Source organism: Pseudomonas sp. SMN11, assembly GCF_052041945.1.
Lineage (GTDB): Bacteria > Pseudomonadota > Gammaproteobacteria > Pseudomonadales > Pseudomonadaceae > Aquipseudomonas.
In genome coordinates, this window is sequence record NZ_JBKGGW010000001.1 from 1 (window position 1) to 224,261 (window position 224,261).

The following is a 224,261-nucleotide window of genomic DNA, read 5'->3' on the forward strand; positions in this document are numbered from 1 at the left end:
TCTGGCTTTTCCTCGCGGCAGTGTCGGCAGCTAGCCGTGATATCGTTCCCCCTTCTCTCTCCAGGGATTTCTCCATGCCCAACTCCACCTCGCTGCAGCCCGGTTTCATGATCGTCCACGGCAACCGCCTGGACGACTTGCGCAGCTTGGTGGTGAGTTGGATGCGCCGCTATCCGTTGGCACCGCTGGAAAACGAAATCGCTCTGGTACAGAGCAATGGCATTGCCCAATGGCTCAAGCTGGCCCTCGCCGAAGACCCTCAGGACGATGACATGGGTGGTTGCGGTATTGCGGCTGCCATCGATGTTCAACTGCCCGGTAGCTTCATGTGGCAGTTGTACCGCAAGGTGCTCGGGCGTGACGAAATCCCGGAAGTGTCCCTGCTCGACAAGGCACCGCTGACCTGGCGCTTGATGCGCCTGCTGCCTGCGCTGATCGAGCGCTCACATTTCGAACCGCTGCGTCGCTTCCTCACCGATGACAGTGACCTGCGCAAGCGCTATCAGCTGTCTGAGCGCCTGGCCGACCTGTTCGACCAATACCAGGTCTACCGCGCCGACTGGCTCAAGGACTGGGCAGCCGGCGAGCACATCCTCAGTACCGCTCGCGGTGAGCGCAAACCGCTCGTCCCAGGTAACCGCTGGCAGGCCGAATTGTGGCGAGCGTTGCTCGAGGATGTCGGTGAACAGGGCATGGCGCAGAGCCGGGCAGGGGTGCACCAGCGCTTCATCGAACGCATCAACAGCCTGGAAACTGCACCTCGCGGGCTCCCTTCGCGGGTCATCGTATTCGGTATTTCTTCCTTGCCTGCTCAGGCATTGGAGGCACTTGCCGGCCTGTCCCGTTTCAGCCAGGTATTGCTCTGCGTTCATAACCCTTGCCGTCACCATTGGGCCGATATCGTTGCCGACAAGGACCTGCTACGTCACCAGTACAAGCGCCAGCAGCGCAAGCAAGGCATGCCCCTGCAGCTGGACGACGAGTCGCTGCATCAACATGCACATCCACTGCTGGCCGCCTGGGGCAAGCAAGGCCGCGATTACATCAACCTGCTGGACAGCTACGACGACCCCGGCAGCTATCAAGGCGTGTTCAGCGACGGGCGCATAGATCTGTTCAGTGAAGGCCAGCCCACCACGCTGCTTAACCAGCTGCAGGACGATATCCTCGAACTGCGCCCGCTCGCAGAAACCCGCGAACGTTGGCCTGATGTCGACCTGACCAAGGATCGTTCCGTACGCTTTCACGTGGCACACAGCCCACAGCGCGAAGTGGAAATCCTGCACGACCAGTTACTGGCCCGCTTCAGCGCCGACCCTACGTTGCGCCCGCGTGACGTCATCGTCATGCTCCCGGCAATCGACACTTACGCGCCGCATATCCGTGCAGTGTTTGGCCAACTGCTGCGCCACGACCCGCGCTACATTCCGTTCACCCTGACCGACCAGGGCCAGCGTGGGCGCGACCCCCTGCTGATTGCCCTTGAGCACTTGCTCAAGCTCCCGGACAGCCGCTTCGCCGTCAGCGAAGTGCTCGACCTGCTCGACGTCCCGGCGGTCCGTGCGCGTTTTGGCATCCGCGAAAGCGACCTGCCTACCTTGCACCGGTGGATCGAAGGCGCGGGAATTCGCTGGGGATTGAACGCCGACCAGCGTGCCACCCTCGGGTTGCCCCAGGGCCTGGAGCAGAACAGTTGGCGCTTCGGACTGCGGCGTATGCTGCTCGGTTACGCCGTGGGCTTGGGAGAGGGCTGCGACGGCATCGAACCCTATGATGAAATCGGCGGCCTGGACGCCGCCTTGATCGGTCCCTTGGTAGCGCTGCTCGATGCCCTGGAAGTGGCCAACCAGGCGTTGTCCCAGCCCGCCACTGCCAGCGAGTGGGGCGAACGCCTCAACGCTTTGCTGCAGGTTTTCTTCCTCGCCGAGGAGGAGCACGACGAATACCTTTTGATGCAATTGCAGGAATTGCGCGACAGCTGGCTGGAAGTCTGTGAAACCGTAGGCCTGCAAGACCAATTGCCACTCACGGTGATCCGTGAGGCCTGGCTGACGGGCCTCGACGAAGGCAAGCTGTCCCAGCGTTTTCTCGCCGGTTCGGTGAATTTCTGCACCCTGATGCCGATGCGGGCAATTCCTTTCCGCGTTGTCTGCCTGCTGGGCATGAACGATGGCGACTACCCGCGTGCCCAGCCGCCGCTGGACTTCGACCTGATGGCCAGCGACTACCGCCCCGGTGATCGTTCGCGCCGCGAGGACGACCGTTACCTGCTGCTCGAAGCGCTGCTGTCGGCACGTGACCAGCTCTACATCAGCTGGGTGGGCCGCAGCATTCGCGATAACAGTGAGCGCCCAGCCTCGGTACTGATCGGCCAGCTCCGCGACCACCTGGCTGCCGGTTGGCGCCTCAAGGGCGATTCTGACGGCGGGCAACTGCTGCACGCATTGACCCAAGAGCACCCGCTACAGCCTTTCAGCGCGCGCTATTTCCAGAAGGGCAGTGCGCTGTTCAGCTATGCCCATGAGTGGCAATTGCTGCATCAGCAAACTACCGACGATAAGCAGCCCGATCTCGGCCTGCCACCTTACGTCAGCGATGAAGCGCTGACGCTGACCCAGTTGCAGGACTTCTTGCGTCACCCAGTCCGGCATTTCTTCAGCCAGCGCCTGAAAGTGTTCTTTGAAGCCCTGGAAGCGCCCACGCCAGACGAAGAGCCATTCGTCCTCGATGCCTTGCAGCGCTACAGCGCCAGCGAAAGCCTGCTGGGCGCCGCACTGAGCGACCCGGACAACGCCGAACGCGCACTGCGGGCCCAGGCCCGCCGCCTGCAAGCCTGCGGCATGCTACCCCTGGCAGGTTTCGGCGAACTGCTGCAAGCCGAACTGATCCAGCCACTGCCCGATCTGCTGCAACGTCATCGCCAACTGTTGCAGCGCTGGCCAACAGTGGTCGACGGCGCGCTGCCGATACACTTCGAGCATGCAAACCACCGTCTTGAAGGCTGGCTGGGCCGGGTCTACCAGGCCGACGATCAAAGCCTGTTGAGCATCACCACGGTGCCCAACACCATCAGCGCCGGGCGCAACAACCTCAAGTGGCACCGCCTGATCGCCAGCTGGGTGATGCACCTGGCCGCCTGCGCCGCCGGGTATCCCCTGCACAGCGCATTGCTGGCCAGTGACATCACCCTGCTGCTCGGCCCGTTGCCACAGGCTCAGGCTGCCGAACAACTGGGTCACCTGCTGGTAGCGCGCCAGGCCGCAATGAATGCCCCGCTGCCTGTCGCTGCCAAGACCGCCTTTGCCTGGCTGGCTCAGGAGGATCCGGACAAGGCCCTGGCAGCCGCCACCCGTGCCTATGAGGGAGATGGCCGTACCAGTTTTGGCGAGCGCAGCGAAAGTGTTGCCCTGGCCCGGCAGTTCCGCGATTTCGCCGCGCTCAGCGCCGACGAAACTTTTGAAGGCTGGTGTGAAGCCTTGTACCGCCCCCTGTTCAGCGCCGCCTGGCAGGCCCAGGGCAATCCGGAGAGTGAAGCATGACCCAGGCCCGCCCCCTGGCACTGAGTTTTCCCCTGCATGGCAGCCAGCTGATCGAAGCCAGTGCCGGCACGGGCAAGACGTTCACCATTTCCGCGCTGTACCTGCGCCTGATCCTCGGCCACGGCGGTGAGCAAGGCTTTGGCCGCGAACTGCTGCCACCGCAGATTCTGGTGGTGACCTTCACCGATGCCGCCACCAAGGAACTGCGCGAGCGTATCCGCGCCCGCCTTGCCGAGGCAGCGCGCTTCTTCCGCGGCGAGCTGGAAGGTGGCGACCCGCTGCTGCATCAGTTGCGTGACGACTATGCCGAAGAACACTGGCCACGTTGCGCCAATCGCCTGGAAGTCGCTGTGCAGTGGATGGATGAAGCGGCGGTGTCGACCATCCATGGTTGGTGCCAGCGCATGCTCCGTGAGCATGCCTTCGACAGTGGCAGCCTGTTTACCCAAAGCCTGGAAACCGACCACAGCGACCTGCTCGGCCAGGTCATGCGCGATTACTGGCGGCGCTTCTGCTATGGCATGCATGGCGAAGCGCTGAACTGGGTGCGCAGCCATTGGGTCAGCCCCGATGCCCTGCTGCCGCGCATTCGCCCGCTGTTCGGCCGTGTGCGTGCACAGCAGGACGAAGCAGAGCCGCAAGCGCTGATCGATACCGCGCTGCAACAGCGGGTCGAGCAGTTGCGTCAACTGAAGGCGCCTTGGGCCCAATGGGCGGACGAGCTGCAGCAGATCTGCCGCGACGCCGTGGCCGCGAAGCAGGCCGATGGGCGCAAACTGCAGGCGCGCTACTTCGAGCCCTGGTTCGAGAAACTGCGTACCTGGGCCAGCGATGAACAAGAGGTGGAGCTCGACCTGGGCACCGGCTTTACCCGGCTGACCCCGGCCGGGATGGCCGAAGCCTGGAAAGCCGGTGATCCGCCCGACCATCCGGCCTTTCATGCGATGCAGAACCTGCAGCAACAGCTGCAAGCCTTGGTCAGCCCGGAAGCGCGTTTGCTCGAACACGCAGCGGCCTGGGTTGCGGCGCGTTTCGAGGTGGAAAAACGCCGGCGTGCCGAAATGGGCTTCGACGATATGCTGCTGCGTCTGCAACATGCCTTGGGCACGGAATCGGGTGAGCGCCTGGCGGCGCTGATCCGTGAGCAATTCCCGGTGGCGCTGATCGACGAGTTCCAGGACACCGACCCGGTCCAGTACGGCATCTTCGAAAGCATCTATCGCATCAGCGAGAACCACCCGGAAACCGGCCTGTTCATGATCGGCGACCCCAAGCAGGCGATCTACGCCTTCCGAGGTGCCGACATCTACACCTACCTGTCGGCCCGGCGTGCCACTGCGGGCCGTCTGCACAGCCTGGACACCAACTACCGCTCCAGCCAGGCAATGGTCGCGGCGGTCAACCAGGTGTTCCTGCAGGCCGAAGCCCGCGCGCAGGGCAAGGGTGCCTTCCTGTTCCGTGAAGCCGACGACAACCCGTTGCCGTTCGTCGAGGTTCGCGCCAAAGGCCGCAGCGAGCGCCTGCTGATCGAAGGCCAGGCGTGTGCAGCGTTGCAATGCTGGCAGCTGGAAAGCGAAGAGCCGGTATCCAGCACGCTCTACCGGCAGCAGCTGGCCGCCAGCTGCGCAAGCCATATCGTTGCCGTGTTGAATGGCGGCCAGCGTGGGGTGACCGGCTTTAGCGATGACCAGGGCGAGCTGCGCCCGTGCCAGCCTTCGGACATCGCCATCCTGGTGCGTGATGGCCATGAAGCGCAGCTGGTGCGCAGCGAGCTTGCCGCCCGCGATGTGCGCAGCGTGTACCTTTCCGACAAGGATTCGGTGTTTGCCGCCCAGGAGGCCCATGACTTGCTGGCCTGGCTCAAGGCCTGCGCCGAGCCGGATTCCGAGCGCCTGCTCAAGGCCGCACTGGCCAGCCTCACCCTGGAGCTGTCGCTGGCTGAACTGGATCAGCTGAACCAGGACGAACGGGTGTGGGAGGGCTGGGTCATGCGCTTCCGTCGCTACCGCGAAATCTGGCAGCGCCAGGGTGTGCTGCCCATGCTGCGGCACCTGCTGCACGATTTCGAACTGCCGCGCATGCTGATTGGCCGCACGGATGGCGAGCGGGTGCTGACCAACCTGCTGCACTTGGCCGAATTGCTGCAGCAGGCGGCCGGCGAGCTGGACGGTGAACAGGCGTTGATCCGTCACCTGGCCGAGCACCTGGCCAACGCTGGCCATGCGGGCGAAGAGCAGATACTGCGCCTGGAAAGCGACGAGCAGTTGGTCAAGGTGGTGACTATTCACAAGTCCAAGGGCCTGGAATACCCCTTGGTCTACCTACCGTTCATCTGCACCAGTAAGCCGGTGGACGGCAGCCGCCTGCCACTGACCTGGCACGACAGCCTGGGCAATGCACAGCTGACGCTGAGCCCCGATGCCGCGCAGATCGCCTTGGCCGACGAGGAGCGCCTGGCTGAAGACCTGCGCCTGCTCTATGTGGCCCTGACGCGTGCCCAGCATGCCTGCTGGCTGGGTGTCGCCGACCTCAAGCGCGGCAACCAGAAGAGCTCGCAGCTGCACCGCTCGGCGCTTGGCTACCTGCTCGGTGGCGGCCTGGCCCTGCCGGGTTCGGAGCACCTCAAGGCGTGGTTGCAGAACTTGCGGGCAGGTTGCGCGGATATTGCCTGCCCAGCCCTGCCGGAAGCCGACGATCAGCGCTACCGTGCGGCCCATGCCGAGCACGAGCTGTTACCCGCCCGCAAGCCACGCCGCGCTGCCGCCGAGCACTGGTGGATCGCGTCCTACAGTGCCTTGCGCGTTGGCGAACAGACTCTCGGCGCCGACAGCTCTCAGGCCCAGCAACTGCTCGATGACGAAGTGGCCGATACCCAGCTGATACGCGAAGTGCCTGCCGACGGTGGCGACATCCATCGCTTCCCCCGCGGCCCCAACCCGGGCACCTTCCTCCACGGGCTGCTGGAGTGGGCCGGCCGTGAAGGCTTTGGCGAAGTTGCCGGCAACCCCAAGCTCATCGAGCGTACCGTTGGCCAGCGTTGCAACCGCCGCGACTGGGCCGGCTGGATACCGACACTCAGCCAATGGCTGCAGCGCTTGCTCAACGAGCCCATGCCGGCCGGCGCTGCGCAGCTGACGCTTGGGCAATTGCAGCATTACCAGATCGAGATGGAGTTCTGGTTCGCCAGCCACAACGTCGATGCCGAGCAGCTCGACCGCCTGGTGGCCCGGCATACCCACCCTGGTATAGCACGCCCGGCTGCGCAGCCGACCGTGCTCAACGGCATGTTCAAAGGTTTCATCGACCTGGCCTACGCGCTCGACGGGCGCTATTACGTGGCGGACTACAAGTCCAACTGGCTCGGCCCGGATATCCAGGCCTACGACACCCAGGCCATGGAAAAAGCCATCCTCGAACACCGCTATGACCTGCAGTACGTGCTCTACTTGCTTGCCCTGCATCGCCAGTTACGTGCACGGCTGCCGGATTACGATTACGACCTCCATGTCGGCGGTGCCCTGTTCATCTTCCTGCGCGGCGCCAGCAGCAGTGGCCACGGCGTGTACTTTGCCAAGCCGCCACGCACGCTGATCGAGGCCCTCGACGCGCTGTTCCGTGGCGTGCACGCGCCCGAACAGCAGGACCTGTTTGCCGGAGCCGTTACATGAGCCGAACCCTCGACGATCTCTTGCCTACGCCACTGCACGCTGAACACCTGCTGGCCCTGGCCCCTCAACACAACAGTGCGGACCTCGTGCAGTTGCTCGATCGTTGGGTCGAGCGGGGCTGGCTGCGGGCGCTCGACCGGGCGTTCGTCAGTTTTCTGGAAGAGCGAGCTCCTGGCAGTGACCCGTTGCTCTTGCTGGCGGCAGCCCTGGCCAGCCATCAGCTGGGCCATGGGCATGTCTGCCTCGACCTGCAACAGACCCTCGCCGAGCCTGATTTCGCGCTGTCGCTGCCGCCGGAAGGCGATGCCTTGAACGGCCCGTTGCTGTTGCCCTCGCAGCTGCTGGCCAACCTCGGCTTGCCCACCTGGCTGCAGCGTATAGCTGCCAGCCCGCTGGTGGCTGCCGGCGATACGCCGGGCCAGCACGCGCGCCCGCTGGTGCTCAGCGGCCAGCGCCTGTACTTGCGTCGCTACTGGAGCTACGAGCGGCAGATCGACCAGACCCTGCGCCAGCGCCTGAACCAGGACGAAGCGGCCCCGGCCGACCTGCCAGCGCGCCTGGCGCAGTTGTTCGACGAAGGGGCTTTGGCAGGCCAGGTGGACTGGCAGAAACTTGCCTGCGCCCTGGCCACCCGCGCAGGCTTCAGCATCATCACTGGCGGCCCCGGTACCGGCAAGACCACCACGGTGGTGCGCTTGCTGGCGCTGCTGCAGGCGCCAGCGGTAGAGCAGGGCAGGCCGCTGCGCATCCGCCTGGCCGCGCCGACCGGCAAGGCCGCCGCCCGCCTGACCGAATCCATCGGCCAGCAGGTTGAACGGTTGCAGGTGAGTACCGATGTGCGCGGGCAGATCCCCACCGACGTCAGCACCGTGCACCGCCTGCTCGGCAGCCGCCCCGGCTCGCGGCACTTCCGTCACCATGCCGGCAACCCGCTGCCGTTGGATGTGTTGGTGGTCGACGAAGCGTCGATGATCGACCTCGAGATGATGGCCAACCTGCTGCAGGCTATGCCGCCCAAGGCGCGACTGATTCTGCTGGGGGATAAGGACCAGCTGGCCTCGGTCGAGGCTGGCGCTGTGCTCGGTGACCTGTGCCGGGATGCCGAAGAGGGCTGCTATTCGCCCGCGACCCAAGCCTGGCTGGAACAGATCGGTGGCCAATCGCTGGCCGCCAGTGGCCTGAAAGCTGGCGATGCCCAACGCAATCCGTTGGCCCAGCAGGTGGTGATGCTACGCTTCTCGAGGCGCTTTGGTGAAGGCAGTGGCATTGGCCAGCTGGCGCGCCTGGTCAACCGCCAGGAGGCCCAGGCTGCTCGGGACCTGCTGAGCATGCCGCCAGCGGACGTGTTCGGCCTGGCGCTGCGCGGCGAGCAGGATCGAGCCTTCGACCGCCTGATTCTCGACGGCCTCAACCGCGGTAGTGAAGGGCCTCAGGGCTACCGCAGCTACCTGCGTGCCATTGGCCGCTATCGCCCGGCACCGGGTACTGCATTCGACGATCCGCGCTGGGAGCAGTGGGCCGCCAAGGTGCTGCACAGTTTTGAAGACTTCCAGCTGCTGTGCGCCGTGCGCAAGGGGGCCTGGGGGGTAGAAGGCCTCAACGAGCGGGTGGCGCGGGTGCTGCACAATGCCGGCCTGATCGACAGCCAGCAGCCGTGGTATGAAGGCCGCCCGGTGCTGGTCACGCGTAACGACTATGGCTTGGGATTGATGAACGGTGACATCGGCATCGCCCTGCGCCTGCCAGACGAGCACGGTGAAGCACTGCTGCGTGTGGCTTTCCCGCGCAACGACGGCAGTGGTGGGGTGCGCTTCGTCCTGCCCAGCCGCCTCAACGAGGTGGAAACCGTTTACGCCATGACCGTGCACAAGTCCCAGGGCTCCGAGTTCAGCCACACCGCGCTGGTGCTGCCGGATGTACTCAACCCGGTGCTGACCAAGGAGCTGGTGTACACCGGCATCACCCGAGCCAAGTATTGCTTCAGTCTGATCGAGCCGCGCCAGGGCATTTTCGAGGAAGCGGTGCTGCGCAAGGTACGGCGTATTTCCGGCCTGATGCTCGAGCAGGTTTGACGCGATCACTGTAGGAGCGGCCTTGTGTCGCGAAAGGGCCGCAACGCGGCCCCGGCAATTTCTGCTGCGAAGCTGAAACCCTGGGGCCGCTTCGCAGCCCTTTCGCGACGCAAGGCCGCTCCTACAGATAGCCAGCGTTGTGCTATCGTTGCGCCGACTTCAGACAAGTTTTTTGAGAGAATTCTCACATGACAGGCGCCAGGGAGCGGTTGACAGGCTGTGCGCTTTCGCTGCTGCTAGTTGCCCTGTCACTATTTGCCGATCCTGCCCAGGCGGACGGTTCGGCCACCTCCGCACAGGCCCAGCAGCGTGCCCGGGCCGTGACCCAGGTGGTCCTGGGTATCCTCAGCTATGCGCGTTGGCCGACCGAGCCAGTGCCCTTGCGCCTGTGCCTGGTGGGCCCCACCGAATACGCCGATGACCTGATCAAGGGCAACGTGCAGAACTCGGGCCAACCCTTGCAGGTACGCCGCTTGCTGGCCGACGATCGGCAGGTAGCCCAGGCCTGTGACGCTGTGTATATCGGCAAGCTCGACGACGCCCAGCGTGACCGCCTGTTCCAGGCCGTCAGTGGCCACCCGGTACTCAGCATCAGCGAAGCCGACGACCCGTGCACGGTCGGTAGCCTGTTCTGCCTGCGGGTAAACGATCAGCAAGTCGCCTTCGAGGTCAACCTGGATTCCGTGGCGCGTTCCGGCGTGCGGATCCACCCTAGCGTGTTGCAGCTGTCACGGCGTCGCGGAGCTGTGCCATGAAGCGCGCAACCATGAACAAGAAGCACGGCGTGCGCCCTACCTTACGCTCGGTGCTCGGGCGTGGCCACCTTAGCGTGGCCTTGCTGGCGGTAGGCCTGGCCGGTATCTCGTTGACCCTGCTCGGCGTGCTGGCCCTGCGTGTATACGCCAACCACAACCTCCACCTGATTGCCCGTTCCATCAACTACACCGTTGAAGCCGCCGTGGTGTTCGACGACAGCGCCGCGGCCAATGAGGCGCTGGAACTGATCGCCAAGACGGAAGAAGTGGCGGACGCCAAGGTCTTCAACAACGATGGGGAGCAGTTGGCACATTGGCAGCGCGGCGATGAGGGCGTGCTCGGGCGCCTGGAAGCGCAAGTGGCGACGGCCTTGCTGGATGAGCCGATCAACCTGCCGATCATGCACCAGCAACAGAAGGTCGGGCATATCGAGCTGATCGGCCAGGGCCGCAGCCTGCTGCTGTTCCTGCTCAGCGGCCTGGGCGGCATCCTGTTCTGCACGATCCTGAGCGCCTTCGTTGCCTTGTACCTTTCGCGGCGCCTGCTCGGCGATATCGTCCGTCCCCTGCGCGGCCTGGCCAGCGTCGCCCATGCTGCTCGTCGCGAGCGTAGTTTCGACCGCCGGGTGCCGGAAGCGCCCATTGCCGAGCTCAACGAGCTGGGGAACGACTTCAACGCCTTGCTCGATGAGCTGGAGGTCTGGCACAGCCACCTGCAGAACGAGAACGCGACCCTGGCTCACCAGGCCAGCCACGACAGCCTCACCGGGCTGCCCAACCGCGCCTTCTTCGAGGGCCGCCTCAGCCGCAGCCTGCGCAACGCCGCACGGCAGCAAGACCATCTGGCGTTGCTGTTCCTCGACAGTGACCATTTCAAGCAGATCAACGACAGCCTCGGCCATGCCGTGGGCGACGAAGTGCTGATCAACATCGCTGAGCGCGTGCGCGCACAATTGCGCGAGCACGACCTGGTGGCCCGCCTGGGCGGTGATGAGTTCGCCGTGTTGTTGACCCCGCTGCACTCGCGCGAGGATGCCGAGCGCATCGCCGAGAAAATCATCGCCAGCATGCAGTTGCCGATGTTGCTCGATGGCGGCGAGAGCCTCACCACCTCACTGAGCGTCGGCATCGCCTATTACCCGGATGATGGCAGTGACCCTGCCAACCTCCTCAATGCCGCAGATGCGGCGATGTACCAGGCCAAGCGCAAGCGACGTGGCCAGTGGCAAGCGGCGCAGACGGAACGGTCCGCCGCCGATTTCAGGAACAGGAGTTGAACCGTGATACAGCGTTTGCGTTTTTCGTTTGTCGTGATGTTGCTGGCTATGCTGGCGTTGACTGGGTGCCAGAGCACGCCCCCCAAAGGGCTGACCGCCGAGCAGATTGCCGTGCTCAAGCGTGAAGGTTTTGCCCCCACCGACGAGGGCTGGGCGTTCGACCTGTCGGGCAAGGTGCTGTTCGGCAGCGACCTGGACAGCCTCAATGGCCCGAGCCAGGCGATCGTCGAGCGGGTCGGCAAGGCCTTGCTGGGCGTGGGCATTCAGCGTGTGCGGGTCGATGGCCATGCCGATGCCTCGGGCAAGGCGGTGTACAACCAGCAGTTGTCCGAGCGGCGCGCGCAGAGTGTGGCCAAGGCGTTGATCGACGTTGGCATGCTGGCGCAGAACATCCGTACCCGTGGGCTGGGCAGTACGCAGCCGGTGGCGGACAACCGCACCAGCGCCGGGCGGACCGAGAACCGCCGGGTGTCGATCGTCGTCGCGTCCTATTGAATGCGCAATCGGGGCTGCTGCGCAGCCCTTTCGCGACACAAGGCCGCTCCTGCTCAGGTACGCGATCCCCTGTAGGAGCGGCCTTGCCGGGGCGCCGGACCGGTCGGAAAGGGGCGCAAAGCCCCCCCATCAATTTTGAGCAAAGCGCATCTCGCGCGTCTTACCCATCAACAACGGCGCATTCGCCTCTGTCACCCCGCGGATGTAATCCCATAACAGGGTAATCCGCTTCAGCTTGCGCAAATCCTCCCGGCAATACATCCAAAATTGCCGCGTCACCTCGATCTCCTCTGGCAACACCGTCACCAGCCGCGCATCCTGCGCCGCGAGGAAGCACGGCAAGATCGCCAACCCACGCCCCTGCAGCGCCGCCGTGTACTGGGCTATGACGCTGGTACTGCGCAAATGCGCATTGGCATTGGGAATCAGGTTGGCCAGGTACAGCAGCTCCGAGCTGAATGCCAGGTCGTCCACATAACTGATGAACGGGTGGCTGACCAGGTCGCTGACCTGGCGGATCGGTGCATGGCTGTCGAGGTAGTCCTGGGTCGCATAGAGCCGCAACCGATAGTCACACAGCTTGCAGCACACATAAGGCCCATGCTCCGGCCGTTCCAGGGCAATGACGATGTCTGCCTCGCGCTTGGACAGGCTGATGAAGTGCGGCAGCGGCAGGATATCCACCGAGATCGCCGGGTAGGCATCGACAAAATGGCTCAGCTGCGGGGTGACGAAAAAGCTGCCAAAGCCCTCGGTGCAGCCCATGCGCACATGGCCCGACAGCGCCACGCCGGAGCCGGAGACCTGTTCGCAGGCCATGTGCAGGGTGCTCTCGATCGACTCCGCGTAGCCCAGCAGGCGCTGCCCCTCGGCAGTCAGCACGAAGCCATTGGTGCGTGACTTTTCGAACAGCAGCGTGCCCAACGCCCCCTCCAGCGAGCTGATGCGCCGCGACACCGTGGTGTAGTCGACGGCCAGGCGTTTCGCCGCGCTGCTGGCCTTGCGCGTGCGCGCCACTTCGAGGAAGAACTTCAGGTCGTCCCAGTTCAGCGCACTGAGGGAGGTCAGGTCTTTTTGCATGTTGATCCGGTTTTTTTGTGCGTTCTTGTTGGATGTTTGCACATCTATACTCGAAAAAAGCCCCAAGGCGCCACCTCGCGTTTGCCCGGCGCTGGCGATCTCGTCCTGACAATAATTCCAAGGAGAACGCAGATGAACGCACCACAATCCCCTGACAAGACCAAGGTCGAGCAGGTCAAGCTGCTGATCGACGGCCAGTGGGTCGAGTCGAAAACCAGCGAATGGCGCGATATCGTCAACCCGGCCACTCAAGAGGTGCTGGCGCGGGTACCGTTCGCCACCGTCGAAGAAGTGGATGCCGCCGTGGCCGCAGGCCAGCGCGCCTTCAAGACCTGGCGTGAAACCCCGATCGGGGCACGCATGCGCATCATGCTCAAACTGCAGGCACTGATCCGCGAACACACCAAGCGCATCGCCCAGGTCCTCAGCGCCGAGCAGGGCAAGACCCTCGCCGACGCCGAAGGCGACATCTTCCGCGGCCTGGAAGTGGTCGAGCATGCGGCGTCCATCGGCACTCTGCAGATGGGCGAGTTCGCCGAGAACGTCGCCGGTGGCGTGGACACCTACACCCTGCGCCAGCCGATCGGTGTGTGCGCTGGCATCACCCCGTTCAACTTCCCGGCGATGATCCCGCTGTGGATGTTCCCGATGGCCATCGTCTGCGGCAACACCTTCGTGCTTAAACCCTCCGAGCAGGACCCGCTGTCGACCATGCTGCTGGTCGAGCTGGCGCTGGAAGCCGGTGTACCTGCCGGGGTGCTGAACGTGGTGCACGGCGGCAAGCAGGTGGTGGATGCGATCTGCACCCACCAGGACATCAAGGCGATTTCCTTCGTTGGCTCCACCGAAGTCGGCACCCACGTGTACAACCTGGCCAGCCAGCATGGCAAGCGCGTGCAGTCGATGATGGGCGCGAAGAACCATGCCGTGGTGCTGCCCGACGCCAACCGCATGCAAACCGTCAACGCTCTGGTCGGCGCGGCCTTCGGGGCGGCAGGCCAGCGCTGCATGGCCACCTCGGTGGCGGTGCTGGTGGGCAAGGCGCGTGACTGGCTGCCGGACATCAAGGACGCGGCGAGCAAGCTCAAGGTCAACGCCGGTTGCGAGCCTGGCACCGATGTCGGCCCGGTGGTTTCCAAGCGCGCCAAGGAGCGGGTGCTGGGCCTGATCGAAAGCGGCATCCAGGAAGGCGCCAAGCTCGAACTCGATGGCCGTGGCGTGCAGGTGCCGGGCTACGAGCAAGGCAACTTCGTCGGCCCGACCCTGTTCTCCGGGGTAAAGACCGACATGCAGGTGTACACCCAGGAAATCTTCGGCCCGGTGCTGGTGACCCTGGAAGTCGACACCCTCGACGAAGCCATCGCCCTGGTCAACGCCAACCCGTTCGGCAACGGCACCGGCCTGTTCACCCAGAGCGGCGCGGCGGCGCGCAAGTTCCAGAGCGAGATCGACATCGGCCAGGTCGGTATCAACATCCCGATCCCGGTACCGGTACCGTTCTTCAGCTTCACCGGCTCGCGCGGTTCCAAGCTCGGCGACCTGGGCCCGTACGGCAAGCAAGTGGTGCAGTTCTACACTCAGACCAAGACCGTCACCGCCCGCTGGTTCGATGACGACAGCGTCAACGACGGTGTGAACACCACCATCAGCCTGCGCTAAGGAGCTTGTCATGCGTATCGCATTCATCGGCCTGGGCAACATGGGCGCGCCCATGGCCCGCAACCTGATCAAGGCCGGGCACCAGCTGAACCTGTTCGACCTGAACAAGACCGTGCTCGCCGAACTGGCAGAACTGGGCGGGCAAATCAGCCCGTCGCCCAAGGACGCGGCGGCCAACAGCGAGCTGGTGATCACCATGCTGCCGGCGGCGGCCCATGTGCGCGCCGTGTACCTCAACGAGGACGACGGTGTGCTGGCGGGCATTCGCCCAGGCACGCCGACGCTGGACTGCAGCACCATCGACCCGCAGACCGCGCGTGATGTGTCCAAGGCCGCTGCGGCCAAAGGTGTGGACATGGGCGATGCGCCGGTGTCCGGGGGGACCGGCGGCGCGGCGGCGGGCACGCTGACCTTCATGGTCGGCGCCAGCACCGAGCTGTTCGCCACGCTCAAGCCGGTGTTGGAGCAAATGGGCCGCAACATCGTGCACTGCGGAGAGGTGGGTACCGGGCAGATCGCCAAGATCTGCAACAACCTGCTGCTGGGCATCTCGATGATCGGCGTGTCCGAAGCCATGGCCCTGGGCAATGCGCTGGGCATCGACACCAAGGTGCTGGCGGGGATCATTAACAGCTCGACCGGGCGTTGCTGGAGCTCCGATACCTACAACCCGTGGCCAGGCATCATCGAGACCGCCCCCGCGTCGCGTGGGTATACCGGAGGGTTTGGCGCCGAACTGATGCTCAAGGACCTGGGGCTGGCCACCGAGGCGGCTCGCCAGGCGCACCAGCCAGTGATCCTTGGCGCCGTGGCCCAACAGCTTTACCAGGCCATGAGCCTGCGTGGCGACGGCGGCAAGGACTTCTCGGCGATCGTCGAGGGTTACCGCAAGAAGGATTGACGAGCGAGGACTTCATCGCGGGCCGGGTGGCCTTCCCTCTGTAACTGCGCACCAGAGGGAAGGGCACCCTTCCTGCGATGTTTTTTATCAGGCGAAGACGAAGTACTTGCGCACGGTCTCGACCACTTCCCAGGTGCCTTTCATCCCCGGTTCGATCACGAACACATCACCCGCTTTCAGGTGCTTTGGCTCTTCGCCTTCCGGGGTAATGATGCAGTAGCCATCGAGGAAGTGGCAGAACTCCCACTTCTCATAGCTGACCTCGAACTTGCCCGGGGTGCAGATCCAGGTGCCCATGATCTTGCTGCCGTCGGCCGACAGGTAGGCGTTGAGGTTGACGGTGTGCGGATCGCCGCCGATGCGCTTCCACTTGGTGGCGTCCACGACCGGCGTCGGGCAGGTTTCGCGCAGGACGGTGATGAAATCGGACATGGCACAACTCCTGGTGACTGGCTGAATGACTCGTCACCATAGGGCCATCCGCCGAGCCGCAGTTGCCTGGGCTCGACGTCCAGCTGCCTGCCCGCGCTATGCCAGGGCGTTGACCTCGACGGTGATGTGGGCCAGTTCCTCATGCACGCCCAGCGCCTGGCGTACGCTATCGGCGCTCAGTGCGACCTGGGTGGCCAGGCTGAGTATGCAAGCGTATTGGTCCTTGCCCACGCGCCACACGTGCAGGTCGGTGATGGTGGCGGGCACCGGCAGTTCGGCGACCACCTCGCGAATCTCCTCGACCACTGGTGCATCCATCTCGGCATCCAGTAATACGCGGCCGGTATCGCGCAGCAGACTGCGGGCCCAGAGCGCCACCAGCACGGCGCCGACCAGGCCCATCACCGGGTCAAGCCAGCCGGCGCCCCAGAACTTGCCGGCCAGCAGGGCGACGATCGCCAGCACCGAGGTGGCGGCGTCGGCGATCACATGCAGGTAGGCCGAGCGCAGGTTCAGGTCGTGATGGTCATGATGATGGTCATGGTCATGGTCATGGTCATGGCCATGGTGGTGATGATCGTGATCGTCGCGCAGCAGCCAGGCGCAGATCAGGTTCACGGCCAGGCCGATCACCGCAATGAAGATCGCCTCGTCATAGTGGATCGGCCCCGGCGTCAGCAGGCGCTCGGCCGACTGGAATGCCATCAGCCCGGCCACGCCGAGCAGCAGCAGGGCGCTGGAATAGCCGCCGAGGATCTCGATTTTCCAGGTGCCAAAGGTGAAGCGCTGGTCCTTGGCATAACGACGCGCGGCAGCGTAGGCCAGCAGCGACAGCCCCAGGGCAAGAGTATGGGAGCTCATGTGCCAGCCGTCGGCGAGCAGGGCCATGGAGTTGAAGAACCAGCCACCGGCGATTTCCGCCACCATCATGACTGCCGTCAGCCACACGGCCAGGCGCGTCTTGCGCTCGGCGCCAAGGTTGCTGGTGTGGAACTGGTGGCTGTGCTGCCAGCGGCCTGAGGTTTGCGTCGCCATGGTTTATCATGCTCCCGGAATGTCGAGAAATATACTATACCCCAGTATACATAGCATGGTGTGAAAGCGAATGGCACATACGATCAAGAGCAAGAAGCAGCTGCTGACCCGCGTGCGCAAGATCAAAGGCCAGGCCGCTGCCCTGGAAACCGCGCTGGAGCAAGACAAGGACTGCCTGGCGATCCTCCAGCAGATCGCCGCCGTGCGCGGCGCGGTGAACGGGCTGATGACCGAGGTGATGGAAGGGCACATCCGCGAACACCTGGTGGCGGAAGGGCTGAGCGCCGAGGAACGGCAGGAAGAGGCGGACAAGGTGGCGGCGCTGTTGCGGTCTTATCTGAAGTGATACCCCCTGGGGGTATACGGTAGGAATGTAGGTTTCCTACAGGGCTATAAGTTGAAGCCTACTGGGTGATCAGAACCATCTGCTGGTCGCCGGAAGCGTGCATAGTGTGTACTGCGCTTCGTTTTGGTCAATTCGGTGTGTATCATACACATCGACTGCCGAAGGAAGGGTGAATGCGCAGTCGTGAAGTGATCCAGCTCATTCAGGCGGATGGTGGTATGAAGTCGAGATGAAGGGCAGCCATCACCAGTTCAGGCATCCGTTCAAGAAGGGGAGGGTGACAGTGCCTCATCCCAAGAGCGATTTGCCTAAAGGCACCGTACACAGCATCTTGAAACAAGCTGGCTTGAAGCAGTCCAGTGGCTTCGTCAGCGCGAACATCAGTGGAGACGCGCAATGAAATTTCCGGTCGTATTGCACAAGGACGCCGATTCGGATTACGGCGTGACCATTCCCGATGTGCCCGGCTGCTTCTCTGCCGGATTGACTGTCGCCCAGGCGCTAGAGAACGTTCAGGAGGCGCTGGCGCTTCATTTTGAGGGCTTGGTTGCCGATAACGAGGCGCTACCGCAAGCACAGGAAGTCGATGTCCATGTGGCGAATCCTGATTTTGCCGGTGGGGTCTGGGCTGTCGTTGATTTCGATGTGACGCCATATCTGGGGAAGGCCGTACGGTTCAATGCAACACTTCCGGAAAACCTGCTGCAGCGGATCGACGAAAAAGTGAAGCGTGATCATCGGTATGCCTCCCGTTCTGGATTTCTCGCCTCGGCTGCACTGCGAGAGCTGGCGCTCGCGCACTGAACAACGAGTCGGCTTTGGAATCCATCAGTTGTGGAAGTGGGTGCATCGGGGCGCCGAACCGCCGCAAATACGTCAGCTCAGGCGACGTTGAATGTTCACGCTTGCATCAATCGCTCGACCAACCCCGCTGCATAGCCCGGTAACCCGGCAAAATCCCGCGCACACAACAGCAACCGCCGGTTGGCCCAGTCTTCCCGCAGTGCCACCCAATGCATCGGCAACACGCCCGTCCAACGCTGCACCGATGCCAGCGGTACCACGCCGATACCGGCACCACCGGCGACCATGCGAATCACTCCGTCAAACCCTTCGGCCCGCACCCTTACGTGCATACGGTGGCCTTCGCGCAGGGCCTGTTCCTCCAGATACAACGCCAGGGCACTGTTCACTCCCAGCCCGACATGGCCATGGGCAAGGCAGTCGACAAAGCTCGGTGCGGGCACTGCGGCAAGGGGATGAACCAGTGGTGTCACCAGCACCAGCGGATCATCGCGAAACGGCAGGGTCTGCAGATGTGTGCTGGGCGCTGCGGTGGAAATGATGCCCAGATCAGCCATGCCCTGGGTGATCGATTGCACGATGCGCAGGCTCGGCAGCTCCTGAACATCGATGCTGATCCCGGGGTTGTCGGCAAGGTAGCTGGCCAGCAACTCCGGTAGGTACTCGGTCAGCGCCGCCGTGTTGCACAGCAGCCGTACCTGGCCTTGCTGGCCGCGCGCATAGTGGGCCAGGTCGAACTGCAGGCGCTCGACCTGCTGGCCGATCAGCCGCGCATGTTGCAACAGCGCCTGCCCGGCGGGTGTCGGTTGCACACCTCGGCGGTTGCGCTCAAGCAACGGCGTACCCAGCGACGCTTCCATTGCGCGGATACGTGCACTGGCCGCTGGCAGCGAAAGATGGCTGCGGCGGGCGCCAGCAGTGATGTTGCCGCATTCGGCGGTGTGCTGGAAAAGCCGGAGGTCGATCAGGTCGAAATGCATCTGCCTCTGTCCTGGCAAGAGTCTGGCTGAGTATATGGCAGATTTTCAGTCCAGCAGTTGAGCGCCATCATGGCGGCCATGGATACCTTGATCGCTTTTTACCAGAACATCGGCCCGGCACTGACGCTGTTGGTGGTCACTACCTTCCTGCTGGCCGGTGCCGTCAAAGGTGTGATCGGCCTGGGCCTGCCGACCATTGCCATGGGCCTGTTGGGGCTGGCTATGCCACCGGCGCAGGCTGCGGCGCTATTGATAGTGCCTTCCACGCTCACCAACCTCTGGCAGCTCGCGGCCGGTGGGCATCTGCCGGCACTGCTGCGCAGGCTCGGGCCGATGCTGGCGATGATCTTCGTCGGAACGTTGCTTGGCAGCGTCTGGCTGGGGATCGACAGCGGGCCGTGGGCGGTGCATGCATTGGGGGCGGCGCTGGTGATCTATGCGCTCTATGGGCTGGCAGGCCCCGCCCTGCGAGTGGCGCCGGAGCGGGAAGGGTGGCTGGGGCCGATCTGCGGGCTGGTGACGGGTTTGGTCACTGCGGCCACGGGTGTCTTCGTGATGCCAGCGGTGCCTTACCTGCAGAGCCTGGGCCTGAGCCGAGACGAGATGATTCAGGCACTGGGCCTTTCGTTCACCGTTTCGACCTTGGCGCTGGCCGTTGGCCTGGCTGGCCAGGACGTCTTGGGTGGGCAGGCATTGGGTGCATCACTGCTGATGCTGGCGCCAGCGCTGTTGGGCATGCTTGCTGGCCAGTGGCTGCGCCAGCGCATCAGTGCAGCGCTGTTCAAGCGCTGCTTCTTCATTGGCCTGGCTGCGCTGGGCGGCCATCTGCTGATCAACGGTTAGCTGACGAGGCGCTGAGCATCACGACCGGCTGGACGTCGAAATCGCGCTCCAGGTAGTCCATGCGCTTTTCGAAGAACGCGACCATGTGCGGCAGTGCCGAGTGCACATCCAGTGCAGCCTTGTCGGCCCACACCTCATAGAACACGAACAGGCTCGGGTCCTGCTGGTCGCGCAGCATGTGGTATTCGATGCAGCCAGGTTCCTGGCGGCTGGGTTCGACGTAGGCGCGGAACAGGGTCTCGAACGCTTCGGCCATTTCCGGACGGGTCTTGGCCTTGAGGATGAATGCGTGCTGCTCGCTCATGGATCGGTTCTCACGAAAGTAGGAAGGTGAAACGATTCTACGGCAATAATATGCTGTGTATTTTTGACTTCAGGTCAATTGTATTTTGCCCCGCACCTGCTGTATCCCGCGCCTGCGAGCCTCTAACCTGCGGCCCTGAATTTTACTCGGCCCGGGAGGCCCAGCATGAAAAAGATCCTTCTGCTCAACGGTGGCAAACAGTTCGCCCATTCCGACGGCCGCCTTAACCAGACTTTACACGACGCTGCGCTGGCCCATCTCGACCGCGCCGGCTACGACGTGCAGCAGACCTTCATCGACGGTGGCTACGACGCACAGGCCGAGGTGGAGAAATTCCTCTGGGCCGACGTGATCATCTACCAGATGCCGGGCTGGTGGATGGGCGCGCCGTGGACCGTGAAAAAGTACATCGACGATGTATTCACCGCCGGTCACGGCAGCCTCTACGCCAACGACGGCCGCACCCGTTCCGACCATTCGCAGAAGTACGGCAGTGGTGGCCTGGTGCACGGCAAGCAGTACATGCTGTCGCTGACTTGGAACGCCCCGCAACAGGCGTTCGATGACCCGACCGACTTCTTCGAGGGTAAAGGTGTGGATGCGGTGTACTTCCCGTTCCACAAGGCCAACCAGTTCCTTGGCCTGAGCGGCCTGCCGTCCTTCCTGGCGGTGGATGTGATGAAGCGCCCGGACGTGCCGGCGGCGCTGGCGGCTTATGAGGCGCATCTGGACAAGGTGTTCGGCAAGGCTATCTAATCCCTGCATGGTTCAAGCACAGGCGCTCAAGTGAAAACCCGATCCGAAGAACTCCAGGTTTTCGTCGCCGTCATCGATTGCGGCTCGATCTCTGCGGCTGCCGAGCAGATGGGCCAGACCCCGTCGGCCGTCAGCCGCACGCTGTCGCGCCTGGAGGGCAAGCTCGGCACTACCCTGGTCAATCGCACCACTCGGCGCATGGACCTGACCGAAGAAGGCCGCTTTTTCCTCGAACGTGCGCGCCAGGTGCTGGAACAGATGGACGAGATGGAGGAGCATCTGTCGATGAACCGCCAGACGCCCTCCGGGCGCCTGCGTATCAATGCTGCCGCACCGTTCATGCTGCATGCCATTCTGCCTTGGATCGGCGAATTCCGTCGCCAGTACCCGGCCATCGAGCTGGAACTGAACACCGACGATCTAATCATCGATCTGCTGGAGCAGAGCACCGATGTGGCTATCCGCATCGGTGATCTCGCCGACTCCAGCCTGCATGCCCGTTCGCTCGGTTGCAGCCCGGTTCAGGTGCTGGCGAGCCCGGAGTACCTGGAACAACACGGCACGCCGGAAACGGTCGAAGACCTGAACAGCCACGTTCTGCTCGGCTTCAGCCAGCCCGAGTCGCTCAACCAGTGGCCGTTGCGCCATGCCCAGGGTGACCGCTGGGGCATTCGCCCGGCGCTGATCGCCTCCAGCGGCGAAACCCTGCGCCAGCTGGCGCTGGCCGGGGAGGGCATCGTCGCCCTGTCGCACTTCATGACCCACGAAGATATCCGCGCCGGTCGCCTCAAGGTGCTGCTGAGCGACGCCAACAACGGCTACCGCCAGCCGATCCACGCGGTGTACTACCGCAACACGCAGCTGGCCCTGCGTATCCAATGCTTCCTTGATTTCATCCAGCGCAAACTGGCGATGTACGCCTGCTGAGTTGCCTGAACGCGACAGATCCTGTCCACAGGCGGCGAAACTTCCTACGTTTGATTGCGCAGTCGCCACGCTTCGGCCTTACTGACTGCTCAACAAAAACAACACCAAGGAAGTGTCATGCGTATCGTTCCGTTCCAGTACCTGGCTCTGGCAGCCGCGATCCTGAGCAGTTCCTCGACTTACGCCGCCACGTTGGAAGGCGGCGCTGTCGCCGCGCCCGATCAATATGGTGCACAGGTAGCCGCCGACATTCTCAAGAAGGGCGGCAACGCCGTGGACGCGGCAGTGGCCACCGCTTTCACCCTGGCGGTGACCTACCCCGAGGCGGGCAACATCGGCGGCGGTGGCTTCATGACCCTGTTCGTCGACGGCAAGCCGTACTTCCTCGACTACCGCGAAGTGGCGCCCAAGGCCGCCACTCGCAACATGTACCTGGATGACAAGGGCGAGGTGATCGAGAACCTGAGCCTGGTCGGTGTGCGCGCCGCAGGCGTACCTGGGACGGTCATGGGCCTGTGGGAGGCCCACAAGAAGTTCGGCAAGCTGCCCTGGAGCGAACTGCTGACCCCGGCCATCGGTTATGCGAAAAACGGCTTCAAGGTCGCCGAGAAGCAGTACCAGTACCGCAATGATGCCCAAGGCATGTTCAAGACCGCGACCAACTTCAACGATTACTTTGGCAACATGAAGGTCGGTGAGTTGTTCAAGCAGCCGGAAATGGCCCAGACCCTCGAACGCATTGCTGACAAGGGCGTGAGCGAGTTCTACCAAGGCAAGACTGCCGACCTGCTGGTGGCGCAGATGCAGGCCGACAAGGGCTTGATCACCAAGGAAGACCTGAAGGACTACAAGGCCGTGTGGCGCGAGCCGATCGCCATCAGCTGGCGCGGCAACGTGGTCTACACCGCGCCACCGCCAAGCTCCGGCGGCGTGGCCCTGGCCCAACTGCTGGGCATCAAGGAAAACCGCGTGGCGGACTTCAAAGGCGTGGCGCACAACTCGGCGCAGTACATCCATCTGCTTTCGGAGATTGAAAAGCGCGTATTCGCCGACCGTGCCGACTACCTCGGCGACCCGGCGTTCACCAAGGTGCCGGTCGACCAGCTGGTGGCCAAGGACTACCTGGCCAAGCGCGCCGCCCAGGTCAACCCGAAGGCCATTTCCGAAACCGACAAGGTCAAGCCGGGCCTCGAACCGCACCAGACCACGCACTTCTCGATCGTCGACAAGCAAGGCAACGCCGTCAGCAACACCTACACCCTCAACCTCGATTACGGCAGCGGTGTGGTGGTCAAGGGCGCGGGCTTCCTGCTCAACGACGAGATGGACGACTTCAGCGCCAAGCCAGGCGCCGCGAATGCCTTTGGCGTGGTCGGCGGTGACGCCAACGCCATCGAACCGGGCAAGCGCATGCTGTCGTCGATGAGCCCGAGCCTGATGACCCGCGACGGCAAGGTCGAGCTGGTGATTGGTACCCCGGGTGGTTCACGGATCTTCACCTCGATCTTCCAGGTGATGAATAACCTGTACGACTACGGCATGCCGCTGGAGAAGGCCGTGGCGGCACAGCGTGTGCACCATCAGTTGCTGCCCAAGGACACCATCTACTTCGACAGCTATGCGCCGCTGACCGGGCCTGTGGCTGATGAGCTGAAGAAGATGGGCTATGTGCTGGAGGATCAGGGCTGGGAGATGGGGGATATCCAGGCGATTCGCGTGGATGGGGAGAAGGTCGAGACCGCTTCCGATCCGCGTGGGCGTGGGGTGGGGATGATCGTCAAGTAATATTCGAGATCGCCGGGAGGGCTTTGCCCTCCTTTCGCGACGCAAGGCCGCTCCTACAGGAATCGCGTTTCACTGTAGGAGCGGCCTTGCCGGGGCGCCGGACCGGTCGGAAAGGGCCGCAAAGTGGCCCCTGGGCCTTGAGGTCAGACGCGGAACTGGCTGACCAGCATCTGCAGGTGACCACCCAGGCGCGCCAGCTCGACGCTGGACGCTGCCGTTTCATCACTGGCCGCTGCAGTCTGTTCGGACACATCCCGTACATTCAGGATGCTGCGGCTGATCTCTTCAGCCACCGCACTCTGCTGCTCGGCCGCCGCCGCGATCTGCTGGTTCATCGACTGGATGCTCGACACCGTGCCGGTGATGTTCTCCAGCGAGACACCGGCCTTGCGCGCCAGCTCGACACTGCTGTCGGTCAGCGTGCGGCTGCCCTGCATGGCGTTGGCCACCTGCTGGGTACCGTGCTGCAGGCTGGCCACCAGCTCTTCGATCTCTTCGGTGGACTTCTGCGTGCGCTGGGCCAGGCCACGCACTTCGTCGGCGACCACGGCGAAACCACGGCCGGCTTCACCGGCACGGGCCGCTTCGATCGCGGCGTTGAGCGCCAGCAGGTTGGTCTGCTCGGCCACCGACTTGATCACGTCCATCACGCTGCCGATCTTCTGGCTTTCCTGCTGCAGCAGGTTCATGGCCTCGGTGGAGCGGTGCACTTCTTCGGCCAGGCGTTCGATCTGGCCGATCGCCTCGCCAACCACGCGGTCACCGGCACGGGCTTCGTCGTCGGCACCGGTAGCCGCGTGCGAAGCCTGTTCGGCGTTGCGCGCCACTTCCTGAACGGTGGCGGCCATTTCGTGCATGGCGGTGGCCACCTGGTCGGTCTCGACCTTCTGGCTGTTGGCACCGGCGCTGGTCTGCTCTGTCACCGCCGATAGCTCTTCGGCGGCGCTGGCGATCTGGGTGACGCCGTCACGGATACCGCTGATCAGTTCGCGCAGGGTGGTGCCCATGCGCGCGATGCCTTGCTGCAGCACGCCGATTTCGTCGCGGCGAGTGACGCGCAGGTCGTGGGTCAGATCGCCACCGGCGATGCGTTCCACGGCTTGCAAGGTATCGCGCAGCGGGCGGGTGATCTGGCGGGTGATAACCACGGCGGCGATGACGCCAGCCAGCAGTGCCAGCAGCGTGGCGATGGTCTGCAGGCTGCGCGCCTGAGCACTTTCGGCGTCACGGCGTTCCAGCTGGATCTTGTACAGCGCGTCGCTGCGCTTGACGATATCGGCACCCTGCACGGTCATTTCCGCACGGGCAACGGTGATGTCGGCGACCGCATCGCGGAACTGGCGCACGGCATCGCGATAGGCTTGCACCGATTGCTCGAACTGCTGCACGCGGGTGGCTTCAGCGGGCAGCTGGCGCTTGAGGTTGTCGATGTCGGCCAACGCACCATCCAGCTGGCGCAGGGCGGCCTGCTCGTTGGCGGCGGTATTGTCGGCGATGTAGCCGCGCACATCGATGCGCACCTGCAGCAGCTGCTGGCGCGCCTTGCTGATCAGCTGGTACTGGGCCAGGCGCACGCTGTCGGCCTCGGGGCGGGACATGACGTCCTGGCTGAGCGACTCCATGGCCTCATCGGCCTTGGCCGCCGACACGTTCATCGCATCACGGGCGGCCAGCGAGCTCTTGTAGCCGGCGCGCATCTTGTTCAGCGACACCTTGTACTCGCTGATGGTCTGCCCCAGCTCCTTGAGCAGCGCGACGTTGGCCGGGCTGGTGAAGGTGGTGACCAGGTATTGCTGCTGCTTGCTGAACGCGTCGAGCTTGGCCTGGGTGTTGGCAGCGGCGGTGTCATCGCCGTTGGCGATCATGTACTGCAGGCGCGAAATGCGCAGGTCGGTCAGGTCCTTGTTGAGCTGGCCGATGTCGCCCATCCAGTTGCTGCGGTCGATCAGGCTGCCCAGGCTGGTCCAGCCTGTCAGGGCCAGCAGGCCGGTTAGAAACAGCACCAGGCCGAAGCCCAGGCCGAGTTTGAGGTTGACGCTGATATTGGCGAACCAGCTGTTCATGCACGCTCTCCAGAAAATTCATTCGCTCACTTGATCATCGATCGCAGGGCGTTGTTGTTCTGGGGGCCCGCTGATTCGTGCAGGTGTTATCGGCACGACGAAGCGAAAGCTGAATCGCTTTTTCAGCTGATTTGTAACTATGTGAAAACGTTTGCTTTTTGTAGAACGGAGGGCCGCTTTGCGGCCCCGTTCAATTTCAAAGGCTACGCGCGCTGAAGGTATCGCAGCTGTTCACATTACCCTGGGCAAACCCGGCCTTGAACCAGCGCACCCGCTGCGCCGAGGTGCCATGGGTAAACGAGTCGGGCACCACGCGCCCTTGGCCCTGCTGCTGCAGCCGGTCATCACCGATGGCATTAGCCGCGTTGAGGGCTTCCTCGACATCGCCGGGCTCCAGCCAGTTCAGCCGCTTCTGCGCCTGATAAGCCCAAACCCCGGCCAGGCAGTCAGCCTGCAGTTCCTGGCGCACCAGTAGGCCGTTGTCGCCTTCCATGCGCTGGCCGCTGCGCCGCGCGGCATCGACCTTCGCCGACACTCCCAGCAAGGTCTGCACATGGTGGCCGATCTCGTGAGCGATCACGTAGGCCTGGGCAAAGTCGCCGGCCGCAGCGAAGCGGGTTTCCATCTCGCGGAAGAACGACATGTCCAGGTAGACCCGCTGGTCCGCCGGGCAGTAGAAAGGCCCGACCGCCGCAGAAGCAAAGCCGCAGGCCGAATTCACTTGGCCGCTGAACAGCACCAGCTTGGGATCGCGGTATTGCTTGCCAGCCTGGGCGAACAGGGCTTTCCAGGTGTCTTCGGTATCACCGAGGATCGAGGCGACGAACTGCGCTTGCTCGTCATTGGCCGGCGGCGCGTTGCTGCCTGCACCACTGGCAGCTGTCTGCTGCTGTTCCATCTGCCCGGTAAGCTGGCCAAGAATCTGCAGCGGGTCCTGGCCGGTCAGCCAGCCGATGCCGACGATCAGCAATATCGCCCCGAGCCCCAGCCCCTTGCCGCCGCCAAAGCGCATACCGCCGCCGCCTCCACCACGGGCATCGACCACGTTGTCGCTGCGCCGGCCTTTTCGCCATTCCATGAAGTGCTCTCCAGAGCGTGAAACATGAGGATAAAGATTAGATCACCCCAGCCAAAGCGACTAATGCATAACCAATTGGTTATGTATTGAGCGGCTGAATTCAATGTTCATTCCGTGCGACCTATCCGAAACTGCAAGTCCGCCTGCCGTGTACAGGCGTTTTCATAATTCCAAGAGAGGAATCCGGCATGCCCGCCCAGGACAACAGCCGCTTCGTGATCCGTGATCGCAACTGGCACCCCAAGGCCCTGACGCCCGACTACAAGACGTCCATTGCCCGCTCGCCGCGCCAGGCACTGGTCAGCATCCCGCAGTCGATCAGCGAAACCACCGGCCCGGACTTTTCCCACCTGGGCTTCGGTGCCCATGACCATGACCTGCTGCTGAACTTCAACAACGGTGGCCTGCCGATCGGCGAGCGCATCATCGTTGCCGGCCGCGTCGTCGACCAGTACGGCAAGCCTGTGCCGAACACCCTGGTGGAGATGTGGCAAGCCAACGCCGGCGGCCGCTACCGCCACAAGAACGACCGCTACCTGGCGCCACTGGACCCGAATTTCGGTGGCGTCGGCCGTTGCCTGACCGACCGCGACGGCTACTACAGCTTCCGCACCATCAAGCCGGGCCCGTACCCATGGCGCAACGGCCCGAACGACTGGCGCCCGGCGCACATCCACTTCGCCATCAGCGGCCCGTCGATCGCCACCAAGCTGATCACCCAGCTGTATTTCGAAGGTGACCCGCTGATCCCGATGTGCCCGATCGTCAAGTCGATCGCCAACCCCGAAGCCGTACAGCAGTTGATCGCCAAGCTCGACATGAGCAACGCCAACCCGATGGACTGCCTGGCGTACCGCTTCGACATCGTGCTGCGCGGCCAGCGCAAGACCCACTTCGAAAACTGCTGAGGACCCCGCCATGCCAATCGAACTGCTGCCGGAAACCCCCTCGCAGACCGCCGGCCCCTACGTGCATATCGGCCTGGCCCTGGAAGCGGCCGGCAACCCGACCCGCGACCAGGAAATCTGGAACCGCTTGGCCAAGCCCGACGCTGCGGGCGAGCACATCCTGCTGATCGGCCAGGTGTATGACGGCAACGGCCACCTGGTGCGTGACTCGTTCCTGGAGCTGTGGCAGGCCGACGCCAATGGCCAGTACCAGGATGCCTACAACCTGGAAAACACCTTCAACAGCTTCGGCCGCACCGCCACCATCTTCGATGCCGGCGAGTGGACCGTGCACACGGTCAAGCCGGGTGTGGTGAACAATGCCGCAGGCGTGCCGATGGCGCCGCACATCAACATCAGCCTGTTTGCCCGGGGGATCAACATCCACCTGCATACGCGCCTGTATTTCGATGATGAGGCCGAGGCCAACGCCAAGTGCCCGGTGCTCAACCTGATCGAGCAGCCGCAGCGTCGCGAGACCTTGATTGCCAAACGTTGCGAGGTAAACGGGAAGACGGCGTATCGCTTCGATATCCGTATTCAGGGGGAAGGGGAGACGGTCTTCTTCGACTTCTGAGTGAAGCCTTGGGCCGCAGAGCGGCCCCGGCGATCTGAAAGTCAGCGCCGAACCAGCAGGACCCCACTTTCCATATGGTGGGTATAGGGGAACTGGTCGAACAACGCACAACGCTCGATGCGGTGCGTGTCCTGCAACTGGGCAATGTTCGCCGCCAGCGTCTCCGGGTTGCACGAGATGTACAGGATCCGCTCGAAACGCCGGGTCAGCTCGCAGGTATCCGGGTCCATCCCCGCACGCGGCGGGTCGACAAACACCGTGCCGAACTCATAGCTTTTCAGGTCGATCCCTTCCAACCGACGGAACGGCCGCACCTCATTCAGCGCCTGGGTCAGCTCTTCCGCCGACAGGCGCACCAGCCGCACGTTATCCACAGCGTTCTCGTCGAGGTTGCTCAGCGCGGCATTGACCGAAGTCTTGCTGATTTCGGTGGCCAGCACCTGTCGCACGCGGGTGGCCAGCGGCAGGGTGAAGTTGCCGTTGCCGCAATACAGCTCCAGCAGGTCGTCCTCACGCTCGCCGATGGCCTCGAACGCCCAGCTCAGCATCTTCTGGTTCACTGCGCCGTTGGGCTGGGTGAACGCGCCTTCCGGCTGGCGGTAGCTGAAGACGCGACCGGCCACATCGAGCTTTTCCACCGCATAGTCGCGGCCGATCACCAGACGCTTGCCCTTCGAGCGGCCGATCACGCTCACGCCGAGGTCGGTGGCGAGCTGGCGCGCAGCCACTTCCCAGGCCTCGTCCAGCGGGCGGTGGTAGCACATGGTGACCATGGCATCGCCGGCGAGGGTGGTGAGGAACTCCACCTGGAACAGGCGATTGCCCAGATCCTCGCTAGCTTGCCAGGCGGCCTTCAGGCGCGGCATCAGCTCATTGATGCGCTGGCTGGCGATGGGGAAGTCGTCGATCAGGATCGCCTTGTGCTTGTCGCCCGGGGCGAACATCGCGTAATGGCGCTGGCCATCCTCGCGCCACAGGCGGAACTCGGCGCGCAGGCGGTAGTGCTCGCGCGGCGAGTCGAAAACGGCCGGTTCCGGCGCGCCAAAGGGCGCCAGCAGCTCGCGCAGGCGGGCGACTTTGCCCTCGAGCTGGGTGTCGTAGGCGGAGGGATCGAAGACAGCACTCATGCGTTGAACCAGCCCAGCTTGATGACGAACAGGATGGAAAGAATCACCAGAGCCGGGTTCAGGTCGCGGTGGCGGCCAGAGATCAGCTTGACGGCGGTCCAGGAAATGAAGCCGAAGGCGATGCCGTTGGCGATCGAGTAAGTCAGCGGCATCGCCAGGGCGGTCACCACCACCGGTGCGGCCTCGGTGACGTCGTCCCAGTTGATTTCCGCGAGGCCCGAGGCCATCAGCACGGCGACGAACAGCAGCGCCGGGGCGGTGGCAAAGGCCGGCACACTACCGGCCAGCGGGGCAAAGAATAACGCCAGCAGGAACAGGATGGCGACCACGATGGCAGTCAGGCCGGTACGACCGCCTGCGCTCACGCCAGCAGCGGATTCGATGTAGCTGGTGGTGGTCGAGGTGCCCAGCAGCGAACCGGCCATGGCGGCGGTGCTGTCGGCGATCAGGGCACGGCCCATCTTCGGCATGTGGCCGTCCTTGCCCATCAGGCCGGCGCGCTTGGCCACGCCGATCAGGGTGCCGGAGTTATCGAACAGGTCGACGAACAGGAAGGCGAAGATCACGCTGACCAGGCCGACGTCGAGGGCGCCCTTGATGTCCAGTTGGAGGAAGGTCGGCGCCAGCGATGGCGGCATCGACACGACACCACCGAATGGCGTCACACCCATCAGGATCGAGACGATGGTCACGGCCAGGATGCCGATCAGCACCGCGCCACGAACCTTCAGCGATTCGAGACCGACGATCAGGAAGAAGCCCAAGGTGGCGAGGATCGGCGCCGGCTGCTTGAGGTCACCCAGGCCCACCAGGGTTGCCGGATTATCGACGACGATGCCAGCGTTATGCAGGGCGATGAACGCCAGGAACAGGCCGATGCCTGCAGCAATCGCCGAGCGCAGCGGCAGCGGGATGCTGTTCACGATCCATTCGCGGATACGGAAGATCGACAGCAGGAAGAACATCACCGCGGAGAGGAACACCGCGCCCAGGGCCACCTGCCAGGTGTGGCCCATGTGCAGGACCACCGTGTAGGTGAAGAACGCGTTCAGGCCCATGCCCGGCGCCAGGGCGATCGGATAGTTGGCGATCAGGCCCATGGTGGTGGAGCCGATGGCGGCCGCCAGGCAGGTGGCGACGAAGATCGCACCTTTGTCCATGCCGGTCTCGCCGAGGATGCTCGGGTTGACGAACAGGATGTAGGCCATGGCCAGGAAGGTGGTGACGCCCGCAAGAATCTCGGTGCGCACATTGGTGTTGTGTGCTTTTAGTTGAAACAGCCTTTCCAGCATGCCCGCTCCCCAGGGCGCCCTCGCGCCGTGATTGTATCGACCCCATCAGCAAAGCACAGACCGTAGCGGATGCCGTGGTTTTGTGTGGGGCGGAAAAAAGCCGCGCATCATACCAGCATGCTCGGCGGGGGCCTATCGCCGTTGGGGAGTGGGTGCTTTATAGCCTGTGCCGGCCTCTTCGCGGGCTTACCCGCGAAAGGGCCGGCACAGGCGAACGATCAACCATTGTGCAGGCGATCTCGCTTGGCCAGCGTCGGGAACAACTTTATCCACACCCCGGTCACCACCAGCGTACCGACCCCACCCAGCACCACCGCCGGCACCGTGCCGAACCAGTGTGCCGTCACCCCGGATTCAAATTCGCCCAGCTGGTTGGAGGCACCGATGAACAACCCATTCACCGCGCTCACCCGCCCGCGCATCTCGTCCGGTGTCTCCAGCTGCACAAAGGCACCGCGGATCACCATGCTGATCATGTCCGCCGCGCCTAGCACCACCAGCACTGCCAGCGAAAACCAGAACGAGGTCGACAGGCCAAAGGCGATGGTTGCCACGCCAAACAGGCCGACGGCGGTGAACATGGTGCGACCGACCTTGCGCTCGACCGGGAAGCGCGCCAGCCACAGCGACATCAGCAGTGCCCCGACCGCCGGCGCCGAGCGCAGCAGGCCCAGGCCCCACGGGCCGGTGAGCAGGATGTCCTTGGCAAACACCGGCAGCAGGGCGGTGGCGCCACCGAGCAACACGGCGAACAGGTCCAGCGAGATGGCCCCAAGGATGTCGGGCCGGCTGCGGATGAAGCGGATCCCGGCCATCAACGATTCGAGACTGGCGCGGCCTTTCTGCGGCACCTGCTGGCGCGAGTCGAGGCTGAGCATCAACAGGCAGGCGATGGCGTACAGGGCGACGGTTGGGCCATACACCCAGATGCTGCCGAAGGCGTACAGGAAGCCGCCCACGGCCGGGGCGACGATGGTAGCCGCCTGGGTCGCCGAGGCCGAGGCAGCTACCGCTCGCGGGAACAGTCCCGGCGGCACCACGTTGGGCAGTAGCGCCTGGGTCGCCGGCATCTCGAACGAACGGGTTGCGCCGAGCAGGAAGGCCAAGACGAAAATCAGTTCGCGGCTGACGTTGTCGGTGGCGCTGCCCACGGCCAACGCCAGGGCGATCAGCCCCTGCAAGCTCTGGCACAGCGCCGCGACCTTGCGCCGGTCATAGCGGTCGGCGACGTGCCCGGTGTGCAGCATGAACAGCACCCGTGGGGCGAATTCGACCAGGCCGACCAGGCCCAGGTCGAGCACATTGCCGGTCAGCTGGTAGAGGTGCCAGCCAATGGCCACGGTGAGCATCTGGAAGCCGCTGGCGGTGAACACCCGGGCCAGCCAGAAGGCGATGAACGGGCGGTGATGACGCAACAACTGCGGTGCGGAATCGGACATCGGAAACCTGTTGGCCTCGGCGCAGTAGAGGGGGCCGCAGCGTATCATCTGTTTGTAACAAACGGTTACTGTTTGCCGTGGTCGGCACTTTTTCACGTGCTGCGAAAGAGGGTGGGGCAACGGGTCACGCGGCAATCAACCACACGGCCCAGCGGGCTATTCGGGACTATGCTTCCTAGCAATCGTTGATCTGGATCAATCGTTCCAGATCTAACGAATTGGCCCTCGGGCCGGAATCCCTGCGATCGAACAGAACAATTCCAATGTGCCGCACTCGACTACCGTGGGGGCAGTGGGCGACGGGGCCACAAGCCCGGACGCCGGATTATCTGAAGAGGAAGCACCATGTTCGGAATAGAGGCCTTAGAGCTCGCCCGAATGCAGTTTGCCTTTACCGTGTCGTTCCACATCCTGTTCCCAGCCATCACCATCGGCCTGGCGAGCTACCTGGCAGTCCTCGAAGGCCTCTGGCTGCGGACCCACGAGCAGGTCTACCGTGACCTCTACCACTTCTGGTCGAAGATCTTTGCCGTCAACTTCGGCATGGGCGTGGTCTCTGGCCTGGTCATGGCCTACCAGTTCGGCACCAATTGGAGCCGCTTCTCCGACTTTGCCGGCGCCATCACCGGCCCTTTGCTGACCTATGAAGTGCTCACCGCCTTCTTCCTCGAGGCGGGTTTCCTGGGCGTGATGCTGTTTGGCTGGAACCGCGTTGGCCGTGGCCTGCACTTTTTTTCCACGGTGATGGTCGCGCTCGGCACCCTGGTCTCGACCTTCTGGATTCTGGCCTCCAACAGTTGGATGCAGACCCCTCAAGGCCACGAGATCATCGATGGTCGGGTGGTGCCGATGGACTGGTTCGCGGTGGTGTTCAACCCGTCGTTCCCCTATCGCCTGATGCACATGGCCACTGCTGCGTTCGTGTCCACGGCGTTCTTCGTTGGCGCTTCGGCCGCCTGGCACCTGCTGCGTGGGCGTGACAACCCGGCGGTGCGCAAGATGCTGTCGATGGCCATGTGGATGGCCTTGGTCGTCGCCCCGATCCAGGCGGTGATCGGTGACTTCCACGGGCTCAATACGCTCAAGCACCAGCCGGTGAAGATCGCTGCGATCGAAGGCCACTGGGAGAACGTGCCTGGTGAGCCGACCCCGCTCATCCTGTTCGGCATTCCCGACATGAAGGCCGAAACCACCCGCTTCAAGGTCGAAATCCCGGCGCTCGGCAGCCTGATCCTGACCCACAGCCTGGACAAGCAGGTGCCGGCGATGAAGGAGTTCCCGCCTGAGGACCGACCCAACTCGACCATTGTGTTCTGGTCGTTCCGGATCATGGTCGGGCTCGGCTTCCTGATGATCTTCGTCGGCCTGTGGAGCCTGTGGCTGCGCAAGCGCGGCACCCTCTACACCTCGCGGCCGTTCCTGTACATGGCCCTGTGGATGGGGCCGTCCGGCCTGATCGCGCTGCTCGCCGGCTGGTTCACTACCGAGATCGGCCGCCAGCCGTGGGTGGTGTATGGCCTGATGCGCACCGCCGATGGCGTGTCCAACCACAGTTATGCGCAGCTCGGCTTCACCCTGGTGGCGTTCGTGGTGGTGTACTTCGCCCTGTTCGGCACCGGCCTTGGCTACATGATGCGCCTGGTGCGCAAAGGCCCGCAGACTGGCGAAGGTGACGAGACCAACCCCGGTGGCCCTGGCACCAAGCGCACGCCGGCACGGCCGTTGTCTGCCGCCGATGACAGTGCTGATGCCAATTCCACCAGCCTGAGCAAGGGGAACTGAGCCATGGGTATCGACCTTCCGCTGATCTGGGCAGTGATCATCATCTTCGGTGTCATGATGTACGTGGTGATGGATGGTTTCGACTTGGGCATCGGCATGCTCTTCCCCTTCGTCAAGGGCGAGCGTGACCGCGATGTGATGATGAATACCGTCGCACCCGTCTGGGACGGCAATGAGACCTGGCTGGTGCTGGGCGGCGCCGGGTTGTTCGGTGCGTTCCCGATGGCCTATGCCGTGGTGCTCGAAGCGCTGTATCTGCCGTTGATCCTGATGCTGATCGGCCTGATCTTCCGCGGCGTGGCGTTCGAGTTCCGCTTCAAGGCCACTGCCGAGAAGCGCCACATCTGGGACAAGGCGTTCATTTGGGGCTCGCTGATCGCTACTTTCTTCCAGGGCGTGGCGCTGGGCGCCTTCCTCGAAGGCTTCAAGGTGGTCGACCGGCACTTCGCCGGTGGCACCCTCGACTGGCTGACACCGTTCAGCCTGTTCTGCGGCCTTGGGCTGATTGTCGCGTACACGCTGCTGGGCTGTACCTGGCTGATCATGAAGACCGAGGGCGACCTGCAACTGAAGATGCACGACCTCGCCCGGCCGCTGGCGCTGGTGCTGCTGGCGGTGATCGGCATCGTCAGCCTGTGGACCCCGATCGCATATCCACAGATTGCCGACCGCTGGTTCAGCATGCCCAACCTGTTCTGGTTCATGCCGGTGCCGCTGCTGGTGCTGGTGACCTTCTATGGCTTGCTCAAGGCGGTAGCGCGCAATGCGCACTACACGCCGTTCCTGCTCACCCTGGTGTTGATCTTCCTGGGCTACAGCGGGCTGGGCATCAGCCTGTGGCCGAACATCATCCCGCCGTCGATCTCGATCTGGGATGCCGCCGCGCCGCCGCAGAGTCAGGGCTTCATGCTGGTGGGCACGTTGTTCATCCTGCCGTTCATCCTCATGTACACCTTCTGGAGCTACTACGTGTTCCGCGGCAAGGTGACCCATGAAGACGGCTATCACTAGGAGGGCCGCATGATGACCGGTAAACATGGCCTGGAAGAGAAGAAACCCCTGTGGCAGCGGCTGGGTTGGCTGGTGCTGATCTGGGCGATGAGCGTGGCAGCTCTGGGCGTGGCGGCCTGGGTGATGCGCCTGTTCATGGGGGCCGCTGGCCTGACCACCCATTGAGTGAAAGGGGGCTCCTGGCGCCCCCTGCCTTTATTTACGAGCCTTGAGGATTACAAATTTCGGGGTTGCAGCTACCTGCTCTACGCCACGGAACAACCGCGCCAGCTTGCTGTGGTAGCCCAGGTGGCGGTTGCCGACGATGTACAGCGCGCCGCCCACCACCAGCGCCTCGCGTGCCTGCTGGAACATGCGCCAGGCGAGGAAGTCACCCACCACCTGCTGCTGGTGGAACGGCGGATTGCACAGCACCACATCCAGCGACTGTTTTTCCACCCCGGCCAGGCCGTCTCCCGCCATGACTGTCACCGGTCGCTCCACCAGAGCCGCTTGCCAGTTCTCCTGCGCCGACTGCACTGCCATATACGATTCATCGACCAGGGTGAAGTGCGCGTCCGGATTGGCCAGCGCGCTGGCAATTGCCAGCACGCCGTTGCCACAACCCAGGTCGGCTACGCGGGCGTTGCCCAAGTCGCGCGGCAAGTGGGGCAGGAAGGCACGGGTGCCGATATCCAGGCCCTCGCGGCAGAACACATTGGCATGGTTGACCAGCTCCAGCGCCGGCGTGTCGAGCTGGTAGCGGGTCGGGTAGGGCGAACGGGCAACAGGGCGGTCGGCAACCGTGGCGGTCAGCAAACGGGCCTTTTTCTGTGCCAGCGAAGCTTGCACCGGGCCGATGTACTTTTCCATCAGGTCACCGGCCGCGCGCGGCAGGTGCTTGATCATGGCACCTGCAATCACCTGGGCGCCGGGTGCCAGGTGGCCTTGCAGGCGGATCAGCTGTTCTTCGAGTAGTGCCAGGGTTTTCGGCACGCGCACCAGCACGCGGTCAAACGGGCCCTGCCAGTGCTCGCTGGCCGGCACGAAGGGCACGCTGTCGAACACCTTGCCATTACGTGCCAGGTTTTTCTCCAGCGCCATGTGCGCCAGGTGCGAGTCGCCGCTGCTGACTACCTGCAGATGATCGGCCAGGCTGGCCGCCAGGGCGCCGAAGCTGTCGTTGAGTACCAGCACGCGGCTGCCGGCGTCCAGGCCCTGGGCATACAGCTGTTCGAGCAGGTATTCATCGGCAGCATCGAAGGCCTGCAGCGGGTCGTTGGCCTGGTCCGGCTGGCGGATCAGGTCGAGTTCGGCGTAGGGGGTGGTCAACAGGGGCATGGCGTCTGGCTCGGGTACGAATCTGCTCCTGGCGGTTCGCCACGAGCTTTGCTGCGCGATTCTACAGGGCTTTGCCCGAAGCCGCAGGCTGGGCTTCTATTCGAGCAGGCCGCGCATCAAGGCGATGGTGATGGCACCGGCCTTGTTGGCGGCGTTGGTCTTGGTGATGGCGCTACGGATATGGAAGTTCACCGTGCTTTGCGACAGATTCAGGATCTCCGCCACGACGGCGGCGGTCTTGCCGTCGGCCGACCATTTGAGTACTTCGATTTCGCGGTCACTCATCTTCAGCGGCGCGCTCAGCTTCTCCAGGTGATGTTCGCTGATGATCGCGTGCAAGGTGTGGCACAGCCACTGTACCTTGCCCGCTTTGTCATACAGCTCGGCGATGTTTACTTCGCCAACGGGCCGGCACACGCTGACCTGGCTTTCGTTGTGTTGCATGTCATGCAGCGATTGCGTCCAGCCGTGACGCAGGCCGTGAGTGCAGGCTAGTTCGCGGTAGTGGGGTACTTCGCGGTACAGGTCGTCGGTCCATAGCACCGGCATGGTGGAACTATGGCTACGGGTCGCAGCGGCATCCTGTTTGTAGAATTCGTCGCGTTGATAGCGCTCGATCCACGCGGCTGGATAGTTGCTGTAGAGGTACAGCCGTGGCGACTGAGCTGCGAGTTGAATGCGGACTTTCAGCCCAAGGAACATCATGTCCAGGTCCTGCGCCAGGTGCACGGCAAGATCAAAAACCTTTTGCGGCGTGCTTTCGCTGATCAACTGATGGAGATGCTCATGATTCCATTGAAGCATCTGACGCACTCCCTGGAAGTGGTGGGCCGATCCGTTTGCATACCGGGATGATTGTAGGAAAAGGCTGACTGTTATGTTGGGATTTTTTGTTATAGAGGCCGCATTTTTCATGTTCCCCGCCACCTCCACCGGGTTGTGCCCTTACTTTCCGGCGGTTTTTATCCACGCCACTTTGCGCGACACTGGGCGCACGCCATACACGGAGCCCGTCATGACCGCCAGTGCCGACAAGTTTACCCGCCAGACCCTGCTCGACGTCCAGCCGCTGACGCCAAACCTGTTCAGCCTGCGGGTTACGCGTGATCCAGGGTTTCGCTTCCGGGCCGGTCAGTTTGCCCGGCTGGGCGTGACCAAGGCCGATGGCAGCGTGGTCTGGCGTGCCTATTCGATGGTCAGCGCCCCCCATGACGAATACCTCGACTTCTTTTCAATCGTGGTTCCGGGGGGCGAGTTCACCAGCGAGTTGAGCCGGCTGGGCGAGGGCGACAGCCTGTTGATCGACCGTCAGGCGTTCGGCTACCTGACCCTCGACCGCTTCGTCGGCGGCCGCGATCTGTGGCTGCTGGCGACCGGTACCGGCATCGCACCTTTCATGTCGATCCTGCAGGACTTCGAAGCCTGGGAGCGGTTCGACACCATCAAGCTGGTGTATTCGGTCCGCGAGGCGAAAGAGCTGGCGTATGTAGACGACATCGCCGGGCTGGAACAGCGGGATTACCTGGCCGAGTTCGCTGGCAAGCTGCAGTTCATTCCGGTGGTGACCCGTGAGCAGCACCCAGGTGCATTGAATGCGCGTATCACCACGCTAATCGAGAATGGCGAGCTGGAAAAGGCAGCGGGGCTGGAGCTGTCGCCCGAGCATTCGCGGATCATGCTCTGCGGCAACCCCGACATGATCGACGAGACACGCAAGGTGCTCAAGGCGCGTGACCTGCAACTGAGCCTGAGCAAGCGGCCGGGGCAGGTGGCGGTGGAAAACTACTGGTAATGCACAGGGGCCGCGATGCGGCCCCAGCCGTTTCAGGGCAACCGATTCTGGTTCTGCGCCTTGAGCAGGTCGCGGATCTCGGTGAGCAGGGTTTCCTGCGGGGTGGGGACTGGCGGCGCAGTCGGTGCCACAGCTTCTTCGCGCTTGAGGCGGTTGATCGCCTTCACGCCCATGAAAATGGCGAAGGCGACGATGAGGAAGTCGATTACCGTCTGGATGAACTTGCCGTAGGCCAGCACCACCGCGGGTACATCACCTTCGGCTGCCTTCAAGGTGATTGCCAGGTCGCTGAAGTCGACGCCGCCGATCAACAGCCCCAGTGGCGGCATGACCACATCACCGACGAAGGACGAGACGATCTTGCCGAAGGCCGCGCCGATGATGATACCGACCGCCATGTCGACGACATTGCCTTTGACCGCGAAGGCCTTGAACTCACTGATCATGCCCATGTTTGGTTCCTTGTAACAAATGGTGAGATTAACGCAGTGTAAGCCACTAAAACGCTTCATGCGTTGGCTTCAGGGGTAGTGACTGCGGTTAGAACGAATAGTTTTGTCGCATCCCGACGCGTTCGAGACACGTCGGCCTCGGCTATCATGGCGGTTTTTTCCAGGAGACCCTGCCCATGGCCAAGGCCAAGCGTTTGTATGGCTGCACCGAGTGCGGCGCGACCTTCCCCAAGTGGGCTGGCCAATGTGCCGACTGCGGGGCCTGGAACACCCTGGTCGAAACCATGATCGAAAGCGGCGGCGCGGCAGCCCCCAGCGGCCGCGCCGGCTGGACCGGACAGCAGGCGCAGATCAAGACCCTGGCCGAAGTCAGCGTCGAGGAGATCCCGCGTTTCACCACCAGCAGCACCGAACTTGACCGCGTGCTCGGCGGTGGCCTGGTCGATGGTTCGGTGGTACTGATCGGCGGTGACCCGGGGATCGGCAAGTCGACCATCCTGCTGCAGACGTTGTGCAACATCGCCGTGGGCCTGCCCGCGTTGTACGTCACCGGTGAAGAGTCGCAGCAACAGGTGGCCATGCGCTCGCGGCGCCTGGGCCTGCCCCAGGACCAGCTCAAGGTGATGACCGAGACCTGCATCGAAACCATCATTTCCACCGCCCGGGTGGAAAAACCCCGGGTCATGGTGATCGACTCGATCCAGACCATCTTCACCGAGCAGTTGCAGTCCGCCCCTGGCGGCGTGGCCCAGGTGCGCGAGAGCACGGCGCTGCTGGTGCGTTATGCCAAGCAGAGTGGTACGGCGATCTTCCTGGTCGGCCACGTGACAAAGGAAGGTTCGTTGGCCGGGCCGCGGGTGCTGGAGCACATGGTCGACACCGTGTTGTACTTCGAGGGCGAGTCCGATGGCCGACTGCGCCTGCTGCGGGCGGTGAAGAACCGCTTCGGCGCGGTCAACGAACTGGGTGTGTTCGGCATGACCGACCGTGGCCTGAAAGAGGTGTCCAATCCTTCGGCGATCTTCCTCAATCGCACTCAGGAAGAAGTGCCCGGCAGTGTGGTCATGGCCACCTGGGAAGGCACTCGGCCGATGTTGGTGGAGGTGCAGGCGCTGGTCGATGACAGCCACCTGGCCAACCCGCGGCGGGTCACCCTGGGCCTGGACCAGAACCGCCTGGCCATGTTGCTGGCGGTATTGCATCGTCACGGTGGTATTCCCACCCACGATCAGGACGTCTTCCTCAACGTGGTCGGTGGCGTGAAGGTGCTGGAGACTGCCTCGGACCTGGCGTTGCTGGCAGCGGTGATGTCCAGCCTGCGCAATCGGCCGTTGGCCCATGGGCTGCTGGTGTTTGGCGAAATCGGCTTGTCGGGTGAGGTGCGGCCGGTGCCCAGTGGCCAGGAGCGCTTGAAAGAGGCGGCCAAGCATGGCTTCAAGCGCGCCATCGTGCCCAAGGGCAATGCGCCGAAGGAGCCGCCAGCGGGGTTGCAGGTGATTGCCGTGACCCGGCTGGAGCAGGCCTTGGATGCCTTGTTCGAGTAAATGAAAAAGGGGAGCCGACGATGCGCATCGGCTCCCCCCACGTCACCGCTCAGTCAGCGGTCAATGTTCGGCAACCGCACTGCGCCTGGGCGCCTGGTTGCCGTGCTCGTCCAGCTCCATCACCGGCACTTCGTTGCCATCGGCATCGAACAGCTTGCCATCCTTGAAGAAGTCGCCATCCCGCAGGCACGAGATGTCCGAGTACTGGATGGTGCGTTCGTAGGCCGCAGCGAATACCGACTGGTTCTCCGAGTTGCCTGTCTTGAAGTGGTTGAACAGCAGGTTCAGCAGGATGGCCATGATTGCCGCCGAGCTGATGCCCGAGTGGAAGATGGTTTCGAACCAGTTCGGGAAGTTGTGGTAGAAGGTCGGCGCGGCGATCGGGATCATGCCGAAGCCCAGCGACGCGGCGACGATGATCAGGTTGACGTTGTTCTTGTAGTTGACCTTCGACAGGGTGCGGATACCGCTGGCGGCCACGGTGCCGAACAGCACGATGCCCGCGCCACCCAGCACTGGGGTCGGTACGGCGGCAATCACCCGGCCCATCACCGGCAGCAGGCCGAGCACCACCAGGATCACGCCACCGGTGGCCACCACGTAGCGGCTCTTGACCCCGGTCACGGCCACCAGGCCGACGTTCTGGGCAAAGGCGCTCTGGGTGAAGGAGCCGAAGATCGGCGCCAGGATGCTCGATGCCATATCGGCGCGCAGGCCGTTGCCCAGGCGCTTGGAGTCGACCTTGGTGTCGATGATCTCACCCACGGCGAGGATGTCGGCCGAGGTTTCCACCAGGGTCACCATGATCACGATGCACATCGACAGGATCGCGGCGATGTGGAACTCAGGCATGCCGAAGTGGAACGGGGTTGGGAAGGCGAACATCGGACCTTGGCTGACTTTGCTGAAGTCGGTCATGCCCAGCGCCCAGGCGATCAGCGTGCCGATCACCATGGCCAGCAGGATCGACAGGCGCGAAATAGTGGCGCTACCGAGTTTGCTCAGCACCAGGACGATGGCGAAAGTCAGCGCAGCCAGGCCGATGTTGGCCACGCTGCCGAACTCCGGCGAAGCGCTGTTGCCGCCCATCACCCAGCGCGCGGCGACTGGCATCAGGGTCAGGCCGATGGTGGTGATGACGATGCCGGTCACCAGCGGCGGGAAGAACTTGGTGATCCGCGAGAATACCGGGGTGATCAGGAAACCGATCACCGACGCTGCCATGACTGCGCCGAGCACGCCCGGCAGGCCGCCACCGCCCTCGCTGCTGAGGATGGCGCCCATGGTCGCCACGCCAGCAAACGATACGCCTTGCACCAGCGGCAACTGGCAACCGAAGAACGGGATGCCCAGCGTCTGCAGCAAGGTCGCCAGGCCACCGGCAAACAGTGAAGCGGCGATCAGCATGCCGATCTCGGCACCGTTGAGGCCGGCTGCCTGACCCAGGATCAGGGGTACCGCGACGATCCCGCCATACATGGTCAGCACATGCTGCAGACCATAGGCCAGGTTGGCACCCAGCCCGAGGTTTTCGTCCTCGGGGCGCTGGGCGGGAGACGTGCTAGGGGACGTAGTCATGGAGCAGGCTCTCTGTTTATTGTTGTGGCACTACTGTAGACATTTCCTACAAAAGATTGCCACATAAATTGTATACAAGTTTTTGATTGGAGCGCGAACAGCTGGCCCTGCAATGTGTGCAAAACGCCAATGCAGATCGCGTACCAAGTCGATAGAGTCTGAGCTAGAGGGGTGTGTACAACGCGCTGCTACCCAGGGATAAAGCTGTCTGGGTAGACAAGAAACAGAGGGTGGGGATGCTGTTAGCTAGCTAAGAGATTGCATTATTCGATGAGTTCGCGCAGCTCACGCATCATTTCGGTGCTGTCGGCCACGTTCAGTTCCACAAGACGGTGCAGGTGGGTCATCGATTCGACGTCGATATACAGGCAGATGAAGCCAAGGCGTGTGGCTTCTTCATGGCGCAGCTCCACCTGCATCTGCACGCGGACATTGCGGTCCAGGTGGATGACTGCGTCGAAGTCCTGAGTCAGGTCGGCGTCCCAAGGGGAGGGGCATTCAACCAGCAATCCCTTGAGCGACAAGTCCAGCAACTTCACCGGCCAACGGCGATCGCCCTGGCGCAGCTCGGTAGGGGCGTCGAAATCGATGCGCTGGAAACGGCGGCGGTCGTTGGCAGAAGTGGTCATGGCAGGCCCCTCGTCAGTTGCACTGACTATAGACCAGGCATGGCCACCTTTGCCTTGTGCCGAGACGTGGTTAGGTTTTCAGTTCATGGTTCAGCGCCGACGCACATGTTTCTCCCACAAGGTAAAGCCATCCGCAGCCCCTGGGGCCCAGCTCTCCACATGGGCGGTGTGGCTTGCCAGGCACCGCCACAGTGATTGGTCATGACGGACGATTTCATTGGTGCTGTAGATGTCTTTCAGCTTCCAGTCCCGATACTCACCGCCGTCTTCACCGGGCTTGGTGCGTGCCGAATGCACATTGCTTGATGCAGAAAGCTGGCCCTTTGCATCAAACGCCTTGACGGTGTAGCGATAGCTGGTGTCGGGCTTGAGGTTGTCATCGGTGAACTTACGTTGTGTCGAAGGCACGCGACCCACTTCGTTGCCATCTCGATAGATGGCATAGCCATCAACCGGTGCGCCGTTCTCTGGGGCGGCCCACATCAGGTCCACTGACGTTTCGGTGGTACCCATATCGTGCAATTCATAGGGTGCGCCGGGGCCTTCCGGTCCTTCCCCGCCAGACAGGAACTCAAGGTCGATGACTTGGTAGAAGGCTTTGTCGGTTTCAGCAATTTCCCAGACACCCAACAATACGTGATAGCCTTCGCGCACTGGCAGTACCAGTGTGTTGATGTGAGGATTGGCTGGCCACATTTCTGCTTCTCTATATGACCAGTAAGGTTGCCGAGTATTAAGGAATGTTGCGAAGGGCTGAGACTCGAATTGTGCGCGGGTAAGAGGTTTGGCCGGGTCCCAGTCCACACGTGTAATAAAATAATTGAAGCGGCGGTATTTGTGGCGCGCCATGAACTCCCATGTAAAATCGATTGCTTCGCCACCGTAAACTTTGTGCTTTTGCCAATTAATATCTGTTTTGTCCAGATACTCGGCAGCTTTGTGGCCGCCGCTGGCGATCATGCCGTCTGGCGGAGGCGGGATGTTGGTCAGGTCATCCTTTGCATAGGGGTCTGAAAGGCCGCCGGCAACGGCTGGGAAGAATTTTCCACTTTCAATTCCGTAAGCCAGGTTCCCCTCGATATGCTGTTTGTAAAGGTAAGCACGGGAAGCGGGAGAAGTGACGGCGCCATGTCTCGGCGCCGGGAACGAAGACCTGCTGATGACTTGTGAGTTGTCAGCGTTTTCGGCTTTTAGATAAGTCATGATGCGTCCTTTTATCTGAGATAAGACCAAGCCAAGTAAAATTTCAGGGTCGAAGACATAGGCGCAGTGTCCTCGTTTTTACAATGACTGGCGATCAGTGCTGTAGGGCAAATTAAAGCGTCTGTTATTTGCCTGGGTGAGATGATTGTTTGTTTCGCATGCTCGGGAGTATTGAAAGACGTTTCACTAAGTGCGGCAACTGGCAAAATTATCAGGTGACGCTGGAAAGTTACCGGGAACTGTCCATTCGTCCAGATACATTCAGCGCGAGCTATGTTTGGCAGCCTGGCTGTGCGCGATGTTGGAAACGCGCCCGGTACAGAGGGCTCACCGCTCTAGCCCGGGTACTGGCGCCCCGCAGCTGATCACAAATGGATATGGTAAAGCTGCCAAGCAGGCCCTAGACTCAAGGGGCTGTCTATTCCAACCACTTAGCTGGAAGCATGCCATGAACAACAATAACAGCCTGCTACGCCACATCCCGTGGCTGGCGCTGGCGGTCATAGGGGCCTGTGCGCTGGGTGTCGTCGCCCTGCGTCGCGGCGAGGCGATCAATGCCTTGTGGATCGTGGTCGCCGCGGTGGCCATCTACCTGGTCGCCTACCGTTACTACAGCCTGTTCATCGCCACCAAGGTGATGCAACTCGACCCTCGCCGAGCCACCCCCGCGGTGCTCAACAACGACGGTCTGGACTACGTTCCGACCAACAAGCACATCCTCTTCGGTCACCACTTCGCCGCCATTGCTGGCGCCGGCCCCTTGGTCGGCCCGGTACTCGCCGCGCAAATGGGCTACCTGCCCGGCACGCTGTGGCTGATTGCCGGCGTGGTGCTGGCCGGTGCGGTGCAGGACTTCATGGTCCTGTTCCTCTCCACCCGCCGCAACGGCCGCTCGCTGGGCGACATGGTGCGCGAGGAGATGGGCCGCATCCCGGGGACCATCGCCCTGTTCGGCTGCTTCCTGATCATGATCATCATCCTCGCGGTGCTGGCGCTGATCGTGGTCAAGGCCCTGGCCGAGAGCCCATGGGGCATGTTCACGGTGATGGCGACCATCCCGATCGCGATGTTCATGGGTATCTACATGCGCTACATCCGCCCGGGCCGCATTGGCGAGATCTCGGTGGTTGGCGTGGTTCTGCTGCTGGCATCGATCTGGCTGGGGGGCCAGATTGCAGCCGATCCGGTCTGGGGCCCGGCATTCACCTTCACCGGCGTGCAGATCACCTGGATGCTGGTCGGCTACGGCTTCGTCGCTGCCGTGTTACCGGTCTGGCTGGTACTGGCGCCGCGTGACTACCTGTCGACCTTCCTCAAGATCGGTACCATCATTGCCTTGGCCATCGGCATCCTGGTGACCATGCCCGAGCTGAAAATGCCGGCGCTGACCCAGTTCACCGACGGCACCGGCCCGGTGTGGAAGGGCACCCTGTTCCCGTTCCTGTTCATCACCATCGCCTGTGGCGCGGTGTCCGGCTTCCATGCGCTGATCTCCTCGGGGACCACGCCGAAGCTGCTGGACAACGAAGCCAACGCCCGTTACATCGGCTACGGCGGCATGCTGATGGAGTCGTTCGTCGCCATCATGGCCATGGTTGCCGCCTCGGTGATCGAGCCGGGCGTGTACTTCGCCATGAACAGCCCGGCCGCCGTGGTTGGCGCCGACGTGGCTTCGGTGGCGCAAACGGTCAGCAGCTGGGGCTTCATGATCACCCCAGAGCAGCTCGAAGCGGTGGCCCGTGACATCGGCGAGCACACCGTACTCGCCCGTGCCGGTGGTGCACCGACGCTGGCGGTGGGTATCGCGCAGATCCTGCACCAGGTGCTGCCGGGTGAGAACACCATGGCCTTCTGGTACCACTTCGCGATCCTGTTCGAAGCGCTGTTCATCCTCACCGCGGTGGACGCCGGTACCCGTGCCGGCCGCTTCATGCTGCAAGACCTGCTGGGCAGCTTCGTGCCGGCCCTCAAGCGCACCGAATCGTGGACCGCCAACCTGATCGGCACCGCCGGTTGCGTGGCGCTGTGGGGCTACCTGCTGTACCAGGGTGTGATCGACCCACTGGGCGGTATCAACACCCTGTGGCCGCTGTTCGGTATCTCCAACCAGATGCTGGCGGGTATCGCCCTGATGCTCGGCACCGTGGTACTGATCAAGATGAAGCGCGAGCGCTACATCTGGGTCACCCTGCTGCCGGCTGCCTGGCTGCTGATCTGCACCACTGCGGCGGGCCTGATCAAGCTGTTCGACCCGAACCCGGCCGTCGGCTTCCTGGCCCTGGCCAAGAAGTACAGCACCGCGCTGGATGCCGGTCAGGTCCTGGCCCCGGCCAAGGACATCAGCCAGATGCAGCACGTGATCTTCAACGCCTACACCAACGCCGGCCTGACCATTCTGTTCCTGCTGGTGGTGTTCAGTGTGCTGTTCTTCGCCCTCAAGGTCGGCTACGCCGCCCTCGGCCGCAAAGAACGCACCGACAAGGAAACCCCGTTCCAGGCCCTGCCTGACGCTTGAGAGGACTGCAGTGATGTTCAACGACCTGGGTCGACTGGGTAAATACCTGGGGCAGGCAGCCCGCCTGATGGTCGGCATGCCCGACTACGACAACTACGTCGAGCACATGCGCAACAAGCACCCGGACCAGCCGGTGATGACGTACGAGGAATTCTTCCGCGAACGTCAGGAAGCACGTTACGGTGGCAAGTCCGGGCCCAAGTGCTGTTGAACCTGCAACATGCGTGAACCTGTGGGAGGCCGGGCAACCGGCCTCCCACAATCATTTTCAGCTTCAGGAGATATCTGCTTGCAGACGCCCATTCCCGTAACGGTCCTCACCGGTTTCCTCGGTGCCGGCAAGACCACCTTGCTCAAGCACATGCTCAAGGCCGAACACGGCCTGAAGATCGCAGTGATTGAAAACGAATTCAGCGAGGCCGGCATCGACAGCCAGCTGCTGGGCGACGAGCCGGTACAGGTCATGACCCTGGCCAACGGCTGCGTGTGCTGCAGCATCCATGGCGACCTGACCCGTGCCCTGTATCTGCTGCTGGAGCGCCTGGACGCTGGCGAGATCGCCTTCGACCGCCTGGTGATCGAATGCACCGGCCTGGCCGACCCGGCACCGGTGGCACAAACCTTTTTCATCGACGAAGAACTACGTGATCGCTACATCCTCGACGGCATCATCACCCTGGTCGATGCTGCCCATGCCGAGGTGCACCTGACCCAGACCATTGCCCAGGCCCAGGTCGGTTTTGCCGATCGCCTGCTGTTGAGCAAGACCGACCTGGTCGAACCGGCTGCAGTGGAGGCCCTGCGAGAGCGCCTCGCGCGGATCAATGGCCGGGCGGCCATCCGTGTGGTCGAACATGGCCGCATCGACCTGGCCGAGCTGCTCGATGTGCGCGGCTTCAACCTGAACCCGGACCTGGGTGCCAACCTCAAGCCAAGCCTGCGCCCGGTGCTCAAGCCGGCTACGCCAGACCGGATTTCCACCCTGGTACTGCGCACCGAGACCGCCCTGGACATCGAGCGCCTCAGCGACTTCATGAACGAATTGCTGGAAGAGCACGGCAAGCAGTTGCTGCGCTACAAAGGTGTGCTGAACATCGCCGGCGAGGAGCGTCGTCTGGTGTTCCAGGGCGTGCTCAAACTCTACGGCTTCGACTGGGATGCCGAATGGGCAGCAGGCGAACAGCGCGAGAGCGTCATGGTATTCATCGCCGATGAACTGCCCGAAGCTAAGATTCGGGCTGGGTTCGAGGCGCTGGCTGTGGGTTGAGCTGGCGTGGCGGCTGAGCCTCGAACCATTGCGGCCAAGAGCTGCGGTGGCGTGTCTCAACCTCGATGCACGGGATCAGCCGCTCAGTGAGCACGGCGGTCTGCCGCACGGCCTTGGCGGTGCGGTACTTGACGCTGTGGATGCACTCACGGTCGCCAAACTCGCAGCGGTTCAGCGCGGTTCCACCGCAAGGGCCGTTGGCCAGGCCTTTGGGGCAGGTTTCCGGGCAGGTGTAGAGGGTGTCTTCCAGGCGGCAGCGGCCGCAGGTGTCGCAGCCAATCAACGGGCGTTTGACCGCCCGCTCCAGCCCGTGCAACACCCGGGCCCCACGCTTGGTTGCCCACAGTGGCTGGCGCACGGTCCAGCCGAACGCCTTGCTGAGCCAGTTGGTGCGGCTGAACAGCAGCGAATGGGCAGTGTGCAGCAGGTGATAGCGGACTTTCTCTTTGCCTGAGGCGCTGACGGTCGATTCCCCTTGGCGCCAGTTGCCCTGTGGCGGATGGAACGCAACGATTGGCAGGCCTGGCATCTGCCAGCTGTCGGCCCAGGCGGGCGCCCAGTGCTCCAGTGAGTTGACCTGCGCCTGCCAGTGTTCCAGGCGCTCTTCCAGTGCCAGCAGCTGCTTGAGCTCGTGAATCCCCGACAGGTGCACGCCTGCATACCCCATCAGCTTCACACCGATGATCTGCAAGGCCAGGCGGTCGACGCTGCGCGCCTGGGCGAAAGCTTTGGACACCTTGCTTTCGGCTTCAAGCAGGTCGCACATCGAAGGCGAGACGGTTACCCCTGCCACATGCTCGAGCATCGTCGCGCGGCCGTGAGTCAGGCTCATCAGGCAGGCCAGCATCGGTTTGGGCGAGGCCTGGCGCTGCATCCAGTGCATGGCTTCCTGATGCTTGCTGGCATCGAAGCCCAGTTGCAGGGTAAGGAAGTCGGCGCCAGCGGCGAGTTTCTTCTCGGCCTTGAAGTACTGGGCGCCGCCTTCTTCCTCGTGGTACTTGAACGGGTTCAGCGCCGCGCCGAGCAACCAGTGCGGGCAGGCCTGGCGCGCAATCAGCAAGGCCGCGACCGACTCCAGGTAGCGCACCGGGCGTTCACCGGGCTGGTGGCCGGGCAGGCGGTCGCCGGTGAGCAGCAGCAACTGATCGAGGCCGGCGGCATCCATGCGCTGCAGTTGAGCCAAGAGATGATGGCGCTCGCGGTCTTTGCCGGAGAAGTGCGGCAGTGCGGGGAGCGGAGCGCTGAAAGAGCCGAGGGCATCCAGCGGCGACATGTCCAGCGGGCTGCCCACGCGGTCGCCGATGGCGACGGTCATGGGCCAGCCGCACAACTGTCCACGGGCCATGATCGCCTCCATCGCGGCGAAGCGTTCCGCCGAGGGCTTTGGGACGAATTCCATGACGCAGACGAAGTGTTTTTCGCGCAGCGCGGCTTTCAGCAGGCTCATGGCTCAGGGGCACCTGGAGTACTCAGGGTGGCATTGTGCAGCAGGCGTTCGGTTGGGCTCATGTCTCAATACGTAGGGTGCTGCTCTGAACAAGACATTCAAGTTCATCGGCATCATGAGCATTTCTTGAGTTCATCTCAAATTTTATGAGTTTGTCTCAGGCGATCGCTGGCCGGAAAATTCGTCCATTAATTTCGGCATTCTGAGAGACAAGACATGGCGCTGGCACACATTCTGGGCTTTCCACGCTTTGGCAGTGACCGCGAGCTGCGTGCCCGCCATTGGCAAGTGCAGAAGGGAGCCGGCATCGAGCTGCTGCCAGTTGGCGACTTTGCCTGGTGCGATCAGCCATTTGCCCAATGCTGGGAGCAACTGTTTGACGAAGTGACAGAAGCCATGGCTCTGGGCCATATAGTCAAACCGGTGGTGACCGGCCCTTTGACCTACCTGTGGCAGGCCAGCAAAGGTAACGCTGACCTCGACGAGCTGGAACACCTGCTGCCCCTGTATGACCAGGGCCTGAACCGCCTGGCTGCCCTGGGTGCCGAATGGGTGCAGATCGATGAGCCGATCCTGGCCCAGGAACTGCCGCAGGATTGGAAAAACGCTTTCGAGCGTGTCTACAACATCCTTCAGCGTGCACCGCTGAAGAAGCTGATCGCTACCTACTTCGGTGGCCTGGAAGGCAACCTAGGCCTGGCCGTCAGCCTGCCGGTCGATGGCTTGCACGTCGACCTGGTGCAGGCCCCGGAGCAGTACCAGACCATCCTCGACCGGCTGCCGGCCTACAAGGTGCTGTCGCTCGGCCTGGTCGACGGCCGCAATGCCTCGCCATGCAACCTGGAAAATACCCTGGACCTGCTGCTCGATGCCCACGACCGCCTGGGCGAGCGGCTGTGGCTGGCCACAGCCTGCCCGTTAATGCACGGCCCGGTGGAGCAGGCCGTGCACAAGTGCCAGGAAGTCGCGCAGCTGGCCAGGGGCGTGAAGGAAGCGGCTGCCCGCGAATTGCGCGCTACTGCCTGATCAACGTTCGATCGCCAGCGCGACCCCCTGGCCACCACCAATGCACAAGGTGGCCAGCCCCTTCTTGGCATCACGCTTGATCATTTCGTGCAGCAAGGTCACCAGTACGCGGCAGCCGGAAGCACCAATCGGATGCCCCAGGGCAATCGCGCCGCCATTGACGTTGACCTTGCCGGCATCCCACTCCAGCGCCTTGCCCACCGCCAGTGCCTGCGCGGCAAAGGCCTCGTTGGCTTCGATCAGGTCAAGGTCAGCCAGCTGCCAGCCCGCCTTGTCCAGGCAGCGCTGGGTCGCCGACACCGGGCCGATGCCCATGATCGCCGGGTCCACGCCAGCACTGGCATAACCAGCAATTTTCGCCAGCACCGGCAGCCCCAGGTCCTTGGCCTTGCTGGCGCTCATCAAAAGCACCGCAGCGGCGCCGTCGTTCAGGCTGGAGGCATTGCCGGCGGTGACGCTGCCGTCTTTCTTGAAGGCCGGACGAAGCTTGGCCAGCGACTCGGCGGTGGTGTCCGGGCGGGGTTGTTCATCACGGTCGAAGACTTTCGGCTCGCCTTTTTTCTGCGGCATCACGATCGGGGTGATCTCGTCCTTGAAGCGGCCCGCTTCGATCGCCGCCACGGCCTTGCGCTGCGACTCGGCGGCAAAGGCGTCCTGCTGCTCACGGCTGAGGCCGTATTTTTCCACCAGGTTCTCGGCGGTGATGCCCATGTGGTAGTCGTTGAAGGCATCCCACAGCCCGTCGCTGATCATGCTGTCAATCAGCTGGCCATGGCCCATGCGCTGGCCGGTGCGCGCGGATGGCATCACATAGGGGGCCAGGCTCATGTTCTCCTGGCCACCGGCGATCACCACCTCGGCGTCACCGCAACGGATCGCCTGCGCCGCCAGGTGCAGGGCCTTCAGGCCCGAACCGCAGACCTTGTTCAGGGTCAGTGCCGGCACGCTGTAAGGCAGGCCTGCCTTGATCGCGGCCTGGCGCGCCGGATTCTGCCCGGCACCGGCGGTGAGCACCTGGCCGAGGATCACTTCATCGACCTGGGCCGGGTCCAGCCGGGTCTGCTCCAGCAGCTGCTTGATCACTGCTGCACCGAGGTCGACGGCCGGCACATTGGCCAGGGCACCCTGGAAGCTGCCGATGGCGGTGCGGGTTGCGGCGACGATGACCACGTCGTTCATGTTGTTGTTCTCCGGGCAATGGGCGTAGTGCTGCCAGCATCGGCGGGTTTGGTTGATTTGTTAAGTTTGTTTTTCTTTGTGATTGATGTGAAAAGCCAATCAATCAGCGGGTCAGGCAGTGCTATCAGCCGGCCGGGCATTGGTGGGTGACGCAATGAATCCCCCCGCCACCCGCCGCAATCGCATCGATATCCAGCTGCACGATATCCCGCCCTGGGTACAACACCGCCAGTAACGCCCGGGCTTTTTCATCGGCCTGCGCATCACCGAACTGCGGTGCGATGATCGCGCCGTTGATCACGAAGTAGTTGATGTACCCCGCCGCAAAGTCGTCATTGCCTTGGCTGAACCTGTTTCGGCGCCCGCGCATGGGCGGCGATACCACATGCACCTGCAGGCGCCTGCCTTCGGCATCGGTAGCTTTCTTGAGTATCTCCAGGTGCTTGCGGGTCACCGCGTGATCATAGGAGTCCGGGTCGTTGTCAAGGTTGGCGATCACTACCCCCGGGCGCACGAAGCGGGCATAGAAGTCCACATGCCCGTCGGTGATGTCTTCCCCGGCGATGCCCGGCAGCCAGATGACCTTGCTCAAACCTAGGCGTGCCTTGAGCTCGGCCTCGACCTCGGCCTTGCTCCAGTCCGGGTTGCGGTTGGCGTTGATCCAGCTGCTCTCGGTCATGATGCCGGTGCCGTGGCCATCCACTTCGATGGCGCCGCCTTCGCCTACCAGTTCGCTGCGCTGGTAACGGGCGCCGGCCAGGGTGGCCACGCGCTTGGCCAGCTGCGCGTCGTTCTGGTGGCGTTGCTTGTTGCCCCAGCCGTTGAAGTTGAAATCCACCGCAGCGATGGCGCCATCGTCGTCGACGACGAAGTTGGCGCCGATGTCGCGCATCCAGATGTCGTCAAGCTTGCATTCGACAAAGGTGGTGTTGTGGCTGGCGCAGTGCCGCTCGGCCAGTTCGCGTTCGCCGGGGCGGCAGAACACGGTCACTGGCTGGTAGCGGGCGATGGCCTGGGCTATACGACCCAAGGCGGCTTGCACGTCGGCGGTGAAGTCTTCCCAGATGGCCTTCTGGGCACCAAAGGCGATGAACGCGCGCTGCTGCGGCTCGCCCTCGTCGGGCATGAACCAGCGCCCGGGCTCTTCGGCACGGGCCAGGCCCAGCGGCAGGCCAAGGCCGGCACCGAGACCTGCGGCCAGGGACAGTTGCAGGAAGATTCTACGGCTGGGCATGGTCAGTCCTGTGCAGTCTTGAAGCGGGTCCACACGCGCATGCGCGCTCGCATGTCGGCCTGTGGAATGTCGCGGCCTGGGATCAGCCGGGCGTAGGTGGCTTCGTCGAGGTAGATGTCGGGGTTGTCGCGCATGCGTGGGTCCACTGCCTGGCGCGCCTTGGCGCTGGCCGTGGGGTAGCCGGTGAAGTTGCTGATGGCAGCCATGTTCGCCGGGCGCATGACGAAGTTGATGAAACGATAGGCGTATTCCGGGTGCTGGGCATCGGCCGGGATAGCCATGGTGTCCATCCACACCGTGGTGCCCTGGCGCGGTACACGGTACTGGAAATCGAGGTGCTTGCCGGCAGCGTCGGCGGCTCGCTGGGCCTGGATCACGTCGCCGCTGTAGCCCAGCGACAGGCACAGGTTCTCGTTGACCAGCTCGGTCACCGGTTGCGACTGGAACTTGCGGATGTACGGGCGCACCGCCTTGAGCAGTTCGCTGGCGGCCGCCAGGTCTTCGCGCTTGGCGCTGCGCGGCTCGCGGCCCAGATAATGAAGTACCACGGCCAGCACTTCGTCAGGCGAGTCGATGATCGAGATGCCGCAATCGGCGAACTTGGCAGCCAGCTCCGGCTTGAACAACAGGTCGAGGTTGTCCAGCGGCGCATCGGGCATGCGCTGGCGGATTTTCTCGGCATTCGCGGTCAGGCCGATGGTGCCCCAGGCGTAGGGCACGGTCGCCTGGCTGGCCTTGGGGTATTGCGCATGCAGCTTGCGCAGGCCGGGCTCGATATCGTCGAGGGCTTCCAGGCGGCTGTGGTCGAGCGGCTGCAGGCTGCCGGCACGCATCAGGCGTTCTGCCACGGTGTCGCCGGGGAACACCAGGTCGTAGCCACTGCGCCCGGACATCAACTTGGCTTCGAGTACCTCGCTGCCGTCCATCACGTCGTAGATCACCTGGATACCGGTTTCGGCGGTGAATTGCTTGAGGGTGTCTTCGGCGAAGTAATCGGCCCAGTTGTACAGGCGCAGGGTGGGTTGGTCGGCCTGGGCCTGGCTGGCGCAGAGGGCCAGGGCCAGTGCGGCGATAACATGGCGTTTCATGCTCAGGCCCTCAGGTTGTGTGGGTGCTTGCCGTCCAGGGTCAGCAGCGGCGCGTACATTTCCGGGCGGCGGTCGCGGTAGATGCCCCAGCTCAGGCGGTCTTCGCGCATGCGTGCCAGGTCCAGGTCGTGCAGCCAGATGTCGCTGCTGTTGCGGTCCGCTTCGGCGAGCATCGCGCCCTTGTGGTCGCAGATGAACGACGAGCCGTAGAAGCGCATGCTCAGTGATTGATCGCTATCGGCCACTTCCACGCCGACGCGGTTGGCGGCCACGACGGGCACCAGGTTGGCTGCGGCATGGCCGCGCATGGCGACCTGCCAATGGTCGCGGGAGTCCAGCTCGGCGCAGCCGGGCTCGGAGCCGATGGCGGTGGGGAACAGCAGCACCTCGGCGCCCATCAGTGCCAGGCAGCGGGCCGTTTCCGGGAACCACTGATCCCAGCAGATACCGATGCCGAGGCGGCCAAAGGCGGTGTCCCAGACCTTGAAACCGGTGTCGCCGGGGCTGAAGTACTCCTTCTCCTGGTAGCCGATGGCGTTGGGGATATGGGTCTTGCGGTACACACCCAGCAGCTGGCCATCGGCATCGGCCACGGTCAGCGAGTTGAAGAAGGCATTGCCGGCGCGCTCGTACCAGCTCAGCGGCAGCACCACGCCCAGCTCGCCGGCCAGGGCCGCGAAGCGTTGCAGGATCGGGCTGCCAGAATAGGGTTCGGCCAGCGCCTGGTGTTTGTGGTCCTGCTCGATGCAGAAGTAGGGCGTGGCGAACAGCTCTTGCAGCAGGATCACCCGCGCGCCATCGGCGGCAGCCTGGCGTACCAGTTGCTCGGCGCGGTCCAGGTTATCGGGCAGGTTCCAGCTGCAACGCATCTGGGTAGTGGCAATGCGCAGCAGGCTCATGGCTGCACCTCCGGCTGCTGCTGGGTGATGCAATGGATGCCGCCGCCGCCGTGGGCGATGGCATCGATGCGTACCGGCACGATTTCGCGGCCCGGGAAGGCGTGGGCGAGTTGCTCGGCGGCGTCCCGGTCGGCGGCGATGCCGTAGGCCGGCATGATGATCGCGCCGTTGGCGATGTAGAAGTTGGTGTAGGACGCGCAGAACACTTCAGCGTCCTGGTCGACTGCGGCGCTGGCTTCATAGAGGTCGATCAGTTCGAAATGGCGGCCCTGAGCATCGGTGGCGAGTTCCAGGGCGCGACGGTTTTCGCGGACCACTTCGGCGTAGACCGAGCCGTGATCATGGGTGGCATCGACCAGCAGCACGCCTGGGCGGGCGAAGGCACACACGCCATCGACATGGCCGTCGGTCATGTCGCCGGTGACGTACTGCGGGTCGCCGGGCAGCCAGATGGTCTTGCTGATGCCCAGGTGGCGGGCGAAGCAGGCTTCGAACTCAGCCTTGCCGATACCGGGGTTGCGGTTGGGGTTGAGCAGCACCGATTCGGTGGTGATCAGCGTACCTTCACCGTCGACATGAATCGCGCCGCCTTCGTTGCACAGGAAGGTGCTGAAACCGTCCAGGCCCAGCTGGTCGAGGATACGGCGGCCGAGGCTGCGGTCCTGGCTGTGTTGCGATTTACCGCCCCAGGCATTGAAGCGCCAGCTCAGCCCGGCCAGGCCATGCTGAGGGTGGCAAACGAAGCTCGGGCCGCTGTCACGGCACCAGCTGTCGTCCACGGCCAGTTCGATCAGTTCGATGTTGGCGCCGCACAGGGCACGGGCGCTTTGCAGGGCAGAAGGGTCGACGACCATCTTCACCGGCTCGAAGCGGGCAATGGCTGCCGCTACACGGGCATAGTCGCGCTGCACATCGGCCAGGCTGACGCGCCAACCGCTTTCCCACAGCGCTTGATTGTGTGGCCAGACCATCCAGGTCGCCGCGTGGCGGGCCCATTCGGCAGGCATACGCCAGCCGCTGTCGTTGGACAGGTGCATAGTGAACTCCGATCTAGTAAGGATTTTTTATCAACGAAGCCCGCCGTCGCGGGTGTTGGTGTCCATGCTATGGCTATGAAGGTGTGGCGACAAACGATAGATTTAGCCGACATCTGATTAGCAGGGCTTATCGATCATGCTCAAACACTGGCCACCGCTCAATGCGCTCAGGGGCTTCGAAGCCGCCGCGCGGCTTGGCAGCTTCCACAAGGCCGCCGAGGCCCTGAACCTTACCCAGTCGGCAATCAGCCAGCAGATCCGCAGCCTGGAAACCTACCTGGAGCAGCCACTGTTCTACCGCAGCGGTCGCAGTGTCAGCCTGACCGATGCCGGGCATGACCTGCTGAGCACCACCCAGTCCATGCTGCAGCACCTGGCCGTGGGCATCCGCCGCCTGGACCAGTACCGCAAGCCGAATCAACTGGTGGTCAATACCAGCCCGGCATTCGCCCGGCACTGGTTGCTGCCGCGCCTGGCGGATTTCCATCAGCGCTGCCCGCAGGTCGACCTGTGGCTGTTCACCAGCTTCGAGGTGCCGGACATGGCCAGCGAAACCATTGACCTGGCCATTCGCGACGACCTCAGTGCCCAGGCTGAGTGCAGCTTTACCGTTCTGCATCACGACCAGCTATATCCCGCCTGCCACCCCTCGTTGCTGCAAACCCCTGCGCAGCAGCGCACCACCTTGCATGGCGAGCGCGAAATGGACTGGAGCCATTGGCAACTGGAAGGTGGCGAGGACGTGGGGCAGCAGGGCAAGGGGCTGAACTTCTCCGACCCCGGGCTGCTGCTGGATGCCGCGAGCGAAGGGCTGGGCGTTGCCCTGGTCAGCCAGTTGCTGGCACAGCGGGTGGTGGGCGAGGGGCACCTGCAGGCGTTGTCTGCGCAGCGGGTGCGCGGGCCGGCCTGGGCCTGCTTGGTGCACCGGGACAGCCAGGATGATCCGCTGGCCCGGCAGTTCCTCGGGTGGTTGAAAGGGGCTCTGGCAGTAGATTGATGCTGCTTGTGCCGGCCCTTTCGCGGCTAAAGCCGCTCCCACAGGGACCGCGCAGACCTTGAGTGCTGCACAGTCCCTGTGGGAGCGGCTTTAGCCGCGAAAGGGCCATTACCGGCGATCCCCGGTTTTGCATCCCCCCGATCACCCCGTAATATGTGTCGGATAACCTGCGGGGGTAGTCTCACCCTCTGATCAATCGGAATCGCCCATGCGGCGGTTCCCCGGCATAAACCTGACGAGGTACAGACATTGGCCATCATTCATCCTAAGGTTCGCGGTTTCATCTGCACCACGACTCATCCGAAGGGCTGCGAGCTCAACGTCCGTGACCAGATCGAAGCCACCCGCAAGCTGGGCGTGCGCGAGGATGGCCCGAAGAAGGTCCTGGTCATCGGCGCTTCCAGCGGCTACGGCCTGGCAGCCCGCATCACCGCGGCCTTCGGCTTCAAGGCCGACACCCTGGGCGTGTTCTTCGAAAAGCCAGGTACCGAGACCAAGGCCGGTACCGCCGGCTGGTACAACGCTGCCGCCTTCGACAAGTTCGCCAAGGCCGAGGGCCTGTACAGCAAGTCGATCAATGGTGACGCCTTCTCCGACGAAGCCCGCGCCAAGGTCATCGAGCTGATCAAGAACGAAATGGGTGGCAAGGTCGACCTGGTCATCTACTCGCTGGCTTCGCCTGTGCGCAAACTGCCGCAGACCGGTGAACTGATCCGCTCCGCGCTGAAGCCGATCGGCCAGCCGTACAAGTCGACCGCCATCGACACCAACAAGGACACCATCATCGAGGCCAGCATCGAGCCGGCCACCGAGCAGGAAATCGCCGACACCGTCACCGTCATGGGCGGCCAGGACTGGCAGCTGTGGATCGACGCCCTGGCGGGCGCTGACGTGCTGGCCGAAGGCGCACGTACCGTGGCCTTCAGCTACATCGGCACCGAGATCACCTGGCCGATCTACTGGCACGGCGCCCTGGGTCAGGCCAAGCAGGACCTGGACGAAACCGCACTGCGCCTGGACAAGAAACTGGCCGGTGAAGTGAAAGGCGGCGCCAACGTGGCGGTGCTGAAGTCGGTGGTCACCCAGGCCAGCTCGGCCATCCCGGTGATGCCGCTGTACCTGTCGATGGTCTTCAAGATCATGCAGGAAAAGGGTGTTCACGAAGGCACCCAGGACCAGCTGGACCGCATGTTCCGCGATCGCATGTACCGCGCCGATGGCGCTCCGGCCGAAGTGGACGAAAAAGCCCGCCTGCGCCTGGACGACTGGGAGCTGCGCGACGACGTACAGGACGCGTGCAAGGCCATGTGGCCACAAGTGACCACCGAGAACCTGTTCGAGCTGACCGACTACGCCGGTTACAAGAAGCAGTTCCTCAACCTGTTCGGCTTCGAGCGCGCTGACGTCAACTACGACGAAGACGTGGCGACCGATGTGAAGTTCGACTGCATCGAGCTGTAAGTCGATGTAAAAGATGGGGGCCGATACAGGCCCCCATTTTTTTTGCTAGTTTTGGCGCACAACAACAGGAAGCGCGCCATGAGCAGCCTCACCCAACCCGCCACCGCCTTTCGCCAGGTCACGGCCGACGGCTATAGCCTCGGCGGCTTCTGCTGGCGTCACGCCCACCCCGAAACCACGCGCCCGCTGGTGATCATCAACGCGGCCACTTCGGTACGCTGCCGCTACTACTCGCGTTTTGCCGACTACCTGTTCGCCCAAGGCTGCGATGTGCTTACCTACGACTATCGCGGGATCGGCGAATCACGCCCGCGCACGCTGCGCGGCTTCCAGGCATCGTGGAGCGATTGGGGCCGGCTGGATTTCGAGGCCATGCTGGCGCACGCCGCCGCGCACTTTCCCGGTCAGCCAGTTGACGTGGTGGGCCACAGTTTCGGAGGTTGCGCCGTGGGCCTGGCGCCGTCGGCCGGGCAGGTGCGGCGGGTGGTGATGGTTGGCGCGCAGTTCGCCTACTGGCGCGACTATGCAGCGGATCAGCGCTGGCGGCTGTTCGGCAAGTGGCATGTGGTGATGCCGTTGCTGACCCGTGCCTTTGGCTTTTTCCCCGGCAAGCGCCTTGGCTGGCTTGAGGATACGCCCGCCGGTGTGGTGCATGACTGGACCACTCGCACACCGCGCTACGAACAGCGCCCGAGCGGGCGCGGTCTGGCAGCGTTGCCCTTCGCTCAAGTAAAGGCCGCGACCCTGGCCATCAGCCTGACGGATGACCCGTTTGGCACCGTGGCGGCGACCGAGCGGTTATTGGGATATCTGCCGGCGGCGCAGCGGCGGCATTTGCGGATTGCGCCTGTGGATATCTCGGTCGATGAGATTGGCCATTTCGCGTTCTTCCATGACCGTTTTCGCGAGAGCCTGTGGCCAATAGCGTTGCAGTGGTTGCAGCAGGGCGGGCTGATAGATGGCGTGCCAGGGACGACTATCAGTTGAAAATCTGGGGCCGCAAAGCGGCCCCGGCATTCTCAAGCGTTGCGCGAGAGAGGCAGCTCGGCGAACTTCACGCCAGCCAGCCCATGCTTGATCAGTGCGCGGATATTGCCATGGTCACTGCCTTCCGGCGTGGCCAGCACGTCACGGTAGTGTTCGCCAAAGGTCAACAGCGCTTCCTGGTCGCTCAGGCCTTCCAGCAGGGCCAGGCCCAGGGTCTTGCACGAGCCTTCGTTCTGCCCGGCGGCATTCTCCACGCCACCGTTGTTGAAGGCCTGGGGCTGGTAGCTGTAGTTGCCGGCGATGAAGGCCAGAGTGTCGGCAAAGGCGTGTTGGCCGCTGGCCAGGCTGGTGCGCAGGGTGTTCAGATCAGTCACGAGGTTTTCCTTGTTCAAACGCCGCTTGTTGCTCGGCGCTGGCTTCTTTCTGGTATTGGGCTTTCCACTCGGCGTAGGGCATGCCGTACACCGCTTCGCGGGCGTCATCCAGGCTGATGTCGACCTGGCGCTCGTCGGCGGCGGCCTTGTACCACTTGGACAGGCAGTTGCGGCAGAAGCCGGAGAGGTTCATCAGGTCGATGTTCTGCACGTCGGTGCGTTTCTGCAGGTGTTCGACCAGGCGCCGGAATGCGGCGGCTTCGAGTTCGAGCTGTTGTTGATCAGTCATGGCAGTCTCTCAGATCATGCGGTTCTTCAGGTGGCGGCCACCGTTGATGACCACCTGGCTGCCAGTGCTGTACTGGCTGGCGAGCAGGTATTTCACTGTCTCGATCAATGGCCCGGCGCCGGGTTCGAATTCCAGCAGGGCCTTTTTCAGGGTCTGCTGGCGGTAGGCCTCGTCACCGCCTTCCTTGAGGATCAGCAGGCCCGGCAGGATACCGTTGACGTGCACCTTGGGCGCGTATTTTTCGGCGAACGACAGCACCATGTTCTGCAGCGCGGCCTTGGTCGCGGCGTAGCCGATGTGGCCTTTGCTGCCACGCGAGGAGGTTTCGTCGCAGATGTGGATGATGTCGGCCTTGTCGACCTTGTTCAGCAGTTCGCCGAGGGCCAGGTTGAGGTGATACGGCGCTTCGACGTGCAGGCGGAACATGGTCTCGAGATTGTCGAGGTCGTCGTCGAGCCATAGCGAGGCGTTATGGACGATCGCGCGCAGGCCGTCGTAGTTGCGCTGCAGGTGGTCGATCAACGCTTCACGGTCGGCTTTGACGCAGAGGTCGGCCTGGAACTGCACGATGTTCGGGTGCGCGGACTGCGGTTGCAGGCTGCGGCTGGCACTGACCACCGTATGGCCGGCCTGAGCCAGGTCGAGGGCCAGGGCCAGCCCGACGCGCTGGCTGGCGCCGGTGACGAGAATAGGGCTGTTCATGTGCGGGCGGTCAACTTGTCTGTCCTGTCGTTGCCGCCCAGCATACCCGAACTGTTCCTTCTTGTATGACCCCGCCTTAGCGGCTGCGCAGCGCCGGGCTGGCGCCTGGCGTGGCATGCAGCCAGTTGGCCAGCAGGCGGGTGGACAGGGGGATGAAGAGGTAGACCATGACCGGCGTCAGGGCCAGCGTGCTGAGCAAGACCCGGGGTACCAGCTCAAGCGTTGCGAGCCAATGCCCGAACATCACGTTGAACAGTAGCGAGACCGGGAAGAAGGCCAGCCAAATGGCCACGGCCTGCTTCCAGCGCGGCGGCTTTTGCACCATGTTGGTGCCGAACCAGTCGTCAATGCCGCTGACGCGCCTCTCTTTGGGGCGTTCGAACAGGCCGTTTCCGCGAGCCAGCCAGGCCCGGCGCGAGGCGGAATGTTCCCAGGCGTGCAGGGTCGGCTCGTCGCTGAAGCGGAAAATGATCTGGAATTCGTCGTTGTCGCGGGGCGGCGCGAGAATGCCCGAGCCGAGGTAACCGGGGAAGTCGGTGGCCAGCTGCTCGCCTTCGTGCAGCCAGGCCAGCAGGTCCTGGTAGCGGCCATGGGCGGCGCGGCGCGACACCATCAAGGTGACGGGTGGGGTAGACATCGTGTATCTCCTGGCGACGGGGCTGGCGGGTAGCCGGCCCCTTGGCTGCGTGGCCCGGGGTGGTGGGCAACGGCAACTGGCATGCAAAAATTGGGCGCGAAGCATCATGCCTGGTAGCAAGCTGTGTTAACAATTGTTCGCAAACGGTTGCTGGCTTGCGGCCTAAGCTGTCGTAGTAGAATGCCCGTTCAACTTCCGCACACAGGTTACTCAGTGCAGATGAACAAACAGGGACGTAGCGCGGATATCGAGCCAGACCTGCAACATCAGGAGCTGTTCCCGATCCGTGAGGTTTCCCGCCTGACCGGCGTCAACGCTGTGACCCTGCGTGCATGGGAACGCCGCTACGGGCTGATCCAGCCGACCCGCACAGACAGCGGTCACCGGCTGTATTCCCAGGCGGATATCGAACAGGTGCGGAGCATCCTGGGTTGGCTTGAGCGTGGTGTGGCGGTCAGCAAGGTCGGTGGCATTCTCGCCCGCGGCCTGGCAGTCGCCCAAGGCGTGGTTTCAGCTGATGACAGAACGCACTGGCAAGCCCAGGTACGCAAGGCTGTGAATCACTTCGACGCGCCGAGCCTGGACCGGTTGTTCGACCAAGTGTTCGCGTCAATCGCTCTGGACCAGGCGTTCGGCGAAGTGTTCTTGCCCGTGTGGCATGATCTGGCGGCGGGGCAGGGGGCATTTGGCCAAGCCAGCGAGTGGTTGTTCCTCGACCAGTTCTTGCGTGGCCGGGTGTTCTCCCGGTTGCAGCTTGCTCGTCAGCCCCGCGCGCGTAATGTGCTGCTGGCCCCCCTTCCCGGGCTGTGCCATGAGCTGGAATTACTGGTGACCGGCTTGCTTCTGGGCGGCGAAGACATTGGCGTGAGTTTGCTCATGCCCGGCCAGTCGCTGGAAGAATTGCCACTGGTGTGTGAGCGCCTGCAGCCGGATGCGCTGGTGCTGTTTGCCAACCATTCGCCGACAGTCGAAATGAACAAGCGCCTTAGGCGCCTTGCCGCAGGCCTGGAATGCCCGTTGCTATTGGCTGGCGAGGCGGCCGAGCACGCCCAGGACAGCCTTGCGGGCAGCCCGGTTGCGTGCCTGGGTGCGGAAGGTGAGGTTATGCGGCGTCGCTTGCGACAGTATCTGGCCGGTCAGCTCGATACCTGATCGTGTAGTTCTGGATGGGCCTGGCGATGGGCCTGCAGGATGTACTCACGCAGCCGGTCGATTTCTTCAGCGGGGCTGCGGCTGAGGTCGTAGGCGGCAAGGTCCGGGCCGATGCGCCGGCGCAGCCTGCCATGCAGGCCGATCGGGCTGATGCCGTCGGGGGCGAAAAACAGGTCGAAACGTGATGGTGCCTTGGCCTGGCCACGCACCTCAAGCAGGGCACCCTTGAACGAAATGTCCCGGACCAGCAGCCCGCTGGCCTTGCCCTTGGCATCCCTCAGTGCACTGGGCTGCTCCATCGACAGGCGCCAGGGGCGCAGCATGGGGCCATCGTCTTCGTAGATTTCCGGTGAGCCGATCTGCAGGTGCACGGCATGGAACTCGTCTTCCACCAATTGCAGTGGGAAGCTGATCTGCTGGTTGTTGAACTGCGCCTGCAGGGTCACCTGTTCGTTCGCCACCAGGCGGGCGAGCAGGGACTGGATACGGCGGTCGCCATTGACCAGCAGGCTCGACATGGGGTCGGCCAGGTTCAATTGCGGGGAATGGTGCATGTCCTGGATGAAATCCAGTTCGTCCTGAGTCAGGAGCGCGTCTGCTTGCATGATCGAACTCGGTGATGACGATTTCTTCAACGGGAATTGACCGTGCTCAGGGCGCTTGGTTCAGCCGCGTTCGTCGGAATTCCGACGAGCGTGCATTTCGGCCAGTTCGCGCTCAAGTTCAACCTGGCGGCTGACGTCTTTCTGGATACCGATGAAATAGGTGCGCTGATCGGCATCGTGCCTCACCGGGGTAATCGACAGTTCGTTCCAGAACGCACTGCCATCCTTGCGGTAATTACGCAGAATTTCACGGCAGGGACGGCCTTCGGCCAAGGCTTTGCGAATGCGTGCGCGGCCCAGCTGATCGCGATCATCGGCCTGCAGGAAGCGGCAATCCTGATAGAGGATTTCGTCTCGGCTATAGCCGGTCAGGCGTTCGAAAGCCGCATTCACGTAGATCAGGATGGTGTCGTCGCCTTCCTGTTCGGCGACCACGATCCCGTCGTTGGAGGCGTCGACCATGGATTGCAGCAGCTGCGCGTTGATCATGTCCGGACCATTGGGCGATGAAGGGGACTTTGGTAGAGGCGGCCTTTTGCTAGCGCCGAATGCTAGTATCCTACGTTTTCACTCAGTTTCGGAATCCTCTTCCTGATGAAAGTCGCCATTATTTCCGGCTCGGTGTACGGCACCGCCGAAGAAGTCGCCCGCCATGCCGCGTCGTTGCTCAAGGCTGCAGGCTTTGAAGCCTGGCATGCTGCCCGTGCTACCCAGCAGGATCTCGTGGGTTTTGCCCCTGAAGCATTGCTGGCGGTGACTTCGACCACCGGTATGGGTGAGTTGCCGGATAACCTGATGCCGCTGTACAGCAGCATTCGTGACACCCTGCCAGCGGCCTGGCGTGGGCTGCCGGGCGCGGTGATTGCCCTGGGTGATTCCAGCTATGGCGATACCTATTGCGGCGGCGGCGAGCAGATGCGCGAACTGTTCGCCGAGCTGGGGGTGCGGGAAGTGCTACCGATGCTGAAGCTCGATGCCAGCGAGACGGTGACTCCAGAGGCTGATGCCGAGCCTTGGCTGGCCGAGCTTGCTCAAGCCTTGAAAGCCTGAGGCGTTTCCTCCCGCAGCAACTCCAGCCATGCCTGCGCCGCTCGCGACAGGTAAGCCCCACGCCGCCAGATGAAGGCGATATCCCAGCGTAGATCCGTCGGCGCCTTCAGCGGCAAGCGCACCACCCCGGAGCGCTGCAGCGCTTTTGCCACCACACGGGGCAGCAGCACCACGCCCTGGCCGGCCGCGACCAGCGCCACCAGGAAGTCCGCCTGGCCGCTGCGGCCACCTTCCTTCGGCGTGAAGCCTTGCTGCTGGCAAGCCTTGAGCAAGCGGTCGTTGAGCACGAAGCTGCGCTGGTACAGCAGGAACGGTGTATCCTCCAGCTGCTTCAGACTCACCTGGTCCAGCGTGGCCAGCGCATGCCCGGCCGGCAGCAGGGCATCCAGCGGTTCATTGCAGAACGGCTGGTACTCGAACGCCGGGTCACTTGGGGTGAGACTGCCGCCTAGCTCCAGCTCGCCATTCCTCACCGCCTGTTCGACGCTACGGCTGCCGCCTTCCAGTAGCTGAATGGCGATGTTCGGATGACGCCTGCGGTATTCGGCGAACAACCCGGCGAACAAGGTATCGCTGCCTAGCATCGGCAACCCCAGGCGCAGCTCGCCGCGAGCCATCTGGCTGAGGTCGTCGAGCTCGCTAAGCAGCGCCTGACGCTCGCGCAGCAGGGCTTCGCCGCGTGCCAGCACAATGCGCCCGGCCGCCGTCAGATGCAGCTGCGAAGCTTGGCGCTCGAGCAATGGCTGGCCCACATCTTGCTCAAGCTGGGCGACCTGCTTGCTCACGGCTGACTGGCTGATATGCAACGTTTGGGCGGCTTGGGTAAAACCGCCGCGATGAACGACTTCAATGAAGCTGCGCAGCTGTTTGAATTCCATGGTCGAGATTCCATTGTGGAATGGCTGCAAGTCTAACAATTCGCTTTTGGCCTAGGCAGTCAAATCTTAAAATGAGGGCCTGTCGAGGAACCTCCGCCCATGAAACCCGCATTACTGAAAAAGCCCCTGCGCCTGCTCGCCGAGCTGGCGGTCCTGTTGGCCTTGTTCCTGTTCGGTGGCCAGCTGGCCGCCTGGCTGAGCTGGCCGATCCCCGGCGGGGTGATGGGCCTGGGCCTGCTGTTGCTGCTGTTCGCCTGTGGTGTGCTCAAGCCGGCCACCTTGCAACTGGGTGCTGGCTGGTTGATGGCGGAAATGCTGCTGTTCTTCATCCCGGCGCTGATGAGCCTGCTGGATTACGGAACCCTGGTGCGCAGCGAAGGTTGGCGCATCCTGCTGGTCATCGCCGTGAGCACCCTGATGGTCATGGTGGTGACCGCCGTGACCGTGGAACTGGTCTGCCGCTGGAGGCTGCGCCATGAGCCTTGAACCCATGCCGCTGTTCTGGCTGGCACTGACCTTGGGAGCCTACCTGGCCAGCCGCTGGCTGTATCGGCGCACCGGGCGCTACCTGATGTCGCCACTGATTCTGGTCCCGGCATTGCTGCTGGCGGTGGCCGTGCCGCTGCACACGGCCTACGCCGAATATTCGCGCAATACCCACTGGCTGATGAGCGTGCTGGGCCCGGTGACCGTGGCCTTCGCCGTGCCGATCTGGCAACAGCGGGCGATGCTGGCGCGGCATTGGCCGGCGCTGCTGGTGGGCATGGTGGCAGGCAGCGCGGCGTCGATCGCCAGTTCCTGGAGCCTGGCGCACCTGCTGGCGCTGGATGATGCGATCAGCCTGTCGCTGGTGCCTCGTTCGATCACCACGCCATTCGCCATGCCGCTGGCCCATGACCTGGGTGGCGTACCGGAACTGACAGCGGTGTTCGTGATGTTCACCGGGGTGCTGGGTGCCATGTTCGGCGGCGTGCTGCTGCGCTGGCTGCCACTGCGTACACCGCTGGCGCGGGGCGCGCTGTTCGGGGTTGGCGCGCATGGTGCCGGGGTCAGCCGGGCCCAGGAAGTGGGCCGCGAAGAGGGCTCGGTGGCCGGCCTGGTCATGGTCCTCACCGGCCTGCTCAACCTGTTCGCCGCGCCGTTACTGGCGATGCTGCTGTGACCGAACGTGCCGCTGACTCGCTCGGTCATCAAGCTGGCTGGTAACGCAATTTTCACATCATGGGCTGCTGATTACACTCGACCTCGACATAGAGAGCACATGAAAGTGCCGAGGTGACATGCAATGACCGCAGCCTTGCCCTATTCCGTCAACACCACTCTACCGGGACAACCCTGATGCCTATCGCCGAGATTCCATTGCGCGTCTGGCGTACCCGGGGGCAGAGTTTTTCATTCCGGGGCCAGAGCATCCGTTACTGGACCGCAGGGCAAGGAGAGCCCCTGTTACTGTTGCATGGATTTCCCACCGCAAGTTGGGACTGGCATTACCTTTGGGCACCGCTGACCCAACGCTTCCGGGTGATTGCCTGCGACATGCTCGGCTTCGGCGATTCTGCCAAGCCGCTCAACCACCGTTACAGCCTGATGGAGCAGGCGGATCTGCAACAGGCGCTGCTGGCGCACCTGGAGGTTGACCAGCCGGTGCATCTGCTGGCGCACGACTACGGTGGCAGCGTGGCTCAGGAACTGCTGTCGCGGCACCACGAACAGCGTGCCGACATCGCCAGTTGCGTGTTCCTGAACAGTGGGCTGTTCCCGGAAAGCTGTCAGATTCCACTGGTCCAGAAGTTGCTGCTTAGCCGCCTGGGCTGGCTGGTGGGGCGTTCGTTCGGGCGCGACGATCTGGTGCGCAACGTGACCCAGATTTATGGCCCGTGCACCCACCCCAGTGAAAGCGCACTGGACGATTGCTGGAGCCTTATCGCCACCAACTACGGTACGCGCATCCTCCACAAGCTGGTGGGTTACCAGTCAGAGCGCAGGCAGCATCGTGAGCGCTGGGTTGGGGCATTGCAGCGCGATGGCATACCGCTGCGCTTCATAAACGGCATCGCCGACCCTTTGTCCGGCGCAGCTATGGTCGAGCGCTATCGGCAGCTGGTGCCTAACCCCGATATCGTGCAACTGCAAGGCATCGGCCATTACCCACACACCGAAGCGCCTGTGCAGGTATTGCGTCACTACCTGGCCTTTCGCGAACAGCTGCTGAGTTTTCTGCCGCAGAAAGTCGCCTGGTCCTGAGCACGCGATCATCGCCCGCCGTTATCGCCTGGCATTAGCCTGGGTGAGCTTGATTGTCCGCCTGCACGTGCTGGCGGACACTCGATGCCTTCAACCTGATCTGGAGCCACGCCCGTGAGCGAGCCGATAAACCTGCAGGACCGTGTTGTGATCGTGACCGGAGCCGGTGGCGGCCTGGGCCGTGCCCATGCTTTGCTGTTCGCTGCTCGTGGTGCCAGGCTCGTGGTCAACGACCTGGGCGGTTCGGCCCAGGGTGAGGGCGCCAATGCGTCGGCTGCCGACAAGGTCGTGGCCGAAATCCGCGCTGCCGGGGGCACGGCGGTGGCCAACCACGATTCGGTGGGCGACGGTGCGCGCATCGTCGAACAGGCACTGGACAGTTTCGGCAGGGTCGATGTGCTGGTGAACAACGCCGGCATCCTGCGCGACAAAGCCTTCCACAAGATGGACGACAGCGATTGGGAGCTGGTCTACAAGGTCCACGTCGAAGGTGCCTACAAGGTTACCCGGGCGGCCTGGCCACACCTGCGCGAGCAGAACTGGGGGCGGGTGATCTTCACGGCGTCGACCTCGGGCATCTATGGCAACTTCGGCCAGGCCAACTACGGCATGGCCAAACTGGGGCTGTATGGCCTGACCCGGACCCTGGCCATCGAAGGGCGCAAGCATGGCGTGCTGGTCAATGCCATCGCCCCGACCGGTGGCACGCGCATGACCGAAGGGCTGATACCCCCGCACCTGTTCGAGCGGCTCAGGCCCGAGTTGATCAGCCCGTTGGTGGTGTACCTGGGCAGCGAACAGTGCCAGGACAGTGGTGAGTTGTTCGAGGTGGGCGGTGGCTGGGTGGGCAAGGTGCGCTGGGAGCGTAGCCTCGGTGTCGGTTTCGATCCTGAGCAAGGGTTTACCCCGGAGCAGGTCGCGGATCACTGGGGGCAGATTGGTGATTTTGCGGGGGCGGTGCACCCGCGCGACAACCTGCAGGCGTTGCAGCAGATGATGACCAACCTGCAGAAATAAAAAAGGCCGCTGCAAGACGCAGCGGCCAATCGAGACGTTAGATCAAGGAGCTTCAAAATCAACGTCGGTGAACCTCGCGGGCCTGAAAGGCGGGGGGTAGAGCCCTTCATGCCGGCCAGTGAGGTAAGAATAAGCGCTTGATCCTGTGGGAAAAATAGCCGCTTGTGACATTCACCTTTACGTTTCGGGCAACAGTGCAAGGCAGATGTTTCAGGTAGCGGGCGAGTAGCCCATGCGCCAGCTGGTGTCTCGCGCTGCAGCCAGTAGACGCTGTGCTGCAGGGCCGTGCTCATCGGCATGGAAGATCGAGGTCGGGCCGACCACGGTCATCACCGCTGCAATCTGCCCCATGGCGTTGAACACCGGCGCGGATAACGCATCCACGCCTGGCATCAACAGACCGTGCACATGGTGCAAGCCCTGTTCACGGATCCCTGTCAGCAAGCCTTCATAGTCGCTGGCGTTCTGCTGCAGCGCGGCCAGCTCGCGGTCACGCAGCTCCACAGTCTCACGCTCGGGCAGATGGGCGGCAAACACCAGGCCGGTGGAGGAACTGAGCAGCGGCAGCACCGAGCCGATCTGGGTCACCACCGTGACCGCCCGTACGGCGGGCTCGATGCTGACCACGGTGGCGCCTTGGTTGCCCCATACGGCGAGGAAGCAACTCTCGTTCAGCTCATCGCGCAGTTGCGACAGTGGCAGTGCCGCCACTTTAAGCACATCGATGCTGCCCAGCGCTGCCAGCCCCACACGCAATGCCTCGCGGCCCAGGCCATAGTGGTTGGTGGCGGCATCCTGCTCGGCGAAACCACTGGCGATCAGCGCCTGCAGGTAGCGGTGCACCTTGCTCGCCGGCATCTGCACATGCTCGGCCAGGCGCGACAGCGAGGTGGAGGGGGACAGTTCGGCAAGGGCCTTGAGGATGTCGGTGCCGACTTCCGCCGAGCGGACTTTCTGCTTGCCGTTGTCGGCGGGGGAGCTGGCTTTGGCCATGGGTAGGAAGCTTCCGGATTTTTCGCGTCGCGCCTTTATAGCTTGACGCCTGGCGGGGAGCAAATTACGTTATTCGTAATCAGATTACGATAAAAACAAAATCCGGAGGCTTCGATGCACCACGACACGTCCCCCGACCTTCAGTACCTGAGCGGTTTTGGCAACGAATTCGCCAGCGAAGCATTGCCCGGCGCCCTGCCGGTCGGGCAGAACTCGCCTCAGAAAGCCCCCTATGGCCTGTATGCCGAGCTGCTGTCGGGCACGGCGTTCACCATGGCCCGCAGCGAACTGCGCCGCACCTGGCTGTACCGCATCCGCCCGTCGGCCTTGCACCCGCGCTTCGAGCGCCTGCAGCGTCAGCCCTTGAGCGGCCCGTTGGGTGCGGTCACGCCCAACCGCCTGCGCTGGAATCCTCAGCCCATGCCCAGCGAACCGACCGATTTCATCGAAGGCTGGGTGCCGATGGTGGCCAACTCGGCGGCCGAAAAGCCGGCCGGGATCAGCATCTACATCTATCGCGCCAACCGCTCCATGGACCGGGTGTTCTTCAACGCTGACGGCGAGTTGCTGCTGGTACCGGAGCAGGGCCGCCTGCGCATCGCCAGCGAACTGGGCGTGATGGACGTCGAACCGATGGAAATCGCCGTGATCCCGCGCGGTATGAAGTTCCGGGTCGAGCTGCCCGATGGCCAGGCCCGCGGCTACATCGCTGAAAACCACGGCGCTCCGCTGCGCCTGCCTGACCTGGGGCCGATTGGCAGCAATGGCCTGGCCAACCCGCGTGACTTCCTCACCCCGGTGGCGCAATACGAAGAAGTGGATGGCCCTGTGCAGCTGGTGCAGAAGTTCCTCGGCGAGCATTGGGCCTGCGAGCTGCAACACTCGCCGCTGGACGTGGTCGCCTGGCACGGCAGCAACGTGCCTTACAAGTATGACTTGCGCCGTTTCAACACCATCGGCACGGTCAGCTTCGATCATCCGGACCCGTCGATCTTCACCGTGCTGACTTCGCCGACCAGCGTGCACGGCATGGCCAACATGGACTTCGTGATCTTCCCGCCGCGCTGGATGGTGGCCGAAAACACCTTCCGTCCACCGTGGTTTCACCGCAACCTGATGAACGAGTTCATGGGCCTGATCAACGGTGCCTACGACGCCAAGGCTGAAGGTTTCCTGCCGGGTGGTGCCTCGCTGCACGGGGTGATGAGCGCCCACGGGCCGGATGCCGAGACCTGCGAGAAGGCCATCGCCGCTGAGCTGGCGCCGCACAAGATCGACAACACCATGGCTTTCATGTTCGAGACCAGCCAGGTGCTGCGCCCGAGCCTGCAGGCACTCGACAGCCCGCAATTGCAGGCCGACTACGATAGTTGCTGGGCCACCCTGCCGAGCACCTTCAACCCGAACCGGAGATAACCCATGAACCAGACCGCCATTGCCCGTAGCTGGGTCGAGCACGCCAACGGGCACAGCGACTTCCCGCTGCAGAACTTGCCGCTGGGCATCTTCAGCCGCCCGGGTGAAGCGCAGCGCTGTGGCGTCGCCATCGGCGATGCCATCCTTGACCTGGAAGCCGCGATGGCCGCGGGCCTGTTCACTGGCCAGGCCAAGGCAGCGGTGCAAGCCACCCGTGGCGGTGCGCTGAACGGCTTCTTCGCGCTGGGGCGTGATGCCCGGGTGGCGCTGCGTGAGCGTCTGCTGGAGCTGTTGGGCGAACACAGCGAACACCAGGCTGTGCTCAAGGCTGCGTTGTATCCGGCCAGTGAGTGCCAGTTGCACCTGCCGGCCAAGGTCGGCGACTACACCGACTTCTACGTCGGTATCCAGCACGCCACCAACGTCGGCAAACTGTTCCGTCCCGACAACCCGCTGCTGCCCAACTACAAATACGTACCGATCGGCTACCACGGCCGCGCCTCGACCTTGCGTCCATCGGGTACCGAGGTCCGTCGCCCGAAAGGCCAGACCCTGCCGGCCGGCCACACCGAGCCGAGTTTCGGCCCCTGCGCCCGGCTGGACTACGAACTGGAGCTGGGCATCTGGATCGGCCAAGGCAACGACATGGGTCAGGCAATCCCGATTGCCGAGGCTGAGCGGCACCTTGCCGGTCTGTGCCTGCTCAACGACTGGTCGGCGCGGGATATCCAAGCCTGGGAATACCAGCCACTGGGTCCGTTCCTGTCGAAGAGTTTCATCACCAGCATTTCGCCGTGGGTGGTCACCGCCGAAGCCCTGGAGCCCTTCCGCTGTGCCCAGCCGGCCCGCCCGGACGGCGACCCGCAGCCGCTGCCTTACCTGCTCGATCAGCGTGACCAGGCCAATGGCGCTTTCGATATCGAACTTGAAGTGCTGCTGCTCACCGAGCGCATGCGCGAGCAAGGTATGCCGGCTCACCGCCTGGCCTTGAGCAACACCTTGAACATGTACTGGACCGTGTCCCAGCTGATCGCCCACCACAGTGTCAATGGCTGCCAGCTGCAGCCTGGCGACCTGTTCGGTTCCGGCACCCTGTCCGGTGCCACGCCAGACGCCTACGGCAGCCTGTTGGAAACCACCGTGGGCGGCAAGCAGCCGGTGGAACTGGCCAGCGGCGAGACCCGCAAGTTCCTCGAAGACGGTGACGAAATCATCCTGCGCGCTCGCTGCAAGCGCAATGGCGTGGCCAGCATCGGCTTCGGCGAATGCCGCGGCAAGATCATCGCAGCCAATTGAGGGAGCAGGCCATGGAGCTGTATACCTATTACCGTTCCACCTCTTCCTATCGGGTGCGCATTGCCCTGGCGCTGAAGGGCCTGGACTACCAGGCCCTGCCGGTCAACCTGCTCAAGGGCGACCAGCGCGGTGATGCCTACGTCGCGGTGAACCCGCAAGGCCGGGTGCCGGCCTTGCGCACCGACGGCGGTGAGTTGCTGGTGCAGTCGCCAGCAATCATCGAGTACCTGGAAGAGGTTTACCCACAGCCCGCCTTGCTGCCGGCTGGCGCGGCACCGCGGGCCAAGGTGCGCGGCGTGGCGGCGATCATCGGCTGCGATGTGCACCCGCTGCACAATGTCAGCGTGCTCAACCAGCTGCGCCAGCTGGGCCATGACGAGGCGCAGGTCAATCAGTGGATCGCCCACTGGATCGGGCAGGGGCTGGCCGCCGTGGAGCAGTTGATTGGCGACCACGGTTATTGCTTTGGCGATGAGCCGGGGCTGGCGGATGTCTACCTGATTCCCCAGTTGTATGCGGCCGAGCGCTTCAACATCGACCTCAGTGGCTACCCACGCATCGCCCGGGTCGCTGCACTGGCCAAGGGGCATCCGGCGTTTGCCAAGGCGCATCCGTCCTGTCAGGCGGACACGCCGGCTCAGTGAATTGAACGGTTCACCGTCGGTAGCTTGCCGATACGTTCGGACAGCTTCAGGCGCTGGACCGGGTCGTCGGTCAGCAGCAGGGCATGCTCCAGGTCGAAACGTTCGGCCTGGGGGCAGTCCAGATGTTGATACAGCGTGGCGCGGGTCATGTAGTCACTGACCTGCGCCGGGCCCAGTTGCATGACCCGTTCGGCGTCGATCAGCGCGGCCAGGTGGTTGTCGTTGCTCATGTGCAACTGGCGCAGGTTGCGCGAAAGGCGCTGTAGCATCTGCGTGGCGCTGGCGCTGTGCAGATGTTCGGCAGTCAGCGGCACATGCGGGCCGAACTGGCGCGCCAGCAGCTCGCGGCAATCATTGGGGTACAGACGGCGTCCCCCGCAAGGGTCGAGCAGGTGATCGGCACCGGGCACGCGCAGCAGGAAGTGCCCAGGGAATGCCACGCCCTCCAGCGGTATGGACAGGCGCCGGGCCAGTTCCAGGGTGATGATTGCCAGTGCCAGAGGCTGGCCACGTCGGCGCTGCAGTACCTTGTCCAGCAGCGCGGCTTGCGGGCGCAGTGGGTGGTATTCGTCTTGTTGAAAACCCAGTGCGTTGAGCTGGCGCAGCAGCGGCTGGGCCAGTTCGGATAACGGCAGCATGGGCAGGCAGGCACTGATCTGCCCCTGCAGGTTTTGCAGCGTGGCAAGGCTGGCCGCAGGCTCGACCTTTCGATCATGCTCGACAGCGATCCACAACGCAGCTTCCAGCAGGGCGACCGGCTCGCGCTCCAGGCAGGCCAGGCAGGCTTGACGTGGCTTCATGGGGGCTCTCCACACACGCTTGAGTATTAGCCGGGGGGCATGGATTCGTCCAGTGGTCCGCCCGCAGCGCCGGCCTCTGGCGCGTGCCTATACTGGTAGGAGCACCTCGTTGGGGAGCCCGTCGATGTTCGCGCTGATGCAAAGCACCCGTACCCAGTCGCTGCACCTGTTCATTGACCCGCCCACCGGCCTCAAGGCCGTCGTGGCGATTCACAGCGAGAAACTGGGCCCGGCGGTGGGCGGATGCCGCTACCTGCCCTATGCCGATGACGAGAGCGCCATGACCGACGCTATTCGCCTGGCCCAAGGCATGAGCTACAAGGCGGCGCTGGCGGGGTTGCCTTTGGGGGGCGGCAAGGCGGTGATCATGCGCAACCCGCATGTGGAAAACCGTGCGGCACTGTTCGAGGCGTTCGGCCGCTTCATCGATACCCTGCAAGGGCGTTTCATCATTGCCGTGGACAGCGGTACCTCGACCCTGGACATGGACTGCATTGCCCAGAGCACACCGCACGTTACCAGCACCACGGCCTCCGGTGACCCGTCACCGCACGCCGCCATGGGCGTGTTCGCCGGCATCCGCGCCACCTCGCAGGCACGCCTGGGCAGCAGCAACCTCGAAGGCCTGCGTGTGGCCGTGCAGGGGCTGGGCAATGTCGGTTATGCCCTGGCCGAGCAGCTGCATGCGGCAGGCGCAGAGTTGCTGGTCAGCGACCTGGACCCAGGTAGGGTGCGTCTTGCGGTGGAGCAGTTCAATGCTCACCCGGTGACCAATGACGCTTTGATCAGCACGCCCTGCGATATCTTCGCGCCCTGTGGCGTAGGGCCGGTGCTCAATGGCCAGACGGTGATGCAGTTGCGTTGCGCGGCGGTGGCGGGGGCGGCGAACAATCAGCTGACCACGCTGCAGGTGGCTGACCAGCTGGAGTCGCGCGGCATCCTGTATGCCCCCGACTATGTGATCAATGCCGGTGGCCTGATCTACGTGGCGCTGAAGCATCGGGGGGGCGACCTGGGCACCATTACCACGCACCTGGCGCGGATTCCGACGCGGCTGACCGAGGTGTTTGGCCATGCCCAGGCGGAAAAGCGCTCGCCGGCCCGGGTGGCGCAAATGCTGGCCGAGCGTTTGCTTTATGGTTGAAGTCGGGCGCCGCAGCGCCTTCAAGTTGCTTACTCGCTGCCTTTTTCCACCGCATCCAGATCAGCCAATGCCGACGCATTGTTCTTGAACGCCGCTGCAAACACCGTTCTGTTCTTGGCCATGAAGATGCTTGCCTCTTCGGCAAGGTTTTCATCCAGCCCTGGTACGTGTTTCACCAGTACCTGAGTAAGCACCTCGGCCAGTTCCAGCATCTGGTCATGGGCGTCTGCGAGTTTGCGGTCCAAGAACGTGGTCTCCAAATCGCGCGTGCTGCGGTAAAGAATCTCAACAGCCATACGAGGCCTCTCGGTCAGTGGTAGCAGTGGCGCTGTCGTGAGCCTTCTGCTTTGCGGTTCAGTTGCTATCCAGGCAGTCGGGCAGATTGCCGTCACCGAATACTGTATCGATGTACAGTAATGGCAATGCGGTCGTTTCGCAACCAAAAATTGTAGCTGTGCTGAATTCGCATGCCGCCCGTGCCTTGCGGCAATCGGTCGCCTTCCAAGGCAGGGGCCTGGCCCTTTAACTGCATGGCACAAGCGTCACAGGCGTGACGCATCATCCTTCATGTCGTATCGGGGAATCGCACATCGTGGATATCAAATGGGCTGAAAAACTGCGCAAGGGCCTGCACGGCTCGGCCGACGCGCTGGGCAACCTGTGTGTGGAAGCATTTCACTACCTGGCGCTGTTCGGCATTGGCGCGATTACCGCCTACGCGGCGGTGGTGACCTTCCTGGACATGCTCGGCAAGGGTGGGGTCAGCGTCGATGACATCCTGCTGCTGTTCATCTATTTGGAGCTCGGGGCGATGGTCGGCATCTATTTCAAGACCAACCACATGCCGATCCGCTTCCTGCTGTACGTGGCGATCACCGCGTTGACCCGCCTGCTGATCGGCGATGTGTCGCACCACAAGGCGCCGGACGAAGGGCTGCTATACGTGTGTGGCGGCATCCTGCTGCTGGCGTTCTCGATCCTGGTGGTGCGCTACGCCTCGTACCGCTACCCCTCGACCAAGGTGCTGGACGCCAGCGGCAAGGAAGTGGAGGAGGGCAAATAGCCTTCAGTTGGCCAGGCCGACAGCTGCCAGGTGACGTGGCTCGTGGCGGTTATCGCGGGTCAGGGCGGCGAGGACCTGCAACGGGTTCTGACCCAGTTCGATGGCCAGGCCCAGGCGGATGCTGTCGATGATCCGCTGCAGGCGCACCGGGTCGTTGCGCTGGGCCTGGCTGATCAGGCGCTTGGCGACCACGCCGGCGTCGTCGGAAAGGGTCAGCATGATGCTGCCATCAAGCCGTTCGATACTCAGGTTGACCCGGTATTCGGGGGCGAAGGCGGCGCTGATCTGTTCGAAGGGGTTGTTCATGGTCGGGGTCTGCAATGAATGACTGCAGAAGTTGACCGGGTAATCTGCAGGTTGGTTCAGCCCCATCGATCGGGGTATGCGAAAACGCCCGGCACAGGCCGGGCGTTGTTGTGCTTGCAGATGATCAGGCTTCGGGGTCACTCAGTTCCAGTGCACCGCGCTTGCTGCGCAGCTTGCCGTAGAAGTGCTCCAGCGCATTGTTCAGCTTGCTGGCGGCACCGTCGACCGCCTGGTCCAGTGAAGCGGCGGTGTGGGTCACGGAAATCGGCTGATGGCCTTTCGGGCGAGCCTCCAACTGGCAGCGTTTGTCATGCGGGCCGGGCTTGGCGCCGTTCTCGTCACGCAGATGCACCTCGATGCGGGTGAGGTCGTCGTCATAGCGTTCGAGGGTGGCTTCCAGCGTACTGCGGACCCACTCGTTGAGACGGATGTTGCCTTCGATATGGTTGCTGCTGTTGACCTGGATTTGCATGATTCCAATCCTTATTCAGCTTGCTCGCATGGAGGCGTGCCTAGGCCATTGAGGGCCTTGGAAATTCTGCGCCTCTTGACTCTAAGGTCAGGCAACGGCGGGGCGAATTCAACCCCTTTTTGAAAATAAATTTTCTGTTGCAAATTCGCCAGAGGGGCTGCTGTGCAGCCCCTGTGTTGCTTCAGAACGCCAGCGCGGGTGCGACCAGCATATAGCCGGGGATGCGACGGGTGCTGCCATCGGCGCTCTCGGCACTGGTGTTGGCGTTGTCGGCATACTGGCTGCTCTGGAAGCTGCCATCCAGGTTCAGCTGCCAGGGCACTTCGGTGTGTAACCCACGCCCAGGTTGCCTTTGTGTCGCGACGAGAACGGCACCTGATTGCCCTTGCTCGGCCCATCCTCGCGGATGGTCGCGTCAATGAAGGCATAACTGGCGTGCACGTCGAAACCGGCCAGTGCCGGGCTCAGGCCATCGAGCGCATAGCGTACGCTGGTCTCGAGGCGGGTCGCCGCTGTCGTAGCGGGTACCGACCTTCCAGGTACGTGCCTTCTCCGGTTTTACTTCGCCGATGCTGATGCGGTTGGGCATCTGGCTGTACTGCACGCCGCCGAACGAACCTTCGGTGTTGGCGTACAGGTTCCATTGGTCGGTCAGGTGATACATCACGTTCAGTGCTGGCAGCGCGGTGTTGTAGCTGCCCTGGTAGCGCTGGCCGTTGATCTTGTTGCTCTGCTCGGAATCGATCTCGTAGCGGGTGACCACTCCGGAAATCCTCATGCCTCCTGTCTCTCACACTTTGCTTATGAGAATTGAAATCATTATTATTGCACCCCCTTTCCCCGGACTCACGCCATGAAGCGCTCCGCCGCCGGACTCCCTCTCAGCTATCGCCTGGCCGTGATTTCACGCAGCCTGGCGGCATTGCTGGGCGGCTATCTGCTGGCGTCGCTGGTCAGTATCTGTCTGGCCCTGTTTCTGCCGTTGCCCCAGGTTGATGCCACGCTGACCGGCCTGATGCTCTCGTTCGTGTTCTACATGCTGGCCTTCATCTGGTGCTTCGCCTGTCGTAGCGCCTGGCGTGCCTGGCTCGGCGTACTGCTGCCGAGCCTGGTGCTGGGGCTGCTCGGCGGGCTCGCCTACTGGATGAAAAACCCATGAAGGAAGGCTTCCGCCAGGCCGTGGCCTGGCTGCATACCTGGACCGGCCTGATCTTCGGCTGGCTACTGTTCGCCATCTTCCTCACTGGCACCCTGTCGTACTTCAAGGATGAAGTCAGTCACTGGGCGCAGCCGGAAGTGCGCCGTCATGCACTCGATCCGGTAGCCAGCCTGGGGCTGGCCCAGCGCTATCTGGAGAGCAACGCCGCACACTCGGGTAACTGGATGATCCGTTTGCCCAGCGAGCGCGAAGCTGCCTTGAATGTGGGCTGGCGTGACCCCGAGGGCGGGCGTCGAGGCTTTGTCAGAAAAGATCTGGACGCGCAGAGCGGGCAGCCGGTCGAGGCGCGTGACAGCCGGGGCGGCGAGTTTTTCTACCGTTTTCATTTCGAACTGCAGATGCCCTATCCGTGGGGCCGCTGGCTGTCGACGCTGTGTGCCTTCATCATGCTGCTGGGACTGGTCACCGGGATCATCATCCACAAGAAGATCTTCAAGGAGTTCTTCACCTTCCGCCCCGGCAAGGGCCAGCGCTCATGGCTGGATGGCCACAACGCCATCGGCGTGCTGGTGCTGCCGTTTCACCTGATGATCAGCTACAGCAGCCTGGTGCTGTTCATGTACATGGTCATGCCGGCCAGCATCATGGCCAGCTATGGCAATACCGGCGATTACTTCAATGACCTGTTCGGTCGCGACGAGGCACCCAAGGTAGCCAATGTCGCGGCGCCACTGGTGCCGCTGGCGAGCCTCTATGCGAAAGTTCAGGCGCAGGCGCCAGGCGCGCGCGTGGGCTTCATCCAGGTGCAGAACGCCGGTGATCGCAATGCCCGTGTCACCTTCACCCAGTCATCGGCGGACAACGTCCCCTACAAGCGCAGTGCCAACTGGACGTTCGATGGTGCCACCGGCGAGTTGCTGAGGCAGGGCGCACCGGAGAGTGCCACGATGATGACCGCGTTCAGTTTCGCTGGCCTGCACATGGGCAACTACGCCGGGCCCTGGTTGCGCTGGTTGTACTTTGCCTTCGGGCTTGCCGGCACGGCGGTGATCGGCACCGGCCTGGTGATGTGGCTGGGCAAGCGTCAGCTCAAGCATGCCAAGAGCGAACGCCTGCCGGGCGAACTGCGCCTGGTCGAAGTGCTCAACATCGCCAGCATGAGTGGCCTGATCCTGGCCGTGGCCGGCTTCTTCTGGGCCAACCGGCTGCTGCCCATGGCACTGCAAGGGCGCGCCGACTGGGAGGTGAACACGTTCTTCCTGGTCTGGCTGGCGTCGCTGCTGCATGCCGTGCTGCGCCCGGGGCGCAAGGCCTGGGGCGAGCAGCTGGCACTGGGCGCACTGGCCTTTGCCCTGTTGCCCGTGCTCAATGCCTTGAGCACGGGCCAAGGGTTGAACGCCTCTGTGCCTGCGGGTGACTGGGCCATGGCCGGGTTCGATCTTACCGCCCTGGCGTGCGGGCTGTTCCTGGCCTGGGCCGCGAGCAAGATGCTGCGGGCCCCGAAGCCTGTCGCCAAGCGTGCGCCACGGGCGAGCAAGGCAGCGGCTGAAATGGTCGAGGTGCAGTGATGCTGAGTATTGCCCTGATCGGATACGCCGGCTTCGCCGCACTGTGCCTGGCGATGGACAAACACTTCAGCGAGCTGCTCAAGCGCAAGCCCGGCCCCGGTCAGTTGCGCGTACTGCGCGTTGGCGGCTGGCTGCTGCTGGCACTGTCGCTGGTCCTTTCCGTTCACTGGCGTGGCTGGGCTCACGGTCTGGTGGAGTGGGTCGCGCTGTTGATGGCCGGTGCCACCCTATGGGTGTTCGGCTTGCCCTACCTGCCACGTGCGCTGCTGAGCCTGGCTGCTGTGAGCCTGGTGCTGGGCCCGCTGTTGGCCGTGTTTGCCGGGTGATACCTTGAGCGAAACCGAGAGCGACGGCACCCGCGCGCGCTTCGTCGAGGTGTTCCTGGCCCAGCGTGCGCGCATGGAGGCGCTGGTCAGTCGCCGGGTGGGCTGCCGTGCCACAGCGTCCGACCTGGTACAGGAGCTGTTCCTGCGCTTCTGGCGGCGGCCCGAGGTCAAGGTCGAAGCGCTCGACACCTACCTGTTGCGCTGCGCCGGCAACCTCGCCATCGACCACCTGCGCAGTGAAGGCAGCCGCGAACGCGTCGCGGAAGCGTCGCTGCCGCTTGATGAAGCCGGCCTGGCCCAGGCGCCGGAGCAGGCTGTCGAGGTCGATCATGACCTGCAGCGCGTGGAAGCCGCCTTGCGAGTCCTGCCCGAGCGCACCCGGCAGATCTTTCTGCTCAATCGCGTTCACGGCTGCACATACGGCGAAATCGCCAAGGCCATGCAGCTTTCCCAGAGCAGCGTGGAAAAGCATATGATGCGCGCCCTCGAAGCGTGCAAGGCCAGTGTTGCCGAGCCCGCGACCTTCACTCGCAGGCTTGGGAGCGCCCGCCGATGAGCCATCCAGACCTGATCACCGCAGCCCAGTCCGAGGCTGCCTTGCAGTGGCTGATCCGTATCAACGAACAGCCGGCAGCGGCCAGCAGCGCGGCGTTCAAGCGCTGGTTGCTGGAAGACCCGAAGCATCGCGAAGCCTACGCCGAGGCCCAGTTGCTGTGGCAGCTCAGCGAAGCACCGGCAGCGCGTCTGGCCGAGGAAGAACAGACAGATTTGCAGCGCTACTTGGAGGCCATGGCCAAGCCGCCTGCCAAAGGGCATTGGCGGCGCGCCGGCATGGCATTGGCCGCGGCGTGCCTGGTGCTGGCTGTCAGCTTGGCGGGCGGCTGGCGGCCGAGTGACTGGTTGCTCAATCTGCAGGCAGATTTCAGCAGCAGTGATGCGATTCGCCTGGTGACTCTGGCGGACCAGTCACAGGTGACCCTGGATGCGGGCAGCGCCATCGCTGTCGACTTCCAGCAAGGCGAGCGCCGTGTGCGCCTGTTGCATGGCGCAGCGTTCTTCCAGGTTACCCATACCGGGCAGCCATTCGTGGTGGAGGCTGCAGGCGGCGAGGTACGGGTACTGGGTACGCAGTTCGAAGTGCGTGACCAGGGGCAGGGTGCGCAGGTCACCGTGCGCAGCGGGCGCGTGGCGGTTATCCCGGCGACTGGGCAGGCAGGCCAGCTACTGACGGCCAACCAGCAGCTGGCCTATGCCGACGGGCAAGCAGGTGAGCTGGCGAGCGTAGACAGCGACAGCCGCCTGGCCTGGCGCCAAGGCTGGCTGAACTATTACCAGGTGCCGCTGGCGCAGGTGGTGGCAGACCTGGGCCGCTACTACCCCGGCCGCATCGTGATGCTCGACGGCGAGTTGGGGCGGCGCAAGGTCAGCGGCAGCTTCCCGGTGGATGAGCCTCTGGTAGCGCTGGACTCGCTGGGCAAGGTGCTGGGTTTCTCGCGGCAAACCTTGTTGGGGCGGTTGACCGTAATCCGCTGACAAAAATTTCAAAAAACGGATGAGGTAACAGGAGTTGGCATCCGTGTAATGAGTGGAAGTGCGATTCATTCGCAGTAATAACCCTCTCACAGGTCAGCGTCCATGAAGTTCTCCCCGCGTTGCGTTCCCCTCTGGCTCGGCCTTGCAGCGTGCTCGGCCATCACCGCTGCCCCTGGCCTCATGGCCGCCGAGCAACGCCAGCTGCACAGCTTCGCCCAGGCCAGCCAGCCGCTGGCTCAAGCCCTCAACGCGTTCAGCCGTGCCACTGGCCAGAGCGTGGTCTACACCCTCGAACTGCCCAGCGTACAGGCCCCGGCCGTCAACGGCTCGCTCAGTGCCGAAGAGGCCCTGCAACAGCTGCTGGGCAACAGTGGCCTGACCTGGCGCCGCCTCGACGCACGCACCCTGACGCTCGAACCTGTGGATACATCTGGCGCCCTTAACCTGCAGGCCACCACAGTGACCTCGCAAATGGACAGCTACAGCTATCAGCCACCCGCCAGTGCTTCGATCATGCGCGGCCAGGGCCCGTCCCAGGACATCCCCCAAGCGATCAACGTGGTGCCGGCCCAGGTTATCCGCGACCAGGCCCCGCGCAACCTCGACGACGCCCTGGCCAACGTCAGTGGCATCACCCAGGGCAACAACTTCGGTGGCACTTCCGACACCGTGATGAAACGGGGTTTCGGTGACAACCGCGACGGTTCGATCATGCGTGACGGCATGCCGCTGGTGCAGGGCCGCAGCCTGAACGCCAGCACCGAGCGGGTCGAAGTGCTCAAGGGCCCGGCCTCGCTGCTGTACGGCATCCAGGACCCGGGCGGGGTGATCAACGTGGTCAGCAAGCGCCCGCAACTGCAGCAGTACAACGCCCTGACCGTGCGCGGCTCCACCTACGGCAGTGGCAAGAACGGCAGCGGCGGCGGTTTCGACAGCACCGGCGCGTTGGGTGAGAGCAACTTCGCCTACCGCCTGATTGTCGACCACGAGGACGAAGACTACTGGCGCAACTTCGGCGTGCACCGTGAGTCGCTGGTGGCGCCGTCGCTGGCCTGGCTCGGCGAAGACACCCAGGTGGTGCTGGCCTACGAGCACCGCGAATTTCTGTACCCGTTCGACCGCGGCACGGCCTTCGGCAGTAACGGCCACCCGCTGGACATTCCGGCCACCCGACGCCTGGACGAGCCGTTCAACGACATGGAAGGGCGCTCCGACCTCTACCGCCTGGAAGTCGACCACCAGTTGGCCGACGACTGGAAGCTGCACTTCGGCTACAGCTTCAACCGCGAGACCTACGATGCCAGCCAGGTTCGCGTGACCGGCGTGAACGAGGCCAAAGGCACGCTGACGCGCAGCATCGATGGCACCCACAACGCCATGAGCCGCGACCAGTTCGCCACTTTGAGCCTCAATGGCAATGTCGAACTGGCCGGCATGCAGAATGACCTGCTGTTCGGCATCGACCACGAAGACCGCAAGATCTTTCGTGGCGACCTGATCCGTCAGACTTCGCAATCCACCTTCAGCTACCTGAACCCGGTCTACGGCCAGGAAGTGGAGGGCACCACGGTGCGCGCCAGCGACAGCGACCAGACCGACAAGCTGCGCACCGACGCCTTGTTCGTGCAGGACGCGCTGCACCTGGACGAGCACTGGATTCTGGTGGCAGGTGCTCGTTACCAGCAATACGACCAGTACGCCGGCCGCGGTCGCCCGTTCAAGGCCAATACCGACAGCAGCGGCCAAGCCTGGGTGCCGCATGCGGGCATCGTCTACAAGGTCGATGACCAGCTGTCGCTGTATGGCAGCTACAGCGAGTCGTTCAAGCCAAACTCCAGCATCGCCCCGCTGACCGGTGGCGTGGTGCTGGATTCGTCGGTGGCGCCGGAGGAGGGCAAGTCCTGGGAGCTGGGGGCCAAGCTCGACATGCCAGGCAGCCTCACCGGTACCCTGGCGCTGTTCGACATCACCAAGCGCAACGTGCTGGTGGCCAACTTCGACAGTGGCACTGGCGAGACGGTCTACAGCAACGCAGGGGAAGTCAGCTCGCGGGGTGTAGAACTCGACCTGACCGGGCAGCTCAGCGAGCGCTGGAGCCTCATCGGCAGCTACGCCTTTACCGATGCCAAGGTGACCAAGGATCCCGACCTGCAGGGCAACCGCCTGCAGAACGTGGCCCGGCACACCGGTTCGCTGTCGGCGGTGTATGACTTCGGCAGCCTGTTCGGCGGCGATCGCCTGCGTTTCGGCGCCGGGGCGCGCTATGTGGGCGAGCGGCCGGGGAACTCGACCAATACCTTCGACCTGCCGAGCTACACCGTGGCCGATGCGTTCGCCACCTACGAGACCATGCTCGACGAGCACAATGTGCGCTTGCAGCTCAACGTGAAGAACCTGTTCGACAAGGTCTACTACAGCTCGGCGGTGAACCAGTATTTCGTGGCGATTGGCGATGCGCGGCAGGTGAGCCTGTCGAGCACCTTCGAGTTTTGAATCTTGAGCAGCCTGTGCCGGCCTCTTCGCGGCTAAAGCCGCTCCCACAGAGACGGCGCAGTACCTGTGGAGCGGCTTTAGCCGCGAATGGCCATACGGTACTCGCCTGGGGTGGCACCGAACGCCTGGCGGAAGCGGTTGCTGAAATGGCTGGCGCTGGCGAAGCCGCACAGCAGTGCCACCTGGCCCAGGGGCAGCTCACCCAAGCGCAGCAGCTGGCAAGCCCGGTGCAGGCGCCGCGCCAGCAGATACTGATGCGGCGGCAGGCCGAAACTGGTGCGGAACATTCGCGCGAAGTGGTATTCGGACAGGTTGCAGCGCAGTGCCAGTTCACCCAGGGTAATCGGCTGGTCGAGGTGCGCCTCGATGTACTCCACCAGTTGCCTGCGCAAGCTTGGCGCCAACCCGCCTTTCAGGCGCAACCCCTGGCGCAGGCCAACCTGGCTGAGCACGGCATGGTCGACGATCTCGTGGGCCAGGCTGCTGGCCAGCAGACGCTCGGCGGGCTCATCCCAGTCGAGGGTGATCAACCGGCGAAAACGCACCGATTGCTGCGGGTCGTCCAGGAAGGTGGCTTCTCGCAGCTGTAGTTCGCGCGGTTCACGGTCAAGCAGGCGCACGCAGCCCAAGGCGAACTGCGCTTCGCTGATATACAGGTGCGCCAGGCGGATAGCACCATTCACCACCCAGTTCGACTCGTGCCCCGCCGGCATGATGCACAGCTTGTTGGGCGCACCCTTGTCGGCCGGGCGCTGGCGACGGAAGGTCCCGGTGCCGTCGGCGATGTAGCACGACAGCGTGTGATGGCTCGGTGCCTGGTAGTCGCGGGCGTCGTCGCGGTTGCTCCACAACGCCGCCGCCAGCCCGTCGCCCAGGTGCGCGCTCAGCTCCAGCCGGGCGTTGGGCGAGGCGTGCATGGCGTTGAACACTTGCAGCTGGGTAAGTGGGGTCATGGGCGGCTCCTCTGGCGCTCATCGTACTGCGCCTACGTTTTGGTGACAGCCACCAGTGGGCGAAAAGCGCAAGTTTGTGCAAGCGCAGGGTGGTGGGCAGGGAGAACACTGATGGCGTTGAATTTGGAAGGCCCAAGGAACCGCCGCCATGAACCTCTCTTTGTACCTGCTCACCGTCCTGATCTGGGGCACCACCTGGATCGCCCTGAAACTGCAACTGGGCGTCGTCGCCATCCCGGTGTCGATCGTCTACCGCTTCGCCCTGGCCGGCCTGATCCTGTTCGCCATTCTCCTGCTCACCCGCCGCTTGCAGCCGATGAACCAGCGCGGCCACCTGATCTGCCTGGCGCAGGGGTTCTGCCTGTTCTGCGTCAACTTCATGTGCTTCCTCACGGCCAGCCAGTGGATCGCCAGCGGCCTGATCGCCGTGGTGTTCTCCACTGCCACCTTATGGAATGCCCTCAACGCCCGGATCTTCTTCGGCCAGAAGATCGCCAGCAATGTCCTTGGTGGCGGTGCACTGGGCTTGCTCGGCCTGGGCCTGCTGTTCTGGCCAGAGCTTTCGCACCACACGGCCAGCCGCGAAACCCTGTACGGCCTGGGCCTGGCACTGCTCGGCACGCTGTGCTTCTCGGCCGGCAACATGCTCTCCAGCATGCAGCAGAAGGCCGGGCTCAAACCGATGACCACCAATGCCTGGGGCATGGTCTATGGCGCGTCGATGCTGGCCGTGTATTGCCTGGTCAGCGGCATCCCCTTCGCCATGGAATGGAACACCCGCTACATCGGCTCGCTGCTGTACCTGGTCATCCCTGGCTCGGTGATCGGCTTCACCGCCTACCTGACCCTGGTCGGGCGCATGGGGCCGGAGCGGGCGGCCTACTGCACCGTGCTGTTCCCGCTGGTGGCGCTGAACGTGTCGGCGTTTGCCGAAGGCTACCAGTGGACGACACCGGCGCTGCTGGGCCTGGTGGCGGTGATGGCGGGCAATGTGCTGGTGTTCCGCAAGCCTCGGCCCAAACCCGCTACCGCCATGGCTTGAGGCTGGCAAAAAAATGCCGGATAGGGCGTTGGCGGCTGGCTAGACTTTTCTGCGGGAGTCTATATCCGGGGAAAGGAGATGCCGCCACCGCCGTCATGGGACAAGCCACTTACGCCTGTAGAACTGTGGCTGATCTGCTGCGCGGCGTTGCTGCTGCATGTCCTGCCGTTGCTAATGGCCGACATGCCGTTTCTCGACGACTACGCCCGTGAGCATCTGGCGCGCAATGACTGGATGGACGTAGGGCGGCCGTTGATGGTCGCCTTGTACGCCGCACTCAGTTTCGCCCCCGCTGCCGTGAACCTCTATCCGTTACCGCTGCTGCTGGCGGTGCTGGTAACCGGGTACGCGCTGGTGCGTTTGCTGCGTTATTGGTTCGAGACGCCGAGCCTGAGCAGCGTGCTGTTGGTGTTGCCCTTGTGGTTCCAACCGTATTTCCTGCAGAACCTTTCCTACCAGTACGACGGCGCCAGCATGGCGTTGTCCATGGCAGCGGCAGTTTGGGCCATCACACTGGGCACGCAGCACTTGCGAGGCGGGTTGTGCGGAGTGTTGCTGGTGACTGTCGGCGCTGCGCTCTATCAACCCAGCGTCAACGTGTTTGCCGGGCTCTGTGCGCTGGAGGTGATGCGCCGAGTGACCGAGGGTGACCGGGGTGCTGTGGTCTGCCGTCTGGCTGCGGCACGTGCGGGGCAGCTTCTGCTGGGCGTTTTGCTGTATTACGCCAGCAGCGCATGGTTGGTGGCCTCGACGCGCGGCGGCTTGTTGCCGCTGGATGGGCGATGGCTGGCTGAGGTATTGGCACGAATGAGGACCACGACCGAGGTCGTGAGCTTGCTGATCACCCCCGGTAATGCCTGGCTGTTCGCGCTCCTGCTGCTCTGCGCCGCGTTGGCGTTGCTGCGTGAGTCGCAGCGTGTATGGCAACGTTCGGCCACTGCGGGCGAGCGGCTAGGCTTGATGGCGGCCTTGCTGATGCCGGTTGCGCTGACTTTGCTATGTGTGCCTGGCTTTATCTTGATGCTGGCGGAGTTCGAGCAGTCGGTACGGGTGTTGATGGGGCTGGGTGTCCTGCTGATGCTGCTTTATGTCCTGGTTCACCGAGCATTGGCCAGGTGGCCACGCTTGCGTTTGCTGGCGCTGGCCGCGCCCTTGCTGTTCATGCTGTCGTTCTCGTTCGCCTATGGCCGGGTGCTGGTCTTGCAGAAAGCGTTGCATCAGTCCATCGCGCAGATGATGGCCCATGATCTGCTGTCGTTTGGCAAGGCAGAGCATTACTACGTTCTCGGCTACTGGTTGAAGCGTCCATGGATTCCAGCGGCGGCGGGTACCTTGCAGGCCATGCCGGCCATGGCGAAGGTCCACGCCTACAACTACCTGGTGCTACCCGAGATGTTGCCCCGCGTGGGGATCGACGAGCTACACACGTTCTATCAGCCACCACCGCTGGACCGGCAACAGGTATTGGCGGCCAGCCCTACGCCGCAGGTGTCGAACCGCTTCTATGAGATCCACCGGGTCGGCGACGACGCTTACGTGCTGGTCAAACCACCAGAAGGATATGGCCAGTGACCTGGCACCATTTTGCCCGCTACGGCCTGGTCGGCATCGGCAACACGCTGGTGCACTGGCTGGTGTTCTTCGGTCTGCACCTGGCCCTGGGCCTGAAGCAGGCAACGAGCAACCTGCTGGCCTTTGCCTTGGCCGCCACCGTGTCCTACCAGCTCAACGCCCGCTACACCTTCGCGGTCAGGCCGACCGGCAAGCGCTACCTGCTGTTTCTGTTGGGCATGGGCTGCCTCAGTCTGGCATTGGGAGCGCTTTCCGACCTGGCGGGCCTGTCGCCCTGGCTGACCTTGCTGACCTTCTCGGCAACCAGCCTGGTTGCGGGCTACTGCTTTTCGCACACCGTGGTGTTCAAACGGAGGGGCTCATGAACATTACCCTGATCGTGCCGGTGTTCAACGAGCAGGACACCCTGGAGCGCTTTTATGACGCGGTGCGCAGCGAACCGACGCTACAGGACGTGACGGTGGAGATCCTGTTCGTCAACGACGGCAGCAGCGATGCCAGCGAAGACATCTGCGCCGAGTTGGCGGCGCGGGACGAGTGGGTCACGGTGGTCAACTTTTCGCGCAATTTCGGCAAGGAGTCGGCGCTGTTCGCCGGCCTCGAATATGCCGAAGGCGATGCCGTGGTACCGATCGATGTCGATCTTCAGGACCCGGTCGACGTGATCGCGCAGATGATCGCGCTGTGGCGGGATGGCGCTGACGTGGTACTGGCCAAGCGCCGTAGCCGAGCCGCCGATACGCCCCTCAAGCGCTGGAGCGCGCGTTTCTACTACCGCCTGCACAATCGCATCGCCTCGACCCATATCGAAGAAAACGTCGGCGATTTCCGCCTGCTCGACCGCAAGGTGGTGGCTGCGATCCGCCAGTTGCCGGAGCAGCAACTGTTCATGAAGGGCGTGCTGTCGTGGGTGGGGTTTCGCACCGCAATCGTCGAATACGACCGGCCGGAGCGAGCGGCTGGCAACAGCAAGTTCAGCTTCTGGCGTTTGTGGAACCTGGCACTGGACGGCATCACCTCGTTCAGCACCGTGCCGCTGCGGCTGTGGAGCTACGTGGGCGCAGGGGTGTCGTTGTTCGCCTTTGCCTTTGCGGTGTACATGCTGATCGACAAGATGCTGCACGGCAATGATGTGCCGGGCTATCCCTCGATGATGACGGCGATCCTGTTCCTGGGTGGGGTGCAGTTGATCGGCATCGGGATATTGGGGGAGTACGTCGGGCGGGTTTACCAGGAGACCAAGCATCGGCCCCGCTATGTGGTGCGCAAGGTATTGGGGCGGCGCAGGCAGCTCATGTAATACTGCATGCGCGATGAACTGGATAAGGTCATTTCAAACGCGACGTGAGGCGGAGCATAAAAGAGCACTTACCCCGCCTAGTGCCTCCGCCACATTATTCAAAATCGGTTTGCTGGTTGGTTTTCGATTGTTGAAGATCGAGGCTTGCAGGCCTGGATAGTGGTGTTAGAGCGTTTTTTTGCAAGCAATTCGAGTGGTAGCTGATATCTTTCACCACCATTTCTTCTTCTGCTTTGATTTCCTTGTTACAGACTGGGCAAATGTTCATGATGAGACACCTCATTGATACGAGTGTTCATGAAGCGCTTTCCAGTGGTCTGCTACAACTGTCAATAATGACAGTCTAAGAAACAGTCTTCATATATCAAAGTTTGTCATTGGGATCTCTGTGGAGGCATGCCCTCTCACAGAGATCAGATTATTCAGCTGAAACTGTCAGCCCTTCCATACCTGCGGATTCACCAGATCCCGCGGCCGCTCACCGAGCAACGCTGCCCGCAGGTTCTCCATCGCCCGGTTGGCCATGGCCTGACGGGTTTCGGCAGTCGCCGAACCAATGTGCGGCAAGGTCAGCGCATTGGGCAGCTGGAACAGCGGCGACTCGCTCAGCGGCTCCTTCTCGTACACATCCAGGCCGGCGCCGCGAATAGTGCCATTCTGCAGCGCCTCGATCAGCGCCGCTTCGTCGACCACCGGGCCCCGGGCGATGTTGATCAGGAACGCGCTCGGTTTCATCAACTTCAGTTCACGGGCGCCGATCAGCTTGCGCGTGGCGTCGGACAGCGGCACCACCAGGCAGACGAAGTCGGCCTCGGCCAGCAGTTGCTCGAGGCTGCGATACTGGGCGCCCAGTTCCTGTTCCAGTGCAGCCTTGCGGCTGTTGCCGGCATACAGGATCGACATGTTGAAGCCGAAGCGGCCACGGCGGGCGATGGCGGCGCCGATATTGCCCAGGCCGACGATGCCCAGCGTCTTGCCATGCACATCGCTGCCGAAGTGTGACGGAGCGACCGTGGCCTGCCAGTTGCCGGCCTTGGTCCAGGCGTCGAGCTCGGCGGTACGGCGGGCACAACCCATGATCAACGAGAAACCCAGGTCGGCGGTGCTTTCGGTGAGCACGTCAGGGGTGTTGGTCAGGGCGATGCCGCGCTCGTTGAAGTAGTCGACGTCGTAGTTGTCGAAGCCTACCGAGACGCTGGACACCACTTCGAGCTTGCCCGCGCCTTCCAGCTGCGCGCGGCCGAGCTTGCGGCCGGCGCCGATCAGGCCGTGGGCTTCGGGCAGGGCTTCATTGAACTGGGCACTGATATCGCCGAGCTTGGGGTTCGGAACGATCACGTTGAAGTCTTGCTGCAGGCGCTCGGCCATGGCCGGGGTGATGCGGCTGAAGGCCAGGACGGTCTTTTTCATCGGGCAACTTCTCAGGGCGGTGGCTGGGGTTGATTGGTTAGCAACCTACCATTGTCCACCGCCGTGGTGCAGCAGCTTTTTCAGTTGGCGATCAGCAATTCATGGGTTTTCAGGTCGGCTTCATGGGCCGCCAGAATTTCCGGCAGCGAGTTGCGCAGGTACTCGACCCAGGTCTTGATCTTGGCATCCAGGTACTGGCGCGAAGGGTAGATGGCATACAGGTTCAGCTCCTGCAACCGGTATTCCGGCATCACCCGGACCAGGCTTCCGTCACGCAAGCCATCGATCACCGAGTAGATCGGCAACACACCCATGCCCATGCCGCTGCGGATTGCGGTTTTCATCGCATCCGCCGAGTTGACCTGGAATGGCGAGCTGGTGATGTTTACCAGTTCTTGGCCTTCCGGGCCGTCGAACAGCCATTTTTCCAGCGGGATCACCGGGCTGACCATGCGCAGGCAGGCATGCTGCAGCAGGTCGACCGGCTTGTGCGCAAAACCGTGCTTGGCCACGTACTCGGGCGAGGCGCAGACAATGCTGTAGGTGATGCCCAGGCGCTGCGAGACGAAGCCGGAGTCCGGCAGCTCGGTAGCCAGCACGATGGACACGTCGTAACCCTCGTCGAGCAGGTCGGGCACGCGGTTGGCCATGGTCAGGTCGAAGGTCACGTCCGGGTGCGACTCGCGGTAACGGGCGATGGCATCGACCACAAAGTGCTGACCGACGCCGGTCATCGAATGCACCTTCAGCTGACCGGCGGGCCGGGCATGGGCATCGCTGGCTTCGGCCTCGGCTTCTTCGACGTAGGTGAGGATCTGTTCACAGCGCATCAGGTAACGCTTGCCGGCCTCGGTCAGGGCGATGCGCCGGGTGGTGCGGTTGAGCAGCCGGGTTTGCAGATGGGCTTCCAGGTTGGAGACCGCCCGCGACACGTTCGCGGTGGTCGTATCCAGTTGCGCCGCGGCAGCGGTAAAACTGCCTAGCTGGGCTACGCAACTGAAAGCACGCATGTTTTGCAGGGTGTCCATGGGTCACTCTCAAGGTAGAGGACAAAATTGTGTCACGAAGTAACGCAAATGTGCGTTCGACCAAAGCCGGATTATCGCTGTTTCGGTAACAAAGATTCGCAGGAATATACGCTTATCGCCAGTGCAGCGGCCCCCTAGAATTGCCCGGCCCCTCCACCTCTTCCTCGGGAAATCGCAGCTGTGCCGCGTCGCATCATCAGAACGCTTCAAGTGTTCAGTGCCTGTGCCCTTAGTCTCACCTTGAGCGGCTGTATCGGAACCTGGGGTATCGCCCCGCAAAGCAAGACCCTGCAAGCCAATACCTTGAGCACCGACGCGGCCATTCGCGAAGCGGCCAGCGACGCGCACTGGCCTGGCCAGCGCTGGTGGCAGGCCTATGGCGACCCACAACTCGACCGCTGGATCGACCTGGCCGTGGCCGGTAGCCCGAGCCTGGCCATGGCGGCGGCGCGCGTGCGTGAAGCCAAGGCCATGGCCGGCGTGGTCGAGTCGGCGGAAAAGCTCCAGGTCAACGGTAACGCCACGCTCAAGCGGCACAACTGGCCCGAGGATCAGTTCTACGGCCCAGGCGCGCTATCGGGCGCCAACACCTGGGACAACAACGCCGCCTTCGGCTTCAGCTACGCGCTGGACCTGTGGGGCCGCGAACGCAACGCCAGTGAGCAAGCCGTGGACCAGGCGCACATGAGCGTGGCCGAGGCCCGCCAGGCGCAGCTGGAACTGCAGAACAACGTAGTGCGTGCCTACATCCAGCTGAGCCTGCATTTTGCCCAGCGCGACATCGTCAAGGCCGAGCTCGAACAGCAGGAGCAGATCCTGGCCCTGGCCAAGCGCCGCCTGGATGGCGGCATCGGCACCCATTTCGAGGTCAGCCAGGCCGAGGCACCGCTGCCCGAAACCCATCGCCAGCTCGACAGCCTCGACGAAGAAATCGCCCTGACCCGCAACCAGCTGGCGGCGCTGGCGGGCAAAGGCCCAGGGGAGGGCGCGCAGTTGCAACGGCCGACCCTGGCCCTCGCGGCCCCTTTGAAACTGCCTTCGAACCTGCCTGCCGAACTGGTCGGCCAGCGCCCGGACGTGGTCGCCAGCCGCTGGCAGGTCGCCGCCCAGGCTCGTGGCATCGATGTCGCCCATGCCGGTTTCTTCCCCAACGTCGACCTGGTCGGCAGCCTCGGCTTCATGGCTACCGGCGGTGGCCCGCTGGAGTTCCTGACCGGGCGCAAGTTCAACTACAACGTCGGCCCGGCGATCAGCCTGCCGATCTTCGACGGCGGCCGCCTGCGCTCGCAACTGGGCGTTGCCTCGGCGGGTTATGATGTGGCCGTGGCGCACTACAACCAGACCGTGGTCGGTGCGCTGAAGAACATTTCCGACCAGCTGATCCGCCGTGAATCGATGAAGGAGCAGTCGCACTTCGCCGCCGAGTCGGTGGCCGCTGCGCAGAAGACCTACGACATCGCCACGGTGGCCTTCCAGCGCGGCCTGACCGACTACCTCAACGTGCTCAATGCGCAGACCTTGCTGTTCCGCCAACAGCAGGTGCAGCAGCAGGTGCAGGCGGCACGCCTGATCGCCCATGCCGAGCTGGTCACCGCCCTGGGTGGCGGCCTGCGGGCTGGCCAGGATGTGCCGAAGGAAGAACGCCAGGCCGCGCCGAAAACCCCGGCCACCCTGGCCATTTTCGACAAGAAGCCGGATGACGCCGAATGAGCACTTCCAGTTTGCCCGTGCGCTGGCTGCAGAGCCTGGAATGGCGCCGGGGCTTCTTCGCCTGGGCGCGCACCGACGGCGTCACCTGGGTGTACATCTTCAAGGTGCTGGCGGCCGCGTTCATCACCCTGTGGCTGGCCATGCGCCTGGAATTGCCGCAACCGCGCACGGCGATGATCACCGTCTTCATCGTCATGCAGCCGCAGAGCGGCCATGTGTTCGCCAAAAGCTTCTACCGGGTGCTCGGCACCCTGGCCGGCTCGGCGATGATGGTCGCGCTGATTGCCATCTTCCCGCAGAACACCGAACTGTTCCTGCCCAGCCTGGCGGTGTGGGTTGGCCTGTGCTCGGCCGGCGCCATGCGCTACCGCACCTTCCGCGCCTATGGCTTCGTCCTCGCCGGCTACACCGCGGCGATGATCGGCCTGCCCGTGCTGCAGCACCCGGACCAGGCGTTCATGGCGGCCGTGTGGCGGGTGCTGGAGATCGCCCTGGGCATTCTGGTGTCGACCTTCGTCAGCGCCGCGATCCTGCCGCAGTCGGCCAGTGCCGCCATGCGCAACGCCCTGTACCAGCGCTTCGGCGTATTTGCCGGGGTGGTGGTGGAGGCCTTGCGCGGCGATAGCCAGCGCGACCGCTTCGAGACCAGCAACGTGCGCTTCGTCGCCGAGGCGGTGGGGCTGGAGAGCCTGCGCAACGTCACCGCCTTCGAAGACCCGCACATGCGCCGCCGCTCTGGCCGCCTGGTGCGCATGAACAGCGAGTTCATGGCCATCACCACGCGCTTCAACGCCCTGCACCGCCTGCTGGAGCGCCTGCGCGCCCGGGGCCCGCTGCAGATCGTCGGCGCCATCGAGCCCGGCCTGAACACCTTGGTGGAGCTGCTGCAGCCCTATGTCGGCCGGGCCCTGACCGACGCCGATGCACTGCGCCTGACCCTGGAGCTGGCGGCCTACAAGGAAGGCCTACAGGCGCAGGTGCGTGGCTTGCGCGCCGACTATGTGGCAACCCAGCCCAGCGAATCCGACCTGCTCGATTTCCACACCGCGTTCGAGCTGCTCTACCGCTTCGTCGACGAGATGTACAGCTACGCCGAAACCCACGCCTCGCTGGCCGCGCACAAGCACGAGCGCGAGCAGTGGGACGAGCCCTACGTGGCGCAGACCAGCTGGCTGGTGTCGCTGGCCGCCGGGGTGCGCGCATCGGCGGTGCTGTTGCTGCTGGGCAGCTACTGGCTGATGAGCGACTGGCCCAGCGGCGCCATGATGACCCTGATCGCCACCGTCACCGTGGGCCTCTCGGCCGCTTCGCCAAACCCCAAGCGCATGTCGTTCCAGATGGCCTGTGGTACGGCGATCGGGGCTTTCGTCGGCTTCTTCGAAACCTTCTTCGTGTTCCCCTGGATCGACGGCTTCCCGCTGCTGTGCATGGTCCTGGCGCCGGTGTTCGTGCTCGGTGCGTTCCTCTCGTCGCGGCCGGCGTACGCCGGTTACGGCATTGGCCTGCTGGTGTTCTTCGCCATCGGCTCGGTGCCCAACAACCTGACCGTCTACGACCCGTACAGCTTCATCAACGACTACATCGGCATGGTCATCGGCATGTTCGTCTGCGCCGCAGCGGGGGCGATCATCCTGCCGCCGAACAGCCGCTGGCTGTGGAGCCGCCTGGAGCAGGAGCTGCGCGGGCAGGTGCTGTTTGCCATCAGCGGGCGCCTGCGCGGCCTCGGCTCGGCCTTCGAAAGCCGCACCCGCGACCTGTTGCACCAGGCCTATGGCCTGGCTGCCGGCAAGCCGCAGGTACAGAGCCAGCTGATGGGCTGGATGTTCACTGTGCTGGAGATCGGCCACGCCATCATCGAACTGCGCAAGGAGCAGGCCCGTGCGCCGATCCACCCGGCCTACGCCGAGTCGCAGCCGTGGCGCCAGGCCATTCGAGTCATGGGCCGCGCGCTGGCCCGCCTTTTCCTGCAGCCCAGCGCCAGCAACCACGAACGTGCCCTGGTCGCGGTGGACCACGCCATCGCTCGCGTGCAGGCCACCGACGAACCCTTCGCCCGGCACTTCGACACTTCGGTGCTGCGCCGTGCACAGAGCTACTTGCACTTCATCCGTTCTTCACTGCTGGACCCACAGTCGCCCCTGGCACCGGCGAAAGGACTGAATCATGCCCCGTGAAATCGCCTTCCATGGCGTATACATGCCCACCATGACCCTGATGTTCCTGTTCGCCCTGGGCTTGGCCTGGGGCCTGGACCGGTTCATCGCCAGCCATGATGGTTACCGCTTCTTCTGGCACCCGGCGCTGCTGCGCCTGAGCCTGTTCGTCTGCCTGTTCGGCGCCCTGGCGCTGTCGCTCTACTGGTGAGAATCCTTCGATGAAAAAGTTCTTCAGCCTGATCGCCACCCTGCTGGTGCTGACCGCTGCCGTGGTGATCGGTCGCCAGTTGTGGTTGCACTACATGACCACGCCGTGGACCCGCGATGGCCGCGTGCGTGCCGACATCATCAACGTCGCCGCCGATGTGCCCGGTTATGTGGTGGACGTGCCAGTCAAGGACAACCAGCGGGTGAAGAAGGGCGACCTGCTGATCCAGATCGACCCTGAGCATTACCAGTTGGCGGTCGATCAGGCCAAGGCCCTGGTCGCTTCGCGCAAGGCCACCTGGGAAATGCGCAAGGTCAACGCCAAGCGCCGTGCCGACATGGACAACCTGGTGATCTCCAAGGAAAACCGCGACGACGCCAGCAACATCGCCAACTCCGCCCTGGCCGACTACCAGCAGGCCCAGGCTGAACTGGCGGCGGCCGAGCTGAACCTCAAGCGCACCCATATCGTCGCCACGGTGGACGGTTACGTGACCAACCTGAACATCCACAAAGGTGACTATGCGCGTACCGGCGAAGCGGTGATGGCGGTGGTCGACGAGAACTCGTTCTGGGTGTACGGCTTCTTCGAGGAGACCAAGTTGCCGCATGTGAAGGTCGGTGACCAGGCCGAGCTGCAGATGATGAGCGGCGAGCGTATCAAGGGGCACGTGGAGAGTATCGCCCGCGGCATCTACGACCGCGACAACCCACAGAGCCGCGAGCTGATCGCCGATGTGAACCCGACCTTTAACTGGGTGCGCCTGGCGCAGCGGGTGCCAGTGCGGATTCACATCGATGAAGTGCCGGATGGGTTCCTGCTGGCGGCGGGGACGACCTGCACGGTGGTGGTGAAGCCGAGCCAGGAGTGAATGCTGCTATTCGGGCCTGACATTTGCAGGTCCGGATTCCCGCAGCAATTGATCCCAATCGCATTGTCTGGTCAATGCAATCGCATTACTTGACTGATCAGCGGTTCAAGCGGCCCCTACCAACACCGGCACCTCAACCCGATCAATCACCTTCGCGCTGATCGACGGGTCCAGCAATCGCCCCAACCGCGACAGGTGGCGGTGACCCATGATGATCAGCTCGCAACTGAGTTCTTGTGCCTTGGTGACAATCGCCTCGACCGGCTGCCCGGCGACCATGCAGCCCTGGCTGCTGAAGCCGGCCTGTTGCAGTAAGTGGACGGCTTCACCCACCGCGCGATTACCCAGGCGTTGCTCCTCGCAGGCGGCGGGATATTCCTCCAGTTCCTCGGCGGTGTAGGGCGCGGGCTTGTCGTGCACGGCGAAGGTGGAGTCGATGGCCAGCAGCACGTGCAGTTCGTGTTCATCGGGGCGGCAGTAGCGGCGGGCGAGGGTGAGCAGGGCAGTGGAGGCGGGTGAGGCATCAATGGCGATCAGGACGGGGCTGGGCATGCGGGATCCTTCTTGGAGCTGGTAGATGTTTCAGCAGGTCCGGCCTCTTCGCGGGTAAACCCGCTCCCACAGATACACCACAGGATTCGAATCCAGTGCAGTCCCTGTGGGAGCGGGTTTACCCGCGAAAAGCACGAGCCTGCCAATACTTCATTTATGGCCGAACACGGTCAGTGAATAAATGCTCCGCCACGCACGAGCGCATTGCGTCTGGTGCAATCCACCAACCTGCTACCATCGCCTTTCCCCACAGCTGTAACGGAAAACGGCCATGCAACTCCCGGACATGAACCTGCTCGTCGCCCTCGATGCCCTGCTCGATGAGGGCAGCGTGGTCGGCGCCGCGCAGCGCATGAACCTGAGCCCGGCGGCGATGAGCCGCACGCTGGGGCGTATCCGCGATGCCTTGGGCGACCCGATCCTGGTACGTGCCGGCCGTGGCCTGGTGCCGACGCCGCGGGCATTGGCCCTGCGCGAGCAGGTGGCGGCGCTGGTGGAGCAGGCCGGCGAGGTGTTCCGCAGTGCCGATGAAGTCGACCTGCCCAAGCTCGATCGCGCCTTCAACATTCGCACCAATGACCTGTTCATCGCCTTGTATGGTGCCCAGCTGCTGCGGCGCATGCATGAACAGGCGCCGCGCACGGTGCTGCGCTTCGTGCCGGAAAGCCCCGGTGGCGATGATGACAGCGTGCTGCGCGATGGGCGTACCGACCTGATCATCAGCTCGACCGTCGACCTGGGCCCGGAGATCAAGGTGCAGAGCTTGTTCCAGACTTACTATGTCGGCTTGGCCCGACGTGACCATCCGATCTTCGACCAACCAATCACGCCGACCAGCTTCGCCAGTTATCCACAGATCAGCGTGTCCCGTCGTGGCCGGGCCAACGGGCCGATCGATGTCGAACTGGCCAACTTCAAGGTACAGCGGCGGGTGGCGCTGATTACCCCGAGTTTCCATTCGGCATTGTTCTCGCTACCGGATTCGGACCTGATCCTGCCCATGCCAGCCAACATCCTCAACAGCGTACACAAGCTCGGGCTGCCGTTGCGTTCGTTCGAGATCCCGGTGCCGCTGGAGCGGGTGACCGTGCTGCAGGCATGGCACCCGCGCTTCCACAATGACCCGGCACATCGCTGGCTGCGGCAGACCTTGAAGGCCTGCTGCAGCGTCGACCCTTGAGCCGGATTGCGCCTGGCGCAACTTAAACCTGCCAAGAAGTCAGTTTTCGTCAGCATTCGACCTTCTTAGACTGGCTCCAGTCGCAAATTTGTTGCTGGAGATGTCTGCCCATGAGTTCCCTGTCCGCCCCTTCTGCCGCGATTGCCGCCGCCCCCGCGCCGGCCGCGCCTGCGCAGACGGCGTTCGGCCTGCGGGTGGTGGTCGGGCTGTTCGGTGTGTTGCTCGCCGTACTGTGTGCTGGCCTCAACGAGTCGGTCACCAAGATTTCCCTCGCTGACATTCGCGGCGCCATGGGCATTGGCGCCGACGAAGGCGCTTGGCTGCTGGCGGTGTACAGTGCCGCGTCGGTGTCGGCGATGGCCTTCGCACCTTGGCTGGCTACCACCTTTTCCCTGCGCCGCTTCACCATGAGTGCGGTCGGCCTGTTCGCCGTGCTCGGGTTGCTGCAACCGTTCGCCCCCAACCTGCACAGCCTGATGCTGCTGCGCGTGCTTCAGGGCTTCGCCTCGGGCGCCTTGCCGCCGATGCTGATGAGCGTGGCGCTACGTTTTTTGCCACCTGGCATCAAGGTCTATGGCCTGGCCTGCTACGCCCTGACCGCCACCTTCGGGCCCAACCTCGGCACGCCGCTGGCTGGCCTGTGGACCGAGTACGTCGGCTGGCAGTGGGCGTTCTGGCAGATCATCCTGCCCTCGGCACTGGCCATGTTCTGCGTCGGCTGGGGTCTGCCGCAGGACCCGCTGCGCCTGGAGCGTTTCAAGCAGTTCGACTGGCGCGGCGTGTTGCTCGGCCTGCCGGCCATCAGTTGCATCGTCCTCGGCCTGTCGCTGGGCGACCGCTGGGGCTGGTTCAATTCGCCGCTGATCTGCTGGTTGCTCGGCGGTGGCGTGCTGCTGCTGGTGCTGTTCATGTACAACGAATGGTCCGAGCCGCTGCCGTTCTTCCAGCTGCGCATGCTGCAGCGGCGCAACCTCAGCTTCGCCCTGGTGACCCTGGCCGGGGTGCTGATCGTGTTGTCCGGCGTGGGCAGCATTCCATCGGCGTACCTGGCTCAGATCCAGGGCTACCGCCCGGCGCAGACCAGCCCGCTGATGATGCTGGTGGCCATGCCGCAGCTGATCGCGCTGCCGCTGACTGCGGCGCTGTGCAACATCCGTGCGGTGGACTGCCGCTGGGTGCTGGCCATCGGCTTGGCCATGCTGGCGGTGTCGTGCGTGGGTAGCAGCTTGCTGACCAGCGAGTGGATCCGTGGCGATTTCTACCCGTTCTACCTGCTGCAGGTATTTGGCCAGCCAATGGCTGTGTTGCCGCTGCTGATGCTCTCCACCAACGGCATGAGCCCGCAGGAAGGGCCGTTCGCCTCCAGCTGGTTCAACACCGTCAAAGGCTTGGCCGCCGTGATTGCCGGTGGCCTGCTGGATGCCTTGGGCACCCTGCGCCGGCACTTTCATTCCAACCACCTGGTGGACAGCCTGGGCAATGCCCCGCTGATCGACGACAACGCCGCCGGCCTTGCCAGGCGCATTCATGACCAAGCGCTGGTGCTGACTTCGGCCGACCTGTACCTGGTCATGGCCTGCATTGCCGTGGCGTTGATCTGCCTGATTCCTTTCGTGCCTACCCGGGTCTATCCGCCGCGCGCGGTGGCCTGAACCCTGGATGAATTCGAGACACTGAACATGACCAACAACCGCAAGACCCTTCTCATCGGCTCGGTGCTCGCCGTGGCCGTGCTGGCTGGCATCGTCGGCCCCTGGATGTTCGGCAGCGACCACCGGCAGCGTACTAATGATGCCTACGTGATCGCCGATTACACCGTGGTCGCCCCCAAGGTTGCTGGCTTCATCAAGGAAGTGCTGGTCGAAGACAACCAGCAGGTGCAGGCCGGCCAGTTGCTGGCGACCATCGATGCCCGCGATTACCAGGCTGCGCTGGATGCCGCCCAGGCACAACTGCTGGTGGCCAAGGCGCAGAGCGCCGATGCCCGCGCCACCCTGGAGCGCCAGGCTGCACTGATTGCCCAGGCTCAGGCGGCGGTGACGGCGGCCCAGGCTGAAGCTGCGTTTGCCGACCATGAGGTCAACCGCTACAGCCGCCTGGCCGAGCAGGGCGCCGGCACCGTGCAGAACGCTCAGCAGGCACGCAGCCGGGTCGATCAGGCCCGTGCCCGGCTAGCCAACGCCCAAGCGGCGCTGGTGGCGACACGCAAGCAGGTGGACATCCTCACGGCCCAGGTGGCCAGTGCCGACGGCCAGTTGAAGCGGGCCGAAGCCGGCCTGGAGAAGGCCCAGCTGGACCTGTCCTACACCCGCATCACCGCGCCGGTCGACGGCATGGTCGGCGAGCGCGCGCTGCGCGTTGGCGCTTTCGTCAACCCGGGTGCGCGCCTGCTGTCGGTGGTGCCGCTGCAGCATGCCTACGTGGTTGGCAACTTCCAGGAAACCCAGCTGACCCATGTGCAGCCAGGCCAGCCGGTCAGCATCAGCGTCGACACTTTCTCCGGTGAAACCCTCAAGGGCCATGTCGAAAGTATCGCCCCGGCGACCGGGGTGACCTTCGCTGCGGTGAAGCCGGACAACGCCACCGGCAACTTCACCAAGGTGGTGCAACGCATTCCGGTGAAGATCGTCTTCGATGACGGCCAGCCACTGCTCGAGCGCCTGCGTGTGGGCATGTCGGTAGAAGCGACCATCGACACCCACGGCGACCAGCTGGCGGGCAAAGAGGTGAGTGCCCGATGAAGCCTGCCGTACGCTTGAGCCCGCTGTTGCTGGCCGTGCTGATGGCCGGCTGCACGCTCGGGCCGGACTTCCAGCGTCCGGAGAGCAAGGCGCCACAGCAATGGGCGGCGCTGCAAGGCGAGGCGGCTGCCAGCCAGCCACAAGCCGAACCGCTGGAACTGCGCTGGTGGGAAACCTTTCATGATGCCCGCCTGAGCGCAATGATCCAGCGCGTGGCCGACAACAACCTCGACCTGCAGATGGCCAGTGCCCGCCTGCTGCAAAGCCGTGCCCTGCGCAGCACGGTGGCAGCCGATGAATCACCGTCGGTGGACGTCAACGCTGGCTACAGCCGCGCTCGCAACAGTGCCGTAGGCCTGAGCGATCCCTCCGGCAAGGCGGGCAAAGAGGCCTTCAACCTTTGGCAGGGCGATTTGGTGGCGGGTTGGGAGCTGGATTTGTGGGGCCGCGTGCGTCGCCAGGTGGAGGCGGCCGATGCCACGGTCGAAGTGGCCGAGAACGACCGCCGCGGCGTGCTGCTGGCGCTGCTCTCGGAAACCGCTGGCAACTACATTCAGCTGCGTGCCGTGCAGCACACCCTGGACGTGACTCGCGACAACCTCAAGGTCGCCGAGCACAGCCTGAAGCTTTCCCAGGATCGCCAGGCCGAAGGTGTCGCCACCCGTCTCGACGTGGCCCAGGCCAGCGCCCAGGTGGCGTCCATCGAGGCGCGCTTGCCAAGCCTTGAAGCCCGGCGCGACGACCTGATCAACGCCCTCAGCCTGCTTGCCGCCGAACCGCCGCGCAGCTTGCAGGCCGAGTTGCTGCAGGGTGGTGAGCTGCCGGCGCCGCAGCAGAAGTTCGCTATCGGCTTGCCGTCCGAGCTGGCCGAGCGGCGCCCGGACATTCGCCAGGCCGAAGCGCGCCTGCATGCCGCCACCGCGAGTATTGGTGTCGCCAAGGCTGACTTCTATCCAAGCATCCGCCTGTCAGGCAACGTCGGCTTCCAGGCCATGCAACTGGCCGATTTCGGCGGCTGGGATTCGCATCGCTTTGCATTCGGCCCGCAGCTGTCGCTGCCGATTTTCGAGGGCGGCCGGCTCAAGGGCACCTTGGAGCTGCGCGAGGCGCAGCAGCAGGAGGCAGCGCTGAACTACCGCAAGGTGGTGCTCGGCGCCTGGCACGAAATCGACGATGTGCTACGCCTTTACAACGCCAGCCAGTTGCGTCGCGACCACTTGGCCGAAGCGGTGCGACAGAACCGCATCGCCCTGGAAACCGCCCAGCGCCAGTATGTGGAAGGGGCGGTGGATTTTCTCAACGTGCTGACCGTGCAGGGTGCCTTGCTGGCCAGCGAAGAGCAGTGGATCGACAGTTCTGCCGCGGTGTCGCAGGCGCTGGTGGGGCTGTACAAGGCCTTGGGCGGTGGCTGGCAGGCATTCGATGAGCAGCCACAGCATTCTCACAGCTAGAGAGGGAGCACAGATGCAAATTTCCTTGAACGGCAAGCGCGCCATCGTCAGCGGCTCTACCGCGGGCATTGGCCTGGCCATCGCCATCGGCCTGGCCGGGGCGGGCGCCGAAGTGGTACTGAACGGCCGCACCCAGGCCCGTGTCGATGAGGCCCTAAAGGCCGTGCGCGAGCATTTGCCGCAAGCGCGCATTATCGGCATCGCTGCCGATTTGAGCACGATGGAGGGCGCGCAGCAGCTGTTCGATCAGGTGCCGCATACCGACATCCTGGTCAACAACCTCGGTATCTTCGAGCCCAAGCCATTCTTTGAGATCGACGATGCCGACTGGCAGCGCTTCTTCGACGTCAACGTGCTCAGCGCCGTGCGCCTGTCGCGCCATTACGCCCAGGGTATGGCCGAGCGCAAGTGGGGGCGGGTGGTCTTCCTGTCCAGCGAGTCGGCGTTGCAGATCCCGACAGAGATGATTCATTACGGCATGACCAAGACGGCACTGCTGGCGGTTTCCCGTGGTTTGGCCGAGACCTTGGCCGGTACCGGGGTGACCGTGAACTCAGTGCTGCCAGGGCCGACCCGCTCGGAAGGCGTGGGCGACTTCTTTGCCAAGCTGGCGCAGGAGCAGGGGGTTTCCACCGATGAGCTGGAGGCCAATTTCCTCGCTGAGCATCGGCCGACTTCGCTGATCAAGCGGCTGGCGACGGTCGAAGAGGTGGCGAACATGGTGGTGTATCTGGCGTCGATGCAGGCCAGTGCCACCACCGGGGCTGCCTTGCGGGTGGATGGCGGGGTGCTGCGGTCCATCGCCTAATCCTCTGCTGCCTGTACCGGCCCTTCGCGGCTAAAGCTGCTCCTACAGGAATAGCACCGAGCCCGAGGGCGGCACCGTACCTGCAGGAGCGGCTTTAGCCGCGAAAGGCCAGTATAGGCAATGGGATGTTCAGAGCGGGCGCAGTAGCCCGAAGCGCTTGCGCAGTGCCCAATCCAGCAACCGCCGCGGCAGCAAGCGGGCCATCAGCGGCAACGCCGTGCTGCCATTGCCCAACCGCACCACACCCGGCACCGATGATTTGCCAACTGCCGCCAACACCCCCTGGGCAAATTCAGCCGCCGAGGTCGGCTTGTCCTGCGACGCCCGCGCCCGAGCCTGTACATGCTCGCGCAGCGGCCACCACGCCGAATCCGCCGCCAACACCTCATCGGCCTGGCGCTGGGCATTGCTGGCGAACTGCGAGGCAATCGCCCCAGGCTGCACTTCCATCACCTGAATTCCGAACGGCGCCAGCTCCAGGCGCAGGGCATCGCTCAAGGCATGCACGGCAGCCTTGGACGCGCAGTAGGCCCCGGCGAACGGCGTGACCAGCACCCCCGAGACACTGCCGATATTCACTACCAGGCCGCGTGCGCGACGCAGCAGCGGGAACAGTGCGCGGGTGACGCCAACCACGGCGAAAACGTTGGTCTCGAACTGTTGACGCAGGGCATCGACGCCGCCGTCGAGCAACGGCCCCATGGCGCCGTAGCCGGCGTTGTTGATCAGGATGTCGAGGGTTTCAAGCTCTTCGGCCAGACGAGCCAAGGCCTCGCTGTCGTTCACATCCAGTTGCCGGGCGATGAAGCCGGCGGCGTTCAGGCGCTCGACATCCTCAGCTTTGCGGGCGGTGGCCCAGACGTGATGGCCGGCATCGCGGAAGGCGTCGGCCAGGGCGCGGCCGATGCCGCTGGAACAACCGGTGATCAGGACGGTGGGCATGTTTGAGGCCTGTTTTGCAGGTGGGGTTTGTTAACCTGTGCCGGCCTCTTCGCGGGTAAACCCGCTCCCACAGGGATATCGCCGAGCCTGAGGGCAGCGCTATACCTGTGGGAGCGGGTTTACCCGCGAAAGGGCCGGAACAGGCGCTGGATTAGTTGGCAAATGTACCTTGCAGATGCTCGGCACGGAATTCCAATGTCTGTGGGCGGTATCCCGAGCGCAGTGGTGGCAGAGGCAAGCAGTCTTTCCACTCGGCCCCCGGCTGCAGTTCACCCGGGCCACGGTAGCGCGGTGCGCTGTAGGTGTTTTCCGCCAGGTTCACGGTATCGCCCGGCGCATACGCCGCCACGCGCCAGCGCAGTTCGGTCAGTGGCGCCTGGTTGCCGTTTTTCATGCGCACTTGCAGCGCTCGGTCGGCAGGGCAGTGTTCGGGAGCATAGGTAAGGCGCAGTTCCAGGCGTGCCAGTTGCGAGGTTTCGCGGCTGTCCTGCCAGATGACGAACGATGCCACGAGGCCGAGGCCACAGAAGGCGGCGAGGGTGATCGGCAAGGCCTTGGCCGGGTAGCGCAACAGCAGCACCAGCCAGGTGAGGATGAGAAAGGCACCGATGATCATGGGGCAGGCAGACCTTGGTTGCGCAGGTCTGACCATCGTAGCGCCAAATCGGACCGGCCTCAAAAGTAAGGGGCCGCATTGGCGGCCCCTTGAGTATTGCTTACTGTGCGATGGTCTTCACCGATACGCCGCGCTCGATCGGCGTGGACGTGCGCCCATACACATCCTCGAAGCGCTCGATGTCATCCTCGCCCAGGTAGCTGCCGGACTGCACCTCGATGATCTCCAGCGGGATCTTGCCCGGGTTGCGCAGGCGGTGGATCGAGGCGATCGGGATGTAGGTCGACTGGTTCTCGGTGAGCAGGAACACGTTTTCGTCGCAAGTCACCTCGGCGGTGCCGGATACCACGATCCAGTGCTCGGCGCGGTGGTGGTGCATCTGCAGCGAGAGGCTGGCGCCCGGCTTGACGGTGATGTGCTTGACCTGGAAGCGGCCGCCCATGTCCACCGAGTCGTAGGAGCCCCACGGGCGATACACTTCCAGGTGGTTCTGGGTTTCGCTGCGGCCCTGTTCATCGAGGGTCTTGACCATCTGCTTGACGCCCTGGACCTTGTCCTTGTGGGCAATCATCATCGCGTCCTTGGTCTCGACCACGACGATGTTCTCCAGGCCGATCACCGACACCAGCTTGCCATTGCCGTGGATCATGCAGTTGCGGCTGTCCTGCACCACCACGTCGCCCTTGGTGACGTTGCCGTCTGGGTCCTTGTCGTGCACTTCCCACAGCGACGACCAGCAGCCCACATCGCTCCAGCCGGCCGACATCGGCACCACGCAGGCGCGCTGGGTCTTCTCCATCACCGCGTAGTCGATGGAGTTGTCCGGGCAGCAGGCAAAGGTGGCTTCGTCGATGCTCAGTACGTCGCCATCTTCCTGGCTGCGTTCCAGGGCCAGCAGGCAGGTATCGTAGATGTCGGAGTCGTGCTTTTTCAGTTCTTCGAGGAAGCGGCTGGCGCGGAACAGGAACATGCCGCTGTTCCAGAAATAACCACCGGCGGCGACGAACTCGGCGGCGCGTTTTTCGTCGGGCTTCTCGACGAACTGGGCGACCCGGGCCACGCCCTCGGGCAGCAGTGAGTCCTGGCTGGAACGGATGTAACCGTAGCCGGTTTCCGGTTTGGTCGCTGGCACGCCGAACAACACCATTTCGCCACGCTCAGCGACCACGGTGGCCAGGGCCAGGGCTCGTTGCAGGGCTTTCTGGTCGTCGATCACGTGGTCGGCGGGCAGCACCAGCATCAAGTCGTCACGGCCTTCGTTGACCAGTTTCATGGCCGTCATCGCCACCGCTGGCGCGGTGTTGCGACCGAACGGTTCCATCAGGATGCCCTGGGTTTCCAGTTTCAGGGCCGCGAGTTGCTCCTGAACGATGAACTTGTGGTCCTTGTTGCAGACCACGATCGGGGTGTCCATGCCCTCGAAGCGCAGGCGCTCGAGGGTCTGCTGGAACAGGGTGTGTTCACCGGTCAGTGCCAGGAACTGCTTGGGGAACTGCTTGCGCGACAGAGGCCACAGACGGGAACCGCTACCACCAGAAAGAATTACCGGGATCATCATGTTTCTCCAATAGTCGTTATGAGGCAGGGGGATCAGTTGCTAGCCACGGGGCGAGTTACCCACACCGGCGACAAGTTGCTGCCGGAACCCGTTACGTACAGCACGGCCGCTTCGCCACGCTCCAGGGCGACCGGTTTCAGGTCGCTGACTTTCTTGTTGCCTTCGAACAAGGCCAGGTTGACCTTGACCGGATTGATTTCACGCTCGCCACGGCCCTTGGTGGCCACCGACGGCACCACTTCGGTCTTGCCGTCGGCGGTCTTCAGGGTCACTGCCTGGTCGCTGAGGTTCTGCACACGCACCAGGGCTTTCTGCTTGTTCTTGAATGGTGGTTCTTCGATCAGCTGCGGGTTGCCGCTGGTGCTGTTGACCAAGGTGTAGTACTTGTCCGCGGCCAGCTTCACCGGCACGCTCTTGCCGCCGACCTGGGCGGTGTAGTCACCGCCCGGCAGGAAGCTGAAGTCGCTGCTGGCCTGGGCGCCAACCTGCTTGATCTGGGTGTTGCCGACGCTGGCCGCAGCCGGGGCGCTGGCGGCGTTGTACAGGCGCACGAAGGTCGAGCCTTTCGGTGCGCTCGGGCCGTACAGCGCGGCGTCGGCACCGGCGAAGGCCTGCATGGAAGCAAGGGACAGGCCGGCCGCGAGGGTGAGGGCTTTGGCAATGGAAGTCTTGGTAGTCATGTGCATTTCCTCTCTATCGATCAGTGATTCGTCCGGGTGGACGACAAGGCCAGGTTTTCTTCGGATTTACGGGCGTTCTTCAGTTGCGCGATCCACTGCGGGTCGAAGCTGCTGAGGTCGTTGGTCATGGGCAGATAACGTTCGGGGAATTCCCACACCACCACTTGTGGCGCGGCGTTCTTGAAGGCATCGCTCTGCAGGTACTTGAGCATTGGCAGCAGCGGGCCGTGGCCGTCTTCGGCGTAGTTGGCGACGTCGCTGTGCAGCGCTTGTTGCAACGCACCGAGGAAGTTCCAGTGCGGGTTGGCGCTGTAGCTGGTGCCCACCAGCGCGACCGGGATCTGGTTGTCGGCGAACAGGGCGTCGTTGCCATCGCCTTCGGCCTCGGCCGGTCGGGTCGTGCGTTGTTGGAGGTTGTCCGGGGTCGGCAAAAGGTTGCTGAACAGCGGGTCCAGTGGCAGGAAGTTGGTCAGGTCGCCCTTGTACGGGGCGGTGCTGCCGGCTTCGGTGATGAAAGTCTGTGGGTCGCCGTTGAGCAGGCTCTGGCGGCTGACCGCTTCGGCCAGTGCCTGCGCCACCACTTCGGCGCCCATTGGCGTCCAGTGGGTGTCGGTGCGCAGGAACACCTGGCCACGGGCCTTGGCCTGTTCCAGTGCTGCCATCAGATCGGGGGCGAACACGTTGGCCTGGCGCGCCTGGGCGTGGAACCGGTTGTACAGGTCGTCATGCAGGCTGGCCGGTTGCTCCTTGCCGATGTACTCGGAATACACCCGCGCCTTGGCCGGGATGATCGCGAGCACCAGCTGGCTGCCGTGCTTCTGCAAGGTGTCGCGCACGCCACGGATCAGTGCCAGATTGTCCTGCATCAGCTGTTCGGCGCCGGCGGTGGGCTTGAACTCTTCGTCGCTGAACAGCCACTGGTCACGGCCCAGCACCACGCCTGGGCGGCCTTCGTTGAACAGCTTGAAGTCCAGTGCGGCCCAGAGGTTGGTACCCAGGCGCTTGATCGGGAACTGGTCGTCGTAGTGGGTCTCGGCGGCTTTGGCCAGCTTGCCGTTGAGCAGGGTCATCTGCTCGGTACGGTGGAAGCTGTCGAAGCCACCGGTGGACCAGGCGCCCATGCCCACCAGCAGGCCGAGGAACGACAGGGAATAGGTGACGCGTAATGTCCGGGTCATGTCATCCACCTCAGAACTGGAAGTACAGGAACGGCGAGTAGCTCTGCGCCGAAAGCTTGAGGATCGAGGCCACGAACAGCAGCAGGATCAGGGCGCGGGTCATCACCCGGGTCCAGTCCAGGCCGATCGAGCCGTCGGCGTTGACTTGCACCGGGGTGGCGTTCGCCGTCGGTTTTGCGTTGCGGTAGAAGTCGCGCAGGCCGAAGAACGCCAGGGTGAGGTAGGCGATCACCAGGGTCGCCACCTGCAGGCCAGTGAGCTGGGCGCGGTTGAGTTCCGACAGCTGCCACTCGCCGAAGCTGAACATGGCGCCGTACATGCGGGCGGCGACGTGCAGGTTTTCGGCACGGAAGATCACCCAGCCGACCACCACCAGCAGGAAGGTGAAGGCCCACTTGACCGGGTTGAAGCGCTGCGGGTTGGTGTCGATGCCCAGTGCCCGCTCGATCGCCAGCCACATGCCGTGCCAGGCGCCCCAGATGATGTAGGTGAAGTTGGCACCGTGCCACAGGCCGCCCAGCAGCATGGTCAGGAACAGGTTGCGGTAGGTGTTGAAGGTGCCTTTGCGGTTGCCGCCCAGGGTGATGTACAGGTAGTCGCGCAGCCAGGTCGACAGGCTGATGTGCCAGCGCCGCCAGAACTCGGTGATCGACTGGCTGATGTACGGCTGCTTGAAATTCTCCATGAAGCGGAAGCCCATCATCAGGCCCAGGCCGATGGCCATGTCGCTGTAGCCGCTGAAGTCGAAGTACAGCTGCGCGGTGTAGGCCAGGGCGCCGAGCCAGGCGTCGCCGGTGGTCGGGTTGTGCAGGGCGAAGCAATGGTCGGCGACCACCGCCAGGGTGTCGGCGATGAACACTTTCTTGATGAAGCCCTGCATGAAGCGGGTGCAGCCTTCGGAGAACTTGTCCAGGGTGTGGGTGCGGTTGTTGAACTGGTCGACCAGGTCCTTGAAGCGCAGCACGGGGCCGGCGATCAGGTGCGGGAAGATCGCCACGAACGCCGCGAAGTCGATCAGGTTACGGGTGGCCGGAGTGTCGCCGCGGTACACGTCGATGATGTAGCTGATCGACTCGAAGATGTAGAACGAAATGCCGATCGGCAGCAGCACGTGGGTGAGGATGAACGGCTCCAGGCCGAACGAGGTGATGATCGCGTTGAGGCTGTCGACGCCGAAGTTGGCGTACTTGAAGTAGCCGAGGATCGCCAGGTCCACGCCGACGCCCAGCAGCAGCCAGCGCTGGGCCGGTTTGGTGCGCACACCGGCGGCGCCGACTTTCAGGCCGATCCAGTAGTTCCACAGGGTCACGCCGGCGAACAGGGCGAGGAAGTCGACCCGCCACCAGGCATAGAAGATGTAGCTGGCGACCAGCAGCAGCAGGTTGCGATAGCGTTGCCCGCTCAAGTAGTACAGGCCGAGGAAGACCGGCAAGAACAGGAACAGGAACACGTTGGACGAGAAGACCATCCCGGTTCTCCTTGTTGTTCACAGCATCCGGGGCAAAGCGCCCCCCAAACCCCCCAGTGCAAAACCGGAAGGTCACCTAATTACCTGTGGGAGCGGGGATGCCCGCTCCCACAGGTTCCGACCCCACATGGGGTTCAATTCATTTCTTGCTTTCCGCACTCGGGTCGTAGACCCGCGTCATGTCGCCGCCGAGCCTGAAACTGTTGAAAGGCTGCATGTGCTGCTTGCGCTGCAGGGTGTCGCCAACGCAGTGATAGAGCGCACACCAGGGCTCGAGCCAGGAGTACTTGCTGTCGACCTTGAGGTCGGTCAGGTCCTGCTTCTCACCGGCGCGCTCCTTGAAGTGGCTTGGGTCGCGGGCACCGGCCAGCACACCTTCGCCCAGACGTTGCAGGGCGAAGTTGTTCTCGGCGCGCAGGTCGACGCCGTTGACCTGGGCGAAGCTGGCGATCATCGCCAGCGGCGGCAGGGCGTAGTTGTGATAGGCCAGGGCGCGCTGCTTGCGCTTGATCTCGTTGGGCAGGAAGCCCTGATCGTCCACCTGGTTGGCGCCGATCTTGTATTCCTTCACGGCCCAGTCGAACAGGTCGCGGCGGTCGGTGGCCACGGCGGTGGCCATCACCGACCAGGCAGCCCAGTAGCTGTGGTTGTTGATCTTCGCCAGCGGCAGGTCGCTCCAGTCGCGCACGGTCTGCTCGGCGAGACGGGCGAACCACTTCTCGATCAGCTCGGCCTCGGCCTGGTGCGCGGCCAGCGGCTGCGAGTTGGAGAACTTCAGGCGCAGCCACGAGCCGCTCATGCTGCCCAGCGCCCATTTGCGCATGGACTTGCCGGTATGGTTGTAGTCGGTGGACAGCAGCGCATCGGCGCGAGCCCAGCTACCGAGCCAGGCCAGGGTGCAGTCGAGCTGTGCCGGGCGGCCATCGCGCATGTACTGGCCGACCATCTTGCTCACGCCCTTCTCGAGCGTGGTGATGTCTTCGGTGGACTTGCGGAAGGCTTTTTCCGAGGCGACATTGAGCGTCGCCCGGGCCTTGTCCGAGCCTTCGTACTTGCTGCGGAACTGCAGCGCGCCGGTGTACGGCTTGGGAGCCGGCTCGCAGCGGAAGTTGCCGTCCCCGGTCTTCAGCTTCTCGATGCCCTCGTAGTAACCCTGCGGGGGCACCAGCGCGGCATGGGCGGCACCGCCGAACATGGCGAGGGTGAGCAGGGCGGGGCTGAAGATTCGTTTGAATAGGGTCATGATCGCCTCACTGTCCGGCCTGCGCAGTCTGCGCGGGCACGGCGAAGTTGTTGCGTTTGCAGAGCTTGGCCTCGACTTTCTGGGTACCGCTTTCCGGCCCCTGGACCTCGAAGGCCAACAGGTTCTGGCTGGCCCAGTCCTCGTCTTCGCGCATCTGGAAGACGAAGCGGCCGTCGGTGTCGGAGGTTTCCGGTTTTTCCAGCTTGATGTCCTCGTGGCGGCCGTTGAGGTACCACAGGGTCGCCTGCAGCACCTTCACCGAAGGGTCTTCGAACTTGATGTCCATCTGCAGGTTGCGGTTGACCAGGTCCTTGATCACGCCGCCCTTGCCGTTGACCATCAGCTCGTTCTTGCCAGGCTTGAGCGTGGTGCTGGCGCTCATCAGCGCCGGGCGCGCATCGCAGCCGTCGTCGAGCAGGCCGAGGATCTGCCGCCAGATGGTCTCTTGGTCCAGGCGGTACAGCGGTGAGAATTCCCAGATGAGGATCTTCGGCGGGTGGTTCTGGAATTCCTCGCTGCCCAGGTACTGGATCATCGAGCCTTCCAGGCCGCCACCGGGGAAGGCGACGTTGAGCACGTCGGCGCCGATGTACTGCTCGAGGAAGCCGCTGAAGTTGTAGTTCTTGCCACTGTGGCTGGTACCGACCAGGGTGATCTGGGCGTTGCCGCTGTCACCGAACAGGTCGTCGCCACCGCCGGTCGAGCCTTTCGGCTCGGTGGCGAACTGGTCCATGTACTGCACCGCGTAGCTGGTGCCGCAGAGCTGGCCGGCAACGTTGTGCAGGGTGCCGGTCTTGCCCATGCGCCCGGACTTGTGGGTTTCGAATTCCTTGCGCGGGATGCCTTCGAAGGCCGGCATCTTGTGCACGGTGTCGGCCACGATCTTGGCCGCGCGCTCGGCGCCGTAGGGCGTCCAGTGCTGGTCACCGCGGAAGTAGAAATCCTTGCCCTGGTCGGCGGCGGCCAGCTGCTCGTTGGTCAGCGGCGACAGGTCCGGCACGTTGTAGCCCATGCTGGCGAAGCGCTTGAGCATGGCCTGGTAGTTGCCCAGCGCCTTCTGGTAGTCGAAGGCGGCTTTCTCTTCGGGCTTGAGCATGTTGCGGTTCACCAGGCCACGGGTCGGCTGGTAGACCACCACCAGCTCCACGCCGCGCTTCTTGAACGCGTCGTGCACCTGCTGCAGGCGCTTGTAGCCGGCCGGGGTGGTGTTGAACTCGGTGCGCAGGTCTTCGCGAGTCCGGAACAGCCAGTCGCCCTGGGCCTGTACCAGCGTGGTGAAGTTCTGCTGGTAGCGGGTGGTGTAGCGGCTGGCGTCATGCGCCTCGGGGCACAACTGGCAGCAAGGCTCGGCGGTGAAGGTCGGGGCCTTCACGTCATCGGCGCGCACGCCCTGGCTGATGGCCAGGAGGGCGGCGGACAGGCCCAGCAGTTTCATCAGGTGTGGAGTCATGGTCTGGGCTTCCTTAATCGATCATTTCGGTCTGGCGTTCGACCGGGTCGATCAGCACGGCCTTCTGCTGGCGCACCAGCAGGTCGAGGATTTCGTCCTGGCGCTCGCCCAGTACGCCATTGAGGCTGATGCCGTTGGCCTTGCGTGGGGCAAGCATGGACACCTTGTACAGCTCGACCGACAGCGGCGAGTCGATCGACAGCGGGCCGGAACCGTTGGCCGCCAGCTCGCCACCGACCACGATCAGCGACACCTTGGTGTCGAACGGGTCGAGGGCAATGTCGCGGTCTGTGTCGGACAAGTCCTTGATGTGCCCGTACACGCCAACCAGGCCGTTGGCCATGGCGATGTTCTCGTACAGGCGGATGTTCACGCTGTTGCGCACGCGGATGCCGTGGCGACGGTTGTTGATCAGCTTGTTGCCCCAGATCAGGTTGTCACCGCTCTCGTACAAGGTGATGCCGTCGGTGTGGTTGCGGTAGATCTCGTTGTAGGCCACCAGGTTGTTGACGCTGTTACGGTCGATCACCACGCCCGAGAGCTTGTTGTCGTAGCTCTTGTTGTTGATGATCCAGCTGTCGTTGACCTCGCGGGAAACGATGATGCCGTGCTTCTTCTTGGTGCCGTACACGGTGTTGCCGGCGATGATCAGGCGGTGCGAACGGTCGTGCGGGTCGATGCCGTAGACGATGTTGTCGTGGTAGGTGTTGTCCTTGACCACGAAGTCGGAAGTCTCGTAGCAGTAGAAGCCGTACCACATGTCGCTGAACGTCGAGCCGATGATCCAGCCGGTCGGTTCCGGGCGGCCCATGCGCTGGGACATGTTCGGCGTGTACTGCGAGATGCTCACGCCGTACGACTTGGACTTGGCATAGCCGAAGCTGGCCATCTTGGTGTTGACGATGTAGGTCTCGGTACCGCCCCACGACAGCAGGAACGGGCGAAATTCCTTGGGCGAGCGGAAGGTCGCCGGGCCGTTGTCCTTCTCGCGCCAGCCCGTCACCTGGGTGTCCGTGACGAACAGCTTGCCGTCGTTGACCAGGAACGCGCCGCCTTCCTGGGACAGGCGCAGCTGCTTGACCTTGCCATCGATCTCGAGAATGCCCTTCTGCCCGACCACGATCGGCAGGCGCGCCAGGTACACGCCTGGTTCGACTTCGCTGAGGTACTGCTTGGGCACCTTCTTGCTCAGCTCGACCAGGTCGACATGGCCGTCGTCGATGAAGATCGCCTGGGGAATGCCATGCTGGCGCTGCACCCACTCGGCGGCCTTGTTGTCGCCGCCGACGAATTCCTTGAGGGTGTCCTCCTGGAACATGCGGCGCACGCTGACCTTGCCCTTGTGACGGCGGTCGATCTTCTTCTGCACCGCTGCGGCGGTGTAGCCGCTCAGGTCGGGCAGTTTCGGCGGGTCCATCTGCAGCGGCTCGATCGGTGCGCTGGCCACGGTGTAGGTCTTGGCCTGCTGCAGCTCCTTGGCGATCACCTGGGGCTCAGCGGCGGTAGCCAAGCCGCTGGCCAGCAGCAAAGCGCTGGCCAGGAGGCTGTGACGGATGTGCGGGTGAAGGTTCATCAGGGGTCTCCCGGCCTCAGAAGCGCCAGATCACGTCGACGAAGGCGCGGTGCATGTACGAGTCCGCTTCCTTGCCGTAGGCATCGCCCGGCTTGAACACACCGGCACGCAGGCGTACCAGGGCAGAAGGCTCGTCGATCGCCTGGCTCATCGAGGCCGGCAGCAGGCCTTGCTTGAAGTACTTGGTGACGACCACGTCCATTTCCTGGCCGAGGTCTTTTTCGCCGTCGACCAGCTGGCGGTTCACGCCGTTGTCGTCGACCGCCGCGTTGATGCCGCTGGAGCCAATGTTCTGGTGGCCATCGACACGCCAGAACTTGTGGTAGATCAGGCTGGCGTCGTAGTCGTCGCGCAGCTGCCAGGAGGCGAACAGGGTGGCCGCCTGCAGGTTGCCCAGCTCGCCGCGGAAGGCTTCGCCGAAGCGGTGTACGCGCGAGCGGGTGCCGGTGAAGTTGGAGCGGTTGCTCTCAAGGCCGGTCTGCTCGAAGTTGTTCGAACCGTCGTCGCCACCGCCGCCGCTGCCGCGCGCGTAGGCCGCACCGACCTGCCATTGCGGGTCCAGGCGCAGGCGGATGCCGAGGTCGGTGGCCCAGGCATTGACGTCGCCGCTCTGTTTGCCGGTGGCGACCTGGTCGTCACCCACCAGCTGGGTGCTGAGCTTGTCGCGGTTGCCGGTCAGCCAGGTCATGCTGCCCCAGTAGTTGACGGTGTGGTCGTTGCGCCAGTTGTAGGCGTCGCTGTTGGCTTCAAGGCCCAGCCAGGTGAGGTCGCCGGTGCGGGTCTTGTCCAGCGCGTCGACGGTCTCGCCCGGGTTCTTCAGGCTGCCGCTGTCATGGGTATGGTGGGCGCGTACACCGACCCAGTGGCCAGGGGTCCACTGCGTGGCGACGTTACCGTAGATGTGCGTGCGGTCCTTGTCTTCCGGCGCCAGCTCGGTGAGGTCGGTGCGGTATTCGCTGAAGCGCTGGGCCACGCCCAGATCGGCCTTGAGCAAGGTGGTGTCGAAGGTCCAGTTCAGCGCTTCGATGTTGGTGTCGCGCCACATGCCGTCGTCGCTGCGCAGGCGCTGGCGGCCCAGGCGCAACTGCTCGCCCGGGTAGGCGGTGAGGCCGCTGTAGCCGACCCAGAACTCGCGCATGGCCAGGTAGCTCTTGTCGGGCTTGCGGCTGTCGTCGCCAGTGTCGGTGGTGGTGCCGTCGTCGTTCTGGCGCAGGGTATCGGTTTCGATGGTGTCGGTGGCCGCAACCGCCTGGCCCATGGCGTAGGCGCTCCAGTTGCCGCGCTCGCCGTACACCCACGGGCGCAGGTCGAGGCCCAGGCCGTTGACGTCACCGCCGGAGCGGGTGCCGAGGTCACGGTCGTCTTCCGACTGGCCGGTGATCTTCACATCCAGGCCGAAATTCTTCTGGGCGGTCATGTCAGCCAGGGTCGGGCAGGACCACAGCAGGGCGAAGCTCAGGCCGATACCGGCTTTCACGAATGGATTGAGCGTCATAGCGAGTCCTCACCTTCCACTTCTTTTTCGTCGTCTTGCAGGGCTTCGAGGGCCAGGGTGCTGTTGGCCCCCTGAACCATGCTGCCGCGGGCCTGCTTTTCCTGCGCCAGCAGGGTCTGCGCCTGGCTGCGCTGGTCAGGCGAGAGTTGTTGATCAAGCTGTTGCAGCATTTCACTGGACTGTGGCGTCGGGTTGGCCTGGGACAGCTGGGCGAACACCCAGGCATTGCCCGGTTGCGGGCGGATGCCATGGCCTTCGCTGAACAGCTGGGCGAGGGCGTAGTCGGCGCTGTTCTGGCCGCCACGGGCGGCGGCGAGCAGATGGTCGACGGCCTTCTGCGGCTCGACCTTGCCCAGGTAGCCGCGGCGGTACAGCTGGCCGAGGTAGTAATGGGCGCTGACTTCGCCAGCGTCGGCGGCGGCCTGCAGGTGTTGCTCTGCCTTGACCGCATCGGCGGGCAAGGTCTTGCCTTCGTAGTACAGGCGGCCCAGCAGCAGCTCAGCGCGTGGCTGTTCGGCTTCGCGGCCCTTGTCGATGTAGGCCATCAGCTGGTCGTTGTCGCCCAGCTCGGGGAAGTCGTACAGCAGCTGCGCCAGGCTGACCCAGGACGCCGGGTTGGCCGGGGCGACCTGTTCGAGCAGGTCCTTGGCGGTTTTTTCGTCGGTCTGGCCGAGGCTACGGTCAGCCAGCACACGGGCGACGCTGTCGACCCGGGTGGCCGGCACCGCGCCACGGGCATAGGCGGACTTGAGCTGGCCGAGCAGGGCGGCCTGCTGATCGGCCTGGCCGCGCTTCTGGTACACGGTGGCCAGCTCGACGTAGCAGATGTCGGTGGTGTTCAGCGCGGCCTTGCAGATTTTCTCGACGTCGGCCAGGTGCTGGTCGTAGGTGCCCTGGGTGCGGTACAGCAGCACCTGGGCCAGGCCCGCTTCCGGGTTGCCGGCGGCGCGCCACTGGTCGATCTGCTGCTGGGCGTTGACCTTGGGGAAGCTCTGCGGGTAGGTCAGGTAGAGCATCGCCAGCGGGATCAGGGTATTGCCTTCACCTTGCTTGGCGGCGAGCTTGAGCAGGGTTTCGGCTTCCTCGCGCTCGGCCTGTGTGCTATCCGGCTTGGCCACCAGCAGGCGGCCGAGGCGTGCCTGGGCACGCGGCGAGGTGGCGGCGGCAGCGCGGTAGGTGGCTTCGGCTTCACGGATTTTTGCCGGGTCACGAGTGGCCACCTTGATGTCGGCCAGGCCCACTTGCGCGTCGCTGTAACCCAGGTCGGCCAGGGCCTTGTAGTTGCGCTCGGCCAGCGCGGTGTCACCGCGCTTGAGGGCTTCGTTGGCCAGGCGCTGGTCGGGCAGGCCCGCACAGCCGGCCAGGGCGACCGCCGCAGCCAGGGCACAGAGGCCCAGGCTTGCGCTTTTCTTATGGGTAATCATCACGGGATCCTCTTACAGACCACGGGCCACGGCTTTGTCGATCAGCCAGTTCAGCGAAGGGCCACGGTCGCTGTTGACCGCAGCCGGGCGGCCGGCGAGTTCGGCCGGCATGGCGCTGTCGGGCTTGATCTGCACGCGGATGTCGGAGGCCAGGTCATCGCTGTTGAGACTGGCGCTGCTGACGATCTGGCCGGTGCGCACGTCGTCTTCGCCGGCCACCTGGAAGTTGACCCGGGTGCCTGGCTTGACCTCGTCGAACTGGCGGTAGCTGAAGCGTGCCTCGACCATCGGGGTGGTAGTGCGCGGCACCAGCTGGAAGATCGGCTGGCCCTTGGCGGCGTACTGGCCGTCGTCCACCAGTTGGCGGGCGACCACGCAATCGCAAGGGCTGGTGAGGGTGCCGGAGAGCTGCTTGCCGAACAGCTCTTCGATTTTTGCCGGCTCCAGTTGCGAGTCGTCCAGGTTGCCCTTGAGCATGTCCAGCATGCTGGTGGAGAAGCTGGCCAGCGGCGCGCCCTTGACGATCTGCCCACCGGTTTCGGCCAGGCTGTTGACGGTACCGTCGCGCGGCATGGTGACGGTAGTGGTCGGCACGGCGACCACGCCGGCTTCGGCATGGCTGACGAAGTACATGCCGTACAGCGACTTGGCGACGAAGCCGAACGCGGCCACGCCGACCACGAACACGCCGAGGGTCACGGTCACGGCCTTGAGGCGGCCGAAGGCAGACAGGCCGGAGCCGCCGTCCTTCTGTTTGCGGGCCTTGGTGAAGTTGTCGCGCTGCAGGGTGCTGAGCACGTCGCCGACAGTGATCAGCTCACCCGACAGGTGGGTGGTGATGATGTGGCGCAGGGTGGCGATGTCGCGAGGTTCGAGGTTCTGGAACTGCGCGCCGGTACGGCCGCTGCCGCTGTTATAGCCGCGTACCTGGAATTCGATGTCCATCGACAGGCCGAGGTTGTCGACCGTGAACTGCAGGCGACCGCGCAGCACTTCACCGACCGACAGTGGCTGTTTGGTGTGGAAGCTCAGGCCACCGGCGGAGAGGTCGTCGACCTTCACATCGTGGGCCTGGCGCTCTTTGTCGAGGAAGCGCAGCTTGGCAGGGATGCGCACCCGGGCGTGTTGGCGCTGGGCTTCGGACTCATGCACGACGTTGACGTTCACGGCGGTATTCATCTGGGTTTGTTCCTGTTAGTTCCGATCCGGGTTGGGCTCACACGACCATGAACAGCACAGCGACGAAGATGCTGGCAGCCGAGAAGGTCATGGTCCGCGAGGACCAGGTGTTGAACCATTGTTGAAAACTGGCGAGGTCACGCTTGAGGGCAGTCGGTTGGCGGGTCCAGGACTGCTTGTCGAGGCGGAAGAACACGTAGATCTTCATCAGCGCGCCGACGATCTGGTTGTAATAGAGAATCAGCGGGTAGGCCGGGCCGACGTTGTGGCCGGAGCACAGCAGCATGACGGTGAGAATCAGGCGGGTGATGCCGATCCACAGCAGGTACACCAGCAGGAACGCCATGCCGAATTTGAGGCTGGCGATCACCGCCACGGTCAGGCCGAGCAGGCTGGTCCACATCGACACACGCTGGTCGAACAGCACGATGCTGGTGAACAGGCCCAGGCGGCGCAGGCCAAGGCCCAGGGCACGGGAGTTCTGCCGCAGGTTGTTGCCGTACCAGCGGTACATCAGCTTGCGGCTGGCCTTGAGGAAGCTCTTCTCTGGCGGGTGCTCGACCGTGTTGATCGCGGCATCCGGCACATAGAAGGTGTCGTAGCCCAGGCGCATCAGGCTGAACCAGCTGGACTTGTCGTCACCGGTGAGGAACTTGAAGCGGCCCAGGCGCCAGTGCATCAGTGAGTCGCTTTCGACGTCGGCGATGAACTCGGGGTTGGTCACCACGCTTGCGCGGAACATCGACATGCGCCCGGTCATGGTCAGCACGCGCTTGGACAGGGCCATCGAGCACATGTTGATGTGGCGCTGGGCGAAGCGCAGCTTGTGCCACTCGCTCATGATGTAGCCACCGCGCACTTCGCAGAACTCGTTGGTGGTCAGGCCGCCGACGTTGGGGAACAGCTTGAACCACGGCACGGTCTTGCGTACCACGCCTTCGCCGAGCACGGTGTCACCGTCGATCACCGCGACCACGGCGTTTTCGTCAGGCAGCATCCGCGAGATGGCGCGGAAGCCGTAGGCCAGGCCGTCGCGCTTGCCGGTACCGGCGATGCGCACGATGTCCAGTTTGACGTGGGCGGGCGGGTTGTAGCGGGCCCACAGGCTCTTCACCAGCAGTTCATCGGACATTTCCACCAGCGAGCAGACCACGGTGGTGGGGTAGCCGCACTCGATCGCCTCGCGGATCACCGAGCTGTACACCTGGGCAGTGGTCAGCGCTTCGATACGGAAACTGGTGACCATCAGGTACACATGCGACGGCGCGGCGGCATCGCCCATCTTCTGTACCTTGCGGCGCAGGTACGGGTAGACGCCGTAGAGAAAGATCATGCCGCGGATGAAATGGGTGGCGCCCATGGAATAGCGCCAGATGCCGACTGCGCCGACCAGGAAGATGAAGTGCTTCGACTGCGAGTCGAAGATATCGGCTGGCAGGGCCAGGGCGATCAGCATGAGCAGGCTCATGTAGAGCAGCCACCCGGCGCACTGCAACAGCACAGTCTGGAGCCTTTGCATGTTCAGCATCCGTCGAGAATTCGGGAAAGGGTGGGCAGCGCAGGTGCCGCTCTTGCAAGAGCACCCCGCTGCCCGGTCGAGCACTTACCAGCAGATGCCTTCGGTACGGCTGGTGGTGCAGGTCGGCTTGCCCATGAAGCCGACCAGGTCGATCACCTGCTTGCCGGCCGGCGCTTGCTCGGCAAGGGCGCGGAACTGCTCGTCACGGTTGCCCAGGACGATGATGTCGGCGTTGGCGATGACCTTCTGGAAGTCGGCATTGAGCAACGACGAGACGTGGGGGATCTTCGACTCGATGTACTCTTTGTTCGCCCCGTGGACGCGGGCGTACTCGACGTTTTCGTCGTAGATATCCAGCTGGTAGCCCTTGCCGATCAGGCGCTCGGCCAGTTCCACCAGTGGGCTCTCACGCAGGTCGTCGGTGCCGGCCTTGAAGCTCAGGCCGAGCAGGGCGACCTTGCGCTTGTCGTGGGCTTCGATGAGTTCGAAAGCGTTCTGCACCTGCGATTCGTTACTGCGCATTAGCGAGTCGAGCAGCGGTGCACGGACGTCGAGGGACGCAGCGCGGTAAGTGAGGGCGCGTACGTCTTTCGGCAGGCACGAGCCACCGAAGGCGAAGCCAGGGCGCATGTAGTACTGCGACAGGTTCAGTACTTTGTCCTGGCAGACCACGTCCATCACGTCACGGCCATCGACGCCCACGGCTTTGGCGATGTTGCCGATCTCGTTGGCGAAGGTGACCTTGGTGGCATGCCACACGTTGCAGGTGTACTTGATCATCTCGGCCACTTCGATCGGCTTGCGAATGACCGGCGCGTCGAGTTCTTCGTACAGGGTTTGCAGCACGTCACCGCTGGCGCGGTCCAGTTCACCGATGACGGTCATCGGTGGGTGGTCGTAGTCCTTGATCGCGGTACTTTCACGCAGGAATTCCGGGTTGACGGCAACGCCGAAGTCGACACCGGCCTTCTTGCCCGAGCAATCCTCGAGAATCGGGATTACCACGCTCTTCACGGTGCCCGGCAGCACGGTGCTGCGCACCACGATGGTGTGGCGGCGCTCGCTGTCGCGCAGCACGTAGCCGATTTCGCGGCACACCGACTCGATGTATTCCAGGCCCAGGTCGCCGTTCTTCTTGCTTGGGGTGCCGACGCAGATCATCGACACGTCGCTGGCGCGGATGGCCTCGGCGAAGTCGGTGGTGCCACGCAGGCGACCATTGGCGATGCCTTGTTGCAGCAGTTCTTCCAGGCCAGGCTCGACGATGGGCGATTTGCCCTGATTGATCAGGTCGATCTTGGTCTTGGACACGTCCACACCAATCACGTCATGGCCTCGCGCCGTCAGGCAGCCTGCACAGACCGCACCCACATAACCCAAACCAAAGATGCTGATACGCATCGCTATCACCTCATGTGTTTATCACGCCAGCTCTTCCAGGAAGAGCCGGACTGGGTTGATTAACAACAGTTTTCGGGCGCACGGATCCATGGCGAAAGCTCATTTCGCCGAGCGCAGGCATGAATAAATCCGTCGCGCACAAAGTTGTGCACTAAAAGTTGGCAGTAATAAGCCAGTATTTAAAAGGCGTGCCCTGTCATGCAGCCGTCTTTATTGCAAAGCGCTACTAGGTGCTCTGCTGTGCTTGTTCTTTCAAGTGGAAAAATCCTTTGAAATCAACCACTAGGACGAGTTTGAAAGGGCGCGTTACTCCTCGATGGGCAATGCCTGCGGGGTTTCCCGTTGCACTTGCCAGATTATCGGGGCGGGTAGTGATACCTGCCGGTTGTCATCTGTAAGTCATCTCTCACACCCCAGGGGCAGGAAATTCGTTACGGCACTATGAGCGATGCGCCGCAGTAGAAGTTCCTGAACGGGTTCCGCTTCGATGAAAGATTTCTAAATAATTTTTCAGTGGCAAATACTTTCAAATTGATAGCACGTCACAGTTTCACCCCCAGTTATAAAGGACGAGACTGAAGCGCGGTGGTGTTATGCCATCACGGAAAAATATTTTTCAAAATTCGTCAAAAAAGTACGAACGGTCTTATGGCGTTTGGCGATAGAGGGGTCAGCGCCGGGTTATTGGCGCCTGACTATTGACTTGGCGGTCTTTTGCAATTGCCCTGCAATGGGGCACTGGTTGGCACATATCCGGTAACACACAAAGGCCTCACGAAAGCTAAGGCTTTGCCGGCTACTGCCGTTACCCCCTTTGGACGCTCTGTGGAGCTGTTCATGTACGACGGAGCGTCTTGAGCAATCTCGGGCCACTGGCCACCGCGGGCGTCTCATCCATCAATCACATGGAAGAGACGAGATAAAGCTTATGAAGAAGACAACACAGGTTCTGATCGGCGGGGTATCGCTGCTGTTTGCTGGCATGGTGCAGGCTGGGCCGAACGTCAACGTGACGTTCAAGAATCTCGGGGGGCAGGACGCCGTACTGAAAATGGTGACCTCCAATGAAAGCAGCACTTACCAGATAGCCACTCCAAAGCCGGCCAATAAAGTAGCGACGAAGATGCAGACCACGTTTGATGTACAACGTGTGGTAAGCCCTGACGTCAATGCAGCAATGGTACGTTATACGCTAGGTGGTAAAACTTGCGCGTTTGGGACGACCTTCCAGATGAGAGTTTTGCCTGGAGGAGTCAAACAGCCGCAGTGGACTAAAACTGCGACACCGAGTGGAGGGGCTACCTGCACCGCGAGCATCACGCGTACCAATGCCGACTACTCATGGTCAGTTGAATTCACCATGAAGTAATTTTGCAGATTTGGAGTGGGCAGTAGCATGCGTCCGAATGGACTGCGTGTTGCTGCCGGACGGCTGGTGTTTTCAGGTGAGGTGGTATATGCAACTTCCAAAAAATACGGTTCTTGGAAAAGCACAAACGACAGAGGCCCTGCCTGTCAGAAGAGCCTCGAGTGTTGACAAGGCGGCACAGGTCAAAGCGCTTGAAAGCGACCGAAAACCAGAGAATTCCGAGCTTTCAAGCCTTTCTCGGCAGCTCAGTGCTGCAGCGCAACGCGCGGCAATTAGAGATGGTCAGCTTTCTCGTAGCGAACTTTCGGCATTGGCTGCACGCATGCTGGAAAAGCTGACGGGAGCCAGCTACTCATTTAACAAGTTATCTTATGATAACTTTTTGCCCGACACCGATGATAGTGAATTGTTGGCGCGGGCTCAGCAAGCCACCGACTTCGCGAATGGTCGAGGCTCCAATCCATTTACGGGTTTGTCCTCAGAACAACTAAGTTTGATTACGTATGATGAGGGTGGTGACTTTACTGTAAATGAGCGACGAGCTGCGCGATTGGAATTGGCAGGTCGACGATCGGAGTGGTCGGTTTACATAACCCAGAAAATGGAAGGTGAACGCCATCGAACCGGAGGCGTAGAACAAGGTATACGCGAGATTATCGAATATTACAGAGCGCTTCCGGCGATGGAAGAAGCGCAAATTATGGGCAATTGGGAGATGGATTACAGAATGATGCTCTCTCGCTACGATGAAGAGGGCGAAGCATTCGATATGTCATTGATCGACCTGGTCGCCAAACAATGGAGAACGGAAAAAGCCTCGTCCTCAGTGCCGTTTGATCCCCCCGCTGATGCCATTAGCAAGGGGGGTAACAAGGGATGACCTCGATCATTGCCCTGCACGGCGTCACACGTCGGCTGGGAGGCGAAGCCGTGCTCCAGGACGTATCGTTTTCCATCCCGGCAGGCCAATCCTGCGCCGTCGTCGGTGCCTCCGGCTCTGGCAAAAGCACGCTGCTCAACCTGATCGGTCTGCTTGACCAGCCGTGTCACGGGCGCCTGGTACTGGATGGGAATGAGATGGCCCAAGCCGATGCCGATCAGCGTGCCATTACCCGTAATCGCCTGCTTGGCTTCGTGTTCCAGAGCTTCAACCTGCTGCCCCGGTTGTCCGTGCTGGACAATGTTGCGCTGCCCTTGAGCTACCGCGGCATCCGCCTGGCGTCGGCTCGGCAGATCGCCAAGGTTCAGTTGGAGAAAGTCGGCCTGGAGCCTCGCGCGAACTATCGCCCGGCCGACCTCTCTGGCGGCCAGCGGCAGCGAGCGGCAATTGCCAGGGCGCTGGTTACGGAACCACGGATCTTGCTGGCCGATGAGCCCACAGGCAACCTGGATCATGACACGGCGCAGGACATCATTGGGCTGCTCACCACGTTGAACCGTGAGCAGTTCATGACGCTACTGATGGTGACCCACGACCCGGCCATGGCGCAGTGCATGGACCGGTGCCTGCTGGTTCGCAATGGTGGCGTGTTCGATGCCTGAAGCCGCCTACGGCCCAAGCTGGCCGCAACGCTTCAGCGAGGCCCTGTTCAGCGTTCGGCAGCTGGGCGTGCGGGCCTGGCTTGCGCTGTTTGGCATCGCAGTCGGCTGTGCCGCACTGGTGGCCCTGATGAATATCGGCCACAGCGCAGCACAGTATGCCCGGCAATTGTTCCAGGGCCTGGGTAGCGAGTTGCTGGTCGTCAACCTTCAATCCATGGTCGAAGGCGGCGTGCCCCTGCGTCTGGAACCTGTCGCGTTGCCGCCGGGCATCCGAGCTGTGGCCCCCTTGGCAGCTGGTGTGTTCGCTGTGCAGTTCAACGGGGAAAGCATCGAGACGATGGTGGCAGGCAGCACTGCACAGTTGTTTGAGGTCATCGACCTTCAGGTAGCCCGAGGCCGCTCGCTGTCTGCTTACGATGACCAGGCCGCGCATGTGTTGCTGGGAGCTTCGCTGGCGGCGCGGTTGCAGGTGAGGCCGGGTGATCGCGTGCAATTGGGTAGCTATCTGTTCGATGTGGTCGGTGTGCTCGCGCCACGTGGCTACAACCCGATGTTGCCGGTCAATTTCGACGATAGCGTTCTGATGCCTTTGCCAGGCACGCGTCGCTTGAGCCCGGTACCCGAGGTTGCAACGCTGATCGCTAAAGGGATCGAGGCCTCAACCCTCACCCAGGCTGCACGTTCATTGGAGCACTATCTGCGCGCCAGGCTCATGCAGCATGACGTGGATGTCCAGTTACCCAGGCAAATGCTCGAAGGCATGGCCGGCCAGACACGGGTGATGACCGGTCTGCTGGGCGGCACCGCCGCCGTTGCCCTGCTACTGGGGGGTGTCGGGGTGATGAATGTGATGGTGATGAACGTGACCCAGCGCCGACGCGAAATCGGGGTGCGCATGGCCCTGGGCGCGCGCGGCCGCGACATCGCCTGGCAGTTCCTGCTTGAGGCGCTGCTGTTGTCGGTGGCCGGAGCGCTGCTGGGCGCAGTGCTTGGCTTGGCGGCTGCGTGGTTGTTCGCCCGGGTTTCAGGGTGGGATCTTGCGCTCGACGCAAGGTCGCTTCCGGCGAGCATGGGCGTGTCGCTCGCCCTGGGGTTGTTCTTCGGTTTGCAGCCCGCCCTGGCTGCGGCGCGGCTACAGCCTGTCGTCGCCTTGCGTGATGAGTAAGTGGCTGGCGATGACCTGCGTATGGTCACTGCCCCTGTTCGGCCTGGCCGACAGCACTTTGCAGCCGTCCAGGCCGACCTTGCAGCAGGGTGGCTCGGTGAGTGCATTGTCGGCGTTGCACGATGAACCTGTGGATATCGACCTGGCCGATGCCGTTGCCTTGGCCCTGCGCGACAATCGGGCGATCCGCAGTGCCTACCTTGAGCGTGTCGCGCAGAAGTACGACCTGCGTGTGGCCCAGGACCGGTTCGCCCCGCAGCTGTCGCTCAAGGCTCGCTACCTGGGCAATCGCAATCATGCCGATCGCTACCGGGAGGCACAGCTGGCCCCGAGCGCCAGTCTGCTCACCCGGTACGGTACGCGCCTCAATCTGGAGTGGGATTACGGGCATACACAAGCCGATGCGGCGGGGCGGCGGTACCGGGATGGCGCCAGCCTGATGATCGTTCAGCCATTGCTGCGCGGCGCCGGGCGGGACATCGCCAGCGCGCCGCTGCGCCAGGCTTACCTGGCGGAACAGTCGAACCGTCTGACCCTCGCCGACAACGTGGCCCAAGTCATTACCCGCACCCTGCTTTCATACCGCGACCTGCTGCGCGCGCAGGAGCAACTGCACATTGCCGAAGATGGCCTGTCGCGTTCCCGTCAGCTGGTGGAGGTGAACCGGGCGTTGATCGCTGCCGGGCGCATGGCAGCCTTCGAAGTCGTGCAGGCAGAGGCCGAGGTCGCCAGCCAGGAGCTGGCCCTCGAAGGCAGCCGCAACCAGCTGCGGCATACCCGCGTGGCCCTGGCGCAATTGCTGGCTTTGGACCTTGCGACACCGCTACGAGCCGCAGAGGGGCTGTTGGCCCAGCGTCCGCAGGTGAGCGCCGAGCAGGCCCTGGCCCAGGCAGAAGCGCTGCAGCCGGCGTTTCTGATGCAGCGGCTGGCGGCCGAACAGGCGGCCATCGAGCTGCAGGTCGCACGCAACGCGCAATGGTGGGATCTGTCACTGATCGGCGGGGCCAGCCAGACCCGGGAACGCCCCGGCAGTGAGACGACGTGGGAGCACTATGTGGGGCTGGAGCTGGAGATACCGATCGGTGACCTGAGCCGCCGCCAGGCGCAGGTGCGGGCCAAGGTCGGGGTGGAAGACCAGCGCTTGCGCCTGGCTGAATCCCGTCAGCAGCTTCAGCGCGAGGTGAGTACGGCAATACGCGATCTCCAGGTCCGCTGGCGGCAAGTGGAGATCGCCGGGCGTGCGCTGGCCCTGACCCGGCGCAAGCTGGAAATCGAACAGCAAAAGCTCGCGGCAGGGCGCTCGAGCAATTTTCAGGTGCTCAGTTTCGAGAATGATCTGCGTCAGACGCAAAGCACGCAGCTTGAAGCGACGATCGCGTACCTGGATGCGCAAGTCATCCTCGATCAGGTCGTGGGGACCACTTTGGCCAACTGGGAGGTGGCCCTCAATGATTAAACGGGCCTGTTGGCTGGCCGTCGCGGTGATGTGTGGCGACTTGGCGATGATGATATGGCCCCGCGCAGTTCAGCTTCCCGAGCAGACGTGGCTGCGTGTCGAACCGCAATTGCTGGAAAGCCGTCTGGGGTTGGTGGGCAGGCTTCAGGCGACCCGCCAGGTGACATTGAGCGCTCCGTTCGATGGTGTGGTGGCTGCAATACCCCCTCAGGATGGACAGCGCGTGGAAGCGGGCCAGCCCTTGATCAGCCTCGAGACTGCTCAGCTTGACATCCAGCTACGCCAGGCCCGCACCGAGCACCTCAAGGCACAGGACCAGCTCCTGCAGTTGCGTACCTGGGAAAGCGGCCCTCAGGTGGCGCGAGCCTTGCGTGGTGTAAGAGCGGCCCGCGCCGGCTTGGCGGCCACCCAGGCGAGCCTGCAGGACACGCGGCGTCTGTTCGAGCGTGGCATCGTCGCCCGAATGGAAGTCGCCAGCCTCGAACAACTGCGCCAGACGCAGCGTGAGGCATTGCTGGATGCTGAACAGGAGTTGCTGTTGACGCGGGCGCGGGGGCAGGGCGATGCGTTGCTGATTGCGGAAATGGAGCTGGCAATGCGCAAGCGCGCTGGCAGGTCTTGACCAGAATGCGTGAGCAGCAGGTGATCGAGGCGCCTTTCACCGGCGTGCTCTTGCCCGTGGGTACGGATGCCGGCCCCGCTGGCCGGCAGGTGCATGTCGGGCAAGAGGTGAGTCAGGGCATGCCGTTGTTGACCCTGGTCGACCTGGAGCGCTTGCAGGTGGTGGCCAGGCTGGAGGAGCACGATCTGGCCAAGGTGCGTGAAGGCATGCTGGTCGAGGCCGTCATCGCGGAGCAGCTGTTTGCAGGCCGCATCGACCGGATTGCCATGCAAGCAAGCGACGACACTGGACAGGGGGCCTGGTACGACCTGCAAGTCAGTCTGGATTTGCCGGCTGCGGCCCTGCAACTGGGCTTGCGCCTGGGCATGAGGGCTCAGTTGGCGTTGTTGCTTCACCGCCAGGAGCAGGCGATGGTGGTGCCTGCGCAGGCGTTGCAGGTGGACGATGCCGGGCGCACCTATGTGCTGTTTCGGCCCGACGAAGGCCAGGCATCGCGTAAAGTGCCTGTCACGCCAGGCACGATGGGGGTGCAGGGTGTCGAAGTTCAGGGGCTGGAGAGTGGTTACGTACTGATACCGCCGGAGCCGCCAGGCGGCCCCGGCATCGATCAGTCGGCTGGATGATCGCGCAGGAATACCAAATGATCGGCCTTCGACTGCTCGGCACTGTAGTAGTAGCCCTGCACGTCGAAGCGCTTGAGCTGCTCGGGGTCGTTGACTTGGTCCTGAATCACGAAGCGGCTCATCATGCCGCGAGCCTTCTTGGCGTAGAAGCTGATGATCTTGTACTGGCCGTTCTTCAGGTCCTTGAAGTCGACGTTGATCACCCGGCCCTTGAGCGCGCTGCGTTTCACCGCGCTGAAGTATTCGTTGCTGGCCAGGTTCAGCAGCAGGTCGTCACCCTGGTCGGCCAGCGCCTGGTTCAGCCACTCGCTGATGCGCGTGCCCCAGAAGGCATACAGGTCCTTGCCGCGGGCGTTGGCCAGCTTGGTGCCCATTTCCAGGCGGTAGGGCTGCATCAGGTCGAGCGGGCGCAGCAGACCGTACAGGCCGGAGAGCATGCGCAGGTGCCGCTGGGCGTAGCTGAAATCATCCTCAGAAAGGGTTTCGGCATCCAGGCCAGTGTACACGTCACCTTTGAACGCCAGCAGCGCCTGCTTGGAATTGGCCGGAGTGAAGTCAGGGGTCCAGCTGCCGAATCGCGCGGCGTTGAGGCCGGCGAGCTTATCGGACAGGTGCATCAGCTCGCTGATCTGCGTCGGCGAGAGTTCGCGCAGCTGCTGGATCAGCTCCTGGGAATCGTCCAGATATTGCGGCAGGGTGAAGCGCTCGGTCACCGGCGCGGTGTCGTAGTCGAGGGTCTTGGCGGGGGAAATCACCGTCAGCATCGGGTCGGCTCCTGGGAATCGTCGCGGGGAATTCTACGGATCGCGGCCGGTAACGCCAAACTATGGCGACAATAGTCACAGACCATCGCCAATGCAGGCGCTATAGTGCGCGTTTTGGCTGTCACGGAGAGACCGATCGTGCGCATTGCCGGGGCCTTGCTGGCCACCTTGTTGAGCCTGGCCGCCCAGGCCGCCCCCATGCCCCCGGCCAGCCTGGACCGCAGCCTGTGGCCCGAGCAGCTGGACAACCCGGTGCTGTTCGACGTCGCCTCGCGGGCCGAGATCCTGTCGTTTGCCCAGGTGCTGCATGAAAGCGAGCTGCTCGACGATGGCGCCTTGGCTGCACGCTTGGGGCTGCGGCAGATCAACCTGCAGAAGGTTCGCGCCGTGCGCGCGCAGATGTGGCAGCGGTTGTGGCAGGGTTACCAGCAGGCCCGGCGCAGCTGCGAGCAGGATGCCTCGTTCTGCTACCTGCTTGAGTCAATGGCCGACTTGCGCACCAGGGCAGCGACATTCGCTACCGATGTCGGCACGTTCTACACCGGTTGGATCGAGCCGAGCCACCAGTTTCATGCGCGTTATCTGGATGAACAACTGCGCAAGGCAGCATTGCTGCCACAGACCAGCAGCGAGGTCGAACGCTTGTCCAGCCGCGAGCGAAATGGCGATGAACTGAATGACCGCATGTTCCTCCTGACGTTCGTCGGTGGCCCGGGGCCTGATGGCGGTAGCACCGATGCGCTCACCGAATACCTGCGCAAGCAAAAGCTGCAGGGCACCTTCTTTGTCTTGGGTAATCGCCTGCAGCAGCGGCGCGATACCGGTGCAGCCGATGCGCTGGCCCAGCTCTACAGCGGCCAATGCGTAGGCATCCAGGGTTGGGAATATCGCTCCCACGCCCAGTGGCAGGGCTGGCAGGACTCGATCAAGCGCGCCCAGGCGCGGGTCCAGGCCGACCTGCCGACGCAATACGTGCCGCTGTTCCGCCCGCCCTACGGCCAGCGCCGGGCCGACGGCGAAGCGTTCATGGCCAGCCAGCAGCTACGGGTCTCGCTATGGGATATCGACGCTCAGGATGATGGCGCGCTGACAGCCGACGCTTCGGCCCAGCGGGTGCTGACCTTGATGCTGCTTTGGCGCAAGGGGGTGATCCAGTTCCATGACAGCCTGCCCAAGGCGCAGTCGGCGGTCGAGTGGTTGCTGCACAACACGGCGCAGAGCGGCATCGGCTGGGAAGGCTGCCGTGATTACGCTTATCGCGAATAGAGGGTATGACTTTTGACTGTAGTCCCGTCTGGCGTTGCCGCCAAGCGCTCTTCGTCAATCGGAAAAATAAACTTCAAAATCTCGTAAAAATGCTTTTTTCGGTCATGGCTTTTGCGGTATGAAGAAACCAGACAGCCGATTCCTGCAGCACAGGTGGCGTCATCCACCCCACCTTGCCAGGTACGCTTCCCGCCCGTAGCAACGCGGATACGGGAAGACCGGCGGTCACTCTGCGGCGCACTACAGAGCGTGCCGTGTGGCTTCGACATAAGGTGACCGAGTATGGATGACCAAGGACGCAACCCTTCCTCCAGCAAGCCAATCCTCTATGTGCTCGATACCAACGTCCTGATTCACGACCCCAACGCATTACTCAACTTCGAGGAGCATCACGTCGCCATTCCGATGACGGTGCTGGAGGAACTCGACAAGCTCAAGACCGGTAAACAGACCATCGCTGCCGAATGTCGCCAGGCTATCCGCCTGATCGACCAGCTTCTCGGTGACGCTTCGCCCAGCGATGTGGAGCAGGGCGTGCCGATCCAACGTGGCAAGAGCGGGCCAAAGGGGTTCCTGTCGATCCTGATGAGCCCGCGCAACGAGCCCAGCAAGCTGCTGCCGGAAAACCTCAACGACAACATCATCATCAACACCCTGCTCGAGGTCCGTAGCCGGCGCACCGACCTGGACGTGGTGCTGGTCACCAAAGACATCAACATGCGCCTGAAAGCCCGCGCCTGCGGGATCGCGGCCGAGGACTACAGCACCGACCAACTGGTCGACGACGTGTCCTTGCTGTCCAAGGGCTATCATTCGGTCACGGGTTCGTTCTGGGACCGGGTCAGCAAGGTCGATACCCGTCAGGAGCGTGGCCGCACCTGGCATCGGGTACAAATGATCGACAACCTGCCCGCCGTGCACATCAACGAGTTCATCATCGACGAGCAAGGTTTTGTCGGCTGGGTAAAAGGCATCCGTAACGATGAACTGCTATTGCTCGACCTGCACCAGGAGCCATTGCTGCATCAGGAGGCCTGGGGCCTGAAGCCACGGGACATTCATCAGAGCCTGGCACTGTTCGCCTTGCTCGACCCCGATATCCACCTGGTCAACCTGACCGGCGCTGCCGGTTCCGGCAAGACCATCCTGGCTCTGGCCGCAGCCATCGAGCAGACCATGGTCAGCAAGCGCTACCGGCGCATCATCGCCACCCGCAGCGTGCAGGGGCTGGACCAGGAGATCGGCTTCCTGCCGGGCACCGAGGCGGAGAAGATGGAGCCTTGGCTGGGTGCCATCACCGATAACCTCGAAGCATTGCACATGGACGATGAAAGCACCCATGGCAGCGTCGAATACATCCTCGAACGCGTGCCGCTGCAGTTCAAGTCGCTGAACTACATCCGCGGGCGCAGCTTCCAGCAGAGCCTGATCCTGATCGACGAGTGCCAGAACCTCACGCCGCACCAGATGAAGACCATCATCACCCGTGCCGGCTCCGGTTCCAAGGTGGTATGCCTGGGCAACCTGGCACAGATCGACACGCCGTACCTGTCCGCGACCAGCTCGGGCCTGACCTACCTGACCGAGCGCTTCAAGGACTTCCCCCATGGCGTGCACATCACCCTGCAGGGTGTGCCGCGCTCGGTACTGGCCGAGTACGCCGAGTCTCACCTGTAACCCTCACAGCCGGGTGGCTCGCTGCCCGGCTTTTTTCCGCTGCGCAATCCTGACCCACGGGTTTACACTCTCTGTTCCCTTCACAGGAGCAGAGCAGTGCTGACTCATCTTGATTCCCAGGGGCGCGCCAACATGGTCGACGTCACTGAAAAGGCCGTGACCGAGCGCGAAGCCGTGGCCGAGGCGCGGGTGCGCATGTTGCCGCAGACCTTGCAGATGATCGTCGATGGCGAACATCCCAAGGGCGATGTGTTCGCCGTGGCGCGCATTGCCGGTATCCAGGCGGCTAAGAAGACCAGCGACCTGATCCCGTTGTGCCACCCGCTGATGCTGACCAGCGTCAAGGTCGAACTGAGCGCCTACGGCGAAGATGCGGTGCATATCGTCGCCCGCTGCAAGCTGGCCGGGCAGACCGGCGTCGAGATGGAAGCGCTGACCGCCGCCAGCGTCGCTGCGCTGACGATCTACGACATGTGCAAGGCGGTAGACAAGGGCATGGTCATCGAGCAGGTGCGCCTGCTGGAAAAAGTCGGTGGCAAGAGCGGGCACTACAAGGTGGAAGCGTGATGAAGGTCAAGGTGATGTATTTCGCCCGTTACCGCGAGCTGCTGGGCGTTGATGCCGAGCGTCTGGAAGGCGAGTTCAAGGTGGTAGACGATGTGCGCCAGGCGCTGGTGGCCAAGGGCGGGCATTACGCGGTGCTGGCCGAACAGAACCTGATGAGTGCGCGCAATGAAGAGCTGTGCAAGCTCGATGAGCCGCTGGAAGAGGGCGATGAAGTGGCGTTCTTCCCACCGGTGACCGGAGGCTGAACATGGCAGTGCGAGTGCAACACGGGGCGTTCGACGCAGGGGCTGAAGTCAATGCCATGCATGCGGCCAATGTCGGCGTTGGCGCTGTGGTCGGTTTCGTCGGCTATGTGCGCGATTTCAACGATGGTCGGGACGTGGCGGGGATGTTCCTCGAACATTACCCGGGCATGACCGAGAAGGCCCTGGCCAAGATCGTGGTCGAGGCCGAGCAGCGCTGGCCGTTGCTCAAGGTCGAGGTGCTGCACCGCATCGGTGCGCTGGAGCCGGGTGAGCCGATCGTCTTTGTCGGTGTGGCCAGTGCCCATCGGCAGGCGGCGTTCGATGCCTGCAACTTCATCATGGACTACCTGAAGACCCGGGCGCCGTTCTGGAAGAAGGAAAATACCCAGGACGGGCCGCGCTGGGTGGAAGGCAAGCAAAGTGACCAGGATGCCGCCGGGCGCTGGTAGTCAAGGCTGGACTGGCCCCTTGTAGGAGCGGCCTTGTGTCGCGAGAGGGCCGCGACGCGGCCCCAGGATTTCAGCATAAATGCGGAGATTGTCGGGGCCGCTTCGCGACCCTTTCGCGACACAAGGCCGCTCCTACGAGGGCGAGGCTAGCGCTGATGAATCAGTGATGCTTGCGCGGCACTGGCTTCAGCAGGTCATCCGGCGGCATTTCGCACTTGATCTTGCGCCCCAGCAGCTCTTCGATTGCCGGCAACTGGTAGGAGTCATCCTCACCAGCAAAGCTGATCGATACGCCTTCAGCACCCGCACGCCCGGTGCGGCCAATGCGGTGCACGTAGTCGTCCGGGTCTTCCGGCAGGGTGAAGTTGATCACATGGCTGATGCCATCGATGTGAATCCCGCGCCCGGCCACGTCGGTGGCCACCAGCACGGTGATGCGCCCTTCACGGAAGTTTTCGAGGGTGCGAATACGCTTGTGCTGTGGCACGTCACCCGACAACTGCGCGGCATTGATGCCGTCGCGCACGAGTTTTTCCTCGATGCGGCGTACCTCGTCCTTGCGGTTGGCGAACACCATCACCCGTTCCCATTTGTTCTGGGTCACCAGGTTGTACAGCAGCTTGTACTTGTCGCTGCCGGCCACCGCATACACGTGTTGCTCGACCGTTTCGCTGGCGACGTTCTCCGGCTCGATCTCGACGATCGCCGGGTTGGTAGTCCACTGCTTGGCCAGGTTCATCACGTCATCGGTGAAGGTGGCGGAGAACAGCAGGGTCTGGCGTTCGCTCTTCGGCGGGGTCTGGCGGATGATCTGCCGTACCTGGGGGATGAAGCCCATGTCGAGCATGCGGTCGGCTTCGTCCAGCACCATCACCTCGACCATGTCCAGGTGCACTTCGCCACGCTGGTTGAAGTCCAGCAGGCGGCCGGGGGTGGCTACCAGGATGTCGCAATGGCGGGCTTCCAGGGCCTTCAGCTGCTTGTCGAAGTCCATGCCGCCGACGAAGCTCATCACATTCAGGCCGGTGTACTTGGTCAGGGCCACGGCGTCCTTGGCGATCTGCACCACCAGCTCGCGGGTTGGCGCGATGATCAGCGCGCGCGGCTCGCCCATGTAGCGCTCTTTCGGCGGTGGCGTCTGCTGCAGCTGGGAAATGATCGAAATCAGGAACGCTGCCGTCTTGCCAGTACCGGTCTGGGCGCGACCGATGGCGTCCTGACCAGCCAGGGTGTAACCCAGCACCTGCGCCTGGATCGGGGTGCAGTACGGGAAACCGAGGTCGTGGATGGCGTGCATCAGCTCGTTGGAGAGCTTGAAGTCGTGGAAACGGGTCTTGCCTTCCTGCGGCTCGACCACGAAGTCTTCCGGCTTCCACAGGCTCGCCTGGGGCTTGGGCTTGCGTTCGCGACGTGGTTTGTCCTTGGCCGGCTTGTCGGCAGGCGCTGGGGCGTCGGCAGCTGCTTCTACCTTGGCGGCGGGTTTGGTGGTGGGCTTGGCGCGGGGCGCGGCCGGTTTCGGCTCGGGCCTGGCCTCTGCGGTGGGGGCGGGCGCCGTTGGCGTCACGCTGGCAGCAGGAGCGACGGCCTGAGGCGCGGCGTCTCCTTTGCCGAATATTTTCTTGAGTGCCTTGAGCACGATCGTCTCATCAACTGGTTAAGGAATGTACGCCGGGCAGTGTAATGCAAGATCTGGGCGCGGCGTAGCGGAAAACTCCCACAACTACAGGTGGGGTTGGCTTATTGCAATTGCTTGCTCAGCCAGTCGTGGATATCGCTCAGTTCCTCGACCACCACCTCGTGCTCCATCGGGTATTCGTGCCAGCGAGCGGCGACTCCCCAGGTATTGAGGTATTCGAACGCGGTACGGCCCATGGACGGAATCACCACCGGGTCGTGCATGCCGTGCAGGCACAGGGCCGGGGTGCGTTGCTGGCAGGCGCTCAGCTGGTGGCTGTCGGTGAAAGTCGGAGCGTAGGTGGACAGGGCGATGACGCCGCCCAGTGCTTCCTGCCACTTTATATAGGCAGTGTGCAGCACCACCGCACCGCCCTGGGAGAAACCGGCGAGGAAGATCCGCGACAGGTTGATGCCCTTGGCCTGCTCGGCCTTGATCAGGCCGATGATCTGCTCGGCCGATTCTTCCAGCTGCGCTTCGTCGATGGCGCGGGCCGGGGTCATGGCCTTGATGTCGTACCAGCTGGGCATCGCGTAGCCGCCATTGATGGTCACCGGGCGGGTCGGTGCCTGGGGCATGACGAAACGGGTGCTGGGCAGGCGCTCCTGCATGAATTCGGCCACAGGTAGGAAGTCGTAACGGTCGGCACCCAAACCGTGCAACCAGATCACACAGGCGTCAGCGGTTTTCTGGGGTTCGAGAATCAGCGGGTTGGTCATGACTGCTCCGAAAGAGTGCGGGTCTTGTTATGGCGTGCGTGAAAAGAAGGCGCTGCAATTGATTGTCAGAAAAAGAATGTCGCAACGATACAACTTTCCCTACTTGACGATCGCTTAAACGCTACAGCCAACAAATCTGGTACGCGCTTTGCAATTCTTCATTCGATGCAAAGGGCAGGCCGTGACGGTAACACCCTTTGCACGCGAAGGCTGTCACAGAACAGCTCATTGCGCCAATTGACCCAAGAACAAGCCAACACGGGTCGGATGCGCCTCATAAGGGTGCGGTGCAATTCCGGCTCATACAACAAGAGCGATTTGGAGGTTGTGAATGAAGATGTTGAAAACCACCCTGGCAGTCCTGACCGCTGCCGCTGCACTGGGCGCCGTGAGCACCGCCCAGGCCGGCGCCACCCTCGATGCGGTAAAGAAGAAGGGCTTCGTCCAGTGTGGCGTGAGCGACGGTCTTCCGGGCTTCTCAGTGCCTGATGCGCAGGGCAAGATCGTCGGTATCGACGCCGACGTCTGCCGCGCCGTGGCCGCCGCTGTGTTCGGTGACGCGACCAAGGTCAAGTTCAGCCAGCTCAACGCCAAGGAACGCTTCACCGCCCTGCAGTCGGGCGAAGTCGACGTGCTGTCGCGCAACACCACCTGGACCAGCTCGCGCGATGCCGGCATGGGCCTGGTGTTCGCCGGCGTCACCTACTACGACGGCGTTGGCTTCCTGGTCAACAAGAAGCTCGGCGTTTCCAGCGCCAAGGAACTCGACGGCGCGACTATCTGCATCCAGGCCGGTACCACCACCGAACTGAACGTGTCGGACTTCTTCCGTGCCAATGGCCTGAAGTACACCCCAATCACCTTCGACACTTCCGACGAGAGCGCCAAGTCGCTGGAGTCCGGCCGTTGCGACGTGCTCACCTCGGACAAGTCGCAGTTGTTCGCCCAGCGTTCCAAGCTGGCCGCGCCGACCGAATACGTGGTACTGCCGGAAACCATCTCCAAGGAGCCCCTGGGCCCGGTGGTGCGTAAAGGCGACGAAGACTGGTTCAGCATCGTCAAGTGGACCCTGTTCGCCATGCTCAATGCCGAAGAGGCCGGCATCACCTCGAAGAACGTCGAGGCCGAGGCCAAGTCCACCAAGAACCCGGACGTCGCCCGCCTGCTGGGCGCAGACGGGGAATATGGCAAGGACCTCAAGCTGCCCAAAGACTGGGTAGTGCAGATCGTCAAGCAAGTCGGCAACTACGGCGAAGTGTTCGAGAAGAACCTGGGCCAGAGCACCGACCTGAAGATCGACCGTGGCATGAACGCCCTGTGGAACAACGGCGGCATCCAGTACGCGCCACCTGTGCGCTGATGGCTGCACCCTGCGGCGGCATCCCGCCGTCGCAGGTTGTTCGAACCCTATTTCTCGGGGCACTTCATGCAAAATCAAATTGGCGCACCCAAGGGGCTGTCCCTGAACGACCCGCGTGTGCGCGCCTGGCTGTTCCAGATTCTCACGATCGTCTTCGTGGTGGGCCTGGGCTGGTACCTGTTCCACAATACCCAGACCAACCTGCAACACCGGGGCATCACTTCGGGTTTCGACTTCCTCGAGCGTAGCGCTGGCTTCGGTATCGCCCAGCACCTGATTCCCTACGTGGAGTCCGACAGCTACGCGCGGGTGTTCGTCATCGGCCTGCTCAATACCCTGCTGGTGACGTTCATTGGCGTGATACTGGCGACCGTCCTCGGCTTCATCATCGGCGTGGCGCGGCTGTCGCCCAACTGGATGATCAGCAAGCTGGCGACCGTGTACGTGGAAACCTTCCGCAACATCCCGCCGCTGCTGCAGATCCTGTTCTGGTACTTCGCGGTGTTCCTGACCCTGCCGGGGCCTAGGGGCAGCATCAACATCGACGACACCTTTTTCATCAGCAATCGTGGCTTGAACATGCCGGGTGCCTCGATGGCCGATGGCTTCTGGCCGTTCGTCGTTGCCCTGGTGCTGGCGCTGGTGGCGATCGTGGCGATGGTGCGTTACGCCAACAAGCGTTTCGACGAAACCGGCGAGCCTTTCCACAAGTTCTGGGTGGGGTTGGCGCTGCTCATCGCCATTCCAGGCGCCTGCGCGCTGCTGTTCGGCAGCCCGGTTCACTGGGAGGTGCCGCAGCTCAAGGGCTTCAACTTCGTCGGCGGCTGGGTGTTGATCCCTGAGCTGCTGGCGCTAACCCTGGCGTTGACCATCTACACGGCGGCCTTCATTGCCGAGATCGTGCGCTCGGGCATTCGTTCGGTGAGCCACGGCCAGACCGAAGCTGCCCACTCGCTCGGCCTGCGCGACGGCCCGACGCTGCGCAAGGTGATCATCCCCCAGGCACTGCGGGTGATCATTCCGCCGCTGACCAGCCAATACCTGAACCTGGCGAAGAACTCGTCGCTGGCGGCCGGCATCGGCTACCCGGAGATGGTCTCGCTGTTCGCCGGTACCGTGCTCAACCAGACCGGCCAGGCCATCGAGGTGATTGCCATCACCATGAGTGTCTATCTCGCCATCAGCATCAGCATTTCGCTGCTGATGAACTGGTACAACAAGCGCATTGCGCTGATCGAGCGGTGAGGATACGCCCGTGAATGCCCATGTTTTCAAACCCGACATGCCGCCACCGGTGAAAACCGTCGGCGTGCTCGCATGGATGCGTGCAAACCTGTTCTCCAGCTGGCTCAACACCCTGCTGACCCTGTTCGCCGTTTACCTGGTGTGGCTGATCGTGCCACCGCTGGTGCAGTGGGCGTTCATCGACGCCAACTGGGTCGGCACCACCCGCGCCGACTGCACCAAAGAGGGCGCCTGCTGGGTGTTCGTGCAGCAGCGCTTCGGCCAGTTCATGTACGGCTACTACCCGGTCGAGTTGCGCTGGCGCGTGGACCTCACCGTGTGGCTGGCCGTGCTCGGCGCAGCGCCGCTGTTCATCAAGCGCTTCCCGCGCAAGGCCGTCTACGGCCTGGGCTTCCTGGTGCTGTACCCGGTGCTTGCCTACACCTTGTTGCACGGCGGTGTACTGGGCCTGAGCAACGTCGCCACCAGTCAGTGGGGCGGCCTGATGCTGACCCTGGTTATCGCCACCGTGGGGATCGTCGGTGCCTTGCCGCTGGGCATCCTGTTGGCCCTTGGGCGGCGCTCGCGGATGCCGGCGGTGAAGGTGGTCTGCGTGACCTTTATCGAGTTCTGGCGTGGTGTGCCGCTGATCACCGTGCTGTTCATGTCGTCGGTGATGCTGCCGTTGTTCCTGCCGGAAGGCATGAGCTTCGACAAGCTGCTGCGGGCGATGATCGGGGTGATCCTGTTCCAGTCGGCGTATGTGGCCGAGGTGGTCCGCGGCGGTCTGCAGGCCATTCCCAAGGGCCAGTACGAAGCCGCCGCGGCCATGGGCCTGGGTTACTGGCGTTCGATGGGCCTGGTGATTCTGCCGCAGGCGCTCAAGCTGGTGATCCCCGGCATCGTCAACACCTTCATTGCCCTGTTCAAGGACACCAGCCTGGTGATCATCATCGGCCTGTTCGACCTGCTCAACAGCGTCAAGCAAGCCGCTGCCGACCCGGCCTGGCTGGGCATGGCCACCGAGGGCTATGTGTTCGCCGCCCTGGTGTTCTGGATTTTCTGTTTCGGTATGTCCCGCTACTCCATGCACCTGGAGCGCAAGCTGGACACTGGCCACAAGCGTTAGGAGTTTCGAAATGAGTGAAGCGATCAAGCAGCCTGCCGGCCCCGAGGGCATAATCCAGATGCAGGGCGTGAACAAGTGGTACGGCCAGTTCCATGTGCTCAAGGACATCAACCTGAACGTGCGCCAGGGCGAGCGCATCGTCCTGTGTGGCCCGTCCGGCTCCGGCAAGTCGACCACCATCCGCTGCCTCAACCGCCTGGAAGAGCACCAGCAGGGCCGCATCGTGGTCGATGGCGTGGAGCTGACCAACGACCTCAAGCAGATCGAGGCGATCCGCCGCGAGGTGGGCATGGTGTTCCAGCACTTCAACCTGTTCCCGCACCTGAGCATTCTGGAAAACTGCACTCTGGCGCCGATGTGGGTGCGCAAGATGCCCCGGCGCAAGGCCGAGGAAATCGCCATGCACTACCTGGAGCGGGTGCGCATTCCGGAGCAGGCCCACAAGTTCCCGGGGCAGTTGTCGGGTGGCCAGCAGCAGCGCGTGGCGATTGCCCGGGCGTTGTGCATGAAGCCGAAGATCATGCTGTTCGACGAACCGACCTCGGCGCTGGACCCGGAGATGGTCAAGGAAGTGCTCGACACCATGGTCGGCCTGGCCGAGGACGGCATGACCATGCTCTGCGTGACCCACGAAATGGGCTTTGCCCGCACCGTGGCGAATCGGGTGATCTTCATGGACAAGGGGGAGATCGTCGAGCAGGCCGCGCCGGATGACTTCTTCGACCGACCGCGCAGTGACCGGACCAAGCTGTTCCTCAGCCAGATCCTGCACTGAAGCAAAGAAAAGGGGCCGCTTTGCGGCCCCTCTCGAATGCTTAATTATTTTCCGGGTTGGCAGCCGGCGCCGGAGGCGGGCGCAGCCCCACCTCGGCAATCAGCTTCAGCTGCTGACCATTGCGCATCACCTCGATGGTGATCTTGTCGGTCGGCTTGATCCGCGCTACCTGATTCATCGACTTGCGCCCGTCACCCGCCGGTTCGCCGTTGATGCTCAGGATCACGTCACCCAGCTGCAACCCGGCCTTCTGCGCCGGGCCGTCGCGGAAGATACCGGCCACCACGATGCCTGGGCGGCCCTGCATGCCGAACGATTCAGCCAGTTCCTGGCTCAACGGTTGCACCTCGATGCCCAGCCAACCGCGAATCACCTGGCCGTGTTCGACGATCGACTTCATCACTTCAAGCGCCAGCTTGATCGGGATGGCGAAGCCGATACCTTGGGAGCCGCCGGACTTGGAGAAAATCGCGGTGTTGATACCGACCAGGTTGCCATTGGCGTCGACCAGCGCACCACCGGAGTTGCCCGGATTGATCGCCGCGTCGGTCTGGATGAAGTCTTCGTAGTTGTTCAGGCCCAGCTGGTTGCGGCCCGTGGCACTGATGATGCCCATGGTCACGGTCTGGCCAACGCCGAACGGGTTGCCGATGGCCAGTACCACATCACCGATGTGGATGTTGTCGGAGCGGCCGATGGTGATGGCTGGCAGGTTCTTCAGGTCGATCTTCAACACCGCCAGGTCGGTTTCCGGGTCGCTACCGATCACCCGCGCCAGGGTTTCCCGGCCGTCCTTCAGGGCCACGACGATCTGGTCGGCGCCGCTGGTCACGTGGTTGTTGGTCAGCAAATATCCCTCGGGGCTCATGATCACCGCCGAACCCAGGCTCGACTCCCAGCGGCGCTGCTTGGGCAGGTTGTCTCCGAAGAAGCGGCGGAACTGCGGGTCTTCGAACAGCGGGTGAGCAGTCTTGTTCACCACCTTGGTGGTGTACAGGTTGACCACGGCCGGGGCGGCGAGGGTCACGGCGTCGGCGTAGGACACCGGGCCCTGCATGATCCGCGTGGTTTGCGGGGCTTGCTGCAGGTTGACGTCCTGGCTGGGCAGACCGACCCACTCCGGGTAGCGCTGGATGATCAGTACGGCGATCAGAATACCGGTTAGCAGGGGCCAGCCGAAGTAACGCAAAGCCTTGAACATGAACGAGTCCTGGAAAGAGCGGGGGCCTGAGGCCGCGCAGTGGGGCATGAGCGCGCGCGATCATACACCGGTTCCCCCGATGCCGGCGACGGCCCATAATGGCCGGCATTATACGGGCGTTCTGCAGGCGTTGCGCCCGTGAAAAACGCAGATTTCGAGGAGATTTTCATGGCCGTGGCACTCAACACCCTGGTCGAGGAAGCCGAACGCTACCTGGGCAGCGCGAAGATCCAGGATTATTGCCCCAATGGCCTGCAGGTCGAGGGCCGGCCGCAGGTCAGCCGCATCGTCAGCGGCGTCACCGCCAGCCAGGCCTTGCTGGATGCCGCAGTCGAGGCCGAGGCCGACCTGATCCTGGTGCACCATGGTTACTTCTGGAAGGGCGAGAACCCGTGCGTTACCGGGATCCGTCAGCGCCGGTTGAAGACCTTGCTGAAGCACGACATCAGCCTGCTGGCCTTTCATCTGCCGCTGGATGTCCACCCTGAGGTCGGCAACAACGTGCAACTGGCGCGGCAGCTGGATATCACCGTCGAAGGGCCGCTGGACCCGGAAAACCCCAAGGTGGTCGGGCTGGTTGGCTCCCTGGCGGAGCCGGTGACTGCACGTGATTTTGCCCGGCGGGTGCAGGAAGTGCTCGGACGTGAGCCGTTGCTGGTCGAGGGCGACCAAATGATCCGCCGGGTCGGCTGGTGCACCGGGGGCGGGCAGGGATACATCGATACGGCGATTGCGTCGGGGGTGGACCTGTACCTCACTGGCGAGGCGTCAGAGCAGACCTATCACAGTGCCCGGGAGAACGGGGTCAGCTTCGTTGCCGCGGGTCACCATGCCACCGAGCGGTATGGCGTGCAGGCGCTGGGTGATTACCTGGCGCGGCGGTTTGCTCTGGAGCACCTGTTCATCGACTGCCCGAATCCCATCTGAGATCGGCGTCGCCTGCTTCGCGGGTAAACCCGCTCCCACAGGGATCGCACCGAGCCTGTGGGAGCTGCTTTACCCGCGAAAGGGCCGGACCTGCCAGCCCAAACCCACAGTCATATCGTTAGACTTTTTCGATCTAGCCCGCCTCCTAAATAGAAGCAGCCGCTGTGATAAAGTGGCTCGCTCGAACACGGCCCGCAGGCCGTCCATAAGATCGTTTTTCGTGTTTTTTCGTGAGTAGCCATGGTCGACAAACTGACGCACTTGAAACAGCTGGAGGCGGAGAGCATCCACATCATCCGCGAGGTGGCCGCCGAGTTCGATAACCCGGTGATGCTGTACTCGATCGGCAAGGATTCCGCCGTGATGCTGCACCTGGCGCGCAAGGCCTTCTTCCCGGGCAAGCTGCCGTTCCCGGTGATGCACGTCGACACCCAGTGGAAATTCCAGGAGATGTACAGCTTCCGCGACAAGATGGTCGAGGAAATGGGCCTGGAGCTGATCACCCACGTCAACCCCGAGGGTGTGGCGCAGGGCATCAACCCGTTCACCCATGGCAGCTCCAAGCACACCGATATCATGAAGACCCAGGGCCTCAAGCAGGCGCTGGACAAGCATGGTTTCGACGCCGCCTTCGGTGGCGCGCGCCGCGACGAAGAGAAGTCGCGGGCCAAGGAGCGCGTCTACTCGTTCCGTGACAGCAAGCACCGCTGGGACCCGAAGAACCAGCGCCCGGAGCTGTGGAACGTGTACAACGGCAAGGTCAACAAGGGCGAGTCGATCCGCGTCTTCCCGCTGTCGAACTGGACCGAGCTGGACATCTGGCAGTACATCTACCTCGAAGGCATCCCGATCGTGCCGCTGTACTTCGCCGCCGAGCGTGAAGTCATCGAGAAGAACGGCACCCTGATCATGATCGACGACGATCGCATCCTCGAGCACCTCTCCGAGGAAGAGAAGGCGCGCATCGTCAAGAAGAAGGTGCGTTTCCGTACCCTTGGCTGCTACCCGCTGACGGGCGCTGTCGAGTCGGAAGCCGAGACCCTGACGGACATCATTCAGGAAATGCTCCTGACCCGTACGTCCGAACGCCAGGGCCGTGTCATCGACCACGATGGCGCCGGTTCCATGGAAGACAAGAAACGTCAAGGCTACTTCTAATTTCAGGGTTACTCCATGTCGCACCAATCTGATCTGATCAGCGAGGACATCCTCGCCTACCTGGCCCAGCACGAGCGCAAGGAACTGCTGCGCTTCCTGACCTGCGGCAACGTCGACGATGGCAAGAGCACCCTGATCGGGCGCCTGCTGCACGACTCGAAGATGATCTACGAGGACCACCTCGAGGCCATCACCCGTGATTCGAAGAAAGTCGGCACCACCGGCGAAGAAGTCGACCTGGCGCTCCTGGTCGACGGCCTGCAGGCCGAGCGCGAGCAGGGCATCACCATCGATGTCGCCTACCGCTACTTCTCAACCGCCAAGCGCAAGTTCATCATCGCCGACACGCCGGGCCACGAGCAGTACACCCGCAACATGGCCACCGGCGCGTCCACCTGCGACCTGGCGATCATCCTGGTCGATGCCCGCTACGGCGTGCAGACCCAGACCCGTCGCCACAGCTACATCGCATCCTTGCTGGGCATCAAGCACATCGTGGTCGCGGTCAACAAGATGGACCTCAAAGGCTTCGATGAAGGCGTGTTCGAGTCGATCAAGGCCGACTACCTGAAGTTCGCCGACGCCATCAACCTGAAACCGAGCAGCCTGCACTTCGTGCCGATGTCGGCGCTCAAGGGCGATAACGTGGTCAACCACAGCGAGCAGTCGCCGTGGTACGCCGGCCCGACGCTGATGGAAATCCTTGAAACCGTCGAAGTGGCGGCTGACCGCAACTTCACCGACCTGCGCTTCCCGGTGCAGTACGTCAACCGTCCGAACCTGAACTTCCGCGGCTTCGCCGGCACCATCGCCAGCGGCGTGGTGCACAAGGGTGACGAAGTGGTGGTGCTGCCGTCGGGCAAGAGCAGCCGGGTCAAGTCCATCGTCACCTACGAAGGTGAACTGGAGAACGCCGGCCCGGGCCAGGCCGTGACCCTGACCATGGAAGACGAGATCGACATCTCCCGTGGCGACCTGCTGGTGCACGCCGATAACGTGCCGCCAGTTACCGACCAGTTCGACGCCATGCTGGTGTGGATGGCCGAGGAGCCGATGCTGCCGGGCAAGAAATACGACATCAAGCGCGCCACCAGCTATGTGCCGGGCTCGATTGCCAGCATCACCCACAAGGTCGATGTGAACACCCTGGAGCAGGGCGCTGCCAGCGCACTGCAGCTGAACGAGATCGGCCGCGTCAAGGTTGCCCTGGACACCTCGATCGCCCTGGACGGTTACGACAGCAACCGCACCACCGGTGCGTTCATCGTCATTGACCGCCTGACCAATGGCACCGTCGGCGCCGGCATGATCATCGCACCGCCAGTCCTGCCGCACGGCGGCACCGGCCAGCATGGCAAGCTCGCTCACGTGGCCACCGAAGAGCGCGCCCTGCGCTTCGGCCAGCAGCCGGCCACCGTGCTGTTCAGCGGCCTGTCCGGAGCTGGCAAGAGCACCCTGGCCTACGCCGTCGAGCGCAAGTTGTTCGACATGGGCCGTGCGGTATACGTGCTCGATGGCCAGAACCTGCGCCACGACCTGAACAAGGGCCTGCCACAGGACCGCGCCGGCCGTACCGAGAACTGGCGTCGCGCCGCCCACGTGGCGCGCCAGTTCAACGAAGCCGGCCTGCTGACCCTGGCTGCGTTCGTCGCCCCGGATGCCGAAGGCCGCGAGCAGGCCAAGGCGCTGATCGGCAAGGAGCGCCTGGTCACCGTTTACGTTCAGGCCTCGCCGCTGGCGTGCCGTGAGCGTGACCCACAGGGCCTGTATGCAGCCGGTGGCGACAACATCCCGGGCGAAAGCTTCCCGTTCGATGTGCCGCTGGATGCTGACCTGGTGATCGATACCCAGAACACCAGCGTTGAAGAAGGCGTGAAGCAGGTGCTGGATGTGCTGCGTCAGCGTGGCGCGATCTAAGTATTGCTGCTTGTGAAAAACCCCGCTTCGGCGGGGTTTTTTGTTTTTTGGGCGGAAATACGCATTTGGGGCTGGCAGGTGCTGGCCGTGGTTTTTTTCGGCGCCTATGAGATCGAGCGCCGCCCGCGCGGCGCTCGATTTGCGCGCCACCACACAACTTAAGACAGGCACTTGGTAGCAAATTTCTGGTTCTGCTGGTCAGGCAACAAAAGGACTTTTCCGGTCTACCCAACCTGTTAGAAACAGCATCAACACCCTTACAGATTTGTTCATTGCATGTCCTTGAACAGGGGAAGTCCTTTTGACTTTCGCCAAGCGATGATCCGTGCGATCACGCCCACGGCGCAGCCCTCCAGTTCGTTTGCCGGGTAGTAGAGGAGGTCAGAGCCATCTGGATGTCCGGCTATCTCGATAAAGTGTTCGAGCAAGCGATCCTGCCAGACGGAGGTGCCAGATGCCTGTAGCAATTCCTCAACCACCGTCCTGAATTCGGCGCAGGTGTAGTCGGCAAGAGAGTGTTTTTGACTGATCACCAGTCCACCTCCGAAGACAGCGCATACTGCAGGGCACTCATGATCCGCAGGTTCTCGACGTCGTACATCGCACCGCCCATGGTGGGCGGGTCGAGGTGGCAGATCTGATAGTTGCGCACGCCTTTGGCCGTCTCGCAGAAAGGCGCGCGGGGTGGCCAGCCTTGCTTGATACGGTTGAGTTGGGAAGTGACGAATTGGTGTGAATAGACTGGGTCCTCGGCGAGGGCCGTCCAGAAGGACTGAGAGAAGTCGTCGAAGTTGGCGAAGCTTTGCTCTGCCAGCTTCTTTGCGATGTGCTCTGGGAGGTGCATAGCCATGACAGCGTTTCTCTCTTGAAGTGATGCATGGATCATGGCTGTGCTTGTTTGGGGAATATTCACCGTGCTGCATTTGGTGTGAGGTTTTTTTGATGAGCGTGTAGGAATATTCAGGATCTAGGAGTGATATGCCCCGTGAAGGCGGGGCATATGTTGGTTATGACTTAAAGCCGCTTTTCCCGTTGGCTAGTCGCCAGGACTTAATGATTTCTATAATTTTCTCCGGATTACCATCTTCTGGGGTGGCTGGTCTGTACAGGAGATTTATTCCAGAAGGATGCTCAGTTACTTTTCTGAAATGCTGCAGTAAAGGCGTGAGTACCTCGTCCGGCTCGTCCTCGTTTGCTCTGTCGATTTCAGCTAGAAACTCCAGGAATTCCTGCTCTGTGTAATCACTTAGATTTTCCTTGAGTATCATGGCTTTTCTCCGTAATGGATGGTGTTATGCACCCTTGGCGTTACGATTCTCAAATTGCTCATGTCGTAAACACCACCGCCTTCACTTATTGGTAGGACGTGATGGATCGCGAAGGTCATCTGGCTCATGTAAATGTCCTCGTCATTCACCAATGGTGCATTTCCATTTTTCCTCATGCGCACTAGGTCCCTTTCACTGAATTGTTTAGAAAGCTCAGGATCGTTAGCCACAGACTTCCAGAACCGTCGCCGGAACGCATCAAAGTTTCTGAATTCAACACCTCTGAGCAGATCGGCAATCTGAGCAGGGATTGGCGCACCTTCACGGCTGGCGGCCTGCGCGCGCCATGTCTCTGTAACCTGCACGCCTTGTCCAATGGAGGTCCCAGCCTCAAACCTCGGACTCTTGAATACCACCAGGATAGGCGGCAATCCCGAGTCGATCGGGAAGGTGATGATCAGCCGTTCCTGATCGAGAAGATCCAGTGCAGGATAGCTTTCCGTTGTGTTGCTTACAGGGTTGAGGCTGCTGCCGGTGTAAACAATCGTGCCCGGCGGAGCGGGTGGCAGGCTAGTGGAGCTACCTTCACCACCTCCGGGCGGGCTGGCGGGTGTCCAGGTCAGGATGCGCTGTGGGTTCTCCAGTGCGAGGCTGTAAACCTGCCGTTCAGTATCAAATGTTGCGGCCCTTACCGGCACTGCCTTACCGCCGGGAACCACGTACAGGCTGATGTCGTTTGCGTCTTCACTACCAGCAAGTAAATAAGGCACGTCCACGCTGGCTGATGAAAGGGCGAGGGCGGCCAGGTCAGGCCCGTCTGGTGGGGAAAGGCTGGAAAGAGGAGTGCTGATCAGGTACCGCCTTTCCGAATTACCCAGCGTTGCAGGCCAGGCTGCCGAAAGTATGGCTACAGCCAAGGAGGCCGTTGTGGTAGCCAATCGACCTACTGCTGCGATGATCGCTCCGCGAATAGCAACCGACGCGACATCCGCAGCAAAGGTCGCCAGCCCGATCAGAATGACGGTCGTAGCAGAGGCAGAAGAGTGGGTGTCGTTGATGTAACTGATGCGTTGGCGTGCTGCCTCGACTTGGCGCCGGGCCGATTCTTCGGCAGCTATCCGTTCAGCTTCCGCTTGCTGACGTGCGGCTTCTTCGGCAGCTATCCGTTCGGCTTCTGCTTGCTGGCGTGCGGCCTCTTCGGCAGCTATCCGCGCTGCTTCTGCTTGCTGACGTGCAGCCTCCTCGGCCGCTGCACGTTCGGCTGCAAGCCTTGCCTGCAGTTGTTCCATTTCCAGCGCTCGCTGGGTGAGGTTCGCCATGGATGCGCTGAACTGCTGCAAATAGCGAATGGACTCTGTGAGCGCCAGTGCCCGGTGGTAATCCGCCCAAAGCACGCCGGCTCGGCGGTTGGCCTGTTCATCGACGAGGTCTTGCAGTGCCTCGGTTTGAGGCTTGGAAAGTGGCCCGACGATGTTCGGGTTGGAATCGTTGGAAGCGGGTATCTCGGCTTGCTTCGCTGCGATCAACGCATTGGCGGCGTTTACATAGGCCGAAAAACGCTGGATGAGGGTATCGGTTTCATGGGTTGGGGTGGATTGAGCCACTTGGTGTTGCAGGAAGCTGGGCAGGCAGTCGAAGCAGATCTGCTGTTCATGAAGAATTTGCCCATACCGCCGTTCGATGGCTTTGGGGAGGTCGACAGCAGGTTGCGCAATTTCTGCCTCGTCAACCTGGCGAGCCATTTCCGGCAGGTCCGCCGCCAACGCCTGAAACTTCTGCGCTGCGATGTGCAGGCGGTAGGCGGCATCGACAGAAGCGTTGAAAGTCTCCCAGATCTGTTGGCCCCATGCCTCGCCAGAGGTGCCGATCGGGAATGCGCCATCGTCGTTCAACCGGGTGGCGAAGGAGTCGTAGCGTTTATAAAAAGGAATGGCACCGTAGAAGCTGGTTGCCACCGGGGCGATCTGAAGATACTCGGCGCGCCTTTGTTGCAAGCTCATCGTGGCAAGCTGTTGGCGTAGCTCCAGATGCTGGACGGGTTGAGCTGCAGATCCCGCGATTGCCTGTTGTTCGATGGCAGCGCGCTCAGCGCTGATTTGCATGGGAAGTTGCTCAAGAGCGGGTGCATATTGTTCGGCGTGGATATTGTTGACGGCAGTAAACTCCTCGCCGAAAACCGTTCGCCAGCCTTTTTCCTGGGCGAAAGGGCTAGGCCCTCCAGTACCTCGAGCTCGCCCTGCATCCAGCCCCCAGCCCCCAGCCGCCATAGCCGGTCCCGGACAACGGGGGCAACGGGCTGAGAGGCACTCGATCCGGGGCTTGCGCGCGCGTCAAGACGCCCTCATTCAGATTCAGCGCACCGCGGGAATCACGGAAGGGTTCACCAAATTTGACGGTTTCATTTTGAGCCATGTAGTCATCCTCCTGGTCGCTACATGGCAAAGCGTGCTCCAGGCAGTTTTTCCTGTATGTCAGGCGCTGCTCGTCAATCAGTAGGAGTATTCCTGCTGACCGGAAAGATCTGATTTAAATGTGCTTTTCGGAAACAGGAATAACGCGCTTTTCCTTAACAGCCTTGTAGGAAAAACTCGAATAAATCTCCTTCACCCCTGGCAACCGCTGCAGCACTTCCCGGGTGAATTCCCCGAACGATTCCAGATCCCTCGCCAGAATCTCCAGCAGAAAGTCGTAACGTCCGGATATGTTGTGGCAAGACACAATCTCGGGAATCTCCATCAGCCTTCGCTCGAACGCCAAAGCCATCTCTTTGGTATGCGAGTCCATCATGATACTAACGAACGCAGTCACCCCAAACCCCAGCGACTTGGGCGACAAGATGGCCTGGTATCCGGTGATATAGCCGCTGTCTTCCAGTAATTTCACTCTTCTCCAGCAGGGCGAAGTGGTCAGCGCAACCTGGTCGGCGAGTTCGGAGATGGTAAGGCGGGCGTTGTCCTGCAGGGCGGCGAGCAGAGCGCGGTCGGTACGGTCGAGGCTTGAAGGCATGTTTTGCCCTCCTGGTGTTGTATTTGTTGTTTTCTTTCCAAAACAGGCGCGAATGCGTGGGCTATTTTGGAAAAATTCAGGCAGCTCGGTGGCATAAGCTTATAACAAACCACCAGAGGCTGTTGCCATGCGCGACTCCCATAACAACACCGGTTTTTCCACCCGCGCCATCCATCATGGCTACGACCCGCTTTCCCACGGCGGCGCCCTGGTGCCACCGGTTTACCAGACTGCAACCTATGCCTTCCCTAACGTTGAATACGGCGCAGCGTGCTTTGCCGGGGAGGAGGGCGGGCACTTCTACAGCCGCATCTCCAACCCGACCCTGGGCTTGCTGGAGCAGCGGATGGCATCGCTGGAAGGGGGCGAGGCCGGCCTTGCGCTGGCGTCGGGCATGGGGGCCATCACCTCGACCTTGTGGACCTTGCTGCGGCCCGGTGACGAGCTGATCGTCGGGCGCACGGTGTATGGCTGCACTTTCGCCTTCATGCACCATGGCATCGGTGAGTTCGGGGTCAAGGTTCGTCATGTCGATCTTAATGACGCCAAGGCGCTAAAAGCTGCCATCACCCACAAAACCCGGATGATCTACTTTGAAACCCCGGCCAACCCGAACATGCAACTGGTCGATATCGCGGCGGTGGCCGAAGCGGCGCGGGGGCACGACCTGCATATCGTGGTCGACAACACCTATTGCACGCCCTACCTGCAGCGGCCACTGGAGCTGGGGGCTGATCTGGTCGTGCATTCGGCGACCAAGTACCTCAGTGGCCACGGTGATATCACGGCCGGGCTGGTGATCGGGCGCAAAGCGCTGGTGGACCGGATTCGCCTGGAAGGCCTCAAGGACATGACCGGCGCGGTGCTGTCGCCACATGATGCCTCGCTGTTGATGCGCGGCATCAAGACGCTTGCGTTGCGCATGGATCGCCATTGCGCGAATGCCCAGCAGGTGGCCGAGTTTCTCGCCCGTCAGCCGCAGGTCGAGCTGATCCAGTATCCGGGGCTGCCATCGTTTGCCCAATACGAACTGGCGCAGCGGCAGATGCGTTTGCCAGGCGGAATGATCGCTTTCGAGCTCAAGGGCGGGATCGATGCCGGGCGGCGTTTCATGAATGCGCTGCAACTGTTTGCCCGGGCGGTGAGCCTGGGCGATGCCGAGTCGCTGGCGCAGCATCCGGCGAGCATGACCCATTCCAGCTATACGCCCGAAGAGCGAGCGCACCATGGCATCTCAGAAGGTTTGGTGCGTCTGTCGGTAGGGCTGGAGGATGTCGAGGATCTGTTGACGGATGTCGGGCAGGCGTTGAGCGCCTGCGCATGAAGTACGGTTCAGGAAGCGCTGCCCGATGCCTTGCCCTGGGGCGGCGCGAGCACTCTGGACGGGCTGGTGCAATGACCAGCGCATCCAAGAGGAGTATCACCATGAAAATGTCTGCAAACGACCTTGACCTGATCATTCGCCGCGCTGGCGGAGATGACGATGAGGGTGGTCAATCGTGGCGCAAGCCTTGATCTGAATGGGTACCCCGCCGCGGCGGGGTTGCCTGACCAGTATCGATCACGCAAGAAAAAGGCCTCTTTCGAGGCCTTTTGCGTGTCTGCGGCTCAGCGCTTGAGCCCGTAGCTCTCGTCGAGCATGCCCGGCGAGTTGGGCGACTTCGGTGCATAGTCACGTGGCACCTCGGCGGTGTCCTTCGGCGGGGTCAGGCGGTCACGTGGACCCTGGGTCCCTTCCGAGTGCAAGGCAGCCAGCAGGCGCTGGCGGGTCAGCTCGTCGAGCGCCAGGTGGTTGGCGCCGTCAGCCAGGTGATCCTGCACGTCCTGGTAGCTCTGGGTCAGCTTCTTGACCAGTACCGCGGTGCTGTTGAAATGGGTAACCACCTGGTTCTGGTAGCTGTCGAAGCGCTGCTGGATATCATCCAGCTGACGCTGGGTGCTGCTGGGCGCCGCGTTGGGCAACAGGCGGGCCACGATGAAACCGACCGCCACACCGATGACCAGGGCCAGGGTTGGCAACAACCAAACAAGGAGCGAGAGTTCCACGAGTCCTTCCTCTATAAACGGCTTTGCTTTACGTTAACGGCTCAGACCTGCGCTGTATACCGCGAGCGATCGCAAATCAGAACAGAATTCCTCACCTAGACGAAACGACCCCCTTCGAGGTCACGGAGTAGTGCCTTGCTTGTCCGCGAAACCCCCTTGTTCATCGACGGCCCGATCGGCCAGCTGGAAGCCTTGTACCTGGACGTGGCCGATGCCCGCGGTGCGGTGCTGATCTGCCACCCCAACCCGGTCCAGGGTGGCACCATGCTCAACAAGGTGGTCTCGACCCTGCAGCGCACCGCCCGCGACGCCGGCTACGTGACCTTGCGCTTCAACTACCGCGGCGTTGGCCAGAGCGCCGGCAGCCATGACATGGGCGCGGGCGAAGTGGCTGATGCCGAGGCCGCCGCCGCGTGGCTGCGTGCGAAGCACCCTGAGCTGCCGCTGGTACTGATGGGCTTCTCGTTCGGCGGCTTTGTCGCCACCAGCCTGGCCGGGCGCCTGGAAGCGCAAGGCGTGGAGTTGCAACAGCTGTTCATGATCGCCCCGGCGGTGATGCGGCTGACCGCCGACTTCCCGCTGCCGCAGCGCTGCCCGATCACCGTGGTGCAGCCTGACGCTGACGAAGTCGTCGATCCGCAGCTGGTTTACGAATGGTCCGACGCACTGGGGCGCCCCCATGAGCTGCTGAAAGTGGCAGAATGCGGACACTTCTTCCATGGCAAGCTGACCGATCTGAAGGATCTGCTGCTGCCGCGCCTTTCGAACTGAGCCAAGCCTGAATAAGCGAACACCCATGACCACGCGCATCCTTACCGGTATCACCACCACCGGCACCCCGCACCTGGGCAACTACGCCGGCGCCATCCGCCCGGCGATCGTCGCCAGCCAGCAGCCGGGTGTCGACTCGTTCTACTTCCTGGCCGACTACCACGCCCTGATCAAGTGCGACGACCCGCTGCGCATCCAGCGCTCGCGCCTGGAAATCGCCGCCACCTGGCTGGCCGGTGGCCTTGATCCAGCCAAGGTGACCTTCTACCGTCAGTCCGATATCCCCGAGATCCCCGAGCTGACCTGGCTGCTGACCTGCGTTGCCGCCAAGGGCCTGCTCAACCGCGCCCACGCCTACAAGGCCTCGGTGGACAAGAACCTGGAAACCGGCGAAGACCCGGATGCCGGCGTGACCATGGGCCTTTACAGCTACCCGGTGCTGATGGCTGCAGACATCCTGATGTTCAACGCCAACAAGGTGCCGGTCGGCCGTGACCAGATCCAGCACGTGGAAATGGCCCGCGACATCGGCCAGCGCTTCAACCACCTGTTCGGCCAGGGCAACGACTTCTTCGCCCTGCCGGAGGCGGTGATCGAGGAGAGCGTGGCGACCCTGCCGGGCCTGGACGGTCGCAAGATGTCCAAGAGCTACGACAACACCATCCCGCTGTTCACCAGCGCCAAGGACATGAAAGACGCCATCTCGCGCATCGTCACCGACTCGCGTGCGCCTGGCGAAGCCAAAGATCCGGACAATTCGCACCTGTTCACCCTGTTCCAGGCCTTCTCGACGCCATCACAGTGCGCCGAATTCCGCGAAGAGCTGCTGCAGGGCCTCGGTTGGGGCGAAGCCAAGCAACGCTTGTTCCAGCTGCTCGACAGCCAGCTGGCCGAGAAGCGCGAGCACTACCACCAGCTGATTTCGCGCCCGGCAGATCTGGAGGACATCCTCCTCGCCGGTGCCGCCAAGGCCCGCAAGATCGCCACCCCGTTCCTCGAGCAGCTGCGTGAGGCTGTTGGCTTGCGTTCTTTCCGCAGCAGCGTGCAAGCCAGTACCGAAGTGAAGAAGAAAGCCGCCAAGAGCGCGCGCTTCGTCAGTTTCCGAGACGAAGACGGCAGCTTCCGCTTCCGCCTACTGGCCGCCGATGGCGAGCAACTGCTGCTGTCGCGCAGCTTCGCCGACGGCAAGAGCGCCGGTGCCGTGAGCAAGCAGCTGCAGCAGGGCGGTGACGCCGACGTGCGCGTTGACGGCCTGGGCTTCAGCCTGTGGCTCAATGACGAGCAGGTCGCTGACGGGCCGCAGTTCGACAGCGCCGAAGCCCGTGATTCGGCCATCGAAAGCCTGCGTGTAGCGCTTCAGCCACAACAAGACTGAGGCATATTGCCTGTAGGAGCGGGCTTGCCCGCGATCACCGGCGAAGCCGGTGCCATACAGCGTAAAAAAGCCTTGAATGAGGCATATTGACGCAAGTCGCATTGCCATTAAGCGGGCCTGTCGCTACAGTGACGGCCCGTTTTTTGTTGCCTCGCTAACGAAATCATGACGCCCCTAGAACGATATCAAGCAGATCTGAAACGTCCCGACTTCTTCCATGACGCGGCGCAGGAAACTGCGGTACGTCACCTGCAGCGTCTGTACGACGACCTGGTGCACGCGCAGAACAACAAGCCGGGCGTGTTCGGCAAGCTGTTCGGCAAGAAGGAGCAGACGCCAGTCAAAGGCCTGTACTTCTGGGGTGGGGTGGGGCGTGGCAAGACTTATCTGGTCGACACCTTCTATGAAGCGCTGCCGTTCAAGCAGAAGATGCGCACGCACTTCCACCGCTTCATGAAACGCGTCCACGAGGAAATGAAAACCCTCAAGGGCGAGAAGAACCCGCTGACCATCATCGCCAAGCGCTTCAGCGAAGAAGCCAAGGTGATCTGCTTCGACGAATTCTTCGTTTCCGACATTACCGATGCCATGATCCTCGGCACCTTGATGGAAGAGCTGTTCAAGAACGGTGTCTCGCTGGTGGCGACTTCCAACATCGTCCCTGACGGCTTGTACAAGGACGGCTTGCAGCGCGCGCGCTTCCTGCCCGCCATCGCCATGATCAAGCAGTACACCGACGTGGTGAACGTCGACAGCGGCGTCGACTACCGCCTGCGTCACCTGGAACAGGCCGAACTGTTCCACTTCCCACTCAATGACGCGGCGCACCAGAGCATGCGCGCCAGCTTCAAGGCGATGACGCCCGAGTGCACGCAGGCCGTCGAGAACGACGTGCTGATGATCGAAAACCGCCCGATCAATGCCCTGCGCACCTGCGACGACGTCGCCTGGTTCGACTTCCGCGCCCTGTGCGACGGGCCGCGCAGCCAGAACGACTACATTGAGCTGGGCAAGATCTTTCACGCCGTGTTGCTGAGCAACGTGGAGCAGATGGGCGTCACTACCGACGACATCGCCCGCCGCTTCATCAACATGGTGGACGAGTTCTACGACCGCAACGTCAAGCTGATCATCTCGGCCGAGGTGGAGCTCAAAGACCTGTACACCGGCGGTCGCCTGAGCTTCGAGTTCCAGCGGACCCTGAGCCGCCTGCTGGAAATGCAGTCGCACGAATTCCTGTCGCGCGCTCACAAGCCTTAAGGCACTGGGGCCGCTTCGCGGCCCATCGCCGGCAAGCGCGGCTCCCACAGGATGGGCGCTGACCCACAGGCTTGTACAATACCTGTAGGAGCCGCGCTTGCCGGCGATGGGCTGCGCAGCAGCCCCATTGGCCTCAGGCTTCCTGTATGAACTGCTGCCGATACTGATTCGGCGACAACTCCGTGTGCTGTCGGAACAACCGCGCAAAGAAACTGGCATCGTCATAGCCGACCTCATAACTGATGGTCTTGATGCTCTTGCGTGTGCTCGACAACAGTCCCTTGGCCGTTTCGATGCGTAACCGCTGCAGATAGTGCAACGGCTTGTCCCCAGTCGCTCCCTGGAAACGGCGCATGAAGTTGCGAATGCTCATGCCATGGTTGCGGGCCACGTCCTCGAAGCGGAACTTGTCGGCGAAGTGTTCCTCCAGCCAGTGCTGGATCTGCAGGATGATCAGGTCCTGGTGCAGCTTCTGCCCGCCAAAGCCCATTCGCCCCGGGGTGTAGTTGCGCTGCACTTCATAGAGGATGTCGCGGGCCACGGCACGCGCTACATTGGCGCCGCAGAAGCGCTCGATCAGATAGATGTACAGGTCGCAGGCTGAGGTGGTGCCGCCGGCGCAGTACAGGTTGTCGGCGTCGGTCAGGTGCTTGTCCTGATTGAGGCGGATCTTCGGGTAGCGCTCGGCAAAGCTGTTGAAGAAGCGCCAGTAGGTGGTCGCCTCCTTGCCATCGAGCAGGCCGGACTCGGCCAGCCAGAACACCCCGCTGGCTTCGGCGCACAGCACCGCGCCGCGGGCGTGCTGTTCGCGCAGCCATGGCAGCACCTGCGGATAACGTTGCTGGAGGTTGTCGAAATCTTCCCAGAAGGCCGGGAGGATGATCACGTCGGCATCGTCAAGACCGCCATCGACCGGCAGTTGCACATTGCTGAAGCTGTCTACCGGCTGGCCATCGGGGCTCACCAGGCGAATCTCGAACATGGGCTGCAAGCCCAGGCCCAGCTGCTTGCTGTAGCGCAAACTGGCGAGGTGGAAGAAATCCTTGGCCTGCATCAGGGTCGAAGCGAACACCTTGTCAATGGCCAGGATGCTGACGCGCCGCAACGACGCGGAGGGTTGGGTAAACATCATTGTCATTGTTCTTATAGGGTAGAGTGGTCAATCACCGGCTGGATCGTCTTATTTTTTGGCGATTGTGTCTACCCCGTGTCGCAGAGGGGCCGCAAAGCGGCCCATGCTGTTCAAGGCGCGGGGTTTGGCTGCTCCTGATGAATTGCTTCGATTGCCGTAAGCAGTTCGTCGTTGAGGTTCAGCTGCAGGCTGTCGAGGTTGCTCTGCAGCTGCACCAGGTCGGTCGCACCGATGATGTTGCTGGTCACGAACGGCTGCCGCGTCACGAACGCCAGGGCCATCTGGGCCGGGTCCAGGCCGTGCGCCTGGGCCAGTTGCACATAACGGCTGCAGGCCGCCACGGTCTGTGGGTTGGAGTAGCGGGCGAAGCGGCTGAACAGGGTCAGGCGGCCTTTTTCTGGCCGGGCCCCGTGTTCGTACTTGCCCGAGAGCATGCCGAACGCCAGTGGCGAATAGGCCAGCAGGCCGCATTGCTCGCGGATCGCCACTTCCGCCAGGCCCACTTCGAAGCTGCGATTGAGCAGGTTGTAGGGGTTCTGGATCGACACCGCCCGCGGCCAGCCACGGCTGTCGGCCAGCTGCAGGAACTTCATGGTGCCCCACGGCGTTTCGTTGGACAGGCCGATGTGGCGGATCTTGCCGGCACGCACTTGCTCTTCGAGCACCTCGAGGGTCTCTTCCAGCGGGGTGAACAGGTCGTTGGCCAGGTGCTGGTAACCGAGCTTGCCGAAGAAGTTGGTGCTGCGCTCCGGCCAGTGCAACTGGTAGAGGTCGATGCGGTCGGTCTGCAGGCGCTTGAGGCTTTCGTCCAGCGCGGCGACGATGTGCTGGCGGTTGTGCTTGAGCTGGCCGTCGCGGATGTGGCTGATGCCGTTGCCGGGGCCGGCGACCTTGCTGGCCAGCACCCAATCGTCGCGGTCGCCGTTGGCGCGGAACCAGTTGCCGATGATGCGCTCGGTGGCCGCGTAGGTCTCTGGGCGCGGCGGCACCGGGTACATCTCGGCGGTGTCGATGAAGTTGATGCCGCTGGCCTTGGCCAGGGCAATCTGCTCGAAGGCCTCGTCCTGGGTGTTCTGCTCGCCCCAGGTCATGGTGCCCAGACACAGGGCGCTGACATCGAGGTCGGTACGGCCGAGCTTGCGGTATTCCATCGGGAAAACACTCCTTGGCAAAGAAGCCCATCAAAGCAGGTTGAAATTTTTCGCGCAATCTGGATAATTCTGCCCCTCTCCGTGTGGCGGAAGTGATGCACCACCACGCAGGAAGAACCCCGTCGAACATTGGCGTGCCCGACCCGAGCCCCCAAAAGCGTCAGCGTTCGGCTGCGCGCTTGCCCTTGGCAAGCTGTGCACTATCCAGTAAGATTCGCCGTCTATTTTTCGCTGGGCGGCCTCTGAGGCTTTAGAGAATGAAAACTTTTACTGCTAAACCGGAAACAGTAAAGCGCGAGTGGTTCGTAGTTGACGCCGCTGGCCAGACCCTGGGTCGTCTGGCTACCGAAATCGCTACCCGTCTGCGTGGCAAACACAAACCAGAATACACCCCTCACGTTGACACCGGCGACTACATCGTCGTCATCAACGCTGAACAGGTTCGTGTGACTGGTGCCAAGTCTTCCGACAAAATGTACTACTCCCACTCCGGTTTCCCAGGCGGCATCAAGGAAATCAACTTCGAGAAGTTGATCGCCAAGGCCCCTGAGCGTGTTATCGAAACCGCGGTCAAAGGCATGCTGCCTAAGAACCCGCTGGGTCGCGACATGTACCGTAAGCTGAAAGTGTACGCGGGTGCTGCTCACCCACACACTGCTCAGCAGCCTCAAGAACTGAAGATCTAACGGGAAAGTTCATTATGTCGGCGACTCAAAATTACGGCACTGGCCGTCGCAAGACCGCAACCGCTCGCGTTTTCCTGCGTCCGGGTACTGGTAACATTTCCATCAACAACCGTTCTCTGGACGTGTTCTTCGGTCGCGAAACCGCTCGCATGGTTGTTCGTCAGCCGCTCGAGCTGACCGAGTCCACTGAGAAGTTCGACATCTACGTCACCGTTTCCGGTGGTGGTGTCAGCGGTCAGGCCGGTGCGATCCGTCACGGTATCACCCGCGCTCTGATGGAATACGACGAAACCCTGCGTGGCGCTCTGCGTCGTGCTGGCTACGTCACCCGCGACGCTCGTGAAGTCGAGCGTAAGAAAGTGGGTCTGCGTAAAGCGCGTAAGCGTCCTCAGTACTCCAAGCGTTAATACCGCTTCGGCAGTCGAAAAAAGCCCGGTTCCTTGGAACCGGGCTTTTTTTTGTGCTTGAACTAACCTGTCAGCATGTCGGTGACCACTTGTCGCATAGACGCAGATCAAGCAAAGCGCGGGTTATAGCTCCTTGTGGGGGTAATCACCTTGTCATTGTGTGGATTTGTTTCTTACCATGGCGGCCAAATTTTAGTGCCACAGACACAACCTAAGTACAGGCCAGGTCCAACTGGCCAAGCAAAGCTGATGGGAGAGGACTGAATGAGCAATGACGGCGTCAACGCAGGCCGGCGCCGCTTCCTCGTAGCCGCGACATCCGTGGTCGGGGCAGCGGGGGCAGTGGGGGCTGCGGTACCGTTCGTGGGGTCATGGTTTCCCAGTGCCAAGGCGAAGGCTGCCGGCGCACCGGTGAAGGTCAATATTGCCAAGGTCGAGCCCGGGCAGCAGATGGTTGCCGAGTGGCGTGGCCAGCCGGTGTTCATCGTCCGGCGAACGCAGGAGATCCTTGGCAACCTGAAGAAGATCGAGGGTGACCTCTCCGACCCTCAATCGAAGAGCTCGGTGCAGCCGACCTATGTCGACCCCGAGGTTCGCTCGATCAAGCCGGAAATCCTCATTCTCGTCGGCCTCTGCACGCACCTGGGCTGCTCGCCGACCTTCCGCCCGGAAGTCGCGCCCGCAGACCTCGGGCCGAAGTGGGTTGGTGGCTATTTCTGCCCTTGCCACGGCTCCCACTACGACCTGGCCGGTCGTGTCTACAAGTCGCAGCCGGCGCCTCTCAACCTGCCAGTGCCGCCGCATTCTTATGAGTCGGACGACATCGTCGTCATCGGCGTCGACCAGGAGAAAGCATGATGAGCAAGTTCATGGACTGGATTGACGCTCGCTTCCCCGCCACCAAGATGTGGGAAGACCACCTGAGCAAGTATTACGCGCCCAAGAACTTCAACTTCCTGTATTTCTTCGGCTCGCTGGCGCTGCTGGTGCTGGTCAACCAGATCGTCACTGGCGTGTGGCTGACCATGAGTTTCACGCCCTCGGCGGAAGAGGCCTTCGCCTCGGTCGAGTACATCATGCGTGACGTCGAATACGGCTGGATCCTGCGCTACCTGCACTCCACAGGCGCTTCGGCGTTCTTCATCGTGGTCTACCTGCACATGTTCCGCGGCCTGCTCTACGGCTCCTACCAGAAGCCCCGCGAGCTGGTGTGGCTGTTCGGCATGCTGATCTACCTGGCGCTGATGGCCGAAGCCTTCATGGGCTATCTGCTGCCGTGGGGGCAGATGTCGTACTGGGGTGCCCAGGTGATCATCTCGCTGTTCGGCGCCATTCCGGTGATCGGTGGCGACCTGACCCAGTGGATTCGCGGTGACTACCTGATTTCGGGCATCACCCTGAACCGCTTCTTCGCCTTGCACGTGGTGGCCCTGCCGATCGTGATTCTCGGCCTGGTGGTGCTGCACATCCTGGCCCTGCACGAAGTGGGTTCGAATAACCCCGATGGTGTGGACATCAAGAAGAAAAAGGACGAAAACGGCATTCCGCTCGACGGCATTCCGTTCCACCCGTACTACACCGTCAAGGACATCGTCGGTGTGGTGGTGTTCCTTTTTGTGTTCTGCGCCGTGGTGTTCTTCTTCCCTGAAATGGGCGGCTACTTCCTGGAAAAACCCAACTTCGAGCAGGCGAACGCGTTCAAGACGCCTGAACATATCGCCCCCGTGTGGTATTTCACGCCGTTCTACGCGATCCTGCGAGCGGTGCCTGACAAGCTCATGGGCGTAATTGCCATGGGGGCCGCAATCGCGGTGTTGTTCGTGCTGCCCTGGCTCGACCGCAGCCCGGTGCGCTCCATGCGCTACAAGGGCTGGATCAGCAAGGTCTTCCTGCTGGTGTTCTGCATTGCCTTCGTCATCCTCGGCATCCTCGGCGTACTGGCGCCTACGCCTGGGCGTACCTTGCTGTCGCAGGTGTGCACGGTGCTGTACTTCGCCTACTTCCTGCTGATGCCGTTCTACACAAGGCTCGAGAAGACCAAACCGGTTCCGGAAAGGGTGACTGGCTGATGAAAAAGTTGATTGCAGTATTTTTGCTGGCAGTGATGCCTGCCTTTTCCTTCGCTGCCGAACACGGTCTGGAGCTGGACAAGGTCGATATCGACCTGACCGACAAGGCGGCCATGCAGGACGGTGCGCGCACCTTCGCCAACTATTGCATGGGTTGCCACAGCGCCAAGTTCCAGCGTTACGAGCGGGTTGCCGATGACCTTGGCATTCCGCATGAGTTGATGCTCGAGAAGCTGGTGTTCACCGGTGCGAAGATCGGCGACCATATGCAGATCGGCATGCAGCCCAGCGACGCCAAGACCTGGTTCGGCGCCGCGCCGCCCGACCTGACCCTGGTCGCCCGGGTTCGGGGTACCGACTGGCTGTACACCTACCTGCGCAGCTTCTATGAAGACCCGTCGCGCCCGTATGGCGTGAACAACAAGGTGTTCCCGAACGTCGGCATGCCCAACGTGCTGGTCGGCCTGCAGGGCAACCAGGTGGTTGGCTGCAAGCAGGTGCAGATGGTGGTTGATGGCAAGAAGCAATTCGACCCATTGACGGGTAGCCCGCTGACCCATGAAGCCTGTGACCAGCTGACCATTACGCCGAATTCCGGTACCCTGAACACCGAGCAGTTCGACGAGAAGGTCAAGAACCTGGTGACCTTCCTGGCCTATTCGGCCAACCCGGTCAAACTGGAGAGCCAGCGCATCGGTACCTACGTGTTGCTGTACCTGGCTTTCTTCTTCGTATTTGCCTACTTGCTCAAGCGCGAATACTGGAAGGACGTGCACTGATCACGCAGTAATTTCTGGTAGTTGAACGCGCCCGCGGGGGCCTGGCAGATTTGCCAGGTCCCCGCGGGCGCGTTTTCATTTAGAGTTGTACAAGTATCCCTGCGAGGAGGCGCTACATGGGCGCAACCAACCGGTTAGCCTGCTATTCCGATCCTGCTGACCATTATTCTCATCGGGTGCGCCTCGTGCTCGCCGAGAAGGGCGTCAGCGTGCAGGTCATCGACGTCGACCCTGCGCGGCTGCCAGCCAAGCTGGCAGAGGTGAACCCTTACGGCAGTGTACCGACCCTGATCGATCGTGACCTGGCGTTGTATGAGTCGACCGTGGTGATGGAATACCTCGAGGAGCGTTACCCGCACCCGCCACTGATGCCGGTATACCCGGTGGCGCGTGGCAACAGCCGTTTGCTTATGCACCGCATCCAGCGTGACTGGTGCGCCCTGGCTGACAAGATTCTCGATCCGCGTAGCACCGAGGCCGCCCGTACCGAGGCGCGCAAGGCACTGCGCGAAAGCCTGACCGGTGTATCGCCGCTGTTTGGCGAGTTCGCTTGCTTCATGAGCGAGGAGCAAAGCCTGGTCGACTGTTGTCTATTGCCCATACTCTGGCGTTTGCCGGTAATGGGTATCGAATTGCCGCGGCAGGCCAAGCCGCTGCTGGATTACATGGAGCGACAGTTCGCCCGCGAGCCTTTCCAGGCGAGCCTGTCCTCTGTTGAACGTGAAATGCGCAAGCTTTAAGGAGCCGTTGATGAACTCCAGTCGCCCCTATCTGGTTCGAGCACTGTACGAGTGGATCGTCGACAACGATTGCACCCCCCATATGCTGGTCAATGCCGAATTCCCGGCGGTCCAGGTACCACAAGGTTTTGCCAGTGATGGCCAGATCGTCCTGAACATTTCGCCGAGTGCCGTGCGCAACCTGCACATGGACAACGACGCAGTGAGTTTCGAGGGGCGCTTCAGTGGCGTTGCCCATTCGTTGTTCGTGCCAGCGGGCGCCATCCTGGGTATCTATGCCCGGGAGAATGGCCAGGGCATGGTCTTCGAGCTCGAGCCGCCGCTGATGGAGGAGGATGAGCTGGATGACGAAGGTGTCGAGCCGGATGACGATGGCCCGCCGGAAGGGGGTGGCCAGCCACCACGCCCAAGCGGGCGACCCAGCCTGAAGGTGGTCAAGTAACAAAAAAGGCGATCCGTATGGATCGCCTTTTTCTTTGCCGCGAATCGGTGTTTACAGATCGCTGATGGTGCGTACCTGGTCCCGGTTGATGCGGGTGCGCTTGCCGTCGAGCTGCTGAAACTCGTAGAAACCCGAGTCCTTGTCGAAGTGCGGGGCGTCTACAGCCTGGATTTCGCGGCCGTCGTTAAGGGTGATCAGGCTTGGGGTGGAGCAGCCGGCCAGGGTGGCGAAGGTGCCGAACAGCAGGGCGGGCAGCAGAAGCTTTTTCATGCGGTATTTCCTGGAAATTGATCAGGTGGGGCAAGCTGCCGCCGATGCCGGCCAGTGGCTGATAGCGGCGGCAACTGAATCAGTCGATGTACTCGAACAGCTTGACGATCTTCTGCACGCCAGACACACCCTGAACCACAGCAGTGGCAGAGTTGGCCTCCTGTTGGGTCACCAGGCCCAGCAAGTAGACGATGCCGTTCTCGGTGATCACCTTGATGCGCGAGCTGGGCACGGCATTGTCGGTGAGCATCTGGGTCTTGATCTTGGTGGTCAGCCAGGCATCGTTGTTGCGCGCCAGGATCGAGGAGGGCTGCATCACCTGCAGCTCGTTGTGCACTTTCTTCACCCGCTGGACCTGGCTGGCAGTCTGTTCGGCAAGGCTCTTGAGGTCGGCGCGCGGGGTTTGCCCGGCGAGCAGGACGATGCCGTTGTAGCTGCTGACGACGATGTGCGAGCTCTTGTCCAGGTCAGGGCTCGCCTTGGCAATGTTGACCGAAGCCTTGGTTTCGATCAGTGAGTCGTCGATCTTGCTGCCGATGGTGCGGGTGCCACGATCATCCTCGATCGGCGAGTTGCGGGTCGAGGTCAGTACCGAGCTGCAGCCGGTGATGCTCAGGCACAGGGTCAGGGCCATCAGGCCGAGGCGTATGGGGGTCATTCTTCACTCCCGAACAGTTGGCTGTCGATCAGATCGCACAGGCAGTGGATCGCCAGCAGGTGGACTTCCTGGATACGTGCGGTGACCGTCGACGGTACGCGGATTTCCACGTCTTCTGGCAGCAGCAGCGAAGCCATTCCGCCACCGTCACGTCCGGTCAATGCTACGACAATCATTTCGCGATCATGTGCGGCCTGGATCGCTTGAATCACGTTGGCAGAGTTGCCGCTGGTCGAAATCGCCAGCAGCACGTCGCCGGGCTGGCCCAGGGCGCGGATCTGCTTGGAGAAGATTTCGTTGTAGCTGTAGTCGTTGGCGATCGAGGTCAGCGTCGAGCTATCGGTGGTCAGGGCGATGGCCGGCAGGCTCGGGCGCTCACGCTCGAAGCGGTTGAGCAGCTCCGAAGAGAAGTGCTGGGCATCGCCGGCCGAGCCGCCATTGCCGCAGGCGAGCATCTTGCCCTCATTGAGCAGCGCATTGACCATGACCAGGCTAGCCTGCTCGATGTGCGGTGCCAGGATGTCCATTGCCTGTTGCTTGGTGTCGATGCTGGCCTGGAACAGCCGGCGAATTCGGGATTGCATGTCCATCTGGTGACCTTAAGTGGGGCGGTGGCCTTTGCTACGCGCAACAAGGACCAGCCCGCGAAACATAGAGCAAAAAAATCGGAGTGGGTTCAGCATTCGAAGGCGTTTTTCAGCCATTGAAGCGGCTGGCCTGCATGGCGACTGCCCTGCAGGGCGACAACGTCGAAGCGGCAGGGGTGATTGGCCCAGCGGGACTCCTTCTGCAGGAACAGGGTGGCGGCAAGCACCAGCCGTTTCTGCTTGCGCCCGTCAATGCTGCCGAGGGCGCCACCGAAGTCCGCGTGCAACCGGTAGCGGACTTCGACGAATACTACTGTATCGGCGTCGAGCATGACCAGATCAAGCTCGCCGCCTTTGCATCGCCAATTGCGTGTCAGCAGTTGCAGGCCTTGCCCTTGAAGGTACTCAAGAGCTTGGGTTTCTGCCGCCTGGCCGGCGCTGCTCGGCGATGCTTCGGGCATCAGCGGGAAGTGTCTGGCAGGCGCTTGACCTGGCCGCCGGAGAACTCGGCCCATGGCAGCTGGCGTTCGACGCGCTGGTTGGCGTTGATGCTCAGGCTGCCGGACAGGCCTTGCACGCGATTGTCTGGCAGTGCCTTCAGCTGGCCCAGGCGTGGTGCCAGGCTGTAGGCGTCGACGCCCATGGCGTAGAGGCGGCCGAGGCTGCCTGCGGCTTGCGGCCATTGCTGCACGACCTGCTGGCGTAGGCTGTTGCTGGTGTCGAGCAGCCACGGGGTCTCGCAGAAGCGAATGCCGTTCATGTCGTTGTACTGGTTGACGTCACCGCTGGCGCTGTACAGGTTCGAGGTGGCGTAGACCGGTACGTCACCGGCGTACTGGAAGTTCAGGGTCGGCTTGATCTGCTGCGCCTGTTGTGGGGTCGAGGCGAGGAAGATGAAATCGATGTCCTGGCGGCGCGACGGTTGGGCTGCGATGTTGCCGCCCACAGTGCTCTGCAGGCTCTGGGCGCGGCCTTCGCTTTGGCGCAGCTGGAACAGGCTGGCGATCTGCTGGGCCAGTGCAACCGGCTGGGCGATGCGCTCGGCGGCGATGATGGTGCCGCCATTGCCTTCCCAGTCCTGACGGAAGGCGGCCAGCACGCGGTCACCCCACTCACCGCTCGGTACCAGGGCCACGGCGCGGACCATGCCGTCAGCGCGGGCGCGGCGTGCCACTTCGCGGGCTTCGTCCTCGGCGGCGAGGCCGAACTGGAACAGCTGGGGTGGTGCTTTCTGGCCGGCGTCGGCGTAGTTCAGGGCGAGGGTGGTAATGGGCAGCTGGGTGTTGCCAGCAAGCTGCTTGACCAGCGGCTTTTCAAGCGGGCCGACCACCAGCTGCACGCCATCGGCCTGGGCTTGGCGATAGAAGGCGTCCAGCGAGCCGATGCGCGAACTGTCGTAGACCTGCACGGCAGGCGCTTGCCCGCCTGCCTGCTGGGCCTGGAAGTGGGCAGCCATGAAACCGTCACGCAGGGCGCGGGCAACGCCGGCCAGCGGGCCTTCCTGGGGCAGTAGCAGGGCGATTTTGGTCAGCGGCTGGCTGGCCAGTTCCTTGAGCTTGGTCAGGGCCGTTGGCAGCTGCTTGGCGGCTGGGTGATCAGGGTGCTGTTTGCGCCAGGCTTCGATGGCAGCCTGCTGCTGCTCCAGAGTGCCGGCGCTTTTCACCGCTAGCGCCAGGCTGGTCCAGCCGGCCAGGATTTCGTTGTTGGCAGGCTGTTGCAGCTGCTCGGCTGGCAGCGAAGCGACCAGTGCCCAGATCGCGTCATTGTTGGCGCTGGCAGCCTGACCGTCGAGCAGCGGGCTCAGCAGCACGCGTTGCTGGGCGGCGGCCATGGCCTGGCCGTCGGCCTCGAGGGCAGCGGCGTGGACGCTGTAGGTGCGCACCTGCTGTTGCTCGGGCAGCTCTGCGATATGTTGCAGGCTCGGGTGGGACAGCGCGGTCAGTGCGGCCTTGGGCTGGTTGCGGCTCATGGCCAGTTCGGCGCCGAGGGTGGCGGCGAAAATCTGCTGGGCCGGCTTGAGCGTGTCCATCGGCACCTGCTCAAGGATGCGTGCGGCGCGGGGGAAGTCCTTCTGCTTGTAAGCCAGGTCGGCTGCGCTCAGGCGCAGCAGGGCCGCGTCTTCGGCGGACTTGCTGGTGGCGGCCTTCTCGAGCAGTTGCTCGATGCTGGCGTCCGGGGTGCGTGGCAGTTCGCCCAGGCTGGATGAGGGCGAGCTGGCACAGGCTGCCAGCAGGGCAGCGAGGCAGAGGGCTGTGAGCAGCCGCAGGCAAGCGATCATGTAAAGGTCCTGTTACTCGATCAAGTTGGCCGGCAATTGTACCCAAGCGGTGGCCGGGGCGCGATCTGCCGTTAGCAGAACCTTCACTATAGGCGTCTCGCCGATGGCCGCCGATGAAGTTCTTTGCGCCCTGTTACCGGCGCTCGGGCTACAATAGCGCCTTTGATCCGAAAGGCAGGATGTGTGCAGTGACTGATGTGGCCGGGGCTTCGAAATCCACCATGGGGACGCTTTATGTGGTCGCGACCCCCATCGGCAACCTTGATGACATGAGCGCCAGGGCGCTCAAGGTGCTGGCCCATGTCGCCCTGATCGCCGCCGAGGACACCCGGCATTCGATCCGCCTGTTGCAGCACTTCGGCATCGATACGCCGCTGGCGGCTTGTCATGAGCACAACGAGCGCGACGAGGGCGGGCGCTTCATCACCAAGTTGCTGGCCGGTGAAGATGTGGCGCTGGTTTCTGATGCCGGTACGCCGCTGATTTCCGACCCGGGCTACCATCTGGTGCGCCAGGCGCGGGCCGCAGGGGTCAGCGTGGTGCCAGTGCCAGGCGCCTGCGCCTTGATTGCCGCTCTTTCGGCGGGCGGGCTGCCTTCCGACCGCTTCATCTTCGAAGGCTTCCTGCCAGCCAAGGCCGCCGGTCGTCGCGCGCGCCTGGAGCAGGTCAAGGAAGAGCCTCGCACGCTGATCTTCTACGAGGCGCCTCACCGCATTCTGGAGTGCCTCGAAGACATGGAGCTGGTGTTCGGCGGCGAGCGCCCGGCGCTGCTGGCGCGCGAGCTGACCAAGACCTTCGAGACCCTCAAAGGCCTGCCGTTGGCTGAACTGCGTGCGTTCGTCGCTGGTGACAGCAACCAGCAGCGCGGCGAGTGTGTGGTACTGGTCGGTGGCTGGAGTGCGCCTGAAGGCGAAGATGCGATCAGTGCCGAGGCACAGCGTGTGCTGGACCTGTTGCTGGCCGAGTTGCCACTGAAAAGGGCGGCGGCATTGGCGGCGGAAATCACCGGCGTGCGCAAGAATCTGTTGTATCAAGTGGCCCTGGGAAAACAGAAAGCGCAGTAGTGGCAATTAGACATAGTTGACGGTATCGCTTGTTCTTGCGCGCGCGTGCCGTTAACCTTGTCGGCGGAGAGTCGATCGGACAGTCGCTGCCGTCTTTTGTTCCGCAAAAGATGGGGGAGGAAAGTCCGGGCTCCATAGGGCAGAGTGCCAGGTAACGCCTGGGAGGCGCGAGCCTACGGAAAGTGCCACAGAAAATAACCGCCTAAGCACTTCGGTGCCGGTAAGGGTGAAAAGGTGCGGTAAGAGCGCACCGCATGGCTGGCAACAGTTCATGGCTAGGTAAACCCCACTCGGAGCAAGACCAAATAGGGTTCCATCAGGCGTGGCCCGCGTCGGAACCGGGTAGGTTGCTAGAGGCGTCCAGTGATGGCCGTCGTAGAGGAATGACTGTCCTCGACAAAACCCGGCTTACAGATCGACTCTCCACCTTCTCCCTTCCTGCTTGATTCGATAGCAGAGACCTCTTGGTAATACCAAAAAGATCTTACTCTTAATAATTCACTTTAACTTCGAACGGCATTCGTTTGAGTCGGTTTGATTTTTCTCGTGTTTTTCCCCGCCTGGTAGTCCTTCCGCATTCCTTTGTTGAGCTAAATCTCGGTCCTGTAAGGGTTTTCCTTATGAACGTGCCTTGACGGTGCAGCGGGCGGATTCCTATAGTGTGCGCAAGTGGCAGAAAGTGGGATGAAGTGGGTTTTCTGGCACAAAAAAGCTAACATTGTGGGGAATCGCAGCCGTGTTCCGCGGAGCCAACGCCGTCAGCCTCGATGCCAAGGGCCGTCTCGCCATGCCGAGCCGGTACCGTGACGAGCTCGATTCGCGTTGCAATGGTCAGCTGATCGTGACCATCGACGCTGTAGACCCCTGCTTGTGTGTTTATCCCCTCGATGAGTGGGAACAGATTGAAGCCAAGTTGCGTGCCTTGCCGTCGTTGCGTGAGGAAAACCGCCGCCTGCAGCGCTTGCTGATCGGTAATGCGGTTGACCTGGAGCTCGATGGCAGTGGGCGTTTCCTGGTTCCGCCCCGCCTGCGTGAGTACGCCAAGCTGGACAAGAAGGCGATGCTGGTGGGGCAACTGAACAAATTCCAGCTGTGGGATGAGGATGCCTGGAACGCGGTTTCGGCAGCCGACCTTGCAGCTATCCAACAACCGGGCGCCATGCCCGACGATTTGCGTGACCTGATCCTGTGACCATAGATAGCGGCTTCAACCACATCACCGTCCTCCTCGACGAAGCTGTCGAGGCATTGGCCCTGCGCGCCGACGGTTGCTATCTGGACGGCACCTTCGGGCGTGGCGGCCATAGCCGCCTGATCCTCAGCAAGCTCGGGCCGCAAGGGAGGCTGCTGGGCTTCGACAAAGATCCTCAAGCGATTGCCACCGGGCAAGCGCTGGCGGCCGAAGACGGCCGCTTTGTCATTGTGCAGCGCAGCTTTGCCGAGCTCGGCTCGGAAGTCGCCGAGCGTGGCCTGGCCGGCAAGGTCAGCGGTATCCTGCTTGACTTGGGCGTGTCCTCGCCGCAGTTGGATGACCCTGAGCGCGGCTTCAGCTTCCTCAATGATGGCCCGCTGGACATGCGCATGAACCCGAACCAGGGCATCAGCGCTGCCGAGTTCATCGCCACCGCTCCCGTCGAAGAAATTGCCCGTGTCTTCAAGGAATACGGCGAAGAGCGCTTTGCTGGGCGCATGGCCCGTGCCGTGGTCGAGCGCCGCGAGAAGCAGCCGTTCACCCGCACCGCCGACCTGGCTGAAGTGCTCAAGGTCGCCAACCCTGCCTGGGAAAAGGGCAAGAACCCGGCGACCCGGGCCTTCCAGGGCCTGCGTATCCACGTCAACAACGAACTGGGTGACCTCGAAGCGGGCCTTGAAGCTGCACTCGACGCCCTGGAAGTAGGCGGCCGTCTGGCGGTCATCAGCTTCCACTCGCTGGAAGACCGCATCGTCAAGCTGTTCATGCGCAAACTGGTCAAGGGCGAGGCCGACAACCTGCCACGCAACCTGCCTGTTCAGCACAAAGTCTTCGAGCCGAAGATCAAGCTGATCGGCAAGGCGCAGTTTGCCTCCGAAGCCGAACTCAAGGCCAACCCGCGGTCGCGCAGCGCCGTGATGCGGGTGGCGGAGAAGCTTCGGTGAGCCGGCTATTCGCCAAACCTCTGCCAGGCGGAAGCTTCCTGATGCTTCTGCTGTTTGTCGGTGTGCTCATTTCGGCCATTGCCGTGTCTTACAGCGCCCACTGGAATCGCCAGTTGCTCAACACCCTGTACGGCGAGTTGAACGAGCGTGACAAGGCACAGGCCGAGTGGGGCCGGCTGATTCTCGAGCAAAGTACCTGGACCGCCTCCAGCCGTATCGAGAGCCTGGCCTCCGAGCAGCTCAAGATGCGCGTGCCTGCGGCTGACGAAGTGCGGATGGTGGCGCCATGATGAAGCTCGAAGGCGCACTCTACCCCTGGCGCTTCCGGGTAGTAATCGGCTTGCTGGCCCTGATGGTCGGTGCCATCTGCTGGCGCATCATCGACCTGCAGGTGGTCGACCGTGACTTCCTCAAGGGCCAGGGCGATGCCCGCAGCCTGCGTCACATTCCCATTCCTGCGCACCGTGGCCTGATCACCGACCGCAACGGCGAGCCGCTGGCGGTCAGTACTCCGGTCACCACTCTGTGGGCCAACCCCAAGGAAATGCAGGCCGCCAAGGATCGCTGGCCGCAGCTGGCCGCTGCCCTTGGGCAGAACGCACAGCAACTGACCGAGCGCTTGACCCAGCAGGCCAACAAAGAGTTCATCTACCTGGTCCGCGGCCTGACTCCGGAGCAGGGCCAGCACGTGCTCGACCTGAAAGTCCCGGGCGTGTATGGCCTGGAAGAATTCCGCCGCTTCTATCCGGCTGGCGACGTGACCGCGCATATGGTCGGCTTCACCGACCTCGACGACCATGGCCGCGAAGGCGTGGAGCTGGCCTACGATGAATGGCTGGCCGGCGTGCCCGGCAAGCGGCAAGTGATCAAGGACCGGCGCGGCCGGCTGATCAAGGACATCCAGGTCACCAAGAACGCCAAGGCCGGCAAGACCTTGGCGTTGTCGATCGACCTGCGCCTGCAATACCTGGCCACCCGCGAACTGCGCAACGCCATTGCCGAACAGGACGCCAAGGCCGGCAGCCTGGTGATCATGGACGTCAAGACCGGTGAGGTCCTGGCGATGGTCAACCAGCCGACCTACAACCCGAACAACCGCCGCAGCATGTTCCCGGCCGCCATGCGTAACCGGGCGATCATCGACGTGTTCGAGCCGGGCTCGACGGTCAAGCCGATCTCGATGAGTGCGGCGCTGCAAAGTGGCCGCTGGAAGCCGAGCGACAAGGTCGAGGTGTATCCGGGCAGCCTGCAGATTGGTCGCTACACCATCAAGGACGTGTCCAAGAGCGAGGGCCCGATCCTCGACCTGACCGGCATCCTGATCAACTCCTCCAACGTCGGCATGAGCAAGATCGCCTTCGACATCGGCGGCGAGGCCATCTACCGGGTCATGTCCCAGGTCGGTCTGGGCCAGTACACCGGCCTCGGCTTCCCGGGTGAACGCGTCGGCAACCTGCCCAACCACCGCGAGTGGCGCAAGGCTGAGACCGCGACCCTGTCCTACGGCTACGGTGTGTCGGTGACCGCCCTGCAGCTGGTACACGCCTACGCGGCGCTGGCCAACGACGGCAAGATGGTGCCGCTGTCGATCCTCAAGGTCGACAAGGCGCCAGAAGCGGTGCAGGCCATTCCGAAGGAAACCGCCGAAACCGTCCAGGGCATGCTGCAGCAGGTGATCGAAGCGCCGCGCGGCGTGTTCCGTGCCCAGGTGCCGTTCTATCACGTGGCCGGCAAGTCCGGTACCGCACGTAAGGCCACCGTCGGCTCCAAGGGTTACACCGAAAACGCCTACCGTTCGCTGTTCGCCGGTTTCGGCCCGATGAGCGACCCGCGCTACGCCATCGTCGTGGTCATCGACGAACCGGGCAAGGGTGGCTATTTCGGCGGCCTGGTATCGGCCCCCGTATTCAGCAAGGTCATGTCGGGCACCCTGCGCCTGATGAACGTGCCGCCAGACAACCTGCCGCCGCCGAGTGATCCGCAGCAGGCCAGTGCAGCACCCGCCAAGGGAGGGCGTGGATGATGACGATGCCATTGAGCAAGCTTTTCGCCCACGCCAGCCGTGATCCGCTGATCCGTGAACTGACCCTGGATAGCCGTCAGGTGCGTCAGGGCGACCTGTTCCTCGCCGTGCCAGGTGCCAAAGTGGACGGCCGTGAGCACATTGCCGATGCACTGTCGCGTGGCGCTGCGGCCGTGGCTTACGAAGAGCAGGGCGTCAACGTGCTGCCGCTCACCGACGTACCGCTGATTCCGGTGAAGGGCCTGATCGGCCAGCTGTCGCAGATTGCCGGGCGCTTTTATGGCGAGCCGAGCCGCCAGCTGAACCTGGTGGGCGTCACCGGCACCAACGGCAAGACCAGCGTCACGCAGCTGGTGGCTCAAGCGCTCGATGCGCTGGGCCAGCGCTGCGGCCTGATCGGCACCCTGGGCACCGGCTTCTATGGCGAGCTGCAGAGCGGCCGCCTGACCACGCCTGATCCGATCGCCGTGCAGTCGACCCTGAACGACCTCAAGAAAGGTGGCGCCAAGGCCGTGGCCATGGAGGTTTCCTCCCACGCCCTGGAGCAGGGCCGTGTGGCTGCGCTGGAATTCGATATCGCGGTCATGACCAACCTGTCCCGCGACCATCTGGACTACCACGGCAGCATGGAGGCCTACGAGGCCGCCAAAGCCAGGCTGTTCGCCTGGCCGAGCCTGCGTTGTCAGGTGGTTAACCTGGATGATGACTTTGGTCGTCGCCTGGCCGATGACTTTGCCCGCCGCCCGAGTGTCGATCATATCGAGACCCGGCTGCTCAGCTATAGCCTGGAAAACCCGGACGCTTCGCTGTTCTGCCGCGAAGCGCATTTCGATGATGATGGCGTACGCGCCACGCTCGTCACCGCCCAGGGTGAGCGCACCCTGCGCAGCCAGCTGCTGGGCCGCTTCAACCTGAGCAACATGCTCGCGGCCGTGGCCACGCTGCTGGCGCTGGACTACTCGTTGGAGGAGATCCTCAAGGTCGTCCCCGACCTGCAGGGCCCGGTCGGCCGCATGCAGCGCCTCGGTGGCGGTGACAAGCCGCTGGTAGTGGTCGATTACGCCCACACCCCCGATGCCCTGGAAAAAGTACTAGAAGCCCTGCGCCCGCATGCTCACGGCAAGCTGCTGTGCCTGTTCGGCTGCGGTGGCGACCGTGATCGCGGCAAGCGTCCGCTGATGGCCGAAGTGGCCGAGCGCCTGGCCGACCGCGTACTGGTTACCGACGACAACCCACGGACCGAAGACCCGCTGCGCATCTTCGACGATATTCGCCCAGGTTTCGCTAAGCCCGCCGATGTCGAATTTGTCGCTGGCCGTGGCGAAGCCATCGCGCACCTGATCGCCACCGCTGCCGCCAATGACGTAATCGTCCTGGCCGGCAAGGGGCACGAGGATTACCAGGAGATCCATGGTGAGCGCCATGCCTTCTCCGACCTGATCGAAGCCGACAAGGCACTTGCAGCCTGGGAGGCTCCACATGCTTAAGCCCATGACCCTCAGCCAGCTGACCGGCGCCTTGAATGCGCGCCTGGTCAATGCCGACGCCAGCTTCACCGGTGTCAGCATCGACAGCCGCAGCGTCGCTGCCGGCCAGTTGTTCGTTGCCCTGACCGGGCCGCGCTTCGATGGCCATGACTATCTCGCCGACGTGAAGGCAAAAGGCGCTGTAGCTGCATTGGTCGAGCGCGAAATTGCCGATGTCGATCTGCCGCAGCTGCTGGTTGCCGACTGCCGCGTTGCACTTGGCCAGCTCGGTGCATTGAACCGCGCTGCCTTCGACAAGCCGGTCGTTGCCATCACCGGTTCCAGCGGCAAGACCACGGTCAAGGAGATGCTTGCCAGCATCCTGCGCACCCGTGGCCTGGTACACGCCACTCGCGGCAACCTGAACAACGACCTCGGTGCACCGCTGACTTTGCTGGAAATCTCCCCAGAGCACAGCGCCGCAGTGATCGAGCTGGGTGCTTCGCGCATCGGCGAGATCCGCTACACCGTGGGCCTGACCCAGCCGCAGGTGGTGATCATCAATAACGCCGGTACCGCCCACGTTGGCGAGTTCGGTGGCCCCGAGAAGATCGTCGAAGCCAAGGGCGAAATCCTCGAAGGCCTGGGCGAGGGCGGCACCGCCATTCTCAACCTGGCCGATAAGGCGTTCGACATCTGGCGCAAGCGCGCTGGCAACCACCGCGTCATCAGCTTCGCCCTGGACAACCTGCAGGCCGATTTCCATGCCTCCGACATTGGCCGTGATGCCCGTGGCTGCCCGTCGTTCACCCTGCACGGTCCTGATGGCAGTGTGCCGGTGCAGCTGAACCTGCTCGGCACCCACAACGTCAGCAATGCCCTGGCCGCAGCCGCCGCTGCCCATGCCGTTGGTCTGAGCCTGAATGGCATCGCCGCTGGCCTCAACGCCGTGCAACCGGTCAAGGGCCGCACCGTGGCCCAAATCGCCCCGAACGGTGTGCGAGTGATCGACGACAGCTACAACGCAAATCCCACCTCCATGTGTGCGGCCATTGATATACTCCGCGCCTTTTCCGGGCGCACCGTTCTGGTGCTGGGGGATATCGGCGAGCTGGGCCAGTGGGCGGAAGAAGGTCATCGTCAGGTGGGCGAGTACGCGCATGGCAAGGTCGATGCCCTGTATGCAGTGGGTTCCAACATGATTCATGCGGTCAAGGCGTTCGGCGCCAATGGCCGTCATTTCGCTACACAAGCTGAGCTGATCGACGCTGTTCGGGCCGAGACAGCCAGCGAAACCACTATCTTGATCAAGGGCTCGCGCAGCGCTGCGATGGAAAACGTCGTGGCTGCATTGTGCGGTGCCAGCGGGGAGAAACATTAATGCTGCTGCTGTTGGCCGAGTATCTGCAACAGTTCCACAAGGGCTTCGCGGTCTTCCAGTACCTGTCCCTGCGCGGGATTCTTGGTGTACTGACCGCGCTGTCACTGGCGCTGTGGCTGGGGCCGTGGATGATCCGTACCCTGCAGATTCGCCAGATCGGTCAGGCCGTTCGTAACGACGGCCCCCAATCGCACCTGTCCAAGTCCGGCACCCCGACCATGGGTGGCGCACTGATCCTGTCTGCCATCGGCGTCAGCACCCTGCTGTGGGCCGACCTGTCCAACCGCTATGTCTGGACCGTGCTGATCGTCACCCTGCTGTTCGGTGCCATCGGCTGGGTCGACGACTACCGGAAGGTGATCGAAAAGAATTCGCGTGGCTTGCCGAGCCGCTGGAAGTACTTCTGGCAATCGGTGTTCGGCCTGGGCGCGGCGGTGTTCCTGTACATGACCGCCCCGACCACTGTCGAGACCACCCTGATCGTGCCGTTCCTCAAGGACGTCACCATTCCGCTGGGTATCGGCTTCGTCGTCCTCACCTATTTCGTCATCGTCGGTTCGAGCAACGCGGTCAACCTGACCGACGGCCTCGATGGCCTGGCGATCATGCCAACCGTGATGGTCGGCGGCGCCCTGGGTATCTTCTGCTACCTGTCGGGTAACGTGAAGTTTGCCGAGTACCTGCTGATTCCTTACGTACCGGGCTCGGGCGAGCTGATCGTGTTCTGCGGCGCGCTGATCGGTGCCGGCCTGGGCTTCCTGTGGTTCAACACCTATCCGGCCCAGGTGTTCATGGGCGACGTCGGCGCACTGGCGCTGGGCGCCGCATTGGGCACCATCGCCGTGATCGTGCGCCAGGAAATCGTGCTGTTCATCATGGGCGGCATCTTCGTGATGGAAACCCTCTCCGTGGTGATCCAGGTCGCCTCGTTCAAGCTCACCGGCAAGCGCGTGTTCCGCATGGCGCCGATTCACCACCACTTTGAACTCAAGGGCTGGCCTGAGCCTCGCGTGATCGTCCGTTTCTGGATCATCACCGTGATTCTGGTGCTGATCGGCCTGGCAACCCTGAAACTGAGGTAGAAAAGCGTGTCATTGATCGCTTCCGACCAATTCCGCATCGTTGTCGGCCTCGGCAAGAGCGGCATGTCCCTGGTTCGCTTCCTGGCGAACCGGGGCATTGCCTTTGCGGTCGCCGACACCCGTGAGCAACCGCCGGAACTGGAAACCCTGCGCCGTGATTACCCGCAGGTGGAAGTGCGCTGTGGTGAGCTGGATGTGGACTTCCTGTGCCGCGCCAACGAGCTGTACGTGAGCCCTGGCCTGGCCCTGGCCACCCCGGCGCTGCAGCAGGCTGCAGCGCGTGGCGTGCAGCTGTCCGGTGACATTGAACTGTTCGCCCGCCATGCCAAGGCACCGATCGTGGCGATCAGCGGTTCCAACGCAAAAAGCACCGTCACCACCCTGGTCGGGGAGATGGCCGCCAAGGCCGGCAAGCGTGTGGCCGTGGGCGGTAACCTGGGTACCCCGGCGCTGGACCTGCTGAGCGACGACGTCGAGCTGTATGTGCTGGAGCTGTCGAGCTTCCAGCTGGAAACCACCGACCAGCTCAATGCCGAAGTGGCCACCGTGCTCAACATCAGCGAAGACCACATGGACCGCTACAGCGGCCTGCCGGCTTATCACCTGGCCAAGCACCGGATCTTCCGCGGTGCCCGTCAGGTCGTGGTCAACCGCCAGGACGCCCTGAGCCGGCCGCTGCCGGTGGAAGGCCGCCCATGCTTCACCTTCGGCCTCAACCAGCCAGACTTCAAGGCCTTCGGCCTGCGTGAAGTCGATGGCGAGAAATACCTGGCATACGAATTCCAGACGCTGATGCCGGTGCGTGAGCTGAAGATTCGTGGCGCCCACAACCAGAGCAACGCGCTGGCGGCCCTGGCCCTCGGTCACGCTGCCGGCCTGCCGTTCGCGCCAATGCTCGAAGCACTGCGCGAGTTCAAGGGCCTGGCTCACCGTTGCCAATGGATCCGTGAGCGCAACGCCGTCAACTGGTACGACGATTCCAAGGCCACCAACGTCGGCGCTGCCCTGGCCGCGATCGAAGGCCTGGGTGCGGACATCGACGGCAAACTGGTGCTGATCGCCGGTGGCGACGGCAAGGGTGCCGATTTCGCCGCACTGCGCGAGCCGGTCAAGCGCTTCTGCCGCGCCGTGGTGCTGCTTGGCCGTGATGCCGAACGCCTGGCCGATGCGTTGGGTGATGGCGCGCCGCTGGTGCGGGTCCAGACCCTGGACGAGGCCGTGCAGCAGTGTGCCGAACTGGCCCAGCCAGGCGACGCCGTGCTGCTGTCGCCGGCCTGCGCCAGCCTCGACATGTTCAAGAACTTCGAAGAACGCGGGCGCCTGTTCGCCCAGGCGGCGGGAGGGCTGGCATGATCTTCGGTATCCTCAAGCCCTATCCGTCGCCGCTGATCAGCGGCCGTGGCATCGACCTAGACTTCGCCATGCTGGCCGGCTGCCTGGCGCTGCTGGGCCTGGGCCTGGTGATGATCACCTCGGCATCGTCGGAAGTGGCCGCCGTGCAGTCGGGGAACCCGCTGTACCACATGTACCGCCACCTGGTGTACGTGTTCCTCGGCCTGGTTGCCTGTGGCGCGACCATGATGGTGCCGATCGCCACCTGGCAGCGCATGGGCTTCATGATGCTGATCGGTGCCTTTGGCCTGCTGGTGCTGGTGCTGGTGCCGGGGATCGGCCGTGAAGTGAACGGTTCGATGCGCTGGATCGGCTTCAGCTTCTTCAACGTGCAGCCCTCCGAGATCGCCAAGGTCTTCGTGGTCATCTACCTTGCCGGCTATCTGGTGCGCCGGCAGACCGAGGTGCGCGAGACCTGGATGGGTTTCTTCAAGCCGTTCATCGTGCTGCTGCCAATGGCGGCGCTGCTGCTGATGGAGCCGGACTTCGGCGCCACCGTGGTGATGATGGGGGCCGCCGCCGCGATGCTGTTCCTCGGCGGGGTGGGGCTGTTCCGCTTCAGCCTGATGGTAGTGCTGGCGGTGGCTGCGGTGTTCATCCTGGTGCAGGCGCAGCCGTACCGGATGGCGCGCCTGATCACCTTCACCGACCCCTGGTCCGACCAGTTCGGTTCCGGCTACCAGCTGACCCAGGCATTGATCGCCTTCGGTCGCGGCGAGTGGCTGGGCGTCGGCCTGGGCAACAGCGTGCAGAAGCAGTTCTACCTGCCTGAAGCGCACACCGACTTCGTGTTCTCGGTATTGGCCGAAGAGCTTGGCGTCGTTGGCTCGCTGGTGACCATCGCGCTGTTCGTCTTCGTCACCATCCGCGCGCTGTACATCGGCCTGTGGGCAGAGAAGGCCAAGCAGTTCTTCGCTGCCTACATGGCGTTCGGCCTGGCGTTCCTGTGGATCGGCCAGTTCCTGATCAACATCGGTGTGAACGTCGGCCTGCTGCCGACTAAGGGTCTGACCCTGCCGTTCCTCAGTTACGGTGGTTCATCGCTGGTGATCTGCTGTGCCTGCGTAGGTTTGCTGTTGCGCATCGAATGGGAAAGTCGCACGCACCTGGGCAGCGAGGAGCACGAATTCAAAGAGAGTGATTTTGCCGAGGAGACCAGTCATGGCCGCTGACGGCAAGAACGTACTGATCATGGCCGGCGGCACCGGGGGCCACGTGTTCCCGGCCCTGGCCTGCGCCCGTGAATTCCAGGCCCGTGGCTACACCGTGCACTGGCTCGGCACCCCGCGTGGCATCGAGAACGAACTGGTGCCGCAAGCCGGCCTGCCACTGCACTTGATCCAGGTCAGCGGGCTGCGTGGCAAGGGCAAGCTTTCGCTGCTTAAGGCGCCGTTTACCTTGATAAAGGCGGTGCTCCAGGCACGCCGTATCGTGCGCGAGCTCAAGCCCGTGTGCGTGGTCGGCTTCGGCGGCTATGTGACCGGCCCGGGCGGCGTTGCCGCGCGGCTGTGCGGTGTGCCGCTGGTGATCCACGAGCAGAACGCCCGTGCCGGCACCACCAACCGCTTGCTGCTGCCCCTGGCTGCGCGTGTCTGCGAAGCCTTCCCGGCGACCTTCGACGCCAGCGACAAGCTGCGTACCACCGGTAACCCGGTGCGCCCGGAGCTGTTCATGGATGCCCAGCGCGCGCCCCTGGCCGAGCGTCGCGCGCGCCTGCTGGTGATGGGTGGCAGCCTGGGTGCGGAACCATTGAACAAATTATTGCCTAAGGCCCTGTCCGAAGTGCCGGCGAGCCTGCGCCCAGAGGTGTTCCACCAGGCCGGCAAACACCATGCGCCAGCCACTGCCGAGCGTTACCGCGAGGCGGGTGTCGAGGCCCAGGTCGAACCGTTCATCAAGGACATGGCCCATGCCTATGGCTGGGCCGATATCGTGGTCTGCCGGGCCGGCGCCCTGACCGTCAGCGAACTCGCGGCGGCGGGCTTGCCTTCGATGCTGGTGCCCTTGCCCCACGCGATCGACGACCACCAGACCTACAACGCCCAATATCTGGCCCAGGAAGGCGCTGCCTTCCTCATGCCACAAGCGACAACTGGCGCAGCGCAACTCGCTGAACGCCTGAACGAGGTGCTGATGCAACCCGAGAAACTCAACACCATGGCTGGCACCGCACGGCGCCTGGCCAAACCTGCTGCAACCAGCACCGTAGTCGATATCTGCCTGGAGGTGGCCCATGGTTGAAAGCCAGAAAGCCATGCCCCAGCCGAAGATGGGCCGCATCAACCGTATCCACTTCGTCGGTATTGGCGGCGTGGGCATGTGCGGTATCGCTGAAGTGCTGCTGAACCTGGGCTACCAGGTGTCCGGTTCCGACCTCAAGGCGTCGCCTGTTACCGAGCGCCTGGAGTCGTTTGGCGCCGAGATCTTCGTCGGTCACCGCGCCGAGAACGCCGCCAATGCCGATGTGCTGGTGGTGTCCAGTGCCATCAATCCGGCCAACCCGGAAGTCGCCACCGCCCTGGAACGCCGTATTCCGGTGGTGCCGCGTGCCGAAATGCTCGCTGAGCTGATGCGCTATCGCCATGGCGTGGCGGTTGCCGGTACCCACGGCAAGACCACCACCACCAGCCTGCTCGCTTCGGTATTCGCCGCCGGCGGCCTGGACCCGACCTTTGTCATCGGTGGTCGCCTGACCGCTGCCGGCACCAACGCGCAGCTGGGAACCAGCCGCTACCTGATTGCCGAAGCCGACGAAAGCGATGCCAGCTTCCTGCACCTGCAGCCGATGGTTGCTGTGGTCACCAACATCGATGCTGACCACATGGCGACCTACGAAGGTGACTTCAACAAGCTGAAGAAGACTTTTGTCGAGTTCCTGCACAACCTGCCGTTCTACGGCCTGGCCGTGATGTGCCTGGACGACCCAGTCGTGCGCGAGATCCTGCCGCAGGTCAAGCGCCCGACCGTCACCTACGGTTTCAGCGAAGAGGCCGACATCCGCGCCATCAACGTGCGTCAGCAGGGCATGCAGACCCACTTCACCGTGTTGCGCCGCGACCGCGAGCCACTCGAGGTGTCGGTGAACATGCCCGGCAACCACAACGTGCTCAACGCCTTGGCGACCATCGCCATCGCCACTGACGAAGGTATCAGCGACGAAGCCATCGTTCAGGGCCTGTCCGGCTTCCAGGGCGTCGGCCGACGCTTCCAGGTCTACGGCGAACTGCCGGTCGATGGCGGCAGCGTGATGCTGGTCGATGACTATGGTCACCACCCCACTGAAGTGGCTGCGGTGATCAAGGCCGTGCGCGGTGGCTGGCCAAGCCGTCGCCTGGTGATCGTTTACCAGCCGCACCGCTACAGCCGTACCCGCGACTTGTACGACGATTTCGTCCAGGTGCTGGGCGATGCCAACGTGCTGCTGTTGATGGAGGTCTACCCGGCCGGCGAAGAACCGATCCCCGGTGCCGACAGCCGCCAGCTGTGCCACAGCATCCGCCAGCGCGGCAAGCTGGACCCGATCTACATCGAACGTGGCGCCGAGCTGGCGCCGCTGGTCAAGCCGCTGCTGCGCGCCGGCGACATCCTGATCTGCCAAGGTGCCGGTGATGTTGGCGGCCTGGCTCCGCAACTGATGAAAAGCCCGCTGTTCGCTGGCGCCAAGCAGGAGAAGTCGAAATGACCAGCGCCTACGAACAACTGCACTCGACCCTGGACGTGAAAGCATTCGGCCGCGTGGCCGTGCTGTACGGCGGCAAGAGCGCCGAGCGTGAAGTGTCGCTGAAGTCCGGTGCCGCGGTGATCGACGCACTGACCACTGCCGGTGTCGACGTGGTTGCCATCGATGTCGGTGACGACCTGCTGGCGCGCCTGCAGAACGAGAAGATCGACCGCGCCTTCATCATCCTTCACGGCCGTGGCGGTGAAGACGGCAGCATGCAGGGCTTGCTCGAGTGCCTGGGCATCCCCTACACCGGCAGCGGCATCCTCGCTTCGGCGCTGGCCATGGACAAACTGCGCACCAAGCAGGTGTGGCAGAGCCTGGGTATTCCGACTCCGCGCCACGCGGTGCTGGCCAGTGTCGAGGATTGTGTTGCAGCCAGTACGGAACTGGGCTTCCCGCTTATCGTCAAACCTGCCCATGAAGGCTCTAGCATCGGCATGGCCAAGGTGAATAGCGAGCAGGAACTGATCGCTGCCTGGCAAGACGCCGCCCACTACGATTCGCAAGTCCTGGTCGAGCAATGGATTCACGGCCCGGAGTTCACCATCGCCGTTCTGCGTGGCCAGGTGCTGCCGCCGATCGCCCTGGGCACTCCGCACGTGTTCTACGACTACGACGCCAAGTACATCGCCAATGACACGCAGTACCGCATCCCGTGCGGCCTGGACAGTGCCAAGGAGCAGGAGCTGATCGACCTGACCGCGCGCGCCTGCGATGCCATCGGCATCGAAGGCTGGGGCCGGCTGGACGTGATGCAGGACGAGCAGGGCCGGTTCTGGCTGCTCGAAGTCAACACCGCACCCGGCATGACCGACCATAGCCTGGTGCCCATGGCGGCCCGCGCGGCCGGCCTGGACTTCCAGCAACTGGTGCTGGCGATCCTGGCTGAAAGCGTGGCGACGCGAGGTTAACCATCATGCAAGGCGCAATGATACGTCAGCAGCAACCCGTTACCGGCCGCAGCAAGCCGGTGCCGCGCGGTGCCAGCCGACTGGTGGCCGACGAGCCCGTATCGGCGCGCCTGCCACGGCCCAGCCTGGGCGGTCTCAAGCGCCTGCTGTGGCCGATCGTGCTGGTGGCTGCAGGCTTTGGTGCTTATGAGGGCGCCATCCGCCTGATGCCGTATGCCGACCGTCCGATCACCAAGATCGATGTGCAGGGCGACCTCAGCTACATCAGCCAGCAATCGGTGCAGCAGCGCATCGCGCCCTATGTGGCGGCGAGTTTCTTCAGCGTCGATCTCACCGCGATGCGCGCCGAGCTCGAGCAGATGCCGTGGATCGCCCACGCCGAAGTACGCCGGGTGTGGCCGGACGAAGTGGTGATTCGCCTGGAAGAACAGCTGCCGGTGGCGCGCTGGGGTGACGAGGCCCTGCTCAACAACCAGGGCCAAGCCTTTACCCCGCGCGAGCTGGCCAACTATGAGCACCTGCCGCAGCTGGCCGGGCCGCAGCGCGCTCAGCAACAAGTCATGCAGCAATATCAGGTATTGAGCCAGATGCTGCGCCCCCTGGGCTTTTCCATCGCTCGCCTGGAGCTGCGCGAGCGGGGCAGCTGGTTCCTGACCACCGGTGCGAGCAGTGCCGGGCCGGGCGTCGAACTGCTGTTGGGGCGCGACCACCTGGTGGAGAAGATGCGCCGTTTCATTGCCATTTACGACAAGACACTCAAAGAGCAGATCACCAATATCGCCCGCATTGATCTGCGTTATTCCAACGGACTTGCCGTTGGTTGGCGGGAACCGAACGCACCGACGACGGCCAAACCCGCCGTTGCGAAGAATTAGAGAGAGGCAGGACCATGGCAAACGCGCATAGCGGCAAAATGATCGTCGGGCTGGACATCGGCACCTCCAAGGTGGTGGCGCTGGTGGGTGAAGTGGGCGAAGACGGTACCCTCGAGATCGTGGGTATCGGCACCCATCCATCCCGCGGTCTGAAGAAGGGCGTGGTGGTGAACATCGAATCGACCGTGCAGTCGATCCAGCGTGCAGTGGAAGAAGCCCAGCTGATGGCTGGCTGCCGTATCCACTCGGCGTTCGTCGGCGTGGCCGGCAACCACATCCGCAGCCTGAACTCCCACGGCATCGTCGCCATCCGCGACCGCGAGGTCAGCGTTGCCGACCTTGAGCGCGTGCTCGACGCCGCCCAGGCCGTGGCCATCCCGGCTGACCAGCGTGTGCTGCACACCCTGCCGCAGGACTACGTGATCGACAACCAGGAAGGCGTGCGCGAGCCGCTGGGCATGTCCGGCGTGCGTCTGGAAGCCAAGGTTCACGTGGTCACCTGCGCGGTCAACGCGGCGCAGAACATCGAGAAGTGCGTACGCCGCTGCGGCCTGGAAATCGACGACATCATCCTCGAGCAGCTGGCCTCGGCCTACTCGGTGCTGACCGATGACGAGAAAGAGCTGGGGGTGTGCCTGGTGGACATCGGTGGTGGCACCACCGACATCGCCATCTTCACCGAGGGCGCGATCCGTCACACCGCGGTCATCCCGATTGCCGGCGACCAGGTGACCAACGATATCGCCATGGCCCTGCGCACGCCGACCCAGTACGCCGAAGAAATCAAGATCCGCTACGCCTGCGCCCTGGCCAAGCTGGCCGGCGCCGGCGAGACCATCAAGGTGCCGAGCGTGGGCGACCGCCCACCGCGCGAGCTGTCGCGCCAGGCCCTGGCCGAGGTGGTGGAGCCACGTTACGACGAGCTCTTCACCCTGATCCAGGCCGAGCTGCGCCGCAGCGGCTACGAGGACCTGGTGCCTGCCGGCATCGTCCTCACCGGCGGCACCGCGAAGATGGAAGGCGCCGTGGAACTGGCCGAGGAAATCTTCCACATGCCGGTACGCCTGGGCGTACCGCACAGCGTTCGGGGGCTGAGCGACGTGGTGCGCAACCCGATCTATTCCACCGGTGTGGGCTTGCTCACCTATGGCCTGCTCAAGCAGTCCGAGGATCTGGTCCTGACCGGTAACACCAACAGCAGCAACAACAGCTATGGCGATGAACCGAAGGCCCCAGTGCTTGAGCGCTTCAAGAAGTGGGTCCAGGGCAACTTCTAAGTTTCAAAGCAGTAGTGGTAGGCGCAACAACTAGAGAACTGTAAGGAGAGGGAAAATGTTCGAGCTCGTAGACAACGTCCCGCAAAGTCCGGTCATCAAAGTGATCGGTGTCGGCGGTGGCGGCGGCAACGCCGTCAACCACATGGTGAAGAGCAGCATCGAAGGCGTCGAGTTCATCTGCGCCAACACCGATGCCCAGGCGCTGAAAAACATCGGCGCACGCACCATCCTGCAACTGGGTACCGGTGTGACCAAGGGTCTGGGTGCCGGTGCCAATCCGGAAGTCGGCCGTCAGGCCGCGCTGGAAGACCGTGAGCGCATCGCCGAGGTGCTGCAGGGCACCAACATGGTGTTCATCACCACCGGCATGGGCGGCGGTACCGGTACCGGCGCGGCGCCGATCATCGCCGAAGTGGCCAAGGAAATGGGCATTCTCACCGTTGCAGTGGTGACCCGTCCGTTCCCGTTCGAAGGCCGCAAGCGCATGCAGATCGCCGACGAAGGCATCCGCATGCTCGCTGAAAGCGTCGACTCGCTCATCACTATCCCCAACGAGAAGCTGCTGACCATCCTGGGCAAGGATGCCAGTCTGCTGTCCGCCTTTGCCAAGGCCGACGATGTACTGGCTGGTGCCGTTCGCGGTATCTCCGACATCATCAAGCGCCCGGGCATGATCAACGTCGACTTTGCCGACGTGCGTACCGTCATGGGTGAAATGGGCATGGCGATGATGGGTACCGGCTGCGCCAGCGGTCCGAACCGTGCTCGCGAAGCCACCGAAGCGGCCATCCGCAACCCGCTGCTCGAAGACGTCAACCTGCAGGGCGCCCGCGGCATCCTGGTGAACATCACCGCAGGTCCTGACCTGTCGCTGGGTGAGTACTCCGACGTGGGTAGCATCATCGAAGCCTTCGCCTCCGACCACGCCATGGTCAAGGTCGGCACCGTGATCGACCCCGACATGCGCGACGAACTGCACGTGACCGTGGTTGCCACTGGTCTGGGCGCGCGCATCGAAAAACCGGTCAAGGTGGTCGACAACACCCTGCAGACCGCTCAGCAGGTGTACGAGGCTTCCAACCCGGCGCCAGTCCGTCAGGAGCAGCCAGCCGTCAACTACCGTGACCTGGAGCGACCGACCGTAATGCGCAACCAGGCCCACGCAGGTGCCGCTGCGGCAGCTAAACTCAACCCTCAGGATGACCTGGACTACCTCGATATCCCAGCCTTCCTGCGTCGTCAGGCCGATTGATGGAATTTATCAGGGGTATAAGGGTGATTGGTGTTCAGCAAAGGCCGGGTCTGGTATCATCCCCAGCCTTTGTTGATACCTGTTCGCATTATTTGCGCTGAAGCGGCCAATGCCATGATTAGACAACGCACCCTGAAGAATACCATCCGTGCCACGGGCGTCGGCCTGCACTCCGGGGAGAAGGTCTACCTGACCCTCAAGCCTGCGCCTGTCGACACCGGCATCGTCTTCCGTCGCGCCGACCTTGACCCTGTGGTCGAGATCCCGGCGCGTGCGGCCAACGTCGGTGAGACCACCATGTCCACCACGCTGGTCAACGGTGACGTCAAGGTCGATACGGTCGAGCACCTGCTCTCCGCCATGGCGGGCCTGGGCATCGATAACGCCTACGTCGAGCTCTCCGCCTCGGAAGTGCCGATCATGGATGGCAGCGCCGGACCCTTCGTATTCCTGATTCAGTCTGCCGGCCTGGAAGAGCAGGACGCAGCCAAGAAGTTCATCCGCATCCTGCGCGAAGTGACAGTGGTAGAGGGCGACAAGAGCGCCACCTTCCTGCCCTTCGACGGGTTCAAGGTTAGCTTCGAGATCGACTTCGATCACCCGGTCCTCAAGGGCCAGACCCAGAGTGCGGTCGTCGACTTCTCCAGCACCTCGTTCGTGAAGGAAGTCAGCCGCGCCCGTACTTTCGGCTTCATGCGTGACATCGAGTACCTGCGCAAGCACAACCTTGCGCTGGGCGGCAGTGTCGAGAACGCCATCGTGGTCGACGAGACCGGTGTGCTCAACGAAGACGGCCTTCGTTCCGATGACGAATTCGTTAAGCACAAGATCCTCGACGCCATCGGCGACCTTTACCTGCTGGGCAACAGCCTGATCGGCGAGTTCAAGGGCTACAAGTCCGGCCACGCGCTGAACAACCAGCTGCTGCGCAAGCTCATCGCTGAAACCGATGCCTGGGAAGTGGTCACTTTCGAAGATGCCAGCACGGCACCGATCTCCTACATGCGCCCTGTTGCGGCTGTGTAAGTTCGAACACTCTCTAGTTCGTTGATTGAGGCCACCTTCGGGTGGCCTTTTTTATTTCAGCGCTTTTCTTTGTTGGCGTGGCTGGCCAGTCGCTCCAGGGCGGCGCGCAGCTTTGGGTCGGCGATCCCTTCGGCGGAGTCTCGGATGCTCTCGGCGGCAGTGCTCGACAGTTCGGTGGTGTTACCGCCGCGCTTGGCCGGCACCAGGGGTGGCTGCACCTTGTAGAGGATGCGCTGCAGGTTGCCGAATGCTTCCAGCGCCTGTAGCTGGCGCTGCAGGCGCTTCTGCTGGTAGCGCAGGCGCGTGGCCCAATGGCCGTCGGTGACCACCAGCAGCAACGTACCGTCCCGCCACGAGGCCACATGGCAATGCTCGCGGGCTGCCGGTTGCAGCTGGCTCTCCAGCAGGCGCTGCAGATGTTCCAGGCGCTCGGCCTGGTTCAGCAGCAGGCGCAGTGGGCGGTTCTGGCGCAGCAGGGTGGCGGGCGGCTGGGCGGGGGAGGGTTTGAAGGCCATGGTGGGGTGCATGAAGTGACAAGGTGGTCAGTCTAACATCTCGTCGCCTGAGTTGGCCTCTTCGCGGGATAGGAGTCATTCTCGCTATTGTTTCATCAACCCGCGGGTTGAACTCGGGGAAAATGCCCCTATCTTAGAAAAGCCCCCGCCTAAGCGCTGTGCCAGCATCGTGGCAATCGACCACTTTCCTCACCATCGTTTCCGGGTAGAATGCTCGTTCGCATGCGGCCTCAGGGCTGCACGGGCGACTCATGGGGCCGCCCTCCATCCCTACGTGTGGAAGATCCTGCCGATATGTTTGCGCCTTTGTTAAAAAAACTTTTTGGAAGCAAGAACGAGCGTGAAGTCAAACGCATGCTCAAGACGGTAGCTATCGTCAATGCCTTCGAAGAGAAGATGGTGGCCCTCTCCGATGAGCAACTGCGGGGCAAGACCGCAGAGTTCAAGGAGCGCCTGGCCAAAGGCGAGACGTTGGACCAGCTGTTGCCCGAAGCCTTCGCCGTGGCCCGTGAGGCCGGCAAGCGCGTCATGGGCATGCGCCACTTCGACGTGCAGCTGATCGGCGGCATGACCCTGCACGAGGGCATGATCGCAGAAATGCGTACCGGTGAAGGCAAGACCTTGGTCGGTACCCTGGCCGTTTACCTCAATGCCCTGTCCGGCAAGGGCGTGCACGTGGTCACGGTGAACGACTACCTGGCCCGCCGCGACGCCAACTGGATGCGCCCGCTGTACGAATTCCTCGGCCTGTCCGTAGGCATCGTCTCGGCCTTCCAGCCGCCTGAAGAAAAGCGCGCTGCCTACGCGGCCGACATCACCTACGGCACCAACAACGAATTCGGTTTCGACTACCTGCGCGACAACATGGCATTCAGCCAGGAAGAGAAGTTCCAGCGTGAACTGAACTTCGCCGTGATCGACGAAGTCGACTCGATCCTCATCGACGAAGCGCGCACTCCACTGATCATCTCCGGCCAGGCTGAAGACAGCTCCAAGCTGTACATCGAGATCAACCGCCTGATCCCGCGCCTGACCCAGCACATCGAAGAAGTCGAAGGCCAGGTCACCCAGGAAGGCCACTACACCATCGACGAGAAGAGCCGCCAGGTCGAACTCAACGAAGCCGGTCACCAGTTCATCGAAGAGATGCTCACCCAGGCTGGCCTGCTGGCCGAAGGCGAGAGCCTGTACTCGGCGCACAACCTGGGCCTGCTGACCCACGTCTACGCCGGCCTGCGTGCGCACAAGCTGTTCCACCGCAATATCGAGTACATCGTCCAGGACGGCCAGGTCCTGCTGATCGACGAACACACCGGCCGTACCATGCCCGGCCGTCGCCTGTCCGAAGGCCTGCACCAGGCCATCGAGGCGAAAGAAAACCTGAACATCCAGGCCGAAAGCCAGACCCTGGCGTCGACCACCTTCCAGAACTACTTCCGTCTCTACACCAAGCTGTCCGGCATGACCGGTACCGCCGACACCGAAGCGTTCGAGTTCCAGTCGATCTACGCCCTCAACGTGATGGTCATTCCGCCGAACAAGCCGCTCGCGCGAAAAGATTTCAACGACCTGGTTTACCTGACCGCCGACGAGAAATACGCCGCGATCATCGCCGACATCAAAGAGAGCATGACCCAGGGCCGCCCGATCCTGGTGGGTACCGCCACCATCGAAACATCGGAGCACATGTCGAACCTGCTGAAGAAGGAAGGTATCGACCACAAGGTACTGAACGCCAAGTACCACGAGAAGGAAGCCGAAATCATCGCGCAAGCCGGTGCTCCGGGTGCGCTGACCATCGCGACCAACATGGCTGGCCGTGGTACCGACATCCTGCTGGGCGGTAACTGGGAAGCCGAAGTGGCTGCCCTGGAAAACCCGACCCCCGAACAGATCGCCCAGATCAAGGCCGACTGGCAGAAGCGTCACCAGCAGGTGATTCAAGCCGGTGGCCTGCACGTGATCGCTTCCGAGCGCCACGAATCGCGCCGTATCGACAACCAGTTGCGTGGCCGTTCCGGCCGTCAGGGCGACCCGGGTTCGAGCCGCTTCTACCTGTCGCTGGAAGACAGCCTGATGCGCATCTTCGCCTCCGACCGGGTGAAGAACTTCATGAAGGCTCTGGGCATGCAGTCTGGCGAGGCCATTGAGCACCGCATGGTCACCAACGCCATCGAAAAAGCCCAGCGCAAGGTCGAAGGCCGCAACTTCGATATCCGCAAGCAGCTGCTTGAATACGATGACGTGGCCAACGAACAGCGCAAGGTGATCTACCACATGCGCAACAGCCTGCTGGCGGCCGATAACATCGGCGACACCATCGCCGAGTTCCGCCAGGAAGTGCTGGATGCCACCATCAGCCAGCACATCCCGCCGCAGTCGCTGCCAGAGCAGTGGGACGTGGCCGGCCTCGAAGCTTCGCTGGCCAGCGACTTCGCCATGAAGCTGCCGATCCAGCAGTGGCTGGACGAGGACGATCACCTCTACGAGGAGACCCTGCGCGAGAAGCTGCTGAACGAGATCACTACCGCCTACACCGAGAAGGAAGACCAGGCCGGTATCGAAGCCCTGCGTACCTTCGAGAAGCAGATCCTCCTGCGCGTGCTGGACGACCTTTGGAAAGACCACCTGTCGACCATGGACCACCTGCGTCACGGTATCCACCTGCGTGGTTACGCACAGAAGAACCCGAAGCAGGAGTACAAGCGCGAGTCGTTCTCCCTGTTCCAGGAACTGCTCGAGTCGATCAAGCGCGACACCATCCGCGTGCTGTCGCACGTTCAGGTGCGCCGCGAAGACCCGGCCGAAGAAGAAGCCCGCCTGCGCCGCGAAGCCGAGGAACTGGCCAGCCGCATGCAGTTCCAGCATGCCGCCGCGCCGGGCCTTGAAAGCGAGCAGCTGAGCGAGGAGGGCGCTGAAGTGGCCGTGGCCGCTGCCCCGGTGCGCAACGACCTGAAGCTGGGCCGCAACGAGCCGTGCTGGTGTGGTTCGGGCAAAAAATTCAAGCATTGCCATGGTCAGATCGAGTGACCTGACCTGATTGTTGTATCGTGACATCCCTGGGGGCCGCATTGCGGCCCCCTTTTTCCATATTCACCGTATTTCTAGGAGCGCTCTAATGGCTGTTGGTCTTGGTCCTTTGCCCACCCTGCACCCGGTTCCGGGTTTTGAACTCGGCATCGCTTCTGCCGGCATCAAGCGCCCGGGGCGCAAGGATGTGGTGGTCATGCGCTGCGCCGAAGGCTCCAGCGTGGCTGGCGTGTTCACCCTCAACGCCTTCTGTGCCGCTCCGGTGATCCTGTCCAAGCAGCGTGTGCAGGGCACCGTGCGCTACCTGCTGACCAACACCGGCAATGCCAACGCCGGTACCGGCGCGCCAGGCCTGGCCGCTGCCGAACGGACCTGCGCCAAGCTTGCCGAACTGACCGGCGTGCCGGCTGAGTCGGTGCTGCCGTTCTCCACCGGTGTGATCGGTGAGCCACTGCCGGTCGAGAAGATCGAAGGCGCTCTGCAGGCCGCGCTGGACAACCTGTCGGAAAACCACTGGGCTGAAGCCGCCACCGGCATCATGACCACCGACACCCTGCCAAAAGGTGCCAGCCGCCAGTTCCAGCACGAGGGCGTGACCGTCACCGTGACCGGTATCAGCAAAGGTGCTGGGATGATTCGCCCGAACATGGCCACCATGCTCGGCTACATCGCCACCGACGCCAAGGTTGCCCCGGCGGTGCTCAAGGACCTGATGCTCGACGGCGCCAACAAGTCGTTCAACCGCATCACCATCGATGGCGACACCTCGACCAACGATTGCTGCATGCTGATTGCCACCGGCAAGGCCAACCTACCGGAAGTCACCGAAGCCAGCGGCGCGCTGTTCGAAGCGCTGAAGAAGGCCGTATTCGAAGTGTGCATGGAAGTGGCCCAGGCCATCGTCCGTGATGGCGAAGGTGCCACCAAGTTCGTCACCGTGCAGGTCAACGGCGGTGGCAACCACCAGGAGTGCCTGGATGTCGGTTACGCCGTGGCCCATTCGCCGCTGATCAAGACCGCGCTGTTCGCCTCCGACCCAAACTGGGGCCGTATCCTGGCTGCTGTGGGCCGTGCCGGCGTGCCGGAGCTGGATGTCAGCCTGATCGACGTGTATTTGGACAGTGTGTGCATCGCCAGCAAAGGCGGCCGCAGCCCGAGCTACACCGAGGCGCAGGGTTCGGCCGTGATGGCCCAGGAAGAGATCACCATCCGTATCGAGCTGGGCCGTGGCCAATGCAGCGAAACCATCTGGACCACCGACCTGTCCCACGAGTACGTGAAGATCAACGCCGAATACCGCACCTGATTCACCTGGGGCCGCACAGCGGCCCCAACCTCTCAAGAAATGGAGCCGAACCATGAGCTATCACCTGATCATCGGCGACAAGCTGTATTCCTCCTGGTCGCTGCGTGGCGCCCTGGCCCTTGAGCTGGCCGGCGTGCCGTACGAAGAAACGCTGATCAGCCTGAACCAGCCCGACACCCGCAAGCGCATCCTCGAATTCTCTTCCACCGGCAAGGTGCCGTTGCTCAAGACCGAGCACGGTGTGATTGCCGACTCCCTGGCCATTGCCGAGTACCTCAACGAGCGCCACCCCGAGGCCCAGCTGTGGCCGGCCGATTTGGCTGCCCGTGCCCAGGCCCGTTCGGCCTGCGCGCAGATGCACAGCGGCTTCTTCGCCTTGCGCGGTGCCATGCCGTTCGACCTGTCCCGTGACCGGGCGCTGGAAGACATGCCGCTGGACGTGCAGGTGGACATCGACCGCATCGTGGCACTGTGGTCCGAGTGCCGCCTGGTGGCCAAAGACAGTGGCCCCTTCCTGTTCGGCAAGCCGACCCTGGCCGATGCCTTCTTTGCCCCGGTGGCGGTACGCCTGCGTACCTACCGCGTGGAAGTGCCCGCCGAGGCAGCCACCTATATCGAAACCATTTACCAGTGGCCGGCCTTCCAGGCCTGGCAGCAAGCTGGCCTGGCGGAGCGTGAAGGTTGAAACGGATTCATGTTGTAGCCGCGGTGATCCGCGGTAGTGACGGGCGCATTCTGATTGCCCGCCGCGCCGATACTCAGCATCAAGGTGGCCTGTGGGAATTCCCGGGCGGCAAGGTGGAAGAGGGCGAAGGCGTCGAGGCGGCCCTGGCCCGTGAGTTGTGCGAAGAGTTGGGCATCGAAGTGACCCGTTCGCGGGCACTGATCAAGGTCAGCCACGACTACCCGGACAAGCAGGTGCTGCTGGATGTCCGTGAGGTCGATGCGTTCACCGGTGAGCCCCACGGCGCCGAAGGCCAGCCACTGGCCTGGGTCGCGCCACGGGACCTGGCGCAATACGAATTCCCAGAGGCCAACAAACCGATTGTCGCTGCTGCGCGCTTGCCGGACCAGTACCTGATCACCCCGGATGGCCTGGAAGTGCCGCAGATGCTCAAAGGTATCCAGAAGGCCGTGGCCAATGGTATCCGCTTGATCCAGCTGCGCGCCCCGGACATGTATGACCCCAAGTACCGCGATGTAGCGGTGGACGCGGTCGGGCTGTGTGCAGGCAAGGCGCAGCTGATGCTCAAGGGGCCGCTGGAGTGGCTGGGCGACTTCCCGTCCGCCGGTTGGCACCTGACCGCCGCGCAGCTGCGCAAGTACGCAGCCAAAGGCCGCCCGTTCCCTAAGGAACGCTGGCTGGCGGCGTCGTGCCACAGTGCTGAAGAGCTGGCGCTGGCCGAGCAGATGGGCGTGGACTTCGTTACCCTGTCGCCGGTGCAGCCGACCCAGACCCACCCCGAGGCGGTGCCCTTGGGTTGGGATGAGGCGCAGCGGCTGATTGCCGGGTTCAACCAACCGGTTTACCTGCTGGGTGGGGTTGGGCCGGGTGAGCGGGAGAAGGCCTGGGAAGCCGGCGCCCAAGGCGTTGCCGGGATCCGCGCATTCTGGCCTGAGGCCTGAGTATCTGGGGCCGCGTCGCGATGGGCTGCAAAGCAGCCCCGGCGATATCAGCCTTCAGGCTTTACCGCAGGCTGCCACAAAACTTCCGCCACCCCCTGCCGCCGCCCAATGATCCGCGCCGCCACGAACAGCAGATCCGAAAGCCGGTTGATATACGCCAACCCAACTCCCTCCAGGGGCTCCAGCGCATTCAACTGCTGACACCGCCGCTCTGCACTGCGCGCCAGGCTACGGCACACATGGGCCTGAGCCACCAGCGCCGAACCACTGGGCAGAATGAAGTTCTTCAGCGGCCCCAGCTCCTCGTTCCATACATCGATCGCCGCCTCCAGCCGCTCCACCTCGGCCTGGTTCAAGGCCTGGTAGCTGGGCATCGCCAACTCGCCGCCAAGGTCGAACAAACGATGCTGGCATGGCGCAAGAACGTTGCTTACCTCATCCAGCTCGTGCTCATCCAGGCCGGCCAGCAGCAGCCCGAGCTGGCTGTTGAGGCTGTCCACCTCGCCGATTGCTTCGACCCGTGGGTGGTCCTTGGGCACCCGCCGCCCGTCGCCGAGGCCGGTTTCGCCCTTGTCGCCAGTGCGGGTGTAGATCTTCGACAGGCGATAGCCCATGTCATGCCTCCGTGTGGGTCGGTGCAGCCGCTGGCGGCTGGCCGAGGGGCAGGCGCAGGGTAAAGCAGGTGCCCTGGCCGGGCGTGGACTGCACTTCCATCTGCCCCTTGTGGTTGTTGGTGATGATGAAGTACGAAACCGACAGCCCGAGCCCGGTGCCCTGGCCGATTTCCTTGGTGGTGAAGAACGGCTCGAAGGTGCGTTTGCGCACGGTTTCGGGCATGCCCACGCCGTTGTCCTCGACCTGGATCTCGGCCCAGGGCGGATTGAGTTTCGTGCGCAGCGTGATGCGCCCCGGCTCGCTGGGCTGCGGCCGCTGGTGGATGGCCTGGGCGGCGTTCTTCAGCAGGTTCAGCAGCACCTGCTCCAGCTCGTTGGCGGTGCAGGGTACCGGGCCCAGGTTGGGGTCGAACTGGCGGACGATGGCCTGGCCCTTGAAGTCGAAGCCGATGGTCAGGTCGAAGTCGTTGCTGGCGATCTCCACGGCCTGGTCGATCAATGCCGGCAACTCGCAAGGCGCCAGCTGGCGGTTGCTGCGGCGGCTGAAACTGAGCATGTGGGTGACGATCTTGGCTGCGCGGGTGCCGGCCTGTTGGATGCCGTCGAGCAGTTGCGGCACTTCGCGGTTGTCCAGGTAGCGGTTGACGTTGGCCAGGTCGATGCCCAGCTCGCTCGCCTGCTCCTGGTTGCGTGGCAGCTCTGCCGACAGGCGCCGGCGGATGTTCTGCACGTTGTGCAGGATCGCGCCCAACGGGTTGTTGATTTCGTGGGCCATGCCGGCGGCGAGGCCACCGACCGAAAGCATCTTCTCCGACTGCACCATCATCTCCTCGAGCGACAGACGCTGGGTAATGTCGTCGATACGGATGACCACGCCGCGGCCACCGCCGCCCATAAGCGGGTAGAAGGTCAGGGCGTAATGGCGCAGGTCGTCGCCCTTGGGCCAAGTCACCCTCTCGATTTTCGCCACCCGGTGCTTTTCCACGCTCTCCTTGAGTTGCGGCAGGAACGGCTTGAGCGGCTCGAAGGCGATGAAGATCGGCTGGTTCAGCGCTTCGTCCAGCGGTGTGCCAGAGAGCACCGTGGCCTCGTGGTTCCATTGGGTGACGTAGAGCTGCTCATCGAGGGCGATGAGCGCGGATGGCATGGAGTCGATGATGCTGTTGAGGTAGTTCTGGAAGCCAGTGAGCTTCTTCTCGATCTTGCTGCGCACCTGGACTTCCAGCTCCAGCTTGCGGTTGGTGTGGCGGGTTTCCTCGGCCAGGCCCTGGGCCTGGTCGTAGGCCGTCTGGTATTCGTCGCGGGTGCGCTTGAGCTGCTGCTCGCGGGCCTCGATGCGCGAGAGCATGGTGTTGAAGGCTTCGGCCAGGCTACCGATCTCGTCGTCGTTGCCGCGGGTGGCGCGCAAGGCATAGCTTTCTTCGCGGGTGACCTGGCGGCTGAGTTCTTCGAGCTGGTTGATCGGCTGGGTGATCAGGCGCTTGATCTGCCGGGCGATGATCATCCACAGCAGGATACTGAACACCAGGATCGCCAGGCTGGCACTGAGCGTGCCGGTGTAGAACGCCGTCGGGAGTTCGCTGCTGGCCACCAGCAGCAGGTGCGCCGGTGGGTTGGCGTCGCGGGGGATGCGGATCAGCTGGGTGCTGCGAAACTCCATGAGGCGCCAGCCGTCGATGTTGCGGTAGCGCTTGGGCAGCGCCAGGTGATCGCCGTGTTGCAGCTGGGCCAGCATGCTGCCGTCACCGCCGTAGATGGCGGCGGCGCGTAGCGGGGTGTAGCTGTCCAGCTCCTTGAGCAGGGCCGTGGCTGTCTCGGTCGAGTCGCCGGCACGGGCCGACAGTTGCGGGTTGGCCACCAGCTTGCCGATGGTCTGCAATGCCTGCGGCGCCATGCTCTCCTGGGTGATCCAGTAGGCGGCGCTGATGAAGGTCAGGTTGGCGACCAGCAGGATGGTCACCAGCAGTACCAGCAGGGCTGCCAGCAGTTTCTGCCCGACCGGGAGGTTTTCCAGGCGTTGGCGCAGGCTCATGGGCAAGGCAATGTCCGTATTGGGTTGGCGTCAGGCGCTGGGCAAACCACGCGCTCGCAGGTTATCGACCAGGCGCTGGTGCAGGTGTTCCAGCCGTGGCAGCACCAGGCCGTGGCGCTCGGCTGCCCGGCAGGCGTGGCCCAGCAGGTAGTGCACTTCGGTGCGGCGGCCAGCGCGCACGTCCTGGTACATGGAAGAGTAGTTGGCTGCGGTGGCCAGGATCACCCGCTGCACTTCTTCATCCAGATCGGTCGCGGCTTCCGGCTGGCCACAACGGCACAGCAGTTCGGCCAGTTCCTTACTCAGTGCCTCGACCTCGCCGAGATGCCCGAGCAAACCGCCGTTCTGGCAATCGTGCAGCACGGTCAGTGGGTTGATGGCGCAATTGAGCGCCAGCTTGCGCCACAGGCGGGTAAGGATGTCGACCGTCCAGTCGCCCGGGATGCCGGCGTCGCTCAGGTCATCGAACCATTCTGGGGTGGCGGGGTTGGCCGGGTCTCCCAGCCAGTTGAAACCATGGCCGGCGAAGCGCACCTGCCAGTCGTCCTCGCGAAAAGCGCCTTCTGTGCTGGAGGCGAAGATGCAGCGGGCGTGGGGCACCTGGTCGGCGACTTCGTCCTGGCTGCCCAGGCCGTTCTGCAACAGCACGATTTCCGCGCCCTCAGCCAGGCGCGGCGCCAGGCGGGCGATGGCGGGGGCGGCATCGTAGGCCTTGCAGGCCACCAGCAGACGATGGATGGGCCCGCCTGACTCGGCCGTCTCAGCAGGGATGGCGTAGAGGCGGGATTGATCCTGTTCGACCAGGGTCAGGCCACCGGCCCGCTGGTAGCCCTGCAGGCGCTGCGCATCACGCAGGATCAGGCGTACCGCCTTGCCGGCGCGCGCCAGGCGGCAGGCCCAGAGGCTGCCGAGGCTACCGGCGCCGAGAATATGCCAGGTGCTGCTCATCTGCGTTTCGCAACCCGTTATAATGAGCCCGCATTTTAACCCGCTAACACCGACGCGCTCCATGTTCAGACTGAGCGCGCGTTTATTTTATGGAGATTACCCATGCCTTCGTTCGACGTGGTATCGGAACTGGACAAGCACGAAGTGCAGAACGCAGTCGACAACGCCATCAAGGACCTCGATCGCCGCTATGACCTCAAGGGCAAGGGCAGCTTCGAGTTCAAGGACAAGGAGCAGACCGTGATGCTGACCGCCGAGGAAGAGTTCCAGCTCGAAGCCATGCTGGAAATCCTGCGCCTGGCGCTGGTCAAGCGCAAGATCGATGTGAAGTGTCTGGAAACCAAGGACCCGTACGCCTCGGGCAAGGAAAAGAAACAGGAAGCCAAGTTCCGCGAAGGCATCGACAAGGACCTGGCGAAGAAGATCGTCGCCACCATCAAGGACGGCAAGCTCAAGGTCCAGGCCGCCATCCAGGGCGAGCAGGTGCGTGTCACCGGCAAAAAGCGCGACGACCTGCAGGAAGCCATTGCCCTGCTGCGCACCAAAGAGTTCGACATGCCGATCCAGTTCAACAACTTCCGCGATTGATCGCAGGGTTGTCCGGAACCCCGATGGCGCAATGATGTCCATGGGGTCCTTGGCCGCTGAAATGCCGGCGGCCTGCTTTACTGTGCACGTGCCGTCAGGCATCAGGAGATATCTATGGATTTGAACGCTGAAGTCGATCAGCTGGTCCGCCAATCGCAGACCTGGATCCCCTTGATCATGGAATACGGCAGCCGCCTGCTGCTGGCACTGCTGACCCTCGCGGTCGGCTGGTGGATCGTCAACAAGGTCAGCAACCGCCTGGGCAAACTGGTTGGCTTGCGTAATGCCGACCTGGCACTGCAAGGTTTCATCAGTACCTTGTCGAACATCGTGTTGAAGGTGCTACTGTTCGTCAGCGTGGCGTCGATGATCGGCATCGAGACCACCTCGTTCGTCGCCGCCATTGGTGCCGCCGGCCTGGCTATCGGCCTGGCCTTGCAGGGCAGCCTGGCGAACTTCGCCGGGGGTGTGCTGATCCTGATGTTCCGCCCGTTCCGCATCGGCGACTGGATCGAAGCGCAGGGCGTGGCGGGTACCGTCGACAGCATCCAGATCTTCCACACCGTGCTGCGCACCGGTGACAACAAGACGGTGATCATGCCCAACGGCGCGCTGTCCAACGGCATCATCACCAACACCAACCGCCAGCCTACACGCAAGGTGGTGTTCGATGTGGGCGTGGACTATGAGGCCGACCTGCAGAAGGCGCGCAACGTGCTGCTGGAGCTGGCGCAGGACCCGCGGGTGCTGCCGGATCCGGCGCCGCAGGCAGTAGTCTCGACCCTGGGCGACAGCTCGATCACCGTATCGCTGCGCCTGTGGACCAAGACCTCCGACTACTGGGACGTGATGTTCATGCTCAACGAGCATGCCCGTGACCGGTTGAAGGCCGAAGGGATCGACATCCCGTTCCCGCAGCGGGTGATCCGCGTGGTGCAGGAGACCGCCGCACAGTAATACCAGACGGGGCCGCGAAAGCGGCCCCAGTCTTTTGCCACCTCCTTACACTTGTTCACAGCAATTCCCCGCTATTTCTGGCATATAGCCTGACCCTCCTGCCTGCACCCGATACGCCATCATGAAACCATTGCTTTACATCACGCCCGTTCGGGCCCTTTTGTTCGGCCTGACCCTGGCCCTGTTCGAGCTGCTCACCTACTTGGCCAGCGACGCGGTGATGCCGGCCATGCCTGTGGTGGTCGAGCACCTGAACGCCAGCCCTGAATACATCCCCCATGCGCTCAACCTGTACCTGCTCGGTGGCGTGGTGCTGCAATGGCTGATCGGCCCGCTGGCCGACCGCTATGGGCGCCGCCCGCTGCTGCTGGCCGGCTGTGCCTTCTTCGGCGTCGCCTGCCTGGCCACCTACTGGGTGCAGGACATTGGTTTGTTCAACCTGCTGCGCCTGCTGCAGGGCATCGGCCTGGGCTTCGTGGTGACGGTCAGCTACCCGGCACTCAACGAATCGTTCAGCGAGGCGGACGCGGTGCGCATGATGGCGTTGCTCGCCAACATCGCCTTGCTGTCGCCGCTGCTCGGCCCGCTGGTCGGTACCCTCATGCTGCAATGGCTGGACTGGCGCTGGCTGTTCGTGGCCTTCGCCATCGGTGCCGTGCTGTGCTGGCTGCTGTTGCATCGCCTGATGCCGGAAACCCTGGGCGTGGAGCGTCGTGATGGCTCACGCCTGCCGTTCACCCCGATCCACCTGCTGCCATTGCTCGCCGGTTATGGTCAGTTGCTGGCCAACCGCAAGTTCGTCGCCGGCAGTGCCGCGCTGGGCCTGGTAGGCTTGCCGCTGATTGGCTGGATCGGTCTTTCGCCGGTGCTGCTGATCCACGACGAGGGGCTGAGCACGATGGAGTATGCGCTGTGGCAGCTGCCGGTGTTCGGTGGGCTGATCCTGGGCAACCTGATCATCAACCGCATCGCCGATCGTTACCCGCTGCCGGCACTGGTGCGCGGCGCGCTGGGGCCGTACCTGGCCGGGCTGTGCCTGATGGTGCTGGCAACCTGGGTGTGGCCGACGGTGACCAGCGTGGTCGCCGGCATGTCGCTGTATGCACTGGGGCTGGGCGTGGCCAACGCAGTGCTGTACCGCATGACGCTGTTCTCCAGCGAGCAGAGCAAGGGGCTGGTGTCGGCAATGCTGGGGATGATCACCATTGCCTTGCTGGGGCTGGGTGGCGCGTTGCTGGCGATGATCGGGGCGGGGGCGAGCCTGTTGCACTTTGCCCTGGCGGCGGGTGTGGCAGGTGCCTTGGCGCTGTGGCCTTTGTGGTTTGTAGTGGGTGGGCGGCCTGGGGAAGGGGCTGTCGCTCAGTAAGTGTTGTCGCCTGTACCGGCCTCTTCGCGGGTACAGGCAGTAGAAATCTTTCAGGGTTGCTCGGCCGCCGGGTTATCCACCGGTACCTGCTTTCCCCGGCTCACTTCCTGGCGCCAGTGCAGCGCAATCAGTATCAAGGTCGGAACGCCCAGCAGCGCAGTGATCAGGAAGAAGTCGTGGTACCCGTACTTCTCCACCATTACCCCTGAATACCCGCCGATCAGGCGCGGCAGCAACAGCATGATCGAACTGAGCAGCGCATATTGCGTGGCCGAAAACTTCAGGTTGGTCAGGCTCGACAGGTAGGCGACGAACGCCGAGGTGGCCAGGCCCGAGCTGAAGTTGTCCAGCGAAATGGTCACCACCAGCATTTCCAGGTTCGGCCCCATGTCCGACAGCATCAGGAACAGCAGGTTGGTGGCCGCCGAAGCCGCGCCGCCGATGAACAGGATCGGCAGAATGCCGAAACGCACGATCAGCAAGCCGCCGACGCCGGCCCCGACCAGGGTCATGATCAGGCCGAAGACCTTGCTGACGCTGGCGATCTGGTCCTTGGTGAAGCCCATGTCGATGTAGAACACGTTGGCCATCACGCCCATGACCGTGTCCGACATGCGATAGGTGGCAATCAGGCCGAGCAGCAACAGCGCTTGCCAGCGGTAGCGAGCGATGAAGTCGTGCACCGGTGTCAACACCGGGGCCAGGCCACGACGGCCCATGCCCGAAAGGCAGGCCCAGGTCAGCAGCACGTAGAGGATCAGGCGCAGGAAGGCGCGGTCTTCGAGCAGCAGGTCAAGTGGCGACGCATCGCCGGAAATGACGCTCGACCAGCCGGTGTTGAACATCTGGGTGAAGCTGGCCGGTACAGACACCAGCAGGATGATCAGCACGAACACCGAGGCCATCTGATGCATCAGGCCATAGCGCGCGGCCGACAGCTGAGTACGCAGGGGTACCGGTGGCTCACGCATCACCAGGGTGGTGAACAGCGCCGGCAGCATCATCACGCCGAACAGCACGTAAGTGCCAGCCCAAGCCTTGTGCAGGTAGCTGAAGCCGGTGGAACCGAACCATTCGGCGAAGAACAGTGCGCCCGCGGTCGCGAGCAGGGCGGCGACCCGGTAACCGGCCATGTAGCTGGCGGCTAGGGCCGCCTGGCGCTGGTCGTCGGCAATCTCGAGGCGATAGGCATCGACGGCGATGTCCTGGGTGGCCGAGGCAAAGGCCACCAGCACTGCCAGGGCGATCAGCCAGGAAAGGTGTTGCTGCGGGTCGCACAAGCTCATGCCGACCAGGCCGATCACCACCAGCGCTTGCGACAGCAACAGCCACGAACGGCGTCGCCCCAGGCCGCCAAGCAGCGGCAGGCGCCACTGGTCGAGCAGCGGTGACCAGACCCATTTGAAGGCATAGGCCAAGCCGATCAGGCTGGCGTAGCCAATGGTTTCACGGGCCACGCCCGCCTCGCGTAGCCACACCGACAGGGTCGAGAACACCAGCATGTAGGGCAGGCCGGCGGCGAAGCCCAGCAGCAAAAGTACCAAGGTTGACGGGCTGGCATAGGCAGCAAGCGCAGCGCGCCAGGTTTTACGGGGCATAGACCAACATCTGCCTCAAATTTGCGAAAACAAAGCGCGCACTCTAACCGCTGTGCTCCATCGGGCGCCAGCCATGGCGCGTCATATCCACACGATTATTGGTCACATTCACACCCTCTGCGCGCAGTCTGGCCCGCTGTTCATCGCCCGAAGGGGTGCCCAGCGCCAGGCTCAGACGCCCGCCAGCACCGAGTACCCGGTGCCAGGGCAGGCGGGTATCGGCCGGCAACTGCCCAAGAGTGCGCCCGACCCAACGTGCCGCCCGGCCAAGTCCCGCCAGCTCGGCGAGCTCGCCATAGCTGACCACCTTGCCCTCGGGCACCTGGCCAAGCACCGAGTACAGGGCCGTTCGTCGGACTTCGGGGGAGTCCTGGGTGTGCTCATATCCCTCAGACATCAGAGCAGCCCTGGCCTGGGATGAAACCGGACGAATGGTCACGGCAAATGAGAGTTGAACTCAACGGCATGCTCCTGGGTCTGTCCTTGCTCTGGTCGTAGGTATCTGGATAATGCCCGGCTTTTTTCGTCAAATCGAACCTGTAGCGCGCTTATGTATTCTAGATCCTTGCTTTGCCTGTTGACCGCTTCGCTGTGTGCCGCCCCGGCGTTCGCCGATACCGTGTGGATGAAGAACGGGGACCGGCTGAGCGGCAAGATTCGTGTATTCGACGGTGGCAAGCTGCTGCTGGAAACGCCGTATGGTGGCTCGATCTCGCTGGACTGGAAACAGGTCCAGACCCTGGAAAGCGACCAGGAATTGCTGGTCAAGCAAGACGCCTACAGCGGCGAGAAGGCCAAGTCGCTCAAGGCCGCCGAACCAGGCAAGGTGACTCTGGCCAATGGCGATGCACCGAAGACGGTCGACTTGGCCAGTGTCCAGCAAATCATGAAGCCCAAGCCGCTGGTCGAGGACTTCATCTGGAAGGGCAACGTCGACGTGGCCATGGACTACAAGCGCGCCGAGACCGACAGCGACGACTACGACATCGACTTCAAGACCACCGCCCGCCACGGCCGCTGGCGGCACAATGCCGAAGGCGAATACAACCGCGAATCCAAGGACGACGTCACCACCACCGATAACTGGAGCGCCGAGTACGCGCTCGACCGCTTCATCACCGAGAAGTGGTTCTGGCAGGGGCGCATGGAATACAAGCGCGACCGTATCGAAGACCTTGCCCGCCAGCGCACGGTTGGTACTGGCCCGGGTTATCAGTTCTGGGACGACGAACTAGGCGCGTTCTCGCTGGGGTCGCTGATCAACCGAACCGACTTCGAGTACCAGGACGGCGCCAAGGACAACTTCTACTCGGCGGCGGTGAAGTGGGACTACACCCGCTACCTGATCGGCAAGAAGGTCCAGTTGTTCACCAATGGCGAGTTCGCCAAACCGTTGGGCGGTGTGGCCGACTACTCCCTCGATGCCGAGGTGGGGCTGCGTTACAAGGTTACCGACTGGGCGTCGCTCAACCTCAAGGCGGAAAAGGACATCATCACCGGTACGCGTGAGAGTGATCTGGACAAGACCCGTTACACCGCCGGTTTTGGTGTGACCTGGTAAATCACCGGGGCCGCACAGCGGCCCCATTGGCACTGGATGTGATAATGCTTATCTTGTCACTCATCCAGCCCGTATCCAGGAGCCGCCCCCAAGTGAGTACCAACGCCATCCGCCCCGCCCGGGAACTGCTGCTCAAGGAATACCGCGGCGTGCTCTCGACCCATTCCAAGTCCATGCCGGGCTTCCCGTTCGGTTCGGTGGTGCCTTACTGCCTGGATGCCGAGGGCAACCCACTGATCCTGATCAGCCGCATCGCCCAGCATACCCACAACCTGCAGAAGGACCCCAAGTGTTCGCTGCTGGTGGGTGAGCGTGAGGCCGAGGACGTGCAGGCCGTAGGCCGCCTGACGGTGATGGCCGAAGCGCACAAGCTGGTCGACGAGGCCGCCATCGAGGCGGCGGCCGAGCGTTACTACCGCTATTTCCCCGATGCGGCCAACTACCACAAGGCCCATGACTTCGACTTCTGGGCCCTGCAGCCGGTGCGCCATCGCTACATCGGTGGCTTCGGCGCGATCCACTGGCTCGACCAGGTGACCCTGGCCAATCCGTTCGCGGGCAAGGCCGAGGCGAGCATGATCGAGCACATGAACAGCGACCATGCCAATGCCATCGCCCATTACGTCGAGCTGAACGACCTGCCGCGCAGCGTGCCGGCGCAGATGGTCGGCATCGACAGCGAAGGCATGCACCTGCGTATCGGCCAGGGTATCTACTGGTTAGCGTTCCCTGCTCCTTGCAACACGCCGACACAAGTCCGCGAAGCCTTGGTATTACTGGCACGCGCCGATCAATGGCCGGTTGCGACTGAAGTCGAGGCTTGAAATCCCGAGCGCACGCATCCATCTGTAGGTCTTACAGGAAGGGTCTCTTCCGACGAGGAATGCTTTGATGCGTGCTTTTCTATTGCTGTTTCTGTTGTTCCCGGTGCTGGAGCTGTTCGTCTTCGTCAAGGTCGCCGGGGCCATCGGTTTCTTTCCGGCGCTGCTGCTGATCATCGCCGGCTCCGCCCTGGGTGTGCTGGTGGTGCGTGTGGCGGGTCTCGCCACCGCCCTGCGTGCCCGTGAAAGCCTGCAGCGTGGCGAACTGCCCGCCGAGGACATGTTCCAGGGCCTGATGCTGGCCGTGGGTGGTGGCTTGCTGCTGCTGCCAGGTTTCATCAGCGACGTTCTGGGCCTGCTGTGCCTGCTGCCGTTCACCCGCCACCTGGCGGCCCGCAAGATGCGCGAGCGCGCCGAAGCCCAAGCCATGCGCCAGCGTGCGTTCCAGGACGAGCCGTTCCAGCCGCAGCCGCGTGATGGCGGCCATCGCCCGAACGTGATCGAAGGCGAGTACGAGCGCCGCGACAAATAATCAGACTTGCAACCTCCGGGGCCGCACAAGCGGCCCCGGTCTTTTTCAACCGGCTGAAAAATTTTGCATATCAAACCTTGTAATTGAATATGGCGGCCTCATGTATGTGGTCACCGCAAGGTTTCTGGTGGCAACACCAGTCATGACACAGGTGGTTCGCCTTTTGCGGGCCACCCCCGGCAACGCCGGACCGCATCAACCCGCCGGTGTCGATACCGGCCGATGAAAACCACAATTTGGGAGAGATCGACAATGAAGCTTCGTCCTCTGCATGACCGCGTAGTCATCCGTCGCAGTGAAGAAGAATCGAAAACCGCTGGCGGTATCGTCCTGCCGGGTTCGGCCGCTGAAAAACCAAACCGCGGCGAAGTCGTTGCGGTTGGTACCGGTCGCGTCCTGGAAAACGGCGAAGTACGTGCGCTGGCCGTCAAAGTCGGTGACAAAGTGGTTTTCGGCCCTTACTCGGGCAGCAACACCGTGAAAGTCGATGGCGAAGACCTGCTGGTCATGGCCGAGAACGAAATCCTCGCCGTTATCGAAGGCTGATTTCACCCCCGACTTCCCGTTACTCCAAAGATTTTCAAGGATTAAACGATCATGGCTGCTAAAGACGTAAAATTCGGCGATTCCGCTCGTAAGAAAATGCTGGTTGGTGTCAACGTTCTGGCTGACGCGGTAAAAGCGACCCTCGGCCCGAAAGGCCGTAACGTAGTGCTGGCGAAGAGCTTCGGCGCTCCGACCATCACCAAGGACGGCGTTTCCGTCGCCAAAGAAATCGAGCTGAAAGACGCCTTCGAAAACATGGGCGCCCAGCTGGTCAAGGAAGTCGCTTCCAAGGCCAACGACGCTGCCGGTGACGGCACCACCACCGCTACCGTTCTGGCTCAGGCCATCGTCAACGAAGGCCTGAAAGCCGTAGCTGCCGGCATGAACCCGATGGACCTGAAGCGCGGCATCGACAAGGCCACCGCTGCCGTTGTCGCCGAGCTGAAGAACCTGTCCAAGCCATGCGCCGACTCCAAGGCCATCGCCCAGGTAGGTACCATCTCCGCCAACTCCGACAACTCCATCGGTGAAATCATCGCCGAAGCCATGGAAAAAGTCGGTAAAGAAGGCGTGATCACCGTTGAAGAAGGCTCGGGCCTGGAAAACGAACTGTCCGTCGTAGAAGGCATGCAGTTCGACCGTGGCTACCTGTCGCCATACTTCGTCAACAAGCCGGACACCATGGTTGCCGAGCTGGAAGGCCCGCTGCTGCTGCTGGTCGACAAGAAGATCTCCAACATCCGTGAGCTGCTGCCAGTTCTGGAAGCCGTTGCCAAGGCCGGCCGCCCACTGCTGATCGTTGCCGAAGACGTCGAAGGCGAAGCCCTGGCTACCCTGGTGGTCAACAACATGCGCGGCATCGTCAAGGTTGCTGCAGTCAAGGCACCGGGCTTCGGCGACCGCCGCAAGGCCATGCTGCAGGACATCGCTGTCCTGACCGGCGGCCAGGTCATCTCCGAAGAAATCGGCCTGACCCTGGAAACCACCACCCTGGAGCACCTGGGTAACGCCAAGCGCGTCATCCTGTCCAAGGAAAACACCACCATCATCGACGGTGCTGGCGTTGACGCCGACATCGAAGCACGCGTCAAGCAGATCCGTGCCCAGATCGAAGAAACCTCTTCGGACTACGACCGTGAGAAGCTGCAAGAGCGTCTGGCCAAGCTGGCTGGCGGTGTTGCCGTGATCAAGGTCGGTGCTGGCACCGAAGTTGAAATGAAAGAGAAGAAAGCCCGCGTTGAAGACGCCCTGCACGCTACCCGTGCTGCCGTCGAAGAAGGCGTGGTGCCTGGCGGTGGTGTTGCCCTGGTTCGTGCCCTGGCTGCCATTGTTGACCTCAAAGGCGACAACGAAGACCAGAACGTCGGTATCTCCCTGCTGCGCCGCGCTGTAGAAGCGCCGCTGCGCCAGATCACTGCCAACGCCGGCGACGAGCCAAGCGTTGTCGCTGACAAGGTCAAGCAAGGTTCGGGGAACTACGGCTACAACGCTGCTACCGGCGAATACGGCGACATGATCGAGATGGGTATCCTCGACCCAGCCAAGGTCACCCGTTCGGCTCTGCAAGCTGCAGCTTCGATCGGCGGTCTGATGATCACCACCGAAGCCATGGTTGCCGACCTGCCGGAAGACAAGCCAGCTGCTGGCATGCCTGACATGGGCGGCATGGGTGGCATGGGCGGCATGATGTAAGCCAGCCTTACCCCCTGCACCAAGAAAAGCCCCGGTTCGTGAGAACCGGGGCTTTTTCGTTTTGCTGTGCAGGCCACTGGGGCCGCAAAGCGGCCCCTCTATCAGGCAGTACGATGCTCGCTGACTGCCGCCTCGGCCACGCCCTTGCGATACAGCACCAGGTAATACGAGCCCAGGCCAATCAACCAGCAGAACACGGCGGTCCACACGTTATGCGACAGGAAGTGCGCGCCTTGCAGCATCCGCCCCAGCCCCAGCGCCGAGCCAGCCATCAGGGCCACCCCGAACGCCACCCGCGCCAGTTTCGGCCGGCGATCACGCAGCATGAAGAACAGCCCGAACAGGCAGAACCCGGTTGCCGCATGGCCGCCCGGCCAGCACAGTCCCGGCTTGTCGGTGGCGGGGCGGTGTTGCAGCAGTTCACTGTAGGTTTCCTTGCCGCCGAACTGGGTCAGGCTCCACGGGCACTGAACCTGCGTCACCTTCTTCAGCGGCGTGACGAAGGCCGTCGACAGCCCCAGCGCCAAGACCAGGCAGCCCAGCTCGCGACGCCAGCTGAACAGACGTTTCCAGAAGAAGCTCGAGGCGAACGCGCCCAGCGAAATCAGCCCAAGCAGGATCACTCCCTGCTTGACCCGGTCATGCATGACGGTTTCCAGCAGGTAACTGTGACGGCCGATGAACTGCCCGGCGGTGGGGTCGAAGAACAGGTTGGCGACGTCCATGTCGAGCGAGGTCAGTTCCAGCAGGAGCAAGGCCGCGGCGACAGCCAGAGGTATGCCCAGGTACAGCCAGAGATTGATCGGACGCGGACGAGTGCGGTGTTGCATGACGACTCCAGGGGGTAAAAAGACCGGGCATTGTCATGGGCCCGCTATTCTCTGTCCGTGAAGGATCAGTGAAAAAACTGTCAAGTTCGCTGAAATTGCCCTGGGGCTGGCACAGTATCGGCGATGGCCTTAAGCTGCGCCTGCCGCGCACCCTAGCGAAGCGCCGCACAGGAGAACCCGATGCGTATTCTTTTGGTTGAAGACAACCGCGATATTCTTGCCAACCTTGCCGATTACCTGGGCATGAAAGGCTACACCGTCGACTGCGCCCAGGACGGCCTCTCAGGCCTGCACCTGGCCGCCACCGAGCACTACGACCTGATCGTGCTCGACATCATGCTGCCCGGTATCGATGGCTATACCCTGTGCAAGCGTCTGCGTGAGGATGCCCGCCGTGATACCCCGGTGATCATGCTCACGGCCCGCGACCAGCTGGACGATCGCCTGCAGGGCTTCCGCTCCGGGGCCGATGATTACTTGCTCAAACCCTTTGCCCTGTCCGAGCTGGCCGCGCGCATCGAAGCGGTGCTGCGCCGTGCCCAGGGCGGCGGGCGGCGTACCCTGCAGGTCGCAGACTTGAGCTACGACCTTGATACCCTCGAAGTGACCCGTCAGGGCCGCCTGCTCAAGCTCAACCCGGTCGGCCTCAAGCTGCTCGCAGTATTGATGCAGAAGAGCCCGCACGTGCTGCGCCGCGAGGTGCTGGAAGAAGCCCTGTGGGGCGATGACTGCCCGGACAGCGACAGCTTGCGCAGCCACGTGCACCAGTTGCGCCAGGTGATCGACAAACCGTTCGAAAAACCACTGCTGCATACCGTCCATGGCGTCGGCTATCGCCTCGCCGAGGGCCGCGATGGAGTTTAAGCAAAGCCTTGCCCAGCGCATCATCATCGCCTTTGCGTTGATGAGCGCGCTGGTGGCCGGCGCCTTCGCCTTCGGTATTGTCGCCACCGTGCACCTGGTCGAGGAGCGCCTGATCTCGTCGGTGCTCGGCGGTGACTTGCAGCGCTTGCTGCGCATGGACAGCGTGAGTGACTGGAGCCACCGGCCACGGCCTGACCAGCTGTTCTATTTCAGTGGCGGGCGCGATGACTTCGAGCTGCCCAAGGACCTGCGCCACCTCGACGTCGGCTTCCATGAGGTGTTTCGCGACCAGCTGTCCTACCACGCGATGGTCGAGATCGTAGATGGTCGCCGCTATGTGTTGCTGCAGGACCAGAGCGATTTCGAAGAGCGCGAGCGCGTGCTGTTCGCCGTCGTGGTGGTGGGCTTCGTGCTCAGCCTGGTGCTGGCGGTGGTGCTCGGCTGGCTGTTGGCGCGCAGGGTGATGGCACCGGTGATCCGCCTGGCGCGACAGGTTCGCCATCGTGATCAGTTGCTTGGCCTGGCGCCGCCGTTGGCACCGGACTACGCGGCCGACGAAGTCGGCCAACTGGCGGTGGCGTTCGACGATACGCTGGGCCGGCTGCGCGATGCACTGACCCGCGAGCGCCTGTTCACCAGCGATGTCAGCCATGAGTTGCGCACACCGCTGATGGTGCTCGCCACCTCGTGCGAACTGTTGATGGAAAACCCCAATCTGGATACCCGCGCGCGCAGCCAGGTAGAGCGTATCGCCCGTGCTACGGAAGAGATGCGCGAGCTGGTCAAGACCTTCCTGATGCTGGCGCGTGCCCAGCGTGACCAAGGTGCCGTGGCATCCCAGGCAACCCTGCGCGAAGTCGCCAACGACCTGGTCGGGGTGTGGCGCGATACCATCGAACAGAAGGGCCTGGCGCTCTATTTCGATGGCCAGGTCAGTGCAGGCCCATTGCTGTACAACGCTACCTTCCTGCAATCCGTGATGGGCAACTTGCTACGCAACGCCGCCCATTACACCGACAGCGGTTATATTCGCCTCAGCCTGGAGCTCAACGGCTTCAGTGTCGAGGACAGTGGCGTGGGTATCCCGGAGGAGCAGCGCGAGGCCATGTTTCAGCCTTTCGTGCGTGGCGAGGAGCGGCGTGGCGAAGGCCTTGGGCTGGGTCTGTCGCTGGTGCAGCGGATCTGCGATGACCAGGGCTGGCGGGTAACGCTGACCTCGACGGCACCGCATGGCTGCCGCTTCCAGGTGGACTTGAGCCAGGGCGCGGAAAAGATCGATCCCACGCAAGAATAGATGAAAAATCTCTACGAAATAATGTGAAACATACCTGCCGTTTGATGACATTATTTTCACATTGGCATGACCAGTTGCATACGATCTGTTACCTAAGGTATGCGCATTGGAGACAGGAGCCACTCGATGCGCAGCCCGATCAAACTCGAATTTTCCGAGAAGTACGACCAGCAACACGCCCAGGACTACTTCCTCAAGCACCAGGATGGACTGGCTCGACGCCTGTCCCACAAGCGGGACGAGCAGCTGGCCCGTCGCGCCCTGGCACTGGCTGGAGAACCGGGTCTGGTCCTCGACTTGCCTTGCGGCGCGGGCCGCTTCTGGCCGCTGCTGGCGGAAAAGCCGAACCGGGTGATCATCGGTGCCGACAACTCCGAGGCGATGATCCAGACGGCCTGTGCCGCACAACCGCCAGAGGTGGTAGCGCGGGTACGTCCTTTGCAGACTTCGGCATTCGCGATCGACTTGCCGGATAACTCGGTCGACAGCATCTTCTGCATGCGGCTGTTCCACCACATTGGCGAAGCGGCTCACCGCAAGACCATTCTTGACGAGTTTCAAAGGGTTAGCCGTGACAGCGTAATCCTGTCATTGTGGGTGGACGGTAACTTCAAGGCCTGGCGCCGCAAGAAGCTCGAGCAAGAGCGTCATGCCAAGGCCGAGCAGGGCAGTTATCAGAACCGTTTCGTGTTACCGGCAGAAACGGTTGAAGCAGAATTCAAGGCCGCCGGCTTCAGGATCCAGGAACACCTCGACTTCCTGCCGTTCTATGCCATGTGGCGGGTATATGTATTGCGTAAGGGGTAGTGTTTGATGGCTGTAGCCCAAAATGGGGAGTCTCGGTTCGATTATTACTGGCGCCAGCAGGGCGAATGGGTCGAGGAACCCAACCAGCGGCGCGGTGGTGAGAGTGGCGTACAACGGCTGAACGATGGCAACGGCAAGGTGCTGTACGCCAAGCGTCAGGTCGGCCATATCTATCGCAGCCTGTTGCACCCATTCGGCAGGCCGACCGTGTTACGCGAGCTCGATGCGCTGAACAGCTTCGAGCAACTGGGTGTGCGCGTGCCGCGCATCGTGTTTTGCGGTGCCGAGCGTGACCCCGAGCACCAATGGCGCGCGCTGCTGGTCAGCGAGGCGCTGGATGGCTTTGTCGAACTCGACACGTGGCACGCCGAAGGCGCGCGCGAGCGCTATCCTCAAGTTGTGCATGAACGCATGCTCAAGGACCTGGCCGACAACCTGGCGCGGATGCATCTGGGCCATTGGCAGCATGGCTGCCTGTACGGCAAGCACGTCTTCATCAAGGTGATCGGCGAGGGTGAGCAGGCCCGCGTCGAGGTAGCACTTCTGGACCTGGAAAAGTGCCGACGACGCATTAGCTGTCAGCGGGCTGCGGGTAACGACCTGCGTCAGCTGCGCCGCCACTCGTCGCTAAATGACACGGAATGGCAAACGCTGCTCTATTTTTACCAGATGGCGTTTGGCAGCGCTGTCAAAGGGTTAGGGTAATGAAACTAGAAATAGCTCGAGCTTTGTTCCTGGTGGCTGGGTTGGCTGTGACCACGGCGGCGGTAGCTGCCTGGGAAGAGCCGCGGCCTGTGGTATTCAGCAAGGCAGACCAGTGCGCGGTGCCGCGTGAGGTCAAGGCGCAGCAGAACAAGGCCGAACCGGACCAGGACCTGCTGTTGTTCCTCTTTGGCATGCGCCAGGGGCTACGGCCGTTTGGCTGATAGAGCTCGAGCAAGATGAAGGCCTCGCAATCGCGAGGCCTTTGTTTTTTTATCGAAACATACGCTGGCCTTTGTAGGAGCGCCCTTGTGTCGCGAAAGGGCTGCGAAGCAGTCCCAGCAACTCTGGGTCAGCCATAAAACCTGGGGCCGCTTCGCAGCCCTTTCGCGACACAATGCCGCTCCTACAGGGATCGCAGTCATGCAGTTATCGGCTGTTTAGCTTCAGACTTGTGTGCCAGCAAGGTGTAGATACACGGCAGCACAAACAGGGTGAACAAGGTCCCGATCGACATCCCGGTGGCAATCACCGTGCCGATATCGAACCGGCTCACCGCGCCGGCTCCGGTGGCCAGGATCAGCGGCACCATGCCGAAGACCATCGCCGCCGTGGTCATCAGCACCGGCCGCAGGCGAATGGCGGCCGCTTCCTCGATGGCCTGGCGAACGCTCAAGCCTTTTTCCTCACGCAACTGGTTGGCGAACTCGACGATCAGGATGCCGTGCTTGCTGATCAGGCCGATCAGCGTCACCAGCCCCACCTGGGTGTAGATGTTCATGCTGGATATGCCCAGGAACAGCGGTAGCAGCGCGCCACAGATCGACAACGGTACGGTCACCAGGATCACCAACGGGTCGCGGAAACTCTCGAATTGCGCGGCCAGCACCAGGAAAATGATCGCCAGCGCCAGGCCGAAGGTCACCCACAGGGCACTGCCTTCCTGCACGTACTGCCTGGCCGTCCCGGCATAGTCGAAGGAAAAACCCTCTGGCGCTTCTTCCCGGGCGATGTCGCGCACCGTCTGCAAGGCCTCGCCGATGCTGACCATCGGTACCCCCTGGATGATCGCCGAGTTCAGCTGCTGGAACTGGTTGAGCTGGCGGGGGCGGGCGCGGTCACTGAGGGTGATCAGTGTCGACAAGGGCAGCAACTGCCCTTGCTCGTTCTTCACGTAGTAGTTGTTCAGCCAGCCGGCGTTGTCCCGATAGGGCCGCTCCACCTGGGCAATCACCTTATAGCTGCGGCCTTCGAGGGTAAAACGGTTGATCTCCGCCTCGCCCAGCAGGGTGGCCAGTGTGCCGCCCAGCGTATCCATGGATACGCCCATCTGCGCCGCCTTGGCCCGGTCGATATCGACCACCACTTCAGGCTTGTCGAAGGCCAGGTCGATGTCGAGAAAGGCGAACTTGCCCGATGCCTGCGCCCGTTGCTTGACCCGCTGGGCGACCTCCAGCAGGGCAGGGTAGTCACCGGCGGTGTTGATCACGAACTGGAACGGCAGGCCCTCACCGGTGCCCGGCAGCGATGGCAGGTTGAAACCGAAGATCTGCAGCCCGCCGATCTGCTCCAGCTTGGCCTGCACCAGTGGCAGCAGCTCCATCTGCGTGCGCTGGCGTTCGTTCCAGGGCTTGAGCAGGAAGCCACCGATGCCGCTCTGTACGCCGTTGAAGCCGTTGATCTGGAACGACGAGTAGTACTCGGGGAAGCTCTTGAACAGGGGCGTGAACTGGTCGGTGTAGGCGTTCAGGTAGTCGAGGTTGGCCGGCTGCGGCGAGCTGCTCATCATGAAGATCACACCCTGGTCCTCGTTGGGCGCCAGCTCGTTCTGGGTGAACTTCAGCAGCACCGGGATCAGGCACAGGATGATCACGGCGAACACCAGCACCACCGGGCGACTGTCGAGGGTGGCGTGCAGCAGACGCTGGTAACGCACCTTGAGGCCTTCGAACAGCACGTCGAGCCGATGGGCCAGGCCGCTGGGGTTCTGCTCCTGGCGCAGCAGCAGGGCGCACATCATCGGCGACAGGGTCAGGGCGACGATGCCTGAGATCACCACCGCGCCAGCCAGGGTCAGGGCGAACTCCTTGAACAGCGCGCCGGTGAGCCCGGTAAGGAAACCGATGGGCGCGTACACCGCCGCCAGGGTGATGGTCATCGACACCACCGGCATGGCGATTTCCCGCGCGCCTTCCAGGGCGGCATCGAAGGGTGACTTGCCTTCCTCCATGTGCCGGTGGATGTTCTCTACCACCACGATGGCATCGTCCACCACCAGGCCGATGGCCAGCACCATCGCCAGCAGTGTCAGCAGGTTCAGCGAGTAGCCCATCATCTGCATGAAGAACAGCACGCCGATCATCGACAGCGGAATGGTCACCACCGGGATCAGCACCGAGCGCAGAGCGCCGAGGAACAGGAACACCACCACGATGACGATCAGCACGGCTTCGCCCAGAGTCTTGATCACCTCGTCGATGGACGCCTGGATGAACAACGTGGCGTCGTAGGCAATCGATACCTTCAGCGCAGACGGCAGCTGGCTTTCCAGCTCTGGCATGATGCGCCGCACTTCCTTGATCACGTCCAGCGGGTTGGCCGCCGGGGTGGCCTTGATGCCGATGTAGACCGACGGCGTGCCATCGAACGAACTGACCGTGTCGTAGTTCTCCGCACCCATCTCCACCCGTGCCACGTCACCCAGCAGCACCCGGCTGTCGCCGGACACCTTGAGCGGCAGCGCGGCGAAGGCTTCGGCGGATTTCAGCTCGGTGCTGGCGTTGATGCTGGTGACCACGTACTCGCCCTTTACCTCGCCGGCGGCGGAGAGGAAGTTGTAGCGGCGTACGGCATTGGTCACGTCGGTGGCGGCAAGGCCGAAGCCGGCCAGCTTCACCGGGTCGATCCAGATGCGCATGGCGAACACCTGGTTGCCGAGGATTTCCGCTTCGGCCATGCCTGGCAGGGTGGCCAGTTTGGGCTGGATTACCCGCGACAGGTAGTCGGTGATCTGCGGGTTGCTCATCTCCTTGCTGTAGAAGCTGATGTACATCAGCGCCGAGGCGTCGGCTGCTTCCTTGCTCAGGACCGGGTCTTCAGAATCCTGCGGCAGCTGGTTGCGCACCTCATTGGCCTTGGCCAGCAATTCGGTGAACAGGCGGTCGCTATCGGCGCCGATGCGCGCGTAGATGGAGATCACCGAGAAGTTCTGCCGGCTGACCGAGGTCATGTAGTCGATGCCCTCGGCGCTGGCCAGACTCTGTTGCAGCGGCTGGGTGATGTAGCCCTGGATGGTCTCGGCGTTGGCCCCGGGGTAGGCGGTGGTCACCGTGATCAGGGCGTTTTCCATTTTCGGGTATTGGCGGATCTGCAGCTTGTTCCAGGCCTGGAAGCCGAGCAGCAGGATCAGCAGGCTGACCACGCTGGCCAGCACCGGGCGGCGGATGAACGGGTCGGTGAACGCCATGCCTGCCTCCTGCTCAGTCGGTGCGCGGGGCGCCCTGTTCGGGCTTGAGCGCGCTGTCCTGGCCAATGCGGATGGTCGCACCCGGAGTCAGCTTGAGCTGCCCGGCGGTGACCACCTGCTCGCCGGCCTTGAGGCCCTTGCTGACCACCACCACGCCATCGCGGCGTTCGCCGGTCTGCACGGTGCGCTGTTCGGCACTGAGCCGTGGCTGGCCCTTGTCGTCGTTTTCCGGGTTGCCGTCCTTGTCCTTCTTCGGCGTGGCGACGTACACCGAGTTGCCGTACAGGGTGTAGGTGATGGCGCTTTCCGGCACCACCACCTGAGGCTGCGGGTCGGGTAGCAGGACCAGCAGGTTGGCGAACATGCCGGGCAGCAGCTTGTCGTCCGGGTTGGCCAAGGTTGCGCGCACCAGCAGGTTGCGCGTGTTCTCGTCGACCTTGGGGTTGATCGCGCTGAGGCTGGCCGGGAAGGTCTGGCCGGGGTAGGCCGCCACCTGCACCAGCACCTGCTGGCCCAGGCTCAGATGCGGCAGCGCCTGTTCCGGGACATTGAAGTCGACGTACAGGCTGGACAGGTCCTGCAGGGTGGCGATCACCGTGCCGGCGGCCAGGTACTGGCCAATGTCCACCTGACGAATACCGATGGTGCCATTGAACGGCGCGTTGATGCTTTTCTTGATCTTCTGCGCCTTGAGCTGTTCGACCACCGCCTGATTGCGCCGGTACTGGGAGGACAGGCGATCGAACTCGCCGCGGGAGATGGCGGCATCGCCGACCAGCTGGCTGCCGCGGCCGAAGTCGACCTTGGCCAGCCCCAGGTCGGCCTGGGCTGTGCCGAGCAGGGCGGTTTCCTGGTCGTCGTTGAGCTGTAGCAGGGGTTGCCCGGCTTTGACCTTCTGCCCGGAGTCGAAGTACAAGGCCTTGACGATGCCTTCCACTTCCAGGCTCAGCTCGACGCCTTGCAGGGCCTTCAGGCTGCCTACGGCAGGCAGGCGTTCCTGCCACTGGCGCTGTTCGGCCGGGGCGGCCGCCACGGTGATGGGCGGCCTGGGCGCGGAGAACATCTGGATCTGCTTATAGATCGAGAAGCCCTTGTAGCCCCCCAGGGCCAGCACGATCAGCAGCACGACGGCCAACATGATGAGCATGCGGCGGCGTAGCATAGGTCCGGTTCCTTGGATGCGTGGTTGTTATTCGTTTTGACACGACAACGGGCGATCCTGCCCACGTGCGGATGGGGGAAGTATTGCAGAAGGGGGAGGGGATTGCCTGCACCAGCGTCTTCGCGATCCCTGTGGGAGCGGCTTCAGCCGCGAAGAGGCCGGTACAGCCAGCAGAACAATCAGACCAGGTGCAGGTGGTTATCCCAGAACCCGGAGGGCAGGTCCATCGGTTGCCCGATCAGTTCAGCCTTGCGGCAGTTGTAGAAGCGGCAACGGCCCTGCCCGGAGGTGACGACGAAACCATCCTTGACTGCCCCGACCCCGGCGCAATCGGGCATCGGTGCATCGAGCTTCACCGCACCGCTGTCCAGGTCCCAGACGAACAGGCGGTTGGCCCGTGGCGCGGTCAGGGCCACCAGGCGCAGGTCACTGTGGATGGCGACGCTGGCGGTGTACTGGGCCATCGATTGCAGCTGGCGCTCCGGTACCGGGAAGGCCTTGAACGGCTCGCCCGGGCGCTTGATCGCCAGCAGCTCGGCGGTCTCGTCGGCAGCGCCCATGAACTGCTGGCAGGCGGCGATGGTGCCATCGTCGCCCACTGCCAGGTGGCGCACGCTGTTCATCTGCTGGGCCAGGGTTTCCTTGCTCAGCAGGGTGCCGTCGCGCTGCATCAGCACCAGGCTGGGCTCCATGGCATTAAGGTTCATCTCGACCCGGCTCTCGGCCTCGGTGCGGATACCGCCGTTGGCCACGATCAGGGTTTCGCCGTCCGGCAGCCAGGCCACTTCATGGGGGCCGATACCGTGGGTCGGGATCTCGCCGGTGTGCACCAGGCGCTCACCCTCGAAGCGGTACACGCCGAGCACGCCACGGCCTGGGTCGGTGGTGTCGTTCTCGGTGGCATACAGCCATTCGCCACCCTTGTGGATCACCGCATGGCCATAGAAGTGCCGGTTCGGTTGCGAGGTGACGGTCTGCAGCAGACGGCCGTCGCGCAGGTCGACCAGGTAGCTTTCGGTACCGGGGCGGCGGGCGACGAACAGGGCGATCGGCAGCTCGGGGTGGTTGATGATGGCATGGCAACGCTGGGCAACCTGGGTGCTGAACACCTGGGTGCCGTCCAGGCGGAACCCGACCGCATAGTGCTTGCCGTCGCCATCGTCCCGCGCCGACAGCAGCAAGGGGTCGCTGCTTTTGTTGCGGAACAGGCTCCAACCGCCCAGGGTCAGGGCGCTGAGCAATACGCTACCGAGTTTGAGGGCCTGGCGTCGCAGCATGATCAGTCACCGTCGTTGGCATTGAAGCCCAGCTGGATGTTCAGCGCCTTGGCCAGGTCGCCTTCGTGCAGGCGGTGGACGACGTTGAGGGCATCGTAGATCTGGTTGAGGGTCTGTTGACCGGCGTCGTCGGCCAGCAGCTCGCCGAGGGTCTTCTGGTTGTCGGCCAGCAGTTTGAGCGCCGTAGCGTAGGCGTCGTCGATCTTCTGCGCCAGGGCTTTCTGATCGCTGGACAGCAGGCCACGCAGGCCCTGATTGTCGACCCCTACCCATACCGCCTGGGCGGCCTTGAGGGTGGCTTCCAGGCTTTTCATCGAGGAATGGCTGCGCCAGGCTTCGGCCTGCAGCGGCTGCGGGATGCCCTTGCTCTGGCGGCCCATTGGCGCACCCAGCTTCTTCTTCAGGGTGTCCAGGGCGGTGACCTGGGAGCGCAGCAGGTCGGCGATCGCTTCGTGGGAGTCGGCGTAGCGCTGGTTGGGGAACTTGGTCATCTGCGACAGCATGCCGTCGGAGCTGTTCCAGGACTTGAGGATGTCCTCGGCCAGGACCTTCTGGTGATCGGCGATGGCAACCAGCAGCGGGCAGTAGCGGGCTTTCTGCTCGGCCGTGGCGATGTCCGGCTTGTTGTCGAAGAGGATGTACTCGTAGGCCGACAGGCCGCGTACCACGACGCTGGCCTTGCCCAGGGCTGCAGCATCGACCGGCTTGTCGCCGTTGACCAGCTGCTCGACCTGGCGGCCAACCAGGTTCTTCTTGTCAGGCCAGAACTGCACCTGCCAGGCGCGGTTGCCTTCGGCCAGCGGGCCGACCAGCAGCGGTTGCAGTTCGGCCCAGGCTTTTTGCGCATTGAGGAAGTCGGCGCGTGCGGTGTCCAGGCTTTCCTTGCCTTCACAGTAGGCCAGGGCGCTGGCGGCCAGCTGGCGGTCGGCTTCGACCCAGCGGCTGTAGGTCGGCAGGATCACCTGCTTGGCGATGGCGGCGGAAGTCACCGCCTGCGGGTCCTGCGGCGAGCAGGCACCCAGAGCGAGTGCGGCGAGGCTGGTGAACAACAGTTTGGGTCGGAACATGCCCGGCTCCTTGCGCGTTTTAAAGTGAGTTCAGGAAAGCCAGCAACGCAGCGCGCTGCTCGGCATTGAAGGTCAAGACATGGTCGCGCGCCGCCAGGGCTTCACCGCCGTGCCAGAGCACGGCTTCGAGCAGGTTGCGGGCGCGGCCGTCATGCAGGTACTGGGTGTGGCCACTGACGGTTTCGGTCAGGCCGATGCCCCACAGCGGCGGGGTACGCCAGTCCTGGCCGTTGGCGGCGAATTCGGTGCGCTCATCGGCCAGGCCTGGGCCCATGTCGTGCAGCAGCAGGTCGCTGTAGGGGCGGATCACCTGGTTGGCCAGCTCCGCTTCGGCGGTGTTGGCAGCGGTGGTGAACTGCGGGATGTGGCAGGCCTGGCAGCCGGCCTGGAAGAACAGGTTCTTGCCGGCCAGCACTTGCGGTGCGCCGACGTCACGACGGGCAGGCACGCCGAGGTTGCGGGTGTAGAAGGTGACCAGGCGCAGGATATTGTCGCTGACCTCCTTCTCGTCGCCTTCGCCGTTGCCATTGGCCGCGGCAAGGCAGTCGACCTGGGCCGCAGTGCAGTCGTCCTTTGGCTGCAAGGTGCTGGTCAGGCCCATGTCACCGTTGAAGGCATGCACGTTCTGCTGGTTGACGTTGGGCTGCCCGGCCTTCCAGCCGAAGCGGCCGATCACGGTCTTGCCCTGTGCGTCATCCCAGACCCGGTTGGCGCGGCCGCGGATACCGTCGTGGTTGCGGTCGTCCGGGTCTTCGTTGGCCAGGATGTCGGCCTCGGGGATGGCTTCGAGCAGGCCGAGGCCGATCATCGGCGGGGCGACGCGGGCCGAGAAGCGCGTGTCGGGGTGCATAGCGCCGTAGCCAAGCTGGGTGATCTGCAGGGTCGGGCGGCGCAGCTCGACCGGGTGGCCGTCCTTGAAGGTGACGGTCTGGGTGGTGTAGTTCACCCGTACCTTGCCCTCTGGTGCCACGCCTGGAATGGCCATGTCCTGCAGCTGCGTGCCGTAGACGGGTTCGGGGACCACGCCCAGGCGCTCGATCTCCTTGGCCAGGTAAGGCTGATCGGGGATCGACAGGCGCACCAGCATGCCCACGGCATTGCTGTCGCCCGGCTCCGGCGGGTGCCCGCGGCCGTCGCGCACGTGGCAGTTCTGGCAGGCCGTGGTGTTGAACAATGGGCCCAGGCCGTCACGCGCGGTGGTGGTGGACGGGGCGATTACCCAAGGACTGCGGAAGAAGCTGTTGCCCACGGCGAAGTCCAGGCGCCGCTCGGCCGAGAGGTTGGCCGAAGGCAGGGAAAACGCCTTGCGGTCGTCGCGCTGGACCGTTGCCTGGCCGCCAGACAGCGCTTCGCCGGGCTCGGCCTGGGTGAAACGCGGGGCGTCGTCACAGGCGGCAAGGGCGAGGGCCAGCAGCAGAGGGGAGAGTCGGGACAGCGACGAGGACATGCAAAATCCTGGGCGTGGACGAAAAACCGGCGTGCAAGCTTAGCAGGCCAGCCTTGTTTGAATAAGAGCAATTTGCAATTACCCGGGTGAAAAGGATGTGAAATCTCTGCATTTTCATGGACTTCACTGGCCCTTTCGCGGCTAAAGCCGCTCCCATAAGGATCTCACTGCCTTCATGTGCAGCGCATTCCTGTGGGAGCGGCTTTAGCCGCGAAGAGGCCGGCACAGAAAAAAGGCGACCCGAAGGTCGCCTCTTTTCAACACCCGTTCCGCGAATCAGAATTCGTGATCGGCGGTGTCCGGGTTCAGGTTGGCAATACCCAGCTTGCCAGCAGCCTGCTCGATCGAGCCGGTCTGCTTGACCAGCGAGGCGATGGCATCGCGCACGATCTGGTTGCCGGCAGCGTTGTCGGCGGCGATCAGCTGGTCGTAGTGCTCGCCCTTGAGCGCGTGGTCGACCATGACCTGGATCTTCGCCTGGGTGGCGTCGAGATCGGCCTTGAGGGTGGTGTCGGCAGCCGGGTCGGCCTTGGCCACCAGCGACGACAGGCTCGGCCCGGTCAGCTTGGTGCCGTCGACGCGGGTGTACTCACCCAGGTAGACGTTACGGATGCCCAGGGCGTCGTAGAAGTGCGAGTAGTGGGTGTTGTCGCTGAAGCAGTCCTGCTCGTCTTCCGGCGAGTTGGCTTCCAGCGAGACCTTCATGCGCTCGCCGGCCAGTTCGCCCAGCGACAGGCTGCCCATGCCGAACAGCATCTTGCGCAGGCCATCGGCGGCAGGTTCCGCTTCCAGGGTGGCGCGGTAGTTGTCGGCGACGTTCGGTGCCCAGTTGCCGACCATCACCTCGAGGTCCTTGACCAGCAGCTCGGTGACCGCTTTCAGGTAGGCACGACGACGGTCGTTGTGGCCGCCGGTGGCGCCTTTGCCTTCCAGGTAGTCGGACGCCGGGCGGTTGCCTGCGCCTGGGCCGGTGCCATTGAGGTCCTGGCCCCAGAGCAGGAATTCGATGGCGTGGTAGCCGGTGGCGACGTTGGCTTCGGAACCTGCCAGTTCGTTCAGGCTGGCCAGCTTCTCAGGGGTGATGTCCTTGACGTCGACCTTCTCTTCGCCGACCTGGATCTCGGTGTTGGCGATGATGTTGGCGCTGGCCGCCGGGTTGCCCAGGGCGTGCTCGTAGCTCTTGTCGACGTAGTCGATCAGGCCTTCGTCCAGCGGCCAGGAGTTCACCTGGCCTTCCCAGTCGTCGATGATGGTGTTGCCGAAGCGGAACGCCTCGCTCTGCAGGTACGGAACGCGCGCGGCGGCCCAGGCCTCTTTGGCGGCCTTCAGGGTTTCGTCGTTGGGTTTGGCAAGGAACGCGTCGACGGCGGTCTGCAGGGTCTTGGCGGTGCTCAGCGCGTCGCCGTACACGGCATAGACCATTTCGGCGTAATGCTTGACCACGGCTTTGCCGGCCGCTTCGTCGACAGCCCCGGGCGCCGCAGCGGTGGTGCTGGCAGCAGCAGGTGCCTGAGCTTGCGGAGCGGCGGCCTTGTCATCCTTGCCTTCGCCGCAACCGGCGAGAGCGATGGCGATGGCCAGCAGACTGGCGGAGGCCAGAGGCATACGAATCATTATTGGTTTTCCTGCGTCGTGTGGTTGGACCAAGGGGTTAGGCCGTGCGCCGTGGCACGCGAAACGACAACATCATGCGAAAGATTTGCATTTGCTGTAAAGGGGTGGGCGAGCAATTCATGTAAATGCGCGTCACGGCCGGTAATCGGGGGGCAAGCGTTACAGCGCGGAGACCTGATTGCGCTGGGCTTGCTTGAGGAAATTGGTCAGTTCGCGGGCCGACAACGGCTTGCTGTAGTGGTAGCCCTGCCCCTCATGGCAACCCTGGGCGATGATGTAGGTTTCCTGCTCGGCGGTTTCCACGCCTTCGGCGATTACCTGCATCCCCAGGCTCTTGCCCAGCTGGATGATGGCGCGAACGATGGTGGCGTCGTCATCGTCGTCGAGCAGGTCCTGGACGAAGCTCTTGTCGATCTTGATCTTGTCCAGCGGCAGCGACTTCAGGTAGCTGAGCGAAGAGTAGCCGGTGCCGAAGTCGTCGATGGCGATCATCGCCCCGGAGCGGCGCAGGCTCAGCAGGTGCTGGGCGGCGGTGCTGATATCCTCCATCAGGCCTGTCTCGGTCACCTCCAGCTCCAGGCTACGCGGAGGCAGGCGATAGGCCTGCAGCAGGTTGTTGACCACCCGTGGCAGCTCGTTGTGGTGCAGTTGCACGGTGGACAGGTTGACCGCCATGCGCAGTTCGCTGAAGCCCAGGTCGTGCCATTCGCGCAACTGCCGGCAGGCCTGGTCGAGTACCCACTCACCGATGCTGATGATGCTGCCGTTCTGTTCGGCCAGCGGGATGAACTGGTCGGGCGGGACCATACCCAGCTCCGGGTGCTGCCAGCGCAGCAAAGCCTCGACGCCGACCACGCGGTGGTCGCGGTAGCTGATCTGTGGTTGATAGACCAGGTACAGCTGGTTGCGCGGCAGGGCTTCGCGCAGGTCCTTTTCCAGCTCGCGGCGGCGGCGCATTTCGCTGTCGACGCTGGCGATGTAGAACTGGTAGCGGTTGCGCGAGCGGGCCTTGGCCAAGGTCATGGTCTGCTCGGCTTTCTGCAGCAGCTTCTCGGTGCTGTCGCCGTCCTCGGGGAACAGGGTGATGCCGATGGTGGCGCGCAGGCGGATCTGCTGGTGGTCGAGGCCAAAGGGCAGTTCCAGGTCGTCGAGGATGCTCTGGGCCAGTTCCGCCGCCTCGTAAGGCTGCTCGATATTGGCCTGGACCAGGGCGAACTGGTCGCCACCCAGCCGCGCCAAGGCACCCAGGCGCCCGCTGTGGGCGCGCAGGCGGTCGGCCAGGGCCAGCAGCAGCTGGTCGCCGGTCTGGTAGCTGAACTGCTCGTTGATGCCCTTGAAGTCGTCCAGGCCTAAGCACAGGACGGCCACGCGATGCTGCAGGCGGCCGGCGTCAGTGAGGATCTTGTCGAGCTGCTCCTGCAATTGCTGGCGGTTGGGCAGGCCGGTGAGGAAGTCATACTGGGCCATGCGCTGCAGACTGTTCTCGGCTTCGTGGCGCAGGTGGGTGTTGCGCTCGATCGAGGCCAGCAGCTGGTTGGCGGTGTTGACCCAGATGCCCAGTTCGTTCTTCTCGTGGCCCTTGAGCAGCGGGATCTGGTGCTGGCTGGGGCGGTCAGGGTTGATCTGGGTAAGGTGCTCGATGATCTTCGACAGCGGCTTGGTCAACAGCCAGTGATAGACCAGGTACAGCACCAGGCCCATGGCCAGGGCGCGCAGTACACCGGAAATGAAGATGATCACCGCGTTGACCAGGAAGTCTTCGCCATAGGACGAAGTATCGAGGGTGATGCTCAGGTCGCCGTAGTACTCGCTATAGGGGCCACGGCCGACCAATTGGGTGGTGTAGGTGCGTTCCTGGCCGAGGATCAGGTCGGTCAGCCAGCGCATCGACATGTCCTGCAGCGGGCGGGACTTCTCCGCCAGCATGGTTTCGTTGGGGTGGCCGATCGAGGCCATGCGCACCGACTCGTCCTGGAACAGGCCTTCCATCACCTGCATGCCCATTTCCCGGTCGAGGCTGTACACCGCCTGGGTAGAAGGGTCGCGGAACATGTCGAGAATGCGTTGGGCGTCGTTGTTGACGGCCTGGCGGGTCTTGTAGGTGTCGTAGACGATCTGCGCGCAACTCAGGACCACGCCGACCGCCAGCGCCGAAAGGAGCACGACCCTGAGCAACTTGACCGACAAGCTGTTCCGCAATTCCAGCTTCAATGGGGTTTCCTTAATCCATGCGCATGACATCATTTTGCCATTAACGTTGGCAATACACTATCGGCCGACCATGGGTAGTGTATCGGTTGCCTGACCCTGCAACTTGAGTGCGCGGTATCAAACTTCCAGACGGTTGATGTTAGCGTGCTATACGCGCTGAGCAAGACCTCTGGGCAAAACTGTCAGGCATGAAAAAGCCCGGCGCTGGGCCGGGCTTTTTCGTTCAGGGCTGAATCAATCAGGCCTTGAAGGTCTTGCCTTCGAACTGCTCGGCAACGAATTTCCAGTTGACCAGGTTCCAGAACGCCTCGACGTACTTCGGACGCAGGTTGCGGTAGTCGATGTAGTAGGCGTGCTCCCAGACGTCGCAGGTCAGCAGCGGGGTGTCGCCGCTGGTCAGCGGGCAGCCGGCGCCGATGGTGCTGGCCAGGGCCAGGGAACCGTCAGCTTTCTTCACCAGCCAGCCCCAGCCGGAACCGAAGGTGCCGATCGAAGTCTTGGAGAACTCTTCCTTGAACTTGTCGAAGGAACCGAAAGCGGCGTTGATGGCATCAGCCAGGGCGCCGGTCGGCTGGCCACCGGCGTTAGGTGCCAGGCAGTTCCAGTAGAAGGTGTGGTTCCAGACTTGAGCGGCGTTGTTGAAGATGCCGCCCGAAGAGCTCTTGACGATCTCTTCCAGGGTCTTGCCTTCGAATTCGGTGCCTGGGACCAGGTTGTTCAGGTTCACGACATAGGTGTTGTGGTGCTTGTCGTGGTGATACTCCAGGGTTTCCTTGGAGATGTGCGGCTGCAGGGCATCGTGGGCGTACGGCAGCGGCGGCAATTCAAAAGCCATGGTGGATCTCCTGATTCAGGTCTGTTTGCGGTTTGCGCAAGGCCGATCACGGGCGGCCCGATGTACGTCGGCGAGTTTGTACTCTTTGCGACGCAAGGGCTGGATCATAGCACCGGGCCCGGCGCATAACCACGCAACAAAGATAGGGAATAGAGGTTCCAGAGCGGTTGGCGGCCGCCGACCGGCGGCCTTCAATTGAAGATCAGTTGCGCCGCCACGGCGAACATCATCACCGCCACCATCAGGTCGAGCATCCGCCAGGTGGCCGGGCGAGCCAGCCACGGAGCCAGCCACGCGGCGCCGATCGCCAAGGTCGAGAACCACACCAACGAGGCACTGGCGGCGCCCGCCACATACGCACCAGGCACCGTCTGCTGCGCCCCCAGCGAACCGATCAGCAGCACGGTGTCGAGGTACACGTGTGGGTTGAGCAGGGTAACCGCCAATGCGCTCAGCAATACCGCCCGGCGCGAGCGCATGCCCTGGCCTTCCTGATGCTGCAGGCTCTGCTTGGAAAAGGCGCTGCGCAGGGCCTTGGCGCCGTACCAGATGAGGAACACCGCACCGCCCCAGCGGGCGATCGCCAGCAACGTCGGGTTGTGCGCCAGCACCGTGGCCAGGCCGAACACGCCGGCTGCCACCAGGATCGCGTCGCAGACGATGCACAGCGCAGCCACCGGCAAGTGGTGCTCGCGGCGCAGGCTCTGGGCGAGGACGAAGGCGTTCTGTGCGCCGATGGCCATGATCAGGCCGAAGGCCACCAGCATGCCGTTGAGATAGCTTTGCCACATGGCGAATACTCCATAGAAGATGCTGGATATTGTGGCGAGTGTCGCTGTATAAGAAAAACAAATAGAGCTGATCCGTCATTAGGGAAATCGATGTTCGACTACAAGCTGCTGGCTGCCCTCGCGGCGGTGATCGAGCAAGGCGGTTTCGAACGTGCCGCACAGGTGCTGGGGCTGTCACAGTCGGCCATTTCGCAGCGCATCAAGTTGCTCGAAGCGCGGGTCGGCCAACCGGTACTGGTGCGTGCCACGCCGCCGAGCCCGACCGAGGTTGGCCGCCAGTTGCTCAACCATGTGCAGCAGGTGCGCCTGCTTGAGCGCGACCTGCAGCGTCAGGTGCCGGCACTGGACGAGGAAGGCATGCCGGAGCGCTTGCGTATTGCCCTCAATGCCGACAGCCTGGCGACCTGGTGGGCCGGTGCGGTGGGCACATTCTGCGCCGAGCATCAGCTGCTCACCGACCTGGTGGTTGAAGATCAGGAGGTCGGCCTCAAGCGCATGCGTGCGGGTGAGGTGGCAGCCTGCCTGTGTGGCAGCGAGCGGCCGGTTGCTGGCGCACGCAGCCTGCCGTTGGGGGCCATGCGCTATCGGGCGCTGGCCAGCCCCGGGTTCATGGCACGCTATTTCCCGCAGGGTTTCGCGGCGCAACGCCTGGCCCGCACGCCGGCCATCGTCTACGGGCCAGACGATTTCCTGCAGCACCGTTACCTGGCTTCGCTGGGAATTCAGGACGGTTTCCTGCACCACCTGTGCCCGTCGTCCGAAGGTTTTCTGCGCATGACCGAGGCCGGCCTGGGGTGGGGCCTGGTGCCCGAGTTGCAGGCCCGTGAGCAGTTGGCGAATGGCCAGTTGGTAGAAATCTGCAGCGATACTCCCATCGATGTGCCGTTGTACTGGCATCATTGGCGCAACGGCGGGCAGCTGCTCGCGCAACTGACCGAACATCTGCGGCACACGGCCCGGCACTGGCTGGTGCCCTTGTAGCGGCGGCTGGCGTCTGTTGCATCTGAAATCAAGGCGGAGTCATACATGCAAATTCTGGTCACCGGCGCGAGCGGCTTCATTGGCGGGCGTTTTGCGCGCTTCGCCCTGGAGCAGGGCCTGGCTGTACGGGTCAGCGGCCGGCGTGCCGAGGGCGTGGAGCACCTGGTCAAGCGCGGCGCACAGTTCATCCCTGGCGACCTGGGTGATCCTGAGCTGGCCCGTCGCCTGTGCCAAGGGGTCGAGGCCGTGGTGCATTGTGCGGGCGCGGTGGGCAATTGGGGTCGTTACCAGGACTTCTACCAGGGCAACGTGGTGGTCACGGAAAACGTCGTCGAAGGCTGCCTAAAGGAACATGTGCGGCGTCTGGTGCACCTGTCGTCGCCGTCGATCTACTTCAACGGCCGTTCGCGCCTGGGTATCCGTGAAGACCAGGTGCCCCGCCGCTTTCACGACCACTATGCACAAACCAAACATATCGCTGAACAGAAAGTGTTCGGTGCCCAGGAGTTCGGTCTGGAAGTGCTGGCGCTGCGCCCACGCTTCGTCACCGGGGCTGGCGATGCGAGCATCTTCCCGCGCTTGATGCAGATGCAGTGCAAGGGCCGTGTGGCGATTATCGGCAACGGCCTGAACAAAGTCGATTTCACCAGCGTGCACAACCTCAACGAGGCACTGCTGAGCGCCTTGTTCGCCGAAGACCGCGCCCTGGGCCAGGCCTACAACATCAGTAACGGCCAGCCACTGCCGCTTTGGGACGTGGTCAACTACGTGATGCGCCAGATGCATCTGCCGCAGGTAACCCGCTATCGCTCCTATGGTCTGGCCTACAGCATCGCGGCGCTGAACGAAGCCGCCTGCATGCTTTGGCCCGGTCGCCCGCAACCGACCTTGTCGCGCCTGGGTATGCAGGTGATGAGCCGTGATTTCACCCTGGATATCAGCCGCGCCCGCCAATATCTGGATTACCAGCCCAAGGTCAGCCTGTGGACCGCGCTGGATGAATTCTGCGCCTGGTGGAAGCATCAACCACTGGGGCAGTGAACCAGATCGGCAGATGATGGTCATCAGTGCGCCGCGCAAGCGGTTTATACTCATGTCTCTTTGCTACCACCGCGGTTGAAGCCACCTATGCGTAACGATGCCAACGACGATTTCGATGATGTGCCCACCTTGCGGGCGGGTACCCCCGATGACGACGAGCTGTTGCCCGCGCACGTCTCGCGCAGCCGCCAGAAGGCCGCCAAGCCGGCCAGCAACGGGCCGCTGTGGGCATTGCTGGGGGCGTCGTTCATTGCGTTGGCCGGGCTGGGCTGGTGGAG

210 protein-coding genes, 1 other RNA gene and 2 pseudogenes (1 of these 213 running past the window's edge) are annotated in these 224,261 nt (G+C 63.0%); 127 read left to right on the top strand and 86 right to left on the bottom strand.

Features of this window, described 5'->3' with window-relative positions; translation table 11 throughout:
* The first annotated feature begins 74 nt into the window (after positions 1-74).
* The 6 genes from recC to ACLEJU_RS00030 all read left to right on the top strand — a co-directional run bounded on the left by recC (position 75) and on the right by ACLEJU_RS00030 (position 11,806).
* Entirely contained in the window at positions 75-3,539 is a 3,465-nt protein-coding gene (gene recC / locus ACLEJU_RS00005; protein ID WP_435421764.1) for an exodeoxyribonuclease V subunit gamma, read from the top strand.
* The gene (gene recB, locus ACLEJU_RS00010; protein ID WP_435421763.1) at positions 3,536-7,207 is read left to right on the top strand and encodes an exodeoxyribonuclease V subunit beta; all 3,672 of its coding nucleotides are present in this window, start codon (positions 3,536-3,538) and stop codon (positions 7,205-7,207) included. The genes recC and recB overlap by 4 nt, the downstream gene beginning before the upstream one ends.
* Positions 7,204-9,279, top strand: a complete 2,076-nt coding sequence (recD, locus tag ACLEJU_RS00015) for an exodeoxyribonuclease V subunit alpha (RefSeq protein ID WP_435421762.1) — start codon at positions 7,204-7,206, stop codon at positions 9,277-9,279. Before recB ends, recD begins: the two co-directional genes overlap by 4 nt.
* A gap of 188 nt (positions 9,280-9,467) precedes the next feature.
* Entirely contained in the window at positions 9,468-10,034 is a 567-nt protein-coding gene (locus ACLEJU_RS00020) for a YfiR family protein (RefSeq protein WP_435421761.1), read from the top strand.
* Positions 10,031-11,311, top strand: coding sequence for a diguanylate cyclase domain-containing protein (locus ACLEJU_RS00025; RefSeq protein WP_435421760.1), 1,281 nt, complete (start codon positions 10,031-10,033; stop codon positions 11,309-11,311). Before ACLEJU_RS00020 ends, ACLEJU_RS00025 begins: the two co-directional genes overlap by 4 nt.
* Positions 11,312-11,314: 3 nt before the next feature.
* Positions 11,315-11,806 (top strand): OmpA family protein, encoded by a 492-nt coding sequence (locus ACLEJU_RS00030; RefSeq protein WP_435421759.1) that lies wholly within the window; start codon positions 11,315-11,317, stop codon positions 11,804-11,806.
* A gap of 129 nt (positions 11,807-11,935) precedes the next feature.
* On the opposite strand, the gene ACLEJU_RS00035 is transcribed toward ACLEJU_RS00030, so the two are convergent.
* Positions 11,936-12,886 carry a LysR family transcriptional regulator gene (locus ACLEJU_RS00035; RefSeq protein ID WP_435421758.1) on the bottom strand — a complete coding sequence of 317 codons (951 nt, stop codon included), beginning with the start codon at positions 12,884-12,886 and terminating at the stop codon, positions 11,936-11,938.
* 132 nt (positions 12,887-13,018) lie between these two features.
* On the opposite strand from ACLEJU_RS00035, the gene ACLEJU_RS00040 reads away from it, so the two are divergent.
* Both ACLEJU_RS00040 and mmsB read left to right on the top strand, forming a co-directional pair.
* Positions 13,019-14,545 (top strand): CoA-acylating methylmalonate-semialdehyde dehydrogenase, encoded by a 1,527-nt coding sequence (locus ACLEJU_RS00040; RefSeq protein WP_435421757.1) that lies wholly within the window; start codon positions 13,019-13,021, stop codon positions 14,543-14,545.
* A gap of 10 nt (positions 14,546-14,555) precedes the next feature.
* On the top strand, positions 14,556-15,446 hold the full coding sequence (gene mmsB / locus ACLEJU_RS00045) for a 3-hydroxyisobutyrate dehydrogenase (RefSeq protein ID WP_435421756.1): 891 nt from the start codon (positions 14,556-14,558) through the stop codon (positions 15,444-15,446).
* An 87-nt stretch (positions 15,447-15,533) separates the two neighbouring features.
* Here mmsB and ACLEJU_RS00050 read toward each other — a convergent pair whose 3' ends face one another.
* Both ACLEJU_RS00050 and dmeF read right to left on the bottom strand, forming a co-directional pair.
* On the bottom strand, positions 15,534-15,878 hold the full coding sequence (locus ACLEJU_RS00050; protein ID WP_435421755.1) for a cupin domain-containing protein: 345 nt from the start codon (positions 15,876-15,878) through the stop codon (positions 15,534-15,536).
* A gap of 96 nt (positions 15,879-15,974) precedes the next feature.
* Positions 15,975-16,913 (bottom strand): CDF family Co(II)/Ni(II) efflux transporter DmeF, encoded by a 939-nt coding sequence (gene dmeF / locus ACLEJU_RS00055; protein WP_435421754.1) that lies wholly within the window; start codon positions 16,911-16,913, stop codon positions 15,975-15,977.
* Positions 16,914-16,983: 70 nt separating this feature from the next.
* Between dmeF and ACLEJU_RS00060 the strand changes: the two genes are divergently transcribed.
* The 3 genes and pseudogenes from ACLEJU_RS00060 (at position 16,984) to ACLEJU_RS00070 (ending at position 18,063) form a co-directional block, all read left to right on the top strand.
* A complete protein-coding gene (locus ACLEJU_RS00060) occupies positions 16,984-17,259 on the top strand; it encodes a metal/formaldehyde-sensitive transcriptional repressor (protein ID WP_110639471.1) in 276 nt (91 codons plus the stop codon).
* Positions 17,260-17,432: 173 nt separating this feature from the next.
* Positions 17,433-17,659: pseudogene (locus ACLEJU_RS00065) on the top strand (type II toxin-antitoxin system HicA family toxin).
* Positions 17,656-18,063 carry a type II toxin-antitoxin system HicB family antitoxin gene (locus ACLEJU_RS00070; protein ID WP_110639469.1) on the top strand — a complete coding sequence of 136 codons (408 nt, stop codon included), beginning with the start codon at positions 17,656-17,658 and terminating at the stop codon, positions 18,061-18,063. Before ACLEJU_RS00065 ends, ACLEJU_RS00070 begins: the two are co-directional and overlap by 4 nt.
* Before the next feature lie 95 nt (positions 18,064-18,158).
* Here the strand turns inward: ACLEJU_RS00070 and ACLEJU_RS00075 are convergent, their stop codons facing one another.
* Positions 18,159-19,043 (bottom strand): LysR substrate-binding domain-containing protein, encoded by an 885-nt coding sequence (locus ACLEJU_RS00075; protein WP_435421753.1) that lies wholly within the window; start codon positions 19,041-19,043, stop codon positions 18,159-18,161.
* Positions 19,044-19,121: 78 nt separating this feature from the next.
* On the opposite strand from ACLEJU_RS00075, the gene ACLEJU_RS00080 reads away from it, so the two are divergent.
* Positions 19,122-19,886 carry a sulfite exporter TauE/SafE family protein gene (locus ACLEJU_RS00080; protein ID WP_435421770.1) on the top strand — a complete coding sequence of 255 codons (765 nt, stop codon included), beginning with the start codon at positions 19,122-19,124 and terminating at the stop codon, positions 19,884-19,886.
* On the opposite strand, the gene ACLEJU_RS00085 is transcribed toward ACLEJU_RS00080, so the two are convergent.
* Positions 19,876-20,190 carry a putative quinol monooxygenase gene (locus ACLEJU_RS00085; protein WP_435421752.1) on the bottom strand — a complete coding sequence of 105 codons (315 nt, stop codon included), beginning with the start codon at positions 20,188-20,190 and terminating at the stop codon, positions 19,876-19,878. The two genes, ACLEJU_RS00080 and ACLEJU_RS00085, sit on opposite strands and share 11 nt — an antisense overlap.
* Positions 20,191-20,355: 165 nt before the next feature.
* On the opposite strand from ACLEJU_RS00085, the gene ACLEJU_RS00090 reads away from it, so the two are divergent.
* The 3 genes from ACLEJU_RS00090 to ggt all read left to right on the top strand — a co-directional run bounded on the left by ACLEJU_RS00090 (position 20,356) and on the right by ggt (position 23,658).
* Positions 20,356-20,946: an NAD(P)H-dependent oxidoreductase gene (locus tag ACLEJU_RS00090; RefSeq protein WP_435421751.1), complete on the top strand. Its 591-nt coding sequence runs from the start codon at positions 20,356-20,358 to the stop codon at positions 20,944-20,946.
* A gap of 30 nt (positions 20,947-20,976) precedes the next feature.
* Complete coding sequence (locus tag ACLEJU_RS00095) at positions 20,977-21,873, top strand: LysR family transcriptional regulator (protein ID WP_435421750.1); 897 nt, start codon at positions 20,977-20,979, stop codon at positions 21,871-21,873.
* Between the two features lie 117 nt (positions 21,874-21,990).
* The gene (gene ggt, locus ACLEJU_RS00100; protein WP_435421749.1) at positions 21,991-23,658 is read left to right on the top strand and encodes a gamma-glutamyltransferase; all 1,668 of its coding nucleotides are present in this window, start codon (positions 21,991-21,993) and stop codon (positions 23,656-23,658) included.
* A gap of 143 nt (positions 23,659-23,801) precedes the next feature.
* Here ggt and ACLEJU_RS00105 read toward each other — a convergent pair whose 3' ends face one another.
* Both ACLEJU_RS00105 and ypfJ read right to left on the bottom strand, forming a co-directional pair.
* A complete protein-coding gene (locus tag ACLEJU_RS00105) occupies positions 23,802-25,721 on the bottom strand; it encodes a HAMP domain-containing methyl-accepting chemotaxis protein (RefSeq protein ID WP_435421748.1) in 1,920 nt (639 codons plus the stop codon).
* A gap of 196 nt (positions 25,722-25,917) precedes the next feature.
* Positions 25,918-26,799, bottom strand: coding sequence for a KPN_02809 family neutral zinc metallopeptidase (gene ypfJ / locus ACLEJU_RS00110; protein WP_435421747.1), 882 nt, complete (start codon positions 26,797-26,799; stop codon positions 25,918-25,920).
* Positions 26,800-26,987: 188 nt separating this feature from the next.
* On the opposite strand from ypfJ, the gene pcaH reads away from it, so the two are divergent.
* The gene (gene pcaH, locus ACLEJU_RS00115) at positions 26,988-27,707 is read left to right on the top strand and encodes a protocatechuate 3,4-dioxygenase subunit beta (RefSeq protein ID WP_051100860.1); all 720 of its coding nucleotides are present in this window, start codon (positions 26,988-26,990) and stop codon (positions 27,705-27,707) included.
* A 10-nt stretch (positions 27,708-27,717) separates the two neighbouring features.
* Entirely contained in the window at positions 27,718-28,323 is a 606-nt protein-coding gene (pcaG, locus tag ACLEJU_RS00120; RefSeq protein ID WP_435421746.1) for a protocatechuate 3,4-dioxygenase subunit alpha, read from the top strand.
* Positions 28,324-28,364: 41 nt separating this feature from the next.
* Here the strand turns inward: pcaG and trmA are convergent, their stop codons facing one another.
* From trmA to ACLEJU_RS00135, 3 genes are all read right to left on the bottom strand, one after another.
* Entirely contained in the window at positions 28,365-29,450 is a 1,086-nt protein-coding gene (trmA, locus tag ACLEJU_RS00125; RefSeq protein WP_435421745.1) for a tRNA (uridine(54)-C5)-methyltransferase TrmA, read from the bottom strand.
* Entirely contained in the window at positions 29,447-30,742 is a 1,296-nt protein-coding gene (locus ACLEJU_RS00130; protein ID WP_435421744.1) for an NCS2 family permease, read from the bottom strand. The genes trmA and ACLEJU_RS00130 overlap by 4 nt, the downstream gene beginning before the upstream one ends.
* Before the next feature lie 218 nt (positions 30,743-30,960).
* A complete protein-coding gene (locus ACLEJU_RS00135; RefSeq protein ID WP_435421743.1) occupies positions 30,961-32,181 on the bottom strand; it encodes an MFS transporter in 1,221 nt (406 codons plus the stop codon).
* Between the two features lie 345 nt (positions 32,182-32,526).
* On the opposite strand from ACLEJU_RS00135, the gene ACLEJU_RS00140 reads away from it, so the two are divergent.
* Genes ACLEJU_RS00140 through ACLEJU_RS00150 form a run of 3 tightly spaced genes read left to right on the top strand, consistent with a single transcriptional unit; the run spans position 32,527 to position 35,139 of the window.
* Positions 32,527-33,963: a cytochrome ubiquinol oxidase subunit I gene (locus ACLEJU_RS00140; protein ID WP_435421742.1), complete on the top strand. Its 1,437-nt coding sequence runs from the start codon at positions 32,527-32,529 to the stop codon at positions 33,961-33,963.
* A 3-nt stretch (positions 33,964-33,966) separates the two neighbouring features.
* Positions 33,967-34,974 carry a cytochrome d ubiquinol oxidase subunit II gene (gene cydB / locus ACLEJU_RS00145; protein ID WP_435421741.1) on the top strand — a complete coding sequence of 336 codons (1,008 nt, stop codon included), beginning with the start codon at positions 33,967-33,969 and terminating at the stop codon, positions 34,972-34,974.
* Between the two features lie 9 nt (positions 34,975-34,983).
* Entirely contained in the window at positions 34,984-35,139 is a 156-nt protein-coding gene (locus tag ACLEJU_RS00150; protein ID WP_016489104.1) for a DUF2474 domain-containing protein, read from the top strand.
* Positions 35,140-35,169: 30 nt separating this feature from the next.
* On the opposite strand, the gene ACLEJU_RS00155 is transcribed toward ACLEJU_RS00150, so the two are convergent.
* Both ACLEJU_RS00155 and ACLEJU_RS00160 read right to left on the bottom strand, forming a co-directional pair.
* Positions 35,170-36,294, bottom strand: coding sequence for a methyltransferase (locus ACLEJU_RS00155; protein WP_435421740.1), 1,125 nt, complete (start codon positions 36,292-36,294; stop codon positions 35,170-35,172).
* A gap of 96 nt (positions 36,295-36,390) precedes the next feature.
* Positions 36,391-37,098 carry an autoinducer binding domain-containing protein gene (locus ACLEJU_RS00160; protein ID WP_435421739.1) on the bottom strand — a complete coding sequence of 236 codons (708 nt, stop codon included), beginning with the start codon at positions 37,096-37,098 and terminating at the stop codon, positions 36,391-36,393.
* A gap of 211 nt (positions 37,099-37,309) precedes the next feature.
* On the opposite strand from ACLEJU_RS00160, the gene ACLEJU_RS00165 reads away from it, so the two are divergent.
* Positions 37,310-38,086: a ferredoxin--NADP reductase gene (locus ACLEJU_RS00165; protein ID WP_435421738.1), complete on the top strand. Its 777-nt coding sequence runs from the start codon at positions 37,310-37,312 to the stop codon at positions 38,084-38,086.
* Positions 38,087-38,118: 32 nt separating this feature from the next.
* On the opposite strand, the gene mscL is transcribed toward ACLEJU_RS00165, so the two are convergent.
* Complete coding sequence (gene mscL, locus ACLEJU_RS00170; RefSeq protein WP_054887133.1) at positions 38,119-38,538, bottom strand: large-conductance mechanosensitive channel protein MscL; 420 nt, start codon at positions 38,536-38,538, stop codon at positions 38,119-38,121.
* A gap of 176 nt (positions 38,539-38,714) precedes the next feature.
* On the opposite strand from mscL, the gene radA reads away from it, so the two are divergent.
* A complete protein-coding gene (gene radA, locus ACLEJU_RS00175) occupies positions 38,715-40,082 on the top strand; it encodes a DNA repair protein RadA (protein ID WP_435421737.1) in 1,368 nt (455 codons plus the stop codon).
* A 60-nt stretch (positions 40,083-40,142) separates the two neighbouring features.
* Here radA and ACLEJU_RS00180 read toward each other — a convergent pair whose 3' ends face one another.
* The 3 genes from ACLEJU_RS00180 to ACLEJU_RS00190 form a co-directional block, all read right to left on the bottom strand.
* Positions 40,143-41,660: a nucleobase:cation symporter-2 family protein gene (locus ACLEJU_RS00180; protein ID WP_435421736.1), complete on the bottom strand. Its 1,518-nt coding sequence runs from the start codon at positions 41,658-41,660 to the stop codon at positions 40,143-40,145.
* A 263-nt stretch (positions 41,661-41,923) separates the two neighbouring features.
* A complete protein-coding gene (locus tag ACLEJU_RS00185; RefSeq protein WP_435421735.1) occupies positions 41,924-42,289 on the bottom strand; it encodes a PilZ domain-containing protein in 366 nt (121 codons plus the stop codon).
* Positions 42,290-42,379: 90 nt separating this feature from the next.
* Positions 42,380-43,492: a lytic polysaccharide monooxygenase gene (locus ACLEJU_RS00190; RefSeq protein WP_435421734.1), complete on the bottom strand. Its 1,113-nt coding sequence runs from the start codon at positions 43,490-43,492 to the stop codon at positions 42,380-42,382.
* Between the two features lie 448 nt (positions 43,493-43,940).
* Here ACLEJU_RS00190 and ACLEJU_RS00195 point away from each other — a divergent pair, with 448 nt between their 5' ends.
* The 3 genes from ACLEJU_RS00195 (at position 43,941) to yjiA (ending at position 47,274) form a co-directional block, all read left to right on the top strand.
* Entirely contained in the window at positions 43,941-46,007 is a 2,067-nt protein-coding gene (locus ACLEJU_RS00195) for a carbon starvation CstA family protein (protein ID WP_400661490.1), read from the top strand.
* Between the two features lie 13 nt (positions 46,008-46,020).
* Positions 46,021-46,218 (top strand): YbdD/YjiX family protein, encoded by a 198-nt coding sequence (locus ACLEJU_RS00200; RefSeq protein ID WP_400722370.1) that lies wholly within the window; start codon positions 46,021-46,023, stop codon positions 46,216-46,218.
* 78 nt (positions 46,219-46,296) lie between these two features.
* The gene (yjiA, locus tag ACLEJU_RS00205; protein ID WP_435421733.1) at positions 46,297-47,274 is read left to right on the top strand and encodes a GTPase; all 978 of its coding nucleotides are present in this window, start codon (positions 46,297-46,299) and stop codon (positions 47,272-47,274) included.
* On the opposite strand, the gene ACLEJU_RS00210 is transcribed toward yjiA, so the two are convergent.
* A complete protein-coding gene (locus tag ACLEJU_RS00210; RefSeq protein ID WP_435421732.1) occupies positions 47,234-48,721 on the bottom strand; it encodes a methylenetetrahydrofolate reductase C-terminal domain-containing protein in 1,488 nt (495 codons plus the stop codon). The genes yjiA and ACLEJU_RS00210 overlap by 41 nt on opposite strands.
* Positions 48,722-48,937: 216 nt before the next feature.
* On the opposite strand from ACLEJU_RS00210, the gene ACLEJU_RS00215 reads away from it, so the two are divergent.
* A complete protein-coding gene (locus ACLEJU_RS00215) occupies positions 48,938-49,747 on the top strand; it encodes a 5-methyltetrahydropteroyltriglutamate--homocysteine methyltransferase (RefSeq protein WP_435421731.1) in 810 nt (269 codons plus the stop codon).
* On the opposite strand, the gene ACLEJU_RS00220 is transcribed toward ACLEJU_RS00215, so the two are convergent.
* The 5 genes from ACLEJU_RS00220 to ACLEJU_RS00240 form a co-directional block, all read right to left on the bottom strand.
* Positions 49,748-50,926, bottom strand: a complete 1,179-nt coding sequence (locus ACLEJU_RS00220; RefSeq protein ID WP_435421730.1) for an acetyl-CoA C-acetyltransferase — start codon at positions 50,924-50,926, stop codon at positions 49,748-49,750.
* Positions 50,927-51,050: 124 nt separating this feature from the next.
* Positions 51,051-52,160 (bottom strand): agmatine deiminase family protein, encoded by a 1,110-nt coding sequence (locus tag ACLEJU_RS00225; protein WP_435421729.1) that lies wholly within the window; start codon positions 52,158-52,160, stop codon positions 51,051-51,053.
* A 2-nt stretch (positions 52,161-52,162) separates the two neighbouring features.
* Positions 52,163-53,248: an extracellular solute-binding protein gene (locus tag ACLEJU_RS00230; protein ID WP_435421728.1), complete on the bottom strand. Its 1,086-nt coding sequence runs from the start codon at positions 53,246-53,248 to the stop codon at positions 52,163-52,165.
* A gap of 2 nt (positions 53,249-53,250) precedes the next feature.
* Positions 53,251-54,147 carry an N-carbamoylputrescine amidase gene (aguB, locus tag ACLEJU_RS00235; RefSeq protein ID WP_435421727.1) on the bottom strand — a complete coding sequence of 299 codons (897 nt, stop codon included), beginning with the start codon at positions 54,145-54,147 and terminating at the stop codon, positions 53,251-53,253.
* Positions 54,144-55,184, bottom strand: a complete 1,041-nt coding sequence (locus ACLEJU_RS00240) for an agmatine deiminase family protein (protein WP_435421726.1) — start codon at positions 55,182-55,184, stop codon at positions 54,144-54,146. The genes aguB and ACLEJU_RS00240 overlap by 4 nt, the downstream gene beginning before the upstream one ends.
* A gap of 136 nt (positions 55,185-55,320) precedes the next feature.
* On the opposite strand from ACLEJU_RS00240, the gene ACLEJU_RS00245 reads away from it, so the two are divergent.
* From ACLEJU_RS00245 to ACLEJU_RS00255, 3 genes are all read left to right on the top strand, one after another.
* Positions 55,321-56,181, top strand: a complete 861-nt coding sequence (locus ACLEJU_RS00245) for a LysR substrate-binding domain-containing protein (protein WP_435421725.1) — start codon at positions 55,321-55,323, stop codon at positions 56,179-56,181.
* A gap of 249 nt (positions 56,182-56,430) precedes the next feature.
* Positions 56,431-57,642, top strand: a complete 1,212-nt coding sequence (gene fabV / locus ACLEJU_RS00250; RefSeq protein ID WP_085674987.1) for an enoyl-ACP reductase FabV — start codon at positions 56,431-56,433, stop codon at positions 57,640-57,642.
* 78 nt (positions 57,643-57,720) lie between these two features.
* The gene (locus ACLEJU_RS00255; RefSeq protein WP_435421724.1) at positions 57,721-58,629 is read left to right on the top strand and encodes an alpha/beta hydrolase family protein; all 909 of its coding nucleotides are present in this window, start codon (positions 57,721-57,723) and stop codon (positions 58,627-58,629) included.
* A 32-nt stretch (positions 58,630-58,661) separates the two neighbouring features.
* Here the strand turns inward: ACLEJU_RS00255 and ACLEJU_RS00260 are convergent, their stop codons facing one another.
* From ACLEJU_RS00260 to ACLEJU_RS00275, 4 genes are all read right to left on the bottom strand, one after another.
* The gene (locus ACLEJU_RS00260) at positions 58,662-59,003 is read right to left on the bottom strand and encodes a HopJ type III effector protein (protein WP_435421723.1); all 342 of its coding nucleotides are present in this window, start codon (positions 59,001-59,003) and stop codon (positions 58,662-58,664) included.
* Positions 58,996-59,292 (bottom strand): DUF1244 domain-containing protein, encoded by a 297-nt coding sequence (locus tag ACLEJU_RS00265; protein WP_159408880.1) that lies wholly within the window; start codon positions 59,290-59,292, stop codon positions 58,996-58,998. The genes ACLEJU_RS00260 and ACLEJU_RS00265 overlap by 8 nt, the downstream gene beginning before the upstream one ends.
* A 9-nt stretch (positions 59,293-59,301) precedes the next feature.
* Positions 59,302-59,994, bottom strand: coding sequence for a dihydromonapterin reductase (gene folM, locus ACLEJU_RS00270; RefSeq protein WP_435421722.1), 693 nt, complete (start codon positions 59,992-59,994; stop codon positions 59,302-59,304).
* Positions 59,995-60,070: 76 nt separating this feature from the next.
* Positions 60,071-60,631: an antibiotic biosynthesis monooxygenase gene (locus tag ACLEJU_RS00275; RefSeq protein ID WP_435421721.1), complete on the bottom strand. Its 561-nt coding sequence runs from the start codon at positions 60,629-60,631 to the stop codon at positions 60,071-60,073.
* Between the two features lie 219 nt (positions 60,632-60,850).
* On the opposite strand from ACLEJU_RS00275, the gene ACLEJU_RS00280 reads away from it, so the two are divergent.
* Positions 60,851-61,783 carry a MerR family transcriptional regulator gene (locus ACLEJU_RS00280; protein ID WP_435421720.1) on the top strand — a complete coding sequence of 311 codons (933 nt, stop codon included), beginning with the start codon at positions 60,851-60,853 and terminating at the stop codon, positions 61,781-61,783.
* On the opposite strand, the gene ACLEJU_RS00285 is transcribed toward ACLEJU_RS00280, so the two are convergent.
* Together ACLEJU_RS00285 and ACLEJU_RS00290 are read right to left on the bottom strand one after the other, a co-directional pair.
* A complete protein-coding gene (locus tag ACLEJU_RS00285; protein WP_435421719.1) occupies positions 61,768-62,388 on the bottom strand; it encodes a hypothetical protein in 621 nt (206 codons plus the stop codon). The genes ACLEJU_RS00280 and ACLEJU_RS00285 overlap by 16 nt on opposite strands.
* Before the next feature lie 60 nt (positions 62,389-62,448).
* Positions 62,449-62,877 carry a PAS domain S-box protein gene (locus tag ACLEJU_RS00290; RefSeq protein ID WP_103449064.1) on the bottom strand — a complete coding sequence of 143 codons (429 nt, stop codon included), beginning with the start codon at positions 62,875-62,877 and terminating at the stop codon, positions 62,449-62,451.
* Positions 62,878-62,982: 105 nt separating this feature from the next.
* On the opposite strand from ACLEJU_RS00290, the gene ACLEJU_RS00295 reads away from it, so the two are divergent.
* Positions 62,983-63,438 (top strand): flavodoxin, encoded by a 456-nt coding sequence (locus tag ACLEJU_RS00295; RefSeq protein ID WP_435421718.1) that lies wholly within the window; start codon positions 62,983-62,985, stop codon positions 63,436-63,438.
* Here the strand turns inward: ACLEJU_RS00295 and ACLEJU_RS00300 are convergent.
* The gene (locus ACLEJU_RS00300) at positions 63,420-64,316 is read right to left on the bottom strand and encodes a LysR family transcriptional regulator (protein WP_435421717.1); all 897 of its coding nucleotides are present in this window, start codon (positions 64,314-64,316) and stop codon (positions 63,420-63,422) included. The genes ACLEJU_RS00295 and ACLEJU_RS00300 overlap by 19 nt on opposite strands.
* 99 nt (positions 64,317-64,415) lie before the next feature.
* Between ACLEJU_RS00300 and ACLEJU_RS00305 the strand changes: the two genes are divergently transcribed.
* The 4 genes from ACLEJU_RS00305 (at position 64,416) to ACLEJU_RS00320 (ending at position 67,577) form a co-directional block, all read left to right on the top strand.
* Positions 64,416-64,802: a CidA/LrgA family protein gene (locus tag ACLEJU_RS00305; protein ID WP_435421716.1), complete on the top strand. Its 387-nt coding sequence runs from the start codon at positions 64,416-64,418 to the stop codon at positions 64,800-64,802.
* A complete protein-coding gene (locus ACLEJU_RS00310; RefSeq protein ID WP_435421715.1) occupies positions 64,792-65,478 on the top strand; it encodes an LrgB family protein in 687 nt (228 codons plus the stop codon). The genes ACLEJU_RS00305 and ACLEJU_RS00310 overlap by 11 nt, the downstream gene beginning before the upstream one ends.
* Before the next feature lie 176 nt (positions 65,479-65,654).
* Positions 65,655-66,560, top strand: coding sequence for an alpha/beta fold hydrolase (locus ACLEJU_RS00315; protein ID WP_435421714.1), 906 nt, complete (start codon positions 65,655-65,657; stop codon positions 66,558-66,560).
* 114 nt (positions 66,561-66,674) lie between these two features.
* Positions 66,675-67,577 carry an SDR family oxidoreductase gene (locus ACLEJU_RS00320; protein ID WP_435421713.1) on the top strand — a complete coding sequence of 301 codons (903 nt, stop codon included), beginning with the start codon at positions 66,675-66,677 and terminating at the stop codon, positions 67,575-67,577.
* Between the two features lie 210 nt (positions 67,578-67,787).
* On the opposite strand, the gene ACLEJU_RS00325 is transcribed toward ACLEJU_RS00320, so the two are convergent.
* On the bottom strand, positions 67,788-68,570 hold the full coding sequence (locus ACLEJU_RS00325; protein WP_435421712.1) for an IclR family transcriptional regulator: 783 nt from the start codon (positions 68,568-68,570) through the stop codon (positions 67,788-67,790).
* A 114-nt stretch (positions 68,571-68,684) separates the two neighbouring features.
* Between ACLEJU_RS00325 and hmgA the strand changes: the two genes are divergently transcribed.
* The 3 genes from hmgA to maiA are packed head-to-tail and all read left to right on the top strand — an operon-like array spanning position 68,685 to position 71,926.
* Positions 68,685-69,986: a homogentisate 1,2-dioxygenase gene (gene hmgA, locus ACLEJU_RS00330; protein WP_435421711.1), complete on the top strand. Its 1,302-nt coding sequence runs from the start codon at positions 68,685-68,687 to the stop codon at positions 69,984-69,986.
* Positions 69,987-69,989: 3 nt separating this feature from the next.
* Entirely contained in the window at positions 69,990-71,282 is a 1,293-nt protein-coding gene (gene fahA / locus ACLEJU_RS00335) for a fumarylacetoacetase (protein WP_435421710.1), read from the top strand.
* 11 nt (positions 71,283-71,293) lie between these two features.
* A complete protein-coding gene (gene maiA, locus ACLEJU_RS00340) occupies positions 71,294-71,926 on the top strand; it encodes a maleylacetoacetate isomerase (protein WP_435421709.1) in 633 nt (210 codons plus the stop codon).
* Here the strand turns inward: maiA and ACLEJU_RS00345 are convergent.
* Positions 71,920-72,726: a SirB1 family protein gene (locus ACLEJU_RS00345; protein ID WP_435421708.1), complete on the bottom strand. Its 807-nt coding sequence runs from the start codon at positions 72,724-72,726 to the stop codon at positions 71,920-71,922. The genes maiA and ACLEJU_RS00345 overlap by 7 nt on opposite strands.
* A gap of 124 nt (positions 72,727-72,850) precedes the next feature.
* Between ACLEJU_RS00345 and ACLEJU_RS00350 the strand changes: the two genes are divergently transcribed.
* Positions 72,851-73,870, top strand: coding sequence for a Leu/Phe/Val dehydrogenase (locus ACLEJU_RS00350; protein WP_435421707.1), 1,020 nt, complete (start codon positions 72,851-72,853; stop codon positions 73,868-73,870).
* Between the two features lie 29 nt (positions 73,871-73,899).
* Here the strand turns inward: ACLEJU_RS00350 and ACLEJU_RS00355 are convergent, their stop codons facing one another.
* A complete protein-coding gene (locus ACLEJU_RS00355) occupies positions 73,900-74,166 on the bottom strand; it encodes a YebG family protein (RefSeq protein ID WP_435421706.1) in 267 nt (88 codons plus the stop codon).
* 296 nt (positions 74,167-74,462) lie between these two features.
* On the opposite strand from ACLEJU_RS00355, the gene ACLEJU_RS00360 reads away from it, so the two are divergent.
* Complete coding sequence (locus tag ACLEJU_RS00360; protein ID WP_054884705.1) at positions 74,463-74,933, top strand: phosphate-starvation-inducible protein PsiE; 471 nt, start codon at positions 74,463-74,465, stop codon at positions 74,931-74,933.
* Positions 74,934-74,936: 3 nt separating this feature from the next.
* Here the strand turns inward: ACLEJU_RS00360 and ACLEJU_RS00365 are convergent, their stop codons facing one another.
* The 3 genes and pseudogenes from ACLEJU_RS00365 to ACLEJU_RS00375 all read right to left on the bottom strand — a co-directional run.
* On the bottom strand, positions 74,937-75,239 hold the full coding sequence (locus tag ACLEJU_RS00365) for a DUF3509 domain-containing protein (RefSeq protein WP_435421705.1): 303 nt from the start codon (positions 75,237-75,239) through the stop codon (positions 74,937-74,939).
* A gap of 124 nt (positions 75,240-75,363) precedes the next feature.
* Complete coding sequence (locus ACLEJU_RS00370) at positions 75,364-75,711, bottom strand: HPF/RaiA family ribosome-associated protein (protein WP_103449089.1); 348 nt, start codon at positions 75,709-75,711, stop codon at positions 75,364-75,366.
* A gap of 205 nt (positions 75,712-75,916) precedes the next feature.
* Positions 75,917-76,465, bottom strand: a pseudogene (locus ACLEJU_RS00375) (TonB-dependent receptor domain-containing protein); the annotation flags it as partial.
* Between the two features lie 99 nt (positions 76,466-76,564).
* Here ACLEJU_RS00375 and ACLEJU_RS00380 point away from each other — a divergent pair.
* The 6 genes from ACLEJU_RS00380 to ACLEJU_RS00405 all read left to right on the top strand — a co-directional run bounded on the left by ACLEJU_RS00380 (position 76,565) and on the right by ACLEJU_RS00405 (position 82,790).
* On the top strand, positions 76,565-76,870 hold the full coding sequence (locus ACLEJU_RS00380) for a DUF3649 domain-containing protein (protein WP_435421704.1): 306 nt from the start codon (positions 76,565-76,567) through the stop codon (positions 76,868-76,870).
* Positions 76,867-78,438, top strand: a complete 1,572-nt coding sequence (locus ACLEJU_RS00385) for a PepSY-associated TM helix domain-containing protein (protein WP_435421703.1) — start codon at positions 76,867-76,869, stop codon at positions 78,436-78,438. The genes ACLEJU_RS00380 and ACLEJU_RS00385 overlap by 4 nt, the downstream gene beginning before the upstream one ends.
* Positions 78,438-78,764, top strand: a complete 327-nt coding sequence (locus ACLEJU_RS00390; RefSeq protein WP_435421702.1) for a DUF3325 domain-containing protein — start codon at positions 78,438-78,440, stop codon at positions 78,762-78,764. Before ACLEJU_RS00385 ends, ACLEJU_RS00390 begins: the two co-directional genes overlap by 1 nt.
* A 4-nt stretch (positions 78,765-78,768) precedes the next feature.
* Positions 78,769-79,320 (top strand): RNA polymerase sigma factor, encoded by a 552-nt coding sequence (locus ACLEJU_RS00395; protein ID WP_435421701.1) that lies wholly within the window; start codon positions 78,769-78,771, stop codon positions 79,318-79,320.
* Entirely contained in the window at positions 79,317-80,297 is a 981-nt protein-coding gene (locus tag ACLEJU_RS00400) for a FecR family protein (protein WP_435421700.1), read from the top strand. Before ACLEJU_RS00395 ends, ACLEJU_RS00400 begins: the two co-directional genes overlap by 4 nt.
* A gap of 102 nt (positions 80,298-80,399) precedes the next feature.
* Positions 80,400-82,790: a TonB-dependent siderophore receptor gene (locus ACLEJU_RS00405; RefSeq protein WP_435421699.1), complete on the top strand. Its 2,391-nt coding sequence runs from the start codon at positions 80,400-80,402 to the stop codon at positions 82,788-82,790.
* A 77-nt stretch (positions 82,791-82,867) separates the two neighbouring features.
* Here the strand turns inward: ACLEJU_RS00405 and ACLEJU_RS00410 are convergent, their stop codons facing one another.
* On the bottom strand, positions 82,868-83,743 hold the full coding sequence (locus ACLEJU_RS00410; protein ID WP_435421698.1) for a helix-turn-helix domain-containing protein: 876 nt from the start codon (positions 83,741-83,743) through the stop codon (positions 82,868-82,870).
* Positions 83,744-83,891: 148 nt separating this feature from the next.
* Here ACLEJU_RS00410 and ACLEJU_RS00415 point away from each other — a divergent pair, with 148 nt between their 5' ends.
* The 4 genes from ACLEJU_RS00415 (at position 83,892) to ACLEJU_RS00430 (ending at position 87,657) form a co-directional block, all read left to right on the top strand.
* On the top strand, positions 83,892-84,785 hold the full coding sequence (locus tag ACLEJU_RS00415; protein ID WP_435421697.1) for a DMT family transporter: 894 nt from the start codon (positions 83,892-83,894) through the stop codon (positions 84,783-84,785).
* Between the two features lie 78 nt (positions 84,786-84,863).
* The gene (locus ACLEJU_RS00420; RefSeq protein WP_435421696.1) at positions 84,864-86,357 is read left to right on the top strand and encodes a glucosyltransferase domain-containing protein; all 1,494 of its coding nucleotides are present in this window, start codon (positions 84,864-84,866) and stop codon (positions 86,355-86,357) included.
* Positions 86,354-86,722 carry a GtrA family protein gene (locus ACLEJU_RS00425; RefSeq protein ID WP_435421695.1) on the top strand — a complete coding sequence of 123 codons (369 nt, stop codon included), beginning with the start codon at positions 86,354-86,356 and terminating at the stop codon, positions 86,720-86,722. The genes ACLEJU_RS00420 and ACLEJU_RS00425 overlap by 4 nt, the downstream gene beginning before the upstream one ends.
* Complete coding sequence (locus ACLEJU_RS00430) at positions 86,719-87,657, top strand: glycosyltransferase family 2 protein (protein ID WP_435421694.1); 939 nt, start codon at positions 86,719-86,721, stop codon at positions 87,655-87,657. The genes ACLEJU_RS00425 and ACLEJU_RS00430 overlap by 4 nt, the downstream gene beginning before the upstream one ends.
* 435 nt (positions 87,658-88,092) lie before the next feature.
* Here ACLEJU_RS00430 and ACLEJU_RS00435 read toward each other — a convergent pair whose 3' ends face one another.
* Together ACLEJU_RS00435 and ACLEJU_RS00440 are read right to left on the bottom strand one after the other, a co-directional pair.
* On the bottom strand, positions 88,093-89,067 hold the full coding sequence (locus tag ACLEJU_RS00435; RefSeq protein ID WP_435421693.1) for a 2-hydroxyacid dehydrogenase: 975 nt from the start codon (positions 89,065-89,067) through the stop codon (positions 88,093-88,095).
* 80 nt (positions 89,068-89,147) lie between these two features.
* Positions 89,148-90,095, bottom strand: a complete 948-nt coding sequence (locus tag ACLEJU_RS00440; protein ID WP_435421692.1) for a LysR family transcriptional regulator — start codon at positions 90,093-90,095, stop codon at positions 89,148-89,150.
* A 180-nt stretch (positions 90,096-90,275) separates the two neighbouring features.
* Here ACLEJU_RS00440 and ACLEJU_RS00445 point away from each other — a divergent pair, with 180 nt between their 5' ends.
* From ACLEJU_RS00445 to ACLEJU_RS00460, 4 genes are read left to right on the top strand one after another with little or no spacing between them, the layout of a single operon-like run.
* On the top strand, positions 90,276-91,805 hold the full coding sequence (locus tag ACLEJU_RS00445; RefSeq protein WP_435421691.1) for an efflux transporter outer membrane subunit: 1,530 nt from the start codon (positions 90,276-90,278) through the stop codon (positions 91,803-91,805).
* On the top strand, positions 91,802-93,979 hold the full coding sequence (locus ACLEJU_RS00450) for an FUSC family protein (protein ID WP_435421690.1): 2,178 nt from the start codon (positions 91,802-91,804) through the stop codon (positions 93,977-93,979). The genes ACLEJU_RS00445 and ACLEJU_RS00450 overlap by 4 nt, the downstream gene beginning before the upstream one ends.
* Positions 93,969-94,169: a DUF1656 domain-containing protein gene (locus tag ACLEJU_RS00455; protein ID WP_008097766.1), complete on the top strand. Its 201-nt coding sequence runs from the start codon at positions 93,969-93,971 to the stop codon at positions 94,167-94,169. Before ACLEJU_RS00450 ends, ACLEJU_RS00455 begins: the two co-directional genes overlap by 11 nt.
* 10 nt (positions 94,170-94,179) lie before the next feature.
* Positions 94,180-95,040, top strand: coding sequence for an efflux RND transporter periplasmic adaptor subunit (locus ACLEJU_RS00460; protein WP_435421689.1), 861 nt, complete (start codon positions 94,180-94,182; stop codon positions 95,038-95,040).
* Between the two features lie 105 nt (positions 95,041-95,145).
* Here ACLEJU_RS00460 and ACLEJU_RS00465 read toward each other — a convergent pair whose 3' ends face one another.
* A complete protein-coding gene (locus tag ACLEJU_RS00465) occupies positions 95,146-95,592 on the bottom strand; it encodes a universal stress protein (protein ID WP_435421688.1) in 447 nt (148 codons plus the stop codon).
* A gap of 271 nt (positions 95,593-95,863) precedes the next feature.
* On the opposite strand from ACLEJU_RS00465, the gene ACLEJU_RS00470 reads away from it, so the two are divergent.
* From ACLEJU_RS00470 to ACLEJU_RS00490, 5 genes are all read left to right on the top strand, one after another.
* Positions 95,864-96,772 (top strand): LysR family transcriptional regulator, encoded by a 909-nt coding sequence (locus tag ACLEJU_RS00470; RefSeq protein ID WP_435421687.1) that lies wholly within the window; start codon positions 95,864-95,866, stop codon positions 96,770-96,772.
* A 110-nt stretch (positions 96,773-96,882) separates the two neighbouring features.
* A complete protein-coding gene (locus ACLEJU_RS00475; RefSeq protein WP_435421686.1) occupies positions 96,883-98,424 on the top strand; it encodes an MFS transporter in 1,542 nt (513 codons plus the stop codon).
* A gap of 27 nt (positions 98,425-98,451) precedes the next feature.
* Complete coding sequence (locus ACLEJU_RS00480; RefSeq protein WP_435421685.1) at positions 98,452-99,513, top strand: HlyD family secretion protein; 1,062 nt, start codon at positions 98,452-98,454, stop codon at positions 99,511-99,513.
* A complete protein-coding gene (locus tag ACLEJU_RS00485; RefSeq protein ID WP_435421684.1) occupies positions 99,510-100,964 on the top strand; it encodes an efflux transporter outer membrane subunit in 1,455 nt (484 codons plus the stop codon). The genes ACLEJU_RS00480 and ACLEJU_RS00485 overlap by 4 nt, the downstream gene beginning before the upstream one ends.
* 13 nt (positions 100,965-100,977) lie before the next feature.
* Positions 100,978-101,772: an SDR family NAD(P)-dependent oxidoreductase gene (locus ACLEJU_RS00490; RefSeq protein WP_435421683.1), complete on the top strand. Its 795-nt coding sequence runs from the start codon at positions 100,978-100,980 to the stop codon at positions 101,770-101,772.
* Between the two features lie 129 nt (positions 101,773-101,901).
* Here ACLEJU_RS00490 and ACLEJU_RS00495 read toward each other — a convergent pair whose 3' ends face one another.
* The 14 genes from ACLEJU_RS00495 to ACLEJU_RS00560 all read right to left on the bottom strand — a co-directional run bounded on the left by ACLEJU_RS00495 (position 101,902) and on the right by ACLEJU_RS00560 (position 119,498).
* Positions 101,902-102,714, bottom strand: coding sequence for an SDR family oxidoreductase (locus ACLEJU_RS00495; protein ID WP_435421682.1), 813 nt, complete (start codon positions 102,712-102,714; stop codon positions 101,902-101,904).
* Positions 102,715-102,865: 151 nt separating this feature from the next.
* Positions 102,866-103,330: a multidrug transporter gene (locus ACLEJU_RS00500; protein ID WP_435421681.1), complete on the bottom strand. Its 465-nt coding sequence runs from the start codon at positions 103,328-103,330 to the stop codon at positions 102,866-102,868.
* A gap of 100 nt (positions 103,331-103,430) precedes the next feature.
* Complete coding sequence (locus ACLEJU_RS00505) at positions 103,431-104,885, bottom strand: mannose-1-phosphate guanylyltransferase/mannose-6-phosphate isomerase (RefSeq protein WP_435421769.1); 1,455 nt, start codon at positions 104,883-104,885, stop codon at positions 103,431-103,433.
* A gap of 35 nt (positions 104,886-104,920) precedes the next feature.
* Positions 104,921-105,568, bottom strand: coding sequence for an alginate O-acetyltransferase AlgF (locus ACLEJU_RS00510; protein ID WP_435421680.1), 648 nt, complete (start codon positions 105,566-105,568; stop codon positions 104,921-104,923).
* A gap of 20 nt (positions 105,569-105,588) precedes the next feature.
* Positions 105,589-106,746, bottom strand: coding sequence for an alginate O-acetyltransferase (locus tag ACLEJU_RS00515; protein WP_435421679.1), 1,158 nt, complete (start codon positions 106,744-106,746; stop codon positions 105,589-105,591).
* A 10-nt stretch (positions 106,747-106,756) separates the two neighbouring features.
* Positions 106,757-108,214: an MBOAT family O-acyltransferase gene (locus ACLEJU_RS00520; protein WP_435421678.1), complete on the bottom strand. Its 1,458-nt coding sequence runs from the start codon at positions 108,212-108,214 to the stop codon at positions 106,757-106,759.
* A 139-nt stretch (positions 108,215-108,353) separates the two neighbouring features.
* A complete protein-coding gene (locus ACLEJU_RS00525) occupies positions 108,354-109,457 on the bottom strand; it encodes a mannuronate-specific alginate lyase (RefSeq protein WP_435421677.1) in 1,104 nt (367 codons plus the stop codon).
* A gap of 7 nt (positions 109,458-109,464) precedes the next feature.
* The gene (locus tag ACLEJU_RS00530) at positions 109,465-110,907 is read right to left on the bottom strand and encodes an alginate O-acetyltransferase (RefSeq protein ID WP_435421676.1); all 1,443 of its coding nucleotides are present in this window, start codon (positions 110,905-110,907) and stop codon (positions 109,465-109,467) included.
* 13 nt (positions 110,908-110,920) lie between these two features.
* A complete protein-coding gene (gene algG / locus ACLEJU_RS00535) occupies positions 110,921-112,480 on the bottom strand; it encodes a mannuronan 5-epimerase AlgG (RefSeq protein ID WP_435421675.1) in 1,560 nt (519 codons plus the stop codon).
* Positions 112,481-112,496: 16 nt separating this feature from the next.
* Complete coding sequence (locus ACLEJU_RS00540) at positions 112,497-113,975, bottom strand: alginate export family protein (protein WP_435421674.1); 1,479 nt, start codon at positions 113,973-113,975, stop codon at positions 112,497-112,499.
* A complete protein-coding gene (gene algK, locus ACLEJU_RS00545; RefSeq protein ID WP_435421673.1) occupies positions 113,972-115,399 on the bottom strand; it encodes an alginate biosynthesis TPR repeat lipoprotein AlgK in 1,428 nt (475 codons plus the stop codon). The genes ACLEJU_RS00540 and algK overlap by 4 nt, the downstream gene beginning before the upstream one ends.
* A 12-nt stretch (positions 115,400-115,411) precedes the next feature.
* Positions 115,412-116,578: a PilZ domain-containing protein gene (locus ACLEJU_RS00550; protein WP_435421672.1), complete on the bottom strand. Its 1,167-nt coding sequence runs from the start codon at positions 116,576-116,578 to the stop codon at positions 115,412-115,414.
* A 37-nt stretch (positions 116,579-116,615) separates the two neighbouring features.
* A complete protein-coding gene (locus ACLEJU_RS00555) occupies positions 116,616-118,097 on the bottom strand; it encodes a glycosyltransferase family 2 protein (protein ID WP_178083377.1) in 1,482 nt (493 codons plus the stop codon).
* A gap of 84 nt (positions 118,098-118,181) precedes the next feature.
* Positions 118,182-119,498: a nucleotide sugar dehydrogenase gene (locus ACLEJU_RS00560; protein ID WP_435421671.1), complete on the bottom strand. Its 1,317-nt coding sequence runs from the start codon at positions 119,496-119,498 to the stop codon at positions 118,182-118,184.
* 928 nt (positions 119,499-120,426) lie between these two features.
* Here ACLEJU_RS00560 and ACLEJU_RS00565 point away from each other — a divergent pair.
* From ACLEJU_RS00565 to ACLEJU_RS00595, 7 genes are all read left to right on the top strand, one after another.
* A complete protein-coding gene (locus ACLEJU_RS00565; protein ID WP_435421670.1) occupies positions 120,427-120,867 on the top strand; it encodes a hypothetical protein in 441 nt (146 codons plus the stop codon).
* Positions 120,868-120,955: 88 nt separating this feature from the next.
* Positions 120,956-121,747 (top strand): hypothetical protein, encoded by a 792-nt coding sequence (locus ACLEJU_RS00570; RefSeq protein WP_435421669.1) that lies wholly within the window; start codon positions 120,956-120,958, stop codon positions 121,745-121,747.
* Entirely contained in the window at positions 121,744-122,409 is a 666-nt protein-coding gene (locus tag ACLEJU_RS00575; protein ID WP_435421668.1) for an ABC transporter ATP-binding protein, read from the top strand. Before ACLEJU_RS00570 ends, ACLEJU_RS00575 begins: the two co-directional genes overlap by 4 nt.
* Complete coding sequence (locus tag ACLEJU_RS00580; protein WP_435421667.1) at positions 122,402-123,574, top strand: ABC transporter permease; 1,173 nt, start codon at positions 122,402-122,404, stop codon at positions 123,572-123,574. Before ACLEJU_RS00575 ends, ACLEJU_RS00580 begins: the two co-directional genes overlap by 8 nt.
* Positions 123,567-125,030 (top strand): TolC family protein, encoded by a 1,464-nt coding sequence (locus ACLEJU_RS00585; protein ID WP_435421666.1) that lies wholly within the window; start codon positions 123,567-123,569, stop codon positions 125,028-125,030. The genes ACLEJU_RS00580 and ACLEJU_RS00585 overlap by 8 nt, the downstream gene beginning before the upstream one ends.
* 46 nt (positions 125,031-125,076) lie before the next feature.
* Positions 125,077-125,652, top strand: coding sequence for an HlyD family efflux transporter periplasmic adaptor subunit (locus ACLEJU_RS00590; RefSeq protein ID WP_435421665.1), 576 nt, complete (start codon positions 125,077-125,079; stop codon positions 125,650-125,652).
* Positions 125,653-125,657: 5 nt separating this feature from the next.
* Positions 125,658-126,275 carry an efflux RND transporter periplasmic adaptor subunit gene (locus ACLEJU_RS00595; RefSeq protein WP_435421664.1) on the top strand — a complete coding sequence of 206 codons (618 nt, stop codon included), beginning with the start codon at positions 125,658-125,660 and terminating at the stop codon, positions 126,273-126,275.
* On the opposite strand, the gene yaaA is transcribed toward ACLEJU_RS00595, so the two are convergent.
* On the bottom strand, positions 126,260-127,039 hold the full coding sequence (yaaA, locus tag ACLEJU_RS00600) for a peroxide stress protein YaaA (RefSeq protein WP_435421663.1): 780 nt from the start codon (positions 127,037-127,039) through the stop codon (positions 126,260-126,262). The genes ACLEJU_RS00595 and yaaA overlap by 16 nt on opposite strands.
* 138 nt (positions 127,040-127,177) lie before the next feature.
* Here yaaA and ACLEJU_RS00605 point away from each other — a divergent pair, with 138 nt between their 5' ends.
* From ACLEJU_RS00605 to moaE, 5 genes are all read left to right on the top strand, one after another.
* The gene (locus tag ACLEJU_RS00605) at positions 127,178-128,305 is read left to right on the top strand and encodes a polysaccharide deacetylase family protein (protein WP_435421662.1); all 1,128 of its coding nucleotides are present in this window, start codon (positions 127,178-127,180) and stop codon (positions 128,303-128,305) included.
* 282 nt (positions 128,306-128,587) lie between these two features.
* Positions 128,588-129,982 (top strand): PhoH family protein, encoded by a 1,395-nt coding sequence (locus tag ACLEJU_RS00610; protein WP_435421661.1) that lies wholly within the window; start codon positions 128,588-128,590, stop codon positions 129,980-129,982.
* Between the two features lie 96 nt (positions 129,983-130,078).
* A complete protein-coding gene (moaC, locus tag ACLEJU_RS00615) occupies positions 130,079-130,549 on the top strand; it encodes a cyclic pyranopterin monophosphate synthase MoaC (protein ID WP_435421660.1) in 471 nt (156 codons plus the stop codon).
* On the top strand, positions 130,549-130,794 hold the full coding sequence (moaD, locus tag ACLEJU_RS00620) for a molybdopterin converting factor subunit 1 (RefSeq protein WP_435421768.1): 246 nt from the start codon (positions 130,549-130,551) through the stop codon (positions 130,792-130,794). The genes moaC and moaD overlap by 1 nt, the downstream gene beginning before the upstream one ends.
* 2 nt (positions 130,795-130,796) lie before the next feature.
* The gene (gene moaE / locus ACLEJU_RS00625) at positions 130,797-131,243 is read left to right on the top strand and encodes a molybdopterin synthase catalytic subunit MoaE (protein WP_435421659.1); all 447 of its coding nucleotides are present in this window, start codon (positions 130,797-130,799) and stop codon (positions 131,241-131,243) included.
* Positions 131,244-131,403: 160 nt separating this feature from the next.
* Here moaE and rhlB read toward each other — a convergent pair whose 3' ends face one another.
* Both rhlB and ACLEJU_RS00635 read right to left on the bottom strand, forming a co-directional pair.
* Positions 131,404-132,879, bottom strand: coding sequence for an ATP-dependent RNA helicase RhlB (gene rhlB / locus ACLEJU_RS00630; RefSeq protein ID WP_435421658.1), 1,476 nt, complete (start codon positions 132,877-132,879; stop codon positions 131,404-131,406).
* Positions 132,880-132,980: 101 nt separating this feature from the next.
* Positions 132,981-133,637: an alpha/beta hydrolase gene (locus ACLEJU_RS00635; protein WP_435421657.1), complete on the bottom strand. Its 657-nt coding sequence runs from the start codon at positions 133,635-133,637 to the stop codon at positions 132,981-132,983.
* Positions 133,638-133,968: 331 nt separating this feature from the next.
* Between ACLEJU_RS00635 and ACLEJU_RS00640 the strand changes: the two genes are divergently transcribed.
* The 4 genes from ACLEJU_RS00640 (at position 133,969) to ACLEJU_RS00655 (ending at position 138,125) form a co-directional block, all read left to right on the top strand.
* On the top strand, positions 133,969-134,997 hold the full coding sequence (locus ACLEJU_RS00640; RefSeq protein WP_435421656.1) for an amino acid ABC transporter substrate-binding protein: 1,029 nt from the start codon (positions 133,969-133,971) through the stop codon (positions 134,995-134,997).
* Positions 134,998-135,063: 66 nt separating this feature from the next.
* Complete coding sequence (locus ACLEJU_RS00645) at positions 135,064-136,242, top strand: amino acid ABC transporter permease (protein ID WP_435421655.1); 1,179 nt, start codon at positions 135,064-135,066, stop codon at positions 136,240-136,242.
* Positions 136,243-136,252: 10 nt separating this feature from the next.
* Complete coding sequence (locus ACLEJU_RS00650) at positions 136,253-137,350, top strand: amino acid ABC transporter permease (protein ID WP_435421654.1); 1,098 nt, start codon at positions 136,253-136,255, stop codon at positions 137,348-137,350.
* 10 nt (positions 137,351-137,360) lie between these two features.
* The gene (locus tag ACLEJU_RS00655; RefSeq protein WP_027918029.1) at positions 137,361-138,125 is read left to right on the top strand and encodes an amino acid ABC transporter ATP-binding protein; all 765 of its coding nucleotides are present in this window, start codon (positions 137,361-137,363) and stop codon (positions 138,123-138,125) included.
* A 40-nt stretch (positions 138,126-138,165) separates the two neighbouring features.
* Here ACLEJU_RS00655 and algW read toward each other — a convergent pair whose 3' ends face one another.
* A complete protein-coding gene (gene algW / locus ACLEJU_RS00660; protein ID WP_435421653.1) occupies positions 138,166-139,326 on the bottom strand; it encodes a Do family serine endopeptidase AlgW in 1,161 nt (386 codons plus the stop codon).
* A 168-nt stretch (positions 139,327-139,494) separates the two neighbouring features.
* On the opposite strand from algW, the gene ACLEJU_RS00665 reads away from it, so the two are divergent.
* The 3 genes from ACLEJU_RS00665 (at position 139,495) to cysN (ending at position 143,328) form a co-directional block, all read left to right on the top strand.
* Positions 139,495-140,253: a Nif3-like dinuclear metal center hexameric protein gene (locus ACLEJU_RS00665; RefSeq protein ID WP_435421767.1), complete on the top strand. Its 759-nt coding sequence runs from the start codon at positions 139,495-139,497 to the stop codon at positions 140,251-140,253.
* 240 nt (positions 140,254-140,493) lie between these two features.
* On the top strand, positions 140,494-141,411 hold the full coding sequence (gene cysD, locus ACLEJU_RS00670) for a sulfate adenylyltransferase subunit CysD (RefSeq protein WP_060508578.1): 918 nt from the start codon (positions 140,494-140,496) through the stop codon (positions 141,409-141,411).
* Between the two features lie 15 nt (positions 141,412-141,426).
* Entirely contained in the window at positions 141,427-143,328 is a 1,902-nt protein-coding gene (gene cysN / locus ACLEJU_RS00675) for a sulfate adenylyltransferase subunit CysN (protein WP_435421652.1), read from the top strand.
* A gap of 269 nt (positions 143,329-143,597) precedes the next feature.
* On the opposite strand, the gene ACLEJU_RS00680 is transcribed toward cysN, so the two are convergent.
* The 5 genes from ACLEJU_RS00680 to ACLEJU_RS00700 form a co-directional block, all read right to left on the bottom strand.
* Positions 143,598-143,861: a bacteriocin immunity protein gene (locus ACLEJU_RS00680; RefSeq protein WP_435421651.1), complete on the bottom strand. Its 264-nt coding sequence runs from the start codon at positions 143,859-143,861 to the stop codon at positions 143,598-143,600.
* Positions 143,858-144,214, bottom strand: coding sequence for an S-type pyocin (locus tag ACLEJU_RS00685; protein ID WP_435421650.1), 357 nt, complete (start codon positions 144,212-144,214; stop codon positions 143,858-143,860). The genes ACLEJU_RS00680 and ACLEJU_RS00685 overlap by 4 nt, the downstream gene beginning before the upstream one ends.
* A gap of 121 nt (positions 144,215-144,335) precedes the next feature.
* Entirely contained in the window at positions 144,336-144,596 is a 261-nt protein-coding gene (locus ACLEJU_RS00690) for a bacteriocin immunity protein (RefSeq protein ID WP_435421649.1), read from the bottom strand.
* Positions 144,593-146,698: an S-type pyocin domain-containing protein gene (locus tag ACLEJU_RS00695; protein WP_435421648.1), complete on the bottom strand. Its 2,106-nt coding sequence runs from the start codon at positions 146,696-146,698 to the stop codon at positions 144,593-144,595. The genes ACLEJU_RS00690 and ACLEJU_RS00695 overlap by 4 nt, the downstream gene beginning before the upstream one ends.
* Before the next feature lie 424 nt (positions 146,699-147,122).
* Positions 147,123-147,602 (bottom strand): Lrp/AsnC family transcriptional regulator, encoded by a 480-nt coding sequence (locus ACLEJU_RS00700; protein WP_435421647.1) that lies wholly within the window; start codon positions 147,600-147,602, stop codon positions 147,123-147,125.
* Positions 147,603-147,729: 127 nt separating this feature from the next.
* On the opposite strand from ACLEJU_RS00700, the gene ACLEJU_RS00705 reads away from it, so the two are divergent.
* A complete protein-coding gene (locus tag ACLEJU_RS00705; RefSeq protein ID WP_435421646.1) occupies positions 147,730-148,926 on the top strand; it encodes a methionine gamma-lyase in 1,197 nt (398 codons plus the stop codon).
* A 284-nt stretch (positions 148,927-149,210) separates the two neighbouring features.
* On the opposite strand, the gene ACLEJU_RS00710 is transcribed toward ACLEJU_RS00705, so the two are convergent.
* Positions 149,211-149,648, bottom strand: coding sequence for a YhcB family protein (locus ACLEJU_RS00710; RefSeq protein ID WP_027918018.1), 438 nt, complete (start codon positions 149,646-149,648; stop codon positions 149,211-149,213).
* 135 nt (positions 149,649-149,783) lie between these two features.
* On the opposite strand from ACLEJU_RS00710, the gene ACLEJU_RS00715 reads away from it, so the two are divergent.
* The 3 genes from ACLEJU_RS00715 (at position 149,784) to zapE (ending at position 153,054) form a co-directional block, all read left to right on the top strand.
* On the top strand, positions 149,784-150,419 hold the full coding sequence (locus ACLEJU_RS00715; RefSeq protein ID WP_435421645.1) for an alpha/beta hydrolase: 636 nt from the start codon (positions 149,784-149,786) through the stop codon (positions 150,417-150,419).
* A 25-nt stretch (positions 150,420-150,444) separates the two neighbouring features.
* Complete coding sequence (locus tag ACLEJU_RS00720) at positions 150,445-151,794, top strand: tryptophan--tRNA ligase (RefSeq protein ID WP_435421644.1); 1,350 nt, start codon at positions 150,445-150,447, stop codon at positions 151,792-151,794.
* A gap of 165 nt (positions 151,795-151,959) precedes the next feature.
* The gene (gene zapE, locus ACLEJU_RS00725) at positions 151,960-153,054 is read left to right on the top strand and encodes a cell division protein ZapE (protein ID WP_435421643.1); all 1,095 of its coding nucleotides are present in this window, start codon (positions 151,960-151,962) and stop codon (positions 153,052-153,054) included.
* 133 nt (positions 153,055-153,187) lie between these two features.
* Here the strand turns inward: zapE and ACLEJU_RS00730 are convergent, their stop codons facing one another.
* Positions 153,188-154,108 (bottom strand): GlxA family transcriptional regulator, encoded by a 921-nt coding sequence (locus tag ACLEJU_RS00730; RefSeq protein ID WP_435421766.1) that lies wholly within the window; start codon positions 154,106-154,108, stop codon positions 153,188-153,190.
* A 188-nt stretch (positions 154,109-154,296) separates the two neighbouring features.
* On the bottom strand, positions 154,297-155,337 hold the full coding sequence (locus ACLEJU_RS00735) for an NADP(H)-dependent aldo-keto reductase (RefSeq protein ID WP_435421642.1): 1,041 nt from the start codon (positions 155,335-155,337) through the stop codon (positions 154,297-154,299).
* Between the two features lie 257 nt (positions 155,338-155,594).
* Between ACLEJU_RS00735 and rplM the strand changes: the two genes are divergently transcribed.
* The 7 genes from rplM (at position 155,595) to ACLEJU_RS00770 (ending at position 160,460) form a co-directional block, all read left to right on the top strand.
* Positions 155,595-156,023 carry a 50S ribosomal protein L13 gene (rplM, locus tag ACLEJU_RS00740; RefSeq protein WP_003251819.1) on the top strand — a complete coding sequence of 143 codons (429 nt, stop codon included), beginning with the start codon at positions 155,595-155,597 and terminating at the stop codon, positions 156,021-156,023.
* Positions 156,024-156,037: 14 nt separating this feature from the next.
* On the top strand, positions 156,038-156,430 hold the full coding sequence (rpsI, locus tag ACLEJU_RS00745; RefSeq protein WP_103449210.1) for a 30S ribosomal protein S9: 393 nt from the start codon (positions 156,038-156,040) through the stop codon (positions 156,428-156,430).
* A 264-nt stretch (positions 156,431-156,694) separates the two neighbouring features.
* Positions 156,695-157,288, top strand: coding sequence for a ubiquinol-cytochrome c reductase iron-sulfur subunit (gene petA, locus ACLEJU_RS00750; RefSeq protein ID WP_016395498.1), 594 nt, complete (start codon positions 156,695-156,697; stop codon positions 157,286-157,288).
* A complete protein-coding gene (locus tag ACLEJU_RS00755) occupies positions 157,288-158,499 on the top strand; it encodes a cytochrome b (protein WP_016395499.1) in 1,212 nt (403 codons plus the stop codon). Before petA ends, ACLEJU_RS00755 begins: the two co-directional genes overlap by 1 nt.
* The gene (locus ACLEJU_RS00760) at positions 158,499-159,278 is read left to right on the top strand and encodes a cytochrome c1 (protein ID WP_435421641.1); all 780 of its coding nucleotides are present in this window, start codon (positions 158,499-158,501) and stop codon (positions 159,276-159,278) included. Before ACLEJU_RS00755 ends, ACLEJU_RS00760 begins: the two co-directional genes overlap by 1 nt.
* Positions 159,279-159,394: 116 nt before the next feature.
* Positions 159,395-160,018, top strand: a complete 624-nt coding sequence (locus tag ACLEJU_RS00765) for a glutathione S-transferase N-terminal domain-containing protein (protein ID WP_435421640.1) — start codon at positions 159,395-159,397, stop codon at positions 160,016-160,018.
* A gap of 10 nt (positions 160,019-160,028) precedes the next feature.
* Positions 160,029-160,460: a ClpXP protease specificity-enhancing factor gene (locus tag ACLEJU_RS00770; protein WP_435421639.1), complete on the top strand. Its 432-nt coding sequence runs from the start codon at positions 160,029-160,031 to the stop codon at positions 160,458-160,460.
* A gap of 51 nt (positions 160,461-160,511) precedes the next feature.
* Here ACLEJU_RS00770 and ACLEJU_RS00775 read toward each other — a convergent pair whose 3' ends face one another.
* From ACLEJU_RS00775 to ACLEJU_RS00795, 5 genes are all read right to left on the bottom strand, one after another.
* The gene (locus ACLEJU_RS00775) at positions 160,512-160,730 is read right to left on the bottom strand and encodes a YgdI/YgdR family lipoprotein (protein ID WP_103449214.1); all 219 of its coding nucleotides are present in this window, start codon (positions 160,728-160,730) and stop codon (positions 160,512-160,514) included.
* 79 nt (positions 160,731-160,809) lie between these two features.
* Complete coding sequence (locus tag ACLEJU_RS00780) at positions 160,810-161,388, bottom strand: BON domain-containing protein (RefSeq protein ID WP_435421638.1); 579 nt, start codon at positions 161,386-161,388, stop codon at positions 160,810-160,812.
* Positions 161,385-161,978, bottom strand: a complete 594-nt coding sequence (locus ACLEJU_RS00785; RefSeq protein ID WP_008097558.1) for a phosphoheptose isomerase — start codon at positions 161,976-161,978, stop codon at positions 161,385-161,387. Before ACLEJU_RS00785 ends, ACLEJU_RS00780 begins: the two co-directional genes overlap by 4 nt.
* Positions 161,979-162,064: 86 nt before the next feature.
* The gene (locus tag ACLEJU_RS00790) at positions 162,065-162,436 is read right to left on the bottom strand and encodes a YraN family protein (RefSeq protein ID WP_159408964.1); all 372 of its coding nucleotides are present in this window, start codon (positions 162,434-162,436) and stop codon (positions 162,065-162,067) included.
* On the bottom strand, positions 162,436-164,253 hold the full coding sequence (locus ACLEJU_RS00795; protein WP_435421637.1) for a penicillin-binding protein activator: 1,818 nt from the start codon (positions 164,251-164,253) through the stop codon (positions 162,436-162,438). The genes ACLEJU_RS00790 and ACLEJU_RS00795 overlap by 1 nt, the downstream gene beginning before the upstream one ends.
* A gap of 221 nt (positions 164,254-164,474) precedes the next feature.
* On the opposite strand from ACLEJU_RS00795, the gene rsmI reads away from it, so the two are divergent.
* The 18 genes from rsmI to lpxC all read left to right on the top strand — a co-directional run bounded on the left by rsmI (position 164,475) and on the right by lpxC (position 183,862).
* Positions 164,475-165,317, top strand: a complete 843-nt coding sequence (gene rsmI, locus ACLEJU_RS00800; RefSeq protein ID WP_435421765.1) for a 16S rRNA (cytidine(1402)-2'-O)-methyltransferase — start codon at positions 164,475-164,477, stop codon at positions 165,315-165,317.
* A 67-nt stretch (positions 165,318-165,384) separates the two neighbouring features.
* An RNA gene (rnpB, locus tag ACLEJU_RS00805) (RNase P RNA component class A) lies at positions 165,385-165,744 on the top strand.
* Between the two features lie 309 nt (positions 165,745-166,053).
* Positions 166,054-166,509: a division/cell wall cluster transcriptional repressor MraZ gene (gene mraZ / locus ACLEJU_RS00810; RefSeq protein ID WP_011535546.1), complete on the top strand. Its 456-nt coding sequence runs from the start codon at positions 166,054-166,056 to the stop codon at positions 166,507-166,509.
* Complete coding sequence (rsmH, locus tag ACLEJU_RS00815) at positions 166,506-167,453, top strand: 16S rRNA (cytosine(1402)-N(4))-methyltransferase RsmH (protein WP_435421636.1); 948 nt, start codon at positions 166,506-166,508, stop codon at positions 167,451-167,453. The genes mraZ and rsmH overlap by 4 nt, the downstream gene beginning before the upstream one ends.
* Entirely contained in the window at positions 167,450-167,743 is a 294-nt protein-coding gene (gene ftsL, locus ACLEJU_RS00820) for a cell division protein FtsL (protein WP_103449219.1), read from the top strand. Before rsmH ends, ftsL begins: the two co-directional genes overlap by 4 nt.
* Entirely contained in the window at positions 167,743-169,476 is a 1,734-nt protein-coding gene (locus tag ACLEJU_RS00825; protein ID WP_181004563.1) for a peptidoglycan D,D-transpeptidase FtsI family protein, read from the top strand. The genes ftsL and ACLEJU_RS00825 overlap by 1 nt, the downstream gene beginning before the upstream one ends.
* On the top strand, positions 169,473-170,963 hold the full coding sequence (locus tag ACLEJU_RS00830) for a UDP-N-acetylmuramoyl-L-alanyl-D-glutamate--2,6-diaminopimelate ligase (RefSeq protein ID WP_435421635.1): 1,491 nt from the start codon (positions 169,473-169,475) through the stop codon (positions 170,961-170,963). The genes ACLEJU_RS00825 and ACLEJU_RS00830 overlap by 4 nt, the downstream gene beginning before the upstream one ends.
* Positions 170,956-172,323: a UDP-N-acetylmuramoyl-tripeptide--D-alanyl-D-alanine ligase gene (locus ACLEJU_RS00835; RefSeq protein ID WP_435421634.1), complete on the top strand. Its 1,368-nt coding sequence runs from the start codon at positions 170,956-170,958 to the stop codon at positions 172,321-172,323. The genes ACLEJU_RS00830 and ACLEJU_RS00835 overlap by 8 nt, the downstream gene beginning before the upstream one ends.
* Positions 172,323-173,405 carry a phospho-N-acetylmuramoyl-pentapeptide-transferase gene (gene mraY, locus ACLEJU_RS00840; protein ID WP_054884625.1) on the top strand — a complete coding sequence of 361 codons (1,083 nt, stop codon included), beginning with the start codon at positions 172,323-172,325 and terminating at the stop codon, positions 173,403-173,405. The genes ACLEJU_RS00835 and mraY overlap by 1 nt, the downstream gene beginning before the upstream one ends.
* Positions 173,406-173,411: 6 nt before the next feature.
* A complete protein-coding gene (gene murD / locus ACLEJU_RS00845; RefSeq protein ID WP_435421633.1) occupies positions 173,412-174,758 on the top strand; it encodes a UDP-N-acetylmuramoyl-L-alanine--D-glutamate ligase in 1,347 nt (448 codons plus the stop codon).
* On the top strand, positions 174,755-175,969 hold the full coding sequence (gene ftsW / locus ACLEJU_RS00850) for a putative lipid II flippase FtsW (protein ID WP_435421632.1): 1,215 nt from the start codon (positions 174,755-174,757) through the stop codon (positions 175,967-175,969). The genes murD and ftsW overlap by 4 nt, the downstream gene beginning before the upstream one ends.
* The gene (murG, locus tag ACLEJU_RS00855; protein ID WP_435421631.1) at positions 175,959-177,038 is read left to right on the top strand and encodes an undecaprenyldiphospho-muramoylpentapeptide beta-N-acetylglucosaminyltransferase; all 1,080 of its coding nucleotides are present in this window, start codon (positions 175,959-175,961) and stop codon (positions 177,036-177,038) included. The genes ftsW and murG overlap by 11 nt, the downstream gene beginning before the upstream one ends.
* Complete coding sequence (gene murC / locus ACLEJU_RS00860; protein WP_027917994.1) at positions 177,031-178,479, top strand: UDP-N-acetylmuramate--L-alanine ligase; 1,449 nt, start codon at positions 177,031-177,033, stop codon at positions 178,477-178,479. Before murG ends, murC begins: the two co-directional genes overlap by 8 nt.
* A complete protein-coding gene (locus ACLEJU_RS00865; RefSeq protein WP_435421630.1) occupies positions 178,476-179,432 on the top strand; it encodes a D-alanine--D-alanine ligase in 957 nt (318 codons plus the stop codon). The genes murC and ACLEJU_RS00865 overlap by 4 nt, the downstream gene beginning before the upstream one ends.
* A 5-nt stretch (positions 179,433-179,437) precedes the next feature.
* Positions 179,438-180,307 carry a cell division protein FtsQ/DivIB gene (locus ACLEJU_RS00870; protein ID WP_435421629.1) on the top strand — a complete coding sequence of 290 codons (870 nt, stop codon included), beginning with the start codon at positions 179,438-179,440 and terminating at the stop codon, positions 180,305-180,307.
* Positions 180,308-180,321: 14 nt separating this feature from the next.
* A complete protein-coding gene (gene ftsA, locus ACLEJU_RS00875; protein WP_103449232.1) occupies positions 180,322-181,584 on the top strand; it encodes a cell division protein FtsA in 1,263 nt (420 codons plus the stop codon).
* Positions 181,585-181,639: 55 nt separating this feature from the next.
* A complete protein-coding gene (ftsZ, locus tag ACLEJU_RS00880; protein WP_003260772.1) occupies positions 181,640-182,836 on the top strand; it encodes a cell division protein FtsZ in 1,197 nt (398 codons plus the stop codon).
* Positions 182,837-182,950: 114 nt separating this feature from the next.
* On the top strand, positions 182,951-183,862 hold the full coding sequence (gene lpxC, locus ACLEJU_RS00885) for a UDP-3-O-acyl-N-acetylglucosamine deacetylase (protein ID WP_060508542.1): 912 nt from the start codon (positions 182,951-182,953) through the stop codon (positions 183,860-183,862).
* Positions 183,863-183,918: 56 nt separating this feature from the next.
* Here the strand turns inward: lpxC and ACLEJU_RS00890 are convergent, their stop codons facing one another.
* Positions 183,919-184,377, bottom strand: a complete 459-nt coding sequence (locus ACLEJU_RS00890; RefSeq protein WP_435421628.1) for a DUF721 domain-containing protein — start codon at positions 184,375-184,377, stop codon at positions 183,919-183,921.
* 294 nt (positions 184,378-184,671) lie between these two features.
* On the opposite strand from ACLEJU_RS00890, the gene secA reads away from it, so the two are divergent.
* The 4 genes from secA (at position 184,672) to ACLEJU_RS00910 (ending at position 190,339) form a co-directional block, all read left to right on the top strand.
* Positions 184,672-187,407, top strand: coding sequence for a preprotein translocase subunit SecA (gene secA / locus ACLEJU_RS00895; protein ID WP_435421627.1), 2,736 nt, complete (start codon positions 184,672-184,674; stop codon positions 187,405-187,407).
* Between the two features lie 88 nt (positions 187,408-187,495).
* Positions 187,496-188,713, top strand: coding sequence for a bifunctional glutamate N-acetyltransferase/amino-acid acetyltransferase ArgJ (argJ, locus tag ACLEJU_RS00900; RefSeq protein WP_103449237.1), 1,218 nt, complete (start codon positions 187,496-187,498; stop codon positions 188,711-188,713).
* Positions 188,714-188,765: 52 nt separating this feature from the next.
* Entirely contained in the window at positions 188,766-189,398 is a 633-nt protein-coding gene (locus ACLEJU_RS00905) for a glutathione S-transferase family protein (RefSeq protein ID WP_435421626.1), read from the top strand.
* Complete coding sequence (locus ACLEJU_RS00910; RefSeq protein WP_435421625.1) at positions 189,395-190,339, top strand: Nudix family hydrolase; 945 nt, start codon at positions 189,395-189,397, stop codon at positions 190,337-190,339. Before ACLEJU_RS00905 ends, ACLEJU_RS00910 begins: the two co-directional genes overlap by 4 nt.
* A gap of 47 nt (positions 190,340-190,386) precedes the next feature.
* On the opposite strand, the gene ACLEJU_RS00915 is transcribed toward ACLEJU_RS00910, so the two are convergent.
* Genes ACLEJU_RS00915 through ACLEJU_RS00925 form a run of 3 tightly spaced genes read right to left on the bottom strand, consistent with a single transcriptional unit; the run spans position 190,387 to position 193,933 of the window.
* On the bottom strand, positions 190,387-190,953 hold the full coding sequence (locus ACLEJU_RS00915; protein WP_435421624.1) for a cob(I)yrinic acid a,c-diamide adenosyltransferase: 567 nt from the start codon (positions 190,951-190,953) through the stop codon (positions 190,387-190,389).
* A gap of 1 nt (position 190,954) precedes the next feature.
* A complete protein-coding gene (locus tag ACLEJU_RS00920; RefSeq protein WP_435421623.1) occupies positions 190,955-192,985 on the bottom strand; it encodes a sensor histidine kinase in 2,031 nt (676 codons plus the stop codon).
* A 30-nt stretch (positions 192,986-193,015) separates the two neighbouring features.
* Positions 193,016-193,933: a putative 2-dehydropantoate 2-reductase gene (locus ACLEJU_RS00925; protein WP_435421622.1), complete on the bottom strand. Its 918-nt coding sequence runs from the start codon at positions 193,931-193,933 to the stop codon at positions 193,016-193,018.
* 102 nt (positions 193,934-194,035) lie between these two features.
* Here ACLEJU_RS00925 and ACLEJU_RS00930 point away from each other — a divergent pair, with 102 nt between their 5' ends.
* From ACLEJU_RS00930 to ACLEJU_RS00940, 3 genes are all read left to right on the top strand, one after another.
* Entirely contained in the window at positions 194,036-194,521 is a 486-nt protein-coding gene (locus ACLEJU_RS00930) for a YajQ family cyclic di-GMP-binding protein (protein ID WP_435421621.1), read from the top strand.
* Between the two features lie 114 nt (positions 194,522-194,635).
* Complete coding sequence (locus ACLEJU_RS00935; RefSeq protein ID WP_435421620.1) at positions 194,636-195,478, top strand: mechanosensitive ion channel family protein; 843 nt, start codon at positions 194,636-194,638, stop codon at positions 195,476-195,478.
* Positions 195,479-195,599: 121 nt separating this feature from the next.
* On the top strand, positions 195,600-196,844 hold the full coding sequence (locus tag ACLEJU_RS00940; RefSeq protein WP_435421619.1) for an MFS transporter: 1,245 nt from the start codon (positions 195,600-195,602) through the stop codon (positions 196,842-196,844).
* A gap of 50 nt (positions 196,845-196,894) precedes the next feature.
* Here the strand turns inward: ACLEJU_RS00940 and ACLEJU_RS00945 are convergent, their stop codons facing one another.
* On the bottom strand, positions 196,895-198,442 hold the full coding sequence (locus tag ACLEJU_RS00945) for an AmpG family muropeptide MFS transporter (RefSeq protein ID WP_435421618.1): 1,548 nt from the start codon (positions 198,440-198,442) through the stop codon (positions 196,895-196,897).
* A 43-nt stretch (positions 198,443-198,485) separates the two neighbouring features.
* Positions 198,486-198,839, bottom strand: a complete 354-nt coding sequence (locus ACLEJU_RS00950; protein ID WP_435421617.1) for an MGMT family protein — start codon at positions 198,837-198,839, stop codon at positions 198,486-198,488.
* 153 nt (positions 198,840-198,992) lie between these two features.
* On the opposite strand from ACLEJU_RS00950, the gene ACLEJU_RS00955 reads away from it, so the two are divergent.
* The 5 genes from ACLEJU_RS00955 to groL all read left to right on the top strand — a co-directional run bounded on the left by ACLEJU_RS00955 (position 198,993) and on the right by groL (position 203,594).
* Complete coding sequence (locus ACLEJU_RS00955) at positions 198,993-200,003, top strand: DUF481 domain-containing protein (protein WP_435421616.1); 1,011 nt, start codon at positions 198,993-198,995, stop codon at positions 200,001-200,003.
* Positions 200,004-200,095: 92 nt separating this feature from the next.
* Entirely contained in the window at positions 200,096-200,827 is a 732-nt protein-coding gene (locus ACLEJU_RS00960; RefSeq protein ID WP_435421615.1) for a HugZ family protein, read from the top strand.
* Between the two features lie 67 nt (positions 200,828-200,894).
* Positions 200,895-201,356, top strand: a complete 462-nt coding sequence (locus ACLEJU_RS00965) for an FxsA family protein (RefSeq protein ID WP_435421614.1) — start codon at positions 200,895-200,897, stop codon at positions 201,354-201,356.
* Positions 201,357-201,608: 252 nt separating this feature from the next.
* Positions 201,609-201,902, top strand: coding sequence for a co-chaperone GroES (locus ACLEJU_RS00970; protein ID WP_009684394.1), 294 nt, complete (start codon positions 201,609-201,611; stop codon positions 201,900-201,902).
* A 51-nt stretch (positions 201,903-201,953) separates the two neighbouring features.
* Complete coding sequence (gene groL / locus ACLEJU_RS00975; RefSeq protein WP_085675098.1) at positions 201,954-203,594, top strand: chaperonin GroEL; 1,641 nt, start codon at positions 201,954-201,956, stop codon at positions 203,592-203,594.
* A 101-nt stretch (positions 203,595-203,695) separates the two neighbouring features.
* On the opposite strand, the gene ACLEJU_RS00980 is transcribed toward groL, so the two are convergent.
* Positions 203,696-204,424, bottom strand: a complete 729-nt coding sequence (locus ACLEJU_RS00980; protein WP_435421613.1) for a phosphatase PAP2 family protein — start codon at positions 204,422-204,424, stop codon at positions 203,696-203,698.
* Between the two features lie 180 nt (positions 204,425-204,604).
* Here ACLEJU_RS00980 and colR point away from each other — a divergent pair, with 180 nt between their 5' ends.
* From colR to ACLEJU_RS01005, 5 genes are all read left to right on the top strand, one after another.
* Positions 204,605-205,288: a two-component system response regulator ColR gene (gene colR, locus ACLEJU_RS00985; protein WP_003255215.1), complete on the top strand. Its 684-nt coding sequence runs from the start codon at positions 204,605-204,607 to the stop codon at positions 205,286-205,288.
* On the top strand, positions 205,278-206,582 hold the full coding sequence (locus ACLEJU_RS00990) for a sensor histidine kinase (protein ID WP_435421612.1): 1,305 nt from the start codon (positions 205,278-205,280) through the stop codon (positions 206,580-206,582). The genes colR and ACLEJU_RS00990 overlap by 11 nt, the downstream gene beginning before the upstream one ends.
* A gap of 126 nt (positions 206,583-206,708) precedes the next feature.
* The gene (locus ACLEJU_RS00995; RefSeq protein WP_103449264.1) at positions 206,709-207,389 is read left to right on the top strand and encodes a class I SAM-dependent methyltransferase; all 681 of its coding nucleotides are present in this window, start codon (positions 206,709-206,711) and stop codon (positions 207,387-207,389) included.
* A gap of 6 nt (positions 207,390-207,395) precedes the next feature.
* A complete protein-coding gene (locus ACLEJU_RS01000) occupies positions 207,396-208,094 on the top strand; it encodes a lipopolysaccharide kinase InaA family protein (RefSeq protein ID WP_159408994.1) in 699 nt (232 codons plus the stop codon).
* Positions 208,094-208,315, top strand: a complete 222-nt coding sequence (locus ACLEJU_RS01005) for a hypothetical protein (protein WP_294324875.1) — start codon at positions 208,094-208,096, stop codon at positions 208,313-208,315. The genes ACLEJU_RS01000 and ACLEJU_RS01005 overlap by 1 nt, the downstream gene beginning before the upstream one ends.
* Before the next feature lie 197 nt (positions 208,316-208,512).
* On the opposite strand, the gene ACLEJU_RS01010 is transcribed toward ACLEJU_RS01005, so the two are convergent.
* The 9 genes from ACLEJU_RS01010 to ACLEJU_RS01050 form a co-directional block, all read right to left on the bottom strand.
* On the bottom strand, positions 208,513-211,557 hold the full coding sequence (locus tag ACLEJU_RS01010; RefSeq protein ID WP_435421611.1) for a multidrug efflux RND transporter permease subunit: 3,045 nt from the start codon (positions 211,555-211,557) through the stop codon (positions 208,513-208,515).
* Between the two features lie 13 nt (positions 211,558-211,570).
* Positions 211,571-212,719, bottom strand: a complete 1,149-nt coding sequence (locus ACLEJU_RS01015) for an efflux RND transporter periplasmic adaptor subunit (RefSeq protein WP_435421610.1) — start codon at positions 212,717-212,719, stop codon at positions 211,571-211,573.
* 179 nt (positions 212,720-212,898) lie between these two features.
* On the bottom strand, positions 212,899-213,996 hold the full coding sequence (locus ACLEJU_RS01020) for a DUF1513 domain-containing protein (protein WP_435421609.1): 1,098 nt from the start codon (positions 213,994-213,996) through the stop codon (positions 212,899-212,901).
* A 2-nt stretch (positions 213,997-213,998) separates the two neighbouring features.
* A complete protein-coding gene (locus ACLEJU_RS01025; protein ID WP_435421608.1) occupies positions 213,999-215,063 on the bottom strand; it encodes an imelysin family protein in 1,065 nt (354 codons plus the stop codon).
* Between the two features lie 19 nt (positions 215,064-215,082).
* Complete coding sequence (locus tag ACLEJU_RS01030; RefSeq protein WP_435421607.1) at positions 215,083-216,510, bottom strand: di-heme oxidoredictase family protein; 1,428 nt, start codon at positions 216,508-216,510, stop codon at positions 215,083-215,085.
* A gap of 276 nt (positions 216,511-216,786) precedes the next feature.
* Complete coding sequence (locus tag ACLEJU_RS01035) at positions 216,787-218,124, bottom strand: imelysin family protein (RefSeq protein ID WP_435421606.1); 1,338 nt, start codon at positions 218,122-218,124, stop codon at positions 216,787-216,789.
* Between the two features lie 159 nt (positions 218,125-218,283).
* Positions 218,284-220,335, bottom strand: a complete 2,052-nt coding sequence (locus tag ACLEJU_RS01040; protein ID WP_435421605.1) for a putative bifunctional diguanylate cyclase/phosphodiesterase — start codon at positions 220,333-220,335, stop codon at positions 218,284-218,286.
* 238 nt (positions 220,336-220,573) lie between these two features.
* The gene (locus ACLEJU_RS01045; protein WP_294324867.1) at positions 220,574-221,170 is read right to left on the bottom strand and encodes a superoxide dismutase; all 597 of its coding nucleotides are present in this window, start codon (positions 221,168-221,170) and stop codon (positions 220,574-220,576) included.
* A gap of 191 nt (positions 221,171-221,361) precedes the next feature.
* Positions 221,362-221,961, bottom strand: a complete 600-nt coding sequence (locus ACLEJU_RS01050; protein WP_159409003.1) for a LysE/ArgO family amino acid transporter — start codon at positions 221,959-221,961, stop codon at positions 221,362-221,364.
* Between the two features lie 90 nt (positions 221,962-222,051).
* Between ACLEJU_RS01050 and ACLEJU_RS01055 the strand changes: the two genes are divergently transcribed.
* The 3 genes from ACLEJU_RS01055 to ACLEJU_RS01065 form a co-directional block, all read left to right on the top strand.
* Positions 222,052-222,942 carry a LysR family transcriptional regulator ArgP gene (locus ACLEJU_RS01055; RefSeq protein ID WP_435421604.1) on the top strand — a complete coding sequence of 297 codons (891 nt, stop codon included), beginning with the start codon at positions 222,052-222,054 and terminating at the stop codon, positions 222,940-222,942.
* A gap of 45 nt (positions 222,943-222,987) precedes the next feature.
* Positions 222,988-223,983, top strand: a complete 996-nt coding sequence (locus ACLEJU_RS01060; protein ID WP_435421603.1) for an NAD-dependent epimerase/dehydratase family protein — start codon at positions 222,988-222,990, stop codon at positions 223,981-223,983.
* An 87-nt stretch (positions 223,984-224,070) separates the two neighbouring features.
* Positions 224,071-224,261, top strand: partial view of an ATPase gene (locus ACLEJU_RS01065; protein WP_435421602.1) — the 5' portion only. Its footprint extends 631 nt past the window's final position; only the first 191 of its 822 coding nucleotides appear in the window; it begins with the start codon at positions 224,071-224,073; the stop codon falls past the right edge of the window.

Bases quoted from the DNA above. Each gene is read 5' to 3' on its own strand.
- recC (WP_435421764.1), top strand. From the start codon at position 75: ATGCCCAACTCCACCTCGCTGCAGCCCGGTTTCATGATCGTCCACGGC.
- recB (WP_435421763.1), top strand. From the start codon at position 3,536: ATGACCCAGGCCCGCCCCCTGGCACTGAGTTTTCCCCTGCATGGCAGC.
- recD (WP_435421762.1), top strand. From the start codon at position 7,204: ATGAGCCGAACCCTCGACGATCTCTTGCCTACGCCACTGCACGCTGAA.
- ACLEJU_RS00020 (WP_435421761.1), top strand. From the start codon at position 9,468: ATGACAGGCGCCAGGGAGCGGTTGACAGGCTGTGCGCTTTCGCTGCTG.
- ACLEJU_RS00025 (WP_435421760.1), top strand. From the start codon at position 10,031: ATGAAGCGCGCAACCATGAACAAGAAGCACGGCGTGCGCCCTACCTTA.
- ACLEJU_RS00035 (WP_435421758.1), bottom strand. From the start codon at position 12,886: ATGCAAAAAGACCTGACCTCCCTCAGTGCGCTGAACTGGGACGACCTG.
- ACLEJU_RS00040 (WP_435421757.1), top strand. From the start codon at position 13,019: ATGAACGCACCACAATCCCCTGACAAGACCAAGGTCGAGCAGGTCAAG.
- mmsB (WP_435421756.1), top strand. From the start codon at position 14,556: ATGCGTATCGCATTCATCGGCCTGGGCAACATGGGCGCGCCCATGGCC.
- ACLEJU_RS00050 (WP_435421755.1), bottom strand. From the start codon at position 15,878: ATGTCCGATTTCATCACCGTCCTGCGCGAAACCTGCCCGACGCCGGTC.
- dmeF (WP_435421754.1), bottom strand. From the start codon at position 16,913: ATGGCGACGCAAACCTCAGGCCGCTGGCAGCACAGCCACCAGTTCCAC.
- ACLEJU_RS00060 (WP_110639471.1), top strand. From the start codon at position 16,984: ATGGCACATACGATCAAGAGCAAGAAGCAGCTGCTGACCCGCGTGCGC.
- ACLEJU_RS00070 (WP_110639469.1), top strand. From the start codon at position 17,656: ATGAAATTTCCGGTCGTATTGCACAAGGACGCCGATTCGGATTACGGC.
- ACLEJU_RS00075 (WP_435421753.1), bottom strand. From the start codon at position 19,043: ATGCATTTCGACCTGATCGACCTCCGGCTTTTCCAGCACACCGCCGAA.
- ACLEJU_RS00080 (WP_435421770.1), top strand. From the start codon at position 19,122: ATGGATACCTTGATCGCTTTTTACCAGAACATCGGCCCGGCACTGACG.
- ACLEJU_RS00085 (WP_435421752.1), bottom strand. From the start codon at position 20,190: ATGAGCGAGCAGCACGCATTCATCCTCAAGGCCAAGACCCGTCCGGAA.
- ACLEJU_RS00090 (WP_435421751.1), top strand. From the start codon at position 20,356: ATGAAAAAGATCCTTCTGCTCAACGGTGGCAAACAGTTCGCCCATTCC.
- ggt (WP_435421749.1), top strand. From the start codon at position 21,991: ATGCGTATCGTTCCGTTCCAGTACCTGGCTCTGGCAGCCGCGATCCTG.
- ACLEJU_RS00105 (WP_435421748.1), bottom strand. From the start codon at position 25,721: ATGAACAGCTGGTTCGCCAATATCAGCGTCAACCTCAAACTCGGCCTG.
- ypfJ (WP_435421747.1), bottom strand. From the start codon at position 26,799: ATGGAATGGCGAAAAGGCCGGCGCAGCGACAACGTGGTCGATGCCCGT.
- pcaH (WP_051100860.1), top strand. From the start codon at position 26,988: ATGCCCGCCCAGGACAACAGCCGCTTCGTGATCCGTGATCGCAACTGG.
- pcaG (WP_435421746.1), top strand. From the start codon at position 27,718: ATGCCAATCGAACTGCTGCCGGAAACCCCCTCGCAGACCGCCGGCCCC.
- trmA (WP_435421745.1), bottom strand. From the start codon at position 29,450: ATGAGTGCTGTCTTCGATCCCTCCGCCTACGACACCCAGCTCGAGGGC.
- ACLEJU_RS00130 (WP_435421744.1), bottom strand. From the start codon at position 30,742: ATGCTGGAAAGGCTGTTTCAACTAAAAGCACACAACACCAATGTGCGC.
- ACLEJU_RS00135 (WP_435421743.1), bottom strand. From the start codon at position 32,181: ATGTCCGATTCCGCACCGCAGTTGTTGCGTCATCACCGCCCGTTCATC.
- ACLEJU_RS00140 (WP_435421742.1), top strand. From the start codon at position 32,527: ATGTTCGGAATAGAGGCCTTAGAGCTCGCCCGAATGCAGTTTGCCTTT.
- cydB (WP_435421741.1), top strand. From the start codon at position 33,967: ATGGGTATCGACCTTCCGCTGATCTGGGCAGTGATCATCATCTTCGGT.
- ACLEJU_RS00150 (WP_016489104.1), top strand. From the start codon at position 34,984: ATGATGACCGGTAAACATGGCCTGGAAGAGAAGAAACCCCTGTGGCAG.
- ACLEJU_RS00155 (WP_435421740.1), bottom strand. From the start codon at position 36,294: ATGCCCCTGTTGACCACCCCCTACGCCGAACTCGACCTGATCCGCCAG.
- ACLEJU_RS00160 (WP_435421739.1), bottom strand. From the start codon at position 37,098: ATGCTTCAATGGAATCATGAGCATCTCCATCAGTTGATCAGCGAAAGC.
- ACLEJU_RS00165 (WP_435421738.1), top strand. From the start codon at position 37,310: ATGACCGCCAGTGCCGACAAGTTTACCCGCCAGACCCTGCTCGACGTC.
- mscL (WP_054887133.1), bottom strand. From the start codon at position 38,538: ATGGGCATGATCAGTGAGTTCAAGGCCTTCGCGGTCAAAGGCAATGTC.
- radA (WP_435421737.1), top strand. From the start codon at position 38,715: ATGGCCAAGGCCAAGCGTTTGTATGGCTGCACCGAGTGCGGCGCGACC.
- ACLEJU_RS00180 (WP_435421736.1), bottom strand. From the start codon at position 41,660: ATGACTACGTCCCCTAGCACGTCTCCCGCCCAGCGCCCCGAGGACGAA.
- ACLEJU_RS00185 (WP_435421735.1), bottom strand. From the start codon at position 42,289: ATGACCACTTCTGCCAACGACCGCCGCCGTTTCCAGCGCATCGATTTC.
- ACLEJU_RS00190 (WP_435421734.1), bottom strand. From the start codon at position 43,492: ATGACTTATCTAAAAGCCGAAAACGCTGACAACTCACAAGTCATCAGC.
- ACLEJU_RS00195 (WP_400661490.1), top strand. From the start codon at position 43,941: ATGAACAACAATAACAGCCTGCTACGCCACATCCCGTGGCTGGCGCTG.
- ACLEJU_RS00200 (WP_400722370.1), top strand. From the start codon at position 46,021: ATGTTCAACGACCTGGGTCGACTGGGTAAATACCTGGGGCAGGCAGCC.
- ACLEJU_RS00210 (WP_435421732.1), bottom strand. From the start codon at position 48,721: ATGAGCCTGCTGAAAGCCGCGCTGCGCGAAAAACACTTCGTCTGCGTC.
- ACLEJU_RS00215 (WP_435421731.1), top strand. From the start codon at position 48,938: ATGGCGCTGGCACACATTCTGGGCTTTCCACGCTTTGGCAGTGACCGC.
- ACLEJU_RS00220 (WP_435421730.1), bottom strand. From the start codon at position 50,926: ATGAACGACGTGGTCATCGTCGCCGCAACCCGCACCGCCATCGGCAGC.
- ACLEJU_RS00225 (WP_435421729.1), bottom strand. From the start codon at position 52,160: ATGCCCAGCCGTAGAATCTTCCTGCAACTGTCCCTGGCCGCAGGTCTC.
- ACLEJU_RS00230 (WP_435421728.1), bottom strand. From the start codon at position 53,248: ATGAAACGCCATGTTATCGCCGCACTGGCCCTGGCCCTCTGCGCCAGC.
- aguB (WP_435421727.1), bottom strand. From the start codon at position 54,147: ATGAGCCTGCTGCGCATTGCCACTACCCAGATGCGTTGCAGCTGGAAC.
- ACLEJU_RS00240 (WP_435421726.1), bottom strand. From the start codon at position 55,184: ATGCACCTGTCCAACGACAGCGGCTGGCGTATGCCTGCCGAATGGGCC.
- ACLEJU_RS00245 (WP_435421725.1), top strand. From the start codon at position 55,321: ATGCTCAAACACTGGCCACCGCTCAATGCGCTCAGGGGCTTCGAAGCC.
- ACLEJU_RS00255 (WP_435421724.1), top strand. From the start codon at position 57,721: ATGAGCAGCCTCACCCAACCCGCCACCGCCTTTCGCCAGGTCACGGCC.
- ACLEJU_RS00265 (WP_159408880.1), bottom strand. From the start codon at position 59,292: ATGACTGATCAACAACAGCTCGAACTCGAAGCCGCCGCATTCCGGCGC.
- folM (WP_435421722.1), bottom strand. From the start codon at position 59,994: ATGAACAGCCCTATTCTCGTCACCGGCGCCAGCCAGCGCGTCGGGCTG.
- ACLEJU_RS00275 (WP_435421721.1), bottom strand. From the start codon at position 60,631: ATGTCTACCCCACCCGTCACCTTGATGGTGTCGCGCCGCGCCGCCCAT.
- ACLEJU_RS00280 (WP_435421720.1), top strand. From the start codon at position 60,851: ATGAACAAACAGGGACGTAGCGCGGATATCGAGCCAGACCTGCAACAT.
- ACLEJU_RS00285 (WP_435421719.1), bottom strand. From the start codon at position 62,388: ATGCAAGCAGACGCGCTCCTGACTCAGGACGAACTGGATTTCATCCAG.
- ACLEJU_RS00290 (WP_103449064.1), bottom strand. From the start codon at position 62,877: ATGATCAACGCGCAGCTGCTGCAATCCATGGTCGACGCCTCCAACGAC.
- ACLEJU_RS00295 (WP_435421718.1), top strand. From the start codon at position 62,983: ATGAAAGTCGCCATTATTTCCGGCTCGGTGTACGGCACCGCCGAAGAA.
- ACLEJU_RS00300 (WP_435421717.1), bottom strand. From the start codon at position 64,316: ATGGAATTCAAACAGCTGCGCAGCTTCATTGAAGTCGTTCATCGCGGC.
- ACLEJU_RS00305 (WP_435421716.1), top strand. From the start codon at position 64,416: ATGAAACCCGCATTACTGAAAAAGCCCCTGCGCCTGCTCGCCGAGCTG.
- ACLEJU_RS00310 (WP_435421715.1), top strand. From the start codon at position 64,792: ATGAGCCTTGAACCCATGCCGCTGTTCTGGCTGGCACTGACCTTGGGA.
- ACLEJU_RS00315 (WP_435421714.1), top strand. From the start codon at position 65,655: ATGCCTATCGCCGAGATTCCATTGCGCGTCTGGCGTACCCGGGGGCAG.
- ACLEJU_RS00325 (WP_435421712.1), bottom strand. From the start codon at position 68,570: ATGGCCAAAGCCAGCTCCCCCGCCGACAACGGCAAGCAGAAAGTCCGC.
- hmgA (WP_435421711.1), top strand. From the start codon at position 68,685: ATGCACCACGACACGTCCCCCGACCTTCAGTACCTGAGCGGTTTTGGC.
- fahA (WP_435421710.1), top strand. From the start codon at position 69,990: ATGAACCAGACCGCCATTGCCCGTAGCTGGGTCGAGCACGCCAACGGG.
- maiA (WP_435421709.1), top strand. From the start codon at position 71,294: ATGGAGCTGTATACCTATTACCGTTCCACCTCTTCCTATCGGGTGCGC.
- ACLEJU_RS00345 (WP_435421708.1), bottom strand. From the start codon at position 72,726: ATGAAGCCACGTCAAGCCTGCCTGGCCTGCCTGGAGCGCGAGCCGGTC.
- ACLEJU_RS00350 (WP_435421707.1), top strand. From the start codon at position 72,851: ATGTTCGCGCTGATGCAAAGCACCCGTACCCAGTCGCTGCACCTGTTC.
- ACLEJU_RS00355 (WP_435421706.1), bottom strand. From the start codon at position 74,166: ATGGCTGTTGAGATTCTTTACCGCAGCACGCGCGATTTGGAGACCACG.
- ACLEJU_RS00365 (WP_435421705.1), bottom strand. From the start codon at position 75,239: ATGAACAACCCCTTCGAACAGATCAGCGCCGCCTTCGCCCCCGAATAC.
- ACLEJU_RS00370 (WP_103449089.1), bottom strand. From the start codon at position 75,711: ATGCAAATCCAGGTCAACAGCAGCAACCATATCGAAGGCAACATCCGT.
- ACLEJU_RS00380 (WP_435421704.1), top strand. From the start codon at position 76,565: ATGAAGCGCTCCGCCGCCGGACTCCCTCTCAGCTATCGCCTGGCCGTG.
- ACLEJU_RS00385 (WP_435421703.1), top strand. From the start codon at position 76,867: ATGAAGGAAGGCTTCCGCCAGGCCGTGGCCTGGCTGCATACCTGGACC.
- ACLEJU_RS00390 (WP_435421702.1), top strand. From the start codon at position 78,438: ATGCTGAGTATTGCCCTGATCGGATACGCCGGCTTCGCCGCACTGTGC.
- ACLEJU_RS00400 (WP_435421700.1), top strand. From the start codon at position 79,317: ATGAGCCATCCAGACCTGATCACCGCAGCCCAGTCCGAGGCTGCCTTG.
- ACLEJU_RS00405 (WP_435421699.1), top strand. From the start codon at position 80,400: ATGAAGTTCTCCCCGCGTTGCGTTCCCCTCTGGCTCGGCCTTGCAGCG.
- ACLEJU_RS00410 (WP_435421698.1), bottom strand. From the start codon at position 83,743: ATGACCCCACTTACCCAGCTGCAAGTGTTCAACGCCATGCACGCCTCG.
- ACLEJU_RS00415 (WP_435421697.1), top strand. From the start codon at position 83,892: ATGAACCTCTCTTTGTACCTGCTCACCGTCCTGATCTGGGGCACCACC.
- ACLEJU_RS00420 (WP_435421696.1), top strand. From the start codon at position 84,864: ATGCCGCCACCGCCGTCATGGGACAAGCCACTTACGCCTGTAGAACTG.
- ACLEJU_RS00430 (WP_435421694.1), top strand. From the start codon at position 86,719: ATGAACATTACCCTGATCGTGCCGGTGTTCAACGAGCAGGACACCCTG.
- ACLEJU_RS00435 (WP_435421693.1), bottom strand. From the start codon at position 89,067: ATGAAAAAGACCGTCCTGGCCTTCAGCCGCATCACCCCGGCCATGGCC.
- ACLEJU_RS00440 (WP_435421692.1), bottom strand. From the start codon at position 90,095: ATGGACACCCTGCAAAACATGCGTGCTTTCAGTTGCGTAGCCCAGCTA.
- ACLEJU_RS00450 (WP_435421690.1), top strand. From the start codon at position 91,802: ATGAGCACTTCCAGTTTGCCCGTGCGCTGGCTGCAGAGCCTGGAATGG.
- ACLEJU_RS00455 (WP_008097766.1), top strand. From the start codon at position 93,969: ATGCCCCGTGAAATCGCCTTCCATGGCGTATACATGCCCACCATGACC.
- ACLEJU_RS00460 (WP_435421689.1), top strand. From the start codon at position 94,180: ATGAAAAAGTTCTTCAGCCTGATCGCCACCCTGCTGGTGCTGACCGCT.
- ACLEJU_RS00465 (WP_435421688.1), bottom strand. From the start codon at position 95,592: ATGCCCAGCCCCGTCCTGATCGCCATTGATGCCTCACCCGCCTCCACT.
- ACLEJU_RS00470 (WP_435421687.1), top strand. From the start codon at position 95,864: ATGCAACTCCCGGACATGAACCTGCTCGTCGCCCTCGATGCCCTGCTC.
- ACLEJU_RS00475 (WP_435421686.1), top strand. From the start codon at position 96,883: ATGAGTTCCCTGTCCGCCCCTTCTGCCGCGATTGCCGCCGCCCCCGCG.
- ACLEJU_RS00480 (WP_435421685.1), top strand. From the start codon at position 98,452: ATGACCAACAACCGCAAGACCCTTCTCATCGGCTCGGTGCTCGCCGTG.
- ACLEJU_RS00485 (WP_435421684.1), top strand. From the start codon at position 99,510: ATGAAGCCTGCCGTACGCTTGAGCCCGCTGTTGCTGGCCGTGCTGATG.
- ACLEJU_RS00490 (WP_435421683.1), top strand. From the start codon at position 100,978: ATGCAAATTTCCTTGAACGGCAAGCGCGCCATCGTCAGCGGCTCTACC.
- ACLEJU_RS00495 (WP_435421682.1), bottom strand. From the start codon at position 102,714: ATGCCCACCGTCCTGATCACCGGTTGTTCCAGCGGCATCGGCCGCGCC.
- ACLEJU_RS00500 (WP_435421681.1), bottom strand. From the start codon at position 103,330: ATGATCATCGGTGCCTTTCTCATCCTCACCTGGCTGGTGCTGCTGTTG.
- ACLEJU_RS00505 (WP_435421769.1), bottom strand. From the start codon at position 104,885: ATGATCCCGGTAATTCTTTCTGGTGGTAGCGGTTCCCGTCTGTGGCCT.
- ACLEJU_RS00510 (WP_435421680.1), bottom strand. From the start codon at position 105,568: ATGACTACCAAGACTTCCATTGCCAAAGCCCTCACCCTCGCGGCCGGC.
- ACLEJU_RS00515 (WP_435421679.1), bottom strand. From the start codon at position 106,746: ATGACCCGGACATTACGCGTCACCTATTCCCTGTCGTTCCTCGGCCTG.
- ACLEJU_RS00520 (WP_435421678.1), bottom strand. From the start codon at position 108,214: ATGGTCTTCTCGTCCAACGTGTTCCTGTTCCTGTTCTTGCCGGTCTTC.
- ACLEJU_RS00525 (WP_435421677.1), bottom strand. From the start codon at position 109,457: ATGACCCTATTCAAACGAATCTTCAGCCCCGCCCTGCTCACCCTCGCC.
- ACLEJU_RS00530 (WP_435421676.1), bottom strand. From the start codon at position 110,907: ATGACTCCACACCTGATGAAACTGCTGGGCCTGTCCGCCGCCCTCCTG.
- algG (WP_435421675.1), bottom strand. From the start codon at position 112,480: ATGAACCTTCACCCGCACATCCGTCACAGCCTCCTGGCCAGCGCTTTG.
- ACLEJU_RS00540 (WP_435421674.1), bottom strand. From the start codon at position 113,975: ATGACGCTCAATCCATTCGTGAAAGCCGGTATCGGCCTGAGCTTCGCC.
- algK (WP_435421673.1), bottom strand. From the start codon at position 115,399: ATGATTACCCATAAGAAAAGCGCAAGCCTGGGCCTCTGTGCCCTGGCT.
- ACLEJU_RS00550 (WP_435421672.1), bottom strand. From the start codon at position 116,578: ATGAATACCGCCGTGAACGTCAACGTCGTGCATGAGTCCGAAGCCCAG.
- ACLEJU_RS00555 (WP_178083377.1), bottom strand. From the start codon at position 118,097: ATGCAAAGGCTCCAGACTGTGCTGTTGCAGTGCGCCGGGTGGCTGCTC.
- ACLEJU_RS00560 (WP_435421671.1), bottom strand. From the start codon at position 119,498: ATGCGTATCAGCATCTTTGGTTTGGGTTATGTGGGTGCGGTCTGTGCA.
- ACLEJU_RS00565 (WP_435421670.1), top strand. From the start codon at position 120,427: ATGAAGAAGACAACACAGGTTCTGATCGGCGGGGTATCGCTGCTGTTT.
- ACLEJU_RS00570 (WP_435421669.1), top strand. From the start codon at position 120,956: ATGCAACTTCCAAAAAATACGGTTCTTGGAAAAGCACAAACGACAGAG.
- ACLEJU_RS00575 (WP_435421668.1), top strand. From the start codon at position 121,744: ATGACCTCGATCATTGCCCTGCACGGCGTCACACGTCGGCTGGGAGGC.
- ACLEJU_RS00580 (WP_435421667.1), top strand. From the start codon at position 122,402: ATGCCTGAAGCCGCCTACGGCCCAAGCTGGCCGCAACGCTTCAGCGAG.
- ACLEJU_RS00585 (WP_435421666.1), top strand. From the start codon at position 123,567: ATGAGTAAGTGGCTGGCGATGACCTGCGTATGGTCACTGCCCCTGTTC.
- ACLEJU_RS00590 (WP_435421665.1), top strand. From the start codon at position 125,077: ATGATGATATGGCCCCGCGCAGTTCAGCTTCCCGAGCAGACGTGGCTG.
- ACLEJU_RS00595 (WP_435421664.1), top strand. From the start codon at position 125,658: ATGCGTGAGCAGCAGGTGATCGAGGCGCCTTTCACCGGCGTGCTCTTG.
- yaaA (WP_435421663.1), bottom strand. From the start codon at position 127,039: ATGCTGACGGTGATTTCCCCCGCCAAGACCCTCGACTACGACACCGCG.
- ACLEJU_RS00610 (WP_435421661.1), top strand. From the start codon at position 128,588: ATGGATGACCAAGGACGCAACCCTTCCTCCAGCAAGCCAATCCTCTAT.
- moaD (WP_435421768.1), top strand. From the start codon at position 130,549: ATGAAGGTCAAGGTGATGTATTTCGCCCGTTACCGCGAGCTGCTGGGC.
- moaE (WP_435421659.1), top strand. From the start codon at position 130,797: ATGGCAGTGCGAGTGCAACACGGGGCGTTCGACGCAGGGGCTGAAGTC.
- ACLEJU_RS00635 (WP_435421657.1), bottom strand. From the start codon at position 133,637: ATGACCAACCCGCTGATTCTCGAACCCCAGAAAACCGCTGACGCCTGT.
- ACLEJU_RS00640 (WP_435421656.1), top strand. From the start codon at position 133,969: ATGAAGATGTTGAAAACCACCCTGGCAGTCCTGACCGCTGCCGCTGCA.
- ACLEJU_RS00645 (WP_435421655.1), top strand. From the start codon at position 135,064: ATGCAAAATCAAATTGGCGCACCCAAGGGGCTGTCCCTGAACGACCCG.
- ACLEJU_RS00655 (WP_027918029.1), top strand. From the start codon at position 137,361: ATGAGTGAAGCGATCAAGCAGCCTGCCGGCCCCGAGGGCATAATCCAG.
- algW (WP_435421653.1), bottom strand. From the start codon at position 139,326: ATGTTCAAGGCTTTGCGTTACTTCGGCTGGCCCCTGCTAACCGGTATT.
- ACLEJU_RS00665 (WP_435421767.1), top strand. From the start codon at position 139,495: ATGGCCGTGGCACTCAACACCCTGGTCGAGGAAGCCGAACGCTACCTG.
- cysD (WP_060508578.1), top strand. From the start codon at position 140,494: ATGGTCGACAAACTGACGCACTTGAAACAGCTGGAGGCGGAGAGCATC.
- cysN (WP_435421652.1), top strand. From the start codon at position 141,427: ATGTCGCACCAATCTGATCTGATCAGCGAGGACATCCTCGCCTACCTG.
- ACLEJU_RS00685 (WP_435421650.1), bottom strand. From the start codon at position 144,214: ATGATCCATGCATCACTTCAAGAGAGAAACGCTGTCATGGCTATGCAC.
- ACLEJU_RS00690 (WP_435421649.1), bottom strand. From the start codon at position 144,596: ATGATACTCAAGGAAAATCTAAGTGATTACACAGAGCAGGAATTCCTG.
- ACLEJU_RS00695 (WP_435421648.1), bottom strand. From the start codon at position 146,698: ATGCAAATCAGCGCTGAGCGCGCTGCCATCGAACAACAGGCAATCGCG.
- ACLEJU_RS00700 (WP_435421647.1), bottom strand. From the start codon at position 147,602: ATGCCTTCAAGCCTCGACCGTACCGACCGCGCTCTGCTCGCCGCCCTG.
- ACLEJU_RS00705 (WP_435421646.1), top strand. From the start codon at position 147,730: ATGCGCGACTCCCATAACAACACCGGTTTTTCCACCCGCGCCATCCAT.
- ACLEJU_RS00720 (WP_435421644.1), top strand. From the start codon at position 150,445: ATGACCACGCGCATCCTTACCGGTATCACCACCACCGGCACCCCGCAC.
- zapE (WP_435421643.1), top strand. From the start codon at position 151,960: ATGACGCCCCTAGAACGATATCAAGCAGATCTGAAACGTCCCGACTTC.
- ACLEJU_RS00730 (WP_435421766.1), bottom strand. From the start codon at position 154,108: ATGCAGGCCAAGGATTTCTTCCACCTCGCCAGTTTGCGCTACAGCAAG.
- ACLEJU_RS00735 (WP_435421642.1), bottom strand. From the start codon at position 155,337: ATGGAATACCGCAAGCTCGGCCGTACCGACCTCGATGTCAGCGCCCTG.
- rplM (WP_003251819.1), top strand. From the start codon at position 155,595: ATGAAAACTTTTACTGCTAAACCGGAAACAGTAAAGCGCGAGTGGTTC.
- rpsI (WP_103449210.1), top strand. From the start codon at position 156,038: ATGTCGGCGACTCAAAATTACGGCACTGGCCGTCGCAAGACCGCAACC.
- petA (WP_016395498.1), top strand. From the start codon at position 156,695: ATGAGCAATGACGGCGTCAACGCAGGCCGGCGCCGCTTCCTCGTAGCC.
- ACLEJU_RS00755 (WP_016395499.1), top strand. From the start codon at position 157,288: ATGAGCAAGTTCATGGACTGGATTGACGCTCGCTTCCCCGCCACCAAG.
- ACLEJU_RS00760 (WP_435421641.1), top strand. From the start codon at position 158,499: ATGAAAAAGTTGATTGCAGTATTTTTGCTGGCAGTGATGCCTGCCTTT.
- ACLEJU_RS00765 (WP_435421640.1), top strand. From the start codon at position 159,395: ATGGGCGCAACCAACCGGTTAGCCTGCTATTCCGATCCTGCTGACCAT.
- ACLEJU_RS00770 (WP_435421639.1), top strand. From the start codon at position 160,029: ATGAACTCCAGTCGCCCCTATCTGGTTCGAGCACTGTACGAGTGGATC.
- ACLEJU_RS00775 (WP_103449214.1), bottom strand. From the start codon at position 160,730: ATGAAAAAGCTTCTGCTGCCCGCCCTGCTGTTCGGCACCTTCGCCACC.
- ACLEJU_RS00780 (WP_435421638.1), bottom strand. From the start codon at position 161,388: ATGACCCCCATACGCCTCGGCCTGATGGCCCTGACCCTGTGCCTGAGC.
- ACLEJU_RS00785 (WP_008097558.1), bottom strand. From the start codon at position 161,978: ATGGACATGCAATCCCGAATTCGCCGGCTGTTCCAGGCCAGCATCGAC.
- ACLEJU_RS00790 (WP_159408964.1), bottom strand. From the start codon at position 162,436: ATGCCCGAAGCATCGCCGAGCAGCGCCGGCCAGGCGGCAGAAACCCAA.
- ACLEJU_RS00795 (WP_435421637.1), bottom strand. From the start codon at position 164,253: ATGATCGCTTGCCTGCGGCTGCTCACAGCCCTCTGCCTCGCTGCCCTG.
- rsmI (WP_435421765.1), top strand. From the start codon at position 164,475: ATGGGGACGCTTTATGTGGTCGCGACCCCCATCGGCAACCTTGATGAC.
- ACLEJU_RS00825 (WP_181004563.1), top strand. From the start codon at position 167,743: ATGAAGCTCGAAGGCGCACTCTACCCCTGGCGCTTCCGGGTAGTAATC.
- ACLEJU_RS00830 (WP_435421635.1), top strand. From the start codon at position 169,473: ATGATGACGATGCCATTGAGCAAGCTTTTCGCCCACGCCAGCCGTGAT.
- ACLEJU_RS00835 (WP_435421634.1), top strand. From the start codon at position 170,956: ATGCTTAAGCCCATGACCCTCAGCCAGCTGACCGGCGCCTTGAATGCG.
- mraY (WP_054884625.1), top strand. From the start codon at position 172,323: ATGCTGCTGCTGTTGGCCGAGTATCTGCAACAGTTCCACAAGGGCTTC.
- ftsW (WP_435421632.1), top strand. From the start codon at position 174,755: ATGATCTTCGGTATCCTCAAGCCCTATCCGTCGCCGCTGATCAGCGGC.
- murG (WP_435421631.1), top strand. From the start codon at position 175,959: ATGGCCGCTGACGGCAAGAACGTACTGATCATGGCCGGCGGCACCGGG.
- murC (WP_027917994.1), top strand. From the start codon at position 177,031: ATGGTTGAAAGCCAGAAAGCCATGCCCCAGCCGAAGATGGGCCGCATC.
- ACLEJU_RS00865 (WP_435421630.1), top strand. From the start codon at position 178,476: ATGACCAGCGCCTACGAACAACTGCACTCGACCCTGGACGTGAAAGCA.
- ACLEJU_RS00870 (WP_435421629.1), top strand. From the start codon at position 179,438: ATGCAAGGCGCAATGATACGTCAGCAGCAACCCGTTACCGGCCGCAGC.
- ftsA (WP_103449232.1), top strand. From the start codon at position 180,322: ATGGCAAACGCGCATAGCGGCAAAATGATCGTCGGGCTGGACATCGGC.
- ftsZ (WP_003260772.1), top strand. From the start codon at position 181,640: ATGTTCGAGCTCGTAGACAACGTCCCGCAAAGTCCGGTCATCAAAGTG.
- lpxC (WP_060508542.1), top strand. From the start codon at position 182,951: ATGATTAGACAACGCACCCTGAAGAATACCATCCGTGCCACGGGCGTC.
- ACLEJU_RS00890 (WP_435421628.1), bottom strand. From the start codon at position 184,377: ATGGCCTTCAAACCCTCCCCCGCCCAGCCGCCCGCCACCCTGCTGCGC.
- secA (WP_435421627.1), top strand. From the start codon at position 184,672: ATGTTTGCGCCTTTGTTAAAAAAACTTTTTGGAAGCAAGAACGAGCGT.
- argJ (WP_103449237.1), top strand. From the start codon at position 187,496: ATGGCTGTTGGTCTTGGTCCTTTGCCCACCCTGCACCCGGTTCCGGGT.
- ACLEJU_RS00905 (WP_435421626.1), top strand. From the start codon at position 188,766: ATGAGCTATCACCTGATCATCGGCGACAAGCTGTATTCCTCCTGGTCG.
- ACLEJU_RS00915 (WP_435421624.1), bottom strand. From the start codon at position 190,953: ATGGGCTATCGCCTGTCGAAGATCTACACCCGCACTGGCGACAAGGGC.
- ACLEJU_RS00920 (WP_435421623.1), bottom strand. From the start codon at position 192,985: ATGAGCCTGCGCCAACGCCTGGAAAACCTCCCGGTCGGGCAGAAACTG.
- ACLEJU_RS00925 (WP_435421622.1), bottom strand. From the start codon at position 193,933: ATGAGCAGCACCTGGCATATTCTCGGCGCCGGTAGCCTCGGCAGCCTC.
- ACLEJU_RS00930 (WP_435421621.1), top strand. From the start codon at position 194,036: ATGCCTTCGTTCGACGTGGTATCGGAACTGGACAAGCACGAAGTGCAG.
- ACLEJU_RS00935 (WP_435421620.1), top strand. From the start codon at position 194,636: ATGGATTTGAACGCTGAAGTCGATCAGCTGGTCCGCCAATCGCAGACC.
- ACLEJU_RS00940 (WP_435421619.1), top strand. From the start codon at position 195,600: ATGAAACCATTGCTTTACATCACGCCCGTTCGGGCCCTTTTGTTCGGC.
- ACLEJU_RS00945 (WP_435421618.1), bottom strand. From the start codon at position 198,442: ATGCCCCGTAAAACCTGGCGCGCTGCGCTTGCTGCCTATGCCAGCCCG.
- ACLEJU_RS00950 (WP_435421617.1), bottom strand. From the start codon at position 198,839: ATGTCTGAGGGATATGAGCACACCCAGGACTCCCCCGAAGTCCGACGA.
- ACLEJU_RS00955 (WP_435421616.1), top strand. From the start codon at position 198,993: ATGTATTCTAGATCCTTGCTTTGCCTGTTGACCGCTTCGCTGTGTGCC.
- ACLEJU_RS00965 (WP_435421614.1), top strand. From the start codon at position 200,895: ATGCGTGCTTTTCTATTGCTGTTTCTGTTGTTCCCGGTGCTGGAGCTG.
- ACLEJU_RS00970 (WP_009684394.1), top strand. From the start codon at position 201,609: ATGAAGCTTCGTCCTCTGCATGACCGCGTAGTCATCCGTCGCAGTGAA.
- groL (WP_085675098.1), top strand. From the start codon at position 201,954: ATGGCTGCTAAAGACGTAAAATTCGGCGATTCCGCTCGTAAGAAAATG.
- ACLEJU_RS00980 (WP_435421613.1), bottom strand. From the start codon at position 204,424: ATGCAACACCGCACTCGTCCGCGTCCGATCAATCTCTGGCTGTACCTG.
- colR (WP_003255215.1), top strand. From the start codon at position 204,605: ATGCGTATTCTTTTGGTTGAAGACAACCGCGATATTCTTGCCAACCTT.
- ACLEJU_RS00990 (WP_435421612.1), top strand. From the start codon at position 205,278: ATGGAGTTTAAGCAAAGCCTTGCCCAGCGCATCATCATCGCCTTTGCG.
- ACLEJU_RS00995 (WP_103449264.1), top strand. From the start codon at position 206,709: ATGCGCAGCCCGATCAAACTCGAATTTTCCGAGAAGTACGACCAGCAA.
- ACLEJU_RS01000 (WP_159408994.1), top strand. From the start codon at position 207,396: ATGGCTGTAGCCCAAAATGGGGAGTCTCGGTTCGATTATTACTGGCGC.
- ACLEJU_RS01005 (WP_294324875.1), top strand. From the start codon at position 208,094: ATGAAACTAGAAATAGCTCGAGCTTTGTTCCTGGTGGCTGGGTTGGCT.
- ACLEJU_RS01010 (WP_435421611.1), bottom strand. From the start codon at position 211,557: ATGGCGTTCACCGACCCGTTCATCCGCCGCCCGGTGCTGGCCAGCGTG.
- ACLEJU_RS01015 (WP_435421610.1), bottom strand. From the start codon at position 212,719: ATGCTACGCCGCCGCATGCTCATCATGTTGGCCGTCGTGCTGCTGATC.
- ACLEJU_RS01020 (WP_435421609.1), bottom strand. From the start codon at position 213,996: ATGCTGCGACGCCAGGCCCTCAAACTCGGTAGCGTATTGCTCAGCGCC.
- ACLEJU_RS01025 (WP_435421608.1), bottom strand. From the start codon at position 215,063: ATGTTCCGACCCAAACTGTTGTTCACCAGCCTCGCCGCACTCGCTCTG.
- ACLEJU_RS01030 (WP_435421607.1), bottom strand. From the start codon at position 216,510: ATGTCCTCGTCGCTGTCCCGACTCTCCCCTCTGCTGCTGGCCCTCGCC.
- ACLEJU_RS01035 (WP_435421606.1), bottom strand. From the start codon at position 218,124: ATGATTCGTATGCCTCTGGCCTCCGCCAGTCTGCTGGCCATCGCCATC.
- ACLEJU_RS01045 (WP_294324867.1), bottom strand. From the start codon at position 221,170: ATGGCTTTTGAATTGCCGCCGCTGCCGTACGCCCACGATGCCCTGCAG.
- ACLEJU_RS01050 (WP_159409003.1), bottom strand. From the start codon at position 221,961: ATGTGGCAAAGCTATCTCAACGGCATGCTGGTGGCCTTCGGCCTGATC.
- ACLEJU_RS01055 (WP_435421604.1), top strand. From the start codon at position 222,052: ATGTTCGACTACAAGCTGCTGGCTGCCCTCGCGGCGGTGATCGAGCAA.
- ACLEJU_RS01060 (WP_435421603.1), top strand. From the start codon at position 222,988: ATGCAAATTCTGGTCACCGGCGCGAGCGGCTTCATTGGCGGGCGTTTT.